The sequence below is a fragment of the Pseudarthrobacter sp. S3 genome, from assembly GCF_050156905.1.
GTDB lineage: Bacteria > Actinomycetota > Actinomycetes > Actinomycetales > Micrococcaceae > Arthrobacter.
Window position 1 is genome coordinate 3527187 of sequence record NZ_CP189583.1, and the last position, 227727, is coordinate 3754913.

Consider the following 227727-nt stretch of genomic DNA (forward strand, 5'->3'; position numbering starts at 1 on the left):
ACGGGCAGCGGGGTTCCGGCGCTACGGTTCGCCGGGAGGTGCAGCCAGCCCTTGATCGGCGAGCCGCCGTAGCCTTTGAACGTGACGTCGAACGTGTCGATGACTGCCAAATGGTTCTCCACCGGCTCGAATGTTGCGTCGAGCGGGAACGTCCGGGCCTCGTCGAGCGTGGCGTCCCAGAAGTCCTGCAGGTCCGCGGGCGGGGTGACCCTCGAGGTGTAGCCGCGGAGCTGGTCAAGGGGAAGGTCGAAGAGGGGCATGCTGCCGTCCAGTCCTGTCTCGTCGGGTTGCTATCGGAGATCCTACGTCACACAATACGTCCGGGGCGCCGCTGATGAGGCGATAGGACACGTGCGTCCTGTACAGCTCCGTCTCAGTGGACGACGACGCCGGCGGTTACCTCGCTGCCCGGCACCTGCTGGACACCGGCCGCCGTCGGCTCGCCTTTGTGGGCGGCCCCACCTCCATCCGCCAGCCCACCGAAGCCCTGGGGCACACGGCCATCGAGCTGCTGGCCGAGGAGCTCGAGTCTGACACTCCAAAGCACCGGGCCGTCATCTTCAGGCCCGAACTGGTGGTTCGGCAGAGCACGGCCCCGGCGGAACCTCCCCTTAGGCATTCCCCGCCAGTCAGCGGCCAGGCCTGCCCTGGCGGGCGTCCGAGCTCCCGCAATTTCCTCTTGCCAGTTGGTGCCAACGGTGGGACTCTGCAGGGAGAGCGAGAGGTCCGTGAGTCCCATGGCACAAAGCACGGAGATCAACGGCGTTGCCGTCGATGAATTACAGACATCCTTTCAGGGCGACCTTGTCCGCCCGGCTGACGCTGGTTACGACGAGCACCGCAGGGTGTGGAACGGATCGATTGACCGCCGTCCCGCACTTATTGCCCGCTGCACCGGCGTCGCAGACGTGCGAGCTGCCATCCGGTTCGCCCACACGCAGAACCTGCGGGTCTCTGTGCGGGGAGGCGGTCACAGCTTCCCCGGGCTGTCAGTCTGCGACGACGGAATGCTCATCGATCTCGGGCCCATGAAGGGCATCCGCGTGGACCCCGAGGCGGGAACGGCACGTGTCCAGGCCGGGGTACTGCTCGGCGAGCTCGATCGCGAGACGCAGGAGTTCGGCCTCGCAGTTCCGTCTGGGATCGTCACCCACACCGGGGTGGCGGGCCTGACTCTCGGCGGTGGCATCGGCTGGGTCATGCGCAAGTATGGACTCACGATCGACCAACTGCTGTCTGTAGACGTGGTCACCGCAGACGGCGAACTGGTCAAGGCAAGCGAGAACGAGAACGCCGACCTCTTCTGGGGCGTACGGGGTGGCGGCGGGAACTTCGGCATTGTCACCGACTTCGAATTCCGGCTTGTCCCTGTTGGGCCGTACGTTATGGCCGGGCCGGTCTTTTGGCCGATGGAGGACGCACCGGAGGTGCTGCGGTTTTACCGCGACTGGATCGCAGACTGCCCAGACGAGCTAATGACGATCGCCGTGCAGCGCAGGGCACCGGCGCTGCCGATCGTGCCGCCCGAGCTGGTGGGCAAGCTCGTCCTTGGGGTTACCGCCTGCTACGCGGGCCCGGTTGCGGAAGGCGAACAGGTCCTGCGGCCGCTCAAGGAATTCGGTTCGCCCGTGCTCGACTTTTGCCGGCCAAAGCCGTTTCTGGAGCATCAGAGGACGTTTGATCCGTCCTTCCCGCACGGCTGGCATTACTACGTCAGGTCCTGTGACGTCGCGGCCCTCAGCGACGACGTCATCGACATCGTGGCCGAGCAAGGCACCCACATCACCTCGCCGGTCACCAGCGTCGCCCTGTGGCAGATGGGCGGCGCCGTGGGGCGGATCGATGATGAAGCCACGGCCTTCAACGGCCGCCAGGCCGGGTTCACGTTCAACATCAACGGCAACAGCAAGACCGCCGATGGCTTTGACGCCGAGCGGCAATGGGCACGTGACTACTGGTCTGCCCTCGCACCCCACCACACCAGCGTCTACGTCAACTTCCTGATGGAAGAGGGCGAGGAACGGGTCAGGCAGGCCTACGGTGCCGCCAAGTACGACCGACTCAAAGCACTCAAGCGGAAGTACGACCCAACCAACTTCTTCAGCCTCAACCAGAACATCAGGCCCGACTGATGCCCTTGCTATTGGATCGGAGAACGTCACGCTCGAAGCCCTGCTGTGCAACTTGGACCTGCGCCACGATTGGCACATCCAATCTTCGGACGGCGCGGCCGGGACGGCAACGGGGCAGCGACGCTGTGCGTGGGATAGGTCGGCTCGCCCGGGCCGGTTTTCCGGGGCCGCCCGGCCGCGCAAACACACTGGACTGGCACGCGGCTATGCTGTGCACGGCACCAATTTCCGGGGTGGCCGCACCTACACCCGGGCGGCCGGCGAGTACGTCTGGCGGCCGGACCACGGCAGCATCGTCCGGACCGGTGAACCGGCCGCCACCGACGTCGGGCTGAACGAGAAACTCTCCTGGAACGGACCCGATGGCGCTCCCATCCTGACCGAGCAGCGTATCTGGACGTGGGCCGCCGTCGCAACTGACCGCGGCCGCGACCCTTGCGGACAGGGGCCGCCGCACTCCGCCCGCCTCTACAGCGGGCCGTGCCATCAAGCGGCGCCGTGTCCTGCAGATCCTGGATGCCACGGGGCAAGACTCCCTCCTGCTGACCAGCCACACGGCGCTGGCCTGGTACCTGGACGGCAACCGCGTCCACATCAGCCTGGCCGGCGACCCCATCGCCGCGCTGCTCGTGGACCGGGACGGCGACCACCTGGTGGCGTTCAACAACGAGGCCGGCCGGAGTGCGGCCGAGGAGCTCCCCGCCGGGGTCTCCCTCCACACCGTAACCTGCTATGGCAACCTGCACGAGGCCACCGCCACGGTCGGACATTCCGCTGGAGACGGCGCCGGATCCCCGCTCGCCGAGGCCTCGGTGGCGACTGAATTGGGGCTGCCCGGCAGCAACTGCTGCCCGTCGAAAGCGCCCGCTACGCCCGCCTCGGCGCTGAACTGGCTGGCATCATGACCGATGTGCTGTCCACCGCCCGCTTGGAACCCGGCGGGACCCGGCGTGAAGATCGAGGACACGGTCCAGCTCACCGAGTCCTGGATAAAGTTCCTGACCGTTGATGACCGTTGATGACCGCTGGCCCGCTGCCACCGTCAATGGCTTCCAGCGGCCGGTGACGCTGCAGCTGTAGGGTCCAGCTGTTAGAGAGCACGGAGAAACCGAGACGGACGTTCCGGAAACTCTCCATGCCAGGTGATCGGGCTGGGGGTCTTGTGGATACTGGCTGTCGTGAGCGAGACTCATTGAGCACATGATGAACTGATCGTTTGGATTGCAGGACAAAACCAGCGGGAAGTGGACGCAAGGGCGCGTCCGTGTCTGCTCCGTGGCAACGACGCCGCAGGGGCGGATCCCGCAGACCGGGAGGATTGCTATGGCCGGAATGTTCGAACTGTTCGTTGACGCGGAGTCGTATTTCAGGTTCCGTCTGACTGCGCCGGATGGCACCGTGATGGCAGTGTCCAAGGCTTTTGACAACAAGACCGCAGCTGTTGCCGGTATCGCCGCCGTGCGTGAGTACGCCGGCATGGGGCTGGTTGCCGATGTTTCCCCGATGGAAAGGCGGGCCACGCGGCCGGAGGCACGTGATGTTACTGTTCAGGCTCGTGAAGTCCGGCGCATTCCGGCTGCTGACCTTCACTCGCGTTCCAGGGAAATGCATCGGGCCACCGGCGAACCTCGATGGGCCGGCGCATTTTGATGCTCTCGACTCCGACAACCCGGGGCAGGCCTCCGCGAAGATCGGATCCATTCGTTCCCCCAACTACCGATCCCGGCTCGTAATGTCGTCTCGACCGGTTTTTCCGGAGAGCGGTCTGCGGGCGCGGGGAAGGCTGCGAGAGGCCCAACGTTGACGTCGCTTTAGTCGCTGGCGCCTCCGTGGACTTGATCACGCACCGTCCTGGCCTGTGGATCGCAGGTTTTGGTGTCCCGATAGGGGAACCCTCAACGGGCGCCGGTGCGACACCGAGCGATCACAAAACCCGCCACACAGCGTTCAAATCCACAGTTTTAAGGTGGCGTGCCGGGGTCGGATCAGAAACGGTCTTTTTGCACGAAGGTCCCGCCGGCGATATTGAGTGCCAGACATGATCCGGGCATGACTGAATTAGATCTCCTCGTGAAGGCCACCGCTGAGGATCTCGGCGATCCTTACGATTGGAGTGCCGGTGGAGTTTCGCGAGTCTCTTGCGCTTTGCGCCCTAAACTCGGCCTATCCCCTCCGCTGTCAGTTTCAGAAGTCACCTGCACGAAATGTAAGAAGTCGTCTGCACCACTTCTGGTTTTTGGGCTCCGCGTGGGACCTTGCGCTGCCAGGGACCCGGCCGGTGTTAGAGATCCGTCAGGCCAACGCCTTCGTCGTCGAGGCAGGGTGAGCGTTTGCCGGCAGGGGTTCCTGTTGAGCGGAGGCAGCTGCATTGAGGTCCTTTAGCCACGGGCAGAGACAGCCACACGAAGCGCTGCATCTTGCTGTATGTCCCAAAATGCAGAACTGCGCGGTCCAGTTTCGGTGCGAGATCATGGCTGACACTTATCGCCAGTGATGTTCCTGCTCCCCGGCTGTCGTTTCCCGAGGGTTTCGTGGATCGGTGGCTGAGTTCACACCAGAGCGGTTTGCGCGGCGGGGTCCGCGAGAAATACAGGCCCTGCTTCCGGCATCCGCCGTCGCCCTGATAGCAATGCAACGTCCCTCCGAACACTGCCGCCATTTCCATGGCCGGGGCCGTGAGAAAAAAATGGCCGTGTCCGGGTATGTCGGCCATGGTCAAGCCAGGTTGTGGGCCCGAAGTCCCAGCTTCTGCAAGGGCTGCGTAATCCACGGGCTTGGGTTGTCGAGGGTTAGCGGGCAATGGTAAGGACCGTTCCGACGTTGCGGATGTTTGCGCGGACGGTGTCCTCGACGGCCCTGTTAATGGCTGCGAGCTCGGCAACGGTCCGGGCAGGATCCATGGGGGCGGTGACTTCAACGTTGAGGTGGTGGCCGCTCCACCGCAACCGGACGGTGGAGGCGGCAGGGGCTACCGGTGCGATGGCGGCTTCTGTGCGTTCCAGTAGGTCCGGGTCCACGCCGTCAAGGAGCCGGCGGCCGATGTCCCGGGCAGTCCCCCACAGAAGGACGAAAATAGTGACCGAGATCAGGATGCCGATAATAGGGTCCGCCAGCGGGAAACCAAGCCAGACGCCGATGACGCCGGCGACGACGGCCAGGGACGTGAAACCGTCGGTCCTGGCGTGAACGCCGTCCGCCACCAGTGCTGCGGACCCGATCTCTTTACCCACCCGGATCCGGTAGATCGCCACGATCTCGTTGCCGGCGAAACCGATGAGGCCGGCCGCTAGAACCCAACCGAGGTTACTCAGCGGCTGCGGCTGGAACAGGCGGATGACCGATTCCACACCAGCCACCACCGCGGAAAGCGCCACCATGGCGACAATGAACAGTCCGGCCAGATCCTCGACCCGTCCGAAACCATACGTGTAGGTCCGTGTTGCCGCCCGGCGGCTCAGGACGAACGCCACCCACAACGGAACGGCAGTCAGGGCATCGGAGAAGTTATGGATAGTGTCCGCCAGCAGGGCCACCGAGCCGCTGAACAGGAAAACGACCAGCTGCAGCAAAGAGGTGACCGCCAGGACGACCAGGGAAATCTTTAGCGCCCGGATTCCCTTGACCGAGGACTCCATCGCCTCATCCACCGAGTCAGCGGCATCATGGCTGTGAGGAACGAATAGCCCGTAGAGGAAGCCCTTCAGCCCTCTGGGGTGCTCATGATCATGCCCGTGCCCGGCCCGGTGATTATGCTCGTCGGCGCTGTGGTCAGGCCCGGCGGTGTCGTGGTCAGGGGTGTGGCTGCCGGCCTGTTTCATGGGTTTCTGGTCTCCGCAGTCGAGTGGTGGTGGCGCGGCGTGCCGCCCAGGGAATGCTCCGCCTGGAAGATTGCATCGGTGACCAACTGACGGGCATGTTCGTTCTCGAGCCGGTAAAACACCCTGGTGCCCTCCTGCCGCGTAGAAACCATTCGGGCCAACCGCATCTTCGCTAGATGCTGCGACACCGCAGACTGCGGTTTTCCCACCGCCTCTGCGAGGTCATTGACCGACATTTCGCCCTCGCGCAGCGCCAGAATCAATCGCACCCGCGTCGCGTCCGCGAGCATTGCAAAAATCTCCACCGCCAGCTCGACGTATCCGCTGTCACCATTCCGCCCACAGGCTTTATCTGCATCCATGCGAATATTATCGCATACGCATCTTCAGGGCTTATCCTCGTCGTACAACGCGGACTGTGGCTTCAGTCCGGACTGAGTTGGTATAGGTGGTACCCACCGTAGGACAGCCCTGGCGCTCCAACAGGATGAGTGGTCTCCCTGCCCTGTCATACGCGGACCGGCTTGAAAGCATGAAGAGCCACGATTTCCACTGAGGCAGTCCGGGAAGCCATCGCCAACGCGCTTCTGCCGTTGTTGGTAATGCTGTACAGCCGGCGGCGAGGCCGGCCTTGGCTTTCGGCAATGTCCGGGTTCTCTCATTGGGCTTCCAGAAGGCCCGCTTCGGTCATCCTCGAATCTTCACCTCGTCTCGTCGCGGAAGATCACGCACTAGCAGTTGCCGTAAGAGAGGAAAGAGGGGCCGGCATCAGCGAATACCGCTGTTCATCGCCTGTTGATCCCACGGCCTTGCACCGCTTTTGGCCTCCGCCATGCCCGACACCTACCGGGGTGCGCATTCTTTGGCTATTCTGTCGCAGAGGGGAATTCGTGGCGGAGATCGTGCTTGCAGGTGGAAAAGGGACGCTGAGCCTATATGTCGGCGGGGCCCTTCATCTGATCTGGGTGCCCGGTTCCATTCTTCAGGCCGAGGACGCTACGGAATCTGTGCTTGCCGTGGAGCTTCTTAGTGCTGGCCGGAAGCTGCCATTGCTGATCGAAATCATCGGCGTCAACCTGACCGTCGAAGCCTGCAACGACTACCGGGACACCCGCTTCGTTTCCTCCGTCGCCATAGTCGGGACAACGAATCTTGACCGGGTCGTTGCCGCTTGGATGCGGCGCGGTCAGCACAATCTCCAGGAGTTTTTCACATCGCGTCCGGCGGCGGTGGCATGGCTGGAGGGGCTGTCTGCTCCCGACATCGTCCACCAAGTCCCGGCTTGATTCTTCCCGACACTTGCAGGTAGGAGGCTCTGGAGGGCCGGCCACACTGGCGGGGAACTTCCGATGCCGATCTCCTCGGGGACTTTACGGAGGGGCCCCGCGCCTGCGCATTGGTCGCCCCCACAAATGGCCTCGACTCCTCACCATGCCCATTCGGGAATCCGCGGAGTGCCTGCTCAACATCACCATTGGCATCAGATAGACCCGCCGATTGACTAGTGAAGAACCGCCAGTCTGAAGTGACAGTCACGGGCTGTTGGATCGGGCCGCTGTTGAATTCCTGCAGCGTTCAAAGGGCGATTCATTTCCCAGGAAGTGGAACGCCGAAGCACGCCCCTTCGAAAAATAGCGGCACACCCCGATTTTGTAATTCTCCGCGGTATTTGGCGCATATTTAGCGGCGCTATTTGATCTCCCGGGGCTGATGGTCACAGTGGGGTCCAGAATGCTGTTCTGGCTTCGAGCACGCAGGCGGGGACGGGCTCGGTGTTGGTTTGACCGGTGCACGGCTACCTGCGGACAGTTTGGCGGTGCACGACCGCGAGAGACGGCTTTTACTTCCTCAGGCAAGTCTTCCGGATGACTTCCCGGATCACGGCTTCCACAAGCTCCGTCAGGCTTCTGCCTCCCCGACCGCCGGCGGAGCGGCCCGGGACCAGCTCCGTCAGCAGACCGGCACCTTTTCAGCGCTGGCCGATCAAGGTGTAGACCTGCCGTCGCGACAATCCCAGCTCTTCGGCCGCGCTGTCCGCCGCCCCGTGGGTGACCGTGGCCATGGCCGTCAAAGGCGCAATGACCTCGTCCTGCTGGAGTAGGCGCTCCCACCCCTTATCCGACATGCCCAGCAGGCCCCGCTCCAGAAACTGCGGGTCATCCGATGTCATGACGGGCGCTGACGGTGCAGGCGACTTCTAGTACGACAAACGCCTGCCCTGGCGGCAATTTTCGGCGACGAAATTCCCTGCCGGTACACCTGCACCCATTCCGGGTCCGGTGTACGGCGCTTAGCGTGTGGCTTCATCGTGTACTGAACCCACCGGGGCCGCGGCAAGGAAATGGGTGAGTCCATGGCACGTCAAGATCATGGAGTACCGGGCCGAATTCCACCTGGAAGCGACCGAGTAAGAAGGGGCCGGCGATGGCTGGGGGTGGTGCTAACGGTCTCAGGCCGCACCACTCATCGCCGGCCCCCGGTAAACAGGATATGGGGACGCCCGGGGCAGGTAGAAGAGTACTGACTACCTGATTCGACCGTGTACAACTACCCGCCGAGGCGGCCGTACGTGCCGTACCATCCGTGTCCTCGTTGTTCTGGTCCCATGCCACCGCCCGTTGCCGTCGGCGCTCTTACGGGGCGCTCTCACCCCTTCACGGCGTTCTGACCGGGCGAGATGGGCAAGCAGGCTCCAAGTAAACGCGATCCACATAACCGCCGCAGCGAGCACGATGCAGATCAGGGTCAGAGGATGCATTTAGGTCCTCCAGAGATACCTCCGTTAGGGACGGAACGTAGCCCGCCCGGCTGTTTTGGTCCCACATTCAGGAGGCCTGCTTGAATGATCGCAGGTTCGTCGTCCCTCCGGAAGTGCAAAATCCAGAGCCCACTGCCGGGTGAGGACGGCGAAGTCCTTGACTCTGGCCTCCCGGCGGATCCTCGCGAATAACTCCACTCTCGACTCCATCACTGCCTTCCACCGTCGGAAAAACCTCTGATGGAATCAACCGTGGGGTGGGCTCAACTGAAACTGCGATCCATCAACCGGCGAGCCGCAAAGTGGGCTCCAACCAAACTGCCATAATCGCTGGCGGATTAGCCGCGGCCCATGCAGGTAATTCTGTAATCACAGCACTCAGCTTCTGAGGATTCCTTCCTGTGCGGTCGGAGCTGGCAAAATGAAGGCTGAGTCTCGGTTCGGGGGAAGAATGAACGATGTTGGAACGAAGCGTGGCCGCGCGTGGGCACGTGCAGTCGTAGCTGTTGCCGCGGTCTCGCTGCTCACTGGATGCACCGGCGTCAGCATCGGGCAGGCAGAGAGCGGCACGCCGGCAGCAGCGCAGGCCTCGCCGGCACCGGCCACACCTTCCGGCCCTACCGCGACCGTGATCGCGGTGACGCCCGCACCCGGAGCATCACCAATTCCGTCGAAGCCCTCCGTCCCCGCTGGATCAGCCCTCAACATGGAGGAAATGGACGCCGCCCGGCTGGCCATGGATCGATTCCTGGCCACGGCGTGGGACACCATGGAGCCTAAGCGTCTGGGTGATGTGTCCATCGCGGACTGCCTGTATTTCGACAAGGACTACCGGACCAAGACCACCGCGTTCTTCACCGTGGACTGCGCCACACCCCATGAGGGTGAGGTCATGGCCATTTACCGGCACCCGGGATCGGAGTACCACGGCCAGTGCGACCTCGATGGGATCGCCGGCCCGGTCTTTTCGGAGGCCGCCGATGTCATGCGGCAGGCCGGGCAGCTCCCGACCGACGCGCGGCGCGACCTGATGCCGACGGAAGCGGACTGGGAAACCGGGGAGAGGACCAGTATCGGCCTGCTGCTTGGCAACAATAGCTTCGAACTGCTGGAGCGCGGCTACTTCGACCCCGGCCACGCCAAGGTGTACGACGTGCCGGACTACGGACCCGCAGGCCGCCAGATCCCGGCAGGCGGGGCATGAACCGCGCTATTTGAGCGGCAGATGCAGGATGCCCTGCCCGAACCGACGTTGGTGCCGGACAAAGAGCCGGTCCCGGTGAACTCGGTGGGCAACAATGGACCGTAGCTCATCGAGCCCGTCGCTGCCCGATGAGCGTGACAATGGAGAGGCCCGTCCACTCCGTCAGACGGATGGCCTGGGGCCTGGCCATCACAGCGCTCAGTGCCGGATGCATCTGGGCAGCGTCCTTTGTGGCCACCTATCGCTTTCAGGACGCGGACGGGACACGTCTTTTCCTGGTCTTCGGCATGGCCGAACCGTGGATCGCGTTCACCCTGTTCTGTTGGCCCGGCCGGCGGCCATCACCGCCCTGACCCTGCTGGTTACCCCGCTCGTGCGGCTGGTGAAGACGACGTGGGCCCGAAGGGTCCTGGGCCTACTCGTCGTCTCCGCTTCGGCCGCCGCTGGCCTGGTCTGGTTCCTCTTCCGTTCTTCTTCTTGCTCGGCGCCAGGGCTCGCGACTACGTGTTTGTGCGCGCGGCAGACGGACTAACCTACGCGGGCGCTGTGTTGCACGAATCATCATCGCTGGGGTTCTGCCCCTCATGTCGGGAGAACCCCAGTAAAGGTTCAGTTGCCGCAGGAACAGGAGAGCGGTTCCCCGGCCCCGGCAGCGTCTCAAAACGCCGACGGCTCACAGATCCCCATCTGAAGCCGTTCCGACGGGGATAAGACGCAGCTAAGCATACGTCATTGGCATTTGTGATCGCGGGATAAAATCGGCATCCGCGGGCTTGTGAGACGATTTGGACTCATACCTCGGCGGACTCTTCCCCGCCTTCCCCACCAGGAGTCCTGATGCCCGCGTTGCCTGCTATTGACCACCTCGCTCTTACCGTGACCGACGTTGAGGTCAGCGTCGCTTTCTACTCCCGGCTGTGGGATACAGAGCCCACCGGGACAATGCTCGATGGGCCGTTTATCCGACGTAAATTCGATCTCGGTGGAGGGGTGTCACTGGGACTCACAGAGCATCGCGCAGCTTCCGGCGAGGGCCGCTTCAGTGAACGCAATCCGGGCCTGGACCATGTGGGTTTTTCCGTAGCCAGCGCAGCGGAACTCCTCGAATGGGCCGCGCATCTGGATACTATCGGCGTGGTACACAGCGGGCCCATCGACGCCCCGTATGGCACGGCAGTGAACTTCAAAGACCCAGACGGCATCGCACTGGAGTTCTTCTTGCCCAAGTAAGGGCTGCTCACCTCAGACCGTTCGGAAATACCCGCCAGCACACGAAACCTCACCGGCCGTCCTGGAATGCTGCGGCTCCTTTTCCAGACTCCCCTGCGGGCGTTACCAATTCTGATAATTCTCATATCCCAAGCGGTACAAGATCCAGCCCCATTTCGTGGACAAGTACCCGAACGCCGGCGGGCCCGAACACTACGCCGCTACTTCGTGAACGCCGATGGCTTCGAACTAGAGCTCGTTGCCACTTCGTAGGAACAACGTCTCCTTCAGAACGCCCGCTCAGCGTTTCGTAAACGGAACAAGGCTTCCCTCGGGAACGGCAGCAGGAGGACCGTCTCGCTCCAAGGAAGTGGGACACTACTGCTTTGGAAGCTACTTCGTGAAATAGAGGAGAATCCCAATCCCTGAACAGGTATGCGTTCCTTCGAAACTGGATGCATGCGCGAGTCGCGAAAGCATTTAGGGTCACCATGCTCCCGGGCTTCGAAGCCGGTGTGCTCAGCTAGGGATATGTCGCTCGCGAAGATTATGAGGGATCGTATCGGCTATACACCGAAAAAATGTCTCTTAGCCAGGGCTGCGACGTCGGCACACGGGTGAAGTTCGAACTGTTACGGAAGAACCAGCGCACCGTCCACGCTGCGCGGGATGCCCAGCGGGTTGCTCTCACGCAGTGCCGGGTGCAGGACCGTTTCCGGAGCGTCCTGGTAGGCGACCGGTCGATGGAAGCGGCGGACCGCCGTCGCGCCCACCGAGGTGAACAGGGACGTGGTGTCCGGGTACGGGTCGCCATGCTGCTGCGCCCAGTTCACTGCGACGCCGGTTGGCCAGCCGTCGAACAGGACCCGCCCGCAAGGCCGGACAGTTGCTCCACGAGGTCTACGATGTCCTCGGCCAGTTCCGCGGCGAAGCCGGTGCCATCCGGGATGAAGACCAGGCCGGGCTTGGTGCAGAACTGGCCGGCACCCATGGTGAACGAGGCTGCAAGTCCCGCCGCGAGCTGGGCGGAACGCTCGGCCAGCGCGCCGCGGTGATGACCACCGGGTTCAGGCTGCCCAGCTCGCCGTAGAACGGAATGGGATCGGGCCGTTAAACCGCGAGGTCAAACAGCGCCCGGCCGCCGGGGATGGAGCCGGTGAAGCCCACGGCTTTGATGGCGGGATCCTGCACCAGCGCGGTGCCTACCTCACGGCCTGCCACAAGCGCGAACAGTCCGTCCGGCGCTCCGGCGGAACGCAGGGCTTCGGTGACCACTTCGGCCGTCCGCTGGGACAGCTTCAGGTGGCCCGAGTGGGCCTCGACGATCACCGCGGAGCCAAGCGCCAGGGCTGACGCGGTGTCTCCGCCGGCCACGGAAAAGGCGCACGGGAAATTGGAGGCTGAGAAAACGGAAACCGGCCCGATGGGACGCAGGATACGGCGGCGGTCCGGCTTGGGCGGCGTGGCGGACGGGTCGGCGTGGTCAATCACGGCTTCAAGGTAGGAGCCTTCGGTGATCCCACGGGCGAACAGCCGCAGCTGCCCGGATGTCCGGGCCGCCTCGCCGGTCAGCCGGACCGTGCCGAGGCTGGTCTCCGAATCGGCGATATTCGGCGCGCCGAACGAATGGAAATCGGTTTCCCAGGGCGTTGTATGCTATCCCACGGGCGCCGATACTCACGGGACCGGGATTTACGAAAGGCAGGGCCATGGCCAGGAAATCGGCAACCGGCAGGATCGGCATTGCCGATGTTGCTGTGAAGGCAGGGGTATCACACGCCACTGTTTCCCGCGTCATGAACGGCAACTTCACCGTGGACCCGGACATCGCGGCCCGGGTGCGGGCGGCCGCCGTCGAGCTCAAATACCAGCCCAATCCCGTGGGACGCAGCCTCGCGCTGGGAAAGACGGACACCATCGGCATTGTGGTGCCGGACCTCGCCAACCCCACCTTCCAGGCGATCCTGCGCGGATTGAGCCGGGCTGCGGCGGAGGATGGCTACCGCGTCCTGATTGCCGATTCCTTCGAGGCCTACAGCGAGGAAGCCATCCTGGCCGGCGAAGCCCGCCGGCGCTGCGATGGCCTGGTGCTCTGTGCCCCGCGCATGAGCGACGCTGAGCTCGAGGAAATCGCACCATCGCTGCACCCGCTGGTCCTGATCAACCGGACCACTGCGGCTGCCGGGATTCCGAGCCTTGTGGTGGACTACGGGCAGGGAGTCCAGGACCTGGCCGAGTATCTGGTGGGCCTCGGCCATACGCGCCTGGCCTTCCTGGCCGGCCCGGCAGGCAGCGCCTCCAATGGCCTCCGGCTCGAGGGCCTCGAGGCATTCAAGGCCAGGCACCCGCAGGTGGATGTCACCATGCTCGACGGTGGCTCGGACTTCGATACCGGCCACGGGGCAGTGGACTCGGTCCTTGCCAGCGGCGCCACGGGCATCCTGGCCTTCAACGACCTCGTGGCCATGGGCCTGATGAGCGGCCTGCACGAACGCGGCGTGGACGTTCCGGGCGACATCTCCGTCACCGGCTTCGACGACATCCCGTTCGCCCGCTACACCACGCCCACCCTGACCACCGCGGCAGTCCCCATTGCCGAGCTCGGCGGCCAGGCCTGGCGTGAACTGCGGGCACTCATCCGCAAGGAAGACCACGACGCCCCGGGCGGCCGGTACCAGCCGCGCCTGGAAATCCGGGCCAGCAGTGGCCGGCCAAGGCGCGCCGTACTGCAGCCCACGGCTGACGCGCACTATTCCTCCGCCGCGGGCCCAACCCCGCCGCCCTCGCGGAAGTAGCCCTCGATGTGGGCAGCCACCAGCGTGGCCGCGTGCGCGCCGTCGTCGTTCCTGATGGCGGCCAGAATGTCGCGGTGCTCTGCCTGCAAGCGCGACGCCGTGGCATCCCAGTCCGGGAGATTGGCCGTAAACCGGGCGGTGTAGCCCTGGATGGATTCGCGCAGCGAGCCCATCATGGCGCTGACCACGGCGTTGCCGGCGGCGTCCGCGAGGGCCAGGTGGAACCGGATATCCAGCGCCAGGAAGTCATCCGCCGTCCGGGCAACGCGCTCGACGGCGTCCATCTCGCCCAGGAGCGTGGCGGCCAGTTCGAGCTCCGGAGCATCGGGCTTTGCCCGGGCGGCCGCCCAGGTCTCCAGCAGGATGCGCGTTTCCACGATGTCGGACACGGGCAGATGCTGGGTGGCGACGTGAAGCCGAAGCGCCGAGCCGAGCGCTGCCGTCGGATCCGAAATCACCACAGTCCCCGCTTCCGGGCCGGAGCCAACCCCGGCGCGGACCACCCCCAAGGCTTCCAGTATCCGGATGGCCTCTCGTACCGAGGTTCTTGACACGGCCAGCTGCTCGGCGAGTGCCCGCTCCGCAGGCAGGCGTCCGCCCACGCTCAGGGCTCCGTCGGAGAGCTGCCGTTCGATCCATGCAAGGACAAGTTGGTGCGTACGCATAAGACCATGCTAGTTGATGTGGTTGGACCACATGGTTTACAGTGTGGTTAGACCACAGCTCGAACCCTGCGCCAGGCCCACCAACGGAGGCAGCCATGACCCACACCATCCAGCCGGACAATCCCGAGGTCACGCCAGCCCCGGATGCCACGGACGTCCCGGTGTTCACCGGCAGCGCGCCGAAGCCGGCCGCCGCCGGAGTCCCGGCCGCGCTTAAGCGCCGGATCCCTAAGTATTCGGACCTGGCCCCGCTGATGCAGTTTAAGAAGCCCGAATTCAGTAAGGAAGCCCGGCTGAAGCGCGCCAGCACCATCTGGGATCTTCGCGACATGGCCAAGCGCCGCACGCCGCAGGCCCCGTTCGACTACACCGACGGCGCCGCCGAGGGCGAGATCACCCTTCGCCGCGCCCGCGAGGCCTTCCTGGACATCGAGTTCCGGCCCGGCATCCTGCGCAACGTCTCCAGCATCGACCTCAGCACCGACATCCTGGGCAAGCCTTCCCGGCTGCCCGTGGGCATCGCCCCCACCGGCTTCACCCGCATGATGCAGTCCGAGGGTGAGTACGCCGGATCGCAGGCTGCAGAAGCCGCCGGCATTCCATACACCCTTTCCACCATGGGCACCGCCTCCATCGAGGACGTTGCAGCCGCCGCCCCGAACGGCCGCAACTGGTTCCAGTTGTACCTGTGGACGGACCGCGACCGGTCGCTGGAGCTGATCGAGCGCGCTGCCAAGGCCGGCAACGACACCCTTATGGTCACAGTGGACACCGCCGTCGCCGGCGCCCGCCTCCGCGACGTCCGCAACGGCATGACCATTCCGCCGGCACTGACCGTCAAGACCGTCCTGGATGCGTCCTACCGCCCGGCCTGGTGGTTCAACTTCCTCACGCACGAGCCGCTGACCTTCGCCTCGCTGTCCCGATACACCGGAACCGTGGCGGATCTCATCAACTCCATGTTCGACCCCACGCTGACGTTCGAGGACCTGGACTGGCTGCGTGAAACCTGGAAGGGCAAGCTCGTGGTCAAGGGCATCCAGACCGTGGAGGACGCCCGCAAGGTGGTGGCCCACGGCGCCGACGGGGTGGTGCTCTCCAACCATGGCGGCCGCCAACTGGACCGCGCCCCCATCCCGTTCCACCTGCTGCCGGGCGTCAAGGAAGCCTTCACCAAGGACAACTCGGACGCGGCCATCATGCTGGACACGGGCATCATGAGCGGCGCGGACATCATTGCGGCCCTGGCCCTGGGCGCCGACTTCACGCTGATCGGCCGCGCCTACCTGTATGGCCTCATGGCCGGCGGCCGGGCGGGCGTGGACCGCACCCTGCAGATCCTCGAGAAGGACATGGCCCGCACCATGGCGCTGCTCGGTGTCAGCAAAATCTCCGAGCTGACCCCGGACCACGTACGCCTGCTCAGATAGTAGCCCCGCCCGTCCGCCCTGAGTTTTTGGCCAGATAATGGCACCAAAAGTCGATATTCCGGCCATTGTCTGGACAAAAACTCAGAGTAGTGGGGCTACTTTTTGCGGCCGAACTTGGGGAGGTTCGGGAGGTTGGCCAGCAGGTCCGCGGCCTTTGTGGCGGCGCGGCCCACCGTGCGGCCGATCTGCTGCGGCACGGTGTCGTCGCTGAGCGGTGCAACGGTGCCGCCCGGAATCACGACGGCGGGACTCAGCTCGGCGCCCGGACGCTCCAGGACGGCAGCGATGGCGGCACTGTCCGGCAGTGCGGTAGCCACGGTTTGCTCGGTGCCGGCTTCCGCCACAGCACGGGGTGACTTGGCGACGGCGGCTGCCGGGCCGACGTCGAACGTCTCCAGCCAGCTGACAATCCCCTCAAGCGGCTTGGGGTTCAGCGCGTAATAGCGCTTCTGGCCCTGCGCCCGCATGCTGACCAGCTGGGCCTCGCGGAGGACTTTCAGGTGCTTGGAAATGGTGGGCTGGCTCGCGGACAGTTCTTCCACCAGCTCGCCCACTGCCTTGTCCCCGGCGCGCAGGGAAACCAAAATGTCACGCCGGGTTGCTTCCGCAATGACGGCAAATACGTCGTCTGTCACCATGACTCCCACCCTAGCGACATATACGCCGTCAGGCATCAACTATTTCGCCTGTGACCGGCCATCGCGGGGTGATTAGATCAGTCGAACCAGGGATCGAGGCCGTGCAGCGGGAAAACGGCCTTGCGGGTGGCCATGACGGTGCGGTCCACGGCATCGTTGGGGTCAAAGCCCACTTCCCAGGACCGCCACCAAAGCTCCACGTCGTCCCCCATCAGGCCCGGGGCGTCCCTGCCGAACTTGTCCGAAACATAGGCGCGCCAATCCTCCGGCACCGGGGTCCGGAGCGCAACGGGACGCCCGGCGGCGATGCCGATCAGGTGGCTCCAGGACCGCGGCACAACGTCGGTAACGCTGTATCCGCCGCCGCCAGTGGCGATCCAGCGGCCCTCGCAGTGCCGGGCAGCGAGATTCCCGACGGCGGTGGCCGCCTCACGCTGGCCGTCCACACTGATGTTCAGGTGGGCCAGCGGGTCAAGGCGGTGCGAGTCGCAGCCGTGCTGGCTGACGATGACGTCCGGCTGGAACGCACCCACGAGCTGCGGCACCACCGCATGGAAAGCCCGCAGCCAGCCGGCATCCCCGGTGCCCGACGGCAGGGCAACGTTGACGGCGCTGCCCTCAGCCTGCGGACCGCCGATCTCGTCCGCGTAGCCGGTCCCGGGGAAAAGTGTGAGTCCGCTTTCATGCAGGGAGATGGTCAGGACCCGGGGATCGTCCCAGAAGATGCTTTCCGTCCCGTCGCCGTGGTGCGCATCAACGTCGATATACGCCACACGGCGGGTGCCGCCGTCGAGCAGTCTCCGGACGGCCAAGGCGGAGTCGTTATAGATGCAGAAACCGCTGGCGCGGTCGCGGGCAGCGTGGTGCATACCTCCGCCGAAGTTCACGGCGTGGAGCGCGGACCCGTCCAGGATGGCGGACGCAGCGGCCAGCGATCCACCGGCAAGCCTTGCGGCGGCGTCGTGCATACCGGCGAAGGCTGGATCGTCGTCGGTGCCCAGCCCGCGGGCTTCATCCGGCGAGGTCGGGTCGTCACTGACCCGGCGGACTGCAGCCACAAACTCAGGCGAGTGTACGGTTTCCAGTTCGGTATCGGACGCAACCTCCGGGGCCTCCACAGACACATGCGCAAAGTCCAGCAGGCCGAGGCTGCTTGCAAGCCTCGCCGTCAGGTCCAGCCGCGCGGGAGCCATCGGGTGGCCCGGGCCGAAATTGTAGGCCGTCATGGCGGAATTCCACACCACCATCGTTGGCGGCGCGGGCTGGCTGAGACCGGGCAGGAATGTCATCAATGACAGGCTACCGGAGGGCGCACCCGGCCCCGGCCCGGCCATAACGCGGGCATTAGTGGTTTACTACTGGAGGAAACAGTTTCAACCGAGGAAAAGCCCCCCATGACGCAACGCCAGTCGAGGCCCCGGAACCCGGCCAGCTGGCACCCGGCCGCACCGGGGCGCGAAGGCCTCTGGATCTTCACCCGCATACGCGACTTCGTTGACGAAATTGCCAACACGTCGCCCGCACGGCTTGCCTTGAGCGCCTTCGGGACGGTCTGCCTGATCTTCACTTTCCTCCTGTCGCTGCCCATCTCCTCCGCCACCGGCATGGCCACTCCGATCCACCAGGCACTGTTCACGGCGGTGTCCGCCGTCTGCGTGACCGGCCTGACCGTTGTTTCAACGGCGGTGCACTGGTCATTTTTCGGCCAGCTGGTCATCCTGATCGGCATCTTTGTGGGCGGATTGGGAACGCTGACGCTCGCCTCCCTGCTGGCCCTCATGGTGAGCAAGAAGCTTGGCGTCCGCGGCAAACTCATTGCCCAGGAGGCCATGAACAACGCCGGCCGGCTCGGCGAAGTGGGTACGCTGCTGCGCATCGTCATCACCACGTCCGTGGTGATCGAAGGTGTCCTGGCGCTTGCCCTAGTCCCCCGGTTCCTGACCCTCGGCGAGCCGTTCTGGCAGGCCGTGTGGCACGGTGTCTTTTACGCCATTTCTTCGTTCAACAACGCCGGATTCACCCCGCATTCAGACGGCATCGTGCCGTATGAGAGCGATCCCTGGATCCTCATCCCGCTGATGCTCGGCGTGTTCCTCGGCAGCCTGGGTTTTCCCGTTGTTATGGTCCTGCAGCAGAACGGGCTCAACTGGAAGAAGTGGAACCTGCACACCAAGCTGACCATCCAGGTATCCTTCATCCTCCTCGCCGCGGGCACCGTGCTGTGGGCGCTGATGGAGTGGGACAACGTGCGGACCATCGCCCACATGGACCTCGGCGACAAGATCACCCATTCGTTGTTTGCGTCCGTCATGACCCGCTCCGGCGGTTTTAACCTGGTGGAGCAGAACCACATGGAATCCACCACCATGCTGCTCACCGACGCCCTGATGTTCGCCGGCGGCGGTTCGGCATCGACGGCGGGCGGCATTAAGGTGACCACCATCGCCGTGATGTTCCTCGCCATCGTCGCGGAGGCCCGCGGCGACTCCGACGTCAAGGTGTACGGCAGGACCATCCCCCAGGGAACCATGCGGGTGGCCATCTCCGTCATCGTGGCCGGCGCCACACTGGTCTCCGTCTCCGCGTTCCTGCTGCTGCAGATCAGCGGCGCATCCCTGGACCGGGTGCTGTTCGAAACCATCTCCGCCTTCGCCACCGTGGGGCTGAGCACCAACCTCAGCGCCGAGCTGCCGCCGTCGGGCGTTTATGTCCTAACTGCCCTGATGTTCGCGGGCCGTGTGGGCACCGTTACCCTTGCAGCTGGGCTGGCCCTGCGTCAGCGCAGCCAGCTGTACCACTACCCGGAAGAGAGGCCCATCATTGGCTAATTCCTCAGGCGCCCCCAACCGCCCCGCCCACAACGCGCCGGTCCTGGTGATCGGGCTGGGCCGCTTCGGTTCATCCACCGCCGAGCAGCTGGTGAAACAGGGCCGCGAGGTGCTGGCGATCGAACGCGACCCGAGCCTGGTCCAGAAATGGGCACCGCTCCTCACCCACGTGGTGGAGGCCGACGCGACCAACATTGATGCGCTGCGCCAGCTCGGCGCCCAGGAGTTCAGCTCCGCCGTTTGTGGCGTGGGAACGTCCATCGAGTCCTCGGTGCTGATCACCGTGAACCTGGTGGATCTCGGCATCGAGCATCTCTGGGTCAAGGCCATCACACCCTCGCACGGCAAGATCCTCACCAGGATCGGCGCGAACCACGTGATCTACCCCGAGGCCGACGCCGGCGTCCGCGCCGCGCACCTGGTCTCCGGCCGCATGCTGGACTTCATCGAATTCGACGACGACTTCGCCATCGTGAAAATGTATCCGCCCCGTGAAACAGTCGGTTTCACGCTGGATGAGTCAAAGGTGCGCTCCAAGTACGGTGTGACGATCGTGGGCGTGAAGTCGCCCGGTGAGGACTTCACCTACGCCCGCCCTGAAACCAAGGTGTCCGCCCGCGACATGCTGATCGTGTCCGGGCATGTGGACCTGCTGGAACGGTTCGCCGCGCGGCCGTAGTCCCCACCCGCGCCCTAACCTCGCAAGCTCGGCCAGGGAACCCTGCGGTCGTGGCCCCATCCATCCGGTGGGATTAGCCGAGCTGCCGGGTGATCTCTGCGGAGCGGTCCGCTGCGGCGCGGGCGCCGGCGGCGATGATGGACGGAATGCCGCGGTCCTCGAACGTGGCGATGGCCCGTTCGGTGGTGCCGTTGGGGCTCGTCACTCCCTTGCGCAGGGCCGAAGGATCGGCGCCCGGCTCAGCCAGCATAAACCCCGCGCCTGCGACTGTCTCCCGCGCCAGGAGCAACGACAGCTCGGGATCCAGACCCAGTTCGACGCCGGCAGCGGCCATGGCCTCGGCAAGGTAGAACGCGTAGGCGGGACCCGAGCCGCTGATGGCCGACACCGCATCCACCTGCTCCTCCGGCACCTCCACCACGGTGCCTGCGGCCCGCAGGATGTCCTTGACGGTCTGGAGCTGTTCCGGCGTGCAGTTGGTACCGGGTGAAACGGAGACGACGCCGCGGCCCAGCTTCGCAGGGGTGTTCGGCATGGTCCGTATCACCGGTTGTCCGGGAGGCAGTGCCGCTTCGAGTTGCGCCAGCGATACGGCTGCGGCGACGCTGACAACTACGGCCTTCGGGGACAGGGAGCCGCTGATTTCGCGGGCCAGGTCGATGATGCCCACCGGCTTCACACCAAGAATTACGACGGCGGATCCCTTGGCGGCGTCCTTGTTATTGTCCGGTTCCTCTTCGCCAGCGACAGCGGTAATGCCGTGGTGGCGCAACGCCAGCTCCTCGGCGCGTTCGGCACGCCTGACTGTAGCTATGACGTCGGCGGGGTTGGTTCCGGCGGCCAGAAGGCCAGAGAGGATGGCTTCGTTCATGGATCCACAGCCCAGAAAGGCGATTCGGTTACTCATGGTTCCATCATTGCAGTTCGGCTGGGCGGCTGCAGAAATGGAACGAATGGGACAACGCGGGAACCCGCCGAAACTGATTCACAGCGGACTCCCATGTTCGCTGCAGCTTGCACACAACTTCGCCGCTTAATGTAGTTATTACCTCATTGAGGGTGCGAGTGATGCGGCAAGCATGGGGATGTTTGCCCGAGGCGCCGGTGGTTTGCAGCAGGTTTTCCCCCATTTTCCTGCTGCGGACGCCGGCGCTTTCGCGTTAACGCTGTTTCAGGCGGGTGTGGACTCGATCGCCTGACGCGCCGGGGCGGGCCCCACGATATGCGGGGCCGGATCCAGCGGACCGGCAAAGACCAGCTGGTCGAGCCGGCGCAGGATCAGCCCTTCACGCAGCGCCCACGGGCAGATTCTGATCTTTTTGAACTTGAACATTTCCAGGGCGGCCTCGGCCACCAGGGCCCCGGCGAGGAGCTGATGCGCGCGGGCCTCGGACACCCCCGGCAGAAAGAGCCGGTCCTCGGCCTTCATGGCTGAAATGCGCTGCGCCCAGACGCCCAGGTCCGTCGCGTTGAGTGTGCGCTTCACGTAGGGGCCTGCAGCGCTGGGGGCGGCCCCTGCGACCCTGGCGAGCGACCTGAACGTCTTGGAGGTGCCGGCCACAACATTGGCGCGCCCCAGGCCGTCGAACTGCTTTACCGCGGGGGCCAGCGTGGCCCGGATATAACGGCGCAGCTCCTTGACACTCTTGGCGGAAGGCGGGTCTTCGGCCAGCCAGTCGCGAGTCAGGCGGCTGGCGCCCAGCGGGACGGAGGTGGCCACTTCGGGCAACTCGTCCTGGCCGAAGGCCATTTCGAAGGAGCCGCCGCCAATGTCCAGGTTCAGGATGGGCCCGGCACCCCAGCCGTACCAGCGGCGGACGGCGAAGAACGTCATAGAGGCTTCTTCGCTGCCCGTCAGTTCCTGCAGGGTGACAGTGGTTTCGTGCTTGACCCGGGCCAGCACCGCAGCGCCGTTGGTGGCTTCGCGGATGGCGGACGTACAGAAGGCCAGCAGGTCGTCCGCTTTGTGCCTGGCCGCAAACTCCCAGGCTTCAAGGACAAATTCGGTCAGCTCGTGCTGACCGGCGTCCGTGATGTTACCGTCGGCATCGAGGTACTGGACCAGGGATATGGGCCGTTTGTGCGACGCAAAAGGCACCGGACGCGCGCCAGGGTGGGCATCCACCAGGAGAAGGTGGACAGTGTTTGACCCGATATCGAGGACGCCTAGCCGCATCCTGCCATTATTCCCCCGCCCGGGCCCTCACTCACAACCTGCGCAGAAAATGTCAGTTTGCGGAGGCGTCCTCTGGTGCACCGTCCGGGAGTTCATCGGCTCGCTTGAAGTCGCGCTTGATGTTGGCGACGCCCTCCGGGTTGATCTCAAACCCGTATGCAGCGCCGGGGTTGATCACCATGCCCAATTCCTCGCCAATGTTGGCGATAATGGCCGCACCCTGGGTCCCCAGGACGTTCGGGGCAGCCTCAAGGTACTGCTCATCAACCCTGCTGGGGTGCGAGAACACCGCAAGGACGGGCTCGCCGTCGGCGTTCGCCAATACCAGCGGCTCCACCTGGGAATCCTCCCCCTCGATCCCGTCGGTGCTGATGACGTAGACCTCGCTGTTGAGGAAGGACAGGATGACATCCACCGGGCTGCCCTCGGGCTGGCCGCCCTGGGCGAGCTTCTCTTCGAGGTCGTTGAGCGGCGTGAGATCGGCTGTGCCGGGCTGTTCAGTCATGTATCTACTCGACCACGTTGGAGAGCCCGGCGCAATTCCGCCCCTATTTACTTCTTGGCTGGAGCCTTCTTCTTTACCGGAGCCTTGCGGGCCGTGGTGGTGCGTTTGACCGGCCCCTTGGCCCTCTTCTCAGCGAGGAGTTCAACCGCTTGTTCCCGGGTCAGCTCCTCCAGGGACGTGGACCGCGGGACGGTGATGTTGGTGATGCCGTCCGTGATGTACGGCCCGAAGCGGCCTTCCTTCACCACGATGTTCTTCTCGGAAACGGGGTCCGGTCCGAACTCAGCCAGCGGGGCTACCGCGGCACGGGCGCCGCGCTGCTTGGGCTGGGAGTAGATCTCGAGCGCCTGCTCCAGCGTGATGGTGAAGATTTCCTCTTCGGTGCCGATGGAGCGGGAGTCCGTGCCCTTCTTCAGGTACGGGCCGAAGCGGCCGTTCTGCACCGTGATGAGGTTGCCTTCGGCGTCCTCGCCCAGGGCGCGGGGCAAGCTCATCAGCTGCATCGCTTCATCCAGCGTGACGGAGTCCACCGTCATGGACGCAAACAGCGAACCGGTGCGCGGCTTAGCCTTGACAGGCTTTTTCGGCGGCTTCGGCTTGCCGTTTTTGTAGTACTCCACGGGCTGGTTGGCCAGCTGTTCCTCGGTCATCTCGGGGATGACTTCGGTGACGTAGGCGCCGTAGCGGCCGTTCTTCGCCACCACGGTGTGCCCGGTATGCGGGTCAGCGCCGAGGACGCGTTCTTCCGGCGCGGCCGTCTCCATCAGCTCGATGGCCTTGGCCGCGGTGAGCTCGTCCGGTGCCAGGTCCTCCGGGACGTTGGCTCGGGAGTTTTCCACGATTTCGCCGGTCTTCGGATCAACGGTGGCGGCGGAGCTTTCCAGGTACGGACCGAACTTGCCCACCCGCAACGTGATCTCGTCCGTGATGGGAATGGAGTTGATTTCCCGGGCGTCAATGTCGCCCAGGTTGTTCACGATGCTCAGCAGGCCCGGATCGGCGTCTTCACCAAAGTAGAAGTGCTTGAGCCAGGCGGACCCCACAGCCTGGCCGTTGGCGATCTTGTCCAGGTCGCCTTCCATGTCCGCCGTGAATTCGTAGTCCACGTAGTCGGTGAAGTGCTGCTCCAGCAGGCGGATCACCGAGAATGCGATCCAGCTGGGCACCAGGGCAGAGCCCTGTTTCCGGACGTAGCCCCGGTCCTGAATGGTGGAGATGGTGGAGGCGTAGGTCGACGGGCGGCCGATGCCCTTCTTTTCCAACTCGGCGGTCAGCGACGCTTCGGTGAAGCGCGGCGGCGGCGAGGTCTCGTGGCCCACAGCCAGAATGTCCGACGCCGTGAGGGCATCGTCCTTGGCCACGTTCGGCAACCGTCGGGCTTCGTCGGAGTCGTCGTCCCCGCGGCTTTCGTCCTTGCCTTCTTCGTAGGCGGCCAGGAAGCCGGGGAAGGTGATGACCGTACCGGAGGCGGAGAACTCAGCGTCCCGGCCGTCAGTAGCAACGGCACCAAGGCGGATGGTCGCCGTCGAGCCCTTGGCGTCACCCATCTGGGAGGCGACGGTGCGCTTCCAGATCAGCTCGTACAGGCGGAACTCGTCGCCGGAGAGCTGCTTGGCAACCTGCGCCGGCGTGCGGAAGGAGTCACCGGCGGGGCGGATGGCCTCGTGGGCTTCCTGCGCGTTCGCAGCCTTGCTGGTGTAGACGCGGGGCGACGCCGGGATGTACTCCGGGCCGTACAGCTCGGAGGCCTGGCGGCGGGCGGCCGTGACGGCTTCGTCGCTCAACGCCGAAGAGTCGGTTCGCATATAGGTGATGTAGCCGTTTTCGTACAGCCGCTGGGCCACCTGCATGGTGCTCTTGGAGGTGAAGCGCAGCTTGCGGCCGGCCTCCTGCTGCAGCGTGGAGGTGGTGAACGGCGCTGCAGGACGGCGGGTGTACGGCTTGGTGTCCACGGACCGGACCCGGAAGTCCGCATCCTGGAGTCCTGCGGCCAGCGAGGTAGCCAGTTCCTCGTTCAGGTGCGCCGCGTTGCGCGCGGTAAGGACGCCGTCGTCATTAAAGTCCCGGCCCGAAGCCACCTTGGCGCCGTCAACGGAGGCGAGCTTTGCCTTGAACGAAGCGGAACCGGCACCAAACTGGCCCGTGAGGTCCCAGTAGGAAGCCGAGGTGAACGCCATGCGTTCGCGTTCACGGTCCACCACCATGCGCGTGACCACAGACTGCACGCGGCCAGCGGACAGGCCGCGGGCCACCTTGCGCCACAGCACGGGAGAAATCTCGTAACCATAGAGGCGGTCCAGGACACGGCGAGTCTCCTGCGCATCCACCAGTGCCGTATCAACATCGCGCAGGTTGCCCATGGCGCGCTGGATGGCTTCCTTGGTGATTTCACCGAACGTCATCCGGTAGACGGGCACCTTGGGCTTGAGCACTTCCAGCAGGTGCCACGCGATGGCCTCGCCCTCGCGGTCCCCATCGGTTGCGAGATAAAGGGCGTCGGCATCCTTGAGGGCGGCCTTCAGTTCGGTGACCTTTTTCCGTTTGTCCGCAGACACCACGTAATAGGGTTTGAAGTCGTTTTCGATGTCGACGGCGAACTTGCCCACCGAGGTTTTCTTCAGTTCTGCGGGAAGCTCGGACGGCTGCGGCAGGTCTCGGATGTGACCAACGGAGGCCTCTACGATGAAGCCCTCGCCGAGGTACTTGGCGATGGTCTTGCTCTTGGCCGGAGACTCCACAATCACGAGTTTCTTGCCGGTTTTGGCCTTGCTTGGCACGGTGCTCCTACAGAAAAAGGTTGCTCGGGCAGATGAGCCCATACTCGCCTAGTTCACCATATTTTGGACAATCGTGCGCATTCATGTGGAAAACCCGCCGACTCATCCGGCACGTCAAGGACCCCGTTTTGGGGTGTTCCAAAGCGCGCCAAACCGCTATGCGGCAGGCTCGGAGGGAACCAGGAAACCGTCGCTGACCAGGTTCGCGACGTCCTCGAGCAGCCTGGTCCGGAACGCATCGCCGTCGAACCCGTCCTCCCCCACGAGGCTCCCGCCGAGCAGCGCCGCGAGGGCGCCGATGATCTGGCCGACGGAGAGGTCACCGTCGCAGGCGGAGACAAATCCGGCGAGTTCGGTGCTGAGCAGATTGGTCCGGCGCAGAGCGGCACCCTGGCGGAGCAGAATCACGCCCGGGTGCTCGGCGCCGGGACGCTGATGGCGTTCCTCCGTGACGTCGTCCGCCACGAGCAGATGCGCGTCCGCCAGGCTGTTGGCGGCCAGCCAGTCGGAACGCTCGACGGCGGCGCCCAAGTGGGGCCCGATGGGCTGCTCAATGGGGTACGTAATTTCCTCGAACCGGCTGATGGCGGCGGCACTGGATTCCGCCGGCGGCCGGCGCAGCCAGATCATGCCGAAGCCGATCCCCGCCACGTTCCGGGACGCGAAGTCCGCCAGGTACGCGGCATAGGCGTCCCGGTAATGCATGCGGTCGCGGGATTCTGATGCGTCCTGCAGCCATGTTTCGGCGTACTGTTCCGGGCCCACCTGCTCGCGCTGGATGAACCAGGCATCCGCATCCGGACCGATCCAGCCTTTGGGCCGCTCGTGCCACTCGGCCCCGGCGGGAATTTCCCAGTTGCCCAGCAGCTGCGCGGTGCCGCCGGGAGCCAGGGCGCCGGGCAATGCCGCCACGAGCGAGGCCACGATGTCGTCGCCCGGCAGCCCGCCGTCGCGGTAGGTGAACTGCCCGGACGCAGGTTCGCCTACCGTCCGCGGCGTGATGACGAACGGCGGGTTGGACACCACAAGCTCGAATTCCTCACCGGCCACGGGCTCCAGGAGCGACCCCAGCCGAAGGCTGACCCGGTCCGCCAGGTGTTTCGGGTCCACGTGCAGGGCCTCGGCATTCAGGAGCAGGTTGAACCGGGTGAAGGCCAGAGCCCGCTCCGAGATGTCCGTCGCGGTGACGTGCTCGGCATGGTGCAGGAGGTGGAAGGACTGGATACCGCAGCCCGTGCCCAAATCCAGGGCCTTGGCGACGTGGCGCCGGACGGTGGTCTGCACCAGCGTGGTGGATGCCTGACCGATCCCGAGTACGTGATCGTGCCGCAGCACGCCGTCCTGCTGGTGCGCGGCGAGGTCACTTGCCACCCACAACTCGGCGCCGCCGCTGCCGTCCTCATTGGAATCCCAGCCGTACGGCCGCAGATCCGCTCTTGCCTGCAGCAGATCCAGCGCCGGCTGACCGGCGCCGGGCAGATCAGAGGCGGGCACGGGCACAAGCAGCCCCAGCTCGACCAGGCCGTCGGACCGGATTCCCGGCAGGGCGGCGTCGAGCGTTTCCCGCGTTTGCGGTTCCGCCAGGAGCCAGAGACGTACGACGGCGGCGAGCGCCGACGCCGTGTTCTCACCGTTCGCAGGCCCACCTTTCGCCGCATCATTGTAGAGGGCGCTTTCGGTGGCGAGCAAAGCCGGGATGATCTGGTCCCGGTTCAGCGCGCGGTAGGCGGACTCGCCCAGGAGCCCGGCCACGCCGTCGAGCGTGTAGTCCACCCGGCGCAGGTCCGCGGCGAGCGCCGTCAGCAGTTCGGGGCGGTCGCTGCGCGGGGCATCGGGGGTGTTGCCGGCCAGGAAAAGCGTGTAATCAGTCACCGCCCAAGTCTATTGGCGGGCAGGCTTCCCCCTGACGGGCTACAGGTTCTCCGCTGCGAGCGCTGCTTCCACTCCGCCTTCTCGTCGGCGCTCATGCCGCACCACCACGCATCCCCCTTCGCGTAGGCGTCCTTGCCCCAGCGTTCCTCCACCTCGTCCTTGTACTGCGTGTGGTCGAAACTGTTGAACATGTCGTCTGCCATGATTTCGCCACCTCCTTTCACTGCTTCGAGGGTTTGTGTGACCGACGCGATCTGCCGCGCCAGCCTGTCCTGTTCCTGCTTGAGCCATGCCAGATGCCCGGTGAGGGCGTTGGCCGCGTCCGTTTCGTCGTCAAGCACCTGCCTGATTACCGGCAGGCCCAGCCCCAGGCCGCGACGCGTCCTGCTGGTGGTCCCTGCGAGCCGGGCAATGTCCTGGATGGACCAGTCCATGTGTTCCTTCTTCCCGGTCTGTTGGCGGAATAAGTCCGGGGTTGTGATCCGGCTGATGGTTCAACGATAAATATTGACGTAGCGTCTAGGTCAAGGGTCTGAATCACGGAGCACGGGTGGGGCCGGGTAAATTGGCAGCATGGTTCTGTTTCCTTCCTCCCTGCCGCGCGCCCTCTCCGCCGTGGCGGCAGCAGCTGTCCTCCTGGGCGCCTCCGGCTGCGCGCAGCAGCTTTCGGTCGAGAACGCCGACGTGCCGGCCTGGAAGGCCACCGCGATGCCATCGGCCAGCGGCATTGTTGCCGAGGACTCTGGCAGGATTCTCAACGCCCAGCCCATTGATCATGGGGAGACTGTGCCGGCAGGCAAGTACACATTGACACTTGTCTGCGAAGGCGGCGGCAAGGCCTTCCTCGCAGTGCGGTCCGGCGGCAAAGCGCTTGCCGACCTCGGAGCGGCCTGCTACGGCACGCCGGAGTCCCGCAAAATAACTCTGCCGGAATCCGGGCCGTTGGAGCTCAGTGCCTCCAGCGTTGACGCGCCGGTGATCTACGCTTACCAACTGGTAACCGCGGGGTAGTCGCCAGTCAGTCCAGCCCCTGCCCCAAGCAGCAGTCCTTAACCCCCGTGCCTGACCGGCTTTCCCGTCACCTACTCGAGGCTCTGGATTGGCGTCCGGGCCGGGCATAGAGTCGGAGTATGCCCGCAACGCAGGGGGCGCCGCCGCCCCGCAGTGCGGTACGTCGTCCGGGCGCTTGCCCGTCCCGGTCAGTCTCCGTGCGCACCCGGGTGAGGGCCGCCGTCGTACTCTGGACGGCGGGCGCCCTTGTGGCCGGAACTGCGCTCGCCGGATGTGAATACACGTACGACGAAGGGTGGCGTCCCGCCGAGGCCCCGGCGGCGCCGGAGGTGACCGAGCCGGGGCCACCCGCAGACCTGTGGCGGAACGATCCCGTCAGAGAGGCCGAAATGGAGGCCTGGCTGGTTGAGTCCCAAGTGGGGACCGGGCTGCAGGTGGCGCACAGGGAATTCGGCCTGTTGCGGGCCAAAGAAATCCGGACCGGCGCCACAGCGCCTACCGGCTGTCCCGGCTGTGAACTTTGCTGCCTGCCGGATCCAGGCCGGCCCGGCCCCTTCGGCCACGCGCGTTTCAGGCCGCGCAGCCTTCGGGGCAGCGAAGCGTCTCCGGGCTGGCGGCACACTCGGCGCAGTACAGCGTCAGAGTGCGGCAGCTCGGGTTGGAGCAGTTCTCGAACTTGCTGGTGGGAGAGGCGCAGCGGACACACGCACCGATCGTTTTAGCATCCTCGCTGAATTCCAGGTGCATGCGCTTGTCGAACACGTAAAGCGAGCCTTCCCAAAGGCCCTGGTCCTTGAACGTTTCGCCGTAGCGGACGATGCCGCCGTCGAGCTGGTACACCTGCTTGAAACCTCGGTTCACCATCAGGCTGGAGAGCACCTCGCAGCGGATGCCGCCGGTGCAGTAGGTGACCACGGGTTTGTCCTTGAGGGCGTCGTACTTGCCGGAGTCGAGCTCCTTGATGAAGTCGTGGGTAGTGGCCACGTCGGGGACGACCGCGTCCTTGAACTTGCCGATCTGGGCTTCGAAGGCGTTGCGGCCGTCGAAGAACACCACGTCCTCGCCGGCCTGTTTCGTGGCCTCTACCAGTTCGTGCAGTTCTTCGGGCTTGAGGTGGGTGCCGCCGCCCACCACGCCGTGCTCATCCACCTTGAGTTCACCGGGCGCGCCGAAGGAGACGATCTCGTCCCGGACCTTAACGCTCAGCCGCGGGAAGTCTGCCGCGCCGCCGTCGGACCATTTCACGTCGATGCCGTGGAAGCCCTTGTATTCGCGGGTGGTCTTGACGTATTGCTTGACCGCGCTTATCTCGCCGCCCACCGTGGCGTTGATGCCGTCCCTGGAAATGAGGATGCGTCCGGTCAGCCCGAGTTTTTCGCACAGGGCACGCTGCCAGAGCCGCACCGCGTCCGGATCTGCGATGGGGGTAAAGCCGTAAAAGAGCACAATTCGATTCAAAGCCACGTATTTAAGGGTACTGGGTTGCCGGGCACCGGGCCCGCGTGCGGCCGGGGCCATGGTTGGCCCGCTGCGATGGCGGCGCCGCGCCTGTTCAGGGCGCCGCCCACCGCCGCCAGCAGTGCTGCACCACAGACCAGAAGTGGCAGCGGCAAGGTGTTCCTGGACGGATCCATCGTGGCGTGCATGCGTCAGACTTGTCCGGTCACGATTGCATAAGCAAGTCGCATCGGGGCACCCTACCCCTGTTGCTTGTGTCGGGGCTGGAATACTCTCATGACATGAGTCCGGACGCCTTGGTTGAAGACATCACACGCCTTCTTGAAGTCTGGGTAGCTGGCTGGGCCGGCTGCCGCGGTTACCAGACATCAGTTGAGGGCCGCTTCCCCGCTGCACTGCGGGCCGACACCACCGGGGAGTGGGAGTACTTCGCCCATGACCCCTCCGCTGACGAGTTCACTGCCCTGGCTGCGAAGACCGTCGAGGCGCCGGCCAGGGTCCTGAACATCCTCACCAATGACGTTGCCCGCTTCACGGCGCTGGCCCAGCAGAACGGTCTGAACGTCACGTCCGCCTCGCAGGCCATGATGATTGTGGACATGTCCACCCAGGATACGGAAGATCCGTGGCTCTCCGACGATGACCTGAACCTGGTCACCTCCGAACTCGACGGCGTCCACCACGCGGTGGTCCGTTCAGGTGACACGGTGGCGGCGAGCGGCAGGGTTTTTGTGGTGGACGAGACCGCTGTATTCGACAAGATTATAGTCCAACCGACGTTCCAGCGCCGCGGCCTGGGCAGCTTCATCATGAAGGCCCTGGCCGCACAGGCCATCGGACCGGATGTGGAAAGCGGCCTGCTCCTGGCCTCCCTCGACGGACAGAAGCTGTACTCCCACCTGGGCTGGTCCACTGTTTGCCACGTGCTGATGCTCTCCACGTCCGACGAAGGCGCAGACCTTTCCGTGGGGTGATTTTTTCCCGGGTGAAAGAATGTTGGGGTGAACCCCCATGACTCCCTGATTCCAATGCTGGGCCGAGGCCCGGACCCGGAGCAGCTGCGTCATGTCCGCATCATCCCTGCCCGGCAGGCTGTCCACGAACCATGGCCGGAGTGGGCGCACCCGGATCTCGTGGCCGCCTATGGTTCCCTCGGCATCCACGAGCCGTACCGGCACCAGATCCAGGCCGCCAACCTGGCCCACGGCGGCGAGCATGTGGTCATTGCCACCGGCACCGCCTCCGGCAAGTCGCTGGCCTACCAACTGCCGGCGATTGACGCCATCCACCGCTCCGAACTGGGCGTGCTCTCCGAACCGGGAAAGATCCACGACGACGGCGCCGTGACCCTTTATCTCTCGCCCACGAAGGCGCTGGCCGCTGACCAGTTGGCAGCCATCCGTTCGTTGAAACTGCCCACCGTGCGGGCCGAGACCTACGACGGAGACACCGACCCCACGGCCCGCCGATGGATACGGGACCACGCTAATTTCATCCTCGCCAATCCTGACATGCTCCACTTCGGCATCCTGCCCAATCACGCCTGGTGGGCCAGCTTCTTCCGGCGGCTGCGATACGTGATTGTGGATGAGGCCCACAGCTACCGCGGCGTGTTCGGCTCGCATGTGGCCAACCTGATGCGCCGGCTGCGCCGCATCTGCGCGTACTACGGCGCAGGGGCTGCCCATCCCGGTCCGGTGTTCATCGCCGCCTCTGCCACGGCATCGGAGCCGGGCACATCGTTCGGACGCCTAATCGGGGCGCCGGTCCAGGCCGTTGCCGAGGACTGCTCACCGCACGGCTCCACCACGGTAGCTTTCTGGGAACCCGCATTGACCGAGCTCAAGGGCGAGAACGGCGCCAACGAACGACGCACCGCCGTTGCCGAAACGGCGGACTTGCTGGCGAACCTGGTCTCGTCCCGGATCCGGACCATTGCCTTCATTAAGTCCCGCCGCGGTGCGGAAACGATCGCTTCGATCACCAAGCGCCTTCTGGACGAAGTGGATCCCAGCTTGCCGCAACGCGTGGCCGCCTACCGCTCCGGGTACCTTCCAGAAGAACGCCGGGCCCTGGAAAAGGCCCTCCGCTCCGGTGAACTGCTGGGTGTCTCAAGCACGTCCGCCCTCGAACTGGGAATCGACATTTCCGGGCTGGATGCCGTCCTGGTGGCGGGCTGGCCAGGCACCCGGGCGTCGCTGTTCCAACAGATCGGCCGCGCAGGGCGCGCGGGCCAGGATGCCATCGCCGCGTTTGTGGCCAGCGATGATCCGCTCGACACCTACCTGGTGAACCATCCGGAGGCGATTTTCGACGTGTCGGTAGAGGCCACCGTCTTTGACCCGTCCAATCCGTACGTGCTGGGGCCTCATCTCTGCGCCGCTGCCGCGGAGCTTCCGCTGGGCATGGCTGAACTGGGCCTGTTCGGCAGCACAGCAGAGAAGCTGCTGGGCCAGCTTGTGGCGCAGGGGTATCTGCGGCGCCGGCCGGCGGGCTGGTTCTGGACGCACTCCCAGAGCGCTGCGGCCATGGTGAACCTCCGTGCCGACGGCGGCGGGCCGGTGAGTATCGTCGACGCCGACACCGGCTCCCTGCTCGGGACGATGGACTCGCCCCAGACGCACTACCAGGCGCACACGGGGGCCATCTACGTACACCAGGGCGAAAGCTATGTGGTGGAGGAACTGAACGAAGACGACCATTGCGTGGTGGTCCGGCGCACCAACCCCGACTACTACACAACGGCCCGGGACGTGACCCAGATCGAAGTGCTCGACACACTCCGGACTGAGCACTGGGGCGATGTTGCCGTGCACTTCGGCGATGTGAAGGTGACAACGCAGGTGGTTTCCTTTCAGCGCAAGGCCCTGATTTCAAATGAAATCCTGGGTGAGGAGCCGCTGGAGCTGGGCGCCCGGGACCTGTTCACGAAGGCGGTCTGGTTTGTGGTGGAGAACCGTACGCTGACGGGCGCCGGGCTCATCGAGGCGCAGTTCCCGGGGGCCCTGCACGCCGCCGAGCACGCAGCGATCGGCCTCCTGCCTCTGGTGGCTTCCAGCGACCGCTGGGACATCGGCGGGGTGTCCACCGCCATCCACGCTGACACAGGCGTGCCCACCATCTTTGTGTATGACGGACACCCCGGCGGTGCCGGCTTTGCCGAACGCGGCTTCGATAAGGCAAAGGTGTGGCTTTCGGCGACCCGCGACGCCATTAAGGCGTGTGAGTGCGATTCGGGCTGCCCCTCCTGCGTCCAGTCCCCCAAATGCGGGAACAAGAACAATCCGCTGGACAAGGCTGCCGCCGTCACGCTCATCGATGTCCTCCTCAAGGACGCCCGTGAAATGCCTCCCCGCGGTGCCGAAGTCCCTGCCAGCACGGAGCCGTTCAGCACCACATCCGCTCAGGGCGGCGGCCCGGCCCGCGCCTGACCGGTGGCGGCGCCAACCAGAGTCCCTGCATTCAGCTCCGTTTGCACCACGACGGTCTGACCGGCCCCTTCCGTGCAGCTGACGAGTGCTGCAGCATTGCGGGCCGCCACCTCTGCGGCCACCGTGCAGGGGTCGCCGGACGTGATCCCGCGCAGGGCATCGGCCGCGGCAAGGGCGGCGAGGTCCGCCGCCGCCGCTGCCCTGCTGGCCATCACCGCGGACTGCGCGAACAACAGCAGCAGGGCCATCGCCATGATGACAACCAAAGCCAGTCCCGCGGCCAGGACTGTTCCCGAACCGCGGTCCGGGTTGTCCCCGGGCTGCCTCTTCACGACGGCTCCACTTCGGGGGCCCGGATGTGTTCGGTCCGTTCGTCCGCAGACTGTGCCAGCCTGAAAAGGTATCCGTTCATCGTGGCCGGCATTGGCAGTACCAGCGGCTGAAGATCGCCGCTGGCGGCGGGCGTTTCGCCCCGCGTGGTGGCCGTGGCTGTGAGCGTCCAGGGCACTGTTGCCCCCAGGGGTCCGCCCACACCGTCAGCCACCGTGACGCTGAGCCATTCGCCGTCAGCCGCAACGGACGCCGTTGCCGACGTCCCCGCCAACGTCCTGACGATCCCCTGCACCGCGGAAGGGTCCTCACCGCGGGCCAGCGCCCGGGCGCCGGCCCGCGCCGCTTCCTCGAGCCTGAGCTGGGTGACGCCTGCGGAGGCTCCGGCCAAAAGCAGGGCGAGGAGCAACAGTACCGCCGGCAGCGCTACCGCGAACTCCGCCGTTACGGCGCCGCGGGCATTCCCCGGCCCACGGCGGCTGCTCCGGTCATTAGGACGTTGCAGCGCTGCCGGCGACAGAATCACGGCAAGGCCAGCGCCGTGCGGATGAGGTTCAACAGGAATCCGCGTACTTCGTCGCTACGGAGAATGAAGACGAGGAGTCCGGCGAAGCCCACAGCGGCCAGGGTGGCGATGGCGTATTCGGCCGTTGCCATTCCGGCTTCTGAAGCTGAAAGCCTGCCGCGGCGCTCCGACCGCTCGCTGGCACCAGGGTAAAGCTCCACAACGTTGCCAGCGGGCTCCGTGGATTCCTGTCGTTGGCAGGTGCACGCTCCCAATCCCGCATCGGAGCGGGTTCCCGGGTCCCGTGGTGCGGTGCCCGCAGGTGCGGCGCTGGACTCCGGTGCAGGTGCTGCGGAAAGGCTGTTTTCGATGATGGTCATAGTGACATTTCCCTTCTGTGCTCCGGCCGAGTTGCCGGCTGCTTCGACTCTTCCCGGCTGCGGAAGTCTCGGTAAGGGCCAACAACCCGTAAGTGGATAAGCGCGGCTTTGAGCGGATTGTGGAGGACAGGACGGGGTGTGGAGGAATGGACCGTAGCTCAAATCCCGCGCTCAGGACCCGGACGGCACCAGTGCCAGCAGGACCGGAACAACGCCCAGGCAGATGAACGCCGGGAGCGAGCACAGGCCCAGCGGAATGACCAGCTTCACGCCGAGGGAGGCCGCCCGTTTCTCCGCGGCACGGAATCTTTCCCGGCGCAGCCGCGCGGCCTGCGCGTAAAGGATCGCCGACGACGGCGCTCCGGTCAGGGCGGCGAATCCCAATGCGTCACGCAGTTCCAGGATTTCGGGAAGCCGGACTTCGGAACTGCGCCAGGCTGTCTCCCAGTCGGCCCCGATGGCGAGCGCTGACACCACGGGACGCAGCGCCTTGCCGTAGTCCGTCGAGGCCGAGGCAGCGACGAGTTCCAGGGACCGCCCGATGCCTGACCCCGCGTCCAGCATCGCCGCCACGAGCTCAAGCATCATGGCCGAGTCACGCAATCCGTGCAGACGTCCACGTTGTGTGAAGGCTTCATCGGCCCCCGGCGACCCTGCACCCACTTCACCTCGGAGCCCGACCAGCCGCTTCCGGACCCGGCTTGGCTGCGAAAGGGCCAGGCAAGCGGCCGCAGCCAGAACAACTGCCACAGCGAGCCCCGGCACAAGAACCTCCGTCATGGCACACCGGCCCCGGCAGCAGCACCGACCAGGCGGGCAGACCAGATTCTTCCGGCGATGGTGAGGCCCACTCCCGCTGCCAGCGCCGCCAGTCCCAGCGGGGTCCCGATCAGGATGGCCAACGGGTCCACGCCCAACGCTATTCCCAGGCCCAGCCCCATCAGCGGGAGCCACGTCAGGAGACCCACCGTGGCTTTCGGTCCGGCGAGGGCCGTCTGCCGTGCGGCCTCGGCATCGTCTTCCACTTCGAGTTGCGCGGCAAACCGCGCCAGCACATCAGCCAGCGGACAGCCACTGGCTTCGGCGATATCAAAGCAGGCGGCCAGCTCGCACCAGATCCGTAACTCCCTGCCGTCGGCGCGCGAATACTCCGCCTGAGCGGTTTTCCTGATCGCTTCAGACACGGGTGCGCCCCGGAACGCTGCTGCCCGGACGGCGCCAAGCATCACCAGGGAACCTGGGCTGAGGCTCGGACCGCTGCGACTGGACGCTGGCCCGCGTGATGGTTCCGCCCTTCCTGCCGGGTCCTGCGATGCGCGTAAACCTGCGTTCGTCGTTGCTGAACCTGGCTCCGGACGGCCACCGTGGACCAGCCACAGTTCATCCCAGAGCCGTGCCGGAGTGCGGCCGCCCTTGAGCAGCGCAGCAAGCTGCTGCACCACAAGGGTCAAGGACAGGTCATTGCTTTTCGGTCGTGCGCGGAGGACGTTGCGCCACGTGCCGCCCGTTTTGCTGCCACCGGCCCCGGAGTGAACCCGCGAGGCGAGGCCTGGTCCTGCACTCGTCAAGGCCCGCCGGAAACGGCCGGTGGCACCTCCGGGCGGGCTGAAGAGGAGCACGACCGCCAGCCCCAGGACCACGGCCAACAGAAGTGTCATGCCGCGACACCCGCCGCGGGAGACAGTCCCAACCTCGAGCTCAGCGTCTTCCAGGCAGGACCGGTGCCGAGCTGACCACGCGTGGTCTCCAACGCCGGAACCACGGTAAGCCCGCCAGGACAGTCCTGCACCACACCCACGCAGGCAACATGCCGCCCGCGGCTGGACCGCTCCACGTGGACCACGACGTCCAAGGCACTGGCTGCCTGCAGCCGGACGGCGTCCTGGCCCATGCCGGCCAGTGCGCCCAAAGCTGTCAGGCGGGCCGGGACGGCGGTGGCAGTGTTGGCGTGGATGGTTCCTCCCCCGCCGGTGTGGCCGGTGTTCATGGCGGTCAGGAGCTCCCGGACCTCGGCACCGCGGCATTCGCCCACCACTAGCCGGTCCGGCCGCATCCGCAGTGCCTGCCGGACGAGTTCGCCCAGGTCCACTTCGCCGCCGCCTTCGAGGTTTCCGTGCCTGGACTCGAGCGAAACAATGTGCGGATGGACGGGGTTCAGTTCGGACGCGTCCTCGATCAGAACCAGCCGTTCTGCCGGGGAGCACAGCCCCAGCAGGGTGGAAAGCAGAGTGGTCTTCCCGGAACCCGTGGCCCCGCTGATCAGGAAACTCAGCCGCTGTTCAACCACGCCTTCAAGGACGTCCCGGACCACGCCGCCGAACATGCCGCCGGCACGGAGTTCGTCCATGGAGAAGACCTGCTCCCGCCGGATGCGGACACTCAGCAGAGTGCCGGCTGTCGAAATCGGCGGCAGGACGGCGTGGACGCGGTAGCCACCGTCGAGCCTGACATCGACACACGGGGACCCGTCATCCAGCCGCCGTCCGCCGGCGGCCACCAGCCGTGATGCCAAGGCCCGCACCTGCGCCTCACCGGAAAAGGAAACCCTGGCCGGTTCGAGGCCCTGACCCCGGTCGATCCAGACCGAGTCCGGGGCGTTGACGAAGATGTCGGTGACGTGGACGTCCCGCGTCAGTTCCTGGAGTGGGCCAAGCCCGTTCAGCTCGGCGCTGATCCGTTCCACAGCCGCGAGGGAGCCGCCAGTCCCCAGCAGCCGCCCGGTGGCCTGGACGGCGGCGGCGACCCGGGACGGCGTTACAGGTCCGGCATCGGCCATGACTGATTCACGGACGGTTTCCAACAGTGACGAATCCAAAAATCGCGGATCGAGGACCCGGGCCTGCCGACGGCGTGCCCCCGTCCGGTGCTCCTGGGGCGACGGCGGCGGGACTGGCTGCCGCTCGCTCACGGCAGGTCTCCGCTGGGGATGTCGCCGTCCAACAGATCGAGCACTGAGGCGGCGAAATGCCTGACGGGCCGCCGTTTGCCCACGTCCAGGAGCCGTCCGTTTTCCCCGGCCGCCGTAACGCCACGCAGCTCCGGAACCCGGCCGTGGACCGGCAGTCCGACGGCGTCCGCAATCAGTCCGCCGTCCAGTGCGGCGCCGGCCTTTCCCCGAACCAGGAGGGCCGCCTCGACCGGAGGAAGTTCGTGCAGCAGCCGGGCCGTGGCCACCGCGGCCTTCAGCTGCGCCGGCACAACCACCAGTATGCGGTCACAGTCCCAGGCGAACATCCGCACGGTTTCGGCGCTCCGTCCGATGTCCACCACCACCAGCTCATAGCCCCGCCGGGCCGCATCCAGGACGCCGCCTGTGGTGGCGGCATCCACCGGCGTCTGGCGGTCGCGGCTGCCTGGCCAGGACAGGAAAGAAAACCCGCCGGCGACCGGCAGTGAATCGGCCAGCTGCTCGGGATCTATGCTTCCGCTCGCGTCGGACAGATCAGGCCAGCGCAGCCCCGGCGTCGCCTCAGCCGCCAGCGCCAGTTCCAGGCCGCCGCCCCACGGGTCTCCGTCAACGAGCAATACACGCACACCCAGCCCGGCCGCCGCCTGGGCGACCCAGATTGCCGCGGTGGTGGCCCCGGCACCGCCGCAGCCCCCTGTTATCCCGAGGACGAGTCCTCCCGCTTCGGGCGACCGAGACCGGCTCAGGTACTCGGCCAGCCAGGCCGAGGCATCCGGCAGTACCGCCACCCGCTCCGCTCCGAGGGCTGTAGCCAGGTGCCAGAGGCTGTCCCCCTCCCCGTTCAGGCCCACCAACACGGCAGGGGCACGTCGCCGCGGCGGCAGCTCACGGACATCGCTCCCGACCAACACGGCGGCCGCGGCGTCCCAGTATTTGGCGGCGTCAGCCACTTCCGTCACCACCCGCAACTGGCCGCCGGCGGCAGCCACGATCCGTTCCACTTCGCCCTGCAGGAAGTCGTAGCTGGTGACGAGGAGCACCTCGGCACCAGCGGGGTCCGGTAGCCAGGCTCCCGCGGCCCGTCCCGAGGTAGGCGCACGGGACGTGGAAGCACCTGACCTGGAATCACGGGACTGGGAACCAACGGAGTCAGATCCGGGGGAAGGTGAGGGCCGGGCGCGGGACAGCTGGGTGGAAGACCGCTCGGAAGGGGGTGGAGATTGCTGGTGCCTGCTCATGCAGCCACTCTCCACCGCACTCAGGTGAAGGTAACAGGGGCATGCCGCCGTATGTGGACAACTCCCCCGAACACCCGGACCGGACCTGGCAGACCGGCCTGCCTCGCCTTGCGGACCAGTGCCGCTTCGGTGCGGCCAACTTCCTTCTGGCGCTCCGCCACGGCGTACAGAGCCCCCGCCACAGGGCAGAATTAGGCCTATGTATCTGCTGCTCGCCGCCCACGCCCACGGCGCAGCCCTCCAACAAGTCACCCAGGCGGGCGATCCGCACCCAGACCGCCCCGAGCCGCGCCTGATCAGCGCAAGCGAGCTGGCCGGCGTTGTACGCCAACTGGAGAACCGTCCCCGCGAGACCCCGCCCCGCTGGATCTGGAAGCGGACCCAGGACTGGTACCCCGCGCTGCTGGCGGCAGGCGTGGAGCTGGAGCGCTGCTATGACCTAGGTTTGTGCGGCAATATCCTGGCGTACTCACAGTTCACGGCCCACACGGAGTACGCCCGGAACGCCGACAAGGAACCCCTCGACGATCCCCAGGCGCTGCCCCGCGCCCTGCAGCCGCCGCCCCCGCCAGCGGACCAAGGGGCCCTCTTTGACGACGTCCGCCACCGTGCCCCACGGCAAGGACTGGCGGAGCTCCGCGCGGAATACGCCGCGCAACAAGCAGCCCTGGCCGATGCGGCTCCGGACGAAAACAAGCGGAAGCGGCTCCAGCTGCTGCTGGCTGCCGAATCCGCTGGCGCCATGATCGCCGCCGAGATGCAGCACACCGGTGTTCCCTGGCGGGAGGACCTGCACGAGCAGATCCTCGCCGATTACCTCGGGCCGCGCCCTCCGTCCGGTCACCGCCCCGCGAAGCTGGAGGCCCTGAGTACCGAGCTTCGGGGACTGCTCAACTCGCCCGGACTGAACCCGGACTCGCCGCAGGAGCTGATGCGCGCCCTGCACCGCAACGGCATCGAGGTGAAAAGCACCCGGCAGTGGGAGCTGATGGAGTCCAGCCACCCTGCCATTGAACCGCTTCTCGCCTACAAGAAACTGTCCCGCCTGCACACTGCCAACGGCTGGGCCTGGCTGGACGCGTGGGTGGCCAACGGCCGTTTCCAGCCCGAGTATGTGGTGGGCGGCGTCGTGTCCGGGCGTTGGGCGTCACGGGGCGGCGGGGCCTTGCAGATCCCGCGCCAGATCCGTGGCGCGGTCCATGCGAATCCCGGCCACAAACTCATCGTCGCGGACGCCTCCCAACTGGAACCCCGGGTGCTGGTGGCGCTGGCGCAGGACTCCAAAATGGCTGGAGCGGCGCGCGACAAGGACCTGTACGCAGGCATCGCCGCCCAGGGTTTCGGCGGCGACCGCGCCAATGCGAAAATCGCCCTCCTGGGCGCCATCTATGGCGCCACCACCGGCGAATCCGGGCGCTTGATGCCACAGCTGGCACGGACCTACCCGCGCGCCGTTGGCTTTGTGGAGCAGGCGGCGCGGGACGGCGCGGCCGGCGGCACCGTGACCACCAGGCTTGGCCGGAGCAGCCCGCCGCCGTCGGAAGGGTGGTTCCGGAGCCAGCAGTCGGCCACGGCCGAGGAGCAGCGCCGCGCGGAATCGATTGCCCGTTCCCGCGGCCGCTTCACGCGCAACTTTGTGGTGCAGGGATCCGCCGCTGACTGGGCGGCGTGCTGGCTGGCGGAATTACGACGGCGGCTGCGGGCCCTGCGTGCCGACGGTTCCGTTCAGGCGGAACTGGTGTTTTTCCTGCATGACGAGGTGATGGTCCACGCCCCCGAGGCCGGCGTCCAGGCCTGCATCCGGGCCATCGAGGAAGCTGCCGCCGCCGCGAAGGAACTGCTGTTCGGCCCCATCCCGGTGGAATTCCCCGTCAGCATGGCCGTGGTGGACTCATACGACAACGCAAAGTAGCAATTGGCCCCACTAAGTGGCCCAAAAAACCTACCCGCGAGTAGCTGGTCGGAACCTCTGTGACCATGATTACATCAGAAGAGCGACTGAAACAGACGCTCCAGCTATTCATGCAAAGACGCATATCAGGGGAGGTCCGGCCTATGGCGGGCAGGTTTGAAATACATCGGGTAAGTGACGAGTGCTATCGGCTCAGGCTCACCGACTCAAACGGCAACATCGTGGCAGTTTCGCCCGACTTCAAGCATCTCGGGGCCCTGAAGGACGGCATCAAGGCCTTGCGTGAAAACGCGGCCACGGGCATTGTTGTTGATCTTCGGCAGCAACCAGTCACCACCAGCTAAGCCCGGTGCTAGAAAACCACCTCGTGCAGCATGGTCCGGTCCCACGGCACCGCCCAGCCCAGCTGCTCAAAAAGGCCATCCAGAATGATCCCGGTGAAGCCCCAGACCAGCACACCGCTGACCGCGAACGCGGGGCTGCTGAACGTCCTGCCATCGCGGCTGGCCGTGGCTGTCACCCGGTTGGCCGGGTCCAGCAGGTCCCGGACGGGGATCCGGAAAACCTGGGCGGATTCGGCGTAGTCAACCACCTGCACCGGCGACGGCGCCGCCCACCAGCCGAGCACCGGCGTCACCAGGAAGTTACTGCGGGCCAGCCCAAGCTCCTGCAACGTTCCCAGAACCTCCACCCCTGCGGTGTCCAGCCCGGTCTCCTCTTCGGCTTCGCGCAGGGCAGCGGCTACGGGGGTTTCGTCGGCGTCAATGGTGCCACCGGGAAAGGCAACCTGGCCGGGATGGGAATCCAGGGTGTGCGCGCGTTCCAGCAGCAGGACATCAAGATCCGCCGCGGCCAGGGGTCTGCCAGAGGCGGCCGGAACGTCGTCCAGTACACCGAAAAGCATCAGGACTGCCGCCTTGCGGGCTAGGGCTTCATCCACGGTCAGGGCCGCCCAGGCAGTGTTCGGAGCGGTGACGTCGCCGCTGTCCGATCTGAGCACCAGGTCGATCAGGTCCTGGCGTGCGCTCATGGGAGCCGCCTCTGTGATTCCATCCGGATTTCAGCGGCGCGGTGTGTTTCGGCCAGCAACCGGTTCAGGAGAAGTTCGTTCCCGGGCGCCAGTTCGTATTTAAGGAGCTTGGCAGCCTTGGCAGGGTCAGTCTCGCCCAACCCGTAGCTGGGGCACCAGTTCGCTACCGGACATGCGCCGCAGGCAGGCTTCCGTGAGTGGCACACCCGCCGCCCGTGGAACACCACACGGTGCGAGAGCATGGTCCAGTCCTTGGGCTCAAACAGTCCAGCAACGTCGAATTCGATTTGCACCGGGTCTTCGGAGGTGGTCCAGCCGAAGCGCCGTGCGAGCCGGCCGAAGTGCGTGTCCACTGTGATCCCGGGGATACCGAAAGCATTGCCCAGCACCACGTTGGCGGTTTTGCGCCCCACTCCCGGCAGCGTCACGAGGTCCTCCAGCCGGCCGGGGACCACGCCGTCGTACTCGTCCACCAGGCGCGTGCTCAGCGCCATCACGTTCTTCGTTTTGGCCCGGAAGAAGCCGGTGGGCTGCAGGATCGCTTCGAGCTCGTTGGGATCGGCCTCGGACAAAGCCCGGGCGTCCGGGTAGCGCGCAAACAGGATCCTGGTGACCTGGTTGACCAGCACATCGGTGGTCTGGGCCGACAGGACCGTGGCCACCACCAGTTCGAATGGGTTCCGGAAATCCAGCTCAGCATGGGCATACGGGTACTTCTCCGCCAATGCCTTGTTGATCCGTCGCGCCCGGCGCTTCAACGCCAGCAAAGACTCCGGGGCTGCTGCAGCCGGGCCGGATCCGGGTCTACGGGAGGGGGCCACAGGCCTGGTTAGCCGCGCTCGATGTTGCTGAGGTCGCGCAGCACGCCCACGCGGCCGTCGGTGTGCTGGACCAGGAATTCGTGGCCGCGGTCTTCCAGGGCCAGTACCCAGCCACCCGGTTCGATCACAAAGGCGGGGGCGCCGGTCTGGGCGTCCACCGCTGTACGGTGCTGCGCCACGGCAAACCAGAATGCCTCCTGCGCAGGCTCTTCGTACGATTCTTCCGGCCTGGAAGCCGGATCCACGGTGGCGCCGATGGGCTCCACGCTGCGCACCTGCTGATGCACGGCCGTCGCCGCAGGTTCCGCGGCAGCTTGGCGAGCCGGGGCAGGGTCACCCGCGCCGGCGTCGTGAAACGCCGTTTCAGGGGCAGCAGCGGCGGACGCGGCCGCAGCAGCAGTCGGCGCAGATTCAACTGGAGCCGCAGCCGCCGTCGGGGTGTCACCCGCAGTGGTCTCCTCAACGGCGGGCGTCACTGAAGCGTTCGTCGCTGTTGGGGAAGGCACGACGTCGGCGGCCTGGGTTGCGGGGCCGGGGTGGCCGGCGGCGGTCCACTTCTGAACCTCCGGAGCGGAGGAGACTGCTGCTGACGCAGCCGGGGAGGAGAAGGCCCCAGCCGAAGCGGCAGGGGTGGCGGAAGCCGCGGAAGCTGCCGGGACGGGCGAGCCCTCAGGCTTGGGTTCCTTGGGCGTGTGCGGCCTGGGCAACGGCACAGCCGACTCGCGGGCCATCACATGGGCCGGTGATTCGTCGCGCCCCAGAAAGTCGCCGGCGAAGTGAGGGATATACCGACTCAGCACGGTCCCCGCGAACAGCACCACCGAACCGACCAAGCCCACCAACAGGCTGGGAACATAGGCCGCGGCCGCAGACACGAAGAAGAACGCCAGCGCAAAGGCAGCCACCACAGACGCGAACTGGTCAACGGACAGCGAGCCGATGCGGACTCTTGTCGCGGGAGCGAGCCGGCGTCCAACAAAGAGTGCCGAGACAATCAGCGGCAACACAATGCCGAGGCCCAGGAAGAACAGGCTGCCTGCATTCCAGAGATTAAACCGGCCGAAGAAAATAGGCAGCAGCGAGGCCACCAGCAGAATGACGGTCGCGGCGAAAACGGCCAGGTCCCGGAGCGTGAATGGACCCAGCACGGCCTGGTTGGTGGTGCCCGGCTTGGCGCTGGCCGGCTTCTGTGCGCCCTTCGCTGAGCCCTCCTCCGGGGTGGTCCCAGCCTGTGCCCCGGTTGCGCGGCCAAATTTCTGGCCGAAGCGTTGCTGGTTCATTCTGTACTCCTTAGCGTGGCGGCACCGGGACGGTTATGTCCCAAAACTGTGCCATCCGAAACGGCGGCAACGGCCAGGCCCGGCAGTGCAGCACCGGATCCGACAACTCCGTGGAAACTCACAATTCAATCTCAGCCTAGTCAACCGCATGGCCGATCACTAGCCGATCCGCAGCGGTGGGCCGCCGGTTCGCAGGGTCCGCTAACCATTCAACGCTAAATAAACGCCGTTCGCGGGCGCCTCTGTGACAGCGAACACATGGTTGCCCCGGCGCGTATTACGCTTGATTCCGGAACAGCTCTTTGCGGAATGTCCGTGATCGGCCGCTGCCCGATGCCGCGCAAGCGACGGAGCACGGCCGGGCGACGGCAGCCGCTTAAAGACCGATGAATGATGAGGTTCACCATGTCTCAGGACACTCCCGGCTCCACGGCCACCGCCCCCGCGGCTTCCGTGAGGGCAGACCAGCAGGGCGACGCCTTTGAAAACCTGCTGCACGAAAACCGCACTTTCGCCCCCAGCCCCGAGTTCGCTGCCGACGCCGTTGTCACCGCCGCTGATTACGCAGAGGCCGACGCCGGCCGCCCGGCTTTCTGGGCGAAGCAGGCCCGCGAGCTGCTCACCTGGAGCAAAGACTTCGACGAGGCATTGGACTGGTCCAACCCGCCGTTCGCCAAATGGTTCGTGGGCGGCGAGGTCAACGCCGCGTACAACGCGCTTGACCGCCATGTGGAGAACGGCCTCGGCGATCGGGTGGCCATCTATTTCGAGGGCGAACCCGGGGATACCCGCACCTACACGTACGCCCAGCTCACCGAAGAGGTCAAGAAGGCCGCGAACGCCTTCGAGTCCCTCGGCGTTGGCAAGGGTGACCGGGTTGCTGTCTACCTGCCCATGATCCCGGAGGCCGTCATCACGCTGCTGGCCTGCGCCCGCATCGGCGCCGTGCACTCCGTGGTGTTCGGCGGGTTCTCCGCAGACGCCCTGCGCTCCCGGATCGAGGACGCCGAGGCCAAGCTGGTTGTCACCGCGGACGGTACCTACCGCCGCGGCAAGCCCAGCGCGCTCAAGACCGCCGTGGACGAGGCCCTCGCTGTCGACGGGCACACGGTCCAGAACGTTGTGGTGGTCAAGCGCAACGGCCAGAACGTGGACTGGCACGAAAGCCGGGACCACTGGTGGGCGGACACCGTGGAACTGGCCTCCCCGGAGCACAAGGCCGTAGGCCACGACTCCGAGCACCCGCTGTTCATCCTGTACACCTCCGGCACCACGGGCAAGCCCAAGGGCATCCTGCACACCACCGGCGGCTACCTCACCCAGGGCGCCTACACCCATAAGGCTGTCTTCGACCTGCACCCAGAAACGGATGTGTACTGGTGCACGGCCGACGTCGGCTGGGTCACCGGCCACTCGTACGTCGCCTACGCGCCGCTCATCAACGGCGCCACCCAGGTGATGTACGAAGGCACCCCTGATTCCCCGCACCAGGGACGCTGGTGGGAGATCATCGAGAAGTACAAGGTCTCCATCCTGTACACCGCCCCCACGGCCATCCGTACGTTTATGAAGTGGGGCCGGGAGATCCCGGACAAGTACGACCTGTCCTCGATCCGGGTCCTCGGGTCCGTGGGCGAATCCATCAACCCCGAAGCCTGGATGTGGTACCGGGACGTCATCGGCGGCAACAAAGCACCGATCGTTGACACCTGGTGGCAGACCGAAACCGGCGCCCAGATGATCGCCCCGCTGCCCGGCGTCACCGCCACCAAGCCCGGCTCAGCCCAGGTCCCGCTGCCCGGCATCGCCGTGGACGTCGTCGATGAGCAGGGCGAATCCGTGCCGGACGGCCACGGCGGCTTCCTGGTGATCCGCGAACCCTGGCCGGCCATGCTCCGCGGCATCTGGGGCGACCCCGAACGGTTTAAGGAAACCTACTGGTCCCGCTTCGAAGGCATGTACTTCGCCGGCGACGGCGCCAAGAAGGACGAGGACGGCGACATCTGGCTCCTGGGCCGCGTGGATGACGTTATGAACATCTCCGGGCACCGGCTCTCCACCACCGAGATCGAATCCGCCCTGGTGTCCCACCCCTCCGTGGCCGAGGCCGCCGTTGTGGGCGCCGCGGACGAAACCACCGGCCAGGCCGTCGTCGCGTTTGTCATCCTGCGCGGCGACGCCGTGGACACCGGCGACGCCATCGTTCAGGAACTCCGCAACCACGTGGGCAAGGAAATCGGGCCCATCGCCAAACCCAAAACCATCCTCGTGGTACCGGAACTGCCCAAAACCCGCTCCGGCAAGATCGTCCGCCGCCTCCTCAAGGACATCGCTGAGGGCCGCGAATCCGGTGACGCAACCACATTGGCGGACACCACAGTGATGCAGCAGATCGCGCAGTCGCTCCGGAAATAACGCTTCGCAGCCAAGAAAGCCCGACGACGGCGCTTCTCACCTGGGCCCACACCGTCCGGGTTCCCTGACCGAGCTTGCGAGGTTAGGGGGACGGTGGGGAGGGCGGCGCCGTCGCCGTATGCTGGGAGCAGCCCTGTCGCCGGAATTAAGGATTGCTTTCACATGCTCCCTGCTGCACGACACCAGGCCATTGTGGATGCCGTCCAGCGCGAGCGTGTGGTGCGGGTTTCGGACCTCGCCCAGCAGTTGGGCGTTTCTCTGATGACCGTCCGCCGGGATATCGAGCTTCTGGAGGCAGGCGGCAAGCTGGAGCGTATCCACGGCGGCGCCAAGCTCCCCGGCGATGTCAGCACGCATGAGCCAGGCTTCGAACTTAAGTCCACCCAGCTGACCGCCGAGAAGCGGGCCATCGCACTGGAGGCTGCCGGCCTGGTGTATGAGGGCATGGCCGTTGGTCTGAGCGCCGGCACAACCACCTGGGCCCTCGCCAAGGAGCTGGTGAACGGTCCGCGGATCACGGTGGTCACCAATTCCGTGCGCATCGCTGACCTCTTCCACCACGCTGCCTCCGGCGGCGCTGCCCGCTTCCCATCAACCGTGATCCTGATCGGCGGCGAGCGGACGCCGTCGGACGCTTTGGTGGGTCCCATCGCGACGGCCGCGTTGAAGCAGCTGCACCTGGACGTGCTGTTCATGGGTGTGCACGGTATGGACGCCGACGCCGGCTTCACCACGCCCAACCTGTTGGAGGCGGAGACTGACCGGGCGTTCGTCGCCGCCACCCGGAAAACCGTAGTCCTGGCCGATCACACCAAGTGGGGGCTGCTGGGCATCAGCACCATCGCCCCCTTGGACGCGGCCGATGAGGTCATCAGCGACGCCGGACTGGGCCCAGAAGCCCACCGCATCCTCGGCCAGCGCGTGGGCAAAGTCCGGATCGCGGGGCAGCGAACCAAAAGCCCTTAATTCAGGGGCAGCCGCAGGACTGGCGGACGTGGAGCTTCGTGGGGAACATCTGCTGCTGCGGTGCGGCCTTGCGACGCGCAGCCAGGATGCCTTCGACGGCGGCCGCGGCCATCTCCCGGACCGGCTGATCCACGGTGGTCAGCGCCGGCCACGTGTACTCCGCCTCGGCGGAGCCGTCGAAGGAGGTCACCGCGATCTCTCCGGGGACTGCGACACCTGCCTCATGGAGCGCGCGGAGGATACCGACCGCCTGCATGTCCGAGCTCGCGAAAATCGCCGTGGGCCGATTCGAAGCGGCCAGGAGCCGTTTGCCCGCTTCGTAGCCACCGGACCGGGTGAAGGGGCTGCGTGCGATCGGCCCCTCAGGGAGGCCAGCCTCCGCAAGCGCCTTCAGCCAACCGAGTTCGCGCCCGTCAACGTCATTCCCCACGTTGGTGCCCATGGCCAGGCCGACGTTGGTATGACCGTGCCCCAGGAGGTGCTCCACGGCGATCTGTGCCCCGGCCAGGAGGTCCACACCGATGCTGTTGACGCCCGCCACCTCACGGTCCTGGTTGAGCAGGACCCACGGAATATCGGCCTTCTCGAGGTCTTCCAGGTCCGGTTGAAACAGGACGCTGGCGAGTAATACGCCGTCCACCTGCCGCGCTGCCAGGTTCCTGACGTTCCGGCGTTCCTTGGAAATGTTGCCGTCGGAGTTGGTCAGCAGCAGCGCGTAGCCCCGCTCGGCCGCCGCGTCCTCCACAGCATGCGCGAGGAGCGAGAAGAAAGGGTTCGAGTTGTCGGGCACGATCAGCCCAAGTGTCTCGCTGGATCCCAACTTGAGGGCTCTGGCCGCCGCGTTGGGGCGGTAATCCAGGACGCGGATGGCGTCCTGGACCTTCGCCTCCGTGGCCGGAGCCACCTTCTTGGGCCCGCCATTCACTACATAACTGACGACGGCGGTGCTGACGCCCGCGTACCGGGCAACGTCCTTGCGGGTCACCGGGCCACGCGGGGCCTGCACTGTGGGAGTCGTCATGGTGTACATGCTAGCTATCAGATCCCCGGGGCGTCGCCGAAGTCGCGGATGGGCAGCCGTTCCCCGCCGCGGAGGGCCGACTCGTGCGCCACGATGCCGGGCAGCGTGAACCGGGAGGCAACCCAGGCGTTGACCGGCGGCTGCGTGCCGGTGTTGACCGCTGTCACGAAGTCATCCACCAGGAAGTGGTGGCTTCCATCGTGCCCGTTCGGTGCACCGCGGAACTCCGCCGGCAGCCGATCAGCGTCGTGGACAGGCGAGAGTCCGGAGACGAAGGCGTCCCTCAGTTCCGGCGCAACGTTGGCCAGCGACGGGTCGTCGAGGGACATGCTAGGCCGGGTTTCAAATTGCTCGGAAATGTCCTGGACGTTTTCCTTGTCCTGCCAGACGGAGACTTTTGCGAGCTGTTCGAAGCTGGCCTCCGTCCCGAAGAACCGGAACCGGGATTCCCTGATATGTGAGGGATATCCCACGCGGCGCATCTCGTTGGTGCGCATAACGCCGCCGTCATTGAGTTCAAAGAGGGCGGTGGCGTTGGAGAAGTCGTTGCCGAACATGCTGACTTCCTTGTCGAAGACACCATCGTTGCGGTCATCCTTGACTCCGACGCAGCTGACGCTGACCGCGTGGGCCGGGACGGCGCCGAGCACGCCGCCCACCGCGTGCGTCGGGTACAGCATCGGCGGGTAGCTGGCGGTCTCCTTCCAGCGGTCACCGCCGCTGTACTGGTAGGCATCGTAGAAGCCCAGGTCCATGTCGTGGACGTAGTCGCCTTCGCTGTAGAAGATCCGCCCGAATCGGCCGGCGGCGTGCTGTTGGCGCGCATAGACGGTGGCCGGGTTGTAATAGCTGGTCTCTCCCATCATGTAGACCTTTCCGGTCTCGCGCACGGCATCGATGATGCGGGCGATCTCTTCCTCGGAAATGGCCATGGGGACGGCTGAGTAGACGTGCTTTCCGGCGCGGAGTGCCTGCTCCACCAACGGTCCGTGTGTCCAGCGCTGGGTGAAGATGGCCACGGCGTCGACGTCGGAGGCAAGGAGGTCTTCAAAGCTCTCCTCCGACCCCGCCAAGTGGTAGCGGTCCACTGCCTCGGCCGCACGTTCGGGAAGATCATCCACCGCAAAGACGGCACTGACGCCGGGGTGGAGATTGAAGAGGTGCGCGAACTGGCCGCCGAACTGGCCAACTCCTACTACGCCGATTGAAAACGTCATTGTTTGCCTTCCCTGGATGCTGTGACGGAAGACCGGGCAAGCGCTGTCCGTCAGGATCCCCAGTGTTTCAGTTGAATCTACTCGAGTCAATAGCCTCGCGACTGGCTAAATTACTTCAAATAAAGAAGAAAATCCAATACTTGCCAGCTCTAATCTACTCGTGTAGATTTTTTATCAGTTGTTACCCACATCACAGTCAGGAAGGGGTCGAAGATGACCACCCTTACCAAGCAGCAGCGAGACCCGGCAGGCCGGGCGGCACGGTCCAAGACAGGAAATACCGGGAGTACCCGGAAGAAGAGCCGCACGCACCGGATGGGCGATCTGAGGATCGCGATGGTGTTTATCTTCCCGGCGATGATCGGGTTCGTGGCATTTTTCCTGATCCCCACGATCCGGGGTGTTTACCTCAGCTTTACCGAGTACAGCATCCTGGGTGATCCCACCTGGATCGGGATCAAGAACTACACCGCGATTTTCGCCGACGAACTGTTCTGGAACGCTATGAGCGTGACCCTGCAGTACGTGGCGCTGAACATCGGCTTCCAGACAGTCATTGCCCTGGGCCTGGCGCTGCTGATGCACCGCGTCGCGAAGTCCACGTTCATCCGGGGGGCGCTGCTGCTGCCGTTCCTGGTGGCCAACGTGATTGTCGCCCTCCTCTGGTTCTGGATGCTCGACTACCAGCTGGGCATCGTCAACGAAATCATCAGCTGGCTGGGCGGGCCCCGGATCGCGTTCTTCGGCAGCGAACAGTGGGCCATTCCCACCATCGCGTTCGTCAACGTCTGGCGCCACATGGGCTACACCGCCCTGCTGATCTTCGCCGGACTGCAGTCAATCCCCAGCCACGTCTACGAGGTCGCCTCCCTCGACGGGGCGTCGCCGACCCGGACGTTCTGGTCCATCACCATGCCGCTGCTGCGCCCGGTGCTGGTACTCGTCCTTGTGGTCACCGTCATCGGTTCCTTCCAGGTCTTCGACACCGTGGCCGTCACCACCGCTGGCGGCCCCATCAACGCCTCCCGCGTCATCCAGATGTACATCTACCAAAAAGCATTCACCGAGTCCGACTTCGGGTACGCCTCCGCACTCTCTGTCATTCTCTTCGTCATCCTCGCCCTGGTCGCCTTCGTTCAAATGAAGTTCCTCAAGGGCAACGAATCGGACCTGGACTAAGGACCCCCGCCATGACCACTTCGACTCCGTCCCGCCACGACCCGGCCGCCCGCACCCGCACCCGCACCCGCACCGCCCTCATCATCAAGCCCCGCAAGCCGTTCAACTGGCGACGCGCCGGGGCCTGGACCCTGGTAGCCATCGCGCTGGTCGTCACCATCGCCCCGTTCCTGTGGATGCTCCGCACCGCCCTCTCCAGCAACCATTCCCTCGCCGCGAACGCCGGCAACCTCCTGCCGGCCGACTTCAGCTGGGGCGCCTTCAAACGCGTCCTGGGCTTGCAAACCCCCGAGGAAGCAATCGCCGAAGGCGGCTCCGGAGCTGCCATCAACTTCTGGTGGTATCTGCGCAGCTCCATCATCGTCTCCACCCTTGTCACCGCCGGACAGGTGTTCTTCAGCTCCATGGCCGCCTACGCCTTCTCACGGCTGCGCTGGCCCGGCCGGGAAAAAGTCTTCGCACTGTTCCTGGCCACCATGATGGTCCCGCCGATCTTCACCGCGCTGCCCAATTTCCTGATGATCAAGAACCTCGGACTCCTGAACACCTACGCCGGCATCATCCTGCCGTTCCTGTTCATGACCCCGTTCGCGATCTTCTTCCTGCGCCAGTTCTTCATGAGCATGTCGCGGGAAGTGGAGGAAGCCGCCATGCTCGACGGCGCCAGCAAGTTCCGCATCTTCTTCAAGATCGTGTTGCCCAACGCCGGCGCCCCCATGGCCACCCTGGCGCTGCTGACCTTCATCGGCACCTGGAACGAATACTTCTGGCCACTGCTCGTAGGCCAGGACGAATCCGTCCGGGTCCTCACCGTCGGACTGGGCGTCTTCAAATCCCAGTCCCCGCAGGGCGCCCCCGACTGGTCCGGCCTGATGGCCGCCACCCTCATCGCCGCCCTGCCCGTCCTGATCCTCTTCATCGCCTTCGGCAAGAGGGTAGTGAACTCCATCGGCTTCTCCGGCATCAAATAACCCCTCGCTTCACTCCTCCCCCGTAACACCCTCGAAAGGTCCACCATGAAGAAAACCCTTGGCATCGCCGCTGCTGCTGCTGCCATCGCCCTGTCCCTCTCCGCCTGCGGCGCACCCGCTCCGACCTCCACCGAGGCCAAAGGCGAAATCAACTACTGGCTCTGGGACGCCAACCAGCTCCCTGCCTACCAGCAGTGCGCCGATGACTTCACCAAGGCCAATCCGGACATCAAGGTCAAGGTCACCCAGCGCGGCTGGGACGATTACTGGACCACCCTGACCAACGGCTTCGTCGCCGGAACGGCGCCGGACGTCTTCACCGACCACCTGGCCAAATACCCCGAGTTCGCCGCCAAGAAGCAGCTCCTCGCCCTGGACGACGCCGTCAAGAACGACAAGCTCGACCTGGACATCTACAACAAGGGCCTGACCGATTTGTGGGTTACCGAAGACGGCAAACGCTACGGTCTGCCCAAGGACTGGGACACCGTCGCGATGTTCTACAACAAGAAGCTCGTCACTGATGCGGGCTACACGGAAGAGCAGCTCAAGGGCCTCGACTGGAACCCGAAGGACGGCGGCAGTTACGAGAAGGCCATCGCGCACTTGAGCGTGGACAAGAACGGTGTCCGCGGCGACGAGTCCGGCTTCGACAAGAACAACGTCGCGGTCTATGGTTTGGGCCTGGAAAACTCCGGCGCCGGCACCGGCCAGACCCAGTGGAGCTTCCTCAGCGCCACCATGGGCTGGACCCACAATGACAAGAACCCGTGGGGCAAGGACTTCAACTACAACGACCCCAAGTTCCAGGAAACCATCGCCTGGTGGGCCGGACTCGTTGACAAGGGCTACATGCCCAAGCTCGAAACCACCGTGGGTGCCAGCGTGACTGATAACTTCGGGGCCGGCAAGGCCGCCATCAACACCAACGGCTCCTGGATGATCGGGCAGTACACCAGCTACAAGGGAGTGGAAACAGGCATCGCCCCCACACCCAAGGGACCGGACGGCAAGCGCGCGTCCATGTTCAACGGCCTGGCCGACTCCATCTGGGCCGGAACCAAGAGCCCGGCAGCCTCCATCAAATGGGTCGAATACCTCGCCTCGGCAAAATGCCAGGACGTCGTGGCGGCTAAAGCAGTCGTTTTTCCCGCCATCACTTCCTCCTCCGAGCTCGCCGCCAAGGCGTTCGAGGCCAAGGGTATTGACGTCACCGCCTTCACCACCCATGTCACGGACGACACCACGTTCCTCCTCCCGATCGCGGACAAAGCGGCCAAGGTCGAGGGCATCATGAAGCCGGCCATGGACGCAGTCCTCTCCGGCAAGAAGCCGGTCAGCTCCCTCAGCGACGCCAACGAACAGGTCAACGCCCTCTTCAAGTAGGCCAGAAGCTTGACCGGCTGTGCGCCGCGGGCATTGCGTTCCGCGGCGCACAGCCTGGCTTTTTTTATCACTCCCACCCTTTAGAAGGACAGCATTCAATGGACCCCCTCCACCTCCGTTCCGCCGGCACCAGCCTGGTGGTCAGTTTCGACAGCGGGGAGGCCGAGGTCATCCACTGGGGCGCGGATCTTGGCAGCACCCTGCCGGACCTCGCCATCCTCGGCGAACCGATCCCCCACTCCGCCATCGACGCCAACGTGCCCGCCGGCCTCCTGCCGCAGGCATCCTCCAGCTGGCGCGGCCGTCCCGCCCTCCGCGGCCACCGCACCGCCGACGGCGTCTCCGGCCTCGACTTCTCGGCCCGCCTCCGCGTCGTGACAACGAGCGCCGAGGGCAATTCCGCCGTCATCGTCCAGGCCGATTCCGACGCCGGCCTCACTGTCTCGTCCGCATTGACACTGCACGACGGCGGCCTGCTGGAGCTGCGGCACACCCTCACCAACGACGGCGCCACGCCCTACCAGCTCGACGAGCTGGCCACCGTCCTCCCGGCGGCGCCCGACGCCGTCGAACTCTTGGACCTGACCGGGCGCTGGTGCCGGGAACGCCACCCGCAGCGCCGCCCCATCCAGCAGGGCACCTGGGTCCGCACCGGCCGGCACGGCCGCACCGGACACGACTTCTCGCTGCTCTTCGCCGCCGGCACCGCCGGGTTCGGCAACCGCCACGGTAAGGTTTGGGCCACGCACCTGGCCTGGAGCGGCAACCACGAACAGTTCGCGGACAGCATTGGCGATGGCCGCACCATGATCGGCGGCTCCGAACTCCTGGGCCCGGCCGAGGTCATCCTCGCACCCGGCGCCAGCTACACCACACCGGCGCTCTTCGCCGCATACTCGGACCGCGGCCTGGACGGCATCAGCGAGGCGTTCTACAGCTGGTTTCGGTCCCGCCCCCACCACGTGCTCCCAGCAGCCGCCGCCGGCACTTCGACTCCCGGCAAGCCCCGCCCGGTGGTGCTCAACACCTGGGAAGCGGTCTACTTCGACCACAACCTCTCCACCCTGATCGAGCTGGCCGACTCCGCCGCCGAACTGGGCGTGGAACGGTTTGTGCTCGACGACGGCTGGTTCCGCGGCCGCCGCGACGACCACGCCGGCCTGGGCGACTGGTACGTCGACGAATCGCTCTGGCCCGACGGCCTCACGCCCCTGATCGACGCCGTGACCTCACGCGGGATGGAATTCGGGCTCTGGGTGGAACCGGAAATGGTCAACCTGAACTCCGACATTGTCCGCGCGCACCCAGAATGGATCGTTGGTCCGTCCGTCCAGAGCTACAAGGACGGCGGCCGCCTGCCCCTTGAATGGCGGAACCAGCATGTGATCGACCTCGTGAACCCGGAAGGGTGGCAGTACATTTTCGACCGCGTCGACACCCTGCTGCGCGAGAACAACATCAGCTACCTCAAATGGGACCAGAACCGGGACCAGCTCGAACACGGCCACGCCGGCCGCTCTTCGGTCCACGAACAGACCCTCGCCGCCTACCGCCTCTTCGACGAACTCAAAAAGGCCCACCCCGGCGTCGAAATTGAAAGCTGCTCCTCCGGCGGCGCCCGCGTGGACCTGGGCATCCTGGAACGCACCGACCGGATCTGGGCCTCGGACTGCAACGACGCGCTCGAACGGCAGACCATCCAGCGCTGGACCGGACTGGTGATCCCGCCGGAGCTCGTGGGCGGCCACGTCGGACCCACCACCTCGCACACCACAGCCCGCACGCACGATCTGTCCTTCCGCGCCATCACGGCACTGTTCGGCCACTTCGGCATGGAGTGGGATGTCCGCAGCGTCCAGGGCGCCGAGCGCGAGGAACTCAAACGCTTCATCAGCCTCTACAAGGAACACCGCGCCCTGATCCATAGCGGGCACATGGTCCGCGCTGACCTCGCTGATGACTCGCTCATGCTCCACGGCGTAGTTGCCGACAGCGGTGCAGACATGGGTAAAGGTTCGACGGCGGCACTGTTCGCCCTGGTCAGCACACGCACCGCCTTCGCGGAACAACCCGGACGGATCACCATCCCCGGGCTGTACCCGGACCGGGACTACCAGGCAGAAGCCATCTTCCCGGCCCCGGCCGATGCCGACTACGCCCACACCTTCACCCAGGTCCAGCCCCCCGCCTGGCTAGCAGACGGCGCAGTGGCCAGCGGCCGGTTCCTCGCCCAAGTGGGCCTGCCCATGCCCGCACTCAACCCGGAACACGCCCTCGTCCTGAGGTTCACGGCCCTGTAACCGCCAGATGGCCTCCTGCGCAAGCACTGATCGTAAGAATGCGCGGCAGGCCATCCCAGGCGCTAGATTTGCATCCATGACTGAAGCCACCACCGCTGCCGGACGCGGCACCATCCTTGTGATCAACGGCCCCAACCTCAATCTGTTGGGCACCCGTGAGCCGGAGAAGTACGGTACCTCCACCCTCGCGGACGTGGAGCAACTGGCAGCCAGCACGGCGCAGGCCCACGGTTTCAACGTGGAATGCGTCCAGTCCAACCATGAGGGTGTGCTTCTGGACGTCATCCACGCAGCCCGTGGCACCGCCGTCGGGATTGTGCTTAACGCCGGCGCCTTCACCCACACGTCCGTGGCCCTGCGCGACGCCCTGGCGGCAGTGCAGCTGCCCGCAGTCGAGGTCCACATCACCAACGTGCACCAGCGTGAGGACTTCAGGCACCACTCGTTCCTGTCCCCGGTCTGCGCCGCGGTGATCGTGGGCGCCGGGGTCTTCGGCTACAAGCTGGCCATCGACTACCTCGCCGAAACGCTGTAGCTGGGCGCCGGCTGGCTCAGTCCGCCATGGCTATTTCTGGATGCACTGCCCGGAGGAGACGGGTGCGCTGAGGCTTGCGGCCTGGGACGCGACCGGGAACAGGTCATCTATGGTGATGGCGAATCCCATTTCGGTGCCTGAGGTTGCCTTGGCGAAAATGACGCCGGCCACCAGTCCCTCCATGGTCAGCAGCGGCCCGCCCGAGTTACCAGGCTGGACATCGCCGGCCAGGCGATAGATCGCCGAGGGGGCAGGGTTTTCGCCGTAGATATCAGGGACCAGAACTGACGTAATGTCCTGAACCGTGGCGGGTTTGGACTGGAACGGACCGCCGTGCGGATACCCCGCGAAGGCGGCCGGGCTGCCGTTCGGAAGGTCGGACGTCAATGTGAGCGGCTCCGAAGGCAACCCGTCCACGGCCAGGACGGCGAGGTCGTGCCGGGTGTCGAAGTACACCACCCGGCCGGGCATCGCGCCGCCGTCGGGAATTTCAACCACCGGCTGCGACACGCCCGCCACAACATGGGCGTTGGTCACAACCCGGCCCGGGGAAACCACAAAACCGGTGCCGGTCTGGTTCTGCCCGCATTGGTAGGCGGTTCCGGCAATTTTCAGGACTGACCGCGCGGCCAGGTTCAGCGCCGGCGTATCGGTACTGGCATTGGGCACCGCCACTGGCTGCCCCTGGTCCAGACCTTCCAGCAGCGTGGGAATTCCGTTGCCGATCACAGTGGACCGCAGCTGCGCCATGGTGGTCTTCAACGGAACAGGCGTCAGCCCGTCGATGTACCGGATGACTTTGGACTCGGCCAGTTGCTGCGACACTAACGGAACGCCCAGGGCGCTGATGCTGAAGGCGAGCATGGACATCACCAGGGCCGAAACCACGACGTTGACGGCCCCGCCCACCAGCCGGTCCACCGCGCGCAGCGGCTTGATCCGCACGGCGCCGCGGATTGTGCGCCCGATCATGGTCCCGAGGCCGTGGCCCAGGGCCATGAGTACGACGGCGGCGGCCACGATCGCGGTCAGCCTCCAGCCGGAGTCATCCACGAAGCCGCTGACCAGTGGAACGGCAAAGAATGCGGCCACAGCGCCCGCGGCGAAGCCTGCGATACCGCCGAGCGTGACCAGGAAGCCGTTGCGCAGGCCATAGATCAGGTAAGACAGCAGGGCAAGGATCAGCGCCAGGTCCAGAACGGTCAAACCAAACACTGACGCTCCTCTAATACGGTTGAGCCCCAATTCTAGTGGGGCAAGCTGACATTGTTCTGCGGGCGCCAGTCGCCCGCCCCTGCGGGCCGGGTTCGCCCCACGTTCGGTCGTAAAAATCACACCCCCGGCGGGGCCGGACACCGGATCGTGCCCGCATTAGTCACTGTCAGCGGCGTTTCCGCTGCCAAGTACGTCACAGAAGCTTGAAAATTCTGAAACAATGGCAAAAGCGCCACAGCCGACACTTTTTATTCAGGAGATTTCATGGACATCGAGGTACTGCGCCGAGCACCCTTATTTGCCACGCTCGACGACGAAGCATTCCGCCTGCTGACGGACGAGCTGACCGAGGTGGACCTCTCCCGCGGTGCCTCGGTATTCCGCGAGGGCGACCAGGGCGACCAGCTCTACTTCATCGTCTCCGGCAAGGTGAAGCTGGGCCGCACGTCCCCCGATGGCAGGGAGTCCCTGCTCGCCATCCTGGGCCCGGGTGAATTGTTCGGCGAAATGGCACTCTTTGACCCCAGCCCGCGCACGGCCACGGCGACGGCAGTCTCCGAAACCCGCCTCGCGGGCCTGAAGAACGAAAGCCTCAACGCCCTGCTGCGGACGCGCCCCGAGGTTTCGGCGCAGCTGCTGCAGGCTCTGGCCCGCCGCCTGCGCCGCACCAACGATTCGCTCTCGGACCTGGTGTTCTCCGACGTCCCCGGCCGCGTGGCCAAGGCCCTGCTGGATCTGGCCGATCGCTTCGGCCGCCCCGCAACGGACGGCGTCCTGGTAGCCCACGAGCTCACGCAGGAAGAACTGGCCCAGCTGGTAGGCGCCTCCCGCGAGACTGTCAACAAGGCTCTGGCAGAGTTCGTCCAGCGCGGCTGGCTCCGCCTCGAAGCCCGCGCCGTAGTGATCCTGGACATGCAGCGCCTGCGCCAGCGCTCCCGCTAAACGTTCAAAAGTTCCGCATGAAGAAGGCCGGCCCGAAGAATCGGAGCCGGCCTTCTGCGTTGGTGCCGAAAGCGGATCGGAAATGGGGATCCGGCAGCGTGCGCCAGAGCGACGAAGGAGCAGCACGCAGAGGATTTCCGTTTTCGGTCCGCGGAGCTAGCGCTCGCGCTGCGGGTCCCCGGCTACGGTTTGGGCGGCCTCGACTTCGAGCATCAGCGTGCCCTCTTCGTCGACGAGCCGCGCCTGATACACGTGGGGTTTGCGCTTGTAGCTGAGGTAGGCGATGCAGCCGTTCGCAGCGGCCATCTTCTCGAGCATGATCTCCGAGCCCGGCACCAGGAGCTGGCCAAGCGTGAGGCCCACGGTGTTCTCCTGGCCTGCTTCATCGCCCAGTGCGTTGGTGCTGCGCGCGGCGATGGCCTGTGTGGCGCACACCCAGCGGCCCCAGACGCCTTTGCTCTGCAGCAGGCTGGGCTGCTGGTTCATGGGGACTGTGGCGGCGAAATAGCGGGTGTCGAAGCGGCGGTGCGCGAAGTCGGGGCTGCGCCAGTTGACAAGCGGCTTCAGGAGGTCGGTCCGCAGCGAGAGTCCCCGCTTGGCGAGCACCTCCGTGAAGGTCTTCTCCTGGTCGGCGACCGCCACGCGTGCACGCATCCAGTCGTGGGTTGAGGTGCCTTCAACCGTGGTGGACATGTCCGGCCCGGCGAGCAGCACGCCGGTTTCCTCAAACAGTTCTCGGATGGCGCCCACCACGTGGCGGCGCGCCAGCCCGACGTCGTTCGTCCCCATCTGCTCGGCCCAATGCTGGGGTGAGGGGCCCAGCCAGCCGACGGCGTCGTCGTCGGACGCCTCCAGGGAACCTCCGGGGAAGGCTAGGACGCCTAACGGCGAGGAGCCGGGCCGGTAACCCAGCCACGTCTCCAGGCCGGTGGGCGAGTCACGCAGCAGCACCACAGAGGATGCGTAGCGGGCGGCGCGCGGGGTCCGCTCGCCGTGTTCGAGCCAGCTTTGGGCGGCCCCTTCAAGATCCGGAGGAAGGGCAAACAAGCGTCGGGCGAGGTGCGGCAATTGAGTGAACCGGGTCCTTAGCTGAATTCAGCGATCAGTTCGACCTCTACGGGAGAGTCGAGCGGAAGGACCGACACGCCGACGGCGGAGCGGGCGTGCCTGCCTGCGTCACCGAAGACCTGGCCGAGGAGCTCGGACGCACCGTTGATGACGCCGGGCTGTCCGGTGAAGGCCGGATCAGAGGACACGAAGCCCACCACCTTGACGATGCGGGTGATGCGGTCCAGATCGCCGATGACGCTCTTAATGGCCGCCAGCGCGTTGATGGCGCAGACGGCGGCGTAGGCCTTGGCGTCCTCAGGGGACACGGTGGGCTCATCAGAGTGGCCTTCCGTGCCGGTGGAGACTTTGCCGGTTGCCTCGAGTTTGCCATTAATAAACGGCAGCTGGCCGGAGGTGTAAACATGGCTGCCGGTGATGACGGCCGGGACGTAGGCTGCTACGGGCGCGGCCACCTCGGGGAGGGTCAGTCCCAACTCGGCGAGGCGCTGCTCGACGGCGGAAACCGGCGCTGATTCAGACGCGTTTTCCGGCGTGGGTAAAGGGCCGGACGTGGTCTCTGCGGGGGTGCTCATGGCTACTGCTTCTCCCTCTTCAGGTAGGCAACCAGGCCGTTGCCGTCCGGTCCGGTGATTACCTGGACGAGCTCCCAGCCGTCCTCTCCCCACTGATCCAGGATCTGCTTGGTGGCGTGAATAATGAGCGGAATCGTGGCGTACTCCCATTTGGTCATGAAAGAAAGACTAGTCGTTGCCGGTAAAGTGGAAAACATGGTGACTCGTAAGAACCCCATTTTCGACACGGCCACTACCCTCGGAAAGATCTTTGGCTTCCTTGGTGTGAGCGCAATTTGTGGTGTCCTGGTGGCGGGCCTGCTTGTCCCGGCCGCCGCTGTTTCTGGCAGCGCGGCAAGCGGCTCCATCGAGTTCTTCGATACCCTCCCGGCAGAGCTGCAGGTGGACCCGCCCAGCCAGTCCACCCGGATCCTCGCCTCGGACGGCAGCCTGATCGCGAACCTGTATGAGGAAAACCGGACCAAGGTTGCCCTCGACCAGATCTCGCCGTTCATGAAAAAAGCCATCATCGCTGTCGAGGACAGCCGGTTCTACGAGCATGGCGGTGTGGACACCACCGGCATCCTCCGCGCCATGGTCAGCACAGCCCGTGGCAACAAACAGGGTGCCTCCACCATCACCCAGCAGTACGTGAACAACGTGCTCAACGCCAACCTCGCCGCCGAGGGAAACACCGCGGACATCAAGCTCAACGGTGTTAACAAGGGCGTCGGAGATAAGCTTCGCGAAATGAAGCTCGCGATCGCCCTGGAGAAGGAATTCTCCAAGGAGCAGATCCTCGAGGGTTACCTCAACATCGTCTTCTTCAACCGCGACGCCTACGGCATCGAGGCCGCGTCCAAATTCTTCTTCAGCACCACGGCTAAGGATCTGACCCTCCCGCAGGCAGCACTCCTTGCAGGCCTCGTGAACAGCCCGTCGGCCTTCGACCCGATCACCAACCCGGAGAACGCCAAGGAGCGTCGCGACCTGGTGCTTGGCCTGATGCTGAACCAGGAAAAGATCACCCAGGCCGATCACGACGCCGCCGTGGCCACCCCGGTTGAGCCGAAGGTCACGCCGGCGCGCCAAGGCTGCGCCTACGCCTCCACGGCACCCTATTTCTGCGACTATGTGCTTCACCTGCTGCTGAACAACCCGGCCTACGGTGCGACCCCCGAGGAGCGCGTCAATAGCATCTTCCGTGGCGGCCTGACCATCACCACCACGCTGGACGTCAACGCGCAGAAGGTTGCCCAAGCTGAGTCAGACGCGGCTGCCGGCGCCAACCCGGACAACTGGGGCGCGTCCATAGTCTCTGTACAGCCCAACACCGGCAAGATCCTGAACATGGCGCAGAACACCTCATTCCTGCCAACGGAGGGGAAGTTCAACCAGACGCAGAACTTCAACGTGGACAAACGGGACAAGGACGGCAACGACCTCAACGGCCTGGGCGGATTCCAGCCCGGCTCCACCATGAAGCCCTTCACGTTCGCCGAATGGCTGAACGAGGGCAAGTCCATGAACACCAACGTCAACGCCGCCACCCGCACGTACCCGCAGAACTTCCCCTGGAAGAACACCTGCCCGGAACCCACAGTGGGCTGGTACGACGCCAGGATTCCCGGCAGCTTCGACCTGCAGAACTCCGACGACGGCTACTACCGGAACATGACCGTCCTGTACGGCCTGCAGAACTCGATCAACACGGCCACCTTCGCCTCCGCGGCGCAGGTTGACCTCTGCGGCATCCAGAAGATCGTGGATGCGGTCGGAATCCACGGTGGCCTGCCGGTGGGTGACAACTTCCATCCGCCGGTCAAGATGACCACTTTGGCCAACCTGATCGGCTCAACGCAGACGGCCCCGCTCACGATGGCCTCCGCGTTTGCCACATTCGCCAACGACGGCAAGTACTGCGAGCCCATCGCCATCACCTCTGTCTCGGACCAGACCGGCGCGCAGCTCCCGGCCCAGGCCACGAGCTGCCGCGATGCCGTCAAACCGGAGGTCGCCCGGGGCGTGGCATATGCCATGCAGAAGGTACTTGATGAGGGTTCAGGATCGCTCATCAAGCCGCGGCTCTCCACCAAAACCAACTTCCCGGTGGCGGCCAAGACCGGCACCAACGACACCAACGGCTCCACCTGGGTGGTCGGTTACACCACCGGTGTGGCCACCGCAGCGTGGTTCGGTGACCCGCTGGGTGACCAGCTCCGGCCCGGCCGGAACCTGACGGTCAACGGACAGTTCTACAAGGCGATCGACGGTTACATGATCGCCGGGCCCATGTTCTCCAAGTACATGGCCCAGGTCGCTCCAGCGTACGGCACCAATGCGTTCACGGCGCCGCCCACCAACATGGTGAACGGAACGCCTGTTCGGACCACTCCGTCACCTCAGGCCACCGCGCCCGCCCCGGCCCCGGAGCCGTCTGCCCCGCCGACACCGAACCCCGCACCGGGCAACAGCGACAAGAGCAAGGGCTAGCCACTCATGGCAGTCAGCCCAACGTTGGCCAGCCGCGTCCGGAACATCGGGCGCGGCTTTGCCGTCACCGCCGGCGCGGGAACTGCAGCGGGCCTCGCAGCCTTCGGATACGGGCTGTGGGAGAAAAACCAGTTTGTCCTGCGCGAGGAGACGCTGCCCATCCTGCCCGCAGGCCACGAGCCCTTCCGCGTCCTGCATCTGAGCGACATCCACTTCGTCCCGGGCCAGGACACCAAGGCACGCTGGCTGGAGTCGCTGGCGTCGCTGGAGCCGGACCTGGTGGTCAACACCGGGGACAACCTCAGCCACGTCAAAGCCGTGGAACCGCTGCTCAAGGCGCTGCGGCCGCTCCTGGAATTTCCCGGCGTTTTCGTCCCCGGCTCCAATGACTACTACGGCCCGAGCTTCAAAAACCCCGCCTCCTACCTGCTGGGCCCATCCAAAGCCAAGCCCAAAGCCATCGAGCTGGACTGGCCGCGGCTGCGGTCCGGCTTCGGCATGGGCGGCTGGGTGGATCTCACCAACAGGCACCAATCCGTGGTGTTGAAAAGGATCCGGTTCGACTTTTCCGGCGTGGACGATCCGCACCTGGGCCGGGAACGCTACGCGGGCTGGCCCCGCGGCACCCGGGACCAAGACCAGAACGCTCACCTTCGGGTTGCGGTCATCCATGCCCCCTACCAGCGGGTCCTGGACCATTTCACGCGGGACGGCGCTGACCTGCTGCTGGCGGGCCACACCCATGGCGGGCAGCTCTGCGTTCCCGGCTACGGCGCCCTGACAGCCAACTGCGACCTCCCCACGTGGCGGGCGAAGGGACTCAACAACTGGGAAAGCAACGGACGCACGACGCCGGTCAACGTCTCCGGCGGCATCGGCACCTCCCGGTTCGCTCCCATCCGCATCGCCTGCAAACCCGAGGCTGTCCTGCTGACGCTGACCTCCGCCGAATAACCCCGTTGCTCTATCACTTCGAGTCGCTAACGGGCTCGAATGGCAACCGGAAGTGATAGAGCAACCGGGGGCGGGCGTGTGAATGGTCTCACGCCATGGCATAGGGTAGTTGCTAAGGGAAACTACATTCGATTTAGAGCTTGAGAAGCGGGCATGGCCAAGCAGACCTCATTTTTCAGATCCATCAGCCGCCTTTATCCTCACGTGAGGCCGATCATCCCCCGGCTGGTGATGGGCCTCCTCTGCGCACTCCTGGCCAGCGTCGTGGCGCTCACCATCCCGCAGGTGCTGCGGGTCCTCGTCAATGAGTCCCTCACACCCGGTGGCGCGTCGGACGCCGTCTGGACTGCCGCCGTCGTCATCCTTGTCCTGGGTATCGCGGAAGCGGGACTCGTGGCCCTCCGCCGGCAGTTTGTGATTAACCCCGCCACCACTGTTGAAACCCGGATGCGGGTCTCGCTCTACGGGCACCTGCAGGACCTGACCGTGTCCTTCCACGACCGCTGGGGCTCCGGCCAACTGCTGTCACGCGCCATGACGGACCTGAACTTCCTGCGTCGCTGGATGGCGTTCGGTGCCATCATGCTGGTGGTCACCACGCTCACGGTGGTCATCGGCATTGTGGTCATGTTCTCCATGAGCTGGCAGCTGGCCCTGATCTTCCTGGCCGCGGCGGCGCCCATCATGGCCTACGGTTTCCGGTTCCGGACCCGCTTCAGCAAGGTGGCACGCCGGAGCCAGGACCAGGCCGGCGACCTCGCCACCACGGTGGAGGAATCCGTCCACGGCATCCGCGTCCTGAAGGCCTTCGGCCGCAGCCGCGAAGCCCTGGAGAACTTCAACGAGCAGGCCGAGGAACTCCGCCAGACCGAGATCGTGAAGGCGAAGCACCAGGCGACGTTCACCATGGTAGTCACCCTGCTGCCGGAACTCGCGCTCGGCGCCGGGCTGGTGGTGGGCGTGATGCTCTGCGCCAGTGGCCAGCTAAGCATCGGCGCGCTGGTGGCGTTCTTCGCCACCGCCGCCGTCATCGCGACGCCCGTGGAATTCTCCGGCATGCTGCTGGCCATGGCACTCACCGCCAAATCCGCCGTCGACCGCCACTTCGAGGTCATGGATTCGGTCAACACCATCACCAGTCCCCCGGAGCCGCGCACCCCCTCGCTGCTGTTGGGCGCACTCAGCTTCAACAACGCCACATTCGCGTTCGAGGACGCACCGGACAAACCCATCCTCACGAACATCAACCTGGACGTCCGGCCGGGCGAAACCATGGCACTGGTGGGCATCACGGGCAGCGGCAAGAGCGCTCTGATCCAGCTGGTCCCGCGCCTCTACGACGTCACCGATGGCTCCATCACCATTGACCGTGTGGACCTGCGCGAGTTCGACGTCGACGGGCTCCGGCGCGTGGTCGGCGTCGCGTTCGAGGACACCACGTTGTTCTCCAGTTCCGTCCGCGACAACGTGCTCCTCGGGGCACCGGACCGCAGCGAGGAAGCCCTGGACGAAGCCCTGGATGTGGCGCAGGCCCACTTCGCATACTCGCTGCCGGAGGGCGTGGACACCCTCATCGGCGAGGAGGGTCTGAGCCTCTCCGGCGGGCAGCGGCAGCGGATTGCCCTGGCACGGGCCATCGCGGCGCGGCCCCGGGTCCTGGTGCTGGACGACCCGCTGTCCGCCCTGGACGTGCACACCGAGGAGCTTGTGGAAATCCGGCTCCGCGCGGTCCTGAAGGACACCACAACGCTGATCGTCGCGCACCGCCCGTCCACCGTGGCGCTGGCCGACCGGGTGGCGCTGCTCAAGGACGGCCGGATCGCGGCCGTCGGAACCCACACCGAACTGCTGGCGCACAACCCCCACTACCGCTATGTCATCGCCAGCCTGGGCCAGGAACCCCGGGACCTGGACTCGGAGCTGTCCGAGCTTGAGGACGAGTCAAAGGACAGCATCCGATGAGCAACGCAACCTTCGGCACCGCCAACGAGGACAACACGCACCTCAGCAAGGCGGACAGCAAAACAGTACGACGGCGGTCGCTCGCCCTTTTGGCCGCACTGATCCGGCCGGTGCGGCTCAGGTTCTGGCTGACCATCGCCACGGTGGTCCTGTCCCAGGCCGCGCGCGTGGCCGGGCCGGCCCTGATCGCTTTCGGCATCGACCACGCGCTCCCGTCACTGCAGGCAGGCGACAACCTCCCGCTGGTGTTCACCGGCGTCGCCTACCTGCTCGCGGCTATCGCGACGGCGGGACTCACCGCCCTCTACGTCACCTCCACCGCGCGGCTCAGCCAGGCCATGCTGCTGGACCTGCGCGTCCGGGTCTTCCGGCACACCCAGCGCCTGAGCCTGGAATTCCACGAAAAGTACACGTCCGGCCGGATCATCGCCCGGCAGACCTCGGACCTGGAGGCGCTGCGGGAACTCCTCGATTCCGGTGTCAGCTCCCTCGCCTCGGGCCTGCTGTTTATGGTCTTCACGGCGGTCACGGTATTTGCGCTGGACTGGCGCAGTGGGCTGATCGTGCTGGCCGCGGGCGTCCCCATGTACTTCCTGTCTCGCTGGTACCAGAAGCACTCCCAGATCGTGTTCCGTGAGTCCCGGGTAGTTTCCGCCCGGCTCATTGTGCACTTTGTGGAAACCATGACCGGGATTCGGGCGGTGAAGGCCTTCCGCAAGGAGACCGAGAACGCCCGGAAGTACGGCCAGTTGTCCGAGGACTACCGGCTGGTTACCGTGCGCTCCATCAACCTCAACGGCATCTTCCAGCCCGGCCTGGTGCTGATCGGCAACGTCTGCGTGGCCGTGGTGCTCCTGTTCGGCGGGTTCCGCGTCCTTGGCGGGGACCTCGCCGTGGGCGTGCTGCTGGCGTTGATGCTTTCCACCAAGCGCTTTTTCCAGCCAGTGGACCAGATGGCCATGTTCTACAACTCGTTCCAGAGTGCCCAGGCGGCCCTGGAGAAGGTCTCCGGCCTGCTGGAAGAGGTTCCCACGGTCCGGCCGCCCAAGAACCCCGTGGCGCTCCGCGATGCCCGGGGCACCATCGACTTCAAGGGTGTGGAGTTCGGCTACGGCGACGGCCCGGTCATCATTCCCACCATGGACCTGCACATCCCCGCCGGCCAGACCGTGGCCCTGGTGGGGCAGACCGGTGCTGGAAAATCAACGTTGGCCAAGCTGATCGCCCGCTTCTACGACGTCTCCTGCGGTTCCCTGACCCTGGACGGCGTGGACCTGCGCAGCCTGACCACCACGGACCTGCGCCGGAACATCGTGATGGTCACCCAGGAGGCGTTCCTGTTCAGCGGGTCCGTGGCGGACAACATTGCCCTGGGCCGGCCGGAGGCAACCCGGGCGGAAATCGAGGACGCTGCCCGGGCCGTGGGCGCCCATGACTTCATTACCGATCTCCCCGAAGGCTATGACACGGATGTCAATAAGCGCGGCGGCCGGGTGTCCTCCGGTCAACGGCAGTTGATCAGCTTCGCCCGGGCGTTCCTTGCCCGGCCGGCGGTGCTGATCCTGGACGAGGCCACCTCGTCCCTGGACATCCCCTCCGAGCGGCTCGTCCAGAGCGGCTTGGCTCGCCTTCTGCGGGCAACGTCCGACGCCGGCACTACGTTGGGTGCGCCGGGTTCGTCTAGTGCGGTCCCCGCAGCTGCGGGCTCTGCGGTTGCTGGATCCGCTGCTGCCGGCGGTGGCCGGACAGCACTGATCATCGCGCACCGCCTCTCCACCGTTGAAACAGCCGACCGTGTCCTGGTGGTCCACGACGGCCGCGTGGTCGAGGATGGGACGCCTGCAGACCTCATCGGTGCCGGCGGACGCTTCGCAGACCTCCACGGCGCTTGGAAGGACTCCCTGGTCTGACCCGCGCGGTCGGGCTTTTCCAGCGTCGGGATGTCCCAGCGGCCGCCGATTTCGCATCCGGGCCTGGCGTCGGCTATCCTTGTAAAGTTGCTTTTGCAGCGGATCGGGATGTGGCGCAGCTTGGTAGCGCGCGTCGTTCGGGACGACGAGGTCGCAGGTTCAAATCCTGTCATCCCGACCAATAGAAAGAGGGTCTCCCCAAAGGGAGGCCCTCTTTTGCATCTCCCGGCTGTCACGTACCGGACAGCGAGCGGTCAAGTGCCATGACAAAGAAATAGCCCCGGGGCATGATGACCATGCCCCGGGGCCGCGCCTCCTGAGAGGATTTCTTACATCGGGTCGGGCCAGTTGCCCACGTACGTAGTGTAGGTCGTGCCGGTCTTGTCCTTAACGGGCTTGGACATGGGATCGGGCCAGTTGCCAACGGCTACGGATACGCCGGTGGTGTCGGCGATGGAACCTGCCGACAGGACAGCCGGGGCCGCCGCAGAAAATGCCAAGGCCGCAGCGAGTACGCCAGCGGCCGCAATCTTCTTCAACATATAAGTTCCTCAATACGAGTCGGATTCGTTACAAAGTCAGCACTGTCCTTGTTGACATACATTGTAAAATGTTTTCCACAGGGACTGTCAAGCATTGCGTACAAAGTCTGTCCAGAATTAGGAGGATACCCGTGGGCAACGGATTCGGGGAGAAGCTCCGAGCGGAGCGTCTCGAACGTGGGCTGACACAGGCTGAACTGGGCAAGGACCTGTATTCCCCCAGTTATATCTCCCTCCTCGAAACCGGCCGCCGTGAGCCGACGGCCGAAGTGATCGAAGAACTCGCCCGCAGGCTGGAGCTTGCGCCCAAGGCGCTGGAAGCCTGGAGCCAGCCCATCACCGTCAGCGACGCCGAGTACGTCCTGGCCGGCCTCTACGCGCGCCAGGCCTGGGACCTCAGGGACTACCCGCTAGCGGCCAACCACGCAGCCAACGCAGCCCAGATAGCCCTGGAGGGCAGGAATACCAGCGCGTGGTGGAATATGACCTATATGCAGGCCGAGTGCCTGATTAAACAGGGCAATTGGCAGGAATGCCAAAAGATCATGCAGCACCTCTTGGAGCACCCGATGGCCACCGAATCTGCCGGTCTGGCCGTTCGTGCCCGCCAGATGCTCGCCGCTATCTGCCAGGGACAGGGCCAGCTGAGCACCGCCGTGGAGCATGCACTGGCGGCCGTCCAACTTTGTGGCCAACTGCCCACCGGTTCCACCCTGATCATCGGCGCATACCGTGCGCTGATCGGTGCACTGGCGGAGAGCGGCCGCCTGGACGAGGCCTGGAAGTACTGCCAGGCCATGAATGACGAGATGGACGAGCACTCAATGTCCCAGCTCGCCGGTGAGGTTGCCTGGGTGATCGGCAACGTGGCGTTTATGCGGCACGATTATCCGGAGGGCATCAAGTACCACGAGCGCGCGGCCCGGATGCTCTCGCCCGCCAATGACATCGATCTCTGGGCCCGTTTCAACAAGGCTTCTGCCGCCGTCCGGCTGTCCTCCGGAATCGTTGAACCGGAAACACTTTCCAGCATCGAGCGCGCCGAGCTGGCCCTGTCCATTGTGGGCGGCAACAAGAGCGACCAGCTGGAAGTTGCGTTTATCCGCGCCCGCTGGCTGTATCTCACCGGCGACATCGTGGCTGCCATCAACAAGCTCCGGGAGATCCACGCGGAATCCGGCGAGCTGGCCAAGCACACGGCAGGGGAAGTTTCACTCCTGCTGGGCAAGTCGCTGAAAGCTGCCGGCGAGTCCGACGAAGCCCTGGTCTACCTCGAAGAAGCGCAGAAGGCCTTCAGTGCCGCGGGAGCCTCGGACCGCGTCCAACAGTCACTGGATGCGGTCCTCGAAATCAGGCTCGCCCAGCAGAGAGCCGTAGCAGCAGCGAAAGCCGTCAAAGCAAGCTAGGACGGGGCCCGGCGCGAAGCCGGGCCGGGTAAGAGTGTTCTAGGAGAACGTCCTGCCCGTGATCTTTTCGTAGGCCTCGATGTAGCGGCTGCGAGTGCGGGCCACAACGTCTGCCGGCAGGGCGGGCGGTGCCACGTCGGAGTTCTTGTCCCAGCCTGATTCGGCCGACGTCAGCCAGTCGCGCACATACTGCTTGTCGTAAGAGGGCTGCGCCTTCCCCGGCTCGTACGTGGCCGCATCCCAGAAACGCGAGGAATCCGGTGTCAGGACCTCGTCGCCCAGGGTGATGGTCCCCGACACGGCGTCGTAGCCGAACTCCACCTTGGTGTCGGCCAGGATGATGCCGCGTTGGCGGGCGATCTTCTCGGCGCCGGTGTAAATTTTCAGGGTCAGCTCGCTGAGGCGTGCGGCGATGTCGTCCCCCACCATGGCCACAACATCGTTGTAGGAGATGTTTTCGTCGTGCGCGCCCACCTCGGCCTTCGCGGACGGTGTGAAGATGGCCTGTTCCAGCCGGGATCCGTCCACCAGGCCCGGCGGCAGCGGAATCTCGCAGACCGTCCCTTTGGCCTTGTACTCCAGCAGTCCGGTGCCGGTGAGGTAGCCGCGGGCGATACATTCCACCGGGAACATGTCCAGCTTCCGGCAGATCATCGCGCGGCCTTCCACGGCCGCCGGGACGCCGTCTTCCGCCGTGGATGCCAGCACGTGGTGGACCACGTCAAGCTGGTCGAACCACCACAGGCTCAACTGCGTGAGGATGCGGCCCTTGTCCGGGATTTCGCTGGCCAGCACGTGGTCGTAGGCGCTGATGCGGTCGCTTGCCACCACCAGGACGCAGTCCTGGCCCACCTGCTGGCGGATGGCTTCGTCCGCCGGTTCGTAGAGGTCGCGGACCTTGCCGGAGTATACGTGCGTCCAGCCCGGAAGGTCCAGGGTTTCGGTGCTGAAGCCGCGCGGCTTCTGTGGTTCCTGGGCGGAGTTCTCAGTCATGCTTATACCTTCGCCTTCGTAACGGGGAGCGCTCCGGTGGCGTTGGGCGCAACCTTTATCTCGCCGCGTGCAGCCTTGCGGCCGATGTCCGTCCGGAACTGGGAGCCCTCCAGCTGAACCAGCTCCACGCCGTCGTACGCCCGTTCCCGGGCCTCCACCAGGTCGCTGCCGAGGGCAACGACGGCGAGCACCCGGCCGCCGGCCGAGATCACCTTGCCGTCGTCGTCGAGCGCGGTGCCCGCGTGGATCACGTGCACACCGTCGAGCTCATCGACCTTCTTGAGTCCGCGGATACGGTCACCGGTGCGCGGGGAGTCCGGGTAGTTTTCGGACGCGACGACGACGGCGACGGCCGTTTCCTTGGACCAGCGCAACTCTTCCGCCTTGTCCAGTTCGCCCTTGGCGGCTGCCATCAGCAGCGCACCGAGGGGGGTTTTGAGCCGGGCCAGCACGGCCTGCGTCTCGGGGTCGCCGAAGCGAACGTTGAATTCAATGACACGGGTGCCGCGCGTGGTCAGCGCCAGGCCAACAAACAGCACACCCACGAACGGCGTGCCGCGGTTCGCCATCTCATTGACCGTGGGCTGGGCCACCCGGTCGATCACCTCCTGGACCAGTCCGGCGGGGGCCCATTCCAGCGGGGTGTAAGCGCCCATGCCGCCGGTATTGGGGCCTTCATCGTTGTCGAAGATGCGCTTAAAGTCCTGGGCCGGGGACAGGGCGACTGTGTTGCGGCCGTCGCACAGGACAAAGACAGAGACCTCGGGGCCGTCAAGAAATTCCTCGATCACCACGGTGCCGGCGGCGTCGAAACAGGTCTGCGCATGGGCCAGGGCTTCGTCGCGGTTGTTGGTCACCACGACGCCCTTGCCGGCTGCGAGACCGTCGTCCTTGACCACGTAGGGTGCGCCGAAGGTATCCAGGGCCGAGGCCGCTTCCCCGGCGTCGGTAGCCACCAACGCCATGGCTGTGGGCACTCCGGCTTCGGCCATGACCTCCTTGGCGAATGCTTTGGAGGCTTCCAGCTGGGCCGCGGCCTTGCTGGGGCCAAAGACCGGAATGCCGGCGTCGCGGACGGCGTCGGATACCCCAGCCGCCAGGGGTGCCTCGGGGCCCACCACCACCAGGTCCACGCCGAGCTTGGTGGCAAGCGCCGCAACGGCGTCGGGATCATTCCCGTCAACGTTGTGGGTGGGGACCAGCTTGCTGATGCCGGCGTTGCCGGGAGCTGCATGGACCTCGGATACGTTGGGGTCAGCGAGCAGGGAGCGGACAATGGCGTGTTCGCGGCCTCCAGGGCCAATGACGAGTACCTTCACAGTCTCCAAGGGTACTTTGTGCACCCTGCCCTTTCCTAAGGGGGTGTTCCTAAGCTGTGGCCCCGCCCGGCAATCCGCGGGGCCCGGCGCAACGAATGAAAGGCATGAAGAAACTTGTGAAGTGGCTCAAGGGTCCCGCCGCCATGGCCGCGCTGGCAGGCGTTGCGGCTGCCGCCGTCGTACTTTCCGTTGCGGAACTGATCGGAGCGTTCTTTACGGCCCGGGCAACCCCGGTGATCGCGCTGGGGTCCACTTTCATCGACTTCACACCACCATGGATGAAGGATTTTGCCATTGCCACGTTCGGCACGAACGACAAGGCAGCGCTTTTCGCGGGGATGGGCCTGACCATATTCCTGTTGGCATGCGTGCTGGGTGTTGTTGCCTACCGCAAATGGGCGCTGGGTGTTGCCGGTGTACTGCTGTTGGGCGCCGTGATCGTGGCCAGCGTGGTGACGCGGGCCAGCGTGAAGCCGCTGGACGCCATCCCCACCGTGCTGGGCACGGTAGCCGGACTGATAGTGCTGCGGTTGCTGATCGCCCCCCTCTGGCGCCTGAAGTCCTGGCCTGAGGCACCTGCCGACACGGGCGCCGAGGAGCCTGACCGTCCTGCCACCAGCCGCCGCCGTTTCTTCGCCGCAGCAGGAATCACCGTGGTCGGCGCCAGCATCGCGGCCACAGGCGGACGCCTGCTCAGTGCCGCCCGCAGCAACATCTCCAAAGCCCGCGAGGCCCTGCAGCTGCCCACCCCGGCAAAGGCCGCCGCGGCTGTGCCCGCGGGAGTCCAGTCCCCCGCTGCCGGCGTGACACCCTGGGTCACACCCAACGGGGACTTCTACCGGATCGACACCGCACTCAGTGTCCCCGAAATCAACGCCGATGACTGGGAGCTGCGCGTGCATGGGCTAGTGGAGCAAGAGGTCCGCCTCACGTTCCAGGACCTGCTCGACGCCGACCTTATCGAATCACACGTGACACTCACCTGCGTTTCCAACCCGGTGGGTGGAAACCTCGCCGGGAACGCACGCTGGCTCGGCCTTCCCATCCGCGAGGTCCTCAAACGGGCCCGGCCCAAGGACGGCGCGGACATGGTGCTGTCCACGTCAATCGATGGCTTCAGCGCCTCCACGCCGCTGGAGGTTCTGCAGGATGACCGCGACGCCATGTTGGCAATCGGCATGAACGGTGAGCCGCTGCCGCTGGAGCACGGCTATCCGGTGCGCATGGTGGTGCCCGGACTCTACGGATTTGTCTCCGCCACGAAGTGGGTGGTGGACCTGGAAGTGACACGGTTCGCGGACAGCAAGGCCTACTGGACCCAGCGCGGCTGGTCCGAGCGCGGCCCCATCAAGACCATGGCCCGGGTGGAAGTCCCGAAGTCCTTCGCCAAGGTGCCAGCCGGCCGCGTGGCGATTGGCGGCACGGCCTGGGCGCAGACCCGCGGCATCACCAAGGTGGAAGTCCAGATCGACAATGACCCTTGGGCCGAGGCCGTCCTGTCCACCGAAGCATCCCTCATCACGTGGCGCCAGTGGTCCTTCGACTGGGAAGCCACACCCGGACCGCACTACATCAAGGTCCGTGCCACCGACGGAACGGGCGAGGTCCAGACCGATCAGCGCGCCGATCCAGTACCCGACGGCGCCTCCGGCTGGCAGTCCGTCATGGTGACCGTGGAATAGCCCGGCATTCAACGAATCCGCCCCTAGACTGACAATATGCCGCACAACCCGCATGCCACGTTCACCGTGGACTCCGCCGTAGAACTCGCTGTTGTTGAACGAAGCGGTTTTGTGGAGTCCCGGCACATCGGCTCCGCCGTCGTACTGTCCGCCGACGGGTCCGTCGTCACCGAACTCGGCGACATCCTGACTCCCCTGTACGCACGGTCCGCGCTCAAACCGCTGCAGGCCCTGGCGTCCATGCAGTCCGGCGTCCCCCTGCGCGGCGCGCAGGTGGCGCTGGCCTGCGGCAGCCACACGGGCTCCCTGGACCATATGGATGTAGTGGAGGGCATGCTCAAGGCCGCCGGCGTCCGGGAGGACCAACTCCAGTGCCCCGCCGCCTGGCCCCAGGACGAGACGGCCCGCAACTGGATGGCTCTTTCCGAGCGGGGCAAGTCCAAGCTAGCCTTTAACTGCTCCGGAAAGCACGCCGCCTTCCTGTGGGCCTGCACGGAAAACGGCTGGGACACCCACAGCTACCTCGAGCCGAACCATCCCCTGCAGCAACGGGTCCGCAGCGTGATCGAGGAATACAGCGGCGAGCGCATCGCCCATCTGGGCATTGACGGGTGCGGCGCCCCTGTTGCCGCTATTTCGCTGACCGGGCTGGCCCGCGCATTCTCGATGCTGGCCAAGGCGCCTGGCGACAAGAACTCCAACGCCCGGGCCGCCACCATCGCCACGTCCATGCTCGACTACCCTTGGGCCGTCCAGGGCCGCGGCCAGGCCAACACCATCGTGATGGACGAACTCGGCATCATTGCCAAGATCGGCGCAGAGGGCGTCCTGGCCATGGCCACACCCCAGGGCGTGTCCGTGGCTATCAAGATGCTGGACGGGAATCTGCGCGCCACGTCGCTGGTGGGCCTGACACTTCTTGCCGCGGTTGGCGCCGTGGACGTCCCCGGAGTCTCCAGCGTTCTCGAAAAAGTGGTTGCCCCGGTGATGGGCGGCAGCCACGAGGTGGGCAAGATCCGGCTGGGTCCGGCCGTGTCAGCTCTTCTGGACTGACATGGCCGTAGCACGTCGTCGGATCGGCATTGAAGAAGGTACTGCGGCACTGGCCGCGTGGCAGGAAGCCGCCGCATCGCCGTCGGACGTTCCACTCCCCCGCAACGTCACTGCCACGGCTGTGCGATACACGCTGGAGGAGGTGACCGCGAGGGCGCCGGGGAATTCGGTGGAGGTGAGGGTGCCGCCGTTCGGAGTCACCCAGTGCGTCGAGGGGCCGAGGCACACCCGCGGAACCCCGCCCAACGTGATCGAGTGCGACGCCGCCACCTGGCTGGGCATGGTGACCGGCCGGTTGAGCTGGGCGGACGCTGTCGCGGCCAGCAGGGTGTCCGCCTCCGGTCTGCGCGCGGACCTCTCAGCGCTGCTACCCCTTTAACCCTCGAGTTTTTGTTATTGGCCGATCCAGCCGATTTTGAGCGGGTTATCTGCCCAAAAACTCGGGGGGGAAGGTCAGTCAGTCAGTCCGACATCGTCAGCAGCCTGCCAAGGGCGCTTGCCTGCAGGTTGTCCAGGATGTCCCGGGGCCCGGCATAGACCTCGGCCGCACCGGCCGCCCGCAACTCGGCGGCGCTGGTCCCCCCGCAGGTGACGCCGATGGCGGGGATACCCAACGCTGCGGCGGCTTGCATGTCCCAGACCGCGTCACCCACGTAGACAGCGTCGGCCGCGGCCACACCAACAGCTTGCAGCGCTGCCACCAGGATGTCCGGCGCCGGCTTGCTTGCCTTCGCATCGTCGGCGCTGGTGGCGGCATGGATGAACGAGTCCGCACCGAGGGTCCTGCGGTTGGCCGCCAGATCCTGAGTTCGGGCCGATGATGCCAGGGCGACGGCGAGTCCCCCGGCGTGGCACTGGGCCAGCAACTCCTTGGCGCCGTCCAATGGACGCAGCGACGGCCAGCTCTGTGCGAACACCGCCGCATGGCTGGCCAGGATGTCGTCATCTGCCTCCCGGTCCCGGCCAGCAGGAAGGAGGGTGTCCACCAGTCGCGCTCCGCCCATCCCTACACAGCGGTGAATGGCGGCCATGGGGACATCATGCTGGTGCTGGCGGAAGGCCTGCCACCACGCAAGCGTGTGGATATACGCAGAGTCCACCAAGGTCCCGTCCACGTCAAAAAGGACACCCCGCTCTCTGCCGCGGACCAGGGCATGGCTCTGGGTGATCATCACCCAGCCACAGCGCGAGCGGCCCCGGACAGCTTCCTGCCGCGGGCAGCGCTATCCTTCGACGCCGACGCGGCGCCAATCCGGACCCGGATGACTGCTCCGGCACCGTTGCCGCTGCGGTCCCTGATCAGGCCGGTGCCGGCAATCTCGCGGGCCATCCCAATGCCGGCCACCGCGGCATTCTTGGTGGGAAAGGTCACGGAGATTGCCATCAGGTTCCCGGAACCGTCCAACATCCGTACCCTGTAGCCGCCGTCGGGCGCATCCACCAGCTCAAAATGTCCGGCCATTACAACCACCCCTCGTTCAGTCACGGCGCTGTGCCTTTTGGGAGCGTTCCGCGATTCTAGTAAGTATACTTACCTTCCTTCCGGAGGTGAAGACCTGGCCGGGCGTCAACCCGTCATTGCCCCGGTTTTTCGGCCTCCGGTGGAATAGGTGCGTCACTGCGGCGAACTGTACCCTGATGCAGCTCAAGGGCGCTTGTCACAAGCGCGAAGTGGCTGAAGGCCTGGGGCGTATTGCCCAACTGCCGGCCTGCCCGGACACCCCATTCCTCACTGAGAAGACCCACATCGTTGCGCAGTTCCAGGAGGCGTTCGAAGAGTGCGGTGGACTCCTCGGTGCGTCCCGCACCCAGCAGAGCTTCCACCAACCAGAACGAGCACGCCAGGAACACTCCCTCGCCTCCTGGGAGGCCGTCGTCGCTGTCGGCGGACCGGTAGCGCATCACGAAACCGTCCTCGGTCAGCTCCCGCTGGATGGCGTCAATGGTCCCCAGAACGCGGGCATCATCCGGTGGCAGGAAGCCCACCCGGGGGATCAGTAGGAGGCTGGCGTCAAGTTCGGGCCTCCCGTATGACTGCACGAAGGTGTTGCGGGCAGGATCGAAACCGTTGGCCATGACGTCCCCGTGAATGGTGTCGCGAAGGGCCTCCCAGCGTTCCACGGGGCCGGGCAGACCGAAATCACGGACGCCCTTGACCATCCGGTCCGCGGCCACCCAGGCCATCACCTTCGAATGCGTGAAATGACGCCGCGGCCCGCGCATCTCCCAGAGTCCGTTGTCCGGCTGGTCCCAGATGGTCTCCAGATGCTGCATCAGGGCGACCTGAACGTCCCACGATTCATCCGCATATTTCAGCAGCGAGGTCCTGGTCAGCGCAAGGCAATCGAGCACCTCCCCCCAGACGTCCAGCTGAAGCTGCTCCGCGGCGCCGTTCCCGGTCCGAACCGGTTTCGAATTCTCGTACCCGGCAAGCCATGGCAGTTCCATCTCCGGAAGCCTGCGTTCTCCGTGGATCCCATACATGATCTGCAGGTCGGCCGGATCGCCTGCCACAGCGCGGAGCAGCCAGTCGCGCCAGGCGGCGGCCTCGGCGGTGTAGCCGGCGGCCAGCAGGGCCTGCAGTGTCATGGCGGCGTCCCGCAGCCAGCAGTAGCGGTAGTCCCAGTTGCGGGGGCCGCCGAGCTGTTCCGGCAGGGACGTGGTGACGGCGGCCACGATGCCTCCGGTGGGGGCGTAAGTCAGCGCTTTCAGTGTCACCAGCGACCGGACCACGGCATCCCGGTACTTGCCCTGCACTGTGCATTGGGACGCCCAGCCGCGCCAGAAGGCGAGCGTGGTGCCCAGCACCACCTCGGCATCCACCGTGTGCGGGCGGGAAAGGTGGCTGGGCGCCCACGTCAGGACAAATGGAACGCGCTCCCCCGCCTCGACCGTGAAGTCGCTGACGGAGTGCATATTCTCGCCGACAAGGGGGGCCTCGGTGACAAAGTAGACGGAGTCGGGCCCGGCGACAGCATGCAGGCCATGCTTGTCGCGGCGCACCCAGGGGATGATGTGCCCGTAATCGAACCTCAGCGCCAGTTCGCCATGCATTCTCACGCTTCCGCTTACGCCCTCCACGATCCGCACGATGTCCGCCACCGAGTCACGCGGCGGCATGAAGTCGATGACGCGGACAGTCCCCTCCGGGGTGTCCCATTCCGTTTCCAGGACCAGGGTCCCCTCCCGGTAACTTCGCCTGGTGCACGTGCCGCCACCAGCGGGTGCGAGCAGCCAGCGACCTGCCTCCGGGGTGTCCAGAAGGGCGTTGAAACATGCCGGGGAGTCGAAGCGCGGCAGGCACAGCCAGTCGATGGAGCCCTCAGTGCTGACGAGGGCGCCGGTGTGGAGATCGCCAACAACTGCGTAGTCTTCGATGCGCGCCATTCCCATACACTGCCACACGGACTGCTGACAGGGCTGGGTGGGCACTCCGCGTTCCTGATTAAGGGATGACGTCACGCACGACGGCGGGACCTCCGGACGTGCCGGCGCGCGGCTGCGCTGTGGCAGAGTGGAGGCATGGACAGGGCTCCTCAGAATTCACCGCAGAACACTCCGCATCCCGCACCACTGTCCGGTACCCGGATTCTCCGCCTGGCACACCGGATTTCCGACGTCGTCAGCGGCGTCCGCATCCAGCTGGCCAAGCGCTGGAATTTCACGTCACAGACCATTGCGTACCAGGGCTACGGTTCAACCGGCTGGGTACGCGTGCTTGGCCGCGTCCTGTTGACCAAGAATCCTCCCCCCGGCAGCTGGGCCGAGCACGCAGCCCGCAACGGCAATCAAAACGTCCGCGGCTGGCGGGCCTTCACCAGCGTTCCGATGCAGTTCGTCGAGGTCGAAATCACCATCGACGGCGTCACCACCCGGGTCCGGGCAGACCGGGGCGGGCTCATCGACACCGTAGTGGACGTGCAGCTCCCGCCAGGCTGGCACACCGCCGTCCTGCGGGCTGACGGGACCGAGCCCGTGGAGACGCTGATCCAGGTGATCGAAGCGGATGCGAAGTTCGGCATCGTGTCCGACATTGACGACACCGTGATGGTCACCGCCCTGCCGAGGCCGTTCCTAGCCCTGTGGAACACGTTTGTCCTCAGCGAACGGGCCCGAATGGCGACTCCGGGAATGGCGGTCCTGCTGGAACGGCTCACCATTGAACACCCGGACGCGCCGGTCATCTATCTGTCCACGGGTCCGTGGAACGCCGCCCCCACACTGGCGAGGTTCCTGAGTCGGAACATGTATCCCTCGGGGGCCCTCCTCCTCACCGACTGGGGCCTGACCCAGGACCGCTGGTTCCGCAGCGGGCGGGAGCACAAGCACCGCAACCTGGAGCGCCTCGCCAAGGAATTCCCAGACATGCGGTGGCTCCTGATCGGCGACAACGGCCAGCACGACGAGCAGATCTATTCAGGCTTCGCGCAGGAAAACGCCGACAAGGTGGCCGCCATCGCCATCCGGCAGCTCTCCGTCAGCGAGTCCGTCTTCGCCGGCGGGCACTCCGAGGACGGCGACCACACCACCTCGGTGGTGCCTTGGATCTATTCGCCCGACGGCGCCGGTATGGCCAAACAGCTCAAGCTCCTGGACCTCCTCTAGATTCCGGGGATCCGCAACACTTTCAGGCGGATAGGCGACACGAATGAGCGACACCGACGGCGATGCACGGCGACGGGAACTTGGGGATAATTCGAGCCCGGTTGAAGAGGAGGTTGAGGAATTCTTCGACCGCACGGTTGAGGAAGGCGCGCAGCGGCTGAACTGTTCACGGAAGGCTTCCTGGTGCCCATTGCCGCAGTCGTCGCACGCGAGGCAAGCTACGCGCAGCTCGGGAAGCTCTGGGGCGGCACACTCATTGCCAACCTGGTGGGCGGTTGGCTTTTCATGGCATTGATCATGACAGCGTTCCCGCAGTGGAGCGGGACCATCACGAAGGAAGCCACCTACTTTCTCGGCGCCGGCTTTAGCTGGAAAACCGTGTGTCTTGCCGTGTTGGCGGGGAGCACCATCACGATCTTCGGTGCCATCCACGCGGGTGCCGACATCGACTACCTACAATGGCTCGGCTGGTTCCAATGTAGTGGTCTTTAACGTGCTTGGCGGGATCCTGCTGGTGACCGCGCTACGGCTGGTGAGCGCCAGTAAGCTACAGAAGAAACGGCGCGATGACTCCCCCGAAGACCCGGAAGACGCGCACCACGGCGGCTAGGTTCTAGGGGTGGCACCCGAGGTGGCCACGCCGTCGTCGGGCGCTTCCGTTGCGTCAGGTTCCATGGCCTGCGCGACGGCGGCACCCGCCGCCGCGGCAAGGTTACGCTCCTCGATGAGCTCCTGAAGCCAGAAGTAGGACGCCTTCGGCGTGCGCTCCAGGGTCTCGAAATCAACATGCAGCAGGCCGAACGGCTGTTTGTAGCCTGCCGACCATTCAAAATTGTCCATGAGTGACCACACGTAGTAGCCGCGGAGGTCTATGCCCTCCGCTTCGCCGCCGGGAGCCGTGGCCTTCAGCGCTGACTCGATGTGGTCCGACAGGTATTTCAGCCGCCGCTCGTCCGGAATGAAGGTGGTGTTGGTGGACTTGTCGCGGACGATGATGTCCTCGAAACTGGCCCCGCCCTCGGTGATGATCACCGGCGGAAGATGCGGGTACCGTTCCGCCATTTCCTTCAGTGCCACCCCCATGTACTCGGGCTTCACCGGCCAGCCGTAAGCGGTGATGTCTGCTTCGGGCCAGGCCTCCACGTGGAACGGCGTGGAGCCGTTGCCGGCTGAACTCAGGTCGCTGCCCATGGCCTCCGCCATGGTGGCCGGCACCGCCCCGTCGCCGGGACCGACGGCTACCTTGGTGGGCATGTAGTAGTTGAGTCCATAGAAATCCAGCGGCTGCGAGATAATCTCCATGTCCTCGTCCGGATGGTCGAAGGAGCCGAAGAACTTCGCGGCGCGGATGATATCCGGATATTGGCCCGTGAGAACTGGGTCCGCGTACAACCGGTTCTGTGCAATGTCCATCAGGCCAGCGCTGATCCGGTCCAGGGGGTTGATGGAGTTCGGGACCATGGGCGAGTACACGTTGGTCATCCCGATCTCGCCCGGGACCCCCGCCGCCCGCAATGCCTGCAGCGCGAGCCCATGGCCCAGAAGCTGGTGGTGCACGGTGGGCAACGCCTTGAGCATAAGGGCTTCGCCCGGCGAGTGCAGGCCCATGGTGTAGCCGTTGGTGCTGACTGTGGCGGGCTCGTTGATGGTGACCCAACGGGCAACACGGTCACCGTACGCAGCAGCGGCAATCGAGGCGAACTCCCCGAGTCGATGGGCGGTATCGCGATTCATCCAGCCGCCGGCGTCGTCCAATGCCAGCGGAGTGTCCCAGTGATAGAGGGTGACCATGGGCGAAATACCGTTGGCCAGGAGCTCGTCCAGGAGCCGGTCGTAGAAGTCCAGCCCGGCAGGATTCACCGGGCCGCTGCCGTTGGGCTGGATCCGCGGCCAGGACAGCGAGAACCGGTACGAGTCGACGCCCAGCTGCTTCATGAGGGCAACATCGCCGGGCATGCGGTGATAGTGGTCGCAGGCCACAGCCGGGCTGTGGTCATCCACGATGGTGCCTTCCTTGGCCGAAAACACGTCCCAGCCCGCCGGGCCCCTCCCATCCTCGGTGAGCGCGCCCTCGATCTGGAAGGCTGCGGTTGCCACTCCCAGCGTGAAGTCCGCCGGGATGATGGCGGCCAGGTCCTTGGCGGAAATGTGCATGGAGTCAGCCCTTATGAAAGAGAAAGCGTGGAACGGGTACGTCCCAGAATGACATACGGCCGGGCTGCTGACGAGCGTCCCTGCTAGGGTCTGTGCATGGTGGAAAACATCCCGCCGCACCGGTTTGTGGACGCGGACATCCTGATGGCGGAGTTCGCCGATCAGGATCCGGACAGCAGGCTGGTGGGAATCGGCGGCGCCCAGCGGCAACACCAGACACTCAGCGATATGCTGCAGCAGTCGCAGCTGTTTCCCCAGTTTCCGCTCGCCCAGCCCGACTACACCAACCTTGCCGTAGGACCTGATACGCAGCGCCAGGCGGTGGCCATGGGGCTCTGGCTCTTCAGCTTCGAAGGACACAAGCTGGCGGTCTTCCAGCGCGACGCTGACCCGCGGACCGGGCGTCAAACGGCCACCTTGGAAGTGCTGGCCACCGGGCCGGGAACAGCAAACAGGTTCCTGGCCGAGTTCCGTCTCCTGATGGACAACAACAGCGTCCTCAAGGGCCAAGTCATCTCAATGGTGATATCCGATTATGGGCCGAGCACGGCCGGGGTGACGTTCCACCACCGCCCCAGCCTCCCGGCGTCGGACGTCATCATGCCCGACGGCCTGCTGCAGAACGTCGCGGACCACACCGTGGGCATCGCCACGCACCGGTCATCCCTCAAGCAGCACGGCCAGCACCTCAAACGCGGCATCCTGCTGTACGGCCGGCCCGGGACCGGCAAAACGCACACCGTGCGGCACCTGCTGAGCCAGAGTCAAGGCTCGACGGCGATCCTCCTCTCGGGCGGTTCGCTCGCCAGGATCTCCGAGGCAGCCAGCATGGCCCGGGCCGGGTGGACCTCGCGGTGGAGATCCCGCTGCCGGCCCATGCCGAGCGGATCCGTCTGCTGGAACTCTACGGCCGCCTGGTGGCATTCAGCCCCGCGGCGCTGGATGCCGCGGCGGAACGGACGGCGGGAACCACCGCCTCCTTCGCCCTGGAACTGATCCGTCGGGCCGTGGTGGCCGCGGCGCTGGACGACGCGCCGGTGTCCGATTCACACCTTGCTGCAGCCGTGGAGGACCTGATGGCCGACGCCGAAACCCTCACCCGCAGCCTGCTGGGCAGCGGCACGGACGCGGCCGGCTCATTGTGAGCCGAACAGGAACTCCTTGGCGTGCGCCACGGCCTTCCGGAAGGCATCATTCCGGAGCGTGACGAGCTGCTCCGCGTCGCCGTCTGCCGGCTCCAGATAGCCGGTGTATCCGGGCCGCAGCACCCAGACGTCGCCGGCGGGTGGAAGATAGAACACCCCATACGACCGCTGCTGCTCGTCCTCTTTGGTCCATACGGGAACCACTGCCAGGGCCGCGCCGGTGGCAGGGTTGATCCATTGGGCCCGGGGCACCGGTTCTTCGTGGGCTTCGGGGTCCAGGAACGGCGCAGAGCCCTTGCCCCAGCGCCGTTCGAAGCGTTCGTGGAAGGCAGGAATCAGGTGGGAGTCGTAGCGGCGCCAGTCGCTCATTGTTTTTGTCCGCCTCCTCGCGGTGATGGCTGTCGTCTTAGCTTAGGTTTTATGCCCACGGCCCGCTTTCCCAACGCACCGGCGTGATCCTGATGATGTTGCCGGCCGGGACGTACCGGTTGCTGACGTCCCGGATCGGGATGACGTTAGTGGTGCCATCCGGCGCGCTTTTTCTGTTGCGGCTCCGGCCGTAGGCCGCGCGCCGCGCCGGGTCTCCAAGCACAGCGTACGCCTGCATGATCCGCAGCAGCTCTCCATCATCGACGTCGCACTCACCCGCTGGCCTGCCGTCGATGTCGGGGTGGTGGCTGCGCATCAGCGCACGGTAGGCACGGGAAATCTCCTGCTGGCTGGCATCGGGTTTCACCCTCAGGGCGGCGTAGTAGTCCGGCTGGCTGGTCATTGCGGTACTTTCCGGGGAATCTTACGGCGACGGCGCCGGGGCACCGGCCGCAACCGGCGCCCCGGCAGTCCGGGCCTACTTGCCGATCTCGTGCAGGGACCCCTGCTTGTTTTCGATCTCGATCCTGCGCGGCTTGGCCTGCTCCGACACCGGGATGCGCAGCGTTAGGACGCCTTGGTCGTAGCTGGCCGTGATGTTGTCCGCATCAAGGGTGTCACCTAGGATCAGCTGGCGACTGAACACCCCGCGCGGCCGCTCTGAAGCCACCAGTTCCACATTGGGCTGCGTGGGATCCTGGCGCTCCGCCCGGACAGTCAGTACGTTGCGTTCAACGTTGAGGTCCACCGAATCGGTCTTGACGCCCGGGAGGTCGAACGCCACCACGAACACGCCGTCTTCCTGCCAGGCGTCCATAGGCATGGCCGCCGGCCGGGCGGCGGTTCCGAAGACCTGCTGGGCGAGCCGGTCCAGCTCACGGAACGGGTCCGTACGCATCAACATCATTTCTCACTCCTTCAGTTTGAGATGTTGAATTCAGTTCATCTACCCACCATCGGTTATCTGTGTTGGTGGATATAGATTTTTTATAGCACTCGTGCGAGACTGATGCAACATCATGGGAGGGAATTTTGGAGTGGACGCGGTCGGTGGAACACCAGGACGGAAACCGGGTCCTCGGGCCGGGCAGGCACTGTATGCCATCTCTGTGGCGGCAAAGCTGGCAGGGACCGGGCAGCAGAACATCAGACTCTACGAGACCAAAGGCCTGATCCTGCCGGAGCGAACGGCCGGGGGCACGCGTCAGTACAGTGATGCGGATGTAGCACTGCTCCTGCACATCGGAGAACTCCTGGATCAGGGGCTCAATCTTGCCGGCATCGCCAAAGTATTGGCGCTCGAGGTAGCGAACGCCGAACTACGCCTCGCCCTCAGCCGGGTCAGGCCACGACAGGAGGCGTAGCGGCTACGGTCCCAGCGTCGCTCAGGCTCTGCTCCCACCAGCCGGTAGGACTCCGCCAGCAGTTCGCCGAGTTCCTCGGTGCCGATACGGGCCAGCCGGACCAGCAACAGCTGCTGCGCTCGGTGACACTTGGCAGTGCCAGGCACATGCTCCGCACATCATCCTCGGTTGCCATCGCGGCTAATCTCCCGGTGTGTCCGCTTTGGAGAGCTCGCCCGTGATCCGTTCGCCGGGGATTCGGGCGGTCCGCCACGTATCCAGGGCGATGACGGCACCGAGGATCAGGAACGAGAGCGTAATCGAGGCAAGCGCGTCGCTGAACCAGTGGTAGCCGAGGTACAGGCGGCTCACAGCGGCGAGAACTATGCCGATGCCCGCACCAACGAAGCCGAAGACTGCCGACGTCGGGTTTTCCCGCCGCGAGAAGACGAGGAACGTGGTCACCAGCAGGAAGTCGCAGGCACCCAGGACGTGGCCGGACGGGAACGAGAAGGTGTGGTCGGCGCCGAACAGCATCAGGTCCACGGGCGGCCGCGAGCGCTGGACGATCGCCAGGATGATCTGCGATATCACGACGCCGGCGAGCATGGCGGCGGCGAGCATAATGGGCCGCCAGGCGTGCTTGGCCGCGAACCCCCAGACCACCGTCACCACCAGCACGATGACGGGCAGGGCAACGGGGCCGAAGACAACGGCGAGGAAGATCATCACGGCCGTGAGGGTCTCGGACCGGAGCGAGACCAGCCAGTTGCGGATGGATTCGTCGGGACCCCACGGGCCGGTGTTGCTCTGCAGGACGCCCACGAGCGTAATGACGAACAGCAGGGCCCCCACGGCCATAAGGACCACCGCGGAGCGGTACAGAGCCGTGCGTGCGGCCGGTTCCATAAAGCGTTCCTCCACCACGAACTTGTCATGGAAGGTTCGCCAAAGACTGTTCTTACGTGTCTGCTCTGCCATTGCGTTTCCGTCCGTTCGCCGTTGAGCCGTTGAGGAGTCCTACGGTGAAGATTATCCCTTCTGCCCGGTGTTGGGCCCACTCAGCCCTGCCGTTCGCCGTGGCGCCGGGCACGTCAGCCTGCCGGGGTAGCCTGACTCAGTGGGTGTGATGTATGAGTTGATCAACAGGCAGGGCGTGGATACACTCACCGGAATCCTGGCCGTGGCCGCTCCGGGAACGGATTGGCCGCACGTTGCCGCCGCCGCGGCGCGCACCTTCCGCAGTGCCCTTTCCGGCGCCGGTTTCTCGGGGTGGAGCGCGAGCATGTCCGGCGGCTGGCCAGCGAGGGGACACGGCCGTACCTCCCCTGGGCGGTGCGGGTACCCGCCGTCGTCCTTCAGCCGGAGGCGTCCCTCCCGATTCTGGACGCCCGGTGCCGGGACCCTCGGAGTACGTGCGGCGCTCGGTGGCGAACCACCTCAACGATGTGGCGCGGCACGCGCCAGCCCTGGTAGTGGCGACGGCGGCTCGCTTGCTATCCGCGCCGGACACCAACACCGCATGGGTGGTCAGGCATGGCCCGCGGACCTTGATCAAGAAGGCCCACCCCGGTGCGCTCGCGCTGCAGGGGTTCGCGCCGGCGTCGGTGGCTGTCTCGGGTCCCCGGCTGGACCGGAACTCGGTGGCCATGCCGGGTGAACTGGCTTGCGGTGCTCACCCTCGCCGCCGGTGAGACCCGCACATCGGCGTCGTCGAAGAAACGGGCAAGGACGTCTCCACCCTGAAGAAGGGGGACTTCGTCATCGCCCCGTTCGCCTGGTCCGACGGGACCTGCGTTTTCTGCTGTGAAGGCCTACAGACCTCCTGCCGCCACGGCGGGTTCTGGGCCTCCGGCGGGATCGGCGGCGCCCAGGCCGAGGCCGTCCGCGTGCCTTTCGCCGATGGCACCCTGGTCAAGGCCCCGGTGGGCGAGAACAGTGAGCTGCTGCCGTCCCTGCTGACCCTTTCCGACGTCTACGGCACCGGCTACCACGCCGCCATCAAGGCAGGCGTCAACGCCCGGACCACTGTCACGGTCATCGGTGACGGCGCCGTCGGGCTGATGGCGGTGCTGTCCGCCAAGCAGCTCGGCGCCGAACAGATCATTCTGATGGGCCGGCATAAGGCCCGCACTGACCTGGGCCTCGAATACGGCGCCACTGACGTGGTCGCCGAACGTGGTGATGCCGGCATCGAGAGGGTGCGCGAGCTCAGCGGCGGCGACGGAACCCACACCGTTCTTGAGTGTGTGGGGCACCGCCCGGCGTACGACCAGGCCCTCGGCGTGATCCGCCCGGGCGGCGTCATCAGCCGCGTGGGCGTGCCCCAGTACGAGGACGCCCCGATCGGTTTCGGCTCCATGTTCGGCCCGAACATCACGCTCACCGGCGGCCCTGCCCCGGTCCGCGCCTACATCGAGACACTCCTGCCCGGCGTCCTTGACGGCACCGTCAACCCGGGCAAGGTGTTCGACCGAACCATCAGCCTGAACGAAGTCCCCGACGGCTACCGCGCAATGGATTCCCGCGAGGCCCTGAAGGTCCTGGTCCGTCCGTAGCGCCACCCTCGAAAGCAAACAACCATGGCTACCTGGACAGGCATCCGCAGTAAGGCCGCAGCGCGGCGTTACTGCGGATGCTTGGCTGTTGGTCCTGGTTCGGCGACCACATCATCGTGCGTGGCAGCCCAAGAGGACAAAAGCTGCAACGCATCAGCTGTCGGCGAACCCGTAGGTGCCGTGTAAACATTCAGCACCAGACCCGGCTCACTGGGCAGCTCCATGGACTGGTAGTTCAGGTCGAGGTCACCCACTACCGGGTGAGTCAAGGTAAGTAAAGCGTGTGGTGTTCACAGGCCGGTGCGCGCTTTGGAAAACGGGCGAGTAAAGGGCACGCCCCATCCGGTTGGCAGCCAGGATGCCGTGGCGGCCGCTGCGAACCCACGCAGGCGCGTCAGCCATCGCGTCGAGCACCTGCTGGACCTCGGGCCGGACCGTACTGGAAGGTTTACTGCGGCTCCTGCGGACTGGACCGGCGGCGCGGGCGAGGTCAAAAAGATGCTCCCGCTCGGCTTCGTCCAGCTTCAGCATGCGCGCGAGAGCATCCAGAACGCTTTCCGATGCCCCGGCGAGGTTGCCGCGCTCCAGCCGCACGTAGTAGTCCACGGAAACACCGGCCAGCATCGCCACTTCCTCACGCGGCAGGCCAGCGACCCGCCGATTCCCGCCGTACGCAGGCAACCCAGCCTGCTCCGGCGAAATCCGCGCCCGCCGGGAACTTAGAAACTCCTTTATGTCCGCGCGCACATCTCCCATACCCCTACGGTAAGCGCCTGCGGTCGCGGGCGGCAGGCACTGCCAGTCCCTGCCTGCTCCGCGCCCCGGCCAAGACCCGGCTGCTACCGCTGGGTGGTTCCGCTGGCAGTGGCGCCCAGCATGGCGAGCTCGGCCCGGCTGGGGAGGCCCTCCCAGTCGCCGGCAGTGCTGACGGCGAAGGCTCCCAGAACGGAGCCGCGTTGCAGGCGGCCGGCAACGTCCTCGCCGTCGAGCAGGGCAGAGAGGTAGCCGGCGGTGAACGCATCCCCCGCGCCCACGGTATCGATGCTGGTCACTGGTATGGCGGGAGCCTCGAACCGTCCGGAGGCGGTGTGGACGCCGGCGCCGGCGGCACCCCGCTTGACCACCACTTCCCCGACCCCCTGCTCCAGCAACGAGGCAGCGCGGACTGTTTCGGCATCGTCGTTCGCCGAAGAATCGGAGCCGCTCAAGGCGGCGGAGGCAACCAGGTCCAGTTCGTCGTCGGACGCTATCAGGATGCTGGCGTGCCGTGCGATGGGTCCCAGCACGGCGCGGGCTTCGTTCCGGGTCCAGAGCCGGCCGCGGTAGTTGACGTCGAGAGAGACCACCACGCCGTCGGCTACGGCGCGCTCGGCGGCGTATTCAAACGCCTTGCGGGCTTCCGGACTGAGTGCGGCGGTGATGCCTGTCAGGTGCAGGACGCGCGGGCCTGCCGCGAGGGCACTGTCCACGTCGTTCCGGCTGATGGTGGAACCGGCCGAACCGGCGCGGTAGTAGAAGGCCCGGGTGACGTCCGCGGTCCGCTGTTCGAGGAACATCACGCCCGTGCTGCGGGACGGATCCACCCGGCACTTGGTCCCGATGCCCTCGGAGCGCAGTTGCCGCAGGATGTATTCGCCGTGCGGATCGGCGCCAACTGCGCCGGCCCAGGTGACACTGTGGCCCAGCCGGGCTACCCCTACAGCAACGTTCGATTCGGCGCCGGCCACGTGCATGGCCAGGCTGCCGCCGGCGGACAACGGCCCCGCGGACCGCAGCGACACCATGGATTCGCCGAACGTCAGAAGGTCGACGGCGGCACTCACCGCACGCCCGCTGCGGCGTTCGGTGCGGCGGTCGCTGCGGCAGCCCGGCGGGCAAAGGAGTCCGCCAGGTCCACAAACGCCCGGGCACGCCCGCGCATCAGGGCGAGGTCGCCGCCGGAGCCGGCGTCGCCAAACAGCGGCCCGCCGAGCCCGACGGCGATCGCGCCGGCTTTCCAGTACCCCGCGGCCTCCTCCAGGCCTACTCCGCCCACCGCGATGAACGGGATACCGGGGAAGGGATCGCGCAGCGCCTTGAGGTAACCCGGGCCACCGATGGAGGCGGGAAACAGCTTGATGGCCGTGGCCCCACGGTTCATCGCTTCGTAGGCCTCACTGGGCGTCAAGGCCCCGGCCAGGACAGGGATCCCCTGCCGCGCCGATTCTGCGATCGAGTCGGCCAGCGACGGTGTGACCATAAACTGGCCGCCCGCCGCGGAGACGTTGTCCACGTCCTGCACGGTCAGGACGGTTCCGCCGCCGACGTAGCAGCCGGCCGGTGCGGCAGCGCGGACTTCGCGGATGGCCTCCAGCGCGCCCGGTGTGGTCAGTGCGATTTCGACGAAGCGGAACCCTTCCGCCATGGCGGCGAGGGCGGCCTGGGCCGCGGCCGGCCCGTCCGTGCCGCGCACGATTCCCACGAGCCTTGACTCCCGGATTCCGGCCAGCAGGCCTGTTGCAGTGATGCCAAGGCTGTCAGAAACGTCAGTGCTGTCTGTCATGTTGTTTACCATTCTGCGAATGCTCCGTCCGAGTGGCGCCAGACCGGCCCGCGCCAGGCGTGGCCGCGCTTGTCCGCGGCGCGGACCACGGCCTCGTCGATTTCAATGCCGAGGCCGGGACCGGTCAGGCGTTCGATATGGCCGTCCACGAACTTCAGCGGGGACTTGTCCACCACGTAGTCCAGGACTTCGGCCCCCTTGTTGTAGTGGATTCCGATGCTTTGTTCCTGGATCAGGAAGTTGGGCGTCGCGAAGCCCACCTGCAGGCACGCTGCCAGGGCCAGCGGCCCCAGCGGGCAGTGCGGGGCCAGCTGCACGTCGTAGATTTCGGCGAGCGAGGCAATCTTGCGGACCTCGGTGATGCCGCCGGCGTGCGACAGGTCCGGCTGGGCCACGGCGATCCCGGCCTGCAGGGCCGGCAGGAACTCCTGCCGGCTGTAGAGCCGCTCACCGGTGGAAACCGGCGTCGTGGTCGACGAGGTGAATTCGCGTAGCAGGTGCGTGTTTTCCGGGACCACGGGTTCCTCGAGGAAGAACGGCCGGTACGGTTCCAGCAGCGGCGCCACCCGGCGGGCGTTGGCCAGGCTGAAGCGGCCATGGAAGTCCACCGCAACATCGCGGTGGTCCCCCAGCACCTCGCGGGCCGCGGCAACACGGCGGACGACGCCGTCGATCTCGGCCACCGAGGCGACGGGGCTCATCCGGCCGCTGGCATTCATCTTGACGGCGGTCAGGCCCACTTCCAGCTGGGCGCTGATCTGGTCCGCCACCTCGTTGGGCTCGTCCCCGCCCACCCAGCCGTACATCCGGATCCTGTCGCGGACGTGGCCGCCCAGGAGCTGGTGCACGGGGGTGTTGAAGTGCTTGCCCGCGATATCCCACAGTGCCTGATCCAGCCCGGAGACGGCACTGGCCAGGATGGGTCCGCCTCGGTAGAAGGAGCCCCTGGTCATAACCTGCCAGTGGTCCTCGATCCGGAGGGCGTCGTTGCCGATCAGCAGCTCCGAGAGCTGCTCGACGGCGGTGCGGACCGTTTCGCTGCGACCCTCGCAGGTTGCCTCGCCCCAGCCGACAATCCCGCTCCCGGTCTCGATGCGGACAAAGAGCCAACGCGGCGCGACGAGGAAAGTTTCAATTCTGCTGATGAGTGTCATGCCGGACCTAGCCCTTGGTCGCTCCGGCGGTCATGCCGGAGACGATGTACTTCTGCGTGAAGAGCGCAATGATCATGATGGGGATGGTCACCACTGTGGCGGCCGCCATCAGCCCGCCCCAGTCGATGCTGGCGTAGGAGACGAAGTCGAAGATGGCCACAGGCAGCGTCTTGGTCTTGGACCCGGAGAGCACCAGGGCGAACATGAAGTTGTTCCACGAGAAGATGAAGGACAGGATGCCGGCAGTGGCCATGCCTGCCACGGACAGCGGCAGCGTGATGCGCTGGAACGCGCCGATGGGGGTCAGCCCGTCCACCTGGGCTGATTCCTCCAGTTCCAGTGGAAGCGAATCGAAGTAGCTCATCATGATGTAGACGATCAGCGGCAGGGCAACGAACATGTGGCTGAGGATCAGCACCTCGAACCCGCCAACCATTTTCAGGTTGGAGAACACGTAGTACCAGGGCACCAACAGCGAAACACCCGGGATGACGCGGGCCATGAGCACCACCAGCGCCGAGCGATGCATGGTGAACCGGCTCATGGTGTACGCGGCCGGGACGCCCAGCACCAGGGACAGGACCGTGGAAACAAAGGCCACCCAGAAGCTGTTGAAGATGAAGACGAAGTAGTTGTTGCGCTGCAGCACGTTTGCGTAATTCTCGAACGTGGGGCTGAAGATGAACGATTTGGCGGTGTCGTAGATGTCCACGTTGGTCTTCAGCGAGGCCAGCAGCATCCAGAACAGCGGCGCGACCAGGAACAGCACCACGGCGATGAGGGCGGCAACACGGAAAACCTTGTAGGCACGGGTTCCGAGGGGCTTCTTTGTGCGCCGGACCGGCAGGGGCTGCCCGGACGCGGAGCGGGTCCTGGTTTCGGTGTTTTCGGTGTTTGATGTGTTTTTGTTGTTCTTGTTCACTACGGTCATTTGCTTGCCGCTTTCTTGCGCATGGTCAGCAGCCACATGGAGCCGATGATGATCATGAAGAAGAGGATCAGCACCGCGGAGGACAGCCCGTACTGGTTGTAGTCGAAGCTCAGCCCGTAGGCGTAGACGTTGAGGGTCTCCACCTCGTGGAAGGACCCGCCACCCTTGCCCTTGGTGGCGTACAGGATGTCGAAGGTCTTCAGTGCGTCGATGCCCCGGAGCAGGATGGCCACGATCACGGTGGGTATCATGAGCGGCAGGGTGATGAACAAGAATCGCTGGAACGCGTTGGCGCCGTCCATGCGGGCTGCTTCGTCGGGCTCCTCGGAGAGGGAGGTCAGGCCGGCGAGCAGGATCAGCACCACCATGGGGGTCCACTGCCACACGTCCATGAAGATGGTGGTGCCGAGCGCGGTGTCCTGGCCGGAGAGCCAGGGCTGGGCTGGGATGCCCACAGCGGCCAGCAGTTGGTTCGCAAACCCGATGTTGGGGTCGAAGATCAGCCTCCACATCATGCCGACGGCTACCGGGGTGGCCACGAGCGGCAGCAGGATCGCCACCCGGACCCACTTTTCGCCGCGGAAGGGACGCCAGAGCAGCAGGGCGATGCCCATGCCGAGCGCAACTTCACAGACCAGGGCAACGCCGGTGAAGGTGAGTGTGCGGCCTACCGCAGGCCAGAAACGTTCGACGTCGGACAGGACCGTCATGTAGTTTTCCAGGCCGATGAACTCGGTGGCTGCCCGGACGGAGCCCTGCGAGTCGGTGAGGCTCAGGTACAAGGTCCAAGCCAGCGGGAAGATGATCAGGACGCCGACGAAGGCCATCGCCGGGGCTGCAAAGAGCCATTTGCGGTGCCGGTTGGCCCAGTCAGAGAATTTGTCGCGGCCACTGGGGGCACGCCCTGCGTTCCGGGCTGGGCTGCGGGGAGAAGTCATTACAGACATGGTTCACCTAAGGAGTTGGAGGGTGAAGAGTGGCCCGGGCAGGACGGCAGCGTCGCTGCCGTCCCGCCAGGGCTGTTGGGTGCGCCGGGCTTCATTGGCTGAGCCCCGGTGCACCGCGTGCGTTACTTCTTTTCGCCGTCCAGGAATTTCTGGAAGGCCTCATGGGCCGAGTCCGCTGCGGCAGAGGCGTCGGCGCCGGTGATGCTGGCAACGATCGGCTGGCCCACGATTTCGCGGGCCTTGCCTACGGTGACTACCTCGGGCCGGTCGTGGCCCACACCGTTTTTAGCGCTGGTGGCAATGGCTTCGGCCAGGTCCTTCGGGTACGTGGAGGTTCCCGCGGAGTCAGCCCAGACGGAGGCGCGGGGTCCGGGGACGCCGGCCTTCTGTGCGGCCAGGGTGCGTTCCTTGCTCGTGGCCCACTGGATGAACTTCCAGGCGTTGTTCTGGTTGCCAGAAGCCTGGTTCACGGCCAGGCCCCATGACGGGATGTTGTACGGCCTGGAGCCGGCGGGACCGGCGGGCAGTGCGGCGAACCCGACCGTATCGGCCACCTTGGACTTGGCAGGATCGGTGGCGTTCTTGTAGAGGGAGTCGGCCTCGGTGTAGAACGCGGCCTTGCCCTGTGTGAAGATGGCCATCGCCTCGGGCCAGCTCATGTCCGTGCTGACGTTGGCGGGGCCGTAGTTCTTGATCAGGCCGCCATAGTAGGCGTAGGCCTTTTTGGCAGCAGCCGAGTTGACGGTGGACTTACCGCTGGAATCGGTGAAGTCGCCACCGAAGCTGTAGAGGAAGCTGGAGAACTGAGTTACGGCGGCGGACTTTCCGGTGCGGGCCACAAAGCCGGCGGTGTCCGGGTTGGCTTCCTTGATGGCCTTGGCGGCCGCTTCAAGCTCCTCCATGGTCTTGGGAACCTCAAGGCCGGCAGCCTTGAGCAGGTCCTTGCGGTAGTAAAGGACTTCGCGCTCGGTGATGATGGGGACGCCAACGACTTTGCCGTCAGCCGTGGTGGCCTTGACCGGGCCCTCCTGGTAGTCCTTCCAGTCCGAGCTGGAATCCGAGGAGACCTTGCTGGTCAGGTCCGCGAGGTAGCCGTTCTTCGCGAATGCCTTGCCCTCCTGGAGCGGGCGGTACATCATCACGTCGATCTCATCGCTGCCTGCGTTGAGCTTGACGTTGTACTGGTCCGAGAGCTGGTCTTCGCCGAGCTGGGTCAGTTCCACCTTGAGCCCGGAGGACTTCTCAAATTCCGGGATGGCGGCCTTGATGCCTTCGGTCCACACGTGGTTTGCGAGAGTTACCCGGACTACGCCCGATTCCTTGGCGTCGCTGCTGCCGCTGCCGCCGCAGGCAGTGAGCCCCATTGAAAGTGCCGCGGCAACTGCCGCGTACTTCATTACTGAACGTCGCTTCATGACGACTCCCTTGCTTCGAGGCTGACGTCACTGTCCAGCCATCTACAAATGCATCTTTACATCTGCTCTGGAAGAGAGCATAGGTAAATAAGGCAGACTTAAACAACCCTTTTCGGAGACCAGTATGATTTATCTATGAAAACCCCAAAGGCGGAGTCCCCTACTGACCGGCATACTGCGTTGGTCCAGAGTCTGGGACTCGCCATTGCCGAGGGGTCCCTCGCGCCGAATTCAGTAGTGCGGCTGGACGAGCTGGAGGCGCAGCACAAGGCGTCCCGCTCCGTGGTCCGGGAGGCCGCCCGGGTTCTGTCATCCAAGGGCATGCTGGCATCCCGCAGGCGGTTCGGCACCGTGGTGCAGCCCGAGGAAGCCTGGAACCTTTACGATCCCCAAGTGATCCGCTGGCGCCTTGCCTCGTCCCGGCGGCTGGAGCAGCTGCAGGCCCTCAACGAACTCCGCGGCGCGATCGAACCGCAGGCCGCCCGGCTCGCAGCCGAACGGGCGTCCTGGGATGCCGGCAGCGATCTGGTCTCCTTGGCAGCGCGGCTGTGGGCGGCCGGCCAGCGCGGCGACAGCAACGATTTCCTCCGGCTGGACGTGGAATTCCATGCAGCCATCCTCAAGGCATCAGGCAACACCATGTTTGCCCAGTTCCAGACGCTTGTGGCAGAGATCCTCACCGGCCGGACGGAGCACGGGCTGATGCCGCACCTGCCGCATCACGAAGCGCTGCAGCTGCACGTTGACGTGGCCAGCGCCATCCAGCGGGGTGAGGCCGCCGCCGCGCATGCAGCCATGAGCAGGATCGTGGAACAGTTCGCCGAAGAAGTGGGCCATATCTGGTCCGAGCACCACCAGGGCGAGGCGCAGGGCCCGCCCCCGCAGCACGCAACCCCGAAGCGCACAACCCTCAACCACACAACAGAGGCCGACGGCGCCCCCCAATTGCCGCCGTCGGCCTCCCCTTCCCTCGCGGACAGCTAGATCGAACCCGTGGTGAACTGCCATGTCCGGGTGGCCAGCTGATTGCCTGCGAGGTCGCGGATGGACGCCCCGCCACCGGTGACTGTCACCGTGTATTTCGTTTTGGCCGTCAGGGCGTTCTGCGGGTCCAGAATCCATTGGTTGCTGGTTCCGTTGCGGTAGACGGCGGCCGGGACCATGGCCCCTGTGGCGGCATTCTTCACCGTGAATGTGGCTGTGCTGACACCTTGGACCGGCTCGCTGAAGGTCACCGAAAGGTAGTTGTTCCGCCTGACCAGGATGGAGTTGCTGCCCGGCGTGAAACCCGTGACCGTGGGCGCCGGGCCGGTGGTGAACGTCCAGCTCGTGGTGGCCAACGGCGTGCCAGCGGTGTCCCGGATGGCGGTGGTGCCGCCCACCAGCGTGGCCGTGTAGGTGACATCCGCGGCCAGGTTCGAGGACGGATCAAGGGTGGCCGTTGTGGTTGTGGCGTTATAGCTCACCGTTGCGGGGATGGCCGTGCCGGCGGCGTTCCGGAGCACAAAGGTTCCTGCACCGACCCCTTGGACCGTCTTGTTGAAGGTGGCCGTCACGTTGCTGGCCACGGGCACCGCCGTCGACTGTGCTGCGGGTGATTTTGCCGTGACAGTAGGGGCGGGAAGCACCGGGGCGGGCGCAGGTGCGGGTGCCACAGCGGCCCCAACATACAGCAGGCGGTTAGGCGTGCCGGCTCCGGCGCCCGTGATAGTGCCGGCAGTGGCGTTCGAGGTCAATGCCGAAGCGACCTGGGCGGGCGTGAGCGCCGGGTCCTGGGACAGCAACACGGCCGCCGCGCCGGCCGCATGGGGTGCCGCCATGGACGTGCCGGACATTGAGGCGGTTGCCGTAGTGGAAGTGTACGACGCTGAGACAATGCCGACACCGGGTGCATACAGGTCCACGCAGGAACCGAAGTTGGAGAAGGAAGCCTGGCGGTCAGCGGAATCGCTGGCTGCCACCGTGACCGCAGCCGGGAGCCGCGCCGGCGAGCCCGCGCAGGCGTCCACGGCGGAGTTTCCGGCGGCAACAACTGCAGTGACGCCGTCGGTAATGACCCCCTGGAGTGCGGAATCCACGGCCGCACTGGCCGCCCCGCCCAGGCTCATGTTCACCACGGCGGGCGTTCCTGCCGAGTGGTTGGCCGCGATCCAGTCCAGGCCAGCCACGACGTCGGAGTTGAAGCCGGATCCTGTGCAGTCAAGGACCCTGACGGGGACGATCGTCGCCGCCTTGGCCACGCCGTAGGTGGTTCCGGCCACCGTCCCGGCCACATGGGTGCCGTGGCCGTTGCAGTCGCCGGTGCCGCGGCCATCGGCCACGGCCGTCCAGCCTGTTGCCACCCGGCCGGCAAACTCCGTGTGGGCGGCGAGCACGCCCGTGTCCACCACATATGCGCTGACTCCGGCGCCGGCTGAGGTCCAGGAGTAGGAACCCGAGAGCGGCAATGCCCGCTGGTCCACCCGGTCCAACCCCCATGGCGCGGGCTGCTGCGTCGCAGAAACGGTGATGGGCGCATCAACTTCCACTGAAGCGACGCGCGCCGAGCGGGCTAACGCCGCGGCTTGCGCCGGCGTCGCGGTAACCACGGCGCCTCGCAGGGCGTGCGAAAAGGAGCGCCCGACGCCGATGCCCTCCGTTTTCAGGCGTGCCACCTCCGCGGGGACGTCCGTTTCCGCGGCGTAGCGGACCAGGTAGCGGACGCTTGCGGCGGTGCCGGCGGGGGCAGGGGCCGGCTCAACGGCCCCTGCGGGAAGGCCCGAGGCAGACAGTGCTACGGCAGAAATCAGCAGGGCGGCAGCGGGCAGCACAAAACGGCGGGTGAGCATGGTGGGGTCCTAGCGTGGCGGTCTGGATTGATGCTGGCGGCAACAAATCGCCGCTTATCACCAGATTAGGAGCCCGGCACACACCGATGCGGCGAACTGGGCCGATCCTGCGCCAACCCTTCGGCGCCTGCGGATTTCTTGAGGAACCGTCTTCCTCAGCGGCGTAATTCATAGTCTTCGCCGCTTCAGTCCTCCGTGGGCGTGGTCCTGTTGGAATGGTAGGTCCGCCACGTATGTTCAGGCTCGAAGCCCAGCAGCCGCCGGGCCTTGTCGATCGACAGCATGGTCTCGTGTTCGCCCAACTCCTTGGTCACCGTCACGTTGGGAAACACCTCCGCGGCAAGGCTGGCGCTGGAACGCGTCATCACGGTGTCCGCGTTCGCGACGATGAAAGCCTCGAATCCGGGCTGGCCGTTTTCCAGCGCACGCGCCACAGCTTGCGCGCCGTCGCGCCCGTCAATGTAGCCCCAGAGGTTCCACTTGCGCAGCGCGGCGTCGGCATCGAATGACGGAAACCGTTCATAGTCCTCAGGATCCATCACATTCGAGAACCGCAGGCCCGTGATACTCAGCTCCGGATCCCAGCGCGTCAACTGGATCGCCATCTGCTCCTCGAGGTGCTTCACGAGTGAGTACGTGCTTTCGGGCCGGGCCGGGTACTCCTCATCCACCGGGATGTAGGGCGGATCGACGTCGAACGGCAGTCCCAGCACCGTTTCGCTGGAGGCGTAAACCACCTTCTTGATCCCGGCCCGCCGGGCTGCCTGGAAGACGTTGTAGGTGGAGAGCATGTTGTTCTCGAATGTGGCTGCATCCGGAATAATGCCGGGCGCCGGAACGGCACCGAGATGGACGACCGCGTCAAACCCGGAGTGCCGGTCGTCGAGACCCAGGACCACGTCAAGGACCTGGCCGTAGTTGCGCAGGTCCACGAGTGCCAACCCGTGGTGCCGCTCCCCGGCACGGTCCAGGTTCAGCACATGGTGGCCGTCGTCGGTCAGCCTGCGGACCACATGCCGCCCCAATTTTCCGCTTCCGCCGGTCACTGCAATTCTCATGGGGACACCCGGGCGGCCAGGAATTTTTCGACGGCGGCAATGGCACGAGTGGTGATGTCGCCGGGGTCACCACTGCCGTCCACCGAAACCACCATTCCCCGGCCGGCGTAGACCGCCACGACCTCGTGGGTTTCGCGATTGTAGAGGTCCAGCCGGTGCCGGAACACCTCGATGGTGTCGTCCTTCCGGCCCTGCTCCTTGGCCCGCTGCAGCATCCGTTGCTCGAGTTCGGAATCCGGTGCGCGGAGTTCCACCACGGCGTCGAGGCGGTGGCCCTGGGAAGCCAGTATGTTGTCCAGCTCCATGACCTGGGGAGCTGTCCGGGGGTATCCGTCCAGCAGGAAACCGGGTTGCAGATCGGCGTCGAGAAGCCGGTCCTTGACCAGGGCGTTGGTGAGCTGGTCCGGGACAAAAGCACCGTCGTCGAGATATTTGGCGGCCTCCACACCCAGCTGCGTCTCCTGGCTGACATTGGTTCGGAAAATCTCGCCCGTGGATACCGTCGGGATGCTGAAGTGCCTGGCGATGTGCTCCGCCTGCGTGCCTTTGCCCGAGCCGGGCGGCCCGATGATGAGCATTCTGGTCATGTTCTTGTCCCTCCGCGGCGTCCTTGCCGGCTGGTCCTGGGTCCATCGTCGGCAGCGCCAACGTGAGCTTCATTCTGCCCACAAGTCGCAGCACAACGCCAGCCTCCGGGAAGGGATCCGGAGGCTGGCGTTGGTTTGCGGGGGTTAGTTTCTGAGGTGCGCTTCGCTCCGCCGTGGGGACGGAAAATTTGGCCGTGTCAGGTCTGTTCCCAGGGATATCTGGTGCTGGCAGACGCTCAGGGGACAGACTTGATGTGTGTGTTTCGGTCGACCCCGATTCGTCTATGGTGCCGGTGAGCCTGTGGGTTAGTTTGGTGGTGGAGGGCACAGCTTTGTTGTCCGCGGGACCGTGGACTGTTGCCTTGGAGCAGTGCGCCACGAGGCGCTGTTTGTTACGTATGGAGGTGGGAGACCTTCGTCGCTTCGCCGTCGTAGCGGTGGAGTGAAGCTGGAGGCAGCCGTTCTCGGGGATCACCGAGAACCGGTGGGAGCAGCCTCGACAAAGTCGGGCCGGTTCAGTACTGCCGGATGGGCCGGGCCCGGTGAGCGAGACGGGAAGGTATACGAGAGGAACCGGTGTCGTTACGCCTCTTCAGGCAACGCCAGCTCCAATCCGGTGGATGTGGGCTGGTATGCGGTGCACGCCCGCCCCTCATTTCGGGCGGGGGACTCCTGGTCCGGCTTGCTCTTCGCGGCTGGGAGGCCACGGTGAATGTCTACGGCGTAGCCGTGGCGATGCCGCAGGGGTAGAGCCGGGTGCCTAACCCGTTAATCGGACGACAGTGAACGTGGGAACCATCTGTAACCGTTCCATTACCCACTCCCGGCCAGGGAGATGGAGGGATGGATAGGCCTGATGCCGGCCGAAGGTTAGGGGTGGGGCGGAGCCGCCGTAGTACTCCGAGCCGGGGAAAGCCCGCGCACATGGGGAAGGGCGGCAGCGTGTCAGTTAACGAGAGGTTGCAATGTTCGAAGAAGCGCCGGTGAATACCGGCGCCGTGCAGTGGCCGGATGCTGATTCGGCTTTCTGGGCGGTACGAAGCATGCAGATTAAGTTGCATCGTTGGGCGAAAGAGGATTTCTATCGCCAGTTTGGTGACCTGTTTAACCTTGTCTATGATCCGGCGTTTCTGGTGCACGCGTGGGAACGGGTGTCCTCCAACGCCGGGGCACGGACTCCGGGGGTGGACCAGGCCACGGTGGCTTGGGTCGAGTCCCGGATTGGGGTGGAGGCCTTCCTGGGCCACGTTCGTGCCTTGCTGAAGTCAGGCGAGTTCGAGCCGGTCGAAGTGCGGCAGGTGCTGATACCGAAGGCGAGCGGGAAACTGCGCAAGCTGGGTATCCCCACCGTCGTGGATCGGGTGGTCCAGGGAGCCTGAAGGCGGTGTTGGAACCCATTTTCGAGGCGGATTTCAAACCGTGCTCGTATGGGTTTCGACCTAACCGCAGGGCCCAGGACGCAATTGCCGAGATCCATTTTCTGGCCAGTCACTCGCATGAGTGGGTGCTGGAAGCCGATATCCAGGCGTGTTTCGATGAAATCGGGCACACGCCGTTGATGGAACGGATACGGCATCGGATCAAGGACAAGCGGGTCCTGGCGCTGGTCAAAGCGTTCTTGAAGGCCGGGGTCATGACGACCTCCGGGCAGCGGGAGGAAACGCTGAGCGGCACCCCACAAGGCGGGATACTCTCCCCGCTGCTGGCTAACATCGCGTTATCGACGTTGGACGAGCACTTTGATGAGCAACGGCGAGAACAGATGGGAACCGACCAGCAGCGGGCCAAACGCAAGCGGAATGGCCTCGGCAACTGGAAGATCGTCCGCTATGCGGACGACTTCGTGGTGATGGTGTCTGGAGAACGCAGGCACGCTGAGGAGTTGCGGGAGGATGTGGCCGAGGTGCTAGCCCCGATGGGGTTGCGGCTGTCTCCGGAGAAGACCCGTGTGGTCCACATTGACGAGGGTTTCGACTTCCTCGGTTTCCATATCCATCGCCGACGGAAACGAGGAACACAGAGACGCTGCGTCTACACCACACCTTCGAAGAAGGCCGTCCAGTCGGCCAAGGACAAGGTGCGTTACAAGACGCGTAGGTCAACCCTGCACATGAGTCTGGGAGAGTTGATTATCAGTCTCAACCGGATGTTGCGGGGATGGGCGAACTACTTCCGGCACGGTGTGTCCTCGCGGGTATTCCAGCAACTCGATAGCCACGCTTGGTGGCGGATCGTTAGCTGGATACGCACGAAATATAAGGGCAAGAGCCGGGTCAGCATGAAGGAGGTGCGCCGCCGTTTCTGTGACCAGGGATGGCGGATCGCCCATGAGGGGGTCGTGTTCACCGGCGCATCCAGCGTCGCAGTGACCCGCTACCGCTACCGCGGCAGCACCATCGCGACCCCCTGGACAACCAAACCGGCAGCCGCCAGCAGCGGCTGACCAACGGTCACGACACGTGGAGAGCCCGGTGCGTTGAGAGGCGCACGCCGGGTTCGGCGGGCGGGCCGCAGAAACCCACCGGGAGCAATCCCGGCAGGGCGCTGCGGTCCGACCCAACCGAATGTCAGATTTGTTGTTTTATCCGCCTTCCCCGGAACGCATGCACTTTGATTCCTGCCGGAATGATTGGGAAGGGTGATCCGAGATGGAAGTGATGCACCCGCGGTGTGCGGGTATTGATATTTCGAAGAAGGATGCGAAGGTCTGTATCCGTGTCCAGGGGCGGGGGGCCAGGGCAACCGCGTCGACGGTCACCACGTGGGGTGCGATGACCGGACAGATCCTGGACCTGAAGGAACACCTGCTGAAGGAGCGGGTGAGCCTGGTGGTGATGGAAGCGACCAGTGATTACTGGCGTCCCTTCTACTACCTGCTTGAGGACGAGGGCCTGAACGTCATCCTGGTCAACGCCCGTGATGCCAGAAACGTCCCGGGCCGCAAAACCGATGTCTCCGACGCTGCCTGGCTCGCGGATCTGGGCGCCCACGGGCTGGTCCGTGCCTCGTTCGTGCCCCCGCCGCCGATCCGTGAACTGCGCGACCTGACCCGGGCCAGGACCGTCATCACCCGGGAACGGACCCGGGAGATCCAGCGGCTGGAGAAGCTCCTCGAGGACGCCTGCATCAAGCTCTCCTCGGTAGCTTCGGACATCACCGGGGTCTCGGGACGGCTGATGCTGCAGGCACTGATCGAGGGGCAAGAGGACCCGGCGGTCCTGGCAGACCTTGCCCAGCGCAGGATGCGGTCAAAGATCCCGGAGCTCACCGACGCGCTCACCGGCAGGTTTGGCAGCCACCACCGCTACATGGCGAAACTTTATCTGCACCGGATCGACGCCCACACCGCCGATATCGAGGACCTGGGCGCAAGGATCGAGGAGGCGATCGCGCCCTTTCGTTTCGCCCGGGAACTCCTGATCAGCATCCCGGGATTCAGCACCACCGTCGCGGAGATCTTCATCGCCGAAACCGGCGCCGACATGACCGTGTTCCCCACCGCGGGACACCTGGCCTCCTGGGCCGGCACCTCTCCGGGATCCAACGAATCCGCCGGACGGGTCAAGTCCACCAAGACACGCCCCGGCAACCGCTACCTCAAAGGAGCCCTCGGTATCGCCGCGCTCTCGGCAGCACGCTCGAAGAACACCTACTTCTCCGCGAAATACTCCCGCCTCGCCGCCCGGCGCGGGCCATCCAAAGCACTCGTCGCGGTCGAACACGCCATGCTCACCGCCGCCTGGCACATGCTCACCACCGGGGAACTCTACAAAGACCCCGGAGCCGACTACTTCAGGCTGCAAGCACCTGCCAAGACCAAGGCCCGCGCGATCGGACAGCTCGAATCCCTGGGCTACCAAGTGACCCTCGCGCCCCTGCAACCCACCGGATAATCCTGCCTCAAAACGCCGACCGCCAGATCATTCAGTCAACGGGACAACGTCACCGCAATTTTCATGTCAGAAGTTGGATGCCGCGCCCAGTAGTGGCGAGAGCGAGATCGGATTTCCGTTGGTGTCTTTGGGCCCGTCTACGGCTGTGAACATAGACTGCACATTCCCAGACACCACCGCCCTGGAAGCACCGTTATCCGGCCCGAGCGTGATCGTCAAGGTACTCGATGTGGCGGTGCTGCTCCACGCTATCGCGGTTGCGTTGCTTCCTCCTCCGGCAAATACGAGATCAGTGCTTCCGGTGGAGAACACCCCGCCTAATACCGCGGTCCCCAGTGTAAAAGTCGGGCAAACCGTCGAAGGGACGATGACCTTGAGGTTCTTGTTCGAGTCGATCCTGACCTGAATTCCGGAGTTTTTCAGAAGCGCCTGGCTTGTACTGGTCCACTCGCTGCAGATCGAGGACGGATTCATGGGTTTGGAGAAAGTGATGATGATCTGGTCGTCCTGATCTGCCCGACCGGTAACGTTCTTCTGAGCCAGCGGGCCTGTTTGAAGCTTGATGCTGGCCGTAGGCGCAACCGTGTCCTTCGTCGATGTCGCCGTACCGGGCGCGCTGGCGCCGCCGGCTGCATTGGTGGCCACCGCCGTATAGGTGATAGTGCCGTCCTTGAACGCTGAGAGATTAAAGTCCGTGCTTTGGACGGAGCCGTTTGCAGTCAGCGTTTGGGTGGCCGTCTGTTGCTGCGTCCCGGCAGGCGGGGCGTCGGTAACTGTAATTGTTACCGAAGATCCAGACTCGGCGGTAACGCTGACTGTGACACCTGCAGCCTTCGCGATGTTGACAATGGGGGCAACACTTAGCGTTGGTGCCGCTGGCGGAGTGGCGGCCGCGATGGTTACTCCTGTGCTGCGTGCACTTTCCTGGCCCGCCCAGGATCCGAGGACCGGGGTGACGGTGTAATACCAGGTACCGCTCGGCAATGCCGCTTCACTGCAGGTCCGCGTTGTGATGGTTCCCGAGCAGCCTCCCCCGGCTGCAACTTTGGTGCCCCCTGTCGCTGACGAATACCGGGCAACGATGTAGCTGGAGACCTGTTTGCCCGCCGCCGTCGCGCCTTGCGCCCAACTGACGGTGGCGGCACCTGCCGAAGCGGACGCCGTCGGAGCCACCACGGCGAGGATGGAATCAGCTTTGGCCCTGCCGTCATTGCTGCTGAGGGTCTGCCAGTAGGCGCTGGCAGCCGGGCCGCCCCACGAGATGACGAGGGCAGCCGCGACGATCCCGGCCACGCGGACCTGCCGGCGCGGCGGCGGGGTCTGAATGGGGCGGCTCATTTCCGTGCCTCCAAAGTGACGGGCAAACTGAACGTGGCGCCCTGGCAGCCTGACAGCGATGCAGTGGACATGGTGGCGGCGCCCGGCAGTGTGATCAGCACCGACGAGTTCGCGGGAATAGTGATTATTGGGGCCAACGGAGCGGCAGGTTCAACGAACGTCACTCCGGTGCCGGGTGTGGTGCAGCCGGGGTGGCTGGTGTCCGCCGTCGCGGCCCCATTGCCGCGGATGGCATAGACACGCACCGCGTGGCCGTTGGGGTTGAGCGCCCGGACTGCAACATCGGCGGTGCCGCCCGGGACGAGGGTGGTCTGCGGGGTGTCTCCCGCAACAAGGGCTTCTACGGTCACGGTTGCCATGGTGCCGTTGGTGGCGGCTCCCGATCCGGCACCCACTGTGACCCAGTAGGCATAGGCTCCGCCCACACCGGTGACTAGGCAGAGTGTGACGGTTGCTGCCGCAGTCTTGGCAGCCAGCCGTCGGGAAGTCTTCTTGTGCTTCGGTGTCATGTCAGCTTCCCTGCCCTGAGCCGGAGTAGGCGAACTGGAGCGTGGCGCCCTTACAGCCGTCCTGGTTCAGCGTGGTATCCAGCATGGAGATTCGGGGCCACTTCTGCCAATCAACGCCGAGCAACTCAAGGGTCCGTGCGCCGGGCGGAACGCTAAGCGGATACGGGCCCGAGTAGTTGATTACCACGTAGTCCGCGGCGGTGCAGGGAAGCCCCGCAGCCACTGCAGCGGGCGTCCGGTTGATGGCTGTAATAGCGACCGAAAGGCTGCTCAGTGCCAGCGTCTTGTTGTTGGGATTGGCAATCGAAAGGTTCAGCGGAAGCGTTAGTCCGGGCGTGAGTTGGGTGCCGAGATTCCCCGAAATACTGAACGTCTTGTTGGATGATTGAACAATGAGTTGGACCACGACGGCGTCAGCCTGGCTTGCGCCGGCGGCCGTGCCGATGGTCAGGTCCGCTTTGCCATCCGGAGTGGTGGCCGACGTCGCCACCGTCAGCATGACGGTGGCCGTTTTGCCCGAAGCGAGCGTCACCGACGCCGGCGCGAAGGCCGCCGTCGTACTGGCCGGCAGGCCCGCAACGGTGGGGGTGACGCTGCCGCTGAACCCGTTGGTGGAGGTCAGGGACACCGAATAGGTGACCGCGTCGCCCCGGTCAACCGTCCGGCTGGCGGGATTCACCTGAATGGTGACGCTTTTGGTTTTGTTGCTTTGGCTCCCGCCCTGGCTGGCCGCGAAGATGGTGCCCGCCGAAACGAGCATCACCACAAGACCCACCAGCAGCACCTTCGCTGCGGTGGTGGTTCTTCGCATGACTGTGCGGAAGTACCCAGAATCATTCTGCACGTTCAGCCCTTCTGGCCTGTTCTGCATTGAGTGGGAGGAGGTGGAATTCGCCAGCGGGGAGGTCCTGCTCCTCCCCGCCGGCGAAGACTGTTAGACGCTGCCGACGGTGATGGTGACAACGGCGCCCTTGCAGGCCTCCTGGTCGACCGTTGCACTGTCATTGAACGTCAGGGTTCCGGCGCCCACAGAGATTCCGCTTGCGCCGGCGGCGACCGTGGTGCTGCTGGTCACGGCAGTGACTCCGAACCACGATGCCAGGCAGTTTGCCGGATCGCTCGTGGACACCGTGGCCGTCAAGGCACCCACCTTGGTGCTGCTGGTTGTTCCATTGTCAGCCGTGTATGCCACCGGGACGCTATTTCCCGGCGCAAGTCCGCCTGCGAATGTCGCGTGCAGGGTCACGGTGCCGCCGCCTGTCGAGTTGGTCGCGGTACCCGCACCTGAGCCCGTGGTGGTCCAGTAGGCGTAGGCAGCGCCGCCGCTGCCTGCCACCAGTGCCAATGCACCGGCTGCTGCGAGGACCCGATTCTTCTTCGTCATTTTGCGCATGAGTGAGACTCCTTGTTGGCTGGGGGTAAAAACAGATGCTGAGACGCGCAGCCATTGGGAGCCACTAAGGCACCTTGGTTCCGGCTGATCGATGACGCCCATACTTCCCGGCCTCGGTGGTCCCAACAACACGTAGGAGTACTGGACTTTTGCGGACCTCCCCCGAAACGACCTCTTGGATCCAGGGCCGGGTACTCAGTTTTCGCCGACGAGGCGGGACGTCTCAAGCCCGGACGCCCCGCAGCCGGATCCGCGTGCGGTACCGCCCGCACGGCAACCGGTAGTACCTAAGTCCTCCGCGGCCTGGCCCGCCATGTGGCGCTCCCCAAGGCTCTGACCTGTATATACTTCTGGTTATCGGTTTAGCAGCAGGCCGTTGGACAGTTCGTCGATCCAGCGACCGTCGCCACCCTTTTTGCTTCCACGGCAGGGGTTGTGCGGGGAGTTGCCGGATCGTCTTGACCTGAGCGAATGGCACTAAGAACCGTGGCCAGCGAGTCAACAGCAAACACAGCTACATCAATTACCGAGCACCTGCACGAAGAACTCCTCAACAGCTCCGACGTAGAGGAGTTCCTGGATGAGCTCGCCCGGGTATCGGCCCGAAACCTTTCCGAACCCGGCGATGAAGTGCTGTGCGGCATCACCCTTCTGCGCCAGCGCAAGGCGGCCACCATTGCCAGCAGCGGCGCCGCTGCCCGCGCTGTCAGCCAGATCGAATACCAGTCCGAGCAAAGTCCGGGCATGGCCTCCTCGCTGGAGCAGGTGACAGTCCATGTTCCTGACGTGAAGAACGAGGCGCGCTGGCCCGAATACTGCGAAGCCGTCCTGGATCAAGGCATCCGTTCGGTCCTGGCAATCCCGTTCCGGCTGGAGGGGGAAACCAAAGCCACGCTCCTCCTCTACTCCCACCGGACCTCCCGCTTTGAAGGCCGCGTCCTGAAGGCTGCGGAGGACTTCGTCCGCCAGACGTCTCTGGCCCTGCGGCTTGCGGTGCGCTTCGCGCATTACAGCGAGACGGCGGCGCATCTGCGTGCCACCCTCGAATCGCGCACCGTGATCGACATGGCGGTGGGCATCATCATGGCCCAGAACCGGTGCAGCCAGCAGGAGGCATTTGACCTGCTCAAAGCGGCGTCCAGCACGCGCAATTCCAAGCTGCATATCGTCGCGGCGGCCGTGGTGAATGCACTTGGCCAAGGGCCGGCCCAGACGCACTACGACGGCTGAGTTCCGCCCCGCAACCGGCGGCCCGAGGCGTTACCGCTGAGACGACCTGAGGACGGTTGCGGAATACGTCACTTTGACGGTTTACCAGGTCACCAGCACGTACACTGGTGGAAATGCGGCTGAGGGGCTTTCATGGAAACAAAACGCATCTGTCTTGTCATCGAGGACAACGATGACATCCGCGGTCTGATCACGGTGGTCATGACCCGCGCAGGCTTTTCCGTACGTTCGGTCGCCAACGGCGCCGAAGGAATTGCCGCAGCCGCTGAACCATCGGTCGCTCTGATCACCCTTGACCTTGGCCTGCCGGACATGGACGGGCACGTCGTAGCCCGGGCAATCCGGGCCTTAAGCACCGCTCCCATGCTGTTCCTCACCGCGCGGTCCGAGGAAGACGACATACTGGCCGGAATGGCCTCCGGCGCTGCCGCCTACCTAACCAAGCCGTTCCACCCCACAGAACTGAAGGAGCTCGCGCTGCGGCTCTGCCCGGCAAAAGCCCCCGCCCGCCCGGAAACCACGCCACAACGGCAGCTTTAGGCGGCACTTTCTCGCCAGCCCACCCGTTCACAGGCGCAGCACATATCCGGCAAATCGAAGCGATAGCTTCGTTGCCTACAAATGAGGCATGACTCCTCTCAAGAACAAACCACGCAACGGCAACCGGGTCACGTGAAAATCTCGGACGTCTCCGCATACCAGGCCAGTCAAACAGGCACCAACGAAAGCACGACGGCGGACACCACCACTGATTCCACCGCCGTCACCACAGACACGTCCTACGTTTCGGAGAGCTCGAACATCCACATCTCCACGGTGAGCACCGGCAGCGGCGACAGCACTATCACCTACTACGTTGCCGACGTCGTGCTTAACGATGCCACCACGCTCCAGTCGGCCTTCGCCAACAACGGCGACTTACTACGGCTTACGTGACACCGGCATTGTGATCCGCAACGGAGTGGTGTTCCGCGATGACGGCGCCCGCCAAGGCCTTGCCTTCTAACGCGACAGCACGGTCAAGGTCTACGACGAAACCGCCACAACCGCCGAACAGCTCCTCGCCGACGGCGTCTGGAACACCCTTTCCTTCGGCCCGTCCCTGCTGGACGACGGCGGGGTTGCCGAGGGCATTGAGGACGTCGAAGTGGACACCAACTTCGGCAACCACTCCATCGGCCTGGGGCGCAGCACGGGAGGCTGAGAATAAGTCTCTGGATCTGGGGCGCGGCCACCACCCCGGGACGTTACGCGGGCAGTCGAGGTCTTATCCTGTGGTGCCCGTCTTATCGGCGTAGAAGGTGGCTTGGTCGCGCACCTGGTCCACGTAGGAGTCGGACTGGTTGTAGGAGTAGATGGCCTCACTCCATCCGTTCGTGGCGGTGAGGTCGCGGCCGTGGGCGCATAAGTAACCGGCCGCGCTGAGGGCGGCATCGTCGATGTTGAAAGGATCCGCTTCGCCGTCACCGTTCCCGTCCCGTCCCGCTAGCTCCCAGGTGGAGGGGATGAACTGCATGGGTCCGACGGCGCGGTCCCAGCGAGCGTCGCCATCCAGGACGCCGGCGTCGGTATCAGCAATGACGGCAAATCCGTTGCCGTCCAGGCTCGGGCCGACAATTGGCCCGCTTGCCTGCCCTGCGGCATCCAGGTTTCCGCCGCCGTACGCTCCGTGGTGGGATTCGACGAATCCGACTGCCGCCACCGTATTCCATCCGATCCCGCACCCCGGAGCGGAAAGATTGGCCGCGCTGGCCGCACCCACGTAAGCCCGAAGCGCACGGGCAGGTATGCCGGTTTGCGCTGCAGCCTGGATGATCCACTCGGCGTCCGCGTTCCGGGTGACATTGACGGCAGTGGTAAGGCCGGTGGAGGACGTTTCGAATTTCGCCTCCGACCGTGGCGGAGGAGCAAGAGCCCCGCGGGAGTCCGCACCGGACTGCCCGAGCGCCCAGAATGCCACCGCGGTGATGACGCAGATCGCGAACACGCAGAAAACCGCAAGGCGTTTAAGTCGGAGCACGGGTTTGATCCTATCGATCGAAACCCGCCAGCAGGAACGGCGGCTGCATGACACCCGGGAAACAGCGCCCGGCAAACAGCAGCCGGGCGCCCAGCCGGCACTCATGTTCCGGTCAGGTTCCGTCACAGCACCTGCGCAGTTTGGCCGCGGATTGTAGAGAACAGCCCACCAACAGATTCCGGAGAATCCCGATGACTTCCCTCATTTTCATTGCCGCAGACCTCGCGGCCATCAGCATCCTCACCGTCGTCCTCTACCTCCGCCGCCACCGCCGCCGCGACCTGGTGGTCTCGTACCTGGGCATGAACGTGGGCGTGCTGGGCGTGATCGCGGGCCTCGGCACAGATGGGCACCGTGACGGCCGGCGAGTCCACCGCAGCCCAGGGCCCAGGCGGCGGAGGCGGCTTCGGCGCCCGCCCCCGGGCCCCTGCCAAAAGGCCCTTTACCAACAAAAAGGTAACAGTCGTCTTGGGTCCTGTGAGCATTCCGGATATCGGCGCATACTTGAACGCACAAGCGGCCACGGCCATGGGAGGACACCATGAAGTTTCTCGGAGCACTGATTGTCATCTGGCTGATCATCGGAGGAATCGCCGCCTGGCAGCGCGGCTACTTCGGCGGGGTTCCGGGGTCCTGCGCCCAAGCGGGATCGGTGGCCGTGACCATCGTCGCCGGGCCGTTGAACTATATGGGCGTCAACCCGCAAATCGCGTGCGAACTGCCCCAACCATCCCAGTAGCCACATTCTTGGTGCCGCGGCCGGCGGTCCCTAGAGTAGGGAATGCCGGGCGTCTGCTTTTGCTTGCGCCCGAAATTGATCCCGAAGCTTCGAAAGGACCGCCGAGATGGCATTCGTCACCGTTGGAACCGAGAACAGCACCGATACCGAGCTCTACTACGAAGACCACGGAAGCGGCCAGCCCGTTGTCCTGATCCATGGCTACCCGCTGGACGGATCCTCCTGGGAAAAGCAGACCACCGCCCTTTTGGCGGCGGGATACCGCGTGATCACGTACGACCGCCGCGGCTTCGGCAAGTCCACCAAAGCCACCAGCGGCTACGACTATGACACGTTCGCCGCCGACCTCAATACGCTCCTGAACCGGCTGGAACTCAACAACGCCGTGCTGGTGGGATTCTCCATGGGCACAGGTGAAGTTGCCCGCTACCTGAGCACGTACGGTTCGGCCCGGGTGGCCCGCGCAGCATTCCTTGGATCGCTGGAGCCGTTCCTCCTCAAAACAGACGACAACCCGGACGGCGTTCCCCAGGAAGTCTTCGACGGACTCACCGAAGCGGTGACATCGGACCGGTATGCGTTCTTCACGGAATTCTTCAAAAACTTCTACAACACCGATACGTTCCTGGGCACCCCGCGGCTCAGCCAGGAAGTCCTGGACGCCAGCTGGAGAATCGCCGCCGATGCAGGCGCCACCGCATCAGTGGCCGCGCAGCCCCCGTGGCTGACCGACTTCCGCGGGGACATCCCCCGGATTGATGTCCCCGCGCTGATTGTCCACGGCACGGCGGACAACATCCTGCCCATCGATGCCACCGGCCGCCGGTTTGCCAAGGCCCTTCCCAGCGCCCAGTATGTGGAGATCGACGGCGCCCCGCACGGCCTGCTGTGGACGCACGCCGCGGAAGTCAACGAAGCCCTGCTCGCCTTCCTGAAAAAGCAGGCCGAATAACAAAAGAGTGGAGGGGCCAGGCGATTCGCCTGGCCCCTCCACTCTTTTAAAGGCTTAGTCAGCTCAAGCCTTGGCAGCCTTGCCCGGCAGCGCCAGCTTGAAGACCTTCGCCCAGGACGATCCCACCTGCTTCAGCAGCGGACCCGTGGTGTATTTCAGGCCGTAGCGCTGGCAGATCTCGCGTACCCGCGGAGCGACCTCGGCGTACCGGTTGGACGGCAGGTCCGGGAAAAGGTGGTGCTCGATCTGGTGCGACAGGTTGCCTGTCATCAGGTGCATGAACTTGGAACCGGAGATGTTGGCGGAGCCGATCATCTGCCGGACGTACCAGTCACCGCGGGTTTCGCCTTCCACCATTTCCTCTGTAAAGGTGTCAGTGCCTTCCGGGAAGTGACCGCAGAAGATCACGGCGTGCGCCCAGACGTTGCGGACGGCGTTGGCGGTCAGGGTGCCGTAGAGCGCCTGCTTGCCGGAACCGGTGAGCATGGCAACGGCAGGAGTGGCGGCGTAGTCCTTGGTGAACTGGGTGACCACCTTGCGGCCCAGGGCCTTGAGGTCCTTGACGAGCGCTTCCTTGGACTTCTTTCCTGCCTGGTACTCAGCAAGCTCGAGGTCGTAGATGGCGATGCCCCATTCGAACAGCGGGGAAAGGATGGCGTTGTACAGCGGGTTGCCCAGGTTGTGGGGCTGCCACGGCTGGTCCTCGTCCATGCGCAGAAGGTTGTACCCGACGTCGTTGTCCTTGCCAACCACGTTGGTCCAGCGGTGGTGGAGGTCATTGTGCGTGTGCTGCCAGGCCCGTGAGGGTGTGACGAAGTCCCACTCCCATGTGGTGGAGTGGATGTCCGGGTCCCGCATCCAGTCCCACTGCCCGTGCAGGATATTGTGGCCGAGTTCCATGTTTTCCAGGATCTTGGCGAAACTCAGCAGCGTGGTGCCGGTGACCCAGGCTGCCTTGTTCTTGCTGACCAGCAAAGCCGCGCGGCCGGAGATCTCCAGCCCGCGCTGGATCTTGATCATGCGCCGGATGTAGGCGGCGTCGGAGGCGCCGCGCTTGGCCAGGATTTCGTCGCGGATCGCGTCGAGTTCGCGGCCCAGCTCAGCTACCTGTTCATCCGACAGGTGCGCTGCGGCAGGAGGACGGACCAGCGGGCTGCCGGACTCGGCCAGCGCGCCGGGGCGCGTCTTTGCCGCTCCGGTGGGGGCGGTCTTGCCTTCGGAAACTTTCTTACTTTCTGAAACTACTGACATGCGGTATTGCTCCTCAGAGTTCGAGGTTGACGGGTCCGGCGGCTGCCGAGACACACGTTTGGATCAGTTGGCCGGGTTCGCCGTGGACCTCGTTGGTGCGAAGGTCACGGACCTGTCCGGCCAGGAGCGGGGTCAGGCAACTGTGGCAGATTCCCATTCGGCAGCCGCTGGGCATGAGCACCCCGGCGTCCTCGCCGACGTCGAGCAGCGGAGTATCGCCGTCGGCGTCAACTTCCCGGTCCGACGCCTCAAAGGTGACCAGGCCGCCGTCGTGCCCCACACCCCCGGCGAAGGTGGTGTTGAACCGTTCAATCATCAGGTTGCCGGGATCGCCGGCGATGGCAACATCGGAACCGGGGGCGCCGGCGGTGAGGGATGCCTGCTTCCACAGGGCCTCGGCGTCGTCCAGGAAACTGTCCGGACCGCACGCGTACGCGGCCCGTTCCTTCCAGTCCGGGCAGATCTCATCGAGCTCGGCCGTGTTGGTCAGGTCCATCCGGCCCTGTTCGCCGGTGTACCAGTGGGCCAGCCGGAAGTTGGGGAACTGGTCAGCCAGTTCGGCGAGTTCCTCGCGGAAGAGGCTGTCGCCGGGCGTGCGGGCCGAGTGCACCAGCACGACGTCGGCATCCGGGCGGCGCGGAACAAGGGTGCGGATCATGGACATCACCGGGGTGATACCGCTGCCGGCGGTGACCATCAGGAGCGGCCTGGGGTGCTCGGGCAGGACGAAGTCGCCCTGCGGGGGTGCCAGGAAAAGGACGTCACCAGGTTTGGTGGTCCGGACCAGGGTTCCGGAAACTGCTCCGACGTCGGTGACGGTGATAGCGGGGTCCTTGCCTGCGGGGGCGCTCAGCGAATAGGAGCGCCAGTGGCGGACACCGTCGAGCTCAACGCCGATTCGCGCCCACTGGCCGGCCAGGTGCGAATGCCAGCCGCGGCCGGGACGAAAGAAAATGGTGGCCGACTGCGCCGTTTCCTGGACCACACGGGTCACCACGCCACGCAGCTGGCGCGCTGAGAAGACAGGGTTGAAGAGCGCCAGAATATCTTCCGGTGCCAATGGCGTGGTCAGCACGGAAGCCGCCTGTGCCAGCTGACGTAGCCGGATCATGCCGTAAAACCTAAAGCGGCGCGAGCCATATCTCTCTCTCCTGACCGTTCCGCAGTCACGCAGTAAAATGAGGCGCTTAGCCCCCTATGCCCCCTACAAGCCTAACGGCTGTGGCTTATGGATGGTTCCTTGAGCAATATTACTAAGGACACTGACTAGTTTCCTCTGCAGGTCACGCGAATGGCCGGACCGACGGCGGTGGACGGTTGTCAGCGGCTGTCCCGGTCCTCGAATTCCTCATCGAGGTCATGGTGCCTGAACTCCGTCTCCGGATTTGGTTCGCCCTCAGCCACGTACTCATAGTCCAATTGACGCTGCACCTGGCTGTCCAGAACCTGTAGCTCCCGGTCCGGAACGGTGGAAAGATCTTCCGGGAACTCGTCTTCCGGCGTCAGGTGTAGTTTTTCGGACATGGTGAGCCTCTCTAGGCCGTGAGGGATAACCGGGCCTCAATGGCCCGCACCTTCTCAGGATATTACGTTCCGGGCGGATCGCCCAGCGGAATCAGCCCCGGATCAGGAACGGGCCGGGGTCCAGCCGACGGCGGGCGCAATGTGCCGGGCGATGTTGCCCAGCAATTTGGCATTGAAGTCAACGCCCAACTGGTTGGGCACCGTCACCAGCAGTGTGTCCGCGGCCTGGACCGCGGCGTCGGCCGCCAGCTGTTCGGCCAGGAGATTAGGGGCACCGGCATAGGTCTTGCCAAAGCATGCCGTGAGGCCGTCGATGACGCCCACCTGGTCCCGACTGTCCCGCAGCGCGCTGCCCGCAAAATACCTGTTGTCCTCATCGTCAACGATCGGCAGGATGCTCCGGCTGACGGAGACACGCGGTTGGTGGCTGTGTCCTGCCGCGGCCCAGGCGTCCCAGAAGAGTTGGATTTGCTCCGCCTGCAACTGGTCGAAGGGGACACCGGTCTCCTCGGTGAGCAGTGTGGAGCTCATCAGGTTCATGCCCAGGCCGGCCGCCCACACGGCGGTGCTGCGGCTTCCCGCGCCCCACCAGATCCGCTCCGCGAGGCCCGGCGACTGCGGCTGGACCGGCAACAGGCCGGTGGCACCGCCGGCGTAGCGCGGGTCCGCCTCGGCCACGCCTGCGCCAGTGATGGCGTTCCGGAACCGGGCAGTGTGGCGGTGGGCCATGTCTGCGTCGGTTTCATTTTCTGATGGCTGCCAGCAGCGGGAACGGGGACGCCTGCTGACGGGCGAAGTGGTGCACGCGGAAGAACGCGCCGTCGATTCCGACTTCCTCGGCGGCCACCGCCAGCTCAATGCCCTGACGCAGGGCCTCGCCGGCGGTTCTGGTGCGGGAGCCCTGGCCGGGGCCCCAATGGCCGAACGAAAGGAATCCAATGCGTCGCATGTATGGCCCAACCTCCCTGCGGCGGGCCGCATTCCCGGTTGGCCGTGAGCCTGCCGGTGTCCAGCCCCTGAACGTCAGAACATCGGCAGCAGGAAGCCGGCGATAAGCGCCACGGCGCCGATCCCGGCGAGCACCCGGCCAAGCACGACGGCGGTCCACCCCACCGATTCGGGCGCTGCGGTCTGCCACTGGGTGGGGCGCTTGGGGTGGTAGTAGATCGGCAGGGTGTCGCCAACGGCCAGGTCCTTGATGTCGTGGGGTGACATCGGGGCGTGGTGAACCTGGTACTTGCGGTCAAACCAGCGGAAGCCCGTTCCGGTAGCGTCCGCATAGACCACTGCTTCCGCAATGTTCCAAGGGTGCACAAACCGCCGGAGGATGCCCGAGTAGAACAACAGGGCAAGCCCCGGCGGAAGGCACAGCCAGGTCATCATTTCCAGAATGGGACCTGCCATTTCAAGCGCAGTGGGCATAGCAATGATGCTACCGGGAGTTCCGACCCCCAGCGTGAGCCTGCCCGGCGGAATCAGCCGACAGGCTCGGCCATCTGCTCCACCACGTACTGGGCGTCCACGGTGGATCCGGTCACGGGGTCTGTCATCTCCACTTTCCAGCTGCGGGCGAACCGGTTGACGCCGCTGGTCATGGCCACCGTGCCGGAAATGAGGACCGACCCCGGCTCATTCAGGCCGCGCTCGGTCGGCACGTCCAGCCAGTAGCCCGGGGTCAGCAGGGCTTCCAGCGGGCTGTCCTGGATCATCGCGTCCGGAGTTTCGCCCTCCCTCACCCAGCCCTTCAGCGTGATCTGGTCCAGGTTGACCAGCGCCCATTCAGCTTCCCCGGAGGTCCGGGCATGCTGCACGCGGACTTCGGAAACCTGCTGCGCCAGGTATGGCGAGACCGGGTAGAGCGCCGGCGGGGCGGTGGGGTCCGGAACGCCCAGGTGGGCCCGCCCACCTGGCAACCTCAACCGACGAAGCCAGCTATGCCGGCCGGAGTTTTTGTCCACATAATGCACCCAAAACGCCTTTTACCCCGCGTTATGTGGACAAAAACTCTCCATCAGGCGCGGAGCAGGATATCCCGGGTGACGGCCAGGTGATGGTCAATGGCCTCCTGCGCCTTAGCGGCATCGCCGGACACCAGGGAATCGAGGATGTCCTGGTGTTCGGCGCACACCTGTCCGCGCCGGTCACCGGTGCGGAACAGGGCAGCGACGCCCATCAGGATCTGCCGGACATGAAGTTTGCTGTACGTTCGGGAGATGAGCTCATTGCCCGCGGCGTCGATCAGCAGCTGATGGAAGAGGGTGTCCAGCCGGATGAACTCCTGCGCAGCCGCCGAGTTCAGGTCCTCGGGAAGCTGGGCCTGCTGGTCCAGGGTGTCCTGCATCGTTTCCGCAGGAACGCGGCGCTGTTCGATAACCAGGCGGGCGGCATGGCTTTCGAGCACACCCCGGAGCTCCATCAGTTCCGACATTTCGCGGCCCGTTACCGGCGGAACATAGGCACCGCGCTGCGGAATCAGTTCCACCAGGCCGTCGGAGACGAGCAGCAGAAGCGCCTCCCGGACCGGAGTTCGCGATACGCCGATCTCCGCGGCCAGTTCCTGCTCGTTCAGGAACTTCCCCTGCACCTCCGGGTCAATCAGGATGTTTTCCCGCAGGTACGCGTACGCCTTCTCGCGGCCGGACGCCGACGTAGCCGAACTTATTCGCATACATTATGTATACAACAGACTGGAGTAATTTCATGCGTTTAGCAGTTGCCCAAATCATCTCCGGCGCCGATCTGGCCGCCAACCTGGAGCTAATCCGAGACTACGCCACGCGGGCCAAAGCCGCCGGAGCCGAGCTCGTGGTGTTCCCGGAAGCCGCCATGCGCGCCTTCGGCAACAGCCTAACGGACATTGCCGAGCCGCTGGAGGGACCGTGGGCCGCCGCCGTCCGCAGCATTGCCCACGAGCTGGACATCACCGTGGTAGCGGGCATGTTCACCCCGGGCGGGGGCGGCCGGGTGCGGAATACCTTGCTGGTCACCGGCCCGGGCGTCGAGACCTCCTATGACAAGATCCACCTCTTTGATGCATTTGGTTTCGCCGAATCCGATACCGTCGACGCAGGAACAGCCCCCGTGACCTTCGAGGTGGGCGGCACCACTTTCGGCTTGGCCACCTGCTACGACGTGCGTTTCCCGGCACTGTTCACGGCCAACGCCAAAGCCGGCGCCCAGGTCAACATTGTCTGCGCCTCGTGGGGAGCCGGCGAGGGCAAAGCTGAACAGTGGGACCTCCTGGTCCGCGCCCGCGCCCTGGACAGCACCACCTTCGTAGTGGCCAGCGGTCAGGGAGATCCGGCAAGTGTCGGCATCGCCTCCGCCGGCAAGGCTCCCACCGGCGTTGGCCACAGCGCCGTCATCTCTCCCCTGGGTGCTGCCCTAATGGCCCTCGGCGGCAAACCGGAACTCGCCGTCGTCGACATTGACCAGTCCGTCGTTGCAGAGGTCCGCGGCAATCTGCCTGTCCTGGCTAACGCCCGGACCTTCTGACCCCCGGCCCGGCCCTGCGAATTCTCCCCGCGGTGCCGGCCGCAACGGCGGTGAGTCGCCGTTCATTTTCAGGAAACGTTGCCATTTCCAGCGCCCGACGGCGGCTTCTCACCACGTGCGCGCACCGTCGCCCGCCGTCGCTGGCACCAGGGGCGCAAGGCTTCCTGCCGGAGCGTCATTCAACAGGTTCTGTTTACACGCCCGAAACATCACGGTCATGCGATCTTCACGAATGACGCCGGTCCGTAACGTGTCCGCAACTTAGTGAAGAGCAATCGGAAACACGCGGCGGCAAATATTGATCGGGGGATACACGGGACACCTAAGAAAAGTCCCCGTATTCAGGATCAATGAAAGGGACCCACCGGTGGAGATCACTGCGCAACACGTCTGGATGATGATCGCGGCGGCAATGGTGCTGCTTATGACACCCGGACTCGGTCTTTTCTATGGCGGCATGACGCGTGCCAAGGCCGCACTGAACATGATCATGATGAGCTTCATCTCTGCCGGCATCGTGGGAGTTGTGTGGGTGCTGTGGGGTTATTCCATGACCACCGGCGACGGAATCCTGGGCATTTTTGGCAACCCTTTCGCCAACTTCGGGCTGCAGAACCTCATGGGCTCCCCTGACCTCATCAAAGCCGGTTTCAGCGCCACCTTCGCCATCATCACCGTGGCCCTCATCAGCGGCGCAATCGCGGACCGTGCCAAGTTCAGCGCGTGGGCAGTGTTTGTGCCGCTGTGGGTCACGCTGGTCTATTGCCCCCTGGCCTACATGATCTGGGGCGGCGGGCTCATGAGCGCCGGCGGAGCCATCACCCAGGTCTTCGGCCAGGTCATCGACTTCGCCGGCGGTGCAGTGGTGGAGATCAGCTCGGGCACGGCGGCCCTGGTCCTGGCCCTGGTGGTTGGCCAGCGCCACGGCTTCGCCAAGGATCCCAGCCACCGCCCGCACAATGTCCCCTTCATCATGCTCGGCGCGGCCATCCTGTGGTTCGGCTGGTTCGGGTTCAATGGCGGCGCCGCCACCACCGCGGAGCAGGCCGGCCTGATCTGGATCAACACCCTGGTCACCCCGGCCGCGGCCATGCTCAGCTGGCTGCTGACGGAGAAGATCCGCCACGGCCACCCCACGTCCCTGGGCGCAGCCTCCGGTGTTGTGGCCGGCCTGGTGGCTATTACACCGTCCTGCGCCAACATCAGCCCAGTGGCCGCCATCGGCCTGGGCCTGGTGGCCGGTGCAGCCAGCTGCGTGTTTGTTGACCTGAAGTACCGTTTCGGGCTTGACGACTCCCTGGACGTGGTGGGAGTACACCTCGGCGCCGGGCTCATCGGCACACTCGCCCTGGGCTTCATCGCCCTCCCCGTGGACGGCCAGGGCGGCGGCCTCTTCTACGGCGGCGGTCTCCAGCAGCTGACGGCTCAGGCCGTAGCGGTAGTGGTCACCGTGGCCCTCTCCGGTGGCGTGACCCTGGTGATCGGCCGGGCCATCAACAAGACCATCGGGTTCCGGGTGAGCTACGAAGCCGAGATGGTAGGCGTGGATCTTTCCGAGCATGCCGAGACCGCCTACGCCTTCGGTGGGCTGGGTAGCCACTTCAACCCGCTGGTCCGCCGGACGCCGGAACCTGCTGCGGCTCCCGCTCCCGCCAAGGAAGACACCTTCGCCTAACGACAGAGGCTACTGATCGCCTTCTGATGCCTCCGGTTGAGCCCGTTCAGCCTGACGTGAACGGGCTCAGTCGGCCAGGATCTGGTAGAGCGCGCGGCGGGTTTCGTCGAGCTTTTCCACCGCAGCATTACGCTGTTCTTCCGTGGCTGCCGTGCGGAACTGATGAATGACTCCCATCAGCTTGCCCACGCTCTGGTGGAAGGCGGGCCCGGACCCTTCCGCGTCGCTGTTCCACGCATTCTCCAGCTCCTCCGCATGCTCGGCCACGTAGGCTTTACCGGCGTCAGTGAGGGTGAAGTCGGTCCGCCGGCCCTCGCTGAGGGGCTCAATCAGGTCCTCGTCCACCAGCTGCTGCAGCGTCGGGTAGATCGACCCTGGGCTGGGCCGCCATGCCCCCGACGTTTTCTCCGCGATGGTCTTGATCAGGCCATAACCGTTGGAGGGGGCCTTGGCCAGGAGGGACAGGATGGCCCACCGGACATCACCCCTGCTTGCCCGCCGGGGACCCGGACCGAAGCCTGGACCAAACCCGCCCCCCGGACCGAAGCCCGGGCCGAATCCTCCCCCGCGGTGCCCGTGTGGTCCGCGCCTGCCCCTGCCGCGTTCAAACCGTCCCCGCCCGAAAGGAGGTTCCAAAAACTTGTCGTCGTGAATGCCTTTCATGGTGGCATCCTCCCTTTCCCTTATCTTAATGAATGGTTATCGGTCAACTACTCACCGATACTTAACGATACATCGGCATGTATCGCGAAACAAGGACTGGAACGAAAGTACAGGGCGGTAAGTACCGGCTTGGCATCAGTTAATCCAATATCTGGTTGCCGCAGGTCCCGGCGGCGTATCCTGTTCTCACGTCGCGAGCTCGAGGGCTGAACAATGGCGCAGCAAAAGAAACGCAGGCACCGGTTGGCCGCCACCTTGGGAAGGGTCATCGGGTTCTTTGCGGCGAGCGCCATGTGCGGAGTCCTGGCCGCAAGCCTGGTGGTCCCTGCGGTTGCGACGGTGGGCTTCGGCGTCAGCAGCTCCATCAGTTTCTTCGATGAACTCCCCTCGGAACTGATCGTTGGGCCGCCGTCGCAATCCACCAAAGTCCTCACCTCAGACGGCCAGCCAATAGCCACGTTCTATACCGAGAACCGGATCAAGATCCCCCTGGACCGGATATCCCCCTATGTCCGGGATGCCATCGTGGCCATCGAGGACAGCCGCTTTTATGAGCACCCGGGCATCGACCCGCAAGGGATTCTCCGTGCCGCGATCTTCAACCTGACGAGTGAGGGCAGGCAGGGCGCCTCCACCATCACGCAGCAGTACGTCACCAACGTGATCAATGAGTCCTTCGTGTCCCAGGACAAGACCGACGAAGTGGTCCTCAGCGGCCAGAAGAGCATCGGGGACAAGCTCCGCGAGATGAAGCTGGCCATTGCGCTGGAGAAGAAATTCAGCAAGGACCAGATCCTCGAGGGCTACCTGAACATCGTGTTCTTTAACCGCGAGGCCTACGGAGTCGAGGCGGCGGCGCGGTATTTCTTCAGCACCACGGCGGCCGATCTCACGCTGCCGCAGGCCGCCCTTCTGGCCGGTCTGGTCAACAGCCCCAGCTACTACAACCCCGCCGTCAATCCGGAGCATGCCACGAGCCGCCGGAACCAGGTTCTTTCCGAGATGCTGGCCAAGGGCAAGATCACCCAGGCGGACCACGACGCCGCCACGGCCACCCCCATCGAGCTCAAGCTCAGTCCGGGGAAGCAGGGCTGCGCCAACGCCCAGATGGCACCTTACTTCTGCGACTACATTTCGCATCTGATCCTGAACAACCCGGCCTTCGGCACAACCCTGATCGAGCGCCAGCGCAAGCTGTACCGCGGCGGGCTCACCATCGTCACCACCCTGGACAGCCGGCTCCAGGCGGCGGCCCAGGCACAGGTTGACAGCACCGCCGGAGCGAATCCAGATCGCTGGGGCGCGTCCCTGGTCTCGATCCAGCCGGGCACGGGGAAGATCCTGGCAATGGCGCAGAACACGGTATTCCTGCCGGCCGAAGGTAAGTTTGATACCCAACTGAACTTCAATGTGGATTCCCATGATCTTCAAGGCAATGACCTCAACGGGGCAGGCGGTTTCCAGCCCGGCTCCACCATGAAGCCCTTCACGTTCGCGGAGTGGCTGAACGAGGGCAAATCGCTGACCGGCGTGGTGGACGCCTCACGCCGGGTGTATCCGCTGGGTTTCCCGTGGCGCTCCAGCTGCGGAAAGGTCTTGGGCGCTTACAGCACGGCGCAGAACAACCCCGAGCTGGGCGCCGCCGATGACCTGCAGAATGCTGACGAGGGCTATTACCGTCCCATGCCCGTGAACTACGGGCTGTACAACTCCATCAACACGGCCACGTTCGCTGAGGCTACCCAGCTCGACTTCTGCGGCATCCAGAAGATGGTGGACAGCGTGGGGCTGCACAGTGGACTGGATGGCGCCCAGATCAACATGCATCAGCTGGGCAATCTGCTCGGGGCCATCGGCGTCGCACCGGTCCACCTGGCCAATGCATTCGCCACCTTCGCCAACGATGGCCGGTACTGCTCCCCTGTCGCCGTACTTGAGGTGACGGAGGTGTCGGGCGGGAAACTCGCCGGCCAGACCAGTGACTGCCGCGACGCCGTCAAACCGGAGGTTGCCCGAGGCGTAAACGCGGTGCTCCAGGACGTGCTGAAGGTCGGCTCCGGGGTGTGGATCAACCCCAAAATCCACACGCTGATGCCCGTTGCCGCCAAGACCGGTACCTCGAACAACAACGGCTCCACCTGGGTGGTGGGCTACACCTCGGGGCTGGCCACAGCGTCCTTCTTCGGCGATGCGCTGGAAGGCCAAAACCGTCCCGGCCAGAACGTCACCGTCAACGGCCAGTTCTACCCCCGCCTTGACGGCTACATGATCGCCGGGCCGCAGTGGGTCAACTACATGCTCCAGGCCGCCCCGCTCTACCCGGCGAACCCGTTCCCGGCCCCGCCGGCGTCCATGGTGGCTCCGCCGAAACCGACTCCTGCACCGGCCGCGCCGAGGCCTGCACCCGCCCCGGCGCCCGCACCCGCTCCCGCTCCCCCGCCGGCTCCCGTGCCAGAGCCACCTCCTGCTCCTGCTCCTGCTCCCGCGCCCGTCCCGCCGCCCGTCCCGCCGCCCGCGTCCGAGATTCCGGGCTTTCCGCCTCAGAACGGCTTCCCGGGCGGAAGACCCTAGGAGCCGACGACCCTGACAGCCGACGACGGCGGGTGGCGCCGCCGTCGTGCGTTCTCCTAAGTGGTGCCGCGCCAGAGCCGCTGCCACCACGGACGCTTCGGTTCCCGTTCGGGAGGTGCGTCTTGTGCGAGGGCGGCACGGCGTTCGCGCCAGCGCGCCACCTCCGTTTCGACGTCGCGTGTTTTGGTGATGACGGGCGGACCGCCCTGGAGCTGGCGCCGGGCGTCAACCACCCGGGCGTTGAAGTCTGCGAGGAGGTCCCGGACCTGCTTTTCGGTGAACTGGGCATCCAACCGCCCGTCCAGTTCGGCGTCTTCGGTGCGGAGCAGGATGGCCTTGGGGCCCAGCCCGCTGATGTTCTCGCGCTGAATCAGGCCCTTCACCCACCAGTCAGGATCGTAGGCCTCCCCCAGCCCGGGGATCGGCTTGCCGGCGTATTTGAGGTTGTCGAATTTGCCCTGTGCCATGGCGTCCCGGATCAGGTACTCCGCCCGCCGCGCATCGTCCACCTTCTTGCTAATATCCCGGTCCTTGGCCTCGGCGGCCTCGAGTTCGGCCTCTTCCTCGGCACTGATGCCGGCTCCGCGGTAGGACCGGAGCTCGGCAGCCCGTTCCAGCCGGCGCCTGAAGGCGCTCTCGCCGCCCATGTTCAGTCACCGCCTCCGCGCCCGTCCCGATCCTCTCAGACTTCCAGTATTCAGAAGGCCGGTACAGGTTTCAACGAGGGCCACCCACGGCTGGCACCGAAAGCTCAGGGGAGCCCCAGGACCGGCAGCTCCGTGCCCGAGACCACAACGGCGCCGCTCGCCGTCGAATCCGGGTTCAGCATCCAGCCCACCCGCTTGGCGGTGTTCAGGATCACGACGCTCTCCACGAGCTCGATCTGCGGGATGCGTTGCTGGAGGGCCAATTCGGCGTTCATCACATCGGCCAGCGAATGCAGCCACATGACGATGACAAAATTTGTGCTCCCTGTGGTGGACGCGCTGAGCCGGACAGTGCGGAGGCTGCGGAGTTCGGCAGCAGCGGCCTCGTGCTGGCCCGCCGGCACGTTGACGAACCACTGGCAGCTCACTGGATAGCCGGAGAGCTTCTGGGCAATTTCACAACGGAAGGACAGCAGCCCGCTTGCCAGCACCCTGTTGAGCTGCCGTTGGACTGTCGCCGGGCTCCTGCCCAGGCTCCGGGCAATCTCCGCGGCGCCCGCGCGCCCGTCCCGAGCAAGGAACGGGATCAGATCCAGGTGGCTGGGCGGCAGCGGAGCTCCGGTCATCGGGGCCGCCGGACCGGTGGCCACCGGACCGGCCAAGGCCTTGAGCGCATTTTGCTTCGCCTTGTCCAAAATGTTGAGCCGCCACGCATAGCCACTGGAATGCAGTCGGGTGCACAACGAGGTCCGGTACTTCAGTAGTCCGGGGATCTCCTTTAACCGCGGAAGTACCTCCTCCGTGAACCGGGCCAAGGTGGGCGCTATGACTGTCAGCATAAGATCCCGGTTGCTTCCAGCTTCCTCCACCGTGACCACTTCGGGGATTGCTGCAAGCGCCGCGGTCACCTCGTCCCGCTGCCGCATTTCGCAGTCCACGTCCACCAACGCCAGGCACATCTGTTTGGGATCTCCAATCAGGTGGGCCGTCGTCCAGGCCGCCCCGGACAACTTCAGCCTGTCCCAGCGTGCGGCCAGCGTGGTGGCATGCACTCCCAGCACCGTGGCCGCATCCGACCAGCTGATCCGCGGTGCAATCTGCAGCGCGTTGATCAGTGCCAGGTCTTCCTCGCTTAGCACCACTTCGTCAACCTCCACGCTTCAGTGAATGAATCCTGCCATTTCAATCATACTTTTGGTTTTTTCCAGCAATTTCGGCGCTTGTGAACCGCATCACTTCACAATGGAAGCGGGTTACTGACCAAACGTTCAGAAATTAGGAGAGCATATGTCGATCACCACCGACGCCAGGGAACTCCAGGACGAGATCGCCCGGTTCCGCCACGAGCTGCATCAGGAACCGGAGATCGGACTGCACCTTCCCCGGACCCAGGAAAAGGTCCTGAAAGCCCTAGACGGCCTGCCGTTCGAGATCACCCTGGGCAAGAGCACGACGTCGGTCACCGCAGTTCTTCGCGGCACCGCACCGCACGCATCGGCAACAAAACCAACAGTCCTCCTGCGTGCTGACATGGACGGTCTCCCCGTCCAGGAACGGACCGGCGTCCAGTTCGCGTCCAAGATCGACGGCGCCATGCACGCGTGCGGCCACGACCTCCACACCGCCATGCTCGCCCGCGCAGCCACGCTCCTGTCCGAGCGCCGGGATCATCTGGCCGGCGACGTCGTGCTGATGTTCCAGCCGGGCGAGGAAGGCTTTGACGGGGCGGGCCACATGATCCGCGAAGGCGTGCTGGACGCGGCCGGACGCCGGGTTGACGCCGCCTATGGGATGCACGTGTTTTCCGCCTTGGAACCGCATGGCCGGTTCTGCACCAAACCCGGCGTGATGCTGAGCGCCTCGGACGCCCTCACCGCCACGGTTCTGGGCGCCGGCGGCCACGGTTCGGCCCCTCACACAGCCAAGGACCCCGTTACGGCGGCCGCCGAAATGGTGACCGCCCTGCAGGTGATGATCACCCGCCAGTTCGACATGTTCGATCCCGTGGTCCTGACGGTGGGTGTCCTCCACGCAGGCACTAAGCGAAACATCATTCCGGAATCGGCGCGCATCGAAGCCACCATCCGAACCTTCTCGGAGGCCTCCCGGGAGCGGATGATGTCCGCCGTTCCCACCCTGCTGAAGGGCATCGCCGCAGCCCACGGCCTCGAGGTGGACGTCGACTACCGCCACGAGTACCCGCTCACCGTCAACGACGACGACGAAACACGCACCGCAGAAAAGACCATTGAAGACCTCTTTGGACACTCGCGCCTCACCCGCTGGGCCACTCCACTCAGCGGATCCGAGGATTTTTCCAGGGTGCTCGCGGAGGTACCCGGGACGTTTATCGGGCTCAGCGCCGTCGCCCCCGGCGCCGACCACAACGAAACCGCGTTCAACCACTCCCCCTACGCCGCCTTCGACGACGGCGTGCTCTCCGACGGAACCGCGCTCTACGCAGAGCTGGCCGTCTCCCGCATCGCAGCCCTGGCCTCGGCCAACTGAACTCCCCTCACCCCTTGGAGCATGAAATGACTACAACTGCAGGCGCCCCAGCTGACGTCCAGGTTCACAAGTCCCACCTGCGCACGCTCGTCGGCACAGGCATCGGCAACGCCGTCGAATGGTACGACTGGGCAATCTACGCCACCTTCTCGCCATTCATCGCGAGCGCACTGTTCAGCAAGGCGGATCCGACGTCGGCCTTCCTCGCCACCTTGGCGATCTTCGCCGTCGGCTTTGTCGCCCGTCCGTTCGGCGGCTTCGTGTTCGGCTGGATCGGTGACCGGATCGGCCGCAAGACGTCCATGACGTTCGCCGTGGGCCTCGCCGCCCTGGGCAGCCTGATCATTGGCGTCGCCCCCACCTTCGAAGCCGTGGGGGCCTTCGCATCGGTCCTGCTGCTGGTGGCCCGGCTCATCCAGGGCCTTGCCCACGGCGGCGAGCTGCCGTCGTCGCAAACGTACCTCTCGGAGATGGCGCCCAAGGAAAAGCGCGGCTTCTGGGCAACGCTCATTTACACTTCCGGTACGGTGGGCATCCTTGCCGGAACCACGCTCGGCGCCATCCTGTCCAACGTGTTGAGCACGGCCGACATGAACGCCTGGGGCTGGCGGGTGCCATTCCTGATCGGCGGCGCCCTGGGCCTCTACGCCCTGTTCATGCGGGCCCGCATGAAGGAAACTGCGGCGTTCGAGGCAGAGTCGCCCAAGGAAAAGCGCGAGCCGATGTGGCCGCAGATTTACAAGCACCGCAAGCAGGCCCTCCAGGTGATTGGCCTGACCGTCGGCCTGACTGTGTCCTACTACATCTGGGGCGTGGTGACTCCAAGCTACGCCTCGACGGTACTGAAGATGGACCGCGGAGAGGCCCTCTGGGCCAGCGTGATCGCCAACGTACTGTTCATCGCCGCCCTGCCCTTCTGGGGCAAGCTTTCGGACCGGATCGGCCGCAAGCCGGTCATGATCTTGAGCGCCGCCGGCTCCGCGCTGTTCCACTTCCCGATGACCTGGCTGCTGAAGGACTCCCCGTGGCAGCTTGCGGTCACCATGTCCGTCATGCTGTTCTTCATCGCCGGCAGCGCAGCAATCGTCCCGGCCGTTTACGCCGAACTGTTCCCCACCAGGATCCGCACGGTGGGCGTGGGCGTCCCCTATTCGATCTGCGTTGCAGCCTTCGGTGGTACCGCACCGTACCTGCAGGCCTGGCTCGGCACCATCGGACAGGGCAACCTATTCAACGTCTACGCCGTGGTCCTGCTGGCCATCAGCATCGCGTTTGTGTTCACCATCCCTGAAACGAAGGGCAAGGACCTGACGCACTAACCGGCAGCGCCGCCTCCGTAGGAGCGACCACCACCACGCGCGAAAGGACACTTGAGGACTCGGATCCTGGGGCCGCAAGTGCCCTTTCGCGCTCGCCTTTGCGTGAAAGGCGCCAGCCCGTTCAGGCGCGGGCGTGTTGGGCGAGCAGGGCGTCGCTCTGCCCTGCCGCTTCCCGCATGCCCTCTTCCATGCCCATCCGGACCATCTGCTCTTCTCCTTCGTTACCAGGGAGGCCCGTTCCAGCACCGCTACATGCCTCTGGACGGCGGCGAAACGTCCGAATCTCTAAGCTGATCTACAACCATTTGGTTGTTTCATATGCCCGGGGCGGCAGGGTGTCAAGACACCGCGGCAGCCTCCCGGTTTGACGCGGGTGCCCACCATTGCCCACAGTGGGTCAGTGCCTGCCACTATCCCCACCGAAGTGCAAGGTCCGGCGGCCCCGGACATGCCGTCCCGACGGCGGCAGATCGCTGCCCTGATCGGCTTCCTCGCGCTCTCCTGGTCCGTGTCGTTCGTGGGAGCCCTCCCGGTCCGCGCGGCTACGGGCGGCTGGTATGCCCTGGCCGACAAAGCCCCCTGGACGCCTCCCGGGCTGATGTTCACGTCCGTCTGGCTGGTCCTGTACGCGGCCATGGCCGTGGCGGCCTGGCTGGTGTGGCGGCAGCGGCGCCTCCCCCGCCGCCGCGCACTCACGCTGTACGGGCTCCAGCTGGCCCTGAACCTGCTCTGGCCCATGACGTTCTTCGGCCTGCACTCCGCGCTGGGGACAGCGGCGCTCTGGCTGGCCCTGTCCCTCCTCGCCGCCCTCACGCTCACGGCGGTCCTGACAGTCCTGCGCTTCGGACCCATCAGCCAGACTGCCGGCGTCCTGATGCTGCCGAACGTATCGTGGCTGGTGTTTTCGGCGTCCCTGAACCTTTACGCAGCCGTCAGTAACTAAGGCCGGCGCGGGCGTGTAATCGCTCACACTTTCGCCGTTTCTGTTGCATATCCCGGCGGCAAGCATGAACCATGAGATCGGGACCCCGTTCCCGCACTACCAAGATCAGCAATCCTCACCGACGAGGATGCGGCCCCCTCAAGGACGACGCGGAGCCGTTAACTGCATGAGCGAAAGTACTGACAATGACGTTTGAAAACACTGACTCCATCACGCTGAAAATCTGGGACCGGTCTGCGATTGAGCACACCCTTGAGAGCATTGTGCACGACCTCTCGGTCAAGGCGAACACCACCAAATGCCGCATCGCGGTCCACTGCAGCGGCCCCAACACTTTCACGGTCAGCGTCCGTAACCAGGAACGCCAGCTCGCCACCGCCTGATCGGTTCACAGCCAAAAACTGAAGCGGACGACGGCGGGAGGTTCCCGGCGTCGTCCGCTTCCGTTTTGCGTCCGGGCCAATAGCCTTACGCCCGCGCCTGGCGGCTCACCATCTCGTTGATCCAGCTCGGCGCGAACGGCGAGGTGCAGTTCGGCGGTGTCGGATAGTCCTTGAGGACCTCGAGCCGTTCGCCGATATCGAGCGCGCGGGCCCGGAGCTCCTCGCGCTCGATGCCGATGAAGGCCAGCGTGTGGTTCATCGCCCACTGCAGCCGGTCCGGGGCGTCCTTCATCTCCGCCTCGATGGTGTCCAGAAGCCCCGGGAGGTCGAGCCCCGCGGGCTTCTTCGCCACGCGTTCGCTGGTCAGGGCCCAACCGGCGCTTGCCACGACCGGATCCGGATCCGCTGACCAAGCCACGCGCAGGTCCTCCGCGTGCGGGCTTTTCTTCACCACATAGTTCACCAGCCAGTCGTGCACCTTGGGGGCACGCGCCTCGCGCAGCATGGTCTCCAGCTCGTCGCGTTCGAAGGCCTTCGGCCGGCAGATCAGCAGCGCCACAAGCCTCGCCGGAGTGTCGTTCGTGGCCCAGAGTGCGCGCGCGAGTTCCTGCTGCGTCTTCAACCGCTTGGCGACAGCGCGCAGCTTGGACAGGTTCACGCCATGGTCATCGCCGCGCTTCTCGTTCGCCTCGCGCACCTTCGGGTCCTCAAACACGGCCAGCTCGGCCATCACTTCATCCAGCAGCCCCGCCGTCATCGTCTCCGACATTGTCACCCTTCCGGTCACCGTCCTGTCGGTTCCAGCCTACGGCTGACAGCGCGTTTGCAGCAGATGCGACCGTCAGTGGCCCGCGTCAGTTATGCGGCCATTACCGGCCGCCGGTGGCCACCCAGGAACCGAGCGGCTCGGCCGCCACTTCTGTGTCCTCTTTCTCGGTCCCGCACGGCACAAAGCCGCGCGCCTGGTAGTTCGCCAAGGCCGCGGGACCATCGAGGCTGCAGGTGTGGACCCAGACACGGGACACCTGCGGGAGGTCGACGCGTTGCGTCAGCGACCAGGCCGCCGTAATGCCGTGCTCCAGCAGCAGGCCGCCGAGGCCCCGGCCGATCGCCTCCTCGGAAAGGCCGAAATACCTGACCTCCACGTGCGTGCCATCTTCGGCCACGACGGGTTGAAGGTGGACATACCCCCACGGCACGCCCTCACCATAGAGGACCCAGAATTCCGTCCCGGTCACCGCGAGTTCCTCGGCCCACTGCTGCCGCGTCCACTCGAGCCGGTCCGTCCAGTGCCACGGTCCGCCGACCAGGCCATAGAGGAAGCGGCCGAACTCCGGAGTGACTCCATCAGCCCGGTCCAGCCGTGCCTCCTCGGGCAACGGGCGCGCCGTCCAGGCGGGCGGCTGGAGCATCTGGAGCGTTGTGGTGGTGACCTTCATAGACAGCTCAAATTTTCGATCTCGATCATCTGTCAATCCTATTTGCGACCGAGAGTAGGGCGTCTACTCTTCGCCGTTGTCCCGCGCTTCCAGGTGCTTCGCCATGGCCTCGCAGGCCTGGTTCCAGCGAGCCGTGAGGGCCTGCCGGTTCAACGGTTCGAACATGCTGTTGAGGACTTTCTCGACTGCGTCGTATGCGGCGTCCCGAACCCGTTCCTGCGCTGCTTGGCTGTAATAGTTCATGACAGGGATTCGTTGCGGCAACGCCGAAAGATGGTCTGCCACGGCCACCATGGCTGGGCCAGGCGCCGCGGGCAGGGACGGACGACGGCGGGTCCTCCCGCCGTCGTCCTCCCGTCTTTGGTGCTGGCCGTCTTTGGTGCTGGCCGCCGAAGGCGACCTTTTCCCAGGCGAGGATGTCAGCCCCCTTCGCGCTGTTTCCTGCCACGGTGAACCTGACGTAGTTGAAGCGGTTCGATTCCTCGAGGATGGTCCGTACGATTTCACGGAAGCCGGGAACCGCTCGGTTTCGGGGCAATGGACAGCGAGCAACCCCGAAGGCAAGCGAACGACGGCGGGAACCTCCCGCCGTCGTCCGTTTTCCCCGCGCAGTGGTTCCCTACGAGGTGCGGAGCCGGCCAAGGCAGTAGTTTTTTACGCAGTGCCGGACCGGCCGCGGCAGCCGCGGATACACCAGGGCTGACCACCGGGTGGTGCGGTGGAACAGGCGGCTGTGGCGGTCGCTCCACGGCAACCCGAAACCGGCTCGCAAGTGGTCCGGCAGCAGGCCGGCGGTGATGAACCGGATCAGCGGCATGCTCATCCGCAGCCAGAGCGGACCCGCCAGTGGGTACAGGAGGTCGCGTCCGACTCCGGCGGTCACGGCGTCCAGTTCCAGAGTCCGAAGGGACTCGTCCCAGTATGTCCTGAAGGCTGCGCGGTCAGCGGGCCACAGGTCCGCCGGCAGTTGCAAGACCGTACCGATTCTTGCGTAGTCGCTGTACATGAGGTCGGCTGCGTCGTCGTCCAGCGGGCCGTAGATTTTCTCGTAGACGGTGATGGCAGTGTCGTACAAGGTGGCCACCACCCATAATTGCGCCTGGGCATCGAACGCGCTGTACCCGCGGGAGCCGGCGTCGGGTTTTCGACGGACCGCAGAGTGGGCCCGATTGACTTTGCGCCGCACGGCCGCGACTTGGTCCTCGGTGCCGTAAACCACGGCGTAGACGTAGGTGACAGTGGCCCGGAAACGGTCCAGCGGCCGGGCAGTAAAGTCACTGTGCTCGGCGACGCCATGGCCAACCGCGGGGTTGGCGATCTGCAGCAAAATGGCGCGGCCCGCGCCGGCGAGCAATACGCCTTCAGCACCGATATCGGCCAGGGTCCGCACCATGGACCCACGATACGCCCATTGCCGGCGAGCCCTATGTGTTCGTCGCCGGCCAGGTGACCCTCGATGCACCGGGCCTTTCGGAAACACTGGCCTGGCCGGAGGGGCCTGCCCACATCCGTGCGATCCTCATGCACGAGCTGGGGCACGTCCTGGGACTGGACCACGTGGATGATCCCACGCAGCTCATGTATGCGGAAAACAGCGGGCAGTTCGAGTTTGGCGATGGCGACCGTGCGGGGTTGGCGTTGCTGGGAACCGGGGAATGTGTGCCGCGGCTGTAACCGCACGGTAACCACGGCGGGGCGGCTGACCGTTTGCCCGTCAGCGGACGACGGCGGGGACCTCCCGCCGTTGTCCGCTTTCCGTTGTGGCACTTCCCGGCATCGTCCCGGAAGTTGACACCCGCAGGTGCGTGCGGTTGACTTTTGCATATGCTGAAATAACAGTTCCATGATGCGGAATAAAATATCCGCATAGCCTTACACCGTGGATGCCAGCATCGAAACACGAGGACTTGCCTCATGCATCTTGAACAGTTCAACGCGGCCGGCCGCGCCGAGGCCGCCGATTTCCTGCGCCCCTGCCTGGACATCCAACGCTGGATCGACGAGCTCGCCGACGCTCGGCCCTATTCCAGTCCCGACGCACTCTTGGCGGCAGGCCGCGACGCAGCCAATCCCTTCACCCCGGCAGAGATCGAAGCAGCCCTCGCCCACCATCCGCGGATCGGCGAGCGGGCGCAGGGCGACAGCGCGGAAGCCAAGCTGTCCCAGTCAGAACAGGCCGGGCTGGGCGTGGCCGACGCGGCCATCGCCGAGGCCCTGGCTGAAGGCAACCGGGCCTACGAGGAGAAGTTCGGGCAGGTGTTCCTGATCCGCGCCGCCGGCCGCAGCCGGGAGGAGATCCTGGCCGCCCTCAACACCAGGCTCGCTCACACCCCCGAAGCAGAGCAATCAATCATTGGCCAGCAGTTGCGGGAAATCGCAGTGCTCCGACTCGAAGGACTGATGGGCAAATGAGCATTTCCCACGTCACCACCCATGTACTCGATACCGGTTCCGGAAAACCGGCGGCCGCGGTCCCGGTAACCCTCCACATGCTCGACGGCGAGCGTTGGGTCCGGATCGCCGACGGCGCCACCGACGCGGACGGACGCATCAAAGAGCTGGGACCAGAGCGGCTGCCCTCGGGGACGTACCGCCTGGCGTTCGACACAGGCAAGTACTTCGCCGCCAGCGGCACCGAGACGTTCTTCCCGGAGGTGACCCTCACGTTTGGCGTGGTGGAGTCGGAGCCGCACTACCACGTGCCGCTCCTGCTGAGCCCGTTCGCGTATTCCACCTACCGGGGCAGCTGAGTAGTCAGGCAGTACCCCCTTGGCGGCCGCGCGCTGGAGCCCCTCGCCGCCGATTGTGACTGTCTGCTCGCCTTGACGCGCGGATCGTCGCCTAGATAATCTCGACATGCAATAAAGTTTTCTCACAGAACGAAAACTTGAGCCAACTATTCAACGATGAAAAGAGGCTGGACGTGGCTGCAGGAGAAGAGACCTCCCATATCCTCAGCGGGTTGACAAACCAGCTGCCCGATCGTGATCCGGAAGAGACCGCCGAATGGGTTGAGTCCCTGGATGCGCTGATTCAGGAACAGGGCACCGAACGTGCCCAATACATCATGCGCAGCCTGCTGCAGCGCGCCGGCGCCCAGAGCGTCGGAGTTCCGATGGTGACCACCACGGACTACGTGAACACCATCCCGGCGGACCAGGAAACGGCGTTCCCGGGGGACGAAGAGATCGAGCGGAAGTACCGGTCCTGGCTGCGCTGGAACGCCGCCATCATGGTGCACCGGGCGCAACGGGCCGATATCGGCGTGGGCGGACACATCTCCACGTACGCCGGCGCCGCCACTCTGTACGAAGTCGGGTTCAACCACTTCTTCCGTGGCAAGGACCACCCCGGCGGCGGCGACCAGGTCTTCTTCCAGGGCCACGCCTCCCCCGGCATGTACGCCCGCGCGTTTATGGAAGGCCGGCTCTCCGAAGAGGACATGGACGGATTCCGGCAGGAAAAGTCCAAAGAAGGCCACGCGCTCTCCTCCTACCCGCACCCGCGCCTCATGCCGAAGTTCTGGGAATTCCCCACCGTGTCCATGGGCATCGGCCCGATGAACGCGATCTACCAGGCCCAGTCCAACCGGTACCTGCACAACCGCGGCCTCAAAGACACCTCCGACCAGCAGGTCTGGGCGTTCCTGGGCGACGGCGAAATGGACGAGCCCGAGTCCCGCGGCCTGCTCCAGCTCGCCGCGAACGACAAGCTCGACAACCTGAACTTTGTGATCAACTGCAACCTCCAGCGCCTCGACGGACCCGTCCGCGGCAACGGCAAGATCATGCAGGAACTCGAAGCGTTCTTCCGCGGCGCGGGCTGGAACGTCATCAAGGTCGTCTGGGGCCGGGAGTGGGATGACCTGCTCACCCAGGACTCCGACGGCTCCCTGGTAAAGATCATGAACGAAACCCCGGACGGGGACTACCAGACCTACAAGGCAGAATCCGGCGGATTCGTCCGCGAGCACTTCTTCGGCAAGTCCCCGCAGACCAAGGACATGGTCGCGGACCTCTCCGATGATGAAATCTGGAACCTCAAGCGCGGCGGCCACGACTACCACAAGGTCTTCGCCGCGTATAAGGCAGCCACCGAATTCAAGGGCAAGCCCACCGTCATCCTGGCCAAAACGGTCAAGGGCTACGGACTCGGACCCCACTTCGAGGGCCGCAACGCGACCCACCAGATGAAAAAGCTCACCCTCGATGACCTGAAGAAGTTCCGCGACTACCTCCGCATCCCCATCACGGACGAACAGCTCGACGCGGACCTCTACCGGCCCCCGTACTATCACCCCGGGATGGACTCCCCCGAGATCCAGTACCTCATGGAACGCCGCCGCACCCTGGGCGGTTTCGTCCCCGAGCGCCGGCCGGACCACGCTCCGGTGGAGCTGCCGGACGCCAAAACCTATGAGGTTGCCAAGCGCGGTTCCGGCAAACAGCAGGCCGCCACCACCATGACCTTCGTACGCCTGCTTAAGGACCTGCTCAGGGATAAGAAGTTCGGGCACCGTATTGTCCCGATCGTTCCGGATGAGTCCCGGACCTTCGGCATGGACGCGTTCTTCCCCACGGCCAAGATCTACAATCCGGACGGCCAGGCGTATCTGTCCGTGGACCGGGACCTGGTCCTGGCCTACAAGGAATCCGCCCAGGGCCAGCTGATCCACCCCGGCATCAACGAAGCCGGCGCGGTCGCAGCGTTCACGGCCGCCGGCACCGCCTACGCCACCCACGGCGTCCCGCTGATCCCGGTCTACGTGTTCTACTCCATGTTCGGCTTCCAGCGCACCGGTGACGCCTTCTGGGCCGCCGCGGACCAGATGACCCGCGGCTTCATCATCGGCGCCACCGCCGGCCGGACCACCCTGACCGGTGAAGGCCTCCAGCACGCCGACGGCCACTCCCCGATCCTCGCCTCCACCAATCCGGCCGTACTCACGTACGACCCGGCCTACGGGTACGAGATGGGCCACATCATCCGCGACGGCATCGAGCGCATGTACGGACCGGCCGCAAGCGGCGATGGAACCGGACCTGTAGCCGATAAGAACCTCATGTACTACATCACGGTCTACAACGAGCCCATCTCCCAGCCGGCCGAACCTGAGAACCTCGACGTCAACGGAGTGCTGAAAGGCATCTACCGGGTGTCGGCGTCGGGTCTTGAAGGGCCCAAGAGCCAGATCCTGGCCTCCGGCGTCTCCGTCCCCTGGGCTCTTGACGCCCAGCGGATCCTCGCCGAGGACTGGGGTGTCTCCGCCGACGTCTGGTCCGTGACGTCCTGGAACGAACTGCGCCGCGACGGGCTAGCCGCCGAGGAAGAGGCGTTCCTGAACCCGGGCAAGCCCGCCCGCGTCCCGTTCGTCACGCAGCAGCTCGCCGATGCCCAGGGGCCAGTGGTGGCGGTGACCGACTACATGAAAGCCGTCCCGGACCAGATCCGCCAGTTCCTCCCGCACCAGTTCGCGTCGCTCGGAGCTGACGGCTTCGGCTTCTCCGACACCCGTGCAGCTGCCCGCCGCTTCTTCAAGAACGACACCCACTCGATTGTGGTGAAGACTCTGCAGTTGCTGGCTTCGCGCGGCGAGGTAGACGGCGGCGTGCCCGCCTATGCGATGGACCGCTACAAGCTCCTGGACGTCAACGCCGGGACCACCGGCGGCACCGGCGGCGACGCCTGACTCACTCGTCGAGACACACGTTGACGGCAGTGTTCCCCGGGAACACTGCCGTCATTTGTCATGTGGCTGGATAGGCTGGGGCGATGGCTGACCTGGACAAACCACGCACGACGGCGGTGCTGCTAGCCGCCGGCGCCGGGACGCGGCTGGGGCTCGGGCCCAAGGCGTTGCTCCGGTTCCGCGGCAGCACTCTCGTTGAAGTCCTGGCAGACGTGCTGCTCGCGGGCGGCTGCCGGGAAGTAGTGGCGGTGCTCGGCGCGGACGCGGTAACGGTGCGTGCCGCCACCGACCTGAGCCGGCACCGGGTCATCGACAACCCGGACTGGGCCGGCGGAATGGGAAGTTCGTTCCGGGCCGGGGTCGCCGCAGCAGCCCCGGAGGACCATGTGCTTATCGCGCTGGTGGACCAGCCCGGCCTGACGGCAGAAACCGTCGCCAGAATGCTGGCATCCCATCAGCCTGGCCGGGTGGCGGCGGCCGCCTACCGTGGCCCGGACGGAAATCTCCGGCGGGGGCATCCGCTGCTCCTGGATTCCAGCCTCCGGGCTGAGGCCGCCGACACTGCAACCGGCGACGCCGGGGCACGCCATTTCCTCCAGGCCCACCCGGAACTGATCGACCTCGTGGACTGCAGCGACCTCTCCGGCGGCGAAGACCTCGATACCCCCGGGCAGCTCCACCTGCTCGAAACAACAACGCGGGGTCAGATACGGCCCGTAAATCCTCGCAACATGGGCCGCATCTGACCCCGCGTTGGTTTCATCGCGCTTAGCCCCGGCCGATGAACGGCATTCCGGCGGCGGTGATCACCACCGAGCCCACACTGGCCGACGGCGGCATGCCAGCCATCAGGAGCACGGCACGCGCGGCGTCCTGCACCGGGAAGGTGGGCTCCACCCTGCGGCTGCCGTCAGCCTGCAGGGCTCCGGAGTCCACACCGATGGTGGCCATGATGTCCGTGGCTGTGTTTCCGATGTCGATCTGGCCGCAGGTGATGCCGAAGCCCCTGCCGTCCAGCTCAATGCTCTTGGTCAGGCCCGTCATGGCGTGCTTGGTGACGGTATAGGCCACCGTCCGCGGCCGCGGCGAATGCGCTGAAATGGACCCGTTGTTGATGATCCGGCCGCCCTGCGGGTTCTGGGATTTCATGGCCCGGACGGCCGCGGCGGCGCACAGCATCGAGCCGGTCAGGTTCACCGCCACCACAGCGTCCCAGTCGGCAATGCTGATTTCATCCACCGACGCGGCCGGGCCGAACACGCCGGCGTTGTTAAACAGCAGGTCAACCCTCCCCCACGTCCCGGCGGCAGCAGCGAAAAGGCGCTCGACGTCGTCGGGCACTGTGACGTCGCAGGGCACCGTGAGCGCCTGGCGGTGGCCGGCCGCGGACTCCAGCAGCGGAGCCTCACGGCGGCCGGCCAACACCACGCGGTAGCCGTCGGCCAGCAGGAGCCGCGCCACGGCCCTGCCAATTCCGGAACCGGCTCCGGTCACGACGGCGACCGGTGCCGGCCGGTGGGGTTGTACGGGCCGGTGGGTTGCAGTCATGGGGTCGCTCCTTGTGTTGAGGCCGGGCTGTTGACCGCGGCCTAAGGTGCGGCGGGTACTTCCGCCGCCGTTAGGGGCCAGCCTATGACTGTCTTGGGCCGCGGAGTGGCATACGTCCGGACCTTTGAGGTGCTCAGCCGCAGCCGGACCAGCGATTCCGCAATCGTGACAGCAGCCGCCACGCCGTCCACCACGGGGACGCCCGCCCGCTTGCGGATCTCCTCATCCAGGCCGGCCATGCCGCCGCAGCCAAGCACAATGACTTCCGCTTTGTCCTCGCGGACGGCGAGCAGCGCCTGTTCGATGATGGCTTCCACAGCGCGCTCCGGCTCCTCCTCCAGTTCCAGGACGGCCATGCCACTGGCCCGGACCGAGGCGCACCGGGCGTCGAGACCGGCCAGCTTCAGCCGGTCCTCGATCAGCGGAACGGCACGGTCCAGGGTGGTGATCACGGAGTACTTGTGGCCAAGGAACATCGCGGTGCTCGCGGCCGCCTCGGTGATGTCCACGACCGGAACGTCAAGTAGCTCCTGGAGCCCTTCGCGGCCGTGTTCGCCGTAGCCGGCCTGGATGACGGCGTCGAAGGGTTCCGGGTAGCTGACCACGGCGTCCATGACGGCGATGGCCGCGAGGTAACTCTCAAAGTTCCCCTCGCAGGAGTCGGCGCCGAAGCGGGGAGTGATTCCCACGATCTCCGTCTCCGGAAGCGCAGCCATCCGTGCCTGAGCGGCGATCGAATCGGTCATGGACTGAGTGGTGTTGACGTTGGCCACAAGGATGCGCATGGTGCTTTTCTCTTTCGGGAAAGGTAATTCGGGACAGGTACGTCAGTGGGCGCTGGCGACGGCGATTGACTCGCCGTCAACGTCGTCGAGCCGCTGCCTGCGGTCCGAGATGACGTAGTAGACCACCGCGGCGATGCCGGCCGCGACGAACCACGCGAACGGGGCGGCGGCTTCCAGCGCCGGAACAAAGGCGATCAGGAGCGCGATGGCGGCAGCCGGCACCATGGCGATGATGGCCCGGGGATTGAAGCCGTTCTTGTAGAAGTAGGCACCCGCCGGGTCCTCGGAGTAGAGCTCAAGCACGTTGACCTTGCCGCGGCGAATCAGCCAGTAATCGGCCATCACCACGCCGAACAGCGGGCCAAGCAGCGCACCAAGTCCGCCCAGGAAGTACACAATCACTAGCGGGTTGTTGTACAGGTTCCATGGCAGGATGATGAGGCCGATGGTGCCACTGACCCAGGCCGCTTTGCGGAAGTTCAGGTGCTTCGGGAAGAGGTTGGTCAGGGCGTAGACGGGGGCTACAAAATTGGCCATCAGGTTCACGGCGATGGTCAGGACCAGCAGCGCGAGGCAGGCCAGGACAAGGAACAGTGTGTTCGGGATGGTCTGGACAATGTCCGAAGGGCTCTGGATGACCGTCCCGTTGATCTTGAACTGTCCACCGGCCATCACCACCACGATCGCACCAAAGAGCAGCATGTTGATGGGGATGCCCCAGAAGTTGCCGCGGACCACTGCCTGCTTGGAGACCGCCGACCGGGTGAAGTCGCAGAAGTTCAGGACGAACGTCCCGTAAATTGCCACCCACAGGGCACCGCCGGCAAAGATGGTGCGCCACATTTCGGCGCCTTCAAGCGCGTTGTCGCCGGCCCAGGCGATGGAGCCACCGGCTTCCACGAAGATCCAGACGGCGATGGCCGCCATGGTGACCAGGATGATCGGCCCGGCGAACGCCTCATACTTGCGGATCATCTCCATGCCGAAGCTGACGATGACCAACTGGATAATCCAGAGGAACACGAACGATGCCCAGCCCAGGGTGGACAGGCCGAGGATGGAGTTGGTGTCCAGCTCCCGCAGGGAAGGAACCATTGCCACCAGCATGACGCGGAGCACCACGGAGGCGAGGTAGGTCTGGATGCCGAACCAGGCCACGGCCACCGCCCCGCGCAGGAGGCTGGCGATCTGGGCGCCCCTGATGCCGAAGCTGATCCGGCTCATGACAGGGAATGGGACGCCGGTCTTGACGCCCATAAAGCCGGAGAGGCTAAGCAGCGCAAACAGGAGGATAGCTCCGACTCCCAGGGCGAGGAGGATCTGCCAGCCGCCCAGCCCGAGGGCGAAGAGTCCGATGGCGAACGCGTAGTTTCCAAGGCTATGGACGTCGTTGGCCCAGAGCGTGAAAATACTGTAGCTGGTCCAGCGGCGACCTTCGCGCTTGGTCGGGGCCAGGTCGATGTTGTACAGGGTGGGGCTAATGGTCCGGCCGGAGGCGGCGCTGGCGGCATCGCAAAGCGCATCGACACCCATGGAGGGGTGGGCAGCTTTGCCCTGGTCAATGTCAACGGCTGGCCCGGGTGTCGGATCGACGCCGGTCAACGGGGTTGTCTGCATCGTGGTCTCACTTCTTGAAGATGTCTTCCAGGTGTTCCGCAGTGTGATTAATGCCGGAAACGACCGGAAGGAGCGTCGTTGCAATTTCCACAATACGGAAAATGGGTATCGAGTAGTGAAATAACGGTATGACCCGGATCACGCATCAGTCAAGGGTTGCCGGAACAGGCCCGGTCACAAACGGTTGCTTCGACAGCAACGCGGGGTCAGATCTGGCCCAATAAACCCTCCTCCATGGGCCGTATCTGACCCCGCGTTGGTTTTAGCGGGTGTGGATTAACGTTCCTTCCTTCAGGCCCAGGTAGATCTTGTCCCGTCCGATCGGCAGCTCCGCGAACCGGACCCCCGTGGCGTTCCGGATGGCGTTGGCCAGCGCCGGCGCCACGGGATTGAACGGGCTCTCACTCATGGACTTTGCGCCGAGCGGGCCCATTTGGTCGTTGGTGGAAGCGAAGTAGACCTCGCTGCGCGGCACGTCCGCGAAAGACGGGATGTGGTACTGCCGCAGGATATCCGTGGTGACCCGGCCGTCGTCGTCCACCCGGACCTCCTCATACAGTGCAGCACCCAGCGCCTGCGCGATGCCGCCTTCGATCTGGCCGCGGCACTGCCGCGGATTGACCACCACACCGGCGTCGGCGGCCTGCACGCTCTGCAGGATCCGCAGCTCGCCTGTACCCGTGTTGACCGCTACCCGGAAGCCGTGGACGTTGAACGCCACTGATCGCGGGGTCCCGTCCCAGGTGCCCTCGACGGCGAGCTGCACGCCCTGGTGCCACGCGGCGTCGTGGATGTCCGCGAGCAGAACCCGCCGCCCGGCGCAGTCCACGCCGCCGCCGTCGAGCACGCACTCGGACTCCGGAACGCCGGCCAGCGACGCGGCGACGGTGACGATCCGGGAGGCGAGCTCGGTAGCCGCCATCAGGGTGGCCTTGCCGGCCACTACCGTCCCGGCCGAACCGAACGCACCGGTGTCGTGCTCCACCAGGTCGGTATCGGACTGCCGCACGGCCACCTTGCCCGCCGTGGTGGCGAGTGCCGTCGCGGCCAGCTGCGCGTGCACCGTGGTGGTGCCGTTGCCGAATTCGGCGGTCCCGACGTCGGCCGCGAAGGTGCCATCCGGGAGCAGGCTCACGCGGGTGTGGGCGAAGTGGCCGCGGGGCGGAACGGTGTCGATCATGGACAGTGCGGACCCTTCCCCGGCGACCCAGTCCGGGCCGAGATCATCGAGGCCGGCATCGCAGTAGCGCTGCCTGCCGCGGTCCAGGGCGTCCCGCACCAGGGAGATGCACTGGTCCAGGCCGTAGCTGCCGTAGTGGACGTCCTCCTCCGGCTCGGGCGTGGTGGAGAGCATGTCATCGCCTTCGCGCACCATGTTCCGGCGCCGGAATTCCAGCGGATCCATCCCGATGCCAACAGCCAGCTCATCAATGGCCGACTCGATCGCGAAGATCATCTGGCTCAACCCGTAGCCCCGGAACGCCCCGGCCGGCACGGTGTTGGTGTAGACGGCATGCGCGTCCACTTTCTTGTTGGCGCACTTGTACACGGCCAGCGATTCGCCGCAGCCGTGGAACATCACGCCGGGCGCGTGGTTGCCGTACGCGCCGGTGTTGGTGACCACGTCCAGCTGCAGCGCGGTGAGGAGCCCGTCCTTTCCGGCGCCTGCCTTGAGCTTGATGGTAAAGGGGTGCCGCGTGGTGGTGGCGGTGAACTGCTCCGAGCGCGTGAACTCCACCTGCACCGGCCGTCGAAGCGTGAGTGCGGCGAGGGCAACGAGGTCCTCGGTGAGCACCTCCTGCTTGCCGCCGAAGCCGCCGCCCACGCGGCCGGCCAGAACGCGGATGCGGTCCTCCGGCAGGTCGAACACCCGGCCCAGCGTGCGCCGGACCAGGAACGGGACCTGGCTGGAGGTCCGGACCACGAGGCGGTCTTCGGCGTCGAGCCAGGCGATAGAGGAATGGGTTTCCAGGGCGACGTGCTGCACCCGCTGGGTCCTGTACGTGTGCTCGTGGATGAAATCGGCAGCGGCGAAACCATCCGCCACGCTGCCCAGCTCCGAGTGCAGCTCGGCCACCACGTTCTGCCGCGGGCGCGAGATTCTGGCCTTCCCGGCGTCCTTATCCCCGTGCAGGGCTGGAGCGCCGGGGAGCATGGCGTCCTGCGGGCTGAAGACGGTGTCCAGCAGCTCGTATTCCACGTGCAGGGCGCGGGCCCCGGCCTCGGCGGCACCCACGGATTCGGCCACAACGGCGGCCACCCGCTGGCCGATGAACCGCACCACGTCATCGAGGACGAGGGTGTCGTCGGGGTCATCGGTGTAGAGCTCGTGCTGGGCCGTGGAGAAGTGTTGAGCCGGGGCGTCCTCGTGGGTGAAGACCGCGACGACCCCTGGCACCTGGAGTGCGGCCGTCCTGTCGATGGAGACGATCCGCGCGTGCGCGTGGGGTGAGCGCAGCAGCTTCAGGTGCAGCAGGCCTTCGAGCTCTTCCGCCGGGACGTCGAGGGTGTAGCGGGCCGTGCCGGTGACGACGGCGGCGCCTGCCGGGGCGGGCACATTGTCGCCGAGCTGCCCGGCCCGGGATGTTGTGGTTGCGGCCGCGGCGGTGCCATCCGCGCAAGCCGGACGGGCCGCAGGATCTGCCACGCCGCCGTCGTGATTGGGCGTGTTGTGGGTCCCGCAGACGGCGTCCGCGATGGAGCGGTAGCCCGTGCAGCGGCAGAGGTTGCCCTTGAGGCTGCGGGGCAGGTTGGCCTTCTGCGCGTCATCGAAGGTGGCGGCGGTCATCATCATGCCGGCGGTGCAGAAGCCGCATTGGAAGCCCTGTTCGGCCAGGAACTGTTCCTGCACGGGGTGCAGCGCACCGCCCTGGGCGAGGCCTTCGATGGTGGTGACGGCCTTGCCCTCGGCGCGGACGGCCGGGTAAATGCAACTGTGTACGGGGGTGCCGTCCACGTGGACGGTGCAGGCCCCGCAGTCGCCGCCGTCGCAGCCCTTCTTGACGCCGAAGTTGCCCTGTTCGCGCAGGAAGGTGCGCAGGCACTGGCCGGGGCGGGGTGTGGCCCCGGTGGCGGTTCCGTTGATTTCGATAGCCATGCTCAGGCCTCCTTCTGCTGTTTGGGGGTGGATGCGGGTGCGGGTTGCGCGCTCGGTTGCGCGCTCGGCTGCGGCGACAAGGCGTGCGGCCGGCCGGCCGGTCCGGTCCAGAAATCGCCCGAGACGGTGACCCGTTCTTCCAGCAATTCCGCACGGATCTCCTCCGCAAGCCGGAGGGTCATGTCCCGGCGCCATTCGGGCAGCCCGTGGATGTCGTCGTGGTACAGCTCCGCGGGAATGGCCTTCCCGACGGCGGCCGCCAGTGCCGCGGGGCCAGCCATCTTGGCAGCGGTGAACCGCAGCTGCACGGGGCGCTTCGTGGCGGCCGTGACGGTGACGGCGAGGCCGCCGTCACCGTCGCGCCGTCCGATCAGCAGCACCCCGGAACGGCCGAGGTTGCTGAGCGAGAGCCGCCGGAAAGCCACTTTCGCGGACAGGGCCGACGCCGGGATGTGGATGCTTCGCAGGAGTTCCCCTGGTGCCAGGCTGTTTTGCCCGTCCCCGGTGATGAACGTGGCCACCGGGACCGTGCGGCTGGTGCCGCCGGGGCCGAGGATGGTGGCGGTGGCGTCCAGCCCGGCGCAGAGCGAGATCATGGGTCCCGCCGGCAGCGAGGTGCACAGGTTGCCGCCCACGGTGGACATGTTCCAGATCTTGAAGGATGCCACGAAGGAGTCGCAGCACGGCCGGAACAAGTCCAGGCCAGGCCAATTCCTGCCGGCAACGGACTCCGAAGCCGGCAGGGCGTAGAGCTCCGCGACGGTGCACGTCGCGGCCAGTTCAATCCCGGCGTCGCTGACGGTCACCGCCGGCCAGCCCGCTTCACCCAGATCCAGGAGCCGTTTCAGGACAGTACTGCCGTAGGAGAAGAGCACCGTGCCGCCGGCGAGCCAGGCATCGCCGTCGCGCCAGTCGGTGGGGTCCGTCGTTGGGACGACTTCCTGGATGGTGTTCATGTCCATGGGCCCTCCTGGCGGGGTTCGTGCGTGCGGGGTTCGTAAGAGTGGCGTTCTGGGTGGTGGATGGGGCCGCTGCCGTCCTTGAGCGAAGCGGCCGTGGGCGCTTCGTTCGATGCGGCCACACGGGACACGAGGATCTCGGCGGTGATGGAAACCGCGACTTCGGCCGGGGTGACTGCGCCCAGGTCCAGGCCGATGGGTGAATGGAGCCGCTCCAGCGCTTCAGCCGGCGTCCCGTCCGCCAGCAGCGCGTCGATGCGCTGGCGGTGGCTGCGCCGCGACCCCATGGCGCCCACATAGGCGAGGCCCAGGCCGAGCGCGGTTTCCAGCAGCGGGATGTCGAACTTGGGGTCGTGGGTCAGCACGCACACCACGCTCCGGCCGTCCACGCGCCCTGCGGCAGCTTCGGCGGCAAGGTAGCGGTGCGGCCAGTCCGTGACCACACGGTCGGCGGCGAGGAAGCGGCCCTGGCTGGAAAAAGCCGGCCGGGCGTCGCACAAGGTGACGTCATAGCCCAGCAGTTTCCCGGCCGGCACCAGTGCGGCGCCGAAGTCGTTGGCGCCGAAGATTAGCATCCGGGCTGGCGGCAGCCGGCTTTCCACAAACAGGGTGATGGGCTCCGGCTCAGGCACCGTGGTCCCCCAGCCTTCGGCCGGGGCCAGCCGGACCAGGCCGGCCCGGCCACCGCGCAGCAGGGGTTCGAGCTGCACGGCTGCCGCCCGGATCACGGAGGCATCGCCGCCCAGCAGGGCTGCCAGTGCGGCCGATCCCGCTACCGTGAAGCGAGCGGGATCGGCCACCAGCACGGGTCCTCCCCCGGCCACGCCGCCGGCGTCCAGCCGGCGGATGATGGCGAGGGAGGACGGCGCGTCTGCGTGGGCAAAGCCGCGCAGGGCGGCCAGGTGCAGGCCGGCGGTTCCGGTCGGCTGGATGTGGACTTCCAGCTGCCCACCGCAGGTCAGCCCGACGGCGAATGCGTCCTCGGCGCTGTAGCCGAACGACTCAAGGCGGCTGCCGCCGTCGCGCATTGCCGCAAGCGCGGCCTCCACCACGGCGCCCTCTACGCATCCGCCGGACAGGCTGCCCAGGACGTCCCCGTGTTCGGAGACCACCATTGAAGTACCGAGCGGCCGGGGCACGGAACCGCAGGCGGCCACGATGGTGGCGACGGCGCAACGCTGGCCGGAGACCGCGGGCTGCCACCTTCCCAGTGAGGGGATCAGATCCAGCATGGCAACACGTCCTTTACCACTGGGGTTCCGGACGGAAAGCCTGTCCGGAACAGAGCGCGGTCTTGCCTCATAGTCTCATTCCTTGCCGGTGTAGAGGGAGGGTCACGGTGGTTGGATTGAGGCGCCCGTATGGCCGGGTTACGCGCCCAGCAGGACGTTGATCGGCCCGCGGGCGAAGTAGATCAGGAAGCCCACGGTGACCACCCACATCAGCGGATGGACCTTCCTGCCCCTCCCGGACGCCGCGCTGATGACCGCGAAGGAGATGAATCCGACGCCGATCCCGTTGGCGATCGAGTAGGTCAGCGGCATGGTGACGATGGTCAGGAAGGCCGGCAGTGCGATCGAGAACTTGCTGAACTTGATCTCACGGATCTGTGCCATCATCATTGCGCCCACCACTACCAGGGCGGCTGCTGCCACTTCGAGCGGCACCACCGAGGTCAGTGGCGTAAAGAACATCGAGCCCAGGAACAACAGTCCGGTGACCACGGAGGCGAGCCCGGTGCGGGCGCCTTCGCCGATGCCGGCCGCGGAGTCGATGTACACCGTGTTCGACGAGCCGGACGTCCCGCCGCCCACCACTGCGCCCAGACCTTCGACGATGAAGGCCGACTTCAGCTTGGGGAACGTGCCGTCCTTGTGCGCCACGCCGGCACTCTTGGCAAGCCCGGTCATGGTGCCCATCGCGTCGAAGAAGTTGGTGAACACCAGGGTGAAGACCAGCATGATGGCGGCCAGGCCGCCGATCCTTGAGAACGAGCCGAAGAGATCGAACTGGCCCACCAGGCTGAAGTCCGGGAGGGACACCAGCTGGCCGGACAGCACCGGGGTGTTGAGGTGCCAGCCACCGGGGTTGTCGGCGCTGCCTGGACCGATATGCATGGTGGCCTCAACGACGGCGGCGAGGGCAGTTGTGGCGACGATTCCGATCAGGAGGCCGCCTTGGATCTTGCGGGCAACGAGGATGCCCATGACCAGCAGCCCGACGATGAACACGAGGGTGGGGATGGAGGTGATGGAGCCGTCGTTGCCGAGCTGGACCGGCGGGCCGCCCTTGGTGGGGCGGACGAACCCGGAATCCACAAAGCCGATGAAGGCGATGAACAGGCCGATGCCCACGGTGATGGCGGCCTTGAGTTCCTTGGGGACTGCCCTGAAGATCGCCGTCCGGGCCCCCGTGGCGCCGAAGAGGACAATCAGGACGCCGTTGATGACCACCAGGCCCATGGCTTCTGGCCAGGTGACCTCCTGAATGACCGCGACGGCGAGGAAGGAGTTGATGCCCAGGCCGGCCGCGAGCCCGAAGGGCAGGTTTGCGACGAGGCCGAACACGATGGTCATAACGCCGGCGGTGAGGCCGGTAACGGCTCCCACCTGCGCTGCCGGAAGCCACCCTCCGGCGACGTCGGTGGGGGCGTTCTCGGCCGAGAAGCCGCCCAGAATCAGCGGGTTGAGGATCACGATGTAGGCCATCGTGAAGAACGTGACAATGCCGCCGCGGAATTCGCGGGCCAGCGTGGAGCCACGCTTGGTGATCTGGAAGAAGCTGTCCAGGAAGGATTTTGCCGCCGGGGGGCGGGGTGCCGCTGTGTGCCCTGCGCCTGCGGGCGCAGCCTGCTTTTCAGTTGCCGTTCGCATTTCAGCGGGGTCCAGGATTGTCATTTCAGCCACCGGACCTAGTAGTCAATCCTGGAATCGAGCGTGTTCCAGGTGTTGAAGGGTTCCAGGATGGCAGGGGCCTGGGGGTCGCCCAGTTCCAGCTTGGAGACCGGCATCAGTGCATCCCGGTCTTCGTTCTCGAAGTACTCGTAGAAGACGGCGTCGTCAAAGCCCACGGAGGCGGCGTCGTGCCGGTCTGCGGCGAAGACCACATTGCCGATCCGGGCCCACAGGGCTGAGGCCAGGCACATGGGGCAGGGTTCGCAGCTGGTGTAGAGAGTGGCTCCGCTGAGATCGAACGTGCCGAGTTCGCGGCAGGCGTTGCGGATGGCGGTGACCTCGGCGTGGGCTGTGGGGTCGTTCGTGGCGGTGACCCTGTTGACGCCTTCGAAGGCGCGGCCATCCGCGGTGACTATGACGGCGCCGAACGGGCCGCCGCTGTTCAGGACGTTGGCTGTTGCAAGTTTTATGGAGGTGGCCAGGAAATGTTCGGCCGTGACGGTGGTACTCATTTTGCGACTTCCTTAGTGGCAAGGAAGCCCAGTAACCCTGAGACGGGGGACGCGCCAGTGAGATGGCTACCAGGCTTCAGCATGTGCTTTTGAAGGTTCGCCTGGTAGATAGCTTCCCGGAGTCCGGGTGCCCGCCTTTGGCAAGATCGAGATTAGCACCGGATGTGTGAGTGGCGCCATAGTTTCTGAAAACTTAATTTCGTGATGTGAAATTGCGTAGCAACGCGGGGTCACATATGGCCCATCCGGAGGCGCGGAATGGGCCGTATGTGACCCCGCGTTGCATTGACTTCCGTCGTGGCAGCATCCTAGGCTGACGCCACCTGGATCAGCAGACAGGGCCTAACTGAGCTGGAACGCCCTCACGCTGACCAGACAAGGAGCCATCCATGGCCCACCCGCACTCCCCGTCCCCGCCCAGGCTCTGGATCAGGAACCCGCTCGCCGTTTTCACCGCCAACGGGCTCGACGCCGGCGGCGGCATAGTGGTCAGCGGCGGCATCATCGCTGAGCTCGTTCCGGCAGGCGCTCAGCCGTCCGCACCCTGCGATAAGACCTTCGATGCCGGCAGCCACGTGATGCTGCCCGGCCTGATCAACACGCACCACCACTTCTACCAGACTCTCACCCGCGCCTGGGGACCGGTGGCCAACGCCCCGCTGTTCCCCTGGCTGCAGAACCTCTATCCGGTCTGGGCGCGGCTGACTCCCGGGAGCCTGGAACTCGCGGTGAAAGTGGCCCTTGCCGAGCTGCTGCTCTCCGGCTGCACCACGGCAGCCGACCACCACTACCTGTTCCCCGCGGGACTGGAGGACGCGATCGACGTGGAGGTCGGCGTCGTACGCGAACTGGGCATGCGGGCCACCCTCACACGCGGCTCCATGACATTGGGAACGGACGACGGCGGCCTGCCGCCGCAGTCCACGGTGCAGCGGCCGGAGGTCATCCTGTCAGACAGTGAACGCCTCATCTCGCAGTACCACGAACGCGGCGACGGCGCTGTCATCCAGATAGCGCTGGCCCCGTGTTCGCCGTTCTCGGTGACCAAGGAAATCATGACCGAGAGCGCCCTGCTGGCCGAGCGGATGGACGTGCGGCTGCACACCCACCTCGCCGAAACCATTGACGAGGAGGACTTCTGCCACGCGATGTTCGGGCTGCGCTCCGTGGACTATCTGGAAAGCGTCGGCTGGCTGGGCAACCGCACGTGGCTGGGGCATGGCATCCACTTCAACGACGACGAGATCGCACGGCTGGGAGCCGCGGGCACCGCCGTCGCGCACTGCCCGACGTCGAACATGCGGCTCGCGTCAGGCACCGCCCGCGTGCTGGAACTTGAGGCCGCAGGGGTGCCGGTGGGGCTGGGTGTGGACGGATCGGCGTCGAACGATGCCTCCAACATGATGCTCGAGGCCCGGCAGGCGCTGTATTTGCAGCGACTGCGGTACGGGGCATCCGTTCCCGTGGAGCGGGCCCTTGGCTGGGCGACGCGCGGATCCGCCGCGGTCCTGGGGCGCTCCGATATTGGTCAGCTGGCCCCGGGGATGCAGGCGGACCTGGCCCTCTTCCGCCTCGACGACCTGCGGTTCTCCGGCAGCCACGATCCGGTGGCGGCGCTGCTGCTGTGCGGAGCGGACCGCGCGGACCGCGTCATGGTGGGCGGGAAATGGCGCGTGGTGGACGGGCAGATCCCGGGGCTGGACGTCGCCGGGCTCGTCGCGATGCACTCGGCCGCGGCGAGGAAGCTTGTGGCGGGGTAACCCATTGCTGACCGCCGCACCAACTCTGGCCGCAACATCCGATCGTTGCTAGCGTGGCGGCATGAGCCCGTCGAAGACCCCGGCCGAGATCCTCACCATTGGCGGCACCGAGGTGCGCATCTCGAGTCCGGACAAGGTGGTGTTCCCCGAACCCGGACTGACAAAGTTCGATCTGGTGCGCTACTACCTTGCCGTGGCAGATGGTGCGCTGCGCGGCGCCGGCGGCCGGCCCATGGTGCTCAAACGCTTCCCGAAAGGCATCGACGCTGAGCCGTTTTTCCAGAAGCGCGTGCCCGAAAACCACCCCGACTTCATCGATACAACCACGCTGCACTACGCATCGGGGACGTCGGCCGAGGAGGCCGTCATCCGGGATGCTGCGGGCCTGGCGTGGGTGGTGAATCTTGGCTGCCTGGACCTCAACCCGCATCCCGTGCGCGCCGAGGACCTTGAGCACCCCGACGAACTCCGGGTCGACCTCGATCCGATGCCGGGAGTCAGCTGGTCCCAGATCGTCGACGTTGCGTATGTCGCGCGCGAGGTGCTCGACGACGTCGGACTGGTGGGGTGGCCGAAGACGAGCGGGTCGCGCGGACTCCACATTCTGGTGCGGATCGCGCCGCAGTGGTCCTACCGCGACGTGCGGCTCGCCGCCGAGACCCTCGCCCGCGAGATCGAGAACCGCGCTCCCGGCCTCGCCACCGCGCGGTGGTGGAAGGAGGAGCGCGGCGAGAGCGTCTTTGTCGATTTCAACCAGAATGCCAAGGACCGCACCGTGGCATCCGCGTACTCGATCCGGCCCCTGCCCGACGCCCGGGTGTCGACGCCGCTCACCTGGGACGAGGTGCGCTCGATCCGTCCGGAACAATTCACGGTGCGCACGGTGCCCGGGCGTTTCGCCGATGCGGGTGACCCGCACGCCGGGATCGACGGTGCGGTGGGTGCACTCGACGGGCTCCTGGCGATGGCGGCCAAGCTTGGCCCCGCGGAGAAAGCGCCCCGCAGCGGAGACGGCTCCGGCCGCCGGCTGTCGGTAATGCCCCTCATCGAGGTGGCCCGGACCAAGTCCAAAGCCAATGCGGTCGCGGCGCTCGACGAGTGGAAGACCCGGCATGCAGACATCGTTCCGGCCCTGCATCCGGCCGATGTGCTCGTCGACGGAATGCGCGGGTCCAGCTCACTTTGGTACCGGGTGCGGGTGAACTTGCAGCACGTCCCCGAAGCGGAGCGCCCGCCGCAGGAGGAGCTCATCTCCGACTACGACCCCTGGGCCGGCAAGCAGTGGCCAGGGCGCCCGGGGCAATAGAGCTAGCGGCGCTGGAGCTAGCGGCGCCGGCTGCCGAAGCCCGGCAGGCCCTGGACCCAGCGGGAGAAGCGGCCCGGAATATGCTCCCGGTCTGCGGGCAGATGGAAGTCCGGATCCGTCCCGCCTCCGAGGGGAAGGTAGAACTCCTGGACGGCGGGGGCCGCCGTGTGCTCCGGTGCGACCGGCGTTGTGTCCTTCTGGTACATCTGATCCTCCTCTGAGGTGGTTGCTATTCCTGCAATGATTCCACTAAGTGGAAAATAACTTTTGCTATATGAAATATCCTAGACCGCCGGGTCTCAGTACGTCAACGGTCCCGAAGGCCCTCGGTCACAAAGTGATTTTTCAGATTGTGATGTACACCACCGCAAAGCTGGGCTATTGTGATATTCAACTCGTGGCGCAAGTCACGAAACCTGGGAGCAGCAGGCAGGGTTGTAATGAGCTGACATCGAGTGATGTCGGCTCATTTTTTGTTTGGGTCGACAGCAAGCCATTACGGCGTATCCAAAGTGCGCCTGTTTTCAATGTGGATTATTTATTTCACATAACGGAAGTTTGGAGCAGACCATGAGCAGCAACATCATCCTCGGCCACAACCAGTACGGAAAGGCTGAAGTCCGGGTTGTCAAAATCACCCGCGATACAGACCGCCACGAGATAGAGGACTTGAACGTCACCTCGCAACTGCGCGGAGACTTCGAGGCCGCCCACCTCGAGGGCGACAACGCCCACGTGGTGGCAACGGACACCCAGAAGAACACCATCTACGCCTTTGCCCGCGAAGGCGTCGGCTCCCCCGAAGCGTTCCTCCTGCGCCTCGGCGAGCACTTCACGTCCAGCTTCGACTGGGTCACCGGTGGCCGCTGGGAAGCCGAGTCCTACAGCTGGGACCGGATCCAGGCGCACGGCAGCGAACACGACCACTCCTTCGTGCGCAACGGCCAGGAAGTCCGCACCGCCGTCCTGGTCCGCGACGGCGCTGCAACGCACCTGATCTCCGGGCTCACGGACCTGACCGTCCTGAAGACCACACAGTCCGGCTTTGTGGGCTACCCCAAGGACAAATACACCACCCTCCCGGAAACCACGGACCGCATCCTGGCCACCGACGTTTCCGCCCGCTGGCGGTTCAAGACCGGTACGGACCTGAGCACCTTGGACTTCAACAAGAGCTACGAGGACGTCAAGGGCCTCCTGCTCGAGGGTTTCACGGAGCGGTACTCCCACGCCCTGCAGCAGACGCTGTTCGACATGGGCACCAAAGTCCTGGAAGCCCACACTGAAATCGACGAGATCAAGTTCTCCATGCCCAACAAGCACCACTTCCTGGTGGACCTCTCGCCGTTCGGGCTCGACAACCCCAACGAGGTCTTCTTCGCAGCCGACCGGCCATACGGCCTGATCGAGGCCACGGTCCTGCGCGACGACGCCACACCGGCGGACCTCGCCTGGTCCGGCATCGCCGGGTTCTGCTGACCCATCCGCTGTGATCGGGCCTGTCGAGAATCCACCGGGTTTCGACAGGCTCGACCACCGGGAGAAATCCACCGGGCAAGTGCCCACATTTTTAGCCAGACCACGTTAGCCAGACGAAGACGTCTGCCATGAACCAGAAAGTCTGCCATGAACCTCAAGAAAAAGTCCGTCGGCACCGTCAAGACCCGCCGCCAGCGTACTGACCGCCCCGAAGACCAGCGCCTCTCCCTCGGGAGCAGCTTCGCCTACGGCTTCCAGCACGTCCTGACCATGTACGGCGGCATCATCGCGGTACCGCTGATTGTCGGCCAGGCTGCGGGTCTCGCCCCCGCCGATATCGGAGTCTTGATCGCCGCGGCACTCTTCATGGGCGGGCTTGCCACCATTCTCCAGACCGTGGGTATCCCGTACTTCGGTTCCCAGTTGCCGCTGGTCCAGGGCGTCTCCTTCGCCAGCGTGGCCACGATGGTGGCCATCGTTACGGGCCCGGGGGGAATCCAGTCCGTCTTCGGCGCCGTGATCGTCTCGGCGGCCATCGGGTTACTGATCGCTCCGGTCTTTTCCAAAATCGTGCGGTTCTTCCCACCGGTGGTAACCGGGACCGTCATCACCACCATCGGTCTGACACTCATGCCGGTGGCTGCCAACTGGTCGATGGGTGGGAACAGAAAAGCCGAGAACTACGGGAGCATGGAGAACATCGGGCTTGCCGCCATCACCCTTGCCCTCGTTCTTCTGCTCAGCAAGCTCGGCAATGCCACCATTTCCCGGCTATCGATCCTGCTGGCCATGGTCATTGGAACCCTGGTGGCTGTGGTGACCGGAATGGCCAACTTCTCCAAAGTCGGGGAAGGCCCAATCGTTGCGTTCCCCACGCCTTTCCACCTCGGCGCCCCGACCTTTGAAGTAGCTGCGATCATTTCCATGGTGATCGTCGTCCTGGTTATCCTGACGGAGACCATGGCCGACATTCTGGCCGTTGGCGAGATCGTCGGAACCAAAATCGATTCGAAGCGGATTGCTGCCGGACTGCGCGCTGACATGGGCTCCAGCCTCCTCGCCCCGGTGTTCGGATCATTCACCCAGAGTGCCTTCGCCCAGAACGTCGGCCTGGTAGCCGTCACCAAGATCAAGAGCCGTTACGTGGTGGCAGCCGGCGGCGTGATCCTGGTCCTGCTGGGACTGCTGCCTGTCCTCGGCCGCGTAGTGGCCGCCGTTCCCACAGCGGTTCTGGGCGGGGCAGGCATCGTCCTGTTCGGCACCGTCGCTGCCAGCGGCATCCGCACCCTGGCTAAGGTCGAATACCGCAACAATATGAACCTCATCATCGTGGCCACCTCCATAGGCTTCGGCATGATCCCGATCGCCGCCCCGGCCTTCTACGACAAATTCCCCAACTGGTTCGCCACGATCTTCCACTCCGGCATCAGCTCCGCCGCCGTGATGGCCATCCTGCTGAACCTGCTCTTCAACCACCTCAAAGCCGGCAACTCCGAAAACCAGTCCGTATTCGTGGCGGGCACCGGCCGGGTAGTCCGGGAAGAAGACCTCAAATGCCTTACCGACGGCGACCGCTACGAAGGCGGCAAGCTGATCGACGCGGAAGGCCAGGAAGTCCCGGTGGAGTCCTCAAAGTCTGAGCACTAGCGTCACAGCCACCACGCAAAGCGCGAACGTACAGTTGAGGCCCCAAATCCGCGGATTCCGGGGCCTCAACTGTTCGTTCGCGCTTAAGAAGTGGGCCTCAAGTGTCCGTTCGCGCTATGACCGTGCGTTCGTATGTGCGTGCGCCGGGAGGACGACGATTGAGCGGGTCAGTTCTGGTTGAGCTCCGCAGAGATGGCCATCGCGGCCTGGCGCAGCAGCGGCACGGCGCGGTCGGCGAAGCTCTGGTCCACGCGGCTGATCGGCCCGGAGACCGAGATGGCGGCAGGGGTGGGCGCGTTGGGCACGGCCATCGCAAAGCAGCGCACGCCGAGCTCCTGCTCTTCCTCGTCGATAGAGTAGCCGCGTTCACGGATCAGCTTAAGATCGGCGAGGAGGGCATCAACGTCGCCGATGCTCTTGGCCGTGGGGGTGGGCATGCCGGTGCGGGCCACGATGCCGCGCACCACCTCGTCGTCCAGCTGGGCCAGGATCGCCTTGCCCACGCCGGTGTCGTGCGTGTGGGCACGGCGGCCCACCTCGGTGAACATGCGCATGGAGTGCATGGACGGCACCTGGGCCACATAAATGACCATGTCCGAGTCCAGTACGGCCATGTTGGAGGTTTCGCCGAGGCGGTCCACGAGGTTCTTCAGCTGCGGGCGTGCCACGGCACCAAGCTGCTTGCTGGCGCCTTCGCCAAGCCGAATCAGCCGGGGGCCCAGTGCGTAACGGCGGTTGGGCAGCTGGCGGATGTAGCCAAGCGAGACCAACGTGCGCAGCAGACGGTGGATGGTGGGCAGGGGCAGATCCGTGGAGGAGGAGAGCTCGCTGAGCGTCACGTCACCGCCCGCGTCTGTGATGAGTTCCAGCAGTTCGAAGACGCGCTCTACGGACTGCACGCCTCCGGAGGCTTTTTCAGCCATTCCGTTGTCTCCTATGGCTCGGATTCTGACATCTCTTATCCACATCGTGAAAAGAGTTGCTTAGAACACTCAACATACAGCACCCACAAGCCCCACGCGATGTCCCCAAACATGACCATCAAGGGGTTGCATTTCCACTTTGCAGATAATAATATCCATAATACGAAAACATTCGGTTGCACCAGTGGTCCGGCAACGGACCCAACGAGGAGGAAATTCAATGGCGAACCCGAGCCCCGGAAATTCGATCACCCTGCGCGTCGCGGCGCCGTCGAGCTTCACCGCCACAAGTGAGCTCGCTGCCGCCGTTGGCGCAGCCGGCGCCGCCATCACGGCGCTTGACGTCACGGAATCCCACCACGACACCCTGGTTGTGGACGTCACCTGCAACACCACCGACGACGACCACGCCGCCCGCGTCAAGGATGCCCTGAACGCGCTCGACGGCGTCACGGTCCAGCACGTCTCGGACCGCACCTTCCTGATGCACCTCGGCGGCAAGCTCGAGGTGGTCCCCAAGGTGGCCCTGCGCAACCGTGACGACCTGTCCCGTGCCTACACACCCGGCGTCGCCCGCGTCTGCCTCGCCATCGCGGAGGACCCGTCGGCGGCCCGCAACCTGACCGTCAAGCGCAACACCATCGCCGTCCTCACCGACGGTTCGGCTGTCCTGGGCCTGGGCAACATCGGCCCCGCCGCGGCCCTGCCCGTCATGGAAGGCAAGGCCGCACTGTTCAAGCAGTTCGCCAATGTCGACGCCTGGCCGGTCTGCCTGGACACCCAGGATACCGAGGAAATCATCATGATCGCCAAGGCCATGGCCCCCGTCTACGGCGGCATCAACCTTGAGGACATCGCGGCGCCGCGCTGCTTTGAAATTGAAAAGCGCCTGCGCGACGAACTCGACATCCCCGTCTTCCACGACGACCAGCACGGCACCGCGATCGTCACCTTGGCAGCCCTCCACAACGCCCTGCGTGTGGTGGACAAGAAGCTCTCCGAGGTCCGCATTGTTGTCTCCGGCGTCGGCGCTGCAGGCTCGGCCATCATCCAGCTCCTCAAGGCCCAGGGCGCGCAGCACATCGTTGCCGCCGGCCGCTCCGGAGCCATCCACTCGGGCAAGGAGTACGACGACGAGCACCGCGCCTGGATTGCCGCGAACACCAACGAGGACGGCTTCTCCGGAACCCTGCACGAGGCCATGACCGGCGCCGACGTCTTCATCGGCGTCAGTGCCCCGCACGTGATCGGCGAAGAGCAGGTTGCCGCCATGGCCGAGAACGCGATTGTCTTCGCCATGGCCAACCCGACGCCGGAGATTGACCCCGTCATCGCGTCCAGGCACGCCGCCGTGGTGGCCACGGGCCGCAGCGATTTCCCCAACCAGATCAACAACGTGCTGGCCTTCCCGGGCTTCTTCCGGGGACTGCTCGACGCCGGTGCCAGCGATATCACGCCGGAGATGCTGGTGGCCGCCGCAGACGCGATCGCAAACCGGGTAGCTGACGACGAGCTCAATGCCAGCTACATTATCCCCAGCGTCTTCGATCCTCATGTCGCCGCCGATGTGGCTGCTGCGGTTGCGGCAGCTGCGCACGCAAACGCAGCCCGCGCTCTCTAGATAAGGACTTACGAATATGGCTATCACTGTCACCGACCGCCAGCCGGTCGACCGCGCGGAACAGATCCTCACCCCGAAGGCCCTGGCCTTCCTGGAGGAGCTGCACCGGCGCTTCGCCGGCACGCGCAACCGGCTGCTCGAGGCCCGCCAGGCCAAGCGCGACGGCGTGGCCCGCACCAGCCGCCTGGACTTCCTTCCGGAGACGCAGGAAATCCGCGACGGCGACTGGAAGGTCGCCGAGGCACCCGCCGCGCTGCGTGACCGCCGCGTCGAGATGACCGGCCCGGCCACCCCGGCCAAAATGGCCATCAACGCCCTGAACTCCGGCGCCAAGGTCTGGCTGGCGGACCTTGAGGACGCCAGCACGCCCACATGGGCCAACGTCATCGACGCCATCCTGAACCTGCGTGACGCCGCAACGGGCACCTTGGCTTTCACGTCGCCCGAAGGCAAGGAGTACAAGCTCCGCACTGACGCTCCGCTCGCCGTTGTGGTGGCCCGTCCGCGCGGCTGGCACATGCCGGAAAAGCACCTGCTGATCGACGGCGAACCCGCGGTGGGTGCGCTGGTGGACTTCGGCCTGCACTTCTTCCACACGGCCAAGCAGTTGCTCCTCAACGGCCACGGCCCGTACTACTACCTGCCCAAGATGGAATCGCACCTCGAGGCCCGCCTCTGGAACGAGGTGTTCGTCTTCGCCCAGGACTTCCTCGGCATCCCGCAGGGCAGCATCCGCGCCACCATGCTGATCGAAACCATCCCGGCCGCCTTCGAAATGGACGAGCTCCTCTACGAACTCCGGGACCACGCCTCAGGCCTGAACGCCGGACGCTGGGACTACCTGTTCAGCATCATCAAGTACTTCCGGGACGCCGGCGAGGAATTTGTACTCCCGGACCGCGCCTCGGTGGTCATGACCGCACCGTTTATGCGCGCCTACACCGAGCTGCTGGTGAAGACCTGCCACAAGCGCGGCGCCTTCGCCATGGGCGGCATGGCCGCCGTCATCCCCAACCGCCGCCACCCGGAGGTCACCGAGGCCGCCTTCGCCAAGGTCCGCGCGGACAAGACCCGTGAGGCCAACGACGGGTTCGACGGCTCCTGGGTGGCCCACCCGGACCTGGTCCCCACCTGCCGCGAGGTGTTCGACGCCGTGCTCGGCGAGCGCGCCAACCAGCTGGACAAGCAGCGCCCCGACGTTTCGGTCACGGCGGACCAGCTGCTGGACATCGCCTCGGCCGACGGCCAGGTCACCGAAAGCGGGCTGCGGCTGAACCTGTATGTCGCCGTCGCCTACACCGCGGTCTGGCTCTCCGGAAACGGCGCCGTGGCCATCCACAACCTGATGGAGGACGCCGCCACCGCCGAGATCTCCCGCTCGCAGGTGTGGCAGCAGATCCGCAACAAGTCCGTTCTGGCGGATACCGGAAACACCGTCACCCGGGAACTGGTGGAAAAGATCCTGGGCGAGGAAACGGAGCGGCTCCGGACCGAATTCGGGGACGAGGCGTTCCGCCGGTACTACCAGCCCGCCAGCAAGCTGATCGCCGAGATCTGCCTGTCCGAGGACTACACGGACTTCCTCACCACCCCGGCCTACGAACTGGTGGGCTGAGGCATGGCGGTCTCCCCCACGCCGTCGCTCTCAGCGGCGGACCTCGCCGCCATCGACGCACAGCTGGCCGCTACCGACCAGCTGCTGGAACGGAACTACCCGGGCGACGACGGCACCCGCCAGCCAGTGCACACCGTGTACGTGCCGGCGGACCGTTTCACGCCGTCGTTCGCTGCCGACTGGGGCGCCCAGGCGCTCACGACTGCGGAGGCACACGGCGGGTTCGAGAAGCTCGGCGCGCTGCTGGGCCAGGACGCCGAACTCGCCGGGGCAGTAGCCTCGCGGGTCGCGGCCAAGCTGCGCACCGAACCGATCGAGGACCTGCGCCTCGACTTCGAGGATGGCTACGGCGACCGCGGCGACGAAGCAGAGGACGCTGCCACGGTTGCCGCGGCCCGGGCTGTCAGCGAAGCAGTTGCCGCCGGCACCGCACCGCCGTTCATCGGCATCCGGTTCAAGTGCTTCGAGGCGCCCACCAGGGCCCGCGGCCTGAAAACCCTTGACCTGTTCGTCTCCACGCTCGCGCAGGCCGGCGAACTGCCTGCCGGGCTCATCCTGACCCTGCCCAAGGTCACAACCGTGGCCCAGGTCCAGGCAATGGACTTTGCTGTGTCCCGGCTGGAGGAAGTCCACGGTCTTCCCGCCGGCCGGCTCCGCTTCGAGGTGCAGGTGGAAACGCCGCAGCTGATCCTCGGGCCGGACGGCACCTCCCCCGTGGCGCAGTTGCCGCACGTGGTTCCGGGGCGCATCAGCGCCCTGCACTACGGCACCTACGACTACTCCGCGTCGCTGCAGATCTCGGCCGAGTACCAGTCCATGGAGCACCCGGTGGCGGACTTCGCCAAGGAAGTCATGCAGCTGGCCGTTGCGGGCACGGGTATCCGCCTCTCGGACGGTTCCACCAACATCATCCCGGTGGGTGACGCGGTCGAAGATGCCTGGAAGCTGCACGGACGGCTCGTCCGGCGTTCGCTGGAGCGGGGCTACTACCAGGGCTGGGACCTGCATGCTGCCCAGCTGCCCAGCCGGTTCGCAGCCACGTATGCGTTCTACCGCGAGGGCCTCCCGGCCGCCGCGGCACGCCTCCGCAACTATGTCGACCACACCGAAGGCGGGGTCATGGACGAACCCGCCACCGCCCGGGCCCTGGCCGCCTTTGTCCTGCGCGGCGTCCAATGCGGCGCAGTGGGGACCGAAGAGGTCCAGGCGCTCGCCGGCGTCGAACTTTCCCAGCTGACCGCGCTGGCGCACCCGCGGCTGGCACACACCACTTCGAAGTAAGGATCCCACGATGGGCAAGTACTACACCCCACAGGGCGGCCTGCCGCCGCAGACGCATCTGACCACGGAACGGGCAATCGTCACGGAGGCCTACACGGTCATCCCCAAGGGCGTCATGACGGACATCGTGACCAGCACCCTGCCCGGTTTCAGCAACACCCGGTCCTGGATCCTGGCCCGGCCGATCTCCGGGTTCGCCACCACGTTCTCCCAGCTGATCGTGGAGATCGGCCCCGGCGGCGGCGCCCCCAAGGCCGAGTTTGAGGCAGGCGTCGAAGGGGTCATCTTCGTCACCAAGGGCAAAGTCAACCTGACGCTCGACGGCGAACTGCACCAGCTCGAGGAAGGCGGCTACGCCTACCTGGCCGCCGGTGCCACCTGGGGCCTGGAAAACGTCTCAGACGACGTCGTTTCCTTCCAATGGATCCGCAAGGCCTATGAGCGGCTCGAGGGTTACGAGGCCAAGTCCTTCGTCACCAGTGATTCCGAGGTGGAACCCACCGCGATGCCGGACACCGACGGCGCCTGGAAAACCACCCGCTTCACGGATTCCAGCGACCTGGCCCATGACATGCAGGTGAACATCGTGACGTTCCAGCCGGGCGGGGTCATCCCGTTCCCGGAGACCCACGTCATGGAGCACGGCCTGTACGTGCTGGAGGGCAAGGCCATGTACCTGCTCAACAACGACTGGGTTGAGGTGGAGGCCGGCGACTTCATGTGGCTGCGCGCCTTCTGCCCGCAGGCTTGCTACGCGGGCGGCCCGGGCGAGTTCCGCTACCTGCTCTACAAGGACATGAACCGCCAGATCCGCCTCACCTAGGCCGCCGCTTACCGGCCCGCCTCTTTAGTGGCCGGCCGCCTAAATCGCCGGAACCATGCCGGGTCGCTGCAAATTTGCGGCGACCCGGACACGGTTCCGGCGATTTTGCGTTAACCTGAAGTTACGTGAGTTAAGACAGGAAGATCCCCGGGTTGCCGGGGATCTTCCTGTCTTTTGGTTTGGGGTGTCTGGCTACTTTCTGTGGTTGGTGGCGTGGTCGTGGATGAGGTTTAGGGCTTGGTGCTGGGTTTCGGTGGGCGCGGCGAGTAGCTCGAAGGTGCCGGTGGTGCCGGTCATTTTCATGGTGTTTCTGGTCCTGGTGCCGAGGTGGCGGAGAAGGGCTTGGTAGGAGCGCGCCGGGGTGCCGTCGTCCAGGGTGCGGGTGCTGGCCTTCCGTGCGGCGGCGGTGGAGCGGTGCACGGAGGCGACGGGCTCCTCGGGGACGGGCCGGTCTTCGTCGGTGAAGGTCAGGGGTGTGAGGGCCTGACGCAGGTGCCAGGTCAGGTGCCCGGCGAGCATGCAGAGGAACACGTGGGCGCGGGTGCGTTCCTCGGTGTGGTGGTAGATCGGGCGGATGTGCAGGTCCTGGGATTTGAGGGTTTTGAAAATCTTTTCCACGTTCGCCAGGGACTTGTAAACCCGGACCGTCTCGGCGGCGCCCATGGTGTCCTCGTTGACGCTGGTGCGGATGACATAGATCCCATCCAGATCGGCTTCCCTGGCGATGGTTTCCGGGTTCCGTTCCCAGGCCAGGGTGGTGTCGGTGATGGTGAGGGTGAAGTGCTTGGCCATATTGTTCTTCCCCAGGGTTTTCCCGACTCTGAGCCCGGTCTTCCCGGCGTCCTTGAGCCGGCCCGCGGTCACGGCTTTCTGGATGGTTTTCAACCGTTCTTCGGTCACGTCAAGGAGCTCTTCGCGCTTGTGTTTGCGCAGGGAAGCCAGGGCGGGGTTGTAGCAGGCGATCAGCCGTTCCCCCGGGTAGTCCGGGTGGCTGATTTCGGCGAGGTTCTGCTGATCGAACAGGCTCATTTGCAAGGGGCCCTGGTCCTCGGCGAGGGCCTGGATGGCGGTGTTGCGCAGGGCGCTGACCCAGCCCAGGGCGGTGTTTTTCAGGTCCTGGATGCGGGCGGAGGTGATCATGCCCCGGTCCCCGACCATGACCATGTCTTCCACCCCGGCGAGGGCCTGGATTTCCTTAGCGATGGCAATGAAAGCGGTCGGATCCGCCGTGTTCCCCGGTAACACGCGGACCGTGACGGGGATCCCGGCACGGGTGGCCAGCATCCCGTACTCAATCTGCTCCACCCCGCGCTTTTTGTCCCGGGAATAGCCATGCGCGGCCAGGGGGTTGTGGGTGCCGGTCACCCACGAGGAGGAAAGATCAAACAGGGCCAGTTTCTCCGGGTTCGCCTCCGGGCGCAGATAGGTGAGGACCAAGGCTTTTTCAATCTGTGCTTGGCGGGTGCCGAGCCAGTCCATGGCCCGGTACAGGTCATCGGTGCTCACCGGCCCCAGGTCAGCCCCGAGGGTAGAGTCGGCGAACCAGGACAGGGTCGCCAGCTTCGAGGACGGCGCGCAGATCCGTGCGGCCAGCAACGCCATGACCAGATCCCGTTCCCGGCACGCTGGCCCCACCATCGCCTCGAACCCGAGTCCTCGGGCCATGGCGTACACGGCTTCGATATGGCCGTGGGGCAGGGAGCGGGTGATCTGCAACGCCACTCCGGCCTCCACCATCGTCTTGCCCGCCAACGACGCCTTCAGCGTGTCAATGGCTGGAGCCGGCAGCGCCGAGAGGTTGGCGAGGGTTTCGTGTTTGACCTTCCCGTCCTCCCGGAAGGAGCGGCGCAGCAGCACTGAGCGGTACTCGACCTCCACCCCGGACTTGTTCGTCCGGCGGGAAGTATTCACGGCTACATGCATGGCAGGCGCTGCCTTGGTCATACCCCGACAATACGCTTCACCGCGGTCGAAGTGAAGAGATTTTCAAAATAATTTAGTGGCTACAAATGTCGGTACAAAAATGGTCCTTCCCCCGGAATCCAGAAGGAAAACGAGGAAAGGACCAACGTAACTTCAGGTTAACGGCCAGTTCCCACCCGGCGGAAAATAAATTCCCACCCTATGGGAACATCTTAAGGCTGTCTGTGATTCCAGCCACTAACGTCGCTTTTATGCACACAGATCCGAGCCATTCCGTGATATCGGAAGGCAACGCCTCGCGGTTCGTTGACATCCTGCTCGAATTCGCGAGGCACCGGACCCTGACTGCAGCCCAGATCACTAAAACGACGGGCATCCCCACCAGCGCCGTGTACCGGCACCTTGCACTCCTGATGCAGTCCGGGCTGGTGGCGCAGACCCGGCGCCGCGGCCAGTACAGCGCTGGCCCGGAAACGCTGCGCCTCGCCGCCAACTTCCACCAGGAAGCCATGGTCAAGGGCCGCATCTCGGAGCAATTACAGCTGCTGTCCGATGAGACCCAGGAACTGGCCGCCTACCTGGTGGTCCGCGGTGCTGAGGCACTCTGCGTGGATGCCATCGAGGGCCCGCAGATGCTGCGCTGCAGCTACTCGCCGGGCCGCTCACTCCCCCTGCTCAGGGGCGCCAGCGCGCTGGCCCTGCTCGCGCATCTGGACCCCCAGGAACAGGGCAGGATCGTGGCAGGCCTTGGACTGAGCCAGGAGGACGCAGAGGACCTGAACCACGAGCTCCAGATCGTTCAGGACCGCGGCTTCGGCCTCAGCTACGGGGCGGTGGATGCCGGCGTCTGGGGCGTCAGTTTCCCCGTGCTCGACGACGGCGGCCGGCTTTTGGGTGCCGTCAGCACCATGGCTCCCGCGGACCGGGCGATCCGGCGCGAAAAGCAACTCATAGCAAGCACCCGTGACGCCGCATTGGCGCTCGGACATGGAGAAGGATCCCGATGACCAACCCCACCATCCAACACACGTGGACGGGCCGCGACGACGGTCCCGGCCCGGAACACCGGCGCTGGCACCACGCAGTGAAGACGGCCCAGGCCGGCACGGCCCAGGCTGGCACGGTCCAGAACGGCGCTGTCCAGACGGGCGCTGCCGGGATCGCCATCCTGGGATTCCGCAGCGATGAAGGCGTCCGGCGGAACAAGGGCCGGGTCGGCGCCGTCGACGGTCCTGCAAGCATCCGCTCCGCCCTCGCCCCCATGGCGGCCCCGGCGAACCTCGTGGTTCATGACCTTGGCGACACCAGCGTTGTGGACGGAAACCTCGAGGACGGCCAAAAGCGCCTCGGCGCGGCCGTCTGCCTGGCCCTGGACGCAGGCCACCTGCCTGTCATCCTGGGAGGCGGCCACGAAACCGCCTTCGGGACCTACACGGGCCTGCGCGCAAGCCAGGTCACCGATGGACGCCGCGTCGGCATCATCAACCTGGACGCGCACTTCGACCTGCGCGCCGAAGAGGTCCCGTCGTCGGGCACCCCGTTCCGGCAAGTGGCCGCGGCCGAGCAAGCCCTGGGGCACGGGTTCAACTACACGGTGCTGGGCATCAGCCAGCCCGGCAACACCGAGGCACTGTTCCAGACAGCCCGGGACCTCGGCGTCAAGTACCTCCTGGACGAGGAATGCACCGAGTCCAGGGTTGAGCAGGTCCGCCAGTTCACGCAGGACTTCATCGACTCCGTGGACGTCCTCTACCTGACGATCGACCTCGATGTCCTTCCCGCGTACGTCGCCCCCGGCGTCAGCGCACCGGCGTCGTACGGGGTTCCCCTTTCCGTTGTCTTGGACGTATGCCGTCACCTGGCCCGCTCCCCCAAGCTCACCGTCGTCGACGTCGTTGAACTGAACCCCACATTCGACGTCGACTCCCGCACCGCCCGCACGGCCGCACGCCTCATCCACACCATCGCCACCGAGCGATCCGGGCACCGGCATGCGTAGCCGGACGTCCGACTCCCCTCCCCAGAAACGAGCACAGATGAAGAACCGATTCCCGCGATTCGGATGGGCTGCCACGACGGCTGCCCTTCTGGCCGTGTTGCTGGGGCTGGCCGCGCCGGCAGCCCGGGCCGAGACGACCCCGGCGACCCCGTCGGCCGGAAAGATGGCAGACCTGCGCTCGGGCAAGAGCACCCTCAAGGTCGGCACCGACGCCTCCTTCCCGCCGTTTGAATTCACCGATGCCAACGGCACCAAGATCGGCTTCGACATCGACGTTGTGCGGGAGCTCGCGTCCAAGTCCGGCATCAAGAACGTCGAGTTTGTGCAGATGCCGTTCGGCAACATCGTCCCGGCACTGCAGGCAAACCAGATCGACGTCGGCGCTTCCGCCATCTACATCAGCCCCGAACGCGCCAAGGTGGTGGACTTCTCCGAGATCTACTACCCCGGCGGCCTGGGCATGTTCGTTTCCACGTCCAACGACACCGTCAAGACGCTCGCGGACCTCGCCGGCAAGAAGGTTGCCGTGCAGGTAGGCACCAAGTCCGTGGAGTGGCTGCGCCAGAACCAGCCGCAGGCCGAACTGGTCCAGGTCCAGACCAACGACCAGATGTTTTCCTCGGTCAAACTCGGCCAGGCCGACGCCGTGGTCACCGGGCAGCCCGGCGGCCGGTACTTCATCCACGAGCAGGGCGGCCTGAAGCAGGTCGGCGAGCGCCTGACGAATGAGAACTACGGTTTCGCGTTCCAGAAAAGTGATTCGGACATCCGCGAGGCGTTCAACACGGCACTGAAGGACATGCAGTCATCCGGCGACTTTACCAAGGCCACCGCCAAGTGGTTCGGCGACGAATCCAGCACCGCCACCGGGCCCACCAAGGAGCACAGCCTCTTCAACGTCTCCTCGATCACCAACTCCTGGGGCCCGCTCATGCAGGGCCTGGGAACCACGTTGCAGATCATCGCGCTGTCACTGGCCCTGAGCCTGCTGTTCGGCATGCTGGGCGGCTTCGCCAAGCTCTCGCACATCCGGCCCATCCGCTGGATCGGCAAGGTGTACGTCTCCGTGGTCCGCGGCACCCCGTTCATCGTCCAGCTGTTCTTCATCTACTTCGGCCTGCCGCAGCTGGGCATCCAGCTCTCCCCGATGGTGGCCGGCATCCTGGCCCTGGGCCTCTACAGCGGCTCCTATGTCACGGAAATCGTCCGCGGCGCTATCCAGTCCGTTGACAAGGGCCAGATGGAAGCCGCCCGGTCCTGCGGCATGAGTTCAGCCTCCGCCCTGCGCCACGTGATCATCCCGCAGGCCTTCCTGCGCATGCTCCCGCCGCTCGGGAACGAGTTCGTCTCCCTGACCAAGAACTCCGCGCTGGTGTCCTTCGTGACCATCAGCGAACTGTTCCTGGTGGGTCAGACCATCATTTCCCGCACCTTCGATGCACTGACCGTGTACGTCTTCATCGGCCTGGTGTACTACGTCCTCACAAACATCATCGGCCTGGCCGCAAACGCAATCGAGAAGAAGATGGCGGTTTACATCTAATGGCACTCCTGGAAACGAAAGACATCACCAAGTCCTACGGTGACCACCACGTCCTCAAAGGCATCGACTTCACCATCGAGCCCGGCGAAGTTGTCGCCGTCATCGGCCCCAGCGGCGGCGGCAAGTCCACCTTCCTGCGCTGCCTGAACCTACTCGAGACGCCCACCTCCGGACACGTTGTATTCGACGGCGAGGACCTCCTGGCGCCGAAAGTGGACCTGGACCGCCTGCGCTCCCGCATGGGTATGGTGTTCCAGCAGTTCAACCTGTTCCCCAACATGACGGCCCTGAAAAACGTCATGCTTCCGCAGATGGATGTTCTGAAGGTCAGCAAAAAGGACGCGGAAGCACGCGCCATGGAACTGCTCGAAAAAGTCAACATGACCCACCGGGCGCACGTCTACCCGAACCGACTCTCCGGCGGCCAGAAGCAGCGCATCGCGATCGCCCGCGCCGTGGCCATGAACCCCAAAGTGATGCTCTTCGACGAACCCACCAGCGCCCTGGACCCCGAAGTGGTCCATGACGTCCTGGATGTCATGGCCGGCCTCGCCGCCGACGGCATGACCATGGTGGTGGTCACCCACGAAATGGGCTTTGCCCGCAAAGTGGCGGACCGTGTGGTGTTCATCGACGGCGGAAAGATCGCCGCCGACCTCCCGCCGGAAGAGTTCTTCGCCGAAAGCAACACCAACCCGCGCATCCGGTCGTTCCTGGAGAAGGTTCTGTAGCCCGGGACCCCTTCGGGAACCTGCACCCCGGCAACACCGTGGGTCACATCCTGCAGCGAGGCTCTGTGACAAGACCTGCCACCGGGCCCCGTGATAGTCGTCGTAGGTCCGGCCGGGCTCTCCGGTACGGACTTACACGACCCGAAGGATGGAAATGCGCAGCGCCACAATAATGACCAGGAAGTCTTTGCTCGTTGGATCCGGCCTGGGGCTGGTGGCACTGATCACCGGCTGCGGCAAGCCCGCCGCCGGGGTCCCGGCACCCTCGCCGGCCACCCCCGCAGCGCCCCACGCCTGGTCCTACGACGGCGCCGAAGGCCCCGATCACTGGGGCGCGTTGAGCTCCGATTTCGGTTCCTGCTCTTCCGGCACCGCCCAGTCCCCCATCGACGTCGGAGGTGCTTCCGGCATTAGGCCGGCGCCGATCACGCTGGCCTATTCGGCTTCGGAGGGCGAGATGACCGACAACGGCCACACCACCGAGCTGCGCGCCCGCACGGCCCAGGGCATAACAGTGGAGGGCAAGCAGTATGACTTCAAGCAGATGCACTTCCACGCACCGTCCGAGCACACGCTGGAGGGCGTCCGCTACGAGGCCGAGTTCCATTTCGTCCACCAGGCCGACGACGGCGGGCTTGCCGTGATCGGGATCCTCGCCACTGTTGGGGCTACCAATGCGGCGTGGGCGCCGTTCACGGACGGTGTGCCTGCCGCAGCCGATGGGCAGAAGGTGGCGGCCGGCGTCGTGGACTTCCCGGCACTGTTCCCGGCGTCACTGGACCATGTCGCGTATGACGGCAGCCTGACCACACCGCCCTGCTCGGAAGGCGTGCGCTGGCTGCTCCTCGAGACCACCGTCGAGCTGGGAGCCGGGCAACTCGCCGCACTGCGCGCGGCGCACGCGGGCAACAACCGGCCGGTCCAGCCGCTCAACGGCAGGGACGTGGCTGTGGTCGATCAGTAGGGCCTCAGGGCACGCGCCGGCCTCAGACCGTGGCGGGATCCGTGTTGGCCCCGCAGAGGATCACGGCAACGCGTTCCCCGTCCGCCGGAACATAGGCGCCGGAGTGCAGGGCGGCGAAGGCCGTGGCCGCGCCGTGCTCCACGATGATGCGGTACTGCTCCCACAGCAGTGAGCGGGCGGCAACGATGTCCTCGTCGGTGACCAGCACGGCGCGGACGCCGGTACGGACGGCCACTTCGAAGCCGATCCGGCCGATCTGCCGGGCCCCCAGGGAGTCCGCGGCGATCCCGGAGACGGCCACGTCCACGGGTGCCCCGGCCGCGAGCGCGGCATGGAGGGTGGGCGTGGATTCAGACTCGACGCCCACCACTTTGGCCCGGCCCTCCACGGCGGCCGCGACCCCCGCCATGAGCCCGCCACCGCCCACGGCCACCACTACGGTGTCCACGTGACCCAGCTGCGTCAGCAGCTCGGTTCCGATGGTGCCGGCGCCGGCAGCGATCTCGGGTTGGTCGTAGGCATGGCAGTAGACCGCGCCGGTCTCGGCGGCGTAGGCCATCGCGGCGTTGTACGCCTCGGAGTATTCGGCCCCGTGCTGGATGACGTTGGCGCCGATGGCCCAGAGCTTCTTGACCTTCACGGCCGGGGCGGTCTCGGGAACGAATACGGTGGCCGGGACGCCGACTGCCGCGGCGGCGTAGGCGTTGGCGAGGCCGGCGTTGCCGCCGGAGGCCACCACGATGCCCACGTCGTCCTTCAGTTCGCCGCGCTCCCGGCAGGCCAGGACCCGGTTGAACGCGCCCCGGGCCTTGAAGGTGCCGGTGTGCTGCATGAACTCGCACTTGAACCACACGTCGTCCGGGAATGGGCCGCGGTCTGCCGCCAGCACGGGCGTGATGCGGATCCGCCCGGCAATCCGGGCAGCGGCTTCGTCGATGTCGGCACGTGTGACCATGGGGAAATCCTCGTTCCGGGTGGGGCTGGGTCCAATGTTCAGGCTATCGCCCGAAATATCCCACGAGCGCCGGTGTTGCCCCGGTTCCGATCCTCTCCTCAGGTCTGATCGGGGTTCCGTGGCAATGGCTGGCCCGGCCAGGCGGAAACAAGCCGACACGGCTTACTGTCGACCCGCTGGATTTACGTGAACACTGAAGACAAACTTGCCCGGCCTCACCCTGGACATCCCGCTGATCCCCGCCCTCTCAAGCGAAAGGGCCCGCACCTACGCGCGGCGGGACCGCAAGGAGCCCAAACGGGATTCGACGCGTCCCGGCGGCCGTGCGACGTTCTGAGCTGCGGCAAGTCCCACCGGCCTCTTCCAGCCCCCGCCCGTCCCGACACTCCCCTTGACTCCAGCGTCCACCTTCCCTAAACTTTTCATAAAGCAGAATCTAAATTCCACAAAGCGGAAACCCACATAGGGTCAAGACAGCGGAAGATAGATCAAAGCCCCTCCCCGGAAGGACCTACGATGACGTACACAGTGAACTGCTCCATCCTCTTGACGGAGCTTCCCCTGCTTGAGCGCCCCGCAGCCGCAAAGGCTGCCGGCTTTGACGCCGTCGAGTTCTGGTGGCCCTTCGAGACCTCCGTCCCCACGGACGCCCAGGTCACCGGGTTTGAGAACGCGATCAAGGACGCAGGCGTCCAGCTCACGGGCCTGAACTTCAACGCCGGCAACATGCCCGGCGGCGACCGCGGCCTGGTTTCCTGGCCCGCCCGCTCCACCGAATTCCTGGACAACATCGACGTCGTTGCCGGCATCGGCGAGCGTCTGGGCTGCAAGGCCTTCAACGCCCTCTACGGCAACCGCATCGACGGCGAATCGGCCGACAAGCAGGACGCCATCGGCGCCGAAAACCTCGCCGCGGCAGCTGCCGGCGTCGCGGGCATCGGCGGCACCGTCCTCCTCGAACCCGTCAGCGGCGCCCCCAAGTACCCGCTCCTCACGGCCGAAGACGCACTCAAGGTCATCGCCCGCGTCAAGGCGGAATCCGGCGTCGAGAACATCAAGCTCCTCGCGGATTTCTACCACCTGGCAGTCAATGGCGACGATGTCGCAACCGTCATCGAAAAGCACGCAAAGGACTTCGGCCACATCCAGATAGCCGACAACCCCGGCCGCGGGGCTCCCGGAACCGGTGAGCTTCCTCTCGGCGAATGGATCGCCCGCAGCCGCGAACTCGGCTACGACGGCTACATCGGCCTCGAATACAAGGAACCGGCGGAAACCGCGTTCGCCTGGGCCATCCGCCAGCGCGTCGCCCGCTAATCCACCATCAGACTTTCAGTAAAGGAACCACAATGAGCAACGTTGCAGTCATCGGACTCGGAATCATGGGCCTGCCCATGGCCATCAACCTGGTCAAAGCCGGCCACACCGTCACCGGCTTCAACCGCAGCCAGGACAAGATCGACAAGCTCGTCTCCGAAGGCGGCCAGGGTGCCACGAGCATCGCGGACGCCGTGAAGGACGCCGACGTCGTCATCACCATGGTGCCGGACTCCCCCGACGTTGAGGGTGTAGTCAGCGGCAAGGACGGCGTCTTCGCCAACGCGAAGAAGGGCACCCTCTGGATCGACGCGTCCAGCATCCGCCCGGACGTTGCCAAGCGCCTCTCCGACGACGCCCAGGAGGCCGGCATCCGCCCCCTCGACGCCCCGGTATCCGGCGGCGAACAGGGCGCCATCAACGCCGCACTCTCCATCATGGTGGGCGGCGAGGCAGCCGATTTCGAGGCAGCGCAGGACGTCCTCAATGCCGTCGGCAAGACCATTGTCCACGTCGGCCCGTCCGGCTCCGGCCAGACCGTCAAGGCAGCCAACCAGCTGATCGTCGCCGTCAACATCCAGGTCCTGGGCGAAGCGATCGCCTTCCTCGAGGCCTACGGTGTGGATACGGACGCGGCCCTCAAGGTCCTCGGCGGCGGCCTGGCCGGCTCCAAGGTCCTCGACCAGAAGGGCCAGAAGATGCTTGACCGCAACTTCGACCCCGGCTTCCGCCTCGCCCTCCACCACAAGGACCTCGGCATCGTCACCTCGGCAGCCCGCGAAGCCAATGTCGCCGTCCCGCTTGGCGCCGTCGTCGCACAGCTCGTCGCCGCAACCGTCAACCAGGGCGACGGCGGCCTCGACCACTCCGGCCTCTTCAAGCAGGTCCTGCAGCTCAGCGGCCGCAAGTAGGCCTAGCGACCAACCGATAGTTTTTGTCCAGATAACGCCCTCAATTCCCCCTCTACACGGCGTTATCTGGACAAAAACTTCCTTCAGCACACCAAAAATCGGGCTTCACCAAGCTCAGCCACCGAAGAACACAGACTTTCAAGGAGTACACAATGACGAAGATGCGCACTGTCGACGCTGCCGTCGCGATCCTGGTAAAGGAAGGCGCCATCGAGGCCTTCGGCCTGCCAGGCGCGGCAATCAACCCGTTCTACTCCGCCATGCGGAAGAACGGCGGTGTCCGCCACACGCTGGCCCGCCACGTTGAGGGCGCCAGCCACATGGCCGACGGGTACTCCCGGGCCCAGGACGGCAACATCGGCATCTGTATCGGCACCTCGGGCCCTGCCGGCACGGACATGATCACCGGCCTGTACGCGGCCTGGGCGGATTCCATCCCCATGCTCTGCATCACCGGCCAGGCCCCCGTGGCCAAGCTGCACAAGGAAGACTTCCAGGCCGTGGACATCCAGACCATCGCCGCCCCGGTCACCAAGTTGTCCATGACCATCATGGAGCCGGGCCAGGTTCCGGGCGCCTTCCAGAAGGCCTTCCAGCTGATGCGCTCCGGCCGTCCGGGCCCGGTTCTGCTGGACCTGCCGTTCGACGTGCAGATGGCCGAGATCGAATTCGACATCGACGCCTACGAGCCCATCGTGGTCCAGAAGCCCACGGCCTCCCGCAAGCAGCTGGAGAAGGCCCTGGACATGCTGACCGCAGCCGAGCGCCCGCTGATCGTGGCCGGTGGCGGCATCATCAACGCCGGCGCCTCCACGCAGCTGGTGGAACTGGCCGAACTGCTGAATGTTCCGGTCATCCCCACCCTGATGGGCTGGGGCACCATCCCGGACGACCACGTCCTGATGGCCGGCATGGTGGGCCTGCAGACCAGCCACCGCTACGGCAACGAGACCATGCTGGCCTCCGACTTCGTGATAGGCATCGGCAATCGCTGGGCCAACCGCCACACCGGCGGCCTGGACACCTACACGGCCGGCCGCAAGTTCGTGCACATCGACATCGAGCCCACCCAGATCGGCCGTGTGTTCTCGCCGGACCTGGGCATCGCGTCCGACGCCGGTGCGGCGCTGGACGGGCTGATTGAGCTGGCACGCGAGCGCCAGGCAGCGAAGTCCCTGCCGGACTACTCCGGCTGGGTTGCCGAGTGCACCGCACGCAAGGGTTCCCTGCAGCGCAAGACGCACTTCGAGAACGTGCCGATCAAGCCGCAGCGCGTGTACGAGGAGATGAACAAGGCGTTCGGCAAGGACACCACCTACGTTTCCACCATCGGCCTCTCGCAGATCGCCGGCGCACAGATGCTGCACGTCTTCGGCCCGCGCAAGTGGATCAACGCCGGCCAGGCAGGCCCCCTGGGCTGGACCGCCCCGGCCGCCCTCGGCGTAGTCCGCGGCAAGCCGGACGAGACCGTTGTTGCCCTGTCCGGTGACTACGACTTCCAGTTCATGATCGAAGAGCTGGCCGTGGGCGCGCAGTTCAACCTGCCGTACATCCACGTGGTGGTGAACAACTCGTACCTGGGCCTGATCCGCCAGTCGCAGCGCGGCTTCGAGATGGAACAGAACGTGTCCCTGGCGTTCGAGAACATCAACTCACCGGAAACAAACGGGTACGGCGTGGACCACATCAAGGTGGCCGAAGGCCTGGGCTGCAAGGCCATCCGCGTGGAAAACCCGGCGGACCTGCCGGCCGCGTTCGACAAGGCCAAGGCCCTGATGAACGAGTTCAAGGTTCCCGTGGTGGTTGAAGTGATCCTGGAAAAGATCACCAACATCTCCATGGGCGTTGAGATCAACGCCGTGAACGAGTTCGAGGAGTTGGCCGCCCGCGGCGAGGACGCCCCCACCGCGATCATCGCCCTGCTGGACTAGTCAGAAACCGATAGGAGGTACCGGAATGCGTGTGGTCATCGCCCCGGACAAGTTCAAGGGCTCGCTGTCCGCCCCCGACGTCGCCAGCCGCCTGAGCGCGGGACTGCAGTCAGTTGTGGCGGACCTCGAGACCACACTCATTCCGGTGGCCGACGGCGGCGAGGGCACCCTCGACGCCGCCGTCGGCTCCGGCTTCACCCGCCGGAGCGCCACCGTCACCGGCCCCACCGGCCAGCCGGTTCGGGCCGACTTCGCGGTCCGCGGCCGGGAGGCCGTGATCGAAATGGCCGCAGCTTCCGGGCTCGCGCTGCTGCCCTCCGTCATCGCAGGCGGCAGCCCTGACTCCGGAACGGCCACCACCGCCACGAGCCTGGGCACCGGCGAACTGATCCGGGCCGCCCTGGACCTGGGCTGCCGCAAGTTCATCCTGGGTGTGGGCGGCAGCGCCAACACCGACGGCGGCGCCGGAGTTCTGCAGGGCCTCGGGGCAGTGCTCCTGGACGCCGAGGGCAACGAGCTCCCCGGCGGCGGGGCCGCCCTGGCCCGCCTGGACCGGATCGATTTCTCCGGCCTGGACGTCCGGCTGGAGGATTCCCGCTTCACCCTGGCATCCGACGTCGACAATCCCCTTCTGGGGCCCAGCGGCGCCGCCTCGATCTTCGCACCGCAGAAGGGCGCGACGCCGAGTGACGTCGTCGCGCTGGACGCGGCGCTGACGAACTTTGTCTCGGTCCTTGCCGGCGAGATCGGCGTCCGCGCCGAGCATGCCGCCGTCGCACCCGGCGCAGGTGCAGCCGGCGGCGTCGGCTACATTGCCATCGCGGCGCTGGCCGCGGCACGCAGGCCGGGCATCGACGTCGTACTCGAATTCACTGAACTGGAGCAGCGGCTGGCCGGCGCGGACCTGGTGATCACCGGCGAAGGCAGCCTGGACGAGCAGAGCCTGCTCGGCAAGACCCCCATGGGCGTGGCCCGCGCCGCCGCGCGCGCCGGAATTCCCGTGATTGCCGTCTGCGGCCGCAGTACGCTGAGCCAGGAACAGCTCACGGAAGCCGGGTTCAGGGCAGTTCACGCCCTGACCGATTTTGAAAACAATGTAGAGAAATGTATGGCCGAAGCAGGCCCGCTGCTTGAAGAATTAGGTAAGCACATCGGCATGCACCTGCCTGCAAGTGCAGCGCGTACCGACACCAAGGAGAACGTCCATGTCTGAAGAAACCACCCTGGCGGCCGGCGCGTTTGACCTGGTCATCCGTGGCCAGCGCATCCTCACCACCGCGGGCATCACCGCCCGTGAAGTGGGCATCCGCGACGGCGTGATCGTCGCCATCGAACCGTTCGGCAACGGCCTCACCGGCGCGCAGGTCATTGACCTGGCCGACGACGAAACCCTGATCCCCGGCCTCGTGGACACCCATGTCCACGTCAACGAGCCCGGCCGCACCGAGTGGGAGGGCTTCGCCTCCGCCACCCGCGCAGCCGCCGCCGGCGGTGTCACCACCATCATCGACATGCCGCTGAACTCCATCCCGCCCACCACCACCGTGGAGAACCTCAAGCTCAAGCGCGAAGTGGCCGAGGACCAGGCGTTTGTGGACGTCGGCTTCTGGGGCGGTGCCGTACCGGGCAACAAGAAGGACCTCCGCGGCCTCCATGACGAGGGCGTCTTCGGCTTCAAGTGCTTCCTGCTGCACTCCGGCGTGGACGAATTCCCGCACCTCGAAGCAGACGAGATGGAGGAGGACATGGCCGAGCTCAAGTCCTTCGACTCCCTGATGATCGTCCACGCCGAGGACTCCCACGCGATCGACCGCGCCCCGCACCCGGGCGGTGACCACTACGAAACGTTCCTGGCCTCCCGCCCGCGCGGTGCCGAGAACAAGGCCATCGCCGAGGTCATCGAGCGCGCCCGCTGGACCGGCGCCCGCGCCCACATCCTGCACCTCTCGTCCTCCGACGCGCTGCCCATGATCGCCAGTGCAAAGCGCGACGGCGTTCACCTCACCGTGGAGACATGCCCGCACTACCTGACCCTGATGGCCGAGGAAATCCCCGACGGCGCCACCGCCTACAAGTGCTGCCCGCCGATCCGTGAGGCCTCCAACCGCGAGCTGCTCTGGAAGGGCCTGCAGGAGGGCACCATCGACTGCATCGTCTCGGACCACTCCCCCTCCACCCTGGACCTGAAAGACCTCGAAAACGGCGACTTCGCCGTGGCCTGGGGCGGCGTCTCATCGCTGCAGCTGGGGCTGTCCCTGATCTGGACCGAGGCCCGGCACCGCGGCATCACCCTGGAACAGGTGGTGTCCTGGATGGCTGAGAAGCCGGCCGCACTGGCCCGCCTGCACAACAAGGGCCAGCTTGCCCTCGGTTACGACGCGGACTTCTCCATCTTCGCGCCGGATGACGCTTTCGTCGTCGACGTCACCAAGCTCAAGCACAAGAACCCCATCACGCCCTACGACGGCAAGGCGCTCTCCGGCGTCGTCCGCAAAACGTTCCTTCGCGGCAGCGAGATCGACGGCCGCACGCCCAGCGGCAAGCTGATCCGCCGCGGCGGCGTCTGAGGCGCAGCGCGATGGCCGTAAACGTCCACGCCCCCTACCCGCGGCCTCGCGCCGGCGCCCGCGTCGGCTTCAGCCCGGGAGCTCGTCCCGGCCCTCAGCCGGGGCTTCAGCCGCGCGGCCCTCAGCCGGGGCTTCAGCCGCGCGGCCTGGCGGTGTGGCTCCAGCCGTGTGAAGGCCAGGAGATCGACCCGGCGGTCTGGGCCCAGGCTGCCCAGGCGGTCCTGGCTCGTGCCCGGCAGCTCGCTCCGGAAGCCGGAATCCACCTGTGGACCGCGGCCGGAACCGGAACGCCCGACGTCGAAGGTTCGGACGCTGCCGACGGTTCAGCCGTTTTCGACGGCGCTGGCGTTTCGGGAACGGCGTCCGACGCCGGAAACGGTACCGCCGCCGTCGCCCCACCGGTCTCCCTGCCTGTCTCCCTGGCCGGAAGGCGCAGCGTCGTGGCTGTCGATCTGGCTGCGGATACCGTCCTCCTGGACGGTGTCCCGGTCAGCCTGACCTTCATGGAATTCAGCCTCCTGCGGTACCTCGTGGAGAACCAGTCGCGTCCTATTAAACGTGAAGAACTGCAACGCATTCTCGAGTCGCTGGACTGCCCCGGCGCCGCATTCCGCTCCATTGACGTGTACGTTGGCCGCGTCCGGCGCAAGCTGGGCTCCGCCCGCCACGCCATCGCCACGGTGCGCGGGGGCGGCTACCAGTTTGTGCCCGGACCGGGCAGCACTGTCCGCGGACCCGCGGAATACTGCATCTAGCTAGTCCGTTGCAGTCATAGATTGATCGCCGGCCACGGCGGTTGCCCCACACCCCCCAGTCAAGGATCCTCACATGACCCAGAAACTCCTCCCCGGAACACAGGCCCCCGATTTCGCACTGCTCAACGCAGACGGCCATAAGGTCTCCCTCTCCGATTACCGCGGACGCAACGTCGTTGTGTACTTCTACCCGGCAGCCGCCACCCCCGGCTGTACCACCGAGGCCTGCGACTTCCGCGACAACCTCGCCAGCCTGCAGTCCTCTGGCTACGAGGTCCTGGGCATCTCCCCGGACGCGCCTGAGAAGCTGGCGGCCTTCACCGGAGACTTCGCCCTGACGTTCCCGCTGCTCTCCGACCAGGACCACGCCGTGGCGCTGGCCTACGGCGCCTGGGGTGAGAAGCTCGTGAACGGCGAAGTGGTTGACGGCCTGGTCCGTTCCACCGTGGTGCTTGACGCCGAAGGCAAGGTCATGCTCACCCAGTACCAGATCCAGGCGCAGGGCCACGTCGCAGCACTCAAGGCAGAGCTCGGCCTCTAAGCTTCGCCGGCCTGACACTTGCATGGCCCTAGCCGAGCGGCTACGACGCCGGGACTTCCCGGCGTCGTAGCCGCTTTTTGGGGACTATTTGTTTCGTCCGCGTGCGGCCACGTGCCAGCGGTCCACGATTTTGCCGCCGCTGACCACGGTGACGTCGTCGACGAGGTTCATGGCGATGCAGACGTGATTGGGGACCACACGCAGCCGGTCTCCGAGAGCCGGCAGCGTTGTCTCTTCCGGCCACACAACGGTGGCGTGGTGTTCTGACAGTGCGGTGATCCGGGCGTCCGGATGGTCCAGGAGCCGCCCGAATCCGGTGGTCCAGCCGGGCCGGTCCCCGCCGAGGATCTTGCTGCCGGAGTCCAGGATGACCCTCCGCGGCATGAGGTCGGTGCCTTCATGACGGCTGACGATTGTTGCCGCGATGGTCAGTGCGATGTCTTCGGCCGCACAGCGTTCCAGTTCCAGTTGTTGGGCGTCTCCGAAAACGTATACGCCGGGCCGGACTTCCGTGGCTCCGGAGTCGCCAGCGGTGAGGGCTGCGGTGGGGGTGGATCCGCCGCTGCGGTGGGCGACGTGGAAACCTGCCGCGTTGAGCAGGCCTGCGGCTTCGCCGAGGGCCAGCCGTTCCTCGTCCATAGCCTTCAACGGCATGCCCGGAGCATAGCTGTGCCCTGGAAACGTGAAAATCCCCGTGACGCGCAGCCCACCCCGGGATGCGGCCTGGGCGACGCCGACGACGGCGTCAGGCGCTATCCCGCTGCGGTGATGGCCGCAGTCGATCTCCAGCACCACTTCAACCTGGCCGACGGCACGGCCCAGTGACGCGGCCATGGTTTCGGCTGCTTCCCGTGAGTCCAGTCCAACTGCGATCCTGGCTTTTACTGCAAGTTTCCGGAGCCGGTCAGCCTGCCGGGGACCGACCCAGAGCGGATACGCGATGAAGATATCTTTGGCCCCGTGCTCTGCAAAGACTTCGGCCTCTCCCAGGGTGGCCACGGTCAGCCCGACGGCTCCGGCTGCCAGCTGCATTTCAGCGATTTCGGGCACTTTGTGCGTCTTGACATGCGGCCGAAGGTGCAGGCCCTTGGCCCGGACGGCAGTTGCCATGCGGTCGATATTTCGCTGGAGCACGTCCCGGTCGATGATGATCTCCGGTGTGTCGATTTCCGCTGGGATGGTCATCATTCCACTCTACGTGGAAAGAGTCATCGCATACTCTATGTATACAACACCGACCGTCGCTGCGGACCCTCTGAGCGGAGATTCGTCCTTGCTCCAACGCTGTGAGCCCGGCGCGAACGTACACCTGGGGCCCTAACCGACTGGACGCACCATAGTCGAGCAGACGCACGACGGCGGGACCTCCCGCCGTCGTGCGCTTTCGCCATGAAGGAGTCGCCGGCGCCCACGGAGTCTGCCACGGTAACGGGTTCGGGAGCCATCGCCATGCGACCCTGGCGGGCCAGAATGACCGGGCCTGGGGCGCCGCGCGTCAGGGCTACGAACGCCGGTCCGAGTTCCAGCCAGGCTGCCAGGCTCTCCTCGGGTGCCGGTGCGGATGGAGCCACACGAGGTCTTCATCGCTGGCTTCGACGATGTGGCTGGCGGCCACGAAGCGTTCCGCCTTTTGTGCGGGCCGTGGCCACATCGGGGCCTATCGCCGGCCGACAATTGGGGTCGAAAGAGATCGTCACCCCCTCACGGGCGGCCCTCAGCAGTCCATGCGTGGCTTGGTCACCCGGCCCCAGCACGGCCGCGATCGATCCTGTATGGACGTGGGTGGAACTTTCGACCGCTGCCAAAGCCGCAAGCGACGTCCCGTTGATGTCCCAGCTGATGTCGAACGCGTAGGTGGCGCCGTCGTCGGGACCCAGCGTGGCGATCGCCGTTGACGTAGGCGAACTGCCGTCCCGGACCACTGTGACGCCATTAGCCTTCAGATGCCCCTCGATCATGTGCCCATGTGGATCATCGGCTTAGTGCGGTACAAGGTTGGTCGCCAGACCAGCCGCGCCACGCCCACAGCCAGGTTGAGGGGACTGCCTCCCGCGTGCGCCTGGACTTCGCCCGGCCTGCGGGGGTCGCTGATGGTGTCCTCGAGCGACTCGCCGATGACGGTGGTCATGGTCACCGGCCCGGTTAGACCACGGCTTTGAGCTGGATCGCCAGCGGGCAGGTGTTGGTGTAGCGGAAGACGCCGGAGAGCGAGATCTCGCGGTTCTGGAGGTAGGAGACGGGGAGTTCGACGTCGTCGGCCCCGAGTCCCACGAGGATGACCCTGCCTGCGGGCCCGACGGCTTTGGTCCCTGAGCGGACGGCCTGCGGGGCGCCGGAAGCGTCGATGAACGCATCGACGTCGAGCCCTTCGCTACTGTCCGACCTGGCGTTCAGGGCATGCGTGGCGCCGTGTTCGAGGGCGAACGCCAGCCGGCCTTCGGCGATGTCCGTGATGTAGATTTCGCTGGCGCCGAAGGCGCGGGCTGCCTGGGCGGCGATTGATGCCGATGGGGCGGGCGCCGGCGATCAGGACCCGGCTGCCGGGCTTGATCTGGGCGCGTTCGCAGGCCCAGAGGCCAACGGAGAGCGGTTCGATGAGCGCTGCCGTCCCGGCGTGCCATGCTCACCTGGATCCATCCCTTCGCCGGTTGATGTCCTCAAAGCAGGGCAATCTTCGACGTCCCTCGTCGTATTATCCACGAATTTCCTTCCCGCGGAGGGTTACATCACGCTGATTGCGATCCGTCGATTTCGACTTTGACACCCATACCCAATTCGGCCGGAATCGTGGTCCGCGGGGAAAGTCGCTGCAAAGAACTCACCATAGACGGCGTAAGTTCCGCCCAAGCACCCTCGGTGCTGATATAGACGCGCACGGAAGCCAGATCGGGCGTCGTTCCTCCAGCCGCGTCAATCACGTTTCGAAGGTTGTTGAGCGCGCGGTGTAACACCACCGGCAGAGAGGCCCGGGATCCTGTGATGCCCAAAACCAGAAACCGCCACCAGCCCCAAAATCAAGCAGGACCGGCAGCGGTTCGGTGGATCAACGCTGAGCGAGGGCCTACATCGAGCCTGAAAGCTGCGACGCTGTGGCCCGAGCAGCGGTACTGGTCTGGCCGGCGCTGTGGTCGGCAATGACGGAGGTCCGGCCGCAGTGCGGACACGTCGTTTCGCCGAGACCAGTGGGATCAGAGCAGTGCAGTCCGCCTCGATAGAAATAGTCCCGTGCGTGCCCGTGACTGTCCTCAACATGCTGAACGTCATAGTCGGCCACCCAAGCGTGGTCACAACCAGTGCAAGTGAAAACGAACCGTTCGAACGAAATTTCCTTAAGAATCATGCTGTTCTACTTTCGGTCTGCCCAATAATTTAGAGTGCGAAGGACCGCTGGCTACAAGGCCAGCCCGGCCCTACCCGAGCCCTCCTGATGTGATGTCGGTCACGGAAGCTCGTTCCAGAGCCAAAGCTACGCCTCAAAATTCATTTAGTCGAGACCTTTTAAAGATAAATCTTCATGCGGGCACTTCTTTACATTTAGGTCTGCAATGCGGGAGATGTGAGGTGTGTCAAGGATGTGAAAAAGGCGAGTCCCTCTGCGACATCCGCCTCGACTTGATCATTCCCACCGGCAAACGCAAAGGCCGCAACCCCAGCCTGGCTAGCATCCAGGGGCGCTCACCGAGCACGAGAAACGTCAGGCCTACCCCGAAGCTGTTGTCCAGGCCCACGCCGACTTCGCCACGCTCCAGCCGAGCACCTGACGCGACGGAACGCCGTGGTCAGCCATATCCGCCCAATTTTCGGCGAGTACTACGGCGACCCCCATTAAGGCCCGGTCCTCCTGAAGGTGTCGTGAACCGCCAAGTTTGCTTTTAGAGGGCGGGTGTCATTTTCAAAAGTCTTTTGCACGGGTGAGTTGATTTTCCGGGGTGGTGCATGTGACTGCTGAGCGGTGGGTTTTCCGTACTTGTCTGCACAATGCGTCCATTTGCTCAGTACACGCATGCACGATTCGACTGCGTTGCAACTGGGGGCCTGGTTGAAGGTATTGGTAGACGGTTTGGCGGCTGACCCCGAATTCCCGGGCGAGTGCGGCTTTCGCCTCGCCGGCAACGGCACGTCGCACCAGGTCGGCCGCCTGCCGGGCTTTCAGCGCTTTGCCCCTGCCTTTGTATACGCCGGCTTTCTTGGCTAGGGCGATCCCTTCGCCCAGTAAACGAGGACGATGCCACGTCCCCAGAGGGTACTTTAGAGATACAAGCCACATAAGGGCTACATTTGTCTTCGGATGGGCGAATCCACAGGCGACAACCCTAAAATCTATGTCCGAGTGCCGAGAATGAAAGACACCGCATCCATGACCCCCTTGAATGACCGCACCATCCTTGTCTCCGAAGCCAAGGCCGCTGAGGTGAGCCGGCCTTTGCGGCCCGTAATCGGACAGACGTTTGACGCTGTCTTGTTCGATATGGATGGCACCCTCATTGATTCGACCCCCGCGGTGCTTCGGTCCTGGCTCGCGTGGTGTTCCGCATATGGACTCGACCCATCCTTCCTCGACGGCGCCCACGGCCAGCCAGCACGGGATATTGTGGCTTCTCTGGTCCCGCCCGAAGAGTTCGACGCAGCCTTTGAGCGCATTCAACGACTTGAAATCACCGAGGTCGGCGGTATCACTGTCCTTCCGGGGGCCGCCGAAGCGCTCTCGGCGATCGGGGAATATCGCAAAGCGATTGTTACCTCGTGTACGCGGGCCCTGGCCGCGGTACGAATCACTGCTTCCGGGCTGGTGCCGCCCCGCGTGGTAGTCACCGCCGACGATGTCAAACGCGGCAAACCGGACCCCGAACCCTTCGCGCTCGGCGCCCGACGGTTGGGCTTCGAGCCCGGCCGCTGCCTCGTCGTTGAAGACGCATCGGCTGGCCTGCGCTCCGCGCATAATGCCGGCTGCACGACCCTGGCGGTGGCGGGCACACACCCCGCGGTGGATCTATGTGCCGATCTCATCATTACCAGTCTGATTGAACTCGAATTCTCGGCAACGGCCAGCGGCATCCACATCGCGCGGCGCGCGTCCCCAGGCGGGTAATTCCGCCGACTCCCACCAGAGTCCACGGAGCTCCGGTACAGCCGGGTAAGCGACGCGTCCCTTCCGATCCGGACAGGATGCCCGGTTACCCTCGCCCCGACACGCGGCCAGCGCCCGATCTCATCGAAGACGATCACCCGAACGCTAGTACGGGGACTGTGGAAATAGCGGTGCATCCGGCCCGACACGCCAGGCTGTGAGTCTGGCGGGAAGGAGCCGATATGACGGCGCCACTGGGTGCCGTAAAAAACACGGAGACCGCTACGAAAAAGAACGAGACTTCCGAGGCTGATGCGGCCCGGCCGAAACTCCCCGTACTTCACCAACAACCGGATACCGCCAAGGAATTCATCCATTCCTACCCAGAACTGAATTGTCGCTTTCGTGACTTCATCGATTCCGGGAGTGTGCGCGCCTTTGTTGCCCGCACCGCGTTGCCACGCCACACGCAAGAAATCAGGGTCGTGCACCAGGTTGAACAGGTCATCAAACCTCAGGCCAGAATCGCCTCTGGCCCACCGATGTAGTTTCGTCTGCATCCGCTGTACTTTCATCTGGGCACCATCGATTCGCGCCCACATGTCCTCACTGGTATTCACCGGTGAACCTCCAACGATTACAACAACTCCGCTACCTGACACACTGCCGCCCTTCGCCATGTGGCCGGCTTTCCCAGCCTCGGACTACTACGACGGCGCTGCCCCGGATGCGCCCTTCGACAGGCATCGCATCTATCCGCCAACTCGCTCGGAGTTAATGGAGCGGAACGCATTTCCTTGGTTTGAGCAGGCCTACATTTCAAGAGGCGTAACGACACCGGTTCCTCGCGTATACCTTCTCGTCTCGCCCACCGGACCCGGCCCATCAAGGAATCCTGAACCGTCCCGACTTTGTCACGGCTGCTCCCACCTTCACCACCAATCCGTCGATCAGGCTGCCGTCAGCTTCAGCCAGCAACTACGACTACCAGCCGACGAAGGCCTTCCACCTCCATTCGAAATACAAGCGCCTCGTGGCGCACCACCGTTAATGAGGAATCCCACGCGAAGGGGTGACGAAACCGGGTAAGCGGGTGTATGTTTTACCAACGCGGTCTTTCGCGTAAGTCATCGGGATTGTAACTTTCGGCAAAACCTGAGACGGAAGTTCATGTGCGGTCTTGTGCATGGACAACTACGTCTTTCAGCGTCCGAGGAGTTCCGATGACAATCCCTTTTCTTGTAGACGGCCTGCGCGGCGGTCTTGTTGTGTCCTGCCAGGCATTGCCGGGCGAGCCATTGTTCATTGCCGAAGGCGGAGTCATGCCGCTCCTGGCGGCAGCTGCCGAGCAGGGAGGGGCGGTTGGGATCCGCTGCAACTCTGCGCGTGACGTCCGCGAAGTCAAGGCATCTGTCGGGCTCCCTGTGATCGGGCTCATCAAGAAGCAATACCCGCCGTACGAGCCCTACATCACTGCAACCATGGCCGAGGTGGAAGCTCTCGTGGCCGCGGGTGCAGACATCGTGGCTTTGGACTGCACTCACCGTGAACGTGTTGATAGGCTCAGCCCCGCCGGGTTTATCGCGCAGATCCGGACTGAACACCCGGGCCTGGCCCTCATGGCAGACATCGCCACGCTCGATGAAGGTCTGGCAGCGGCAGAAGCCGGCGTCGACTTTGTCGGGACTACGCTCAGCGGCTATACGCCGCAGTCCCAAGGGGCACCAGCCCCAAATTTTGGACTGGTCGAACAGCTGGTAGTTGGAACCGCGGTGCCTGTCATCGCTGAGGGCCGAATCCGTACCCCGCAGCAAGCCCGCCAGATGCTTGACCTTGGCGCCTTCTGCGTGGTGGTCGGCGGTGCGATTACCAGGCCCCTGGAAATCACTGCGGACTTCGTCAAGGCCTTCGCCTAAACCTCACCCCCTTCCCTTCATGCGCGACGTCGTCGTCGCGCCGGAAATGAAAGTAGTCACCATGTTCAAGCAACTTCAAAAGGTCGGCAAGGCATTCATGTTGCCGATCGCTATCCTTCCGGCCGCCGGGCTCCTGCTCGGCATCGGCGGCGCGTTGTCCAATCCCAACACGGTCCAGGCCTTCCCGGCGTTGAACAACCCGACTCTGCAGGGCATATTCGGAGTCATGTCCGCCGCGGGGGCGACGGTCTTTACTAACCTTGCCCTGTTGCTGTCGATTGGTCTCTGCATCGGACTGGCGAAGCGCGATAAGGGCACCGCTGCGTTGGCCGGCGTCGTGGGCTATCTGGTCATGACCGCCACCATCAAAGCGATGCTGGACATCTTCAGGCCAGGGGCCGAACCTGTAGACACCGGCGTAGTCGGCGCATTGGTCATTGGCGCCGTCGCCGTTTTCTTGCACAACCGTTACCGCAACATCGAATTGCCGGCCTTCCTTGGATTCTTCGGCGGGTCCCGCTTTGTGCCGATCGTGACAGCCTTCGCCGCCATCTTCGTAGGTATCTTTTTCTTCCTCGCCTGGCCGCCCATCCAGCAGGGAATGGTTTCAGCCGGCACCTGGGTGGCTGGCCTTGGCCCAGTAGGGACGTTCTTCTACGGCTTCTTTATGCGCCTCAGCGGCGCGGTAGGCCTTCACCACATGATCTACCCCTTGTTCTGGTTCACCCCATTGGGCGGAACCGAGCTGGTTAATGGAGTGTCCGTGTCGGGCGCCCAGAAGATCTTCTTCGCACAGCTGGCTGATCCTAACCACGTTGGAATGTTCACCGAAGGCACCCGTTACTTCGCCGGCCGCTTCGCCACGATGATGTTCGGCCTCCCGGCCGCGTGCCTGGCAATGTGGCACTGCGTCCCCAAGGGCCGACGCGCCAAGTACACCGGCCTATTCCTCTCTGTTGCGCTCACCTCCTTCATCACCGGCATTACCGAGCCCATCGAGTTCATGTTCCTGTTCGTCGCGCCGCTGCTGTACGTGTTCCACGCCTTCCTCGACGGTGTCTCCTTCTTCCTCGCCGATATCCTGAACATCCGCCTCGGCAACACCTTCTCCGGCGGCGCGATCGACTTCACGCTCTTCGGTATATTTCAAGGCAACGACCGGACCAACTGGCTGCTCGTGCTGCCCATCGGCGCGGTCTGGTTCGCCCTGTACTATTTCTCCTTCCGATTCGCGATCAAGCGGTTCAAGATTGGCACCCCCGGGCACCTGGAGGACACCATCTCCAGTGATGCAGAACCGGAAGCCCAGGGCCAGGAAGAGCCTGCCCTCGTGCCGGCAACGGTCGGCCGCCGTGGCGAAAGCACAATCAATGCAGAAGCCGCCAAGGTCTTGGCAGCCCTCGGCGGTGCCGCCAACCTTGAAGAGGTAGACGCATGCATAACACGCCTCCGCGTATCTGTGAAGGACCCCGCCCAGGTTGATAAGCCCGCGCTGCGAAAGCTTGGAGCTGCGGACGTGTTTGAAGTCCGGGGCGGCGTGCAGGCGGTCTTCGGCGGCAAAGCCATCTTGTACAAAAACGCAATCAATGAGAGTCTCGGCCTCGACGACTGAAGGAGCACGCCATGCTGAACCCATTCAAGAAAAAGAGCGAGTCCATCTACAGCCCCGTCTCAGGGCGAATCGTCTCCCTCGACGAGGTCCCGGACCCCGTCTTCGCAAAGCGCTCTGTCGGCGACGGATTCGCCATCGAGCCGACCGACGGATCCTTCCGTAGCCCCGCGGACGGCGAACTGGTCCTGGTGGCCAAGACACTGCACGCGTTCGCCGTCCGTACCCACGAAGGAGCGGAGATCCTGGTCCACATCGGAATCGACACCGTCACCCTCAAAGGCGAGGGATTCACCGGTCACCGGCAGGCCGGGGACATGGTCTTCCGCGGTGACCTCATCATCAGCTGCGACCTCGACGACCTCAGGACAAAGGTGCCCTCCATGGTGACCCCCGTCCTGCTGACCAACGGCACCAAATTCTCTATGAGCTCACCGGAGTTCCAGGCCAACGGTGCGTCCGTGATCACGGTCCGGCGGAAATAAGGGAGCCAACCATGGAAGTAACGACACGCTGCGGGGACTTCGAGGAAACTCACTGCCACAGACCGGGCCACCGTGTCCAGGACCAATGGCCAGCGACGTGACGGCATCGACGCAGGCCAGCATCAAGCGCGTCTACAACAACAACGTCGTACTCGCGATCGAAACGGACGCCACCGAGGTGGTGCTGCTGGGCAAAGGCATCGGTTTTCAGCGTCGCCCCGGCGAGACCGTCGATACTTCCCTGGCCGATCAACGTTTCGTCGCTGAGGGGCCCTACCGGGCCCCTCAGCTGGCAGGCTTGCTCAGCGACGCACCCGCTGACCAGATCACACTGGCCCAAACCATCACCGAACTGGGACATGCAACTCTTGGCCTGGAACCGCGACAATCGCTCATGATCCCCGTCCTTGACCACCTCACGTTCGCAGTACGCCGGGCTCAAGAAGGCACCCACATCGACTTCCCACTCCGGTGGGAGGTAGCCCAGCTCTACCCGGCAGAAGCAGCGTTAGGCTGCCACGTTGTGACCCTGGTGAACGAACGCCTAAAGGTCCAGCTGCAGGAAGATGAATGGGTCGCGTTCGCACTGCACTTCGTCAACCAGCAGTGGACCAAAGGAGACTTCTCCAAAACCGTCGCCATGACCGAAACCATCAGCCGGGTCTTTCTCCGGCTGGCCGAACGCTGGGGCACACCGATCGATGAGAACGCAAGCAGCGCGGCGCGTTTCGTGACACACCTGCGCTATGTATTCGCCCGGGCCGCCAGCGGCAAACAACTCAACACCTCCCGCCTGGACGTGCTCACAGCCGTACGTCAGGCCTATCCGGAGGCCGCCGAGGCCGCCCTGGACATAGCCGAGCTGATCGGCAAAGCAATTAACCGGGTCATCAGCGACGACGAAATTTCATACCTCGCCCTTCACACAACACGCCTCTACGCCGAAATGAAAGAGCAACAATGACCAGCAAGACTGTAACCGTCGGGTCGTCCGTCGGCCTTCACGCCCGTCCTGCCGCACAGATGGCGCAAGCAGCCGCAGCCTACGACGAGGAAATCACCCTTACACTCCCCGGCAAACCGCCCACCGACGCCGACTCCTCCCTCATGATCATGATGCTGGGAGCAACCCACGGTGACACCATTACGGTAGCTTCCGACGATCCCGCCGCCGTTGAAGCGATCACGGCTCTCATCGGCAGTGAGCTGGACGTCGCATAGCTGCATAAGCACCGACGCAGGTTACGTCCCCGGCGTATGACAGAGGGCCGCAACTTTGGACTTCATTCGCCCGCCCTTAACAGGAGCGACGGCAACCGAAAGGCACCCACACCGTATGGAAATCATCATCCTTCCCACCCCTGCCGACGTAGCCCGCACGGCTGCCGACGTTATCGAACAGCTGGTTCGGCGTGGCCCGTCCGTTCTTGGGCTGGCCACCGGCTCCACCCCGCTTGGAACCTACCGGGAGCTCACCGAGCGGCACCGGAGCCGCGGCCTGAGCTTTGCTCAGGCGCAGGCATATCTCCTGGACGAATATGTGGGCCTGCCCACCGCGCACCCGCAGTCCTACCACTCGGTCATTCGGGACGAATTCACCGACAGCGTCGACTTCCGCGCCGGCAGCGTGCACGGGCTCAACGGCATGGCTGAGGACCTGGAGGCAGAAGCTGCCCAGTACGAGGCTCGGATCACTTCAGCTGGTGGGGTGGACGTTCAGCTCCTTGGTATCGGAACCGACGGACACGTAGGTTTCAATGAGCCTATGTCATCGCTCGGTTCCCGCACCCGGATCAAGACCCTCACCCGGCAGACCCGCGAAGACAACGCCCGCTTCTTTGACAGCTCGGACGATGTTCCAAACCACGTCCTGACCCAGGGCCTGGGCACCATCCGGGAGGCACGGCACCTGCTGCTGCTCGCCATGGGTGAGGCCAAAGCAGAAGCCATCGCCGCTGCGGTGGAGGGTCCAGTTGCCGCTAATTGCCCGGCCTCCGCGCTCCAGTTGCACCCGCACGTCTCCGTCCTAGTGGACGAAGCAGCGGCCTCCCGGCTGGCGCACCGCGAGTACTACACAGACACGTTTGGCCGTAAACCGGCGTGGCAGGGACTCTAATTCCGGGATCCGCAGAGAGCCTCGGACGGGTTCGTCAACCGGGACCTGCGCGCACTCACCGCACAGCTACGTGGAACCGACCCCGGCACCGTTACAGTCGGGCAGATGACCTATGACCTGCGCCGGCCTCGCCACCACGGACTCATCGAACGCAACACACACTCCCATCGCTACCGGGTCACCGACACCGGCCTTTCCACCGCAATGTTCATCAGCGCCGTTCACGACCGGCGGCTCCCCACCGGCCTGGCCGACCTGGAAACCCCGGTACCAACGAGGCTGCGGGCCGCCACGCGCTCCTACCAAACAACGATCGGCAACCTCACCCACATCACGGGACTGACCGCATGAGACCGAACCTGACCCAGCCACCAAAAACACGACCCAAACATCACGGGTTCGCCGACTTAGCCTTCTAGCCTTTGTGTCCCCTGCGGGACGCCCGTTCCGGGCTGAAAATGGTGCCGTGGCCGCCTGTCAACGCCGTGCCTTCCCCGCGGAGGGGAACTCGAAGAAGCGGTTGCAGGAGGTGTCCACGCATTCGACGATGAGCCGGTCGGTGGCGGAGCTGGCCAACCATCTGGTGGAGCTCCGGGTCGAGCGGGTGGTGATGGAGGCAACCTCCGATTATTGGAAGCCGGTGTTCTATCTCCTGGAGGCGCATGGGCTCGAGCCATGGCTGGTCAACGCGCGCGACGTCAGGCATTTGCCGGGACGTCCGAAAACTGACGTGCTCGACTCGGTCTGGCTATGCAAAGTCGCCGAGCGGCAGATGCTCCGTCCCAGTTTCGTCCCGCCTGCCCCGATCCGCCGGCTGCGGGACCTGACCCGGTACCGGATCGATCTGGTCGGGACCCGCACGGCGGAGAAGAACCGGGTCGAGAAGCTTCTTGAGTACGCGTGCATCAAGCTCTCTGTCGTGGCCTCGGACATTTTCGGGGTTTCCGGCCGGGAGATGATGGCAGCGCTCATAGACGGCGAACGGAACCCGAAGGTCCTCGCGCAGCTGGCACGGGCAAGCATGCGCAGGAAGATCAGCGAACTCGAGGAGGCGTTCACTGGCCTCTTCGATGACCACCACGCCTTCCTGCTGGCCCGGATGCTGTCCAGGATCGACGGCATTGATGCTGATATCGCCGCGGTCGATGAACAGATCGAGGCGCAGCTTGCCCCTTTCGCGGTAGCGGCGGAGCGTCTGGATGAGATCCCGGGCATCGGCCCCGTTGCCGCCGCGATCATTCTGGCCGAAATCGGGGTCGACATGTCCCGGTTCCCGACCGCGGGACACCTGTGTTCCTGGGCGAAGTTCTCCCCGGGCATCAACTCCTCTGCCGGGAAGACCAAGGGCAGCGGGTCGACCGGGCACGGCAACCGCTATCTCGCCCGGATCCTGGGCGAGGCCGCCGTCGGTGCCGGCAGAACGGATACCTTCCTCGGCGAACGCCACCGGAGGCTGGCTAGGCGGCGGGGCAAGAAACGCGCCATCGTCGCCATCGGCCGTTCCATCCTGGTCATCAGTTGGCACCTCCTGAAGGACCCGGATGCACGGTTCCATGACCTCGGTGTCGATCACTTCAGCCGCCGCACGAACCCGGACACCAGCAAACGCAATCACGTCCGCCAACTCGAAGCCCTCGGCTACACCGTCACCTTGACCCCGCAGCCTGACACCCACCCATATCGATAGCGCCGACCAACCGCCACACAGTGACGGGCACATCCCTACGCGCCAGCCGCCTTCAGCGCACCTCCATTTTCGGATCAGGCAAGGAAGCGGGCGACGGCGGAACCTCCCGCCGTCGTCCGCTTGCGTTTGGGGTCGTTCCCCCATCGCGCCGACCAGCTGGCCTCGGGGCGCGGTAGTTTGGTGGCATGACGGAAAGCTACCGGTATGACGTCGAGGTCCTGCATCTGCTGGTCTCGTCGGCGCACGCGTACTTCGGCCGGGCCCGCGAGGGTGCCGCGGATGTCCCCACCACGGATGCCGCGCGAGCCGAACTCGTGGCGGGCAAGGGCATCATCGGTGACCGGTTCTTCGGCAAGGCCGCACACATGGACGCGGCAGTCACGCTGTTTGCCATCGAGTCCCTTGAGGCCATCGCCGCAGAGCTGGGAACGGAGCCGTTTGACCCGCTCCTGACGCGGCGCAACGTTGTGCTCCGAGGGGCCCATCTGGCCCCGTTGCTGGGACACGACTTCACCCTGGAATCCCGGGGTGACCTGGTTCGCCTAACGGCCGGGCGGCCCGCACACCCGTGCGTCTGGATGGATGCGATGCTTGCCCCGGGCGCGCACAATGCAATGCGCGGGCGCGGCGGCGTGCGGTGCCGGGTAATTTCCGACGGCGTCCTGCACCGCGGACCGGCGGTGCTGGTCAGCCCTGTGCCGCTCGAGCCCGAGCGCGCCGGCGAGGCCACGGTTTTGCGGGCGTCGCGGCTGCCCTAGCTTAACGGCACCCTGGTGCGAGAGTCGGCCGCTGGCAGTTGAGACGTGCTGCTCCACCAGCACCGGGTTGCCGTCCGGGTCCACAACGATAAAGCTCCCCGGCCCGGTTGTAGCTTCAACGGCTTCGGACACGAACTCCGCGCTCTGGGCCTTGAGTTCCCGCTGGAGGTCGCGCACATCAGTGAAGGAATCCAGCACTTCAGCGTTCTGGCTCCAGCCCGGGTTGAACGTCAGCATGTTCTGCTCAAACATCCCCTGGAAGAGGCCAATTACGGTCTCGCCGTTCTTGAGGATCAGCCAGTTCTGGGTGATGTCGCCACCGAAACTGGTGAAGCCCAGTTTCTCGTAAAACGCAGCTGACGCCGCGATGTCCTTTGACGGTGAGGCTGATCGAAAAGGCCCCGAGCTGCATGGGTAAGTCCACTCTCAGGGGGGACGGATGTTCCGATGATACCCACACACCCATGCGCACGACGGCGGGAGGTCCCGCCGTCGTCCGCCCTCTGACTATCCCCGCTCGAGCCGCGCGGCCTTGGACGTCCAGTCCCACTCGTGCAGCGACTCGAAGCCGTCGAGGAGGAGGTTCAGGGCGGACTCGACCTCTGCCATCGACAGGACTTACAAGCTCGCCGACGTCGTCGAGGTCCACCGCTTCGTGGACACCGGACGCAAGCAGGGCACTGTGGTCCTGCGCGTTAGGTAGCGTGCCTCCGGATTATTTCTCCTCTGGGGATCCTTCGCCCTCGATGTCCAGGGGACCCGCCTCTTCGGGCTCAGACACTGCATCCTGGTGCGGATCGTCCTTGTGGCGGGCTTCCTCGAGGTGCTGCTCCAGTTTTTCTTCCGACTCCCGGCGGCGTTGACCTACGGTCCGCATTTGTTGCGTTGTCGGAGCGGCGTGGGCGTGCTGGTGCGGGCCGTGATCCTGCGGGCCGTCAGCGATTTTCTCAGTCATACTGAAATCGTCCCACCGCGCGTCAGTGTCGGGAAGGCGCCGCTTCATGTGCAACCGAACGACATGTCCAACCCGGACGACGGCGGGAGGGCCCGCCGTCGTCCGCGTGTCTCTGGCGCCCGCAGCGGATTGCCGGGCTCCGGGGTTGCGATCACCGACGGCGGAAACCCGGAGGCAGGCTGGGGCAAGCACTGCGCAGGGTGCAGTCGCACGCTGCTCCTGGGCACCCGTCAGGCGGTGGAGTGGAGGAACCGTTCCACCCCGTCCTCTCCCAGAGAGAGCCCGGTGTGAACAAAATCCGGATCGCCGCGACCTTCACGCAGCGCTGGGAGCCGGCACCCGTTCCCGCTCGCTTGCGGGTTTGGTTCCGTAGGCCAAGGTGGTGGTTCCCAGTCCTGGTGTTCACTCTTGTAGTGCCGGCCAGTGGGTGATATCCAGCCAGGTGGTTCGTTCTTGGTGCCTGGCGTGGGTTTCCATGCGCTCGTGTGTCTCAAGCGGTGATGTTTGGGGCAGGGTTGACCCAAATTCGATACGCCGGTAGTTCCGCCCTTGGCCCAGGCAAGGAGGTGATCTGCTTCGTTGTCCAGTGAATGGTTGGAACATCCAGGGAAGGGGCACTTGCCGTCGCGTAGCCGGAGCCAGTGCCGCATGGCCTTGGTGAGACGGTAGTTGGCGCGGCCGATCTCCAGGGGCGCCCCGTCCCGCGGGTCAACCAGGACCCGGTAGAACGAATCGGACCCGTTCGCCACGAGGTCCCTGGCCATCGATGCCGGGATCGGACCGTAGCCGTCAAGCATCGCCGGTTCCTCGGTAGCGCCGAGCAGGGAAAACACCGGCACCGTCACGAGGACGTGAGCCCGCGGTGGCGGAACCTGCCCGGGAGCATGTCCTGCCGGGTTCCGGTTGCCGAGGAGGGCGGCGGCGAAGATGTCGGCCCGGAGCTGTGTGAGGGTCAGGGGCTCGTCCGGGCCCTGCAGACCGCGGGCGATCGCGGTGGTCCGGTTCCAGATCCCGGCCGCCTGGTCCGCGGGGAGGTAGGCCGAGAGCCAGGCCATCCCGTCCTGATCAGGGGCGTACTCGACCCGACGGTCCAGGACACCCTTTGCGTGCCGCTTCTCAATACTCTCCGTATGGTGACGTTCCCGCCAGATACGGGACCTGTGACGGAACCGGGACGCTGGCATTTCCCCTGCGGGACAACCACCGGCCGCGTTCGGCTCATTCGGGTCCAGAAAGTGGGCTTCCAAGGCCGCGGCACCGGCCCGGTCAAGGGTTGCGGCTTCATCCACCATGGCCCGCGCGTGCTGCCACGAAATATTGCCCGCCTGCAGCGCGGACAGGGTCAGCGGCAATGCAGTCATGAGCATTTGTGACTGGTTCAGCAACGCACCCGCAGCCCGGTCACCGATGGTCAGCGCGCACGCAACCTCCGCGGTCACCGCCATCTCCTGCAGCTGCACCGGCGCACCCGGCGAAGCGACAGCTTGGACGGTGTCCGCATATTCCACGGCGGCCCGGGCCTTCAGAGCAGCCATCCGCGCCTCCACTCCCGCCGCGCCGGAGAGGATGTCCAGGCACCTATCGCCCAGTCCACCCAAAAGATCAGCCTCCGATGACGCTTCAGAACCGGACCCGCCAGCCCCGTTCAGGACGGAATTCAGCACAGCGATGGCAGCAATGATGTCCGCATATGCCTTCGCCACCGCCGCGTTTCCCATGTCTTCATCATCTAGTGAGGGTCTGACATTTAAGCGAGGATGGATTGGGGCGTGGGGCCCAAACGGGAGCCGGTCCTTGGCAATCGATGCAACCGCCCGGACCATTTCTCTGTTGTGAAGCCAGGGTCCCCGCCGGCCCAGGTCTCCTCGGACTGAGAAACGCGCCGTGGCGGGACGGCGCCACGAACGACGGCGCGAGGCCCCGCCGTCGTACGGCACGTGGAAGTATTCAGGTATGACTATCGATAATGATGCTGCCAACACTCCGGCGCCAATGGACTCACACGGTACCGACGCCCCGACCGAAGCCAGCCGCGGTTGGGACCACGTCGGCGCCATCATTGTCGATTCCACGCTCCAACGACGGCAGAACTACAACGAAACCGTCAAGCCTCGCGTCGAAGCCCTGGTCGAGGAATGGCCGGATGCCGCCACGACGAGCGGGTTCCGGCAGCACCTGAATACGGGGAAGCTCTCCGAAGTCATCGACTGGCCGTCGCCTGGCCGCCTGGCCCAAGTAGAGGACATCACGCGCGTGTTCGAGCGTCTCGGCATCGAAACGGTAGCGGAACTCCGCGGCGCGCTCAGTGATCAGACCAAGGGTGCCGTCCTTAGGGAAGCCTTAGCGGAGGTGCGGCACGTCAGTCCCAAAACGCTGGATTACATTGGCACGCTGAGCGGGATCTCAACGGGCGCGGACGTCGGCCAGGCCCCCCGCATCGAGGACTTGCCCTAACGGGAGATCACGGCGGTAGTCCTGTTTAACAGCTGTTCTGCTCCTCTAAAAGTGCTCCTTTAAAAGCACCCATCCGGCGCAAAATATGGTTCTCAGTCGTACTGAGGGACTGCCGAAAACATCCCGTCGATTGCTGCGGCCAGTTCCACGGGCTGGTCAAGGAAGCCCATGTGCCCGCCGGCTACCGTCCGGCGGGCAACGCCGGCACGGGAAGCGATCCACTCTGCTGCCTCCACGAAGAACGGCGCTGTCTGCTCCGCACTGAGCACTGCCAGCGGCACGCTCGAGCCTGCCATGGCCTCCGGTCCGGGCAGCCAGGAAGCAAAGGCGCCGAACTCCGCTTCAAGCAGGACCCTGGCGTTGGCCCGGAGTGCTTCGATGAAGTCCGGCGACAGGAGCGCAGCGGCGTCCCCTGCTGCGAACCGGACGAAGGCTTCGGCTCCGCCGGCAAGGCCGTCTGTCTCCATGCCTGCCGCGATAATCGGCTGCACCGATGCCATGGCGTCGTCGGGATTGGCCAGAACGCTCAGGAGTGCCGGCTCATGCAGCACCGCACCGGAAAACAGGCTGGGAGCCTTCAGGACGGCGGCCAGCGCTATCAGCGCTCCGGTGCTGTTTCCATACACGACGCAGCGTTCCGTCCCGAGCGTCTCCAACAGGGCAATGATGTCGCCGGCGTGCTGCTCAACGGAGGTCTCCGCCCAGTCCTGCTGCAGGGGGCTGCGCCCGTTGTTCCTGCGGTCATAGGCGATGACCGTATGGTTTTCGGCCAAGAGCCGGGCCATCTCAACGTACTGCCGGGCGTCACCTCCGGCGCCGGGGACCAGCAGCACTGGCGCCCCGTGGCCTGCCACGTCAACGTGGATCGTGGTGCCGTTGGCTTCCACCAAGGCAACTCCTTCAACTGTGCTCATCGTCTTCACCTTTCCGAATGCGGTTTGTCCTTCACTTCCATTGGACGCCCGGGCGCGCTCCGGCGTCCAAGACCGCTATGGACTCGGACGATCACAAATTTTTATGATGGGGCATGGAGATCCGCCAACTCCGGCGATTCCTTGTGCTGGCTGAGGAACTGCACTTCGGCAAAGCCGCCGCCCGGCTCCACATCGCCCAGCCGGCGCTGAGCCAGGAGCTCAAGTCCTTGGAAAGAGCACTCGGACTCCGGCTCCTGGACCGGACACACAACCACGTTGCGCTCACAGATGCCGGCCGCCGCCTGAAGGACGAAGCAGAACGTATTATCCAGTCCCACGACGCCGCGGTAACGGCCATGGACGAACTCCGCAGTCCCACACGCGGCACACTCAAACTGGGGGTGGCAGTGGGCGTAGCGTACCCGCTGCTGGCGGAACTGCTCAGCGGACTCGGTTCGGCTGAGGTCGCGCCGGAGGTAGACGTCAAACCGGCGGCGGCGAGGGAGGGCGTCCTGAAGCTTCTCGCCGGGGACTTTGATGCGATTTTCATCCATGCAGTGCCACCCCGCGATGAACGGCTGGGCGTGCTGACCCTGGAATCGGAGCCAATGGGTGTTGCCGTTCCGTCCGGCAGCCGGCTGGCCGGCCTGGCGGCCGTGGGCCCCGAGGATCTGAACGGGCAGGCGCTGATCTGGTTACAGCGCGACGGCGACCCCGACGTTCGCGAGCGGGTACTCGGCCTGATGATGGACGGCGGGATGCTCCCCGGCCCGCACCGCTGGTCGCCAAGCATCGCAACCACCATGAGCCTGGTGTCTGCCGGTCTTGGCGTGTCCTTCAAAGTGCCGCACCAGGTGGTGCCCGGCGATCCGCCCGGCGTCGTGTGGCGCCCGTTTGCCGGGGTGTCCTATCCCGTGCCCACTGTGCTGGTCTGGCTCCGGAACGACTCCTCGCCCTTGGTCACTCAGCTGGTTGCCCAGGCCCGGCGGTACGTGGCGAAGCAAGCGTAACTGCGGCGTTCCGGCGCCTCAGGTGGGGCCGGTGCACACTTAGCGTGTGAAGCCGATTCTGCTGCTTGCATCCCTCGCTGAGGACGCCGCCGCCGGGGGGGGGGGGGGGGGGGGGGGGGGAGAGTACCAGGCGTATCTTCGTTTTGGCGGCCTGGCTCCGGACCAGCTGAAACGCATCAGGATGGAAGCGGCACCCTTGCCGGTGAACCTCGCAAGAATCAGGCCGCTACCCAGGACTTTGCATTAGCCCTGCTCACCCTGCATACAACGACGCTTCCTCCCGCCGTCGGCCGGCCCCCGCGCCGAGGGTAAGAAGGCTACGTCGCCGTCCAGCGTGTCGCAGCCCGGACCCGTCGCCAGTTGGCGCCGATACTGCCAAACTGGGCCAATGAATGAGGCGCTCCCACCGTCCCGCAGGCCCGGCATCCGGGCTGCGATGTTTGTCGATTTCGACAATGTCTTCACCGGCCTGCAGGCGCTGGATCCCCTGGCGGCGAAGCGCTTTGCCGAAGACCCGAAGCACTGGGCCGACGCGTTGTCAGCAGGAGGGTCCGGGGAGGACGCCCGCAGGTTCCTGATCCGCAACTGCTACCTGAATCCGGTCGTGTACTCGAAATACAGAACATACTGGACCCGCGCCGGCTTCCGCGTGATCGACTGTCCGTCGCTGACGCAGCGGGGCAAGAGCAGCACGGACATCAACCTGGTCCTTGACGCCATGGACGCACTGTCCGGCAAGGTTGGCATCGAAGAGTTCTTCATCGCTTCCGCTGACGCCGATTTCACGTCCCTGATCCAACGGTTCCGGGCCGCAGACCGGATGACCACAGTCATCGCAGCCGGCGCCGTAGCGTTCGCGTACCGGGAGATGGCGGACCATGTGGTGGAATCCCACGACTTCGTCGCCATCCTCAACGGCTCAACCGTGGAACCGGTTCGTGCGGTGGCGTCCGGCGAGCAACAGAGTGTCCCGGCCGCCGCGAAGGCAAAGACCAAATCCGCCTCGCCCGCCATCCGTGAGGTCCTTGAGTTCGTCCGCGCCGCTCCGGGACCGGTAAACGGCGCGATGGTGGCCCACCGGGCCCTCACGGCGGAGCCATCCCTGAAGACCGACTGGGGCGGCTGGGGAAAGTTCGGGACCTGGGTGTCCCAGATCGGTCAGGGTGTGGAATACTCCCCGGCCCAAGGTGGCTGGGTCTGGGACGCGAAGCGGTTCGCGAGCGAGGATCTGCCCGCACCTGCGGACCTCCAACCCGGCATCGAGGAACAGGTCACCAGGGTCACCGATGTGCCCGCACTTTCAGCAGCCCAGTTCCGGCAGATGTTCCAGGCCATGGCAGCCAGGCTTCACGAGCATCCGCTCAACCGCACCGAACTGTCCCGCATGGTGCGCGACGACTGCGTCACCGCGGACCAGCCGGTCTCCCGCAACGCCGTGAGCTTTGTCCTTCAAGGCCTGGCCTACGTCAATTTCCCGCTCACCGACGAAGCGACGGCGGAAGGCCTGGCCGCAGCCTGGACCGCGAACGTGGAGGAACTCTGCCGGGTGGCGCTCCTGGAGTTCGACGCCGCCGAGAAGCTTGCCGTCCGGCGCTGGGCCAGCGGCGGACTACTGGACGCTTAACAGCAGGTAAGGCGGGCGAAGTTTCTTGGTTGGCCCCGGACAGCTTTTCGTGCAGCCTGAGAGAATGGCCCAATGGAGATCGCACTGGGACTTCTGGTACTTGTCGCAGTGGTCTGTGCCGGGAGTGCACTTGGCCGTAAGCTCAACATTTCCGTTCCGCTGCTGCTGGTCCTGGCGGGCGTCGCCGGTTCCTTCCTGCCCTTCGTTGCGCGCATTGAGCTGAACCCGGAACTGGTCCTCGTGGGCTTGTTACCGCCGCTGCTTTACGCCGCGGCGCTGCGGACTTCCCTCTTCGATTTCCGCTCCAACCGCCGCGCCATCGGGCTGCTCTCCGTGGGCTACGTCATTTTCGGCACCATCACCGTGGGCTTTGTGGTCTGGTGGCTGTTCCCTGAAATCCCGTTGGCCGCAGCAATCGCCCTCGGCGCCGTCCTGGCGCCGCCGGATGCTGTGGCCGCGACAGCGATCGCCCGGAAGGTAGGGATGCCGCGCAGGATCGTCACCATCCTTGAGGGTGAATCCCTCGTCAACGACGCAACGGCACTGATCTGCCTCCGCGCTGCCATTGCCGCCATCTCGGGGTCAGTGTCCGCAGCGGAGATCGCCGGTGGATTCCTGCTCGCGGCCGGGGGCGGGGTGGTAACCGGCATGGCCGCCGCCTACGTGCTCACCGAGCTTCGGAAGCGGATCCGGAACGTCCCCATCAACACTTCAACGTCGCTTGTGGCCCCCTTGGTCGCGTACCTTCCGGCGGAGGCGATACACGCCTCCGGTGTCCTCGCCGTCGTCGTTACCGGCCTGATAATGGGCACCAAGGCGCCATCCATGCCCAACGGTGCCGCCCGGCTGAGCCAGCGCAGCAACTGGAACACGGTGCAGTTCCTTCTGGAAAATGCGGTGTTTCTGCTGATCGGCCTACAGGTACGGACCATCATCGAGGGCGTCCAGGACGACTCCCTTGGCGCAGGCCGGATCTGGGCCGGCTGTGCTGTGATCCTGCTGGCGGTGCTGCTGCTCCGGCCGGTGTGGGTGTTTCCGGCGACGTACCTGCCCAGGCTGATTCCGGCCGTGCGGCGGGACGACCCGGCGCCGCCGTGGTGGTTCGCGGCGATTGTCTCCTGGGCCGGGATGCGAGGGGTGGTCACCCTGGCCGCGGTGCTGGTGCTGCCCGCGGATTTGGTGCACCGTCCGGTGCTGATCCTGGCTGCCCTGGTGGTGGTGGGCGGCACGCTGACGCTGCAGGGTTTCACTCTTCCGGCACTGGTCCGCGTCCTGCGGGTCCAGGGCCCGGACCAGCGCGAGGACGCACTGAACCAGGCATCGCTGATGCAGCGGGCCACCGCTGCCGGCGTGGCCCGCCTGCAGGAACTGCGTACGGATGACGATCCGCCGGAGGTCGTGGCCATGCTGAAACGGCGCACCCAGGAGCGCGGGTTGGCTGCCTGGGAACGGCTCGGCCGGCCGTCGGCGGAAGCCGCGACCCCCAGCGAGCGCTACGCCCGGCTACGGCTTGCCATGCTGGAAGCAGAAAGGGCCACGGTGCTGGAGCTGCGGCGCGGCGGCGCCTACGCCCAGGAGGTCCTCAGTGACGTCCTCGAGCGGCTGGACGTTGAGGAATCCATGCTGGACGTGGCGCTGGACGAGGTGGACACTTCCGGCGAGGGCGGCGGCGAAGGGATCGCGAGGCCGGGCGGGGTGTGCGGCCACCTGGAGTCGGCCCGGTCCCTGGAGGTGCCCCGCGGCGCCTACTGCGCGGGCTGTCTGAGGGAAGGCACGACGACGGTTCACTTGCGGATGTGCCTGGCCTGCGGCAACGTGGGGTGCTGTGATTCGTCGCCCGGAACCCACGCTTCCAAGCACTTCGACGGGACCCGGCACCCGGTCATGCGGAGCATCGAGCCGGGAGAAGACTGGCGCTGGTGCTACCAGGACGACCTGCTGGGGTGACGAAGGAGGTCCGTGGCGGGGAGCTAACCTTCGGGCATCTGGATTACACCGAGCTGCTGCATCAGCCCGAGGTCATCGCGGTCCGACCAGTGCTCGACGATCTTTCCGTTTTGGACCCGATGGATCGCCACCGCGGTCTCACGTAGTTCGGCGCCTGTGGGAGGCAGCGGTCCGGGGAGGTCGCCCTCATGTCGACCGGTCGCCGTCAGCCTGGTGACCACTTTGTCCCCTTCGGCGACCTGGTCCTGAATCTCGTGGGTGCCCGGCGTCGCCGTCCAGAATATGCGGAAGGCCTGTTTCAGGCCTTCGCGTCCTGCCGGCAGCCCCGGGAATGGCGGATTATGGTCAAGGTAGTCTTCAGCGACCAGATCATCCATCGCATCGATATTCCCGGCGTCGATCTCGGCGTAGAAGCGCCGCACGAGCGTTTTGTTGTCCTCAGATTCCACGGCCGTCCTTCCGTTTGTACACGGAGTACGTACTCGGACCGGCTCATCTGTGCGGGCTGTCAAGTGTCCCGTGGGAGGCCAGTCTAAGCCCGCTGGGCTTGGCCATGGTAGGTGACGCCGGCAGAGCTTCAGTGCCGTTTCGAGCCAAACGCCAGAGTGCGGTGGATGCCTGTGTGGTCCAAGGCGCTTGTCAGGCGTCGGCGAAGGCGAGCCCGCGTGCCCGCGTGCCCAAGTAGTGCACCTCGTGACGGACAGGCACTGGTCACGGGTGCCTGCGGGACCGGAACTCGCCCCCTAAGAATCTCGCAGTGGAGTCCAGCGGGCACCCGAGTGATGCCGGAGGCTTCTGGTGCGGGCAGCGTAGCCCGCACTGTGGAGGTCGAGGGAAGCGTGACGCCATCGACACGTCCCTACGCACTTCGGCGCAGCGGCCCCGCACGTTCGCCGGGATCCTGGTGAACACCGCCAACATCACCACCAGCTACCTGTGGTTCGCCCGCACGTTCTGGGTGTACCTGGAGACGCGCAAATTGATCGCCACCGCGTATGCACAGGCCGCTGCCGAAGCGGCGGAGAAGGCGGCATCGCCCGCTCTGGATGAGTAGGGACGTACAGAACGCGGACGACGGCGGGACCTCCCGCCGTCGTCCGTTTCCGCTTGGTGCCAACCCAGGCAGCTGTGCTCGGCATCTCCGGTCCAGATACGCCACGGCTCCGAATCCTTTGTAGACATCAACAGTGTTGGCAGAGACCACCAGAGGAAGGCGGGCATGAGCGTTCGGCAGGAATCCGCGGCGAGGGCGGGCACGCTGCGGCGGCACATCATTCCCACCGGACTGGGCCCGTGCACGGTGCGTGTCCAACACGGCACCGGGTTTCCAGCGTCCGGCATCCCGGAGGTTTACCTTCACGGCGCCGCGGGATCCTGGACCACTTTTGAGCCGCTGCTGTCCGCAGCGTCGCCCCGCGATCGCGTCCTGATCGATCTGCCGGGCTGGGGCGAATCCACCGCGGGTGCCCGGCTGGAGCACTTCGGCATCGAGGCGATGGCGTGCGCAGTCACCGAGGTGTTGAACGGGCTCGGCTACGCGCGATGGAACCTCGTGGGCCACTCCATGGGAGGCTTCCTGGCGTTGCATATTGCCGCGGTTTGGCCGGAGCGGACCGCCAGCGCGGCCGCCATTTCGGCCACCACATTCGGCGTGTCCGAGGCCACCCGCCAGCCACTGCGCAACCTGTCCCGGTTCCCGGCGTTTGTCGGCATGAGGCTGCTGATGCGCTCAATGGCGGCCCTCGGTCCGGCGGGCCTGGTAGTGGTCCGTGCAGTCGGTGCCACACCCGTGATGGGACCGTTGATGTCACCGTTCTTCGCAGATCCCGCACGCATCCCCGCGTCCGTGATCCGTGGGCTCGGCCATGACGCCCGCCCGGCCAGCTTCTCCGCGGCGGCCCGGGCTGTGGCGCACTACGACTTTGACCAGTGGCGCGGCATCCGCTGCCCCGTCCTGGCCACCCGCGGGGACACTGACGTGTTCACGTCCCTTTCCGACCTGGACCGCCTTGCCGCCACAGTTCCGAACGTCCGGACCGTGACGATCCCCCATTGCGGCCATTTCGCCAACGTCGAGCAGCCGCAGCAGGTGAGGCGATTGCTCGAGGACCTGTGGTCACTGTGACCGGGCAGCGTGGCCAAGCCGACGACGGCGGAACCTCCCGCCGCGGTCCGCATTCCTACGTTGCGGCTTCTGCCTCCGCCAGCCTGATCATGCGCAGCTCGCCGGCCACCGCGCGGGACGGCCAGTAGGAGTTCGCCAGTTCCCTCGCATGGCCCTGATCTGCTGCCGGGAAAATTTTCCCGAGCAGCTCCGCCGAGTAGAGCAGCGCCGTGAGGGCGGTAGTACGCGAATCGGAGGCTGCACCCCTGAGCGCGGCCTCGACCCCATTCAGCAGTGCCGCCTCCGGAGCGTGGTCTTTCTCCGGGTACCGCGTGGTCCTGAAGAGGCCAAAGTGCCTTTCGCCCACATGCTCCACGATGCCCAGCGACGCCATGCCCTCATAGATGCGGTGCAGCTCGGCGCGGCTCTCCAGCATCGAGACCCACCGTTTGGGAGTGTGCGGGCGCGACTTGTCCCGGATGATCTCCAGCTGGTGCTGGAAGTCCGTATGCGGGGTGACGCCGGTAGCCCTGACATGCTTCCCCTGCAGCTCGATCGCACCGATCAGGTCCAGCTCGGCCAGGATCGCACCGGCCAATGCGGCCCTCAGGACGGGCTGCGGAACGGCGGACTGGCCGTCCTTGTCATTGGTGGCCAGGAGGAGCAGGGCCTGGGGAAGGTTCAGCGCTTCCGCCTTGGGCATTTCAGCGTTCATACGATCATGGTGGACCCGCCGGGCCACCCACCACAACGATGATTTACAAGCCGGAAACCAAAACCACTATCCGCAATCGAAATTGCAGAGTACATTTAATGCAATCAGCCTTGCAGAGTGATGCACGTTACAGAAGAGGTCCGGTTTGAACACCCACGCGGTCGATCTTGAAGCCGGTACAGCAGGCGACAGCAGCTCCGGAAACCTTACGCACGCCTGGCTCGGCGACGTGTTCCCCGATGTTCCGCTGTCCAAGGCCCAGAGCCGGGTGGTGGATGTCATCGGCCGCAATCCGCAGCTTTCCTCCTACGCCGACATCGCCGAAATTGCCCAGCGCGCCGATGTCAACAACTCCACGGTAGTCCGCGCCGCCCAGCACCTGGGCTACCGCGGCTGGCCCGACCTCCAGCGGGAACTGCGCGCCCGGTACCTCGTGATGATCTCCACCGAGGACACCCTGACCGAGCACGGCGAACACCGCAGCCCCCTGCACGACGCGATCAACCACGACATCGAGAACCTGCGCCTGACGCTGGACTCCAACACAGCCGACGACGCCGAGGCCGCCATTGCTGCCATGGCAGCCGCGAAGTCCATCACCGTCATCGGGCTTGGCTCGTTTGCCGGGCCCGCCAGCGTCATGGCACACCTGGGTTCCACTATGGGCTACCCCATCACCCTGGAGAACCGCGGCGGCGTCCACCTCGCCTCCAGCACCAACACCCTTGGCCCCGGGGATGTACTGGTGGTCATCAACATGTGGCGCTCCATCCGGCAGATCATTGTCACCGCCGAGGCAGCGAAGCAGGCGGGCGCCACGGTCATTGCCATCAGCGACATGCGCCGCGGCCGCCTCGCAGCAGCGGCCGACCACCTCCTGGTGGTGGCATCGGAAGGGATCTCCTTCTTCCAGTCCGTCACCGGAGCAAACTCCCTGGTCTACGGCCTGCTCGCGGGCATGGAGGCGGCGCACCCCGAACGCAGCCGCACCGCCATCCGCCGCACCCAGCAGCTCTGGAAAGACCTGGACATCTATCTCGACTGACCCCGGCACCAATGACAGGCCCCACACCGCATACCTTTCCCGGGAGTTTTTATGAACACCAGCACCCACCGCCGCGTCGCCGTCATAGGCCTCGGCGCCATGGGCGGGGCGATGGCCGCCGCCCTCCACCGCGCAGGCTGGGACGTCACCGGTTTCGACCCTTCAGACAGCGCCCGGGCTGCCGCTTCCGAAGCAGGAATCGCCACCACCGCCAACCTCGCGGACGTCGCCGGAACCGCCTACGCAGTCCTCTCCCTCCCCGCGGCCAGCATCGTGGAAACCACTGTGCCCCAGCTCCTGGCAGCACCGGGAACCGTCGCAATCATCGATACCACCACCTCCGAACCGGGCACCAGCAAGCACATGGCAGAGCTGGCGGAAGCACGGGGGGCAGCCTTTGTGGACGCGCCGGTCTCCGGTGGCCGCGACGGCGCCGCAACCGGATCCCTGAGCGCCTTCGTCGGAGCGACGGACGCCGCCCTCGCAGCGGCCGAGCCAGTCCTGCTCGCCCTCACCGGCGGCAAGTACAGCCACATCGGCGGCCCCGGCAGCGGCAACGTGATCAAACTCCTCAACAACGTCCTGGCCGCGGCCAACCTGGTCTCCGTGGGTGAGGCCCTCGGCGTCGCCAAGGCCTACGGCATCGATCCCGCCACGGCCGCGGCCAGCATCAGCGAAGCCTCCGGCGGCAGCAAAGTCTCCGCGAACATGTATCCGAACTGGGTCCTCAGCGGCACCCACAATTCGGGCTTCTCGCTGGGCCTGATGGCACGCGATGCCGCCCTCGCCGTGGAGGTGGCCGCGCAGATCGGCGAAAAGCCGGCGCTGCTCGCCGCCGTCGCAGGCCAGTGGCAGGAGGCCTTGGCCGTCCTCGGGCCGCGGGCCGACTTCACCGAAATCGCCAGGACCGTCGCCCCTGCCATCACGCCCGCCGGCGCCCCCAGCACCAGCCCGGACAACTAAGCACCGCTCCCGTCGCTTAAGCAGCCACTCCCCCAGCCTCAAAGGATCACCACATTGAGCATCACCACAGCACCCACCTCCTCCTCGGCAGCCACCGCCCGGGCCGTCCTGGACGCAGCCTTCCCGGCCGGCCTCGGCGCCTTCGTTGACGGCAAAGTAGTCTCCGGCAGCGGCAAGAGCATCACGCTCACCGCGGCCGCCACCGGCGAACCCTTTGCCACCTACGCGGACCCCGGCGCCGAGGGTGCCAACGCCATCCTGGAAAGCTCGACGGCGGGCGCAGCGGTCTGGGGCGGGCTGAACGGGTTCGAACGGGCAGCCATCCTCCGCAACGTCAGCCGCTTTGTGGAGGCACACGCGGAGGAACTGGCCATCCTCGAGTCCGCCACCACCGGAAAACCCATCCGTGACGCCCGCGTCGAAGCCGCCAAGGTGGCCGAGATGTTCGGCTACTACGCCGGCTGGGCGGACAAGCTGACCGGGCAGACCATTCCCGTTCCCGGGCCGTGGCACACCTACACGGAGCGAGTCCCGTGGGGCGTCGTGGTCGCCATCACCCCCTGGAATGCTCCGCTGTTCACGGCGGGCTGGAACTCCGCCGCACCGCTGGCCGCCGGCAATGCCGTGATGATCAAGCCCAGCGAATTCACCCCGGCCTCCTCGGTCCGGCTCGCCCAGCTGGCCCACGAAGCAGGGCTGCCGGCAGGCGTCTTCAACGTAGCGGCAGGACTGGGCCAGACCGTGGGCGCCGCCCTCACCACCGACCGGCGCGTCGGCAAGATCAGCTTCATCGGCTCCGTCCCCACCGGCCGCCGGGTGGCCGTAGCGGCAGCGCAGGCCGGGATTCCCGCCCTGCTGGAACTCGGCGGCAAGAGCGCCAACATCGTGTTCGCCGACGCCGACCTGGACCGGGCCGCCGACGGCGCCGTCTCGGCGATCTTCTCCGGCGCCGGCCAGTCTTGCGTGGCCGGATCACGGCTCCTGGTGGAGCGCAGCGTCCACGCCCAGTTCGTTGAAATGGTCGCCCACCGGGCTGCGCGGCTACGGCTCGGCGACCCGCTGAGCGCGGACACCGAGGTGGGCCCCATCATCACCGCCCAGCAGTTCGCCACCGTCAACACCCTGATTGAGGCCGGAATGCACGACGGCGGCCGCCGGGTCACGGGGGCCGCGCTTCCGGAGGCGCTGGCCGGGTCCGCGCTGGCCGGCGGGCACTGGGTCATGCCCACGCTGCTCGATGGCGTCACACCGTCGAACCGCCTCGAAACCACGGAGGTCTTCGGCCCCGTGGTGGGCGCGGACGCGTTCGACACCGAGGCCGAGGCCATCGCGCGGGCCAACAACACCAACTTCGGCTTGGCTGGTGCCGTGTGGACCTCGGATGTTTCCCGGGCGCACCACATTGCCCGCGAGGTGAAGGCCGGTACGTTCTGGATCAACTCCTATAAAACCATCCACGTGGCGGTCCCGTTCGGCGGCTTCGGCGATTCCGGCCACGGCCGTTCCTCCGGCCCCGGGGTCCTGGACGAGTACACCCAGACGAAGGCCATCTGGGTGCCCACGCGGGCGGCAGACTCCCCCTTCCCGTCGCTGTCCTACTAAAGCGTCCTACTAAATCGTCCTCCTCATGCGTCCAACTGAAGCAGGCAGGTATTTATGGAACTGACAGACACAACCCCCGCGATGGCGGCTCTCCGCGGGGCCCTCGCGGACGGCGTCGAACGCTGGAAGCCCCGGGTGCAGGACCTGGCGCGGGAAATCCACGCCCACAGGGAGGTCTCGTTCGAGGAAGTCCGCTCGGCCGAGGCCATCGCGGCCCTGTTGGCAGAGGGCGGCTTTGCGGTGGAGCGCGGCACGGGGGGCCTGCCCACCGCGTTCACAGCGAGCGCCGGCCGCGGTGAACTGACCGTCGCGCTGTGCGTGGAATACGACGCACTCCCGGGCATCGGCCACGCCTGCGGGCACAACCTGATCGCGGGCGCCTCCGTCGCAGCGGCCCTTGCGCTGCAGCCCTACGTCGACGAACTGGGCATCACGCTGAAGGCCATCGGAACGCCCGCCGAGGAACACGGCGGCGGCAAGGTGCTCATGCTGGAACAGGGGGCGTTCGACGGCGTCGGGCTGGCTTTGATGGTCCATCCCGTCCAGGACGGCCTGACGTACAACCCCGCGGGGACCAGCGCCCAGGCCGTGGGCCGGTACAAGGCGACGTTCACCGGGAAGGCCGCGCACGCTGCGGCAGCCCCGCACCAGGCCGTGAACGCGGCAGACGCCGCCGTGCTGAGCCAGGTGGCCGTCGGCCTGCTCCGGCAGCAGATCCCCGGCGACCACCGCATCGCGCTGTACGTTGCCGAGGCCGGCCACGTCACGAACATCATTCCGGACCGGGCGGTGGTCCAGTTTGAGTGCCGGGCCTTCACCCTGCCGGAATACGAGGCGCTGCTGGAGCGGGTCCGCCGCTGCTTCGAGGGAGCCGCGCTGGCCACCGGAACCACGCTGGCCATCGAGGCAACGGAGCCCCTCTACGAGCCGCTGCTCCAGGACGACGCCCTGGCTGCGCACTGGACGGCGGCGATGGACGCGTTCGGCAAGGACACATCCCCGTCGGCCGGCCTCAGCGGCGGGTCAACCGACATGGGCAACATCTCCCAGGTCATCCCGTCCCTGCATCCCTGGCTCAGCATTCCCGGGGCCAACGTACCCATCCACTCGCACGCGTTCGCCGCGCTGGCCGACACCTCCGAGGCGTACGGTGTGATGTTCGAGGCAGCCACCGCGCTGGCCTGGACCGTCGCCGCCGCGGCCTCGACCCCCACCGAACGGGAACGCTTCACCAAAGCGGCATACCGCCGTCGTACTCTCACCCAGGAAGGCACATCATGAGTACCAGCACCACAACCACGCGGATCGATAAAGCTGGTGCCCGGCTGACGCTTCCGGTCGCCGCGCTGGCCTTTGTCATTGCGCTGGCCGTCCAGTTCATCGGCCAGGCCAAGATCGATATCGGAATCGGCGCCATCGTCATCTTCCCCATGGTCTGGGGCCTCATCCTGGGGCTTTTGGTCTCCATCCAGAAGTTCAAGCCCCTGGGCCTGGACCTGCAGCGGATCGCCGCTGCGCTGGTGGGCGTGGCCGTGCTGCTGCTGGTGGCCAGGCTGGCGTTCAACATCGGGCCCAGCCTCCCCAGCCTGATCAAAGCAGGGCCGGCCCTGCTGCTGCAGGAAGTGGGGCACCTGCTGGGCACCGTCATGCTGGCGCTCCCCCTGGCCGTCCTGCTCCGGATGGGCAAGGCAACGGTGGGCGCTACGTTCTCCCTTGACCGGGAGCCTTCCTTCGCCATGGTCTCCGAAAAGTACGGCCCCGACTCGGACCAGTACCGCGGAGTGCTGGCCATGTACGTCTTCGGAACGCTGTTCGGCGCCGTGTACATCACGCTGCTCACCTCACTGGTGGCCAACTGGAAGATCTTCGATCCGCTGGCCCTGGCGATGGGCGCCGGCGTAGGATCCGGCTCCATGATGGCGGCGTCCTCGGCCAGTATCATCGCGGCCTATCCGGCGGACCAGGAAGCCATCCTGGGCATGGCGGCGGTGTCCAACCTGATCACCACCATCCTTGGCGTCTACGTAGGCATCTACATTGCGCTGCCGCTTGCGGACCGTTTCTACAAGCTCCTCACCCGCCGGCAGACCCGCGAAGCCGCCGCGGTTGCAGCCGGGGCTCCAGGCGCACCCGGGGCCCCCGCCGAGCGCGGCCTGGCCGACATTGAGCGGGAAGAGGCCCAGGCCGAAGAAAACCGGCGCTTCCGCGAGCGCGTGGCTGAATCCTCCGCAGCCATCAAGCTCCCGCTGTGGCTGTCCCTGTCGGTCCTGACGGTCCTCGGCATCGGCACGGCGTCGGTGGCGGCCAAGGGCTTCAGCCTCACGATCGTCGGCGGGTACGGCATTATGCTCGCACTGGTCCTGGTCAGCATCGCGCTGGCGAAGGTCACCAAGAAGATCTCGGCGATCGTCTACATCACCACGATCGGTGCCTACATCTCCAGCCCGTGGTTCTTCGGGGCGGAGGCGCTCACAACGGTCATCAAGACGGTCGACTTCCTGTCCATCGCCACGGTGATGCTGACGCTCGCGGGCCTGTCGCTTGGTAAGGACATCCCCTTGTTGAAGAACATCGGCTGGAAGATCATTCCCGTGGGCCTGGTGGCCATCACCTCGTCCTTCCTCCTCTCCACCGTCATCGCGGAGTTCGCCCTCGGGCTCTGGCACTAACATGCAACGCGGGGTCACTTACGGCCCAATAATGGGCACCTATTGGGCCAAAAGTGACCCCGCGTTGGGCCACCCCTCCCCGCTGCTTTCGCGGCCAAGGTGAGCTGACGACGGCGGGACCTCCCGCCGTCGTCAGCTTTCGGGCAGGCGCCCGGCCAGTCCTTGGAGCGACGGTTCACGGCCCAGCTCCACATGCGCGAAGGCCAGCGCCGCCGCCAGATCCGGCTTGCCGTCATAAATGGCCTGGCACAGGCTCAGGTGCTCCGCACACTGAACCTGGGGGTCACGGTGCCCGGTCAAAGTGAAGAGCCACTGCATCCTGCCCAGCAGGGGCTTCATGGAGTACTCCAGCAGCGAGTTGCCCCCCATCGCCACGATCTCTGCGTGCAGGGCCGTATTGCTGAGAGGGATCTGCGCATGGTCGTGGCGCAGGGTTGCTTCTTCTGCCTGGCCCATCATTTGCTGCAGCCGCGACCACGGCTGGCCTCTTGCCGAGGCCTGGGCCGCGAGGCGTGCGGCGAGGACTTCCAGGCTGAGCCGCACCTCAAAGAGCTCGTTGACGTCGCGCAGGGTGATCTGCTTGACGGTGGCACCACGCCGGGGGGAGGCGTCAATGAAGCCTTCGGCTTCGAGCTGCTGGAGGGCTTCCCGGACGGGCACCCGGGAAACAGCCAGAGTCTGGGACAGCTCACGCTCCCTGAGCCGGGACCCTGGCGCGAAGTCACCTGAGATGATCAACTCCCGGATCCGTTCCCGGGCAGTATCAGCCGAGGACGCCGGGGCTTCCGCTTGGACTGCCATCCATTCCTCCCGTTATTGCTGCGACATCATACGTGCGCGCTTAGTCAGTTATTCAGCTCCACGCGGGTGCCCACCCCTTGATTGAGCGCAGCGTCATACAGGAGCCGCCCGATGGCAAGATCCTGCAGACCGATACCCACCGAGTTGAACAAGGTTACGTCCTCATCCCCCAGGCGTCCTGCTTTTGTCCCCGCCGCCACGTCACCGAGCTCGGCTTCCACATCCTCAAAGCTCATCACACCTTCGGCCACCGGGATGATCAGCCCCCCGGATTTAGCCCTGGCCGTGGCCATGCTGTCCACGAATACCCTGGCCCTCACCATGCCCGCCGAATCAATCTCCCGGTGGTCCGCCCGCGGACGGGATCCGACGGCGTTCACGTGCAGTCCGGGCTGGAACCACTCGCCCCTAACCACCGGCTCTACCGCCGGCGTGAGGGTGCACAGCACATCGGCAGCCTCCACCACTTCCCGGACGCTGTCCGCCCTCGTGACGTTCAGGCCGTAATGGGAAATCTGGTCACAGAAGGCGGCGACCGTGTCCGCGGAACGTGACCACACCACGACGTTTTCAATGGGCAGGACGGCCAGCATGGCTTCCACGTGTGCCACGGCCAGGGCACCTGCACCGACCAGTCCCAGGGTGGTGCTGCCGGGCCTCGCGAGGAGCTTCGTCGCCACGGCACTGGCGGCGGCAGTGCGGACCCGGGTGGGGACTTTGCCGTCCAGGATGGCCAGGGTTTCGCCGGTTAGCTGGGAGACAAGCATGATGGTGGACCGCTGCGTGGGCAGGCCGGACTCCCGGTTTGCCGGGATGTCCGCCAGTAGTTTGACGGACGCGAGCTCCTCGGCGCTGGACAGTGCTGCCATCGGCAGGAACCTCGCGTCCGAGGACGGCAGGAGGAGCGAGTCCGGCGCCGGCTGAATGGCAGTGCCCCGGCTGAGGCCGGCAAAGACGCGTTCGACGGCGGCAATGGTCCCAGGCATATCGGCGAGGGTCTGGAGCTCGGAGGCTTTAAGAATCAAGGTCATGGGTGGCTTTCTGGGTTGGAAGGGCGCGTTTGCCCGGGTGGCTCGGGCAGGAGGAAGGTGGGAGGGGACAGCGTCGCGCTTGTCCGTAACGACCGATCAGAGGTCATTCCGTATAACGACTCCCTGCGCCACCACTACGCTGATTTCTTCCAGGGCCGAGGCACTGTTCAAGGGATCAGAATCCACGATGATCGCGTCTGCAAAGAAACCGCGGACCAGGCGTCCTGCACTCTCACTCCAGCCGAGCAGGGCGGCGGCGTTGACTGTCGCGGCCCGTAACGCGTCCAGCGGTGAAAGCCCGGCCTCAGCAAGCAGACGCGCTTCTGTGCCTATGGGGGTCACATCGGAACCGAAGGAGTCCGTCCCTGCTACCACCGTCACACCGGCTTCATGGGCAGCCCTTACAGCTGCTTTGATGATGGGCGTGTACTCCGCGCCGCGGGCGGCAAGGATCGGGTTGGAAGAACCTGCCATGCTCGTGATGGCGTCCAATGTGGGTGTGAAGTAAGTGCCACTGCGGGCCATCCGGGAGATGGTCTCCTCGCTGACGAAGACGCCGTGCTCGATGCTGCGCACACCGGCCCGGACGGCACCGTCTATCCCCTCTGCGCTGTAGGCGTGGCAAAGCACACCTGCTTTGCCTGCGGCCTTAACCACCGCGGAGAGCTGGTCGTGGTTGTAGACCAGTTCGCGGGGGTCTTGTTCCGCCAGGCCGGCCCGCGGGTTGGCCCGGGTCTTGATCACTTGGGCACCGCGTTTCAGGTTGACGCGGGTGAGGTAAGCAAGGTCCGTCGGTTCTGAGACTCCCCCGGACAAGGCCGCGAGCGGCGCAAGCTCCGGGTCAGCGAGGAGCGAGTCCCCCAGATCGGGTGAGATGAACAGCCCGGCGGGACTCATCCGCGGCGAGGCGCCGGCAGCCCAGGCAGGCAGGGCTGCGAGGGCCACGTCCTGATAGAAGCTGCTTGAACCACTTCTGACGCTGGTCGCTCCGCCCTGCAGGATGGCCCGTGCATCCGAGAGCGCGTTCGCATGAACATGCACGTCGATGAGGCCGGGAAGGACCCACCGGCCGGAGGCATCCACGATGCGGGCACGGCCGGCAAGGGCGGCTACCGCACGCCGTGTTTCCTCCCGGGTGCCGGCCGCGGTGACCTTGCCTCCTTCCAGCACAAGGACCCCGTCCTGCACTGCGTTGCCCGTCTTGGGGTCCACTATGGTGCCGCCCTCGATGATCATCGGCGGGGGCGACGCGGGGCGGGCAGGGTAGCCGGGGCCTGATGCGTTGTCCGCTGCCCTCGCGGCCGGGGCACTTCCGAGCTGGGCAGCCAGACTCGCCACCGAGATTCCCGCCAGGGCGGCCGCCCCGGCCAGGATGCCGCGGCGGGGAACAGTTGGTGGCAGGACAGCGGAGGTGTGATCGTGCAGGCACATTGTTCTCTCCAATGAGAAAGGCCCTTGCGCAGGAGCGCGGGTCCGCTGTCAATAGGTCAAAATCATGGTTCCACCGAGGGCGGATAGGCTTCCACCACAGCGTGCCGGAAGCCCTCGAGTAACTTCATTCTATCGCTTTTGGTATACCAAACCAAGAGTGACCGAATGATGAGCCGAAGGTTGCGGTCGTTACCGGGCAGCCATCGGCTGATCGACTTCCGCGCGTGGATAGGTGGGCGGAAACAGCTCGTCAGGCTCCCGGAGCCGGGCGTCCCGTACCGAGTAGGCCGCCCGCATCGCGTCGAACAGCCGCTGCCCATCAACCCGCAGCGCGTCGAGGTCTATGCCGGGCAGGGCGCCGCCAACCACGACCGGGCGCCCTGCCACGAAGGTGTCGGTCACCTGGCGTGCGGTCCCGTTGAGCACAAGCGTCCGCAGCGGGTCTTCGACGACGCCGTCGCCGAAGTTGGTCAGGGACACCACCGTAATGTCGGCCTGCATGCCGGGGGCAAGCCTCCCCAAGTCAGCCCGTCCGAGGGCCCGTGCGCCGCCGAGGGTCGCGGCATCGAAATAGTCCGCCAGGGTCCCGGCGTCAGGCCTCCCCTCAACCAGCCGGGTCAGGTGCATGCCAGCGTCCATGCCGCGCACAAGATCCGGCGGGAAGGAGTCAGTACCCAGGCAAATGTTGATGCCTGCCTCGCGGAAACGGTCGAATGAAACAAGTTGCTTCTGGTAGCGGAACGATGTCAGCGGGCAATGGACAATGCTGACGCCGTGGCGGGCCAGCGTGTCAAGCGGGCCGCCCGGCGCTGACGCGGCGGGGTCCTTGCCGTCGATCACCACACCATGCGGGATGAGAAGCCGCGCGCCGAACAGGCCTGTGGATTCGAGCAGTTCCAGGACGCCTCGGCCAGCGGATTGCTGCAGGAACTCCTCCTCGAGCGGGGACTGGAGGCAGTGCAGCCGGACCAGCGCGTCCCGCTCCCTAGCTATCTGCGCCGTCTGCCGCATGAGGTCTTCGGACAGCGTCTCAATGCGGCACGGCAGCAGGGCCCCGGTGACGAGCGGGTCCGCGAGACCCGCGGCGTAGTCCATGAAGCGCTCTGCGTCGCGCAGGCCCGCAAGCCCCCGGGCCTCGTCGAAGTGGACCTCGCGGTCGCCTGCGGCGGTGATGACATGGACCCCGGAACGGTAGGCCGGCCCCAGGTAGCCGCGCAGTCCGATCCGGCGGCTTGTCTCTGCCATGTCCACGATCTCATCGAGGCCTTCGGCCCAGGAACTGTGGATTTCCGAGGCGATCGGCATGTAGGTCGTGATGCCGTGCAGGGCGAGCTGCGCCAAGGCGAACTCGCGGACCGTGGCGCGCTCCGAGGGCGTGAACACGTCCCGGCGACGGTTGGCGAAGTAGTCCTCTGACCACAGATGGCCGGGGGCGACATCGGGCGAGGGCCACGAGTCCAGGATGAGGTGATCGATGTCGGCGAGGGCGTCGAGGTCTATCAGGCCGGGCATGACCAAACTCTGGCCATAGTCGCGCTCCTCATCGACCAGGCCCCCGTAGTTGCGCCCCACGAAGACGATGGAATCTTCGTCGAAGACAACTTCGCCGTCCTCGATGAGCGTGTGCCGTGTTCCGTCGAACCCCAGAACGTACCGGGCCGAGATTTTCTTGTACAACGCGCCTCCTTGGCGAACAGCGGATAAATGTGACTTGCCTCTCAATGGGTACGAGTATACAGTCACTTGGTATACCAAGAACAAGATTCCGCAAAGCGGGATGTTTTTGTTCTGAATCCTGACCCCCCCTCGAAAGGCCTGCGTCATGCGCAATGAAGCGAAGACCACAGGCGGCTCCGTGACCGCCCTTGTGGACGCGCCGCCGTCCCGTTCTTTCCGCGCCCGCCCCGCCCTGTGGCTGGTGATGATCGCACTCTCCACCGCCATCTGTGCCGCAGCCATCACGATCGGCACTCACAAGTTCCAGCTTGGCCCGGCCGCAATCGTCCTGATGCCCATCCTGTGGACCGTGCTCATCGGCGGATTCCTCGGTGTCCAGAAATGGAAACCGATCGGCGGGCGTGCGCGTGCGGTGTCCACCCACCTGATGGACGTATCCATAGTCTTCTTCCTGGCAGGTCTGGGCACTCAGATAGGCCCGTCGTTGACGAAGTTCACCGGCCTCGGCCCCGCGATACTCCTGCAGGAAGTGGGACACGTGGTGGGCACGGTGGTCCTGGCCCTGCCGGTCGCGGTGGCCCTTGGCCTGGGCCGCACTGCGATCGGCGCCACCTGGTCGATCGACCGTGAGTCCTACCTTGCCTTCGCCATCCAGCGCTTCGGCGTCCGCTCCCCCGAATACCGCGGCGTGTTCGCTGTGTGGGTGCTGGGCAGCGTTTTTGGCGCCGTGTTCATCTCCCTCCTGGCCGGTCTGCTCGGCGGAATGGACTTCTTTGATCCCAGGGCCCTCGCGTTGGGCCTGGGCCTGGGGTCCGCCTCCATGATGCTCGGGGGCGTGGGCGCCCTGTCCATCCTGTATCCGGAGATGGCTGGGGAGATCATGGCCCTCGCCGCACTGTCCAACCTCGTCACCAACATCGTCGGCTTCTACGCAGGTGTCTTCATCGCGCTGCCCATGTGCCAGAAGCTTTACAAGATGTGGTCCCGCATTTTCGGGCGGGACGATCTCGGCCGCCGTGTCCGCCGCGGCGCCCTCATGGGCGCTGTGACTGGAACCCAAGCGGGCAGGTCAGGCCCGGCTCACCCGGGCGGCGCAGCGCTCGAGTCCGGTGAGGCCTCGGGCATCGACACAGTGGACGTCAACAGCATCGAAGAAGACCCCGTTGTTGTCCGGACACCCAGGACGTGGCTCATCGCGTTCGCCGCGACCGGGGTGGCCGGCTTCCTGCTCAACGCCCTCGGCACAGGTTCACTGCTGCCACTGGATGCCGTCGGCGTCCTCATCCTGCTGGCCCTCACAGCCATCGCGCTTGTGCTCGCCAAGCTCGTCCCGGTGGTTCCGTCCAGCATCTGGGTCCTGGCTCTGGCCACCATTGCCTCCGCGACGTTCCTGCCCATCGGCCCCTTCGTCGCCTCCGCTACGCAGCACATCAGCGTCCTCTTCGCCGGCCTGCCCCTGATTGCCCTGATCGGCATGTCGCTTGGCCGTGACGTCAAGGCCCTGCGCTCACTGAGCTGGAAGATCGTCATCGTCGCCCTGATCACGTTCACGGCGAGCTTCGTCGCCGCAGCAGCCATCGCGCAGGCTGCCTTCCACTTCTAGTACACGCTGCTTCCAGTACATGCTGAGGTAGGGAGGCACCGGTCCCGCGGGATCGGTGCCTCCCCAGCCGTCATTCATTACCCAGCCGAAAGGAATGAACAATGCTCATTACCAACGTCCGCCCCTGGGGCGGGGACGCCGTAGACCTTGAAGTTCGCCAAGGGCGGATCGCGGCCGTTCACCCCGCGGGGACCGCCGTCGTAGCAGCAGACGCCGACGGCGGGGCGGTCGACGGCGGGGCGGTCGACGGACGGGGCCGGATCGCCGTGCCCGCGTTCACCGACGTGCACGTCCATCTCGACTCGACCAGGATCGGGCTGCCGTTCCGGGAGCACACAGCCTCGCCCGGCGTGTGGAACATGATGTGCAACGACCGGGAAAACTGGCGCGACACCCCCGTCCCCTACGTCGATGTAGTGCGGGGAACGCTGGAACGAATGATTGCGCGGGGCACCACTCGCGTCCGTTCCTACGCCCAGATCGACGTGGACTGCAAGCTTGAGCGCTTCGAGGCAGTCATGGCCGCGAAACAGCACTTCGCCTACGCCGCCGATGTAGAAGTCATGGCCTTCCCGCAGGCAGGCCTGCTGCTGGAGGACGGCACTGTCCCGCTCCTTGAGGAGGCCCTCCGCGCAGGTGCGACAACCATCGGCGGCATTGATCCCTGCCAGCTGGACCGGGACCCGGTCCGCCATCTGGACATCGTCTTCGGTCTGGCGGAGAAGTACGGCGTCGACGTCGACATTCATTTGCACGAGCCTGGCCACCTGGGGGTCTTCAGCGCGGAACTGATCTTCGAACGCACCCGTGCGTTGGGGATGGAGGGACACGTGTCGCTGTCCCACGCTTACGATCTCGCCAATGTCCACCCCGATGTGACCGCTCGGCTTGTGGAGCAGATGGCCGATCTCGACGTTGCCTGGGCGACGGTCGCCCCGGCAAGCGGCGGGTCGCAATTCGACCTCGCCCGGATGACCGAGGCGGGGATCCGTGTCGGTTTGGGCGAGGACGGGCAGAGGGACTACTGGAGCCCCTACGGCAATTGCGACATGCTCGACCGCACGTGGCAGTTGGCCTTCACGCACCGGCTGCGCAAGGACCGGCTGATCGAGCACTGCGCGGCGATCGCCACCGTCGGAGGCGCATCCATCATGGACCGAACCGTCCAGCGCCTCAGCAGTCCCGACGACCGGCCGGGCCTGGCTCCCGGAGATCGGGCGGACATCGTCCTGGTTGATGGCGAGACCATCACGAGCACCGTCATGGACCGCGGCGCCGACCGCACCGTCATCCACGATGGGCGGCTCGTCGCCGACAGCCTGGCGGTTCTTCCGAACCCGGCCGCATAAGGACGCCCTACGGCTCCCGTGCCTAGCTAGCGGTTTGCGGGCAGCTTCACAGGTTTGCCGCCTCTTGCTCCGCCAGCCTGATCATCCGAAGTTCGTCCTCCACCGCACGGGACGGCCAATAGTCCTTCGACAGCTCATTTGCCCGGGTCAGATCCGCTGCCGGGAAGAGCTTGCCGAGCAGTCCGGACGCCTGGAGCAGGGCGATCAGCACGATGGTCCTGGCGTCGGGTGCCTTGGTATCAGGCTTGGCAGCGGGCTTCGGGGAATCGGTCGCCACGGCGTCAGCCGTCCCGGCATCGGTCGCCGTGGTATCGGGCGCCTCAAGATCGGACGGCGCACCGCTGAGTGCGGCCTGGATCTTTTCCAGGAGCGCCGCCTCCGGAGCGTGGTCCTTCTCCGGGTACCGCACGGCCCGGAACCTGCCCAGGTGCTTTTCGCCGACATGTTCCACGATGCCCAGTGACGCCATCGCTTCGTAGACACGCTGCACTACGGCGCGGCCCTCCAACATGCCCACCCACCCCTTGGGGGTGTGGGGCCGGGATTTGCCACGGATGACTTCGAGCTCGCGCCGGAATTCTGTTTCCGGCACCTCGCCGGTGGCCCCGACGCGCTTCCCCTGCAGTTCGATCGCACCGATCAGGTCCAGCTCGGCCAATATTGCCCCTGCCACAGTGGTCCTGAGTGCGAACACCGGCACTTCGGGCTTTCCGTTCACGTCGTTCGTTGCCAGAAGGAGGAAGGCCTGGGGAAGGTTCAGCTCCGTCGCCTTCGGGGTTTCAACGTCCATACGAACATGGTGGCCCAGTTGGGCGCCCACCACAATGACGCGCGAATTAGCGGAAGCAGGAGCGGACGACGGCGGGACGTCCCGCCGTCGTCAGCTCAGAGTTGTGCGGCAATTGAGTTAGTTCTTGACGACCTCCAGATCCGATCACGGCGCCGGCAGCGCGAGCCGAAGTTCGGAGCCGCTCGCCTTCGCGCTTAGGTGGCCCGGAAACTGGCTCTCAGCGTCGAACCCGTCCGGCCCAGAGGAGGCTGCTCTCGATCAGAGACGGATTGCGCACAGCCTCCTCTGCGATTGATGTCCTCGCTCCGCCTAATGTCAGCTAAGTGGGCTCACATCAGATTGACATTTGTCACGGGGGTGCTCGCGCCAGCCCGCGTTGGCGACATTGTGCTGCTGGTCCTCGGTGTCCACGTCGCGCTGCGACCAGACGTTCCACTTGTCGAGGGACAGGTTGATGTGCCTTTTGTGTTTGCCCTTGGCACGCACTGCGTCAGCTGTGGCGATCACGGACTCGATAAAGCCGGTCCCGGGCGAGGCGCCCGGCCGGAAGATTGAGTCCAAGTGCACCGGATCATGGTGGCGTGAACAGCGATTGGGTCATGTGGTGGAAAGAAGCGCCACACGACCCAAACGCTTGGTCACCAATGGTCACGGCACGGACCCGTGTGTCATAGGTTTAGCCCTTGATCGCCCCGCCCGTCAGCCCGGTGACCAGGAACTTTTGGGCTAGGAAGGCAAGAGCGATGATCGGGAGAGCCAGCAGAATACTGGCGGCGGCGATGAGTTGGTAGAGGGCGGTGTCTTCAGCAATACCGAACGATGCGATGAATACCGACAGGGTGGTCGCATGCTGCTGCGTCAGTACAACCGGGATCAGGTATTCCTGGATGGCCAGCAGGAACGTGAAGATCCCTGCGGTAATCAGCCCGGGACCGGCAAGGGGCATGATGACCCGACGGAATGCCCCGAAGCGGCTACAGCCATCGATCTGGGCCGCTTCTTCCAGTTCCCTGGGCAGCTCGGCGAAGAAGTTCCGCAACAGCCAGATCGTGAACGGCTGGTTCACCGCCACGAGCGCGATGATCAGCATCAGCTGGGTGTCGTAAATATTGAGGGCCTGTGCGATGGAGTAGAAGGGCAGGACAACGACGAAGCGCGGCAGTGACCGGAAAACAAGTGCCAGCACGAGCAGCCACAACGAGATCCGGGAATCAAACCGGGACAGTGCATAAGCCGCAGGCGCCCCCACGATCAGGGAAATGATGACTGTGACCACGCCGACCACGATGGTGTTCACACCGAATGAGGCGAATTCGGTGGCGTACCAGAGCTGTTCGTAGGCCGTGATCTGGGGGGTGAAGCTCCAGACGGGGGGAGAGATGAACGCGTCTGTGTAGGGCTTGATGGAGGTCAGGAAAGCCCAAACAAACGGGAAGACTGCCACAAACGCCGCCACCGACAGCCCTATGTATGCCATGGCGGTCCGCCACCGGGGGCGGCGTCCTATGGTGGTGTTGCTCAGGGCCCCTCGGGGCCGACGTGGAGGACGGCCATCGACGGCGCGGTCCGGGATGGGTGTCGGCAGCGGGGCCGGGGGAAGGATGCTGACGTTGTTCGGTGCACTCACGCGGATTTCATCTCCCGCCAGGTTTGGCGAATGAAGGGGACGAGGAAGATCAGGATGATGATGATCGTGATGACGTTGATGGCGCTGGCGAGTCCGAGTTGTTGGGTTTCGCCGAGCGCGACGTTGTAGACGTAGGTCATGAGGGACTCAGTGCCGACCGTTGAGGCGGCCGGGGTGATCATCCGGATGCTGTCGAAGACCCGGAAGCCGTCCATGATTGAGATGAGGGCGATGAAGCCGATGAATCCCCTGATGGAGGGCATCACGATGCGCCATTGGGTCTGCCACCAGCCGGCCCCGTCGAGTGCGGCCGCCTCGATCCGTTCGCGGGGGACGGACTGCAGGGCCGCCACCAGGACGAGGATGCCGAACGCCGACTCGTGCCAGATGCTGTGGAAAATGAGTAGGAACTTTGCCGCCGCCGGATCGGTGAACCAGTCCGGTGCGATACCCAGGGGTGCCAGCAGGACATTGACGAAGCCGCCGAAGGTGCTGTTGAACAACCAGGAGAAAACGAGTGCGCCGATTACTGTCGGGACGACATAGGGCACCAGGAGCAGCCCAAGGAAGAAGGCCCGGGCCTTGGCGCGGACGGCGTTGAGCATGAGGCCAACAACGTACCCGCCCACGATCTTTCCTGCCGTCATCGCGGCGGTGTAGACGGTCGTGAACCCGGCTGCGGCCCAAAACCGCGGGTCACCCAACGTGGCCGTGTAGTTGGCGAATCCGACGAACAGACCGGGGTCGCCGTAGCTGACCTTCCTGAAGCTGTCGAAGGCCGTGATGAATAAGGGCCCGGCCATGAGCAAGGTCATGACCAAAATACTGGGGCCGACGAAGATGAAGAATTCGCGTCGTCTCAGTGGACCCACCTCCTAAAATCTGTTGTGGCGGATTCGCCGCGGAATTGTTACTTCAGGTACCCGGCGGTAGTCAGCGCGGCGTTGGCTGCGGCATCGGCCTTGACGAGCGCATCCATCGGGTCCCCGGTGCCGTTGACCGCTTCGACGATGAAGGGACGGGTGCTTTGCTGGATGGTGGGCATAAACGGCTTTAGCGGCAGCGTGCCCGCGCCTGCCTTCAGGGTATCCAGTGCTGCCTGCCAGTAGGGTGCTTTGGCCTGCAGTGCAGGGTCGTTGAGCTTGCTGGCCCGGGAAATGACGGCGAACGGGGCTCCGTTAGTCATTGCCGCGTCTCCGACCGAGGTGGCCAAGACTCCGGCGAGGGTCTCGAAGCCGACCTTGGAGTTCTTGGCGATGGCGAACCCGTCCTGGGTCCACTGGGCGGCCGGCTTGCCGCCGGCCTTTGCCGCCGGTGCCGGAGCGAAGGCGAAATCGTTAGAGAACTTCGACAGGGCCGGGTCGATGAGGGTGGCACCCCGGCCGGCGTAAATGATGCCCATCGCGGCCTGCCCGTTCTGCAGGGCGGCGACGGCCTTGGCGTTGTTCAGGGTCAGGGCATCGCTGGACATGTAGGACTTGAGTTTGCGCAGGTCGTTGATCGCGGCTGCGCCTTCGGGGGAGGCCAATGTGGGCTGTCCCCCGCCGTTGACCCAGGAGCCGCCCTGGCTGGTCAGCGCGTTGTTGAACGCGGTGGAGATATCACTGTCCGCGTTGAAGGAAGCGACGAAAGGTGTTTCGGACTTCCCCGCGGCCTTGATCTTGTCGGCCGCTGCATACAGTTCGTCATAGGTCGTGGGCGCCTGGATGCCCAGGCTGTCCAGGATGTCCTTGCGGTACATCAGAATGTGGACATTCTGCTGGTTGGGCAGGGCATAGAGGTGCCCGTCGTACTTCATCTTCTCCAGCAGCGCCGGATCAATATCGTTGACACCGGAGGCTTCACCGTTCTTGGCCACCCACTCGTCCAGGGGCGCCAGCCATCCCTTGGAGGCGTACTCGACCAGGGTGGTGTTGTAAACCTCCACAATGTCATAGGACGCGCCGTCGGCTGGCTGGGAAAGCGAAAGCGGTGCCTTTTCGAGTTGGGCCGAGAAGTCCACCGGTGAATGGTTGACCTTGAGATTCTTGACCCCGTTGCAGGCGCTCGTCATAGCCTTGGTAAACGGGTCCATACCGGGGGCACCGTAGGCCAGGACATTGACAGTGACCGGGCTGGCCGACTCAGGGGCAAGACAGGTCCCCTTGGCGCCGGTGGCACCGGGAATCTGGCTGCCAGCGCCACAGGCAGCCAGGGACGCCGCCGTAAGGGCGGCTACAGCAAGCAGCAGGGGCGAGCGACCGATTCTTTTGGGAAAGTTCAAAACGTCACCTTAATGATTTGGTGCCCCTAGCGGGCATGAATACGTATGTCCTAGACTGTGGCACAGCTAACATGATTGTCAATAGGCTTGCCGTGAGATGTTTACTGCGAAGCATCCACCCGACCCCGGAAAGTGAGGCAACAATGGTTGCCACCAGTCGTGACGTTGCCCGCTTGGCGGGCGTGTCCCAGCCGACGGTTTCGCGCGCCCTGCGCGGGGATCCCCGGGTCACCGTGGAGACGCGCCGCCGCATCGCGGATGCGGCGGCGGCCCTGAGCTATGTCCCCAGCCAGATGGGCCGTTCACTCTCAACGCAGGCCACTCAGCGGGTAGCCATGGTCGCCGACCTGGCCAACCCCCTCTACCCGCTGATACTTCCGGCGATCCACGACGCCCTGGCCGGCCGCGGCTACCGGATGGTTCTGATGGCCGAACGCGAGGATGACGATGCTGCCTACTCGCCACTTCTGGACCGCTCCGTCGACGGGGTGCTGCTCACGACCACGCGGCGGGAGTCAACAATGCCATTTGAGCTCCAGCAGCGAGGCATCCCCATGGTCATGCTGAACCGCATCGGCGGAATCGTGGCAGCAGACAGCGTGGTCGCTGACAACCTGCAAGCGGGCCGGGTAGCAGCCCAGATGCTTGTCTCTGCCGGCCACAAAGAGATCGGGCTGATAGCAGGGCCGGCCGCGGCCTCCACCAGCACCGACCGCGAGGCCGGAATCCGGGAGGCACTGGCTGACTCCGATATCCCCTTGCGTTCCTCGCAAGTTGCGCGCGGGTGGTTTGGGCATGATTCCGGGGTTTCGGGGATGCGCAAGCTCATGGCACTGGAGCGCCCACCCCGCGCCGTCATCTGCATCAGCGACTCGGTCGCCATCGGCGCGTTGAATGCGGCCCGGGAGCTTGGCCTCCGGGTGCCCGAGGACGTAGCTCTGGTCGGGGTTGACGATATCCCCACCTCCGGCTGGCCGATCTGCAACCTCAGCACCGTCGCCATCCCCTTGGCCGACATGGCCAGGGATGCCGCGAATCTTCTGGTGGACAGGCTGACGGGGGTTGTGGCCGGGGACCCGGTGCGCCGGATCCACCCGGTGCGCGCCGTGCCCCGCGGCACGCACACCGCCTCCTAGTCGACGCACGTCCCAATCCGCGAGCGAAACCTTGACATGCATCCGATACATACGTATACATGACCCATGGACGTTAACGTGAAGCAGAAAACAGCAACCCAGGTCGTCGATGAAAATGAGCTGAGGCGCCGGACCATCCGCCGCAGTGACTATGTCAGCTGCAACCAGGCCTTCATCGACTGCCGCACCCCCGGGAGCGACACCAAGGAGAACTACTCGATCATTGGGCCGGGGGTGACCCAGAGCGCACAACAGGTCGTGAACCTTCGGGAACCGCACGGCTTCAATATCGGGGCCGCCGCCATGCCGGATGGCGTGGTGAACAACCTCCATCTCCACTTCACTGCCGAAGTGTTCCTGAACTGGAGCGGAACCTGGCAGATGCGCTGGGGCGCGGACGGCAGCGACGGCGAATTCATCTGCGAAGAGGGCGATATCGTCAGCGTTCCCACCTGGATCTTCCGTGGATTCACCAATGTGGGAGGTTCGCACGGTTGGCTGTTCACTGCCCTGGGCTTCGACAACACCGGAGGCATCATCTGGGGACCCTCGGTGCTGAAGGAGGCCGAAAAGCATGGCCTCTTCCTGACCCTGGACAACGAGCTGATCGATACGGTGGCCGGCGACACGATCCCGGAAAACGTGGAGGTCGTTCCGCCCCTGCCCCAGGCCGAGATCGACAGGCTGCGCACCTGGACCGCCGAGCAGATGCAGCAACGTGTGGTCCGCCAGCGCGATCTGAAGTGGAGCAGCCAACCGTTCCTGTGTAATGAACTGCCCGGCGGCGGGGCCGAGCTCGCCACGGTCATCGGTTACGGAATGACAGAGGACCGGGACCAGGTACCGCCGATACACTACCCGCACAACTTCAACCTCGCGTGGCTGCGTGCGGTCAAGGACGAGGGCATGCTCCAGCATCGCCACGACCACAGCCAGGTGTTGATGGGCTACCGCGGCACATGGCTGGTGACCCTGAACGACGGCGACCACAAGGTGGCGACCGTCCTCCGTCCCTACGACACGATTTCCGTGCCGGCGGGAGCCTGGCGGACCTTCACCGCAATGGATGACGAGGCCCAGATGCTGGTCGTGAACAGCGGCGACGGGCGCGTCCGTCTCGAATGGCCGTCCGAAACCATCCGGCACGCCGAAGACAAAGGCCACGCCGCCGACGCCGCTGGCTACGTCGCCGCGTGGAACGTCGTCCGATACTCCACAATCGACGACTGAGCGGGCAGATCATGGGGCCTCGCCCAGCGACACAACGGATCCGTACCTGGATCCGGGTGCCGGGCATGCTGTGCACCGCCGAAATCTTTACCGCTATGGATCCCTACCTCTGCCTAGGCGGCGCGACAGTGGACACACGGATCGAGGGCACCACCTTGGACGAAGCGGCGGAGCATCTCCTCGAGCTTGCCCGGAGGCAGGAGGGGCCGGTGGGGATCATCGGACTCTCACTGGGTGCAATTGTCGCGATGGCCGCGGCAGTGAAAGACCCGTCAATTTTCCACGCCGCAGTCCTGATCTCGACCAACCCCCGGGGACCCAGGCCCGAACAGATGCAGGCCTGGGAAGAATTGGTCCGACGCAACACGGCTGGCGCCTTCCCCGAAATCGCCGGTGACCTCGCGCCTGCCCTGTTCGCGCCGGCACGGATCACCGCCGCCCTACTCAGGACCGGAACAGCCATGGCCGAACACCACGGACCGCGAGTCTTCGCCGACCAGCTGGGCATACAACGGAGCCGCCGGGACCTTCGTACCGAGCTGCCACGGGTCGGCGCACGGACGCTGGTCCTCGCCGGATCCGAAGACCAGCTATGCACGCAGGACATGCACCAAGACATCGCCGCCGCCATGCCACACGCCGAACTTCACATCATGTCCGGCGCCGGCCATCTCATGACCCTCGAGGACCCGGCATCAACGGCCAACACCATCAACCACTGGAATCGAAGGAAAACTTCATGACAACCACCCCCCCGGGGCTGCGGGCCTACGGGTTCGACGGCCCCGTCGACTACATCGAACGCATCACCTACGACATCTGGAACCTGCCCCACCGCGATCTCGAGCTCATCCGCAAGTACTACGCGCCCAGCACGGCAATCCACCTCGACGCCGGCGACCTGGTGGGCGACGAGATCGTCATCGCCAACACCCATGCGCGGCTGGGTACCTACCCGGACTTCCACGGCGTCATCGATGACACGATCTGGACCGGTTCCGAAGAGGAAGGTTACCGGACCTCCATGCGCTGGACCTGGACCGGGACCGACACCGGCGGGACCGTCTACGGCCCCGCCACCGGGCGACCGGTGACATTCACCGCGATAGCCAACTGCATTGTGCACGGCGAAGTCATCGTCGAGGAATGGCTGGGTGCTAACCCGTTCGCCCAGGCACGTCAGCTGGGCTACTCCCTCGAGGAAGCCGTGCAGGCTACTCGATATCCCGCATCGCCCCGGGTGGCGCGCCCGTCCTTTGAGTTCACCCGCAGTACAGAGGGAGACCTGGTCCAGCAGGCATTTACCAGCGCCTTGGAAGGCCGGCTCGAATCCGGGCTCTATGCCGCCGATTGCCTCACCGACTTTGCCCCGGACCTCCAGCAGATCGGCGCCGCCGCCGTGGTGGAGTGGGCCGACGGTCTGCGCGCCGCCCTCGGACCCCTTGTCGTGGAGGTCGATGACCAGTACTCGCTGCCGGCCTCGGACACACTGCCGCTGCGCGTTGCCACCCAGTGGCGGATCGCGGGCACCGGAGCCAGGGGCCCTGTCGAGTTCAGCCTCATCAGCCACCACCATCTCGTTGAAGGCCGCGTCACGGCGCAGTGGCTGGCCTACGACGAACTCGCCCTCGCCCACCAGGGCATTGCTTTGCCCCAGCCAGCCACCGCCGCCTGATCACCAACCTTCCCGGAGAAAACTATGTCGCAGATCCTTAAGTCAGCCCTCCCGACCGGCCATACCGGCAGCAGCAAGCCGGAAGTCCGGGCCACCGTCGAGGCAATCATTGACGATATTCGTACCCGCGGGGACGTTGCCGTCCGCGAATACTCGGAGAAATTCGATGGTTGGAGCCCCGAATCCTTCCGGCTCACTCTCGAGCAGATCGAGGAGATCATTGCCACCCTGCCCCGGCAGGTGATCGATGACATCACGTTCGTCCAGGACCAGGTCCGCCGCTTCGCCCAGGCCCAGCGTGATTCCATGACGGACATTGAAATCGAGACGCTTCCCGGGGTCCGGTTGGGGCACCGGCACCTCCCTGTCGCCTCCGCCGGGGCCTACATCCCCGGCGGCCGCTACCCCCTGACCGCTTCAGCGCACATGACCATCATCACGGCCAAAGTCGCCGGCGTGCCCCGTGTGGCCGCGTGCACCCCGCCCATCCGCGGTAAGATCCCCGCAGCGACCATCGCGGCCGCACACATGGCGGGCGCGGATGAGATCTATCTGCTCGGCGGTGTGCAGGCCGTGACGGCCCTCGCCGTGGGTACCGAGGAAATTCCCAAAGTGAATCTCATTGCCGGCCCGGGCAATGCCTTCGTAGCCGAAGCCAAACGCCAGTTGTTCGGCGAGGTCGGCATCGACCTTTTCGCCGGTCCGACCGAGATCCTGGTCATCGCCGACGAGTACGCGGACCCGTTCATTGTCGCCGTGGACCTGCTCAGCCAGGCCGAACACGGCCCCGACTCCCCGGCCGTGCTCATCACCACCAGCGCCGCACTGGGCGCCCGGGTGCTGGAACATATTGAGCAGATCCTGCCGGGCATGCCCACCAAGGACTACGCCGGGCCGGCCTGGCGGGACCACGGCCAGATCCATGTCGTCGACACCCTTGACGAGGCCTATGCCTTGGCGGACACTTTCGCCTCCGAGCATGTCGAGGTCCTGACCCAGGAGCCCCGCGAGGCCTTGGATAAGATGCATGAGTACGGCGCGCTGTTCCTCGGCGAGGGCACCTGCGTCTCCTACGGCGACAAAGTTATCGGCACCAACCATGTCCTTCCCACCAAGGGCTCAGCCCGCTACACCGGCGGCCTTTGGGTGGGCAAATACCTGAAGACCGTCACCCACCAGGAAGTTACCGACACCGCATCCTCGGCGCTCCTAGGCGAGATCTGCGGCCGCGCCAGCAGGGTCGAATCCTTCGAAGGCCACGCCCGTTCCGGTGACGTCCGGGCCACTAAGTATGCCGGCGCCGACCTGCCCTGGGCCACCCTGCCAGTGACCGTGGACCAGCCGTGACAGGGCCATTGGCAGGACGCACCGCACTGGTCACCGGCGCCGGCAACGGCCTTGGCCAGGCGATGACCAAGCACCTGGTGGAGGCAGGCGCCCGGGTCATCATGGTCGGCCGGAACCTAGACAAACTCGTCCAGACCCGCGATGAACTCGGACTGACCGGGGACCAGTCCAGATTGGAAAGCTGCGACGTCGCCGATCCAGCCTCGGTCGATCAACTGGCACTGAGGCTCCGGGACGAATCCGTATCCATTCTGGTAAACAACGCTGGGATTCCCGGGCCGGTGTCCGACTTGGTCGACATCGATCCGGACGACTGGGACAACGTCTTCGCCACCAACGTGCGTGGCGTCTACCTGATCTGCCGGGCCTTTCTTCCTGCCATGATGAAATCCCGCAGCGGCGACATCATTAATATCGCATCAGTGAGCGGGAAACGGCCGCTGGTTGGGCGGACTCCCTACTGTGCATCGAAGATGGCCGTGATCGGGCTGACCACTACCCTGGCTGCCGAGGCCGGCCCGTATGACATCCGCGTCAACAGCCTCTCGCCCGGCCCGGTCCGTGGACCACGGATGGAACGCAACTTCCGGCTGGAAGCTGAACGCTCAGGAACCTCCTACGATCAGGCCGAGGCAGACTTCGTCTCCCGGGCAGCCCTGGGCCGCATGGTAGAGGAAGAGGAAGTCGGCCAGGCCCTGGTCGCGATACTGCAGATGCGAGGACTCACCGCAGCAGACATCGATCTGTCGGCCGGCATGGTGGCCCGATGATGTCAGGACGGTCACTGGAGCCGCTCAAAACACGCCTCGCCGCCGGCGACCGACTGCGCGGCCTGCTCGTCCGCGTGCCGGCACCGATGCTGATAGACATGGCCGGGACCAACGGTTACGACTTCATTTTCCTCGACACCGAACACGGGATCGCCGATCAGAAGGACATCGCCGAGCACATCACCGCCGCCCGGGCCGCGGGGCTTCCGACGCTGGTGCGCATCGGAGAAGGGGAGGCCGCCCTGGCGCTACGGGTTCTCGATGCCGGCGCGGAGGGCGTCATCGTGCCGCACGTCCGCACAGCCGAAGAAGCTTCGGCCGCGGTCCGTATGTCCCATTACCCGCCTCTCGGGGACCGTGGCTTCGCCACCTACACGGCTGCGGGCCAATGGGGCAAAACCTCCCCGGCAGACCACGCCGCGCAGACCGCAGCCCGGACCCTAGTCATTGCAATGATTGAGGACGCCGATGGCGTATCCAACGCCGGCGCCATCGCACAGACCCCCGGTGTAGATGTCATCTTCGTGGGCCCTTCGGACCTGGCCGCGGCTTTGGGATATGACGCAGCCCGGGCGGACGACGCCCGGCTGCAGGTCTGGGCTGCTGCGGCAGGGCGCCCTGTCATGGCAATCGCCTCCACCGCGTCCCAGGCCCGCAAGGCCTGGGAACAAGGAGCCGCGATGGTGGTCCTGAACGCGCAATCAGCCATCGACGACTGCCTGGCTGACTGGGCGGCCACGTCCTGAAGACATCAAAAGGAGGGGCTCCGGTCGGCACAACCGGAGCCCCTCCTTTCGTCATGTTGTGACGGCGTCAGTCCGCCACCGACGTACGGGCCGCTGCGTCGGCAAAGTCGCCAAGATAGTCGACGGTGAAGTGCATCAGCTTCTCCACAGAACCCACCGTGAAATACTCGTCAGCGGCATGGGCCCGATCGCCATGGCCGAGCCCTGCCACACTGAACGGGATCTGCTTGCCCAAAGCGGTGAAGAGCGAGGCCGGGCAGCAGTTGTTCGCGATCGGCCACACCGCTGTCTCCACCCCGTATCGGGCGGCCGTGACAATCCCCGCATCCAGCAGGACATCATGGTCATCGGGCATCGACGGCGCACCGGCATAACCGCGCGGAATGTCAATGTCCACGTGGCCGAAGCCTCGCCGGTCCAGATGCCCGCGCAGGGCCTTGACAAACTCCTCTGGAGTCAACCCGGGCGGAAACCGGAAATCAACTCTAGCGCTGGCTTCCCCGGGGAGCGAGGTATAGAACGTCGGGCCCTGGTAGCCCCCGGTAATACCCTGGATGTTCATATTGACACCGGTCATGTAATTTTCCACATGGTCCGCAATGTCTTTACCGGCCAGCGCCCGTTCAACGTGCAGGTTGCCCAGCATATTTGCCGACCATGCTGGATTCTCACGGAAACCGGCCGATACCTTGGCGATGTCGTCGGCGAACTGCAGCGAGGCCGCCTCCGCGACAGCTCCTACCCCATCGATGGTGACCCGTTGCTCATCGTCATACATCGTGCCCAGGGCCCGCACCAGCTGCATCATGGGAGCGTCGATCCACGCCGAATTCCCAGCCCAGATATGCCGCCCATCGGCAGGACCGCCCCATGCACCGCCACGGCAAGTAATCTGTGCAAACACACACCCCTTAAACCCACGGCGGACCGTCATGACGCCCGAGGAATTCTGCTGCATGCAGGGCAGCCAGATGCCGTCGGCACTCAGCAGCAGCTCCCGGTGTTCCTCCACAAATCCCGGCAAGCTCGGGCTGCCGATCTCCTCTTCTCCTTCTATCACGAAGATCAGGTTGACCGGCAACTCCACACCGGCCTGCTGCATGGCCTCGACCGCGAGAATCGCGGCGATCACAGGTCCCTTGTGATTATTGGCACCCCTGCCGGCCACCACCGGGCCAAGGTGGGGCAACAGTCCGAGATCGCGGGCATCAATAACCTCAGCTGCCAGCGGGTCCACCGTCCACTCATGCGCCATTGTCGGCGTCACATCGTATAGTCCATACACAATCAAGGTGGGAGCCGACGGCATAGATGACCGGGCCGTCCCCAAAACGACCGGATAGCCTGCCGTGGGAACGATCGCGGCGTCAGGGCACACACGGCCCAACAGTGCGGAAAAATACTCCGCAGCAGCTCCGATCCCCTCACCGGTGTCGCTGAATGAAGGCATGCGCAACGCGCGGCGAACCTCCTCCAACGCCGCATCGCCTTCGGCGTCGATGATCTGATGGGCCGGAGTGGACTCCGCACGTGGACCGCTGATTTTTGCATTCATCCAGCAATTATCAGCTATGCATACGTATACCTCAATCCCGTGCCACGTGCGGTCCCGGAACAGCTGAGTTAAATAGTTCCGCGTACGGCGTCCGGCCGGAGACGGAACAAGTCAGAACGACCTGCGCCGGAACGCGGGGTAGCGGAAGTGCGAGCCACCTGGATCACCGGTATTGCTCCGGGGAAACGTGCACCCAACACGGCCAGCTCACTACTTCAGGTCGTTATCCGCCGCTTCCTGCCTGTGGTTGTTCCCTGAGTCAGCCCTCCAGGACCTGCCTGATCCCGAACTCGCCTACGGCGAACATCCGCGGGTTGTCGTCGGAGTTGCTCAGCATGGCGGTGGACAGGACGAGAGCCCAGCCCTGGCCCTCATCCAGGTGTCCCCTTGCACCGCAGGGCCAAAGGCGTCGATGACGCGCTGGCGGGCGCCGGCGTCGAACATCAGCCACGCCACCGCAAGATCGACAGCCGGGTCCCCGGCCCCGACGTCGCCGAAATCGATAACACCAGCCAGCGTGCCGTCCTCCGCCAGCAGAATGTTGCCCGGGTGAAGGTCCCCATGGAGCATCATCGCCGGACCATCCCCGGCATCTGCGGTGCAGGCCTGCGCCCATACGGCGCCGAGTGCTGCCGTCTGCGGGTAGCGCTCGCGGTCCCCGAGCCGTTCCGCCACCCCCGAGTCACGATCTGTCAGCGGCACACCGCGGAACGGATTCACCGGGACGCCGGCTTCGGCGGGCATGTGGAGCGACAGGAGGAATGCGGCCAGACCTTCAGCGGCCGGTCCGCGCTCAGCGGGGTCGACGTCAGCCGCGGCGGCGCCTGGGATCCACCGCACGATGCTCCACGGCCACGGAAAGTCCGACGTCGGCCGGCCGGCGTGGACGGGTCCCAGCCATTCGCAACCCGTGCCAGAGGAAGATCGCGGAGGTCGGGACGCTGCTGCCGGACAAGGCACTGGACGACCGTCTCGCTCACGTCCACCGTGGCTGGTGGCATTTCCGCACCTGCCGAACGGCCAGCTATTGTGCCCAGTCGGCGTCGTCGTAGGGACGGCCCCGGAAGTGGGCGCGGAGGTACTCCCCCACCACGGCGGCCCCCAGATCATCGGTCTCGGGCGCCACCACCCGGCCGCCAACCCGGCGCGCCATCCGCTGGACGAACCGTTCCAGGCCTGGATCGTCGCCGAGCCGGAAGAAGGTGGCCTGGGTGCCGGCACGCCCCAGGCGGTCCAGTTCGGCCACGGTGATCCGGATGGTCTCCGGGTCCGGCGGGTAGTCGAACCAGGTCTCGCCGCCGGGAAGCAGGTGCGCGGTTGGTTCGCCGTCGGTCACCACCAAGAGGACCGGCTGCATGGAC

Annotated in this window: 211 protein-coding genes, 1 tRNA gene and 11 pseudogenes (2 of these 223 running past the window's edge); 116 read left to right on the forward strand and 107 right to left on the reverse strand. The window is 65.3% G+C overall.

The window, feature by feature from the left end; all coding sequences use genetic code 11:
* Positions 1-260, reverse strand: partial view of an acetylxylan esterase gene (locus tag ACQCSV_RS16950; RefSeq protein WP_354155196.1) — the 5' portion only. The gene continues 754 nt to the left of window position 1, outside the view; only the first 260 of its 1014 coding nucleotides appear in the window; it begins with the start codon at positions 258-260; its stop codon lies off the left edge, out of view.
* A gap of 101 nt (positions 261-361) precedes the next feature.
* Here ACQCSV_RS16950 and ACQCSV_RS16955 point away from each other — a divergent pair.
* The 4 genes and pseudogenes from ACQCSV_RS16955 to ACQCSV_RS16970 form a co-directional block, all read left to right on the forward strand.
* Positions 362-778, forward strand: a pseudogene (locus ACQCSV_RS16955) (substrate-binding domain-containing protein); the annotation flags it as partial.
* Positions 738-2132, forward strand: a complete 1395-nt coding sequence (locus ACQCSV_RS16960) for an FAD-binding oxidoreductase (protein WP_354155195.1) — start codon at positions 738-740, stop codon at positions 2130-2132. The pseudogene ACQCSV_RS16955 and the gene ACQCSV_RS16960, both read left to right, overlap by 41 nt.
* 416 nt (positions 2133-2548) lie before the next feature.
* A pseudogene (locus ACQCSV_RS16965) lies at positions 2549-3066 on the forward strand (M24 family metallopeptidase); the annotation flags it as partial.
* Between the two features lie 389 nt (positions 3067-3455).
* Complete coding sequence (locus ACQCSV_RS16970; protein WP_354155194.1) at positions 3456-3782, forward strand: DUF1508 domain-containing protein; 327 nt, start codon at positions 3456-3458, stop codon at positions 3780-3782.
* 1139 nt (positions 3783-4921) lie between these two features.
* Here the strand turns inward: ACQCSV_RS16970 and ACQCSV_RS16975 are convergent.
* Positions 4922-5950: a cation diffusion facilitator family transporter gene (locus ACQCSV_RS16975; protein WP_354155193.1), complete on the reverse strand. Its 1029-nt coding sequence runs from the start codon at positions 5948-5950 to the stop codon at positions 4922-4924.
* Positions 5947-6312 carry a metalloregulator ArsR/SmtB family transcription factor gene (locus ACQCSV_RS16980; protein WP_354155192.1) on the reverse strand — a complete coding sequence of 122 codons (366 nt, stop codon included), beginning with the start codon at positions 6310-6312 and terminating at the stop codon, positions 5947-5949. Before ACQCSV_RS16980 ends, ACQCSV_RS16975 begins: the two co-directional genes overlap by 4 nt.
* 528 nt (positions 6313-6840) lie before the next feature.
* Here ACQCSV_RS16980 and ACQCSV_RS16985 point away from each other — a divergent pair.
* The gene (locus tag ACQCSV_RS16985) at positions 6841-7236 is read left to right on the forward strand and encodes a hypothetical protein (RefSeq protein WP_354155191.1); all 396 of its coding nucleotides are present in this window, start codon (positions 6841-6843) and stop codon (positions 7234-7236) included.
* A 683-nt stretch (positions 7237-7919) separates the two neighbouring features.
* On the opposite strand, the gene ACQCSV_RS16990 is transcribed toward ACQCSV_RS16985, so the two are convergent.
* Positions 7920-8120, reverse strand: a complete 201-nt coding sequence (locus tag ACQCSV_RS16990) for a hypothetical protein (protein ID WP_354154610.1) — start codon at positions 8118-8120, stop codon at positions 7920-7922.
* 1039 nt (positions 8121-9159) lie between these two features.
* Here ACQCSV_RS16990 and ACQCSV_RS16995 point away from each other — a divergent pair.
* The 3 genes from ACQCSV_RS16995 (at position 9160) to ACQCSV_RS17005 (ending at position 11142) form a co-directional block, all read left to right on the forward strand.
* Positions 9160-9912, forward strand: coding sequence for a hypothetical protein (locus ACQCSV_RS16995; RefSeq protein WP_354154609.1), 753 nt, complete (start codon positions 9160-9162; stop codon positions 9910-9912).
* Positions 9913-10052: 140 nt separating this feature from the next.
* Positions 10053-10265, forward strand: a complete 213-nt coding sequence (locus ACQCSV_RS17000) for a hypothetical protein (protein ID WP_426938864.1) — start codon at positions 10053-10055, stop codon at positions 10263-10265.
* Between the two features lie 484 nt (positions 10266-10749).
* Positions 10750-11142, forward strand: coding sequence for a VOC family protein (locus tag ACQCSV_RS17005; protein ID WP_354154608.1), 393 nt, complete (start codon positions 10750-10752; stop codon positions 11140-11142).
* 611 nt (positions 11143-11753) lie between these two features.
* Here the strand turns inward: ACQCSV_RS17005 and ACQCSV_RS17010 are convergent.
* Positions 11754-12729: pseudogene (locus ACQCSV_RS17010) on the reverse strand (aldehyde dehydrogenase family protein); the annotation flags it as partial.
* 101 nt (positions 12730-12830) lie between these two features.
* On the opposite strand from ACQCSV_RS17010, the gene ACQCSV_RS17015 reads away from it, so the two are divergent.
* Positions 12831-13916, forward strand: a complete 1086-nt coding sequence (locus ACQCSV_RS17015) for a LacI family DNA-binding transcriptional regulator (RefSeq protein ID WP_354154607.1) — start codon at positions 12831-12833, stop codon at positions 13914-13916.
* Here ACQCSV_RS17015 and ACQCSV_RS17020 read toward each other — a convergent pair.
* Entirely contained in the window at positions 13871-14581 is a 711-nt protein-coding gene (locus tag ACQCSV_RS17020; RefSeq protein ID WP_354154606.1) for an FCD domain-containing protein, read from the reverse strand. The genes ACQCSV_RS17015 and ACQCSV_RS17020 overlap by 46 nt on opposite strands.
* 95 nt (positions 14582-14676) lie before the next feature.
* On the opposite strand from ACQCSV_RS17020, the gene ACQCSV_RS17025 reads away from it, so the two are divergent.
* A complete protein-coding gene (locus ACQCSV_RS17025; RefSeq protein WP_354154605.1) occupies positions 14677-16011 on the forward strand; it encodes an alpha-hydroxy acid oxidase in 1335 nt (444 codons plus the stop codon).
* A gap of 95 nt (positions 16012-16106) precedes the next feature.
* Here ACQCSV_RS17025 and ACQCSV_RS17030 read toward each other — a convergent pair whose 3' ends face one another.
* A complete protein-coding gene (locus tag ACQCSV_RS17030) occupies positions 16107-16649 on the reverse strand; it encodes a metalloregulator ArsR/SmtB family transcription factor (RefSeq protein WP_354154604.1) in 543 nt (180 codons plus the stop codon).
* 77 nt (positions 16650-16726) lie between these two features.
* Complete coding sequence (locus ACQCSV_RS17035) at positions 16727-17938, reverse strand: acetoin utilization protein AcuC (protein WP_354154603.1); 1212 nt, start codon at positions 17936-17938, stop codon at positions 16727-16729.
* Positions 17939-18043: 105 nt separating this feature from the next.
* Between ACQCSV_RS17035 and ACQCSV_RS17040 the strand changes: the two genes are divergently transcribed.
* Together ACQCSV_RS17040 and ACQCSV_RS17045 are read left to right on the forward strand one after the other, a co-directional pair.
* Positions 18044-19477, forward strand: coding sequence for a TrkH family potassium uptake protein (locus ACQCSV_RS17040; protein ID WP_426938865.1), 1434 nt, complete (start codon positions 18044-18046; stop codon positions 19475-19477).
* The gene (locus tag ACQCSV_RS17045) at positions 19470-20156 is read left to right on the forward strand and encodes a TrkA family potassium uptake protein (RefSeq protein WP_354154601.1); all 687 of its coding nucleotides are present in this window, start codon (positions 19470-19472) and stop codon (positions 20154-20156) included. Before ACQCSV_RS17040 ends, ACQCSV_RS17045 begins: the two co-directional genes overlap by 8 nt.
* 73 nt (positions 20157-20229) lie before the next feature.
* On the opposite strand, the gene proC is transcribed toward ACQCSV_RS17045, so the two are convergent.
* From proC to ACQCSV_RS17075, 6 genes and pseudogenes are all read right to left on the reverse strand, one after another.
* Positions 20230-21063 carry a pyrroline-5-carboxylate reductase gene (gene proC, locus ACQCSV_RS17050; RefSeq protein WP_354154600.1) on the reverse strand — a complete coding sequence of 278 codons (834 nt, stop codon included), beginning with the start codon at positions 21061-21063 and terminating at the stop codon, positions 20230-20232.
* 264 nt (positions 21064-21327) lie between these two features.
* Complete coding sequence (locus ACQCSV_RS17055; RefSeq protein ID WP_426938866.1) at positions 21328-22332, reverse strand: Ppx/GppA phosphatase family protein; 1005 nt, start codon at positions 22330-22332, stop codon at positions 21328-21330.
* 52 nt (positions 22333-22384) lie between these two features.
* Positions 22385-22837, reverse strand: coding sequence for an SseB family protein (locus ACQCSV_RS17060; protein ID WP_282330144.1), 453 nt, complete (start codon positions 22835-22837; stop codon positions 22385-22387).
* A 47-nt stretch (positions 22838-22884) separates the two neighbouring features.
* Complete coding sequence (topA, locus tag ACQCSV_RS17065) at positions 22885-25614, reverse strand: type I DNA topoisomerase (RefSeq protein ID WP_354154598.1); 2730 nt, start codon at positions 25612-25614, stop codon at positions 22885-22887.
* A 156-nt stretch (positions 25615-25770) separates the two neighbouring features.
* Complete coding sequence (locus ACQCSV_RS17070) at positions 25771-27486, reverse strand: DUF7059 domain-containing protein (protein WP_354154597.1); 1716 nt, start codon at positions 27484-27486, stop codon at positions 25771-25773.
* A gap of 50 nt (positions 27487-27536) precedes the next feature.
* Positions 27537-27920, reverse strand: a pseudogene (locus tag ACQCSV_RS17075) (MerR family transcriptional regulator); the annotation flags it as partial.
* A 139-nt stretch (positions 27921-28059) separates the two neighbouring features.
* On the opposite strand from ACQCSV_RS17075, the gene ACQCSV_RS17080 reads away from it, so the two are divergent.
* The gene (locus ACQCSV_RS17080) at positions 28060-28497 is read left to right on the forward strand and encodes a hypothetical protein (protein ID WP_354154596.1); all 438 of its coding nucleotides are present in this window, start codon (positions 28060-28062) and stop codon (positions 28495-28497) included.
* A 570-nt stretch (positions 28498-29067) separates the two neighbouring features.
* Here the strand turns inward: ACQCSV_RS17080 and ACQCSV_RS17085 are convergent.
* Complete coding sequence (locus tag ACQCSV_RS17085; protein ID WP_354154595.1) at positions 29068-29961, reverse strand: rhodanese-related sulfurtransferase; 894 nt, start codon at positions 29959-29961, stop codon at positions 29068-29070.
* A 275-nt stretch (positions 29962-30236) separates the two neighbouring features.
* Here ACQCSV_RS17085 and ACQCSV_RS17090 point away from each other — a divergent pair, with 275 nt between their 5' ends.
* Positions 30237-30929, forward strand: a complete 693-nt coding sequence (locus tag ACQCSV_RS17090) for a GNAT family N-acetyltransferase (protein ID WP_354154594.1) — start codon at positions 30237-30239, stop codon at positions 30927-30929.
* 27 nt (positions 30930-30956) lie between these two features.
* Complete coding sequence (locus ACQCSV_RS17095; RefSeq protein WP_354154593.1) at positions 30957-33386, forward strand: DEAD/DEAH box helicase; 2430 nt, start codon at positions 30957-30959, stop codon at positions 33384-33386.
* On the opposite strand, the gene ACQCSV_RS17100 is transcribed toward ACQCSV_RS17095, so the two are convergent.
* The 7 genes from ACQCSV_RS17100 to ssd form a co-directional block, all read right to left on the reverse strand.
* The gene (locus ACQCSV_RS17100; protein ID WP_354154592.1) at positions 33359-33718 is read right to left on the reverse strand and encodes an Rv3654c family TadE-like protein; all 360 of its coding nucleotides are present in this window, start codon (positions 33716-33718) and stop codon (positions 33359-33361) included. The two genes, ACQCSV_RS17095 and ACQCSV_RS17100, sit on opposite strands and share 28 nt — an antisense overlap.
* A complete protein-coding gene (locus ACQCSV_RS17105) occupies positions 33715-34242 on the reverse strand; it encodes a TadE family type IV pilus minor pilin (protein ID WP_354154591.1) in 528 nt (175 codons plus the stop codon). The genes ACQCSV_RS17100 and ACQCSV_RS17105 overlap by 4 nt, the downstream gene beginning before the upstream one ends.
* On the reverse strand, positions 34239-34601 hold the full coding sequence (locus ACQCSV_RS17110; RefSeq protein WP_354154590.1) for a DUF4244 domain-containing protein: 363 nt from the start codon (positions 34599-34601) through the stop codon (positions 34239-34241). The genes ACQCSV_RS17105 and ACQCSV_RS17110 overlap by 4 nt, the downstream gene beginning before the upstream one ends.
* 171 nt (positions 34602-34772) lie before the next feature.
* Positions 34773-35381: a type II secretion system F family protein gene (locus ACQCSV_RS17115; RefSeq protein WP_354154589.1), complete on the reverse strand. Its 609-nt coding sequence runs from the start codon at positions 35379-35381 to the stop codon at positions 34773-34775.
* The gene (locus ACQCSV_RS17120; RefSeq protein WP_354222421.1) at positions 35378-36259 is read right to left on the reverse strand and encodes a hypothetical protein; all 882 of its coding nucleotides are present in this window, start codon (positions 36257-36259) and stop codon (positions 35378-35380) included. The genes ACQCSV_RS17115 and ACQCSV_RS17120 overlap by 4 nt, the downstream gene beginning before the upstream one ends.
* A complete protein-coding gene (locus tag ACQCSV_RS17125) occupies positions 36256-37509 on the reverse strand; it encodes a TadA family conjugal transfer-associated ATPase (RefSeq protein ID WP_426938867.1) in 1254 nt (417 codons plus the stop codon). The genes ACQCSV_RS17120 and ACQCSV_RS17125 overlap by 4 nt, the downstream gene beginning before the upstream one ends.
* Complete coding sequence (gene ssd / locus ACQCSV_RS17130) at positions 37506-38747, reverse strand: septum site-determining protein Ssd (RefSeq protein WP_354154587.1); 1242 nt, start codon at positions 38745-38747, stop codon at positions 37506-37508. Before ssd ends, ACQCSV_RS17125 begins: the two co-directional genes overlap by 4 nt.
* Positions 38748-38946: 199 nt before the next feature.
* On the opposite strand from ssd, the gene ACQCSV_RS17135 reads away from it, so the two are divergent.
* Positions 38947-40659, forward strand: a complete 1713-nt coding sequence (locus tag ACQCSV_RS17135) for a bifunctional 3'-5' exonuclease/DNA polymerase (protein WP_354222423.1) — start codon at positions 38947-38949, stop codon at positions 40657-40659.
* Positions 40660-40802: 143 nt separating this feature from the next.
* A complete protein-coding gene (locus ACQCSV_RS17140; RefSeq protein WP_354160309.1) occupies positions 40803-41003 on the forward strand; it encodes a DUF1508 domain-containing protein in 201 nt (66 codons plus the stop codon).
* Between the two features lie 8 nt (positions 41004-41011).
* Here the strand turns inward: ACQCSV_RS17140 and ACQCSV_RS17145 are convergent, their stop codons facing one another.
* From ACQCSV_RS17145 to ACQCSV_RS17155, 3 genes are read right to left on the reverse strand one after another with little or no spacing between them, the layout of a single operon-like run.
* Positions 41012-41689, reverse strand: coding sequence for a CoA pyrophosphatase (locus ACQCSV_RS17145; protein WP_354154585.1), 678 nt, complete (start codon positions 41687-41689; stop codon positions 41012-41014).
* The gene (gene nth / locus ACQCSV_RS17150; RefSeq protein ID WP_426938868.1) at positions 41686-42510 is read right to left on the reverse strand and encodes an endonuclease III; all 825 of its coding nucleotides are present in this window, start codon (positions 42508-42510) and stop codon (positions 41686-41688) included. Before nth ends, ACQCSV_RS17145 begins: the two co-directional genes overlap by 4 nt.
* 8 nt (positions 42511-42518) lie before the next feature.
* The gene (locus ACQCSV_RS17155) at positions 42519-43790 is read right to left on the reverse strand and encodes a hypothetical protein (RefSeq protein ID WP_426938869.1); all 1272 of its coding nucleotides are present in this window, start codon (positions 43788-43790) and stop codon (positions 42519-42521) included.
* 405 nt (positions 43791-44195) lie between these two features.
* Between ACQCSV_RS17155 and acs the strand changes: the two genes are divergently transcribed.
* Entirely contained in the window at positions 44196-46205 is a 2010-nt protein-coding gene (gene acs, locus ACQCSV_RS17160) for an acetate--CoA ligase (protein WP_426938870.1), read from the forward strand.
* Positions 46206-46367: 162 nt separating this feature from the next.
* Positions 46368-47171 (forward strand): DeoR/GlpR family DNA-binding transcription regulator, encoded by an 804-nt coding sequence (locus tag ACQCSV_RS17165; RefSeq protein WP_354154581.1) that lies wholly within the window; start codon positions 46368-46370, stop codon positions 47169-47171.
* Position 47172: 1 nt separating this feature from the next.
* Here ACQCSV_RS17165 and ACQCSV_RS17170 read toward each other — a convergent pair whose 3' ends face one another.
* Entirely contained in the window at positions 47173-48192 is a 1020-nt protein-coding gene (locus tag ACQCSV_RS17170; RefSeq protein ID WP_354154580.1) for a LacI family DNA-binding transcriptional regulator, read from the reverse strand.
* A 17-nt stretch (positions 48193-48209) separates the two neighbouring features.
* Positions 48210-49409, reverse strand: a complete 1200-nt coding sequence (locus tag ACQCSV_RS17175; RefSeq protein WP_354154579.1) for a Gfo/Idh/MocA family oxidoreductase — start codon at positions 49407-49409, stop codon at positions 48210-48212.
* 213 nt (positions 49410-49622) lie between these two features.
* Here ACQCSV_RS17175 and ACQCSV_RS17180 point away from each other — a divergent pair, with 213 nt between their 5' ends.
* The 5 genes from ACQCSV_RS17180 to aroQ all read left to right on the forward strand — a co-directional run bounded on the left by ACQCSV_RS17180 (position 49623) and on the right by aroQ (position 55780).
* A complete protein-coding gene (locus ACQCSV_RS17180) occupies positions 49623-50588 on the forward strand; it encodes a carbohydrate ABC transporter permease (RefSeq protein ID WP_282330167.1) in 966 nt (321 codons plus the stop codon).
* A gap of 11 nt (positions 50589-50599) precedes the next feature.
* Complete coding sequence (locus tag ACQCSV_RS17185) at positions 50600-51559, forward strand: carbohydrate ABC transporter permease (RefSeq protein ID WP_354222428.1); 960 nt, start codon at positions 50600-50602, stop codon at positions 51557-51559.
* 45 nt (positions 51560-51604) lie between these two features.
* Positions 51605-52945, forward strand: a complete 1341-nt coding sequence (locus tag ACQCSV_RS17190; protein ID WP_354154576.1) for a sugar ABC transporter substrate-binding protein — start codon at positions 51605-51607, stop codon at positions 52943-52945.
* Between the two features lie 98 nt (positions 52946-53043).
* Positions 53044-55245 carry an alpha-galactosidase gene (locus ACQCSV_RS17195; protein ID WP_354154575.1) on the forward strand — a complete coding sequence of 734 codons (2202 nt, stop codon included), beginning with the start codon at positions 53044-53046 and terminating at the stop codon, positions 55243-55245.
* 76 nt (positions 55246-55321) lie between these two features.
* Entirely contained in the window at positions 55322-55780 is a 459-nt protein-coding gene (gene aroQ / locus ACQCSV_RS17200; RefSeq protein WP_354154574.1) for a type II 3-dehydroquinate dehydratase, read from the forward strand.
* 30 nt (positions 55781-55810) lie between these two features.
* On the opposite strand, the gene ACQCSV_RS17205 is transcribed toward aroQ, so the two are convergent.
* A complete protein-coding gene (locus ACQCSV_RS17205) occupies positions 55811-56995 on the reverse strand; it encodes a MarP family serine protease (RefSeq protein ID WP_354154573.1) in 1185 nt (394 codons plus the stop codon).
* A gap of 264 nt (positions 56996-57259) precedes the next feature.
* Between ACQCSV_RS17205 and ACQCSV_RS17210 the strand changes: the two genes are divergently transcribed.
* Positions 57260-57937 (forward strand): Crp/Fnr family transcriptional regulator, encoded by a 678-nt coding sequence (locus tag ACQCSV_RS17210; RefSeq protein WP_011693220.1) that lies wholly within the window; start codon positions 57260-57262, stop codon positions 57935-57937.
* A 156-nt stretch (positions 57938-58093) separates the two neighbouring features.
* On the opposite strand, the gene ACQCSV_RS17215 is transcribed toward ACQCSV_RS17210, so the two are convergent.
* Genes ACQCSV_RS17215 through ACQCSV_RS17225 form a run of 3 tightly spaced genes read right to left on the reverse strand, consistent with a single transcriptional unit; the run spans position 58094 to position 59738 of the window.
* Positions 58094-59005, reverse strand: coding sequence for an NUDIX hydrolase (locus ACQCSV_RS17215; RefSeq protein WP_354154571.1), 912 nt, complete (start codon positions 59003-59005; stop codon positions 58094-58096).
* Positions 59006-59022: 17 nt separating this feature from the next.
* Positions 59023-59580 carry a RidA family protein gene (locus ACQCSV_RS17220; RefSeq protein WP_354154570.1) on the reverse strand — a complete coding sequence of 186 codons (558 nt, stop codon included), beginning with the start codon at positions 59578-59580 and terminating at the stop codon, positions 59023-59025.
* 2 nt (positions 59581-59582) lie between these two features.
* Entirely contained in the window at positions 59583-59738 is a 156-nt protein-coding gene (locus ACQCSV_RS17225) for a DUF4177 domain-containing protein (RefSeq protein ID WP_099093395.1), read from the reverse strand.
* On the opposite strand from ACQCSV_RS17225, the gene ACQCSV_RS17230 reads away from it, so the two are divergent.
* The 5 genes from ACQCSV_RS17230 (at position 59737) to ACQCSV_RS17250 (ending at position 67059) form a co-directional block, all read left to right on the forward strand.
* Complete coding sequence (locus tag ACQCSV_RS17230; protein ID WP_426938871.1) at positions 59737-62052, forward strand: transglycosylase domain-containing protein; 2316 nt, start codon at positions 59737-59739, stop codon at positions 62050-62052. The two genes, ACQCSV_RS17225 and ACQCSV_RS17230, sit on opposite strands and share 2 nt — an antisense overlap.
* Before the next feature lie 6 nt (positions 62053-62058).
* A complete protein-coding gene (locus ACQCSV_RS17235; RefSeq protein ID WP_354154568.1) occupies positions 62059-63006 on the forward strand; it encodes a metallophosphoesterase in 948 nt (315 codons plus the stop codon).
* 153 nt (positions 63007-63159) lie between these two features.
* Positions 63160-64968: an ABC transporter ATP-binding protein gene (locus ACQCSV_RS17240; RefSeq protein ID WP_354154567.1), complete on the forward strand. Its 1809-nt coding sequence runs from the start codon at positions 63160-63162 to the stop codon at positions 64966-64968.
* Positions 64965-66878, forward strand: a complete 1914-nt coding sequence (locus ACQCSV_RS17245; protein WP_354222430.1) for an ABC transporter ATP-binding protein — start codon at positions 64965-64967, stop codon at positions 66876-66878. Before ACQCSV_RS17240 ends, ACQCSV_RS17245 begins: the two co-directional genes overlap by 4 nt.
* 104 nt (positions 66879-66982) lie before the next feature.
* A tRNA-Pro gene (locus ACQCSV_RS17250) sits at positions 66983-67059 on the forward strand.
* A gap of 148 nt (positions 67060-67207) precedes the next feature.
* Here ACQCSV_RS17250 and ACQCSV_RS17255 read toward each other — a convergent pair.
* Positions 67208-67420, reverse strand: a complete 213-nt coding sequence (locus ACQCSV_RS17255; RefSeq protein ID WP_141141605.1) for a hypothetical protein — start codon at positions 67418-67420, stop codon at positions 67208-67210.
* A gap of 131 nt (positions 67421-67551) precedes the next feature.
* On the opposite strand from ACQCSV_RS17255, the gene ACQCSV_RS17260 reads away from it, so the two are divergent.
* On the forward strand, positions 67552-68826 hold the full coding sequence (locus ACQCSV_RS17260) for a helix-turn-helix domain-containing protein (protein ID WP_426938872.1): 1275 nt from the start codon (positions 67552-67554) through the stop codon (positions 68824-68826).
* Between the two features lie 39 nt (positions 68827-68865).
* Here the strand turns inward: ACQCSV_RS17260 and ACQCSV_RS17265 are convergent, their stop codons facing one another.
* Both ACQCSV_RS17265 and purD read right to left on the reverse strand, forming a co-directional pair.
* The gene (locus tag ACQCSV_RS17265; protein WP_354222434.1) at positions 68866-69819 is read right to left on the reverse strand and encodes a phosphoribosylaminoimidazolesuccinocarboxamide synthase; all 954 of its coding nucleotides are present in this window, start codon (positions 69817-69819) and stop codon (positions 68866-68868) included.
* 2 nt (positions 69820-69821) lie between these two features.
* On the reverse strand, positions 69822-71138 hold the full coding sequence (purD, locus tag ACQCSV_RS17270; protein ID WP_354154619.1) for a phosphoribosylamine--glycine ligase: 1317 nt from the start codon (positions 71136-71138) through the stop codon (positions 69822-69824).
* A 104-nt stretch (positions 71139-71242) separates the two neighbouring features.
* On the opposite strand from purD, the gene ACQCSV_RS17275 reads away from it, so the two are divergent.
* From ACQCSV_RS17275 to ACQCSV_RS17285, 3 genes are read left to right on the forward strand one after another with little or no spacing between them, the layout of a single operon-like run.
* Complete coding sequence (locus ACQCSV_RS17275) at positions 71243-72820, forward strand: molybdopterin-dependent oxidoreductase (RefSeq protein WP_354154563.1); 1578 nt, start codon at positions 71243-71245, stop codon at positions 72818-72820.
* A gap of 36 nt (positions 72821-72856) precedes the next feature.
* A complete protein-coding gene (locus ACQCSV_RS17280; RefSeq protein WP_354154562.1) occupies positions 72857-73873 on the forward strand; it encodes an asparaginase in 1017 nt (338 codons plus the stop codon).
* 1 nt (position 73874) lies between these two features.
* On the forward strand, positions 73875-74252 hold the full coding sequence (locus ACQCSV_RS17285) for a sterol carrier family protein (protein ID WP_354160353.1): 378 nt from the start codon (positions 73875-73877) through the stop codon (positions 74250-74252).
* 82 nt (positions 74253-74334) lie between these two features.
* Here ACQCSV_RS17285 and ACQCSV_RS17290 read toward each other — a convergent pair whose 3' ends face one another.
* The 3 genes from ACQCSV_RS17290 to ACQCSV_RS17300 form a co-directional block, all read right to left on the reverse strand.
* Positions 74335-75045 carry an HAD family hydrolase gene (locus ACQCSV_RS17290; RefSeq protein ID WP_354154560.1) on the reverse strand — a complete coding sequence of 237 codons (711 nt, stop codon included), beginning with the start codon at positions 75043-75045 and terminating at the stop codon, positions 74335-74337.
* Positions 75045-75335: a hypothetical protein gene (locus tag ACQCSV_RS17295; RefSeq protein ID WP_354222554.1), complete on the reverse strand. Its 291-nt coding sequence runs from the start codon at positions 75333-75335 to the stop codon at positions 75045-75047. The genes ACQCSV_RS17290 and ACQCSV_RS17295 overlap by 1 nt, the downstream gene beginning before the upstream one ends.
* A 113-nt stretch (positions 75336-75448) precedes the next feature.
* A complete protein-coding gene (locus tag ACQCSV_RS17300) occupies positions 75449-77260 on the reverse strand; it encodes a glycoside hydrolase family 15 protein (protein ID WP_354222436.1) in 1812 nt (603 codons plus the stop codon).
* Between the two features lie 135 nt (positions 77261-77395).
* Between ACQCSV_RS17300 and ACQCSV_RS17305 the strand changes: the two genes are divergently transcribed.
* The 3 genes from ACQCSV_RS17305 (at position 77396) to ACQCSV_RS17315 (ending at position 79088) form a co-directional block, all read left to right on the forward strand.
* Complete coding sequence (locus ACQCSV_RS17305; RefSeq protein WP_354222438.1) at positions 77396-78478, forward strand: phosphatase domain-containing protein; 1083 nt, start codon at positions 77396-77398, stop codon at positions 78476-78478.
* Positions 78479-78661: 183 nt separating this feature from the next.
* Entirely contained in the window at positions 78662-78970 is a 309-nt protein-coding gene (locus tag ACQCSV_RS17310; protein ID WP_354222440.1) for a hypothetical protein, read from the forward strand.
* Entirely contained in the window at positions 78960-79088 is a 129-nt protein-coding gene (locus ACQCSV_RS17315; RefSeq protein WP_426938873.1) for a hypothetical protein, read from the forward strand. Before ACQCSV_RS17310 ends, ACQCSV_RS17315 begins: the two co-directional genes overlap by 11 nt.
* Here ACQCSV_RS17315 and ACQCSV_RS17320 read toward each other — a convergent pair.
* Positions 79085-80632: a GH1 family beta-glucosidase gene (locus tag ACQCSV_RS17320; RefSeq protein WP_354222443.1), complete on the reverse strand. Its 1548-nt coding sequence runs from the start codon at positions 80630-80632 to the stop codon at positions 79085-79087. The two genes, ACQCSV_RS17315 and ACQCSV_RS17320, sit on opposite strands and share 4 nt — an antisense overlap.
* Before the next feature lie 96 nt (positions 80633-80728).
* Here ACQCSV_RS17320 and ACQCSV_RS17325 point away from each other — a divergent pair, with 96 nt between their 5' ends.
* Complete coding sequence (locus ACQCSV_RS17325) at positions 80729-81628, forward strand: hypothetical protein (RefSeq protein WP_426938874.1); 900 nt, start codon at positions 80729-80731, stop codon at positions 81626-81628.
* Positions 81550-81777, forward strand: a complete 228-nt coding sequence (locus ACQCSV_RS17330; RefSeq protein ID WP_354222447.1) for a hypothetical protein — start codon at positions 81550-81552, stop codon at positions 81775-81777. Before ACQCSV_RS17325 ends, ACQCSV_RS17330 begins: the two co-directional genes overlap by 79 nt.
* On the opposite strand, the gene ACQCSV_RS17335 is transcribed toward ACQCSV_RS17330, so the two are convergent.
* The 3 genes from ACQCSV_RS17335 to ACQCSV_RS17345 form a co-directional block, all read right to left on the reverse strand.
* Positions 81769-82146: a hypothetical protein gene (locus tag ACQCSV_RS17335; protein WP_354154552.1), complete on the reverse strand. Its 378-nt coding sequence runs from the start codon at positions 82144-82146 to the stop codon at positions 81769-81771. The genes ACQCSV_RS17330 and ACQCSV_RS17335 overlap by 9 nt on opposite strands.
* Positions 82147-82195: 49 nt before the next feature.
* Positions 82196-82549: a DnaJ domain-containing protein gene (locus ACQCSV_RS17340; RefSeq protein WP_354154551.1), complete on the reverse strand. Its 354-nt coding sequence runs from the start codon at positions 82547-82549 to the stop codon at positions 82196-82198.
* A 75-nt stretch (positions 82550-82624) separates the two neighbouring features.
* Complete coding sequence (locus ACQCSV_RS17345) at positions 82625-83050, reverse strand: Hsp20/alpha crystallin family protein (RefSeq protein ID WP_282330233.1); 426 nt, start codon at positions 83048-83050, stop codon at positions 82625-82627.
* A gap of 115 nt (positions 83051-83165) precedes the next feature.
* On the opposite strand from ACQCSV_RS17345, the gene ACQCSV_RS17350 reads away from it, so the two are divergent.
* Entirely contained in the window at positions 83166-83510 is a 345-nt protein-coding gene (locus ACQCSV_RS17350) for a MerR family transcriptional regulator (protein WP_354222449.1), read from the forward strand.
* Between the two features lie 180 nt (positions 83511-83690).
* Here ACQCSV_RS17350 and ACQCSV_RS17355 read toward each other — a convergent pair whose 3' ends face one another.
* Positions 83691-84470, reverse strand: coding sequence for a phosphatase PAP2 family protein (locus ACQCSV_RS17355; protein ID WP_354222451.1), 780 nt, complete (start codon positions 84468-84470; stop codon positions 83691-83693).
* A gap of 413 nt (positions 84471-84883) precedes the next feature.
* Here ACQCSV_RS17355 and ACQCSV_RS17360 point away from each other — a divergent pair, with 413 nt between their 5' ends.
* Together ACQCSV_RS17360 and ACQCSV_RS17365 are read left to right on the forward strand one after the other, a co-directional pair.
* Positions 84884-85183 (forward strand): hypothetical protein, encoded by a 300-nt coding sequence (locus ACQCSV_RS17360; protein ID WP_426938875.1) that lies wholly within the window; start codon positions 84884-84886, stop codon positions 85181-85183.
* Positions 85184-85192: 9 nt separating this feature from the next.
* Positions 85193-86047: pseudogene (locus ACQCSV_RS17365) on the forward strand (zinc-binding dehydrogenase); the annotation flags it as partial.
* A gap of 68 nt (positions 86048-86115) precedes the next feature.
* Here the strand turns inward: ACQCSV_RS17365 and ACQCSV_RS17370 are convergent.
* From ACQCSV_RS17370 to ACQCSV_RS17400, 7 genes and pseudogenes are all read right to left on the reverse strand, one after another.
* Positions 86116-86803, reverse strand: a pseudogene (locus ACQCSV_RS17370) (helix-turn-helix transcriptional regulator).
* Between the two features lie 83 nt (positions 86804-86886).
* Positions 86887-87870 (reverse strand): sugar kinase, encoded by a 984-nt coding sequence (locus ACQCSV_RS17375; protein ID WP_354154547.1) that lies wholly within the window; start codon positions 87868-87870, stop codon positions 86887-86889.
* Entirely contained in the window at positions 87867-88589 is a 723-nt protein-coding gene (locus ACQCSV_RS17380; RefSeq protein WP_354154546.1) for a bifunctional 4-hydroxy-2-oxoglutarate aldolase/2-dehydro-3-deoxy-phosphogluconate aldolase, read from the reverse strand. The genes ACQCSV_RS17375 and ACQCSV_RS17380 overlap by 4 nt, the downstream gene beginning before the upstream one ends.
* A gap of 5 nt (positions 88590-88594) precedes the next feature.
* Entirely contained in the window at positions 88595-89743 is a 1149-nt protein-coding gene (gene dgoD, locus ACQCSV_RS17385) for a galactonate dehydratase (RefSeq protein WP_354154545.1), read from the reverse strand.
* A gap of 7 nt (positions 89744-89750) precedes the next feature.
* The gene (locus tag ACQCSV_RS17390; RefSeq protein WP_354154544.1) at positions 89751-90674 is read right to left on the reverse strand and encodes a carbohydrate ABC transporter permease; all 924 of its coding nucleotides are present in this window, start codon (positions 90672-90674) and stop codon (positions 89751-89753) included.
* Entirely contained in the window at positions 90671-91612 is a 942-nt protein-coding gene (locus ACQCSV_RS17395; RefSeq protein WP_426938876.1) for a carbohydrate ABC transporter permease, read from the reverse strand. Before ACQCSV_RS17395 ends, ACQCSV_RS17390 begins: the two co-directional genes overlap by 4 nt.
* Positions 91613-91743: 131 nt before the next feature.
* Positions 91744-93036, reverse strand: coding sequence for a sugar ABC transporter substrate-binding protein (locus ACQCSV_RS17400; RefSeq protein WP_354154542.1), 1293 nt, complete (start codon positions 93034-93036; stop codon positions 91744-91746).
* A 135-nt stretch (positions 93037-93171) separates the two neighbouring features.
* Between ACQCSV_RS17400 and ACQCSV_RS17405 the strand changes: the two genes are divergently transcribed.
* Entirely contained in the window at positions 93172-94020 is an 849-nt protein-coding gene (locus tag ACQCSV_RS17405) for an FCD domain-containing protein (protein ID WP_354154541.1), read from the forward strand.
* On the opposite strand, the gene ACQCSV_RS17410 is transcribed toward ACQCSV_RS17405, so the two are convergent.
* The 3 genes from ACQCSV_RS17410 to ACQCSV_RS17420 form a co-directional block, all read right to left on the reverse strand.
* Positions 94017-95864 (reverse strand): S8 family serine peptidase, encoded by a 1848-nt coding sequence (locus tag ACQCSV_RS17410; protein ID WP_354222455.1) that lies wholly within the window; start codon positions 95862-95864, stop codon positions 94017-94019. The genes ACQCSV_RS17405 and ACQCSV_RS17410 overlap by 4 nt on opposite strands.
* 185 nt (positions 95865-96049) lie before the next feature.
* Entirely contained in the window at positions 96050-96922 is an 873-nt protein-coding gene (locus tag ACQCSV_RS17415; RefSeq protein WP_354222457.1) for an NAD(P)-dependent oxidoreductase, read from the reverse strand.
* On the reverse strand, positions 96919-97509 hold the full coding sequence (locus ACQCSV_RS17420) for an adenylate kinase (RefSeq protein ID WP_354222459.1): 591 nt from the start codon (positions 97507-97509) through the stop codon (positions 96919-96921). Before ACQCSV_RS17420 ends, ACQCSV_RS17415 begins: the two co-directional genes overlap by 4 nt.
* Before the next feature lie 965 nt (positions 97510-98474).
* On the opposite strand from ACQCSV_RS17420, the gene ACQCSV_RS17425 reads away from it, so the two are divergent.
* The 3 genes from ACQCSV_RS17425 (at position 98475) to ACQCSV_RS17435 (ending at position 101402) form a co-directional block, all read left to right on the forward strand.
* Positions 98475-98888: a hypothetical protein gene (locus tag ACQCSV_RS17425; RefSeq protein ID WP_426938877.1), complete on the forward strand. Its 414-nt coding sequence runs from the start codon at positions 98475-98477 to the stop codon at positions 98886-98888.
* 5 nt (positions 98889-98893) lie between these two features.
* Entirely contained in the window at positions 98894-99952 is a 1059-nt protein-coding gene (locus ACQCSV_RS17430; RefSeq protein ID WP_426938878.1) for a reverse transcriptase domain-containing protein, read from the forward strand.
* Between the two features lie 205 nt (positions 99953-100157).
* The gene (locus ACQCSV_RS17435) at positions 100158-101402 is read left to right on the forward strand and encodes an IS110 family transposase (protein ID WP_426938668.1); all 1245 of its coding nucleotides are present in this window, start codon (positions 100158-100160) and stop codon (positions 101400-101402) included.
* A 66-nt stretch (positions 101403-101468) separates the two neighbouring features.
* On the opposite strand, the gene ACQCSV_RS17440 is transcribed toward ACQCSV_RS17435, so the two are convergent.
* The 4 genes from ACQCSV_RS17440 to ACQCSV_RS17455 all read right to left on the reverse strand — a co-directional run bounded on the left by ACQCSV_RS17440 (position 101469) and on the right by ACQCSV_RS17455 (position 104642).
* Positions 101469-102740, reverse strand: a complete 1272-nt coding sequence (locus tag ACQCSV_RS17440) for a hypothetical protein (protein WP_426938879.1) — start codon at positions 102738-102740, stop codon at positions 101469-101471.
* Positions 102737-103249 carry a hypothetical protein gene (locus tag ACQCSV_RS17445; RefSeq protein WP_354222463.1) on the reverse strand — a complete coding sequence of 171 codons (513 nt, stop codon included), beginning with the start codon at positions 103247-103249 and terminating at the stop codon, positions 102737-102739. Before ACQCSV_RS17445 ends, ACQCSV_RS17440 begins: the two co-directional genes overlap by 4 nt.
* A 1-nt stretch (position 103250) precedes the next feature.
* Positions 103251-104093 carry a hypothetical protein gene (locus tag ACQCSV_RS17450; RefSeq protein ID WP_354222465.1) on the reverse strand — a complete coding sequence of 281 codons (843 nt, stop codon included), beginning with the start codon at positions 104091-104093 and terminating at the stop codon, positions 103251-103253.
* 90 nt (positions 104094-104183) lie between these two features.
* Positions 104184-104642 carry a hypothetical protein gene (locus ACQCSV_RS17455; protein ID WP_354222467.1) on the reverse strand — a complete coding sequence of 153 codons (459 nt, stop codon included), beginning with the start codon at positions 104640-104642 and terminating at the stop codon, positions 104184-104186.
* 486 nt (positions 104643-105128) lie between these two features.
* Between ACQCSV_RS17455 and ACQCSV_RS17460 the strand changes: the two genes are divergently transcribed.
* The 3 genes and pseudogenes from ACQCSV_RS17460 to ACQCSV_RS17470 all read left to right on the forward strand — a co-directional run.
* The gene (locus ACQCSV_RS17460; protein WP_426939580.1) at positions 105129-105872 is read left to right on the forward strand and encodes an ANTAR domain-containing protein; all 744 of its coding nucleotides are present in this window, start codon (positions 105129-105131) and stop codon (positions 105870-105872) included.
* Positions 105873-106004: 132 nt separating this feature from the next.
* Positions 106005-106412, forward strand: a complete 408-nt coding sequence (locus ACQCSV_RS17465) for a response regulator (RefSeq protein WP_354154533.1) — start codon at positions 106005-106007, stop codon at positions 106410-106412.
* 129 nt (positions 106413-106541) lie between these two features.
* Positions 106542-107049 (forward strand): annotated as a pseudogene (locus tag ACQCSV_RS17470) (phosphodiester glycosidase family protein); the annotation flags it as partial.
* Positions 107050-107139: 90 nt separating this feature from the next.
* Here ACQCSV_RS17470 and ACQCSV_RS17475 read toward each other — a convergent pair.
* A complete protein-coding gene (locus tag ACQCSV_RS17475) occupies positions 107140-107892 on the reverse strand; it encodes a lytic transglycosylase domain-containing protein (protein ID WP_354222468.1) in 753 nt (250 codons plus the stop codon).
* A gap of 191 nt (positions 107893-108083) precedes the next feature.
* Between ACQCSV_RS17475 and ACQCSV_RS17480 the strand changes: the two genes are divergently transcribed.
* From ACQCSV_RS17480 to ACQCSV_RS17490, 3 genes are all read left to right on the forward strand, one after another.
* Positions 108084-108437 carry a DUF4956 domain-containing protein gene (locus ACQCSV_RS17480; RefSeq protein ID WP_426938880.1) on the forward strand — a complete coding sequence of 118 codons (354 nt, stop codon included), beginning with the start codon at positions 108084-108086 and terminating at the stop codon, positions 108435-108437.
* Positions 108434-108631, forward strand: coding sequence for a hypothetical protein (locus ACQCSV_RS17485; RefSeq protein ID WP_354222470.1), 198 nt, complete (start codon positions 108434-108436; stop codon positions 108629-108631). The genes ACQCSV_RS17480 and ACQCSV_RS17485 overlap by 4 nt, the downstream gene beginning before the upstream one ends.
* Before the next feature lie 106 nt (positions 108632-108737).
* A complete protein-coding gene (locus tag ACQCSV_RS17490; RefSeq protein ID WP_354222472.1) occupies positions 108738-109583 on the forward strand; it encodes an alpha/beta hydrolase in 846 nt (281 codons plus the stop codon).
* A 63-nt stretch (positions 109584-109646) separates the two neighbouring features.
* Here ACQCSV_RS17490 and ACQCSV_RS17495 read toward each other — a convergent pair whose 3' ends face one another.
* From ACQCSV_RS17495 to ACQCSV_RS17525, 7 genes and pseudogenes are all read right to left on the reverse strand, one after another.
* Positions 109647-110834: an acyl-CoA desaturase gene (locus ACQCSV_RS17495; protein ID WP_354222474.1), complete on the reverse strand. Its 1188-nt coding sequence runs from the start codon at positions 110832-110834 to the stop codon at positions 109647-109649.
* Positions 110835-110847: 13 nt separating this feature from the next.
* Positions 110848-111945: a ferredoxin reductase gene (locus ACQCSV_RS17500; protein ID WP_282330210.1), complete on the reverse strand. Its 1098-nt coding sequence runs from the start codon at positions 111943-111945 to the stop codon at positions 110848-110850.
* Between the two features lie 209 nt (positions 111946-112154).
* Positions 112155-112358, reverse strand: a complete 204-nt coding sequence (locus ACQCSV_RS17505) for a hypothetical protein (protein WP_141141640.1) — start codon at positions 112356-112358, stop codon at positions 112155-112157.
* A gap of 102 nt (positions 112359-112460) precedes the next feature.
* Positions 112461-113307 (reverse strand): annotated as a pseudogene (locus ACQCSV_RS17510) (LLM class flavin-dependent oxidoreductase).
* Positions 113308-113381: 74 nt separating this feature from the next.
* Positions 113382-113780: a hypothetical protein gene (locus ACQCSV_RS17515; RefSeq protein ID WP_426938881.1), complete on the reverse strand. Its 399-nt coding sequence runs from the start codon at positions 113778-113780 to the stop codon at positions 113382-113384.
* Between the two features lie 53 nt (positions 113781-113833).
* Entirely contained in the window at positions 113834-114316 is a 483-nt protein-coding gene (locus tag ACQCSV_RS17520; protein ID WP_426938882.1) for a DUF2848 family protein, read from the reverse strand.
* A gap of 53 nt (positions 114317-114369) precedes the next feature.
* On the reverse strand, positions 114370-115026 hold the full coding sequence (locus tag ACQCSV_RS17525) for a GntR family transcriptional regulator (protein WP_426938883.1): 657 nt from the start codon (positions 115024-115026) through the stop codon (positions 114370-114372).
* A gap of 32 nt (positions 115027-115058) precedes the next feature.
* Here ACQCSV_RS17525 and ACQCSV_RS17530 point away from each other — a divergent pair, with 32 nt between their 5' ends.
* A complete protein-coding gene (locus ACQCSV_RS17530; protein ID WP_354154527.1) occupies positions 115059-115853 on the forward strand; it encodes a carbon-nitrogen hydrolase family protein in 795 nt (264 codons plus the stop codon).
* A 367-nt stretch (positions 115854-116220) separates the two neighbouring features.
* A complete protein-coding gene (locus tag ACQCSV_RS17535) occupies positions 116221-117528 on the forward strand; it encodes an ammonium transporter (protein ID WP_354154526.1) in 1308 nt (435 codons plus the stop codon).
* A 66-nt stretch (positions 117529-117594) separates the two neighbouring features.
* Here the strand turns inward: ACQCSV_RS17535 and ACQCSV_RS17540 are convergent, their stop codons facing one another.
* A complete protein-coding gene (locus tag ACQCSV_RS17540) occupies positions 117595-118191 on the reverse strand; it encodes a PadR family transcriptional regulator (protein WP_354154525.1) in 597 nt (198 codons plus the stop codon).
* Positions 118192-118404: 213 nt separating this feature from the next.
* Here ACQCSV_RS17540 and ACQCSV_RS17545 point away from each other — a divergent pair, with 213 nt between their 5' ends.
* Entirely contained in the window at positions 118405-120762 is a 2358-nt protein-coding gene (locus ACQCSV_RS17545) for a transglycosylase domain-containing protein (RefSeq protein ID WP_354154524.1), read from the forward strand.
* A 56-nt stretch (positions 120763-120818) separates the two neighbouring features.
* Here ACQCSV_RS17545 and ACQCSV_RS17550 read toward each other — a convergent pair whose 3' ends face one another.
* Complete coding sequence (locus tag ACQCSV_RS17550; protein WP_426938884.1) at positions 120819-121409, reverse strand: DUF1992 domain-containing protein; 591 nt, start codon at positions 121407-121409, stop codon at positions 120819-120821.
* 104 nt (positions 121410-121513) lie between these two features.
* Complete coding sequence (locus ACQCSV_RS17555; RefSeq protein WP_426939581.1) at positions 121514-122551, reverse strand: Lrp/AsnC family transcriptional regulator; 1038 nt, start codon at positions 122549-122551, stop codon at positions 121514-121516.
* A 145-nt stretch (positions 122552-122696) separates the two neighbouring features.
* On the opposite strand from ACQCSV_RS17555, the gene ACQCSV_RS17560 reads away from it, so the two are divergent.
* From ACQCSV_RS17560 to ACQCSV_RS17575, 4 genes are all read left to right on the forward strand, one after another.
* A complete protein-coding gene (locus ACQCSV_RS17560) occupies positions 122697-123917 on the forward strand; it encodes a M20 metallopeptidase family protein (protein ID WP_426938885.1) in 1221 nt (406 codons plus the stop codon).
* A gap of 26 nt (positions 123918-123943) precedes the next feature.
* Positions 123944-125236, forward strand: coding sequence for an MFS transporter (locus ACQCSV_RS17565; protein WP_426938886.1), 1293 nt, complete (start codon positions 123944-123946; stop codon positions 125234-125236).
* 400 nt (positions 125237-125636) lie between these two features.
* Positions 125637-126179, forward strand: coding sequence for a TspO/MBR family protein (locus tag ACQCSV_RS17570; protein WP_354154520.1), 543 nt, complete (start codon positions 125637-125639; stop codon positions 126177-126179).
* A 185-nt stretch (positions 126180-126364) separates the two neighbouring features.
* The gene (locus ACQCSV_RS17575) at positions 126365-126562 is read left to right on the forward strand and encodes a hypothetical protein (RefSeq protein WP_426938887.1); all 198 of its coding nucleotides are present in this window, start codon (positions 126365-126367) and stop codon (positions 126560-126562) included.
* An 85-nt stretch (positions 126563-126647) separates the two neighbouring features.
* Here the strand turns inward: ACQCSV_RS17575 and ACQCSV_RS17580 are convergent, their stop codons facing one another.
* From ACQCSV_RS17580 to ACQCSV_RS17595, 4 genes are all read right to left on the reverse strand, one after another.
* Complete coding sequence (locus tag ACQCSV_RS17580) at positions 126648-127331, reverse strand: DNA alkylation repair protein (protein WP_426938888.1); 684 nt, start codon at positions 127329-127331, stop codon at positions 126648-126650.
* Between the two features lie 100 nt (positions 127332-127431).
* The gene (locus ACQCSV_RS17585) at positions 127432-128001 is read right to left on the reverse strand and encodes a GNAT family N-acetyltransferase (protein ID WP_354154517.1); all 570 of its coding nucleotides are present in this window, start codon (positions 127999-128001) and stop codon (positions 127432-127434) included.
* Between the two features lie 63 nt (positions 128002-128064).
* Positions 128065-128244 carry a hypothetical protein gene (locus tag ACQCSV_RS17590; RefSeq protein WP_282330225.1) on the reverse strand — a complete coding sequence of 60 codons (180 nt, stop codon included), beginning with the start codon at positions 128242-128244 and terminating at the stop codon, positions 128065-128067.
* A 376-nt stretch (positions 128245-128620) separates the two neighbouring features.
* Positions 128621-129394, reverse strand: a complete 774-nt coding sequence (locus ACQCSV_RS17595) for an oxygenase MpaB family protein (RefSeq protein ID WP_354154516.1) — start codon at positions 129392-129394, stop codon at positions 128621-128623.
* 35 nt (positions 129395-129429) lie between these two features.
* Here ACQCSV_RS17595 and ACQCSV_RS17600 point away from each other — a divergent pair, with 35 nt between their 5' ends.
* From ACQCSV_RS17600 to nboR, 5 genes are all read left to right on the forward strand, one after another.
* Complete coding sequence (locus ACQCSV_RS17600; RefSeq protein WP_354154515.1) at positions 129430-129675, forward strand: matrixin family metalloprotease; 246 nt, start codon at positions 129430-129432, stop codon at positions 129673-129675.
* Between the two features lie 240 nt (positions 129676-129915).
* Positions 129916-130413, forward strand: coding sequence for a 2-oxo-4-hydroxy-4-carboxy-5-ureidoimidazoline decarboxylase (uraD, locus tag ACQCSV_RS17605; RefSeq protein WP_354154514.1), 498 nt, complete (start codon positions 129916-129918; stop codon positions 130411-130413).
* Positions 130410-130751 carry a hydroxyisourate hydrolase gene (gene uraH, locus ACQCSV_RS17610; protein ID WP_354154513.1) on the forward strand — a complete coding sequence of 114 codons (342 nt, stop codon included), beginning with the start codon at positions 130410-130412 and terminating at the stop codon, positions 130749-130751. The genes uraD and uraH overlap by 4 nt, the downstream gene beginning before the upstream one ends.
* A gap of 173 nt (positions 130752-130924) precedes the next feature.
* Positions 130925-133690 carry a pyruvate dehydrogenase (acetyl-transferring), homodimeric type gene (gene aceE / locus ACQCSV_RS17615; protein WP_354154512.1) on the forward strand — a complete coding sequence of 922 codons (2766 nt, stop codon included), beginning with the start codon at positions 130925-130927 and terminating at the stop codon, positions 133688-133690.
* 83 nt (positions 133691-133773) lie between these two features.
* Positions 133774-134436 (forward strand): nicotine blue oxidoreductase, encoded by a 663-nt coding sequence (gene nboR, locus ACQCSV_RS17620; RefSeq protein ID WP_426938889.1) that lies wholly within the window; start codon positions 133774-133776, stop codon positions 134434-134436.
* 22 nt (positions 134437-134458) lie between these two features.
* On the opposite strand, the gene ACQCSV_RS17625 is transcribed toward nboR, so the two are convergent.
* The 8 genes from ACQCSV_RS17625 to ACQCSV_RS17660 form a co-directional block, all read right to left on the reverse strand.
* Entirely contained in the window at positions 134459-135238 is a 780-nt protein-coding gene (locus tag ACQCSV_RS17625) for an SDR family oxidoreductase (RefSeq protein WP_426938890.1), read from the reverse strand.
* A 41-nt stretch (positions 135239-135279) separates the two neighbouring features.
* The gene (locus tag ACQCSV_RS17630; RefSeq protein WP_354154509.1) at positions 135280-136023 is read right to left on the reverse strand and encodes an aspartate/glutamate racemase family protein; all 744 of its coding nucleotides are present in this window, start codon (positions 136021-136023) and stop codon (positions 135280-135282) included.
* 42 nt (positions 136024-136065) lie between these two features.
* Positions 136066-137640 carry an NCS1 family nucleobase:cation symporter-1 gene (locus ACQCSV_RS17635; RefSeq protein WP_426938891.1) on the reverse strand — a complete coding sequence of 525 codons (1575 nt, stop codon included), beginning with the start codon at positions 137638-137640 and terminating at the stop codon, positions 136066-136068.
* Positions 137641-137902: 262 nt separating this feature from the next.
* On the reverse strand, positions 137903-140737 hold the full coding sequence (locus tag ACQCSV_RS17640) for a molybdopterin cofactor-binding domain-containing protein (protein ID WP_354154507.1): 2835 nt from the start codon (positions 140735-140737) through the stop codon (positions 137903-137905).
* Between the two features lie 2 nt (positions 140738-140739).
* A complete protein-coding gene (locus tag ACQCSV_RS17645; protein ID WP_354154506.1) occupies positions 140740-141699 on the reverse strand; it encodes an FAD binding domain-containing protein in 960 nt (319 codons plus the stop codon).
* On the reverse strand, positions 141690-142928 hold the full coding sequence (locus tag ACQCSV_RS17650) for an XdhC family protein (RefSeq protein WP_354154505.1): 1239 nt from the start codon (positions 142926-142928) through the stop codon (positions 141690-141692). Before ACQCSV_RS17650 ends, ACQCSV_RS17645 begins: the two co-directional genes overlap by 10 nt.
* Before the next feature lie 138 nt (positions 142929-143066).
* A complete protein-coding gene (locus ACQCSV_RS17655) occupies positions 143067-144593 on the reverse strand; it encodes an NCS2 family permease (RefSeq protein ID WP_354154614.1) in 1527 nt (508 codons plus the stop codon).
* Between the two features lie 14 nt (positions 144594-144607).
* Positions 144608-145102, reverse strand: coding sequence for a nucleoside deaminase (locus ACQCSV_RS17660; protein WP_354154504.1), 495 nt, complete (start codon positions 145100-145102; stop codon positions 144608-144610).
* Between the two features lie 389 nt (positions 145103-145491).
* Between ACQCSV_RS17660 and ACQCSV_RS17665 the strand changes: the two genes are divergently transcribed.
* Positions 145492-146862 carry an 8-oxoguanine deaminase gene (locus ACQCSV_RS17665; protein WP_426938892.1) on the forward strand — a complete coding sequence of 457 codons (1371 nt, stop codon included), beginning with the start codon at positions 145492-145494 and terminating at the stop codon, positions 146860-146862.
* Positions 146863-146923: 61 nt separating this feature from the next.
* Positions 146924-148168, forward strand: a complete 1245-nt coding sequence (ligD, locus tag ACQCSV_RS17670; RefSeq protein ID WP_426938893.1) for a non-homologous end-joining DNA ligase — start codon at positions 146924-146926, stop codon at positions 148166-148168.
* 17 nt (positions 148169-148185) lie between these two features.
* On the opposite strand, the gene ACQCSV_RS17675 is transcribed toward ligD, so the two are convergent.
* The gene (locus ACQCSV_RS17675; protein WP_354154501.1) at positions 148186-148374 is read right to left on the reverse strand and encodes a hypothetical protein; all 189 of its coding nucleotides are present in this window, start codon (positions 148372-148374) and stop codon (positions 148186-148188) included.
* Between the two features lie 364 nt (positions 148375-148738).
* Between ACQCSV_RS17675 and pucL the strand changes: the two genes are divergently transcribed.
* A complete protein-coding gene (pucL, locus tag ACQCSV_RS17680) occupies positions 148739-149647 on the forward strand; it encodes a factor-independent urate hydroxylase (protein ID WP_354222522.1) in 909 nt (302 codons plus the stop codon).
* A 147-nt stretch (positions 149648-149794) separates the two neighbouring features.
* Positions 149795-151294 (forward strand): nucleobase:cation symporter-2 family protein, encoded by a 1500-nt coding sequence (locus ACQCSV_RS17685; RefSeq protein WP_354154499.1) that lies wholly within the window; start codon positions 149795-149797, stop codon positions 151292-151294.
* Positions 151295-151461: 167 nt separating this feature from the next.
* Here the strand turns inward: ACQCSV_RS17685 and ACQCSV_RS17690 are convergent, their stop codons facing one another.
* Entirely contained in the window at positions 151462-152217 is a 756-nt protein-coding gene (locus ACQCSV_RS17690) for an IclR family transcriptional regulator (protein WP_354154498.1), read from the reverse strand.
* Positions 152218-152437: 220 nt separating this feature from the next.
* On the opposite strand from ACQCSV_RS17690, the gene ACQCSV_RS17695 reads away from it, so the two are divergent.
* Genes ACQCSV_RS17695 through ACQCSV_RS17710 form a run of 4 tightly spaced genes read left to right on the forward strand, consistent with a single transcriptional unit; the run spans position 152438 to position 157557 of the window.
* Positions 152438-153838 carry an NAD-dependent malic enzyme gene (locus ACQCSV_RS17695; RefSeq protein ID WP_354154497.1) on the forward strand — a complete coding sequence of 467 codons (1401 nt, stop codon included), beginning with the start codon at positions 152438-152440 and terminating at the stop codon, positions 153836-153838.
* Between the two features lie 16 nt (positions 153839-153854).
* A complete protein-coding gene (aceB, locus tag ACQCSV_RS17700) occupies positions 153855-155453 on the forward strand; it encodes a malate synthase A (RefSeq protein ID WP_354154496.1) in 1599 nt (532 codons plus the stop codon).
* Positions 155454-155456: 3 nt separating this feature from the next.
* Complete coding sequence (locus ACQCSV_RS17705; RefSeq protein WP_354222526.1) at positions 155457-156734, forward strand: DUF6986 family protein; 1278 nt, start codon at positions 155457-155459, stop codon at positions 156732-156734.
* Positions 156735-156744: 10 nt separating this feature from the next.
* Positions 156745-157557: a bifunctional allantoicase/(S)-ureidoglycine aminohydrolase gene (locus ACQCSV_RS17710; RefSeq protein ID WP_354222528.1), complete on the forward strand. Its 813-nt coding sequence runs from the start codon at positions 156745-156747 to the stop codon at positions 157555-157557.
* Positions 157558-157749: 192 nt separating this feature from the next.
* Here ACQCSV_RS17710 and ACQCSV_RS17715 read toward each other — a convergent pair whose 3' ends face one another.
* Positions 157750-159501, reverse strand: a complete 1752-nt coding sequence (locus tag ACQCSV_RS17715; RefSeq protein WP_354224856.1) for an IS1634 family transposase — start codon at positions 159499-159501, stop codon at positions 157750-157752.
* 230 nt (positions 159502-159731) lie between these two features.
* Between ACQCSV_RS17715 and ACQCSV_RS17720 the strand changes: the two genes are divergently transcribed.
* From ACQCSV_RS17720 to ACQCSV_RS17740, 5 genes are all read left to right on the forward strand, one after another.
* Positions 159732-160487 carry an IclR family transcriptional regulator domain-containing protein gene (locus tag ACQCSV_RS17720; protein WP_354222530.1) on the forward strand — a complete coding sequence of 252 codons (756 nt, stop codon included), beginning with the start codon at positions 159732-159734 and terminating at the stop codon, positions 160485-160487.
* Positions 160484-161479, forward strand: a complete 996-nt coding sequence (gene hutG / locus ACQCSV_RS17725) for a formimidoylglutamase (protein WP_354222532.1) — start codon at positions 160484-160486, stop codon at positions 161477-161479. The genes ACQCSV_RS17720 and hutG overlap by 4 nt, the downstream gene beginning before the upstream one ends.
* 37 nt (positions 161480-161516) lie before the next feature.
* Complete coding sequence (locus ACQCSV_RS17730; RefSeq protein ID WP_354222534.1) at positions 161517-163022, forward strand: ABC transporter substrate-binding protein/permease; 1506 nt, start codon at positions 161517-161519, stop codon at positions 163020-163022.
* Positions 163022-163753, forward strand: coding sequence for an amino acid ABC transporter ATP-binding protein (locus ACQCSV_RS17735; protein WP_426938894.1), 732 nt, complete (start codon positions 163022-163024; stop codon positions 163751-163753). The genes ACQCSV_RS17730 and ACQCSV_RS17735 overlap by 1 nt, the downstream gene beginning before the upstream one ends.
* Before the next feature lie 154 nt (positions 163754-163907).
* Positions 163908-164717 (forward strand): carbonic anhydrase, encoded by an 810-nt coding sequence (locus ACQCSV_RS17740; protein ID WP_426938895.1) that lies wholly within the window; start codon positions 163908-163910, stop codon positions 164715-164717.
* A 22-nt stretch (positions 164718-164739) separates the two neighbouring features.
* Here ACQCSV_RS17740 and ACQCSV_RS17745 read toward each other — a convergent pair whose 3' ends face one another.
* Positions 164740-165672 carry a threonine/serine dehydratase gene (locus ACQCSV_RS17745; RefSeq protein WP_354154488.1) on the reverse strand — a complete coding sequence of 311 codons (933 nt, stop codon included), beginning with the start codon at positions 165670-165672 and terminating at the stop codon, positions 164740-164742.
* Positions 165673-165877: 205 nt separating this feature from the next.
* Between ACQCSV_RS17745 and ACQCSV_RS17750 the strand changes: the two genes are divergently transcribed.
* The 8 genes from ACQCSV_RS17750 to bcp all read left to right on the forward strand — a co-directional run bounded on the left by ACQCSV_RS17750 (position 165878) and on the right by bcp (position 173694).
* Positions 165878-166009, forward strand: a complete 132-nt coding sequence (locus ACQCSV_RS17750; RefSeq protein ID WP_354222540.1) for a hypothetical protein — start codon at positions 165878-165880, stop codon at positions 166007-166009.
* 179 nt (positions 166010-166188) lie between these two features.
* Positions 166189-166989, forward strand: a complete 801-nt coding sequence (locus ACQCSV_RS17755) for a TIM barrel protein (protein ID WP_354154487.1) — start codon at positions 166189-166191, stop codon at positions 166987-166989.
* Positions 166878-167900, forward strand: a complete 1023-nt coding sequence (locus ACQCSV_RS17760; RefSeq protein WP_354154486.1) for a 2-hydroxy-3-oxopropionate reductase — start codon at positions 166878-166880, stop codon at positions 167898-167900. The genes ACQCSV_RS17755 and ACQCSV_RS17760 overlap by 112 nt, the downstream gene beginning before the upstream one ends.
* 152 nt (positions 167901-168052) lie before the next feature.
* A complete protein-coding gene (gene gcl / locus ACQCSV_RS17765; protein ID WP_354154485.1) occupies positions 168053-169831 on the forward strand; it encodes a glyoxylate carboligase in 1779 nt (592 codons plus the stop codon).
* Positions 169832-169856: 25 nt separating this feature from the next.
* The gene (locus tag ACQCSV_RS17770; RefSeq protein ID WP_354154484.1) at positions 169857-171044 is read left to right on the forward strand and encodes a glycerate kinase; all 1188 of its coding nucleotides are present in this window, start codon (positions 169857-169859) and stop codon (positions 171042-171044) included.
* Complete coding sequence (gene allB / locus ACQCSV_RS17775; RefSeq protein ID WP_354154483.1) at positions 171037-172398, forward strand: allantoinase AllB; 1362 nt, start codon at positions 171037-171039, stop codon at positions 172396-172398. The genes ACQCSV_RS17770 and allB overlap by 8 nt, the downstream gene beginning before the upstream one ends.
* An 11-nt stretch (positions 172399-172409) precedes the next feature.
* Complete coding sequence (locus tag ACQCSV_RS17780) at positions 172410-173153, forward strand: winged helix-turn-helix domain-containing protein (RefSeq protein ID WP_354222542.1); 744 nt, start codon at positions 172410-172412, stop codon at positions 173151-173153.
* Between the two features lie 73 nt (positions 173154-173226).
* Complete coding sequence (gene bcp / locus ACQCSV_RS17785; RefSeq protein ID WP_354154481.1) at positions 173227-173694, forward strand: thioredoxin-dependent thiol peroxidase; 468 nt, start codon at positions 173227-173229, stop codon at positions 173692-173694.
* Between the two features lie 84 nt (positions 173695-173778).
* Here bcp and ACQCSV_RS17790 read toward each other — a convergent pair whose 3' ends face one another.
* The 6 genes from ACQCSV_RS17790 to ACQCSV_RS17815 form a co-directional block, all read right to left on the reverse strand.
* Complete coding sequence (locus ACQCSV_RS17790) at positions 173779-174882, reverse strand: D-TA family PLP-dependent enzyme (RefSeq protein ID WP_354154480.1); 1104 nt, start codon at positions 174880-174882, stop codon at positions 173779-173781.
* Positions 174883-174914: 32 nt separating this feature from the next.
* On the reverse strand, positions 174915-175265 hold the full coding sequence (locus ACQCSV_RS17795; RefSeq protein WP_354154479.1) for a PfkB family carbohydrate kinase: 351 nt from the start codon (positions 175263-175265) through the stop codon (positions 174915-174917).
* 9 nt (positions 175266-175274) lie between these two features.
* On the reverse strand, positions 175275-175652 hold the full coding sequence (locus ACQCSV_RS17800; protein WP_354154478.1) for a hypothetical protein: 378 nt from the start codon (positions 175650-175652) through the stop codon (positions 175275-175277).
* A complete protein-coding gene (locus ACQCSV_RS17805) occupies positions 175649-175828 on the reverse strand; it encodes a hypothetical protein (RefSeq protein ID WP_426938896.1) in 180 nt (59 codons plus the stop codon). Before ACQCSV_RS17805 ends, ACQCSV_RS17800 begins: the two co-directional genes overlap by 4 nt.
* Positions 175829-175836: 8 nt before the next feature.
* Positions 175837-176139 (reverse strand): zinc-binding dehydrogenase, encoded by a 303-nt coding sequence (locus ACQCSV_RS17810; protein WP_354154613.1) that lies wholly within the window; start codon positions 176137-176139, stop codon positions 175837-175839.
* 1447 nt (positions 176140-177586) lie between these two features.
* Positions 177587-177961 (reverse strand): helix-turn-helix domain-containing protein, encoded by a 375-nt coding sequence (locus tag ACQCSV_RS17815; protein WP_426938897.1) that lies wholly within the window; start codon positions 177959-177961, stop codon positions 177587-177589.
* 90 nt (positions 177962-178051) lie between these two features.
* On the opposite strand from ACQCSV_RS17815, the gene ACQCSV_RS17820 reads away from it, so the two are divergent.
* From ACQCSV_RS17820 to ACQCSV_RS17870, 11 genes are all read left to right on the forward strand, one after another.
* The gene (locus ACQCSV_RS17820; protein WP_354154476.1) at positions 178052-178783 is read left to right on the forward strand and encodes an HAD-IA family hydrolase; all 732 of its coding nucleotides are present in this window, start codon (positions 178052-178054) and stop codon (positions 178781-178783) included.
* Positions 178784-179004: 221 nt separating this feature from the next.
* On the forward strand, positions 179005-179310 hold the full coding sequence (locus ACQCSV_RS17825; protein ID WP_354154475.1) for a hypothetical protein: 306 nt from the start codon (positions 179005-179007) through the stop codon (positions 179308-179310).
* Positions 179311-179985: 675 nt separating this feature from the next.
* Positions 179986-180678: an N-acetylmannosamine-6-phosphate 2-epimerase gene (locus tag ACQCSV_RS17830; protein ID WP_354222544.1), complete on the forward strand. Its 693-nt coding sequence runs from the start codon at positions 179986-179988 to the stop codon at positions 180676-180678.
* A 61-nt stretch (positions 180679-180739) separates the two neighbouring features.
* On the forward strand, positions 180740-182290 hold the full coding sequence (locus ACQCSV_RS17835) for a PTS transporter subunit EIIC (protein WP_354154472.1): 1551 nt from the start codon (positions 180740-180742) through the stop codon (positions 182288-182290).
* An 11-nt stretch (positions 182291-182301) separates the two neighbouring features.
* A complete protein-coding gene (locus ACQCSV_RS17840) occupies positions 182302-182772 on the forward strand; it encodes a PTS glucose transporter subunit IIA (protein WP_354154471.1) in 471 nt (156 codons plus the stop codon).
* Between the two features lie 85 nt (positions 182773-182857).
* Positions 182858-183736 (forward strand): PRD domain-containing protein, encoded by an 879-nt coding sequence (locus ACQCSV_RS17845; RefSeq protein ID WP_426938898.1) that lies wholly within the window; start codon positions 182858-182860, stop codon positions 183734-183736.
* The gene (locus tag ACQCSV_RS17850; RefSeq protein ID WP_354154469.1) at positions 183733-183993 is read left to right on the forward strand and encodes an HPr family phosphocarrier protein; all 261 of its coding nucleotides are present in this window, start codon (positions 183733-183735) and stop codon (positions 183991-183993) included. The genes ACQCSV_RS17845 and ACQCSV_RS17850 overlap by 4 nt, the downstream gene beginning before the upstream one ends.
* 115 nt (positions 183994-184108) lie before the next feature.
* Positions 184109-184888, forward strand: a complete 780-nt coding sequence (gene nagB, locus ACQCSV_RS17855) for a glucosamine-6-phosphate deaminase (protein WP_354222546.1) — start codon at positions 184109-184111, stop codon at positions 184886-184888.
* Positions 184889-184993: 105 nt separating this feature from the next.
* Complete coding sequence (locus ACQCSV_RS17860) at positions 184994-185239, forward strand: hypothetical protein (protein WP_354154467.1); 246 nt, start codon at positions 184994-184996, stop codon at positions 185237-185239.
* A 115-nt stretch (positions 185240-185354) separates the two neighbouring features.
* The gene (locus tag ACQCSV_RS17865) at positions 185355-186575 is read left to right on the forward strand and encodes an IS110 family transposase (protein ID WP_354222548.1); all 1221 of its coding nucleotides are present in this window, start codon (positions 185355-185357) and stop codon (positions 186573-186575) included.
* Between the two features lie 185 nt (positions 186576-186760).
* Complete coding sequence (locus tag ACQCSV_RS17870) at positions 186761-187333, forward strand: MOSC domain-containing protein (RefSeq protein ID WP_354154465.1); 573 nt, start codon at positions 186761-186763, stop codon at positions 187331-187333.
* 120 nt (positions 187334-187453) lie between these two features.
* Here ACQCSV_RS17870 and ACQCSV_RS17875 read toward each other — a convergent pair.
* The 3 genes and pseudogenes from ACQCSV_RS17875 to ACQCSV_RS17885 all read right to left on the reverse strand — a co-directional run.
* Positions 187454-187702, reverse strand: a pseudogene (locus ACQCSV_RS17875) (VOC family protein); the annotation flags it as partial.
* A gap of 346 nt (positions 187703-188048) precedes the next feature.
* Entirely contained in the window at positions 188049-188288 is a 240-nt protein-coding gene (locus tag ACQCSV_RS17880) for a hypothetical protein (RefSeq protein WP_354222550.1), read from the reverse strand.
* A gap of 230 nt (positions 188289-188518) precedes the next feature.
* A complete protein-coding gene (locus ACQCSV_RS17885) occupies positions 188519-190006 on the reverse strand; it encodes a DUF222 domain-containing protein (RefSeq protein WP_354154463.1) in 1488 nt (495 codons plus the stop codon).
* Between the two features lie 235 nt (positions 190007-190241).
* On the opposite strand from ACQCSV_RS17885, the gene ACQCSV_RS17890 reads away from it, so the two are divergent.
* Positions 190242-190742, forward strand: a complete 501-nt coding sequence (locus ACQCSV_RS17890; protein WP_354154462.1) for a hypothetical protein — start codon at positions 190242-190244, stop codon at positions 190740-190742.
* A 92-nt stretch (positions 190743-190834) separates the two neighbouring features.
* Here ACQCSV_RS17890 and ACQCSV_RS17895 read toward each other — a convergent pair whose 3' ends face one another.
* Positions 190835-191656 (reverse strand): alpha/beta hydrolase, encoded by an 822-nt coding sequence (locus ACQCSV_RS17895; RefSeq protein ID WP_354154461.1) that lies wholly within the window; start codon positions 191654-191656, stop codon positions 190835-190837.
* A 113-nt stretch (positions 191657-191769) separates the two neighbouring features.
* Between ACQCSV_RS17895 and ACQCSV_RS17900 the strand changes: the two genes are divergently transcribed.
* The 3 genes from ACQCSV_RS17900 to ACQCSV_RS17910 all read left to right on the forward strand — a co-directional run bounded on the left by ACQCSV_RS17900 (position 191770) and on the right by ACQCSV_RS17910 (position 196237).
* Positions 191770-192666, forward strand: a complete 897-nt coding sequence (locus tag ACQCSV_RS17900; protein WP_354154460.1) for a LysR family transcriptional regulator — start codon at positions 191770-191772, stop codon at positions 192664-192666.
* 388 nt (positions 192667-193054) lie between these two features.
* A complete protein-coding gene (locus ACQCSV_RS17905) occupies positions 193055-194290 on the forward strand; it encodes an NYN domain-containing protein (RefSeq protein ID WP_354154459.1) in 1236 nt (411 codons plus the stop codon).
* Positions 194291-194362: 72 nt separating this feature from the next.
* Positions 194363-196237 carry a Na+/H+ antiporter gene (locus ACQCSV_RS17910; RefSeq protein ID WP_426938899.1) on the forward strand — a complete coding sequence of 625 codons (1875 nt, stop codon included), beginning with the start codon at positions 194363-194365 and terminating at the stop codon, positions 196235-196237.
* A 23-nt stretch (positions 196238-196260) separates the two neighbouring features.
* Here ACQCSV_RS17910 and ACQCSV_RS17915 read toward each other — a convergent pair whose 3' ends face one another.
* Positions 196261-196686 carry an ester cyclase gene (locus tag ACQCSV_RS17915; RefSeq protein WP_160674918.1) on the reverse strand — a complete coding sequence of 142 codons (426 nt, stop codon included), beginning with the start codon at positions 196684-196686 and terminating at the stop codon, positions 196261-196263.
* A 398-nt stretch (positions 196687-197084) separates the two neighbouring features.
* On the opposite strand from ACQCSV_RS17915, the pseudogene ACQCSV_RS17920 reads away from it, so the two are divergent.
* Positions 197085-197228 (forward strand): annotated as a pseudogene (locus ACQCSV_RS17920) (MFS transporter); the annotation flags it as partial.
* 228 nt (positions 197229-197456) lie between these two features.
* Positions 197457-198362: an alpha/beta hydrolase gene (locus ACQCSV_RS17925; protein ID WP_354154456.1), complete on the forward strand. Its 906-nt coding sequence runs from the start codon at positions 197457-197459 to the stop codon at positions 198360-198362.
* A gap of 55 nt (positions 198363-198417) precedes the next feature.
* Here the strand turns inward: ACQCSV_RS17925 and ACQCSV_RS17930 are convergent, their stop codons facing one another.
* Positions 198418-199056, reverse strand: a complete 639-nt coding sequence (locus tag ACQCSV_RS17930) for a GPP34 family phosphoprotein (RefSeq protein WP_354154455.1) — start codon at positions 199054-199056, stop codon at positions 198418-198420.
* A 145-nt stretch (positions 199057-199201) separates the two neighbouring features.
* On the opposite strand from ACQCSV_RS17930, the gene ACQCSV_RS17935 reads away from it, so the two are divergent.
* From ACQCSV_RS17935 to ACQCSV_RS17955, 5 genes are read left to right on the forward strand one after another with little or no spacing between them, the layout of a single operon-like run.
* Positions 199202-200101: a MurR/RpiR family transcriptional regulator gene (locus ACQCSV_RS17935; protein WP_354154454.1), complete on the forward strand. Its 900-nt coding sequence runs from the start codon at positions 199202-199204 to the stop codon at positions 200099-200101.
* 51 nt (positions 200102-200152) lie between these two features.
* A complete protein-coding gene (locus tag ACQCSV_RS17940; RefSeq protein ID WP_354154453.1) occupies positions 200153-201064 on the forward strand; it encodes an NAD(P)-dependent oxidoreductase in 912 nt (303 codons plus the stop codon).
* 54 nt (positions 201065-201118) lie between these two features.
* Positions 201119-202666 (forward strand): aldehyde dehydrogenase family protein, encoded by a 1548-nt coding sequence (locus ACQCSV_RS17945; protein ID WP_354154452.1) that lies wholly within the window; start codon positions 201119-201121, stop codon positions 202664-202666.
* A 54-nt stretch (positions 202667-202720) separates the two neighbouring features.
* Complete coding sequence (locus tag ACQCSV_RS17950; protein WP_354154451.1) at positions 202721-203947, forward strand: amidohydrolase; 1227 nt, start codon at positions 202721-202723, stop codon at positions 203945-203947.
* Positions 203944-205335, forward strand: a complete 1392-nt coding sequence (locus ACQCSV_RS17955) for a DUF3100 domain-containing protein (RefSeq protein WP_354154450.1) — start codon at positions 203944-203946, stop codon at positions 205333-205335. The genes ACQCSV_RS17950 and ACQCSV_RS17955 overlap by 4 nt, the downstream gene beginning before the upstream one ends.
* A 132-nt stretch (positions 205336-205467) precedes the next feature.
* On the opposite strand, the gene ACQCSV_RS17960 is transcribed toward ACQCSV_RS17955, so the two are convergent.
* The 4 genes from ACQCSV_RS17960 to ACQCSV_RS17975 form a co-directional block, all read right to left on the reverse strand.
* Positions 205468-206136 carry a GntR family transcriptional regulator gene (locus tag ACQCSV_RS17960; RefSeq protein WP_354154449.1) on the reverse strand — a complete coding sequence of 223 codons (669 nt, stop codon included), beginning with the start codon at positions 206134-206136 and terminating at the stop codon, positions 205468-205470.
* A gap of 44 nt (positions 206137-206180) precedes the next feature.
* The gene (locus ACQCSV_RS17965; protein WP_354154448.1) at positions 206181-207167 is read right to left on the reverse strand and encodes an ornithine cyclodeaminase family protein; all 987 of its coding nucleotides are present in this window, start codon (positions 207165-207167) and stop codon (positions 206181-206183) included.
* 96 nt (positions 207168-207263) lie between these two features.
* Complete coding sequence (locus ACQCSV_RS17970) at positions 207264-208598, reverse strand: amidohydrolase family protein (protein ID WP_426938900.1); 1335 nt, start codon at positions 208596-208598, stop codon at positions 207264-207266.
* Positions 208599-208787: 189 nt separating this feature from the next.
* The gene (locus ACQCSV_RS17975) at positions 208788-210275 is read right to left on the reverse strand and encodes an amidohydrolase family protein (RefSeq protein WP_354154446.1); all 1488 of its coding nucleotides are present in this window, start codon (positions 210273-210275) and stop codon (positions 208788-208790) included.
* Positions 210276-210420: 145 nt separating this feature from the next.
* Between ACQCSV_RS17975 and ACQCSV_RS17980 the strand changes: the two genes are divergently transcribed.
* Positions 210421-211878, forward strand: coding sequence for a DUF3100 domain-containing protein (locus ACQCSV_RS17980; protein WP_354224383.1), 1458 nt, complete (start codon positions 210421-210423; stop codon positions 211876-211878).
* 101 nt (positions 211879-211979) lie between these two features.
* A complete protein-coding gene (locus ACQCSV_RS17985; RefSeq protein WP_354154444.1) occupies positions 211980-213227 on the forward strand; it encodes an amidohydrolase family protein in 1248 nt (415 codons plus the stop codon).
* A 46-nt stretch (positions 213228-213273) separates the two neighbouring features.
* On the opposite strand, the gene ACQCSV_RS17990 is transcribed toward ACQCSV_RS17985, so the two are convergent.
* The 5 genes and pseudogenes from ACQCSV_RS17990 to ACQCSV_RS18010 form a co-directional block, all read right to left on the reverse strand.
* Positions 213274-214017 (reverse strand): GPP34 family phosphoprotein, encoded by a 744-nt coding sequence (locus tag ACQCSV_RS17990; protein WP_354154443.1) that lies wholly within the window; start codon positions 214015-214017, stop codon positions 213274-213276.
* 351 nt (positions 214018-214368) lie between these two features.
* Positions 214369-214536: pseudogene (locus ACQCSV_RS17995) on the reverse strand (alpha-L-arabinofuranosidase); the annotation flags it as partial.
* A gap of 157 nt (positions 214537-214693) precedes the next feature.
* The gene (locus tag ACQCSV_RS18000; protein ID WP_354154442.1) at positions 214694-215644 is read right to left on the reverse strand and encodes a carbohydrate ABC transporter permease; all 951 of its coding nucleotides are present in this window, start codon (positions 215642-215644) and stop codon (positions 214694-214696) included.
* A complete protein-coding gene (locus ACQCSV_RS18005; protein ID WP_354154441.1) occupies positions 215641-216459 on the reverse strand; it encodes a sugar ABC transporter permease in 819 nt (272 codons plus the stop codon). The genes ACQCSV_RS18000 and ACQCSV_RS18005 overlap by 4 nt, the downstream gene beginning before the upstream one ends.
* 95 nt (positions 216460-216554) lie before the next feature.
* Positions 216555-217907: an extracellular solute-binding protein gene (locus ACQCSV_RS18010; protein ID WP_354154440.1), complete on the reverse strand. Its 1353-nt coding sequence runs from the start codon at positions 217905-217907 to the stop codon at positions 216555-216557.
* Positions 217908-218050: 143 nt separating this feature from the next.
* On the opposite strand from ACQCSV_RS18010, the gene ACQCSV_RS18015 reads away from it, so the two are divergent.
* The 7 genes from ACQCSV_RS18015 to ACQCSV_RS18045 all read left to right on the forward strand — a co-directional run bounded on the left by ACQCSV_RS18015 (position 218051) and on the right by ACQCSV_RS18045 (position 224811).
* Positions 218051-219043 (forward strand): LacI family DNA-binding transcriptional regulator, encoded by a 993-nt coding sequence (locus ACQCSV_RS18015; RefSeq protein ID WP_282331411.1) that lies wholly within the window; start codon positions 218051-218053, stop codon positions 219041-219043.
* Between the two features lie 66 nt (positions 219044-219109).
* Entirely contained in the window at positions 219110-220273 is a 1164-nt protein-coding gene (locus ACQCSV_RS18020; protein WP_354154439.1) for a hypothetical protein, read from the forward strand.
* A 65-nt stretch (positions 220274-220338) separates the two neighbouring features.
* On the forward strand, positions 220339-221016 hold the full coding sequence (locus ACQCSV_RS18025; RefSeq protein ID WP_354224378.1) for an alpha/beta hydrolase: 678 nt from the start codon (positions 220339-220341) through the stop codon (positions 221014-221016).
* Positions 221013-221948: an ester cyclase gene (locus ACQCSV_RS18030; RefSeq protein WP_354154437.1), complete on the forward strand. Its 936-nt coding sequence runs from the start codon at positions 221013-221015 to the stop codon at positions 221946-221948. The genes ACQCSV_RS18025 and ACQCSV_RS18030 overlap by 4 nt, the downstream gene beginning before the upstream one ends.
* Positions 221949-221972: 24 nt before the next feature.
* The gene (gene hisD, locus ACQCSV_RS18035) at positions 221973-223295 is read left to right on the forward strand and encodes a histidinol dehydrogenase (RefSeq protein ID WP_354154436.1); all 1323 of its coding nucleotides are present in this window, start codon (positions 221973-221975) and stop codon (positions 223293-223295) included.
* A complete protein-coding gene (locus ACQCSV_RS18040; RefSeq protein WP_354154435.1) occupies positions 223292-224065 on the forward strand; it encodes an SDR family oxidoreductase in 774 nt (257 codons plus the stop codon). The genes hisD and ACQCSV_RS18040 overlap by 4 nt, the downstream gene beginning before the upstream one ends.
* Positions 224062-224811 carry an aldolase/citrate lyase family protein gene (locus tag ACQCSV_RS18045; RefSeq protein ID WP_354154434.1) on the forward strand — a complete coding sequence of 250 codons (750 nt, stop codon included), beginning with the start codon at positions 224062-224064 and terminating at the stop codon, positions 224809-224811. Before ACQCSV_RS18040 ends, ACQCSV_RS18045 begins: the two co-directional genes overlap by 4 nt.
* Positions 224812-224878: 67 nt before the next feature.
* Here the strand turns inward: ACQCSV_RS18045 and ACQCSV_RS18050 are convergent, their stop codons facing one another.
* The 3 genes from ACQCSV_RS18050 to ACQCSV_RS18060 all read right to left on the reverse strand — a co-directional run.
* Complete coding sequence (locus ACQCSV_RS18050) at positions 224879-226366, reverse strand: M20/M25/M40 family metallo-hydrolase (protein WP_354224374.1); 1488 nt, start codon at positions 226364-226366, stop codon at positions 224879-224881.
* A gap of 330 nt (positions 226367-226696) precedes the next feature.
* Positions 226697-227206, reverse strand: coding sequence for a phosphotransferase (locus tag ACQCSV_RS18055; RefSeq protein WP_354224372.1), 510 nt, complete (start codon positions 227204-227206; stop codon positions 226697-226699).
* A gap of 184 nt (positions 227207-227390) precedes the next feature.
* On the reverse strand, positions 227391-227727 hold the 3' end of the coding sequence (locus tag ACQCSV_RS18060; RefSeq protein WP_426938901.1) for a vWA domain-containing protein. Its footprint extends 1667 nt past the window's final position; 337 of the gene's 2004 nt are visible here — the last part of the coding sequence; the start codon falls outside the window, past its right edge; its stop codon occupies positions 227391-227393.

Coding starts and splice junctions, on each gene's coding strand:
- ACQCSV_RS17755 (WP_354154487.1), top strand. CDS start 166,189: ATGACGTACACAGTGAACTGCTCCATCCTCTTGACGGAGCTTCCCCTG.
- ACQCSV_RS17000 (WP_426938864.1), top strand. CDS start 10,053: ATGGAGAGGCCCGTCCACTCCGTCAGACGGATGGCCTGGGGCCTGGCC.
- ACQCSV_RS17970 (WP_426938900.1), bottom strand. CDS start 208,598: ATGTGCCTGCACGATCACACCTCCGCTGTCCTGCCACCAACTGTTCCC.
- uraH (WP_354154513.1), top strand. CDS start 130,410: ATGAGCATTTCCCACGTCACCACCCATGTACTCGATACCGGTTCCGGA.
- ACQCSV_RS17245 (WP_354222430.1), top strand. CDS start 64,965: ATGAGCAACGCAACCTTCGGCACCGCCAACGAGGACAACACGCACCTC.
- ACQCSV_RS17425 (WP_426938877.1), top strand. CDS start 98,475: ATGTTCGAAGAAGCGCCGGTGAATACCGGCGCCGTGCAGTGGCCGGAT.
- ACQCSV_RS17030 (WP_354154604.1), bottom strand. CDS start 16,649: ATGGTGACAGACGACGTATTTGCCGTCATTGCGGAAGCAACCCGGCGT.
- ACQCSV_RS18045 (WP_354154434.1), top strand. CDS start 224,062: ATGATGTCAGGACGGTCACTGGAGCCGCTCAAAACACGCCTCGCCGCC.
- ACQCSV_RS17345 (WP_282330233.1), bottom strand. CDS start 83,050: ATGTTGATGCGTACGGACCCGTTCCGTGAGCTGGACCGGCTCGCCCAG.
- ACQCSV_RS18025 (WP_354224378.1), top strand. CDS start 220,339: ATGCTGTGCACCGCCGAAATCTTTACCGCTATGGATCCCTACCTCTGC.
- ACQCSV_RS17210 (WP_011693220.1), top strand. CDS start 57,260: ATGGACATCGAGGTACTGCGCCGAGCACCCTTATTTGCCACGCTCGAC.
- ACQCSV_RS17985 (WP_354154444.1), top strand. CDS start 211,980: ATGCTCATTACCAACGTCCGCCCCTGGGGCGGGGACGCCGTAGACCTT.
- ACQCSV_RS17185 (WP_354222428.1), top strand. CDS start 50,600: ATGACCACTTCGACTCCGTCCCGCCACGACCCGGCCGCCCGCACCCGC.
- ACQCSV_RS17880 (WP_354222550.1), bottom strand. CDS start 188,288: ATGACTGAGAAAATCGCTGACGGCCCGCAGGATCACGGCCCGCACCAG.
- ACQCSV_RS17395 (WP_426938876.1), bottom strand. CDS start 91,612: ATGACTTCTCCCCGCAGCCCAGCCCGGAACGCAGGGCGTGCCCCCAGT.
- ACQCSV_RS17845 (WP_426938898.1), top strand. CDS start 182,858: ATGGCCAGCGACGTGACGGCATCGACGCAGGCCAGCATCAAGCGCGTC.
- ACQCSV_RS17400 (WP_354154542.1), bottom strand. CDS start 93,036: ATGAAGCGACGTTCAGTAATGAAGTACGCGGCAGTTGCCGCGGCACTT.
- ACQCSV_RS17005 (WP_354154608.1), top strand. CDS start 10,750: ATGCCCGCGTTGCCTGCTATTGACCACCTCGCTCTTACCGTGACCGAC.
- ACQCSV_RS17580 (WP_426938888.1), bottom strand. CDS start 127,331: ATGTCGGAGACGATGACGGCGGGGCTGCTGGATGAAGTGATGGCCGAG.
- ACQCSV_RS17830 (WP_354222544.1), top strand. CDS start 179,986: ATGACAATCCCTTTTCTTGTAGACGGCCTGCGCGGCGGTCTTGTTGTG.
- ACQCSV_RS17230 (WP_426938871.1), top strand. CDS start 59,737: ATGAAAGAAAGACTAGTCGTTGCCGGTAAAGTGGAAAACATGGTGACT.
- ACQCSV_RS17320 (WP_354222443.1), bottom strand. CDS start 80,632: ATGCACATTTCCGCCAAGGACCTGGCCGCCATCATCCCGGCGGACTTC.
- ACQCSV_RS17665 (WP_426938892.1), top strand. CDS start 145,492: ATGGCCCACCCGCACTCCCCGTCCCCGCCCAGGCTCTGGATCAGGAAC.
- ACQCSV_RS17930 (WP_354154455.1), bottom strand. CDS start 199,056: ATGAACGCTGAAATGCCCAAGGCGGAAGCGCTGAACCTTCCCCAGGCC.
- ACQCSV_RS17180 (WP_282330167.1), top strand. CDS start 49,623: ATGACCACCCTTACCAAGCAGCAGCGAGACCCGGCAGGCCGGGCGGCA.
- ACQCSV_RS17390 (WP_354154544.1), bottom strand. CDS start 90,674: ATGACCGTAGTGAACAAGAACAACAAAAACACATCAAACACCGAAAAC.
- ACQCSV_RS17380 (WP_354154546.1), bottom strand. CDS start 88,589: ATGACAGACAGCACTGACGTTTCTGACAGCCTTGGCATCACTGCAACA.
- ACQCSV_RS17540 (WP_354154525.1), bottom strand. CDS start 118,191: ATGAAAGGCATTCACGACGACAAGTTTTTGGAACCTCCTTTCGGGCGG.
- nagB (WP_354222546.1), top strand. CDS start 184,109: ATGGAAATCATCATCCTTCCCACCCCTGCCGACGTAGCCCGCACGGCT.
- ligD (WP_426938893.1), top strand. CDS start 146,924: ATGAGCCCGTCGAAGACCCCGGCCGAGATCCTCACCATTGGCGGCACC.
- ACQCSV_RS17965 (WP_354154448.1), bottom strand. CDS start 207,167: ATGACCTTGATTCTTAAAGCCTCCGAGCTCCAGACCCTCGCCGATATG.
- ACQCSV_RS17790 (WP_354154480.1), bottom strand. CDS start 174,882: ATGATGACCATCCCAGCGGAAATCGACACACCGGAGATCATCATCGAC.
- ACQCSV_RS17650 (WP_354154505.1), bottom strand. CDS start 142,928: ATGCTGGATCTGATCCCCTCACTGGGAAGGTGGCAGCCCGCGGTCTCC.
- ssd (WP_354154587.1), bottom strand. CDS start 38,747: ATGAGCAGGCACCAGCAATCTCCACCCCCTTCCGAGCGGTCTTCCACC.
- ACQCSV_RS17780 (WP_354222542.1), top strand. CDS start 172,410: ATGGCCGTAAACGTCCACGCCCCCTACCCGCGGCCTCGCGCCGGCGCC.
- ACQCSV_RS17280 (WP_354154562.1), top strand. CDS start 72,857: ATGCCGCACAACCCGCATGCCACGTTCACCGTGGACTCCGCCGTAGAA.
- ACQCSV_RS17060 (WP_282330144.1), bottom strand. CDS start 22,837: ATGACTGAACAGCCCGGCACAGCCGATCTCACGCCGCTCAACGACCTC.
- ACQCSV_RS17590 (WP_282330225.1), bottom strand. CDS start 128,244: ATGAACTATTACAGCCAAGCAGCGCAGGAACGGGTTCGGGACGCCGCA.
- ACQCSV_RS17055 (WP_426938866.1), bottom strand. CDS start 22,332: ATGCGGCTAGGCGTCCTCGATATCGGGTCAAACACTGTCCACCTTCTC.
- ACQCSV_RS17515 (WP_426938881.1), bottom strand. CDS start 113,780: ATGCCCACTGCGCTTGAAATGGCAGGTCCCATTCTGGAAATGATGACC.
- ACQCSV_RS17565 (WP_426938886.1), top strand. CDS start 123,944: ATGACTACAACTGCAGGCGCCCCAGCTGACGTCCAGGTTCACAAGTCC.
- ACQCSV_RS17500 (WP_282330210.1), bottom strand. CDS start 111,945: ATGATCCGGCTACGTCAGCTGGCACAGGCGGCTTCCGTGCTGACCACG.
- ACQCSV_RS17275 (WP_354154563.1), top strand. CDS start 71,243: ATGAAGAAACTTGTGAAGTGGCTCAAGGGTCCCGCCGCCATGGCCGCG.
- ACQCSV_RS17630 (WP_354154509.1), bottom strand. CDS start 136,023: ATGCGCATCCTTGTGGCCAACGTCAACACCACTCAGTCCATGACCGAT.
- ACQCSV_RS17690 (WP_354154498.1), bottom strand. CDS start 152,217: ATGGCTGAAAAAGCCTCCGGAGGCGTGCAGTCCGTAGAGCGCGTCTTC.
- ACQCSV_RS17140 (WP_354160309.1), top strand. CDS start 40,803: ATGGCGGGCAGGTTTGAAATACATCGGGTAAGTGACGAGTGCTATCGG.
- ACQCSV_RS17905 (WP_354154459.1), top strand. CDS start 193,055: ATGAATGAGGCGCTCCCACCGTCCCGCAGGCCCGGCATCCGGGCTGCG.
- ACQCSV_RS17495 (WP_354222474.1), bottom strand. CDS start 110,834: ATGTCAGTAGTTTCAGAAAGTAAGAAAGTTTCCGAAGGCAAGACCGCC.
- ACQCSV_RS17925 (WP_354154456.1), top strand. CDS start 197,457: ATGAGCGTTCGGCAGGAATCCGCGGCGAGGGCGGGCACGCTGCGGCGG.
- ACQCSV_RS17760 (WP_354154486.1), top strand. CDS start 166,878: ATGGATCGCCCGCAGCCGCGAACTCGGCTACGACGGCTACATCGGCCT.
- ACQCSV_RS17685 (WP_354154499.1), top strand. CDS start 149,795: ATGAACCTCAAGAAAAAGTCCGTCGGCACCGTCAAGACCCGCCGCCAG.
- ACQCSV_RS16975 (WP_354155193.1), bottom strand. CDS start 5,950: ATGAAACAGGCCGGCAGCCACACCCCTGACCACGACACCGCCGGGCCT.
- ACQCSV_RS17415 (WP_354222457.1), bottom strand. CDS start 96,922: ATGAGAATTGCAGTGACCGGCGGAAGCGGAAAATTGGGGCGGCATGTG.
- hisD (WP_354154436.1), top strand. CDS start 221,973: ATGTCGCAGATCCTTAAGTCAGCCCTCCCGACCGGCCATACCGGCAGC.
- ACQCSV_RS17300 (WP_354222436.1), bottom strand. CDS start 77,260: ATGGCGCGCATCGAAGACTACGCAGTTGTTGGCGATCTCCACACCGGC.
- ACQCSV_RS16995 (WP_354154609.1), top strand. CDS start 9,160: ATGAACGATGTTGGAACGAAGCGTGGCCGCGCGTGGGCACGTGCAGTC.
- ACQCSV_RS17800 (WP_354154478.1), bottom strand. CDS start 175,652: ATGATCGAGGGGCATCTGAAGGCTAATGGCGTCACAGTGGTCCGGGAC.
- ACQCSV_RS17850 (WP_354154469.1), top strand. CDS start 183,733: ATGACCAGCAAGACTGTAACCGTCGGGTCGTCCGTCGGCCTTCACGCC.
- ACQCSV_RS17340 (WP_354154551.1), bottom strand. CDS start 82,549: ATGACCAGCCAGCCGGACTACTACGCCGCCCTGAGGGTGAAACCCGAT.
- ACQCSV_RS17900 (WP_354154460.1), top strand. CDS start 191,770: ATGGAGATCCGCCAACTCCGGCGATTCCTTGTGCTGGCTGAGGAACTG.
- ACQCSV_RS17420 (WP_354222459.1), bottom strand. CDS start 97,509: ATGACCAGAATGCTCATCATCGGGCCGCCCGGCTCGGGCAAAGGCACG.
- uraD (WP_354154514.1), top strand. CDS start 129,916: ATGCATCTTGAACAGTTCAACGCGGCCGGCCGCGCCGAGGCCGCCGAT.
- ACQCSV_RS17560 (WP_426938885.1), top strand. CDS start 122,697: ATGTCGATCACCACCGACGCCAGGGAACTCCAGGACGAGATCGCCCGG.
- ACQCSV_RS17485 (WP_354222470.1), top strand. CDS start 108,434: ATGAAGTTTCTCGGAGCACTGATTGTCATCTGGCTGATCATCGGAGGA.
- ACQCSV_RS17940 (WP_354154453.1), top strand. CDS start 200,153: ATGAACACCAGCACCCACCGCCGCGTCGCCGTCATAGGCCTCGGCGCC.
- ACQCSV_RS17595 (WP_354154516.1), bottom strand. CDS start 129,394: ATGGTGCGGACCCTGGCCGATATCGGTGCTGAAGGCGTATTGCTCGCC.
- ACQCSV_RS17435 (WP_426938668.1), top strand. CDS start 100,158: ATGGAAGTGATGCACCCGCGGTGTGCGGGTATTGATATTTCGAAGAAG.
- ACQCSV_RS17705 (WP_354222526.1), top strand. CDS start 155,457: ATGGCGGTCTCCCCCACGCCGTCGCTCTCAGCGGCGGACCTCGCCGCC.
- ACQCSV_RS17770 (WP_354154484.1), top strand. CDS start 169,857: ATGCGTGTGGTCATCGCCCCGGACAAGTTCAAGGGCTCGCTGTCCGCC.
- ACQCSV_RS16970 (WP_354155194.1), top strand. CDS start 3,456: ATGGCCGGAATGTTCGAACTGTTCGTTGACGCGGAGTCGTATTTCAGG.
- ACQCSV_RS18020 (WP_354154439.1), top strand. CDS start 219,110: ATGGACGTTAACGTGAAGCAGAAAACAGCAACCCAGGTCGTCGATGAA.
- ACQCSV_RS17170 (WP_354154580.1), bottom strand. CDS start 48,192: ATGACGACTCCCACAGTGCAGGCCCCGCGTGGCCCGGTGACCCGCAAG.
- bcp (WP_354154481.1), top strand. CDS start 173,227: ATGACCCAGAAACTCCTCCCCGGAACACAGGCCCCCGATTTCGCACTG.
- nboR (WP_426938889.1), top strand. CDS start 133,774: ATGGCTGACCTGGACAAACCACGCACGACGGCGGTGCTGCTAGCCGCC.
- ACQCSV_RS17720 (WP_354222530.1), top strand. CDS start 159,732: ATGCACACAGATCCGAGCCATTCCGTGATATCGGAAGGCAACGCCTCG.
- ACQCSV_RS17225 (WP_099093395.1), bottom strand. CDS start 59,738: ATGACCAAATGGGAGTACGCCACGATTCCGCTCATTATTCACGCCACC.
- ACQCSV_RS17885 (WP_354154463.1), bottom strand. CDS start 190,006: ATGGGAAACGCGGCGGTGGCGAAGGCATATGCGGACATCATTGCTGCC.
- ACQCSV_RS17490 (WP_354222472.1), top strand. CDS start 108,738: ATGGCATTCGTCACCGTTGGAACCGAGAACAGCACCGATACCGAGCTC.
- ACQCSV_RS17895 (WP_354154461.1), bottom strand. CDS start 191,656: ATGAGCACAGTTGAAGGAGTTGCCTTGGTGGAAGCCAACGGCACCACG.
- ACQCSV_RS17815 (WP_426938897.1), bottom strand. CDS start 177,961: ATGTGGCTTGTATCTCTAAAGTACCCTCTGGGGACGTGGCATCGTCCT.
- ACQCSV_RS17195 (WP_354154575.1), top strand. CDS start 53,044: ATGGACCCCCTCCACCTCCGTTCCGCCGGCACCAGCCTGGTGGTCAGT.
- ACQCSV_RS17980 (WP_354224383.1), top strand. CDS start 210,421: ATGCGCAATGAAGCGAAGACCACAGGCGGCTCCGTGACCGCCCTTGTG.
- ACQCSV_RS17525 (WP_426938883.1), bottom strand. CDS start 115,026: ATGCGAATAAGTTCGGCTACGTCGGCGTCCGGCCGCGAGAAGGCGTAC.
- allB (WP_354154483.1), top strand. CDS start 171,037: ATGTCTGAAGAAACCACCCTGGCGGCCGGCGCGTTTGACCTGGTCATC.
- ACQCSV_RS17265 (WP_354222434.1), bottom strand. CDS start 69,819: ATGACTGAGAACTCCGCCCAGGAACCACAGAAGCCGCGCGGCTTCAGC.
- ACQCSV_RS17145 (WP_354154585.1), bottom strand. CDS start 41,689: ATGAGCGCACGCCAGGACCTGATCGACCTGGTGCTCAGATCGGACAGC.
- ACQCSV_RS17890 (WP_354154462.1), top strand. CDS start 190,242: ATGACTATCGATAATGATGCTGCCAACACTCCGGCGCCAATGGACTCA.
- ACQCSV_RS17410 (WP_354222455.1), bottom strand. CDS start 95,864: ATGCTCACCCGCCGTTTTGTGCTGCCCGCTGCCGCCCTGCTGATTTCT.
- ACQCSV_RS17820 (WP_354154476.1), top strand. CDS start 178,052: ATGACCCCCTTGAATGACCGCACCATCCTTGTCTCCGAAGCCAAGGCC.
- gcl (WP_354154485.1), top strand. CDS start 168,053: ATGACGAAGATGCGCACTGTCGACGCTGCCGTCGCGATCCTGGTAAAG.
- acs (WP_426938870.1), top strand. CDS start 44,196: ATGTCTCAGGACACTCCCGGCTCCACGGCCACCGCCCCCGCGGCTTCC.
- ACQCSV_RS17745 (WP_354154488.1), bottom strand. CDS start 165,672: ATGGTCACACGTGCCGACATCGACGAAGCCGCTGCCCGGATTGCCGGG.
- ACQCSV_RS17025 (WP_354154605.1), top strand. CDS start 14,677: ATGACCCACACCATCCAGCCGGACAATCCCGAGGTCACGCCAGCCCCG.
- ACQCSV_RS17190 (WP_354154576.1), top strand. CDS start 51,605: ATGAAGAAAACCCTTGGCATCGCCGCTGCTGCTGCTGCCATCGCCCTG.
- ACQCSV_RS17465 (WP_354154533.1), top strand. CDS start 106,005: ATGGAAACAAAACGCATCTGTCTTGTCATCGAGGACAACGATGACATC.
- ACQCSV_RS17240 (WP_354154567.1), top strand. CDS start 63,160: ATGGCCAAGCAGACCTCATTTTTCAGATCCATCAGCCGCCTTTATCCT.
- ACQCSV_RS18050 (WP_354224374.1), bottom strand. CDS start 226,366: ATGAATGCAAAAATCAGCGGTCCACGTGCGGAGTCCACTCCGGCCCAT.
- ACQCSV_RS17285 (WP_354160353.1), top strand. CDS start 73,875: ATGGCCGTAGCACGTCGTCGGATCGGCATTGAAGAAGGTACTGCGGCA.
- ACQCSV_RS17355 (WP_354222451.1), bottom strand. CDS start 84,470: ATGGCAGAGCAGACACGTAAGAACAGTCTTTGGCGAACCTTCCATGAC.
- ACQCSV_RS17175 (WP_354154579.1), bottom strand. CDS start 49,409: ATGACGTTTTCAATCGGCGTAGTAGGAGTTGGCCAGTTCGGCGGCCAG.
- ACQCSV_RS17740 (WP_426938895.1), top strand. CDS start 163,908: ATGCGCAGCGCCACAATAATGACCAGGAAGTCTTTGCTCGTTGGATCC.
- ACQCSV_RS17835 (WP_354154472.1), top strand. CDS start 180,740: ATGTTCAAGCAACTTCAAAAGGTCGGCAAGGCATTCATGTTGCCGATC.
- proC (WP_354154600.1), bottom strand. CDS start 21,063: ATGAGTAACCGAATCGCCTTTCTGGGCTGTGGATCCATGAACGAAGCC.
- ACQCSV_RS17960 (WP_354154449.1), bottom strand. CDS start 206,136: ATGGCAGTCCAAGCGGAAGCCCCGGCGTCCTCGGCTGATACTGCCCGG.
- ACQCSV_RS17730 (WP_354222534.1), top strand. CDS start 161,517: ATGAAGAACCGATTCCCGCGATTCGGATGGGCTGCCACGACGGCTGCC.
- ACQCSV_RS17910 (WP_426938899.1), top strand. CDS start 194,363: ATGGAGATCGCACTGGGACTTCTGGTACTTGTCGCAGTGGTCTGTGCC.
- ACQCSV_RS17040 (WP_426938865.1), top strand. CDS start 18,044: ATGACGCAACGCCAGTCGAGGCCCCGGAACCCGGCCAGCTGGCACCCG.
- ACQCSV_RS17220 (WP_354154570.1), bottom strand. CDS start 59,580: ATGAGCACCCCCGCAGAGACCACGTCCGGCCCTTTACCCACGCCGGAA.
- ACQCSV_RS16980 (WP_354155192.1), bottom strand. CDS start 6,312: ATGGATGCAGATAAAGCCTGTGGGCGGAATGGTGACAGCGGATACGTC.
- ACQCSV_RS17735 (WP_426938894.1), top strand. CDS start 163,022: ATGGCACTCCTGGAAACGAAAGACATCACCAAGTCCTACGGTGACCAC.
- dgoD (WP_354154545.1), bottom strand. CDS start 89,743: ATGACACTCATCAGCAGAATTGAAACTTTCCTCGTCGCGCCGCGTTGG.
- ACQCSV_RS17325 (WP_426938874.1), top strand. CDS start 80,729: ATGGTGGAAAACATCCCGCCGCACCGGTTTGTGGACGCGGACATCCTG.
- ACQCSV_RS17235 (WP_354154568.1), top strand. CDS start 62,059: ATGGCAGTCAGCCCAACGTTGGCCAGCCGCGTCCGGAACATCGGGCGC.
- ACQCSV_RS17350 (WP_354222449.1), top strand. CDS start 83,166: ATGGGAGGGAATTTTGGAGTGGACGCGGTCGGTGGAACACCAGGACGG.
- ACQCSV_RS17640 (WP_354154507.1), bottom strand. CDS start 140,737: ATGGCTATCGAAATCAACGGAACCGCCACCGGGGCCACACCCCGCCCC.
- hutG (WP_354222532.1), top strand. CDS start 160,484: ATGACCAACCCCACCATCCAACACACGTGGACGGGCCGCGACGACGGT.
- ACQCSV_RS18015 (WP_282331411.1), top strand. CDS start 218,051: ATGGTTGCCACCAGTCGTGACGTTGCCCGCTTGGCGGGCGTGTCCCAG.
- ACQCSV_RS17445 (WP_354222463.1), bottom strand. CDS start 103,249: ATGACACCGAAGCACAAGAAGACTTCCCGACGGCTGGCTGCCAAGACT.
- ACQCSV_RS17695 (WP_354154497.1), top strand. CDS start 152,438: ATGGCGAACCCGAGCCCCGGAAATTCGATCACCCTGCGCGTCGCGGCG.
- ACQCSV_RS17545 (WP_354154524.1), top strand. CDS start 118,405: ATGGCGCAGCAAAAGAAACGCAGGCACCGGTTGGCCGCCACCTTGGGA.
- ACQCSV_RS17675 (WP_354154501.1), bottom strand. CDS start 148,374: ATGTACCAGAAGGACACAACGCCGGTCGCACCGGAGCACACGGCGGCC.
- ACQCSV_RS17135 (WP_354222423.1), top strand. CDS start 38,947: ATGTATCTGCTGCTCGCCGCCCACGCCCACGGCGCAGCCCTCCAACAA.
- ACQCSV_RS17550 (WP_426938884.1), bottom strand. CDS start 121,409: ATGGGCGGCGAGAGCGCCTTCAGGCGCCGGCTGGAACGGGCTGCCGAG.
- ACQCSV_RS17840 (WP_354154471.1), top strand. CDS start 182,302: ATGCTGAACCCATTCAAGAAAAAGAGCGAGTCCATCTACAGCCCCGTC.
- ACQCSV_RS17645 (WP_354154506.1), bottom strand. CDS start 141,699: ATGGACATGAACACCATCCAGGAAGTCGTCCCAACGACGGACCCCACC.
- ACQCSV_RS17305 (WP_354222438.1), top strand. CDS start 77,396: ATGGACAGGGCTCCTCAGAATTCACCGCAGAACACTCCGCATCCCGCA.
- ACQCSV_RS17115 (WP_354154589.1), bottom strand. CDS start 35,381: ATGACGGAGGTTCTTGTGCCGGGGCTCGCTGTGGCAGTTGTTCTGGCT.
- ACQCSV_RS16960 (WP_354155195.1), top strand. CDS start 738: ATGGCACAAAGCACGGAGATCAACGGCGTTGCCGTCGATGAATTACAG.
- ACQCSV_RS17990 (WP_354154443.1), bottom strand. CDS start 214,017: ATGGACGTTGAAACCCCGAAGGCGACGGAGCTGAACCTTCCCCAGGCC.
- ACQCSV_RS17015 (WP_354154607.1), top strand. CDS start 12,831: ATGGCCAGGAAATCGGCAACCGGCAGGATCGGCATTGCCGATGTTGCT.
- ACQCSV_RS17020 (WP_354154606.1), bottom strand. CDS start 14,581: ATGCGTACGCACCAACTTGTCCTTGCATGGATCGAACGGCAGCTCTCC.
- ACQCSV_RS17290 (WP_354154560.1), bottom strand. CDS start 75,045: ATGATCACCCAGAGCCATGCCCTGGTCCGCGGCAGAGAGCGGGGTGTC.
- ACQCSV_RS18030 (WP_354154437.1), top strand. CDS start 221,013: ATGACAACCACCCCCCCGGGGCTGCGGGCCTACGGGTTCGACGGCCCC.
- ACQCSV_RS17575 (WP_426938887.1), top strand. CDS start 126,365: ATGACGTTTGAAAACACTGACTCCATCACGCTGAAAATCTGGGACCGG.
- ACQCSV_RS17480 (WP_426938880.1), top strand. CDS start 108,084: ATGACTTCCCTCATTTTCATTGCCGCAGACCTCGCGGCCATCAGCATC.
- ACQCSV_RS18005 (WP_354154441.1), bottom strand. CDS start 216,459: ATGACCTTGCTCATGGCCGGGCCCTTATTCATCACGGCCTTCGACAGC.
- ACQCSV_RS17950 (WP_354154451.1), top strand. CDS start 202,721: ATGGAACTGACAGACACAACCCCCGCGATGGCGGCTCTCCGCGGGGCC.
- ACQCSV_RS17860 (WP_354154467.1), top strand. CDS start 184,994: ATGACCTATGACCTGCGCCGGCCTCGCCACCACGGACTCATCGAACGC.
- ACQCSV_RS16990 (WP_354154610.1), bottom strand. CDS start 8,120: ATGACATCGGATGACCCGCAGTTTCTGGAGCGGGGCCTGCTGGGCATG.
- ACQCSV_RS17635 (WP_426938891.1), bottom strand. CDS start 137,640: ATGCAGACAACCCCGTTGACCGGCGTCGATCCGACACCCGGGCCAGCC.
- ACQCSV_RS17155 (WP_426938869.1), bottom strand. CDS start 43,790: ATGAACCAGCAACGCTTCGGCCAGAAATTTGGCCGCGCAACCGGGGCA.
- aroQ (WP_354154574.1), top strand. CDS start 55,322: ATGACTGAAGCCACCACCGCTGCCGGACGCGGCACCATCCTTGTGATC.
- ACQCSV_RS17655 (WP_354154614.1), bottom strand. CDS start 144,593: ATGACAATCCTGGACCCCGCTGAAATGCGAACGGCAACTGAAAAGCAG.
- ACQCSV_RS17870 (WP_354154465.1), top strand. CDS start 186,761: ATGACGGAAAGCTACCGGTATGACGTCGAGGTCCTGCATCTGCTGGTC.
- pucL (WP_354222522.1), top strand. CDS start 148,739: ATGAGCAGCAACATCATCCTCGGCCACAACCAGTACGGAAAGGCTGAA.
- ACQCSV_RS17715 (WP_354224856.1), bottom strand. CDS start 159,501: ATGACCAAGGCAGCGCCTGCCATGCATGTAGCCGTGAATACTTCCCGC.
- ACQCSV_RS17440 (WP_426938879.1), bottom strand. CDS start 102,740: ATGAGCCGCCCCATTCAGACCCCGCCGCCGCGCCGGCAGGTCCGCGTG.
- ACQCSV_RS17530 (WP_354154527.1), top strand. CDS start 115,059: ATGCGTTTAGCAGTTGCCCAAATCATCTCCGGCGCCGATCTGGCCGCC.
- ACQCSV_RS17090 (WP_354154594.1), top strand. CDS start 30,237: ATGAGTCCGGACGCCTTGGTTGAAGACATCACACGCCTTCTTGAAGTC.
- ACQCSV_RS17660 (WP_354154504.1), bottom strand. CDS start 145,102: ATGAGTACCACCGTCACGGCCGAACATTTCCTGGCCACCTCCATAAAA.
- aceB (WP_354154496.1), top strand. CDS start 153,855: ATGGCTATCACTGTCACCGACCGCCAGCCGGTCGACCGCGCGGAACAG.
- ACQCSV_RS17080 (WP_354154596.1), top strand. CDS start 28,060: ATGGTTCTGTTTCCTTCCTCCCTGCCGCGCGCCCTCTCCGCCGTGGCG.
- ACQCSV_RS17405 (WP_354154541.1), top strand. CDS start 93,172: ATGAAAACCCCAAAGGCGGAGTCCCCTACTGACCGGCATACTGCGTTG.
- ACQCSV_RS17505 (WP_141141640.1), bottom strand. CDS start 112,358: ATGTCCGAAAAACTACACCTGACGCCGGAAGACGAGTTCCCGGAAGAT.
- ACQCSV_RS17455 (WP_354222467.1), bottom strand. CDS start 104,642: ATGCGCAAAATGACGAAGAAGAATCGGGTCCTCGCAGCAGCCGGTGCA.
- ACQCSV_RS17955 (WP_354154450.1), top strand. CDS start 203,944: ATGAGTACCAGCACCACAACCACGCGGATCGATAAAGCTGGTGCCCGG.
- ACQCSV_RS17255 (WP_141141605.1), bottom strand. CDS start 67,420: ATGTTGAAGAAGATTGCGGCCGCTGGCGTACTCGCTGCGGCCTTGGCA.
- ACQCSV_RS17625 (WP_426938890.1), bottom strand. CDS start 135,238: ATGACTGCAACCCACCGGCCCGTACAACCCCACCGGCCGGCACCGGTC.
- ACQCSV_RS17710 (WP_354222528.1), top strand. CDS start 156,745: ATGGGCAAGTACTACACCCCACAGGGCGGCCTGCCGCCGCAGACGCAT.
- ACQCSV_RS17295 (WP_354222554.1), bottom strand. CDS start 75,335: ATGGCCGGACATTTTGAGCTGGTGGATGCGCCCGACGGCGGCTACAGG.
- ACQCSV_RS17035 (WP_354154603.1), bottom strand. CDS start 17,938: ATGACATTCCTGCCCGGTCTCAGCCAGCCCGCGCCGCCAACGATGGTG.
- ACQCSV_RS17110 (WP_354154590.1), bottom strand. CDS start 34,601: ATGACCATCATCGAAAACAGCCTTTCCGCAGCACCTGCACCGGAGTCC.
- ACQCSV_RS17120 (WP_354222421.1), bottom strand. CDS start 36,259: ATGACACTTCTGTTGGCCGTGGTCCTGGGGCTGGCGGTCGTGCTCCTC.
- ACQCSV_RS17825 (WP_354154475.1), top strand. CDS start 179,005: ATGACGGCGCCACTGGGTGCCGTAAAAAACACGGAGACCGCTACGAAA.
- ACQCSV_RS17165 (WP_354154581.1), top strand. CDS start 46,368: ATGCTCCCTGCTGCACGACACCAGGCCATTGTGGATGCCGTCCAGCGC.
- ACQCSV_RS17585 (WP_354154517.1), bottom strand. CDS start 128,001: ATGAAGGTCACCACCACAACGCTCCAGATGCTCCAGCCGCCCGCCTGG.
- ACQCSV_RS17335 (WP_354154552.1), bottom strand. CDS start 82,146: ATGAGCGACTGGCGCCGCTACGACTCCCACCTGATTCCTGCCTTCCAC.